Source organism: Shewanella sp. SR1 (genome assembly GCF_020447145.1).
Taxonomy (GTDB): domain Bacteria; phylum Pseudomonadota; class Gammaproteobacteria; order Enterobacterales; family Shewanellaceae; genus Shewanella; species Shewanella baltica.
Map to the genome: position 1 here is coordinate 1 of NZ_JAJAEF010000005.1, position 230,686 is coordinate 230,686.

Annotated in this window: 191 protein-coding genes, 1 tRNA gene, 1 other RNA gene, 1 pseudogene and 2 other annotated features (1 of these 196 cut by a window edge); of the genes and pseudogenes, 71 read left to right on the forward strand and 123 right to left on the reverse strand. The window is 45.3% G+C overall.

Features of this window, described 5'->3' with window-relative positions:
* Window positions 1–190 precede the first annotated feature (190 nt).
* The 4 genes from KV201_RS05845 to aceB all read right to left on the reverse strand — a co-directional run bounded on the left by KV201_RS05845 (window position 191) and on the right by aceB (window position 4,218).
* Complete coding sequence (locus KV201_RS05845) at window positions 191–559, reverse strand: acyl-CoA thioesterase (protein WP_006080843.1); 369 nt, start codon at window positions 557–559, stop codon at window positions 191–193.
* A 43-nt stretch (window positions 560–602) separates the two neighbouring features.
* Complete coding sequence (locus tag KV201_RS05850; RefSeq protein ID WP_226058792.1) at window positions 603–791, reverse strand: hypothetical protein; 189 nt, start codon at window positions 789–791, stop codon at window positions 603–605.
* Window positions 792–1,102: 311 nt separating this feature from the next.
* The gene (gene aceA, locus KV201_RS05855) at window positions 1,103–2,428 is read right to left on the reverse strand and encodes an isocitrate lyase (protein WP_107404095.1); all 1,326 of its coding nucleotides are present in this window, start codon (window positions 2,426–2,428) and stop codon (window positions 1,103–1,105) included.
* Window positions 2,429–2,568: 140 nt separating this feature from the next.
* Window positions 2,569–4,218 (reverse strand): malate synthase A, encoded by a 1,650-nt coding sequence (gene aceB / locus KV201_RS05860; protein WP_226058793.1) that lies wholly within the window; start codon window positions 4,216–4,218, stop codon window positions 2,569–2,571.
* Between the two features lie 859 nt (window positions 4,219–5,077).
* On the opposite strand from aceB, the gene KV201_RS05865 reads away from it, so the two are divergent.
* Window positions 5,078–7,540 carry a TonB-dependent siderophore receptor gene (locus KV201_RS05865; RefSeq protein ID WP_226058794.1) on the forward strand — a complete coding sequence of 821 codons (2,463 nt, stop codon included), beginning with the start codon at window positions 5,078–5,080 and terminating at the stop codon, window positions 7,538–7,540.
* A gap of 128 nt (window positions 7,541–7,668) precedes the next feature.
* Here the strand turns inward: KV201_RS05865 and KV201_RS05870 are convergent, their stop codons facing one another.
* The 4 genes from KV201_RS05870 to KV201_RS05885 all read right to left on the reverse strand — a co-directional run bounded on the left by KV201_RS05870 (window position 7,669) and on the right by KV201_RS05885 (window position 12,634).
* Window positions 7,669–9,438, reverse strand: a complete 1,770-nt coding sequence (locus tag KV201_RS05870) for a monovalent cation:proton antiporter-2 (CPA2) family protein (protein WP_006080839.1) — start codon at window positions 9,436–9,438, stop codon at window positions 7,669–7,671.
* A gap of 335 nt (window positions 9,439–9,773) precedes the next feature.
* Window positions 9,774–11,519: a GGDEF domain-containing protein gene (locus tag KV201_RS05875; RefSeq protein ID WP_226058795.1), complete on the reverse strand. Its 1,746-nt coding sequence runs from the start codon at window positions 11,517–11,519 to the stop codon at window positions 9,774–9,776.
* Between the two features lie 48 nt (window positions 11,520–11,567).
* Window positions 11,568–11,783 (reverse strand): hypothetical protein, encoded by a 216-nt coding sequence (locus KV201_RS05880; protein ID WP_226058796.1) that lies wholly within the window; start codon window positions 11,781–11,783, stop codon window positions 11,568–11,570.
* 59 nt (window positions 11,784–11,842) lie between these two features.
* Window positions 11,843–12,634 (reverse strand): SAM-dependent methyltransferase, encoded by a 792-nt coding sequence (locus KV201_RS05885; RefSeq protein WP_226058797.1) that lies wholly within the window; start codon window positions 12,632–12,634, stop codon window positions 11,843–11,845.
* Window positions 12,635–13,063: 429 nt separating this feature from the next.
* Here KV201_RS05885 and KV201_RS05890 point away from each other — a divergent pair, with 429 nt between their 5' ends.
* Window positions 13,064–13,555, forward strand: coding sequence for an outer membrane protein assembly factor BamE (locus KV201_RS05890; RefSeq protein ID WP_226058798.1), 492 nt, complete (start codon window positions 13,064–13,066; stop codon window positions 13,553–13,555).
* A 114-nt stretch (window positions 13,556–13,669) separates the two neighbouring features.
* On the opposite strand, the gene KV201_RS05895 is transcribed toward KV201_RS05890, so the two are convergent.
* Window positions 13,670–14,002, reverse strand: coding sequence for an RnfH family protein (locus KV201_RS05895; protein WP_006080834.1), 333 nt, complete (start codon window positions 14,000–14,002; stop codon window positions 13,670–13,672).
* Window positions 13,992–14,429, reverse strand: coding sequence for an SRPBCC family protein (locus tag KV201_RS05900; protein ID WP_006080833.1), 438 nt, complete (start codon window positions 14,427–14,429; stop codon window positions 13,992–13,994). The genes KV201_RS05895 and KV201_RS05900 overlap by 11 nt, the downstream gene beginning before the upstream one ends.
* A 278-nt stretch (window positions 14,430–14,707) precedes the next feature.
* Here KV201_RS05900 and smpB point away from each other — a divergent pair, with 278 nt between their 5' ends.
* Both smpB and ssrA read left to right on the forward strand, forming a co-directional pair.
* Window positions 14,708–15,199 (forward strand): SsrA-binding protein SmpB, encoded by a 492-nt coding sequence (smpB, locus tag KV201_RS05905; RefSeq protein WP_006080832.1) that lies wholly within the window; start codon window positions 14,708–14,710, stop codon window positions 15,197–15,199.
* A 71-nt stretch (window positions 15,200–15,270) separates the two neighbouring features.
* Window positions 15,271–15,626: a transfer-messenger RNA gene (gene ssrA, locus KV201_RS05910) on the forward strand.
* 194 nt (window positions 15,627–15,820) lie between these two features.
* Here the strand turns inward: ssrA and KV201_RS05915 are convergent.
* Complete coding sequence (locus KV201_RS05915; protein WP_226058799.1) at window positions 15,821–16,213, reverse strand: group I intron-associated PD-(D/E)XK endonuclease; 393 nt, start codon at window positions 16,211–16,213, stop codon at window positions 15,821–15,823.
* A 522-nt stretch (window positions 16,214–16,735) separates the two neighbouring features.
* On the opposite strand from KV201_RS05915, the gene hsdR reads away from it, so the two are divergent.
* From hsdR to KV201_RS05945, 6 genes are all read left to right on the forward strand, one after another.
* Entirely contained in the window at window positions 16,736–19,216 is a 2,481-nt protein-coding gene (gene hsdR, locus KV201_RS05920) for an EcoAI/FtnUII family type I restriction enzme subunit R (RefSeq protein WP_226058800.1), read from the forward strand.
* A 93-nt stretch (window positions 19,217–19,309) separates the two neighbouring features.
* A complete protein-coding gene (locus KV201_RS05925) occupies window positions 19,310–20,812 on the forward strand; it encodes a type I restriction-modification system subunit M (RefSeq protein WP_226058801.1) in 1,503 nt (500 codons plus the stop codon).
* Window positions 20,812–22,656: a restriction endonuclease subunit S gene (locus KV201_RS05930; protein WP_226058802.1), complete on the forward strand. Its 1,845-nt coding sequence runs from the start codon at window positions 20,812–20,814 to the stop codon at window positions 22,654–22,656. Before KV201_RS05925 ends, KV201_RS05930 begins: the two co-directional genes overlap by 1 nt.
* 3 nt (window positions 22,657–22,659) lie before the next feature.
* Window positions 22,660–24,903, forward strand: a complete 2,244-nt coding sequence (locus tag KV201_RS05935) for an McrB family protein (protein WP_226058803.1) — start codon at window positions 22,660–22,662, stop codon at window positions 24,901–24,903.
* Between the two features lie 3 nt (window positions 24,904–24,906).
* On the forward strand, window positions 24,907–27,534 hold the full coding sequence (locus tag KV201_RS05940) for a nuclease domain-containing protein (protein ID WP_226058804.1): 2,628 nt from the start codon (window positions 24,907–24,909) through the stop codon (window positions 27,532–27,534).
* A 46-nt stretch (window positions 27,535–27,580) separates the two neighbouring features.
* Window positions 27,581–27,811 (forward strand): hypothetical protein, encoded by a 231-nt coding sequence (locus KV201_RS05945; RefSeq protein WP_226058805.1) that lies wholly within the window; start codon window positions 27,581–27,583, stop codon window positions 27,809–27,811.
* Between the two features lie 490 nt (window positions 27,812–28,301).
* Here the strand turns inward: KV201_RS05945 and KV201_RS05950 are convergent, their stop codons facing one another.
* The 5 genes from KV201_RS05950 to KV201_RS05970 form a co-directional block, all read right to left on the reverse strand.
* On the reverse strand, window positions 28,302–28,787 hold the full coding sequence (locus KV201_RS05950) for an inovirus-type Gp2 protein (protein ID WP_226058806.1): 486 nt from the start codon (window positions 28,785–28,787) through the stop codon (window positions 28,302–28,304).
* Between the two features lie 706 nt (window positions 28,788–29,493).
* A complete protein-coding gene (locus tag KV201_RS05955; protein ID WP_226058807.1) occupies window positions 29,494–30,249 on the reverse strand; it encodes a hypothetical protein in 756 nt (251 codons plus the stop codon).
* Entirely contained in the window at window positions 30,243–31,478 is a 1,236-nt protein-coding gene (locus tag KV201_RS05960; RefSeq protein WP_226058808.1) for an integrase domain-containing protein, read from the reverse strand. The genes KV201_RS05955 and KV201_RS05960 overlap by 7 nt, the downstream gene beginning before the upstream one ends.
* 278 nt (window positions 31,479–31,756) lie before the next feature.
* Window positions 31,757–32,995, reverse strand: a complete 1,239-nt coding sequence (locus tag KV201_RS05965; protein WP_226058809.1) for a DEAD/DEAH box helicase — start codon at window positions 32,993–32,995, stop codon at window positions 31,757–31,759.
* A 155-nt stretch (window positions 32,996–33,150) separates the two neighbouring features.
* Window positions 33,151–35,889 carry a bifunctional diguanylate cyclase/phosphodiesterase gene (locus KV201_RS05970; RefSeq protein ID WP_226058810.1) on the reverse strand — a complete coding sequence of 913 codons (2,739 nt, stop codon included), beginning with the start codon at window positions 35,887–35,889 and terminating at the stop codon, window positions 33,151–33,153.
* A gap of 534 nt (window positions 35,890–36,423) precedes the next feature.
* Between KV201_RS05970 and KV201_RS05975 the strand changes: the two genes are divergently transcribed.
* Complete coding sequence (locus KV201_RS05975) at window positions 36,424–38,841, forward strand: Lon protease family protein (protein ID WP_226058811.1); 2,418 nt, start codon at window positions 36,424–36,426, stop codon at window positions 38,839–38,841.
* A gap of 74 nt (window positions 38,842–38,915) precedes the next feature.
* On the opposite strand, the gene KV201_RS05980 is transcribed toward KV201_RS05975, so the two are convergent.
* Window positions 38,916–39,983, reverse strand: a complete 1,068-nt coding sequence (locus KV201_RS05980; protein ID WP_226058812.1) for an alkene reductase — start codon at window positions 39,981–39,983, stop codon at window positions 38,916–38,918.
* A gap of 133 nt (window positions 39,984–40,116) precedes the next feature.
* Here KV201_RS05980 and KV201_RS05985 point away from each other — a divergent pair, with 133 nt between their 5' ends.
* Complete coding sequence (locus KV201_RS05985) at window positions 40,117–40,698, forward strand: TetR/AcrR family transcriptional regulator (protein WP_107948574.1); 582 nt, start codon at window positions 40,117–40,119, stop codon at window positions 40,696–40,698.
* Window positions 40,699–41,105: 407 nt separating this feature from the next.
* On the opposite strand, the gene KV201_RS05990 is transcribed toward KV201_RS05985, so the two are convergent.
* Entirely contained in the window at window positions 41,106–41,330 is a 225-nt protein-coding gene (locus KV201_RS05990) for a TIGR02922 family protein (RefSeq protein ID WP_006080825.1), read from the reverse strand.
* A 334-nt stretch (window positions 41,331–41,664) separates the two neighbouring features.
* The gene (locus KV201_RS05995; RefSeq protein WP_226058813.1) at window positions 41,665–43,233 is read right to left on the reverse strand and encodes a methyl-accepting chemotaxis protein; all 1,569 of its coding nucleotides are present in this window, start codon (window positions 43,231–43,233) and stop codon (window positions 41,665–41,667) included.
* Window positions 43,234–43,635: 402 nt separating this feature from the next.
* On the opposite strand from KV201_RS05995, the gene KV201_RS06000 reads away from it, so the two are divergent.
* Window positions 43,636–44,358 carry a YebC/PmpR family DNA-binding transcriptional regulator gene (locus KV201_RS06000; protein ID WP_006085103.1) on the forward strand — a complete coding sequence of 241 codons (723 nt, stop codon included), beginning with the start codon at window positions 43,636–43,638 and terminating at the stop codon, window positions 44,356–44,358.
* A gap of 64 nt (window positions 44,359–44,422) precedes the next feature.
* Here KV201_RS06000 and KV201_RS06005 read toward each other — a convergent pair whose 3' ends face one another.
* Together KV201_RS06005 and KV201_RS06010 are read right to left on the reverse strand one after the other, a co-directional pair.
* Entirely contained in the window at window positions 44,423–46,081 is a 1,659-nt protein-coding gene (locus KV201_RS06005; RefSeq protein ID WP_226058814.1) for a carotenoid oxygenase family protein, read from the reverse strand.
* 14 nt (window positions 46,082–46,095) lie between these two features.
* Window positions 46,096–46,605, reverse strand: a complete 510-nt coding sequence (locus tag KV201_RS06010) for a DUF2141 domain-containing protein (protein ID WP_006080821.1) — start codon at window positions 46,603–46,605, stop codon at window positions 46,096–46,098.
* Between the two features lie 183 nt (window positions 46,606–46,788).
* Here KV201_RS06010 and KV201_RS06015 point away from each other — a divergent pair, with 183 nt between their 5' ends.
* The 3 genes from KV201_RS06015 to KV201_RS06025 all read left to right on the forward strand — a co-directional run bounded on the left by KV201_RS06015 (window position 46,789) and on the right by KV201_RS06025 (window position 49,251).
* Window positions 46,789–47,952: a sensor histidine kinase gene (locus KV201_RS06015; RefSeq protein WP_226058815.1), complete on the forward strand. Its 1,164-nt coding sequence runs from the start codon at window positions 46,789–46,791 to the stop codon at window positions 47,950–47,952.
* A gap of 28 nt (window positions 47,953–47,980) precedes the next feature.
* A complete protein-coding gene (locus KV201_RS06020; protein ID WP_012088628.1) occupies window positions 47,981–48,631 on the forward strand; it encodes a response regulator transcription factor in 651 nt (216 codons plus the stop codon).
* A 95-nt stretch (window positions 48,632–48,726) separates the two neighbouring features.
* A complete protein-coding gene (locus KV201_RS06025; protein WP_226058816.1) occupies window positions 48,727–49,251 on the forward strand; it encodes a DUF6622 family protein in 525 nt (174 codons plus the stop codon).
* A gap of 92 nt (window positions 49,252–49,343) precedes the next feature.
* Here KV201_RS06025 and raiA (KV201_RS06030) read toward each other — a convergent pair whose 3' ends face one another.
* Window positions 49,344–49,700, reverse strand: coding sequence for a ribosome-associated translation inhibitor RaiA (gene raiA / locus KV201_RS06030; RefSeq protein WP_006085098.1), 357 nt, complete (start codon window positions 49,698–49,700; stop codon window positions 49,344–49,346).
* A 248-nt stretch (window positions 49,701–49,948) separates the two neighbouring features.
* On the reverse strand, window positions 49,949–51,517 hold the full coding sequence (locus KV201_RS06035; protein WP_226058817.1) for a methyl-accepting chemotaxis protein: 1,569 nt from the start codon (window positions 51,515–51,517) through the stop codon (window positions 49,949–49,951).
* A 429-nt stretch (window positions 51,518–51,946) separates the two neighbouring features.
* Between KV201_RS06035 and KV201_RS06040 the strand changes: the two genes are divergently transcribed.
* From KV201_RS06040 to KV201_RS06060, 5 genes and pseudogenes are all read left to right on the forward strand, one after another.
* Complete coding sequence (locus KV201_RS06040) at window positions 51,947–52,330, forward strand: DUF3649 domain-containing protein (RefSeq protein ID WP_071939179.1); 384 nt, start codon at window positions 51,947–51,949, stop codon at window positions 52,328–52,330.
* A gap of 1 nt (window position 52,331) precedes the next feature.
* Complete coding sequence (locus KV201_RS06045; RefSeq protein ID WP_226058818.1) at window positions 52,332–54,029, forward strand: PepSY domain-containing protein; 1,698 nt, start codon at window positions 52,332–52,334, stop codon at window positions 54,027–54,029.
* A complete protein-coding gene (locus tag KV201_RS06050) occupies window positions 54,026–54,376 on the forward strand; it encodes a DUF3325 domain-containing protein (RefSeq protein ID WP_006080813.1) in 351 nt (116 codons plus the stop codon). The genes KV201_RS06045 and KV201_RS06050 overlap by 4 nt, the downstream gene beginning before the upstream one ends.
* A gap of 108 nt (window positions 54,377–54,484) precedes the next feature.
* Window positions 54,485–54,922, forward strand: coding sequence for an OsmC family protein (locus KV201_RS06055; protein WP_071939181.1), 438 nt, complete (start codon window positions 54,485–54,487; stop codon window positions 54,920–54,922).
* Window positions 54,923–55,157: 235 nt separating this feature from the next.
* Window positions 55,158–55,576: pseudogene (locus KV201_RS06060) on the forward strand (hypothetical protein).
* Window positions 55,577–55,682: 106 nt separating this feature from the next.
* On the opposite strand, the gene KV201_RS06065 reads toward KV201_RS06060, so the two are convergent.
* The 6 genes from KV201_RS06065 to thrA form a co-directional block, all read right to left on the reverse strand.
* Window positions 55,683–58,967, reverse strand: a complete 3,285-nt coding sequence (locus KV201_RS06065) for a S41 family peptidase (RefSeq protein WP_226058820.1) — start codon at window positions 58,965–58,967, stop codon at window positions 55,683–55,685.
* Window positions 58,968–59,376: 409 nt separating this feature from the next.
* Window positions 59,377–60,234: an ABC transporter substrate-binding protein gene (locus tag KV201_RS06070; protein ID WP_226058821.1), complete on the reverse strand. Its 858-nt coding sequence runs from the start codon at window positions 60,232–60,234 to the stop codon at window positions 59,377–59,379.
* 289 nt (window positions 60,235–60,523) lie between these two features.
* The gene (locus KV201_RS06075) at window positions 60,524–60,826 is read right to left on the reverse strand and encodes a hypothetical protein (RefSeq protein WP_014620644.1); all 303 of its coding nucleotides are present in this window, start codon (window positions 60,824–60,826) and stop codon (window positions 60,524–60,526) included.
* Window positions 60,827–61,190: 364 nt separating this feature from the next.
* Complete coding sequence (gene thrC, locus KV201_RS06080; protein ID WP_071939186.1) at window positions 61,191–62,474, reverse strand: threonine synthase; 1,284 nt, start codon at window positions 62,472–62,474, stop codon at window positions 61,191–61,193.
* Window positions 62,475–62,586: 112 nt separating this feature from the next.
* Window positions 62,587–63,549 (reverse strand): homoserine kinase, encoded by a 963-nt coding sequence (thrB, locus tag KV201_RS06085; protein ID WP_226058822.1) that lies wholly within the window; start codon window positions 63,547–63,549, stop codon window positions 62,587–62,589.
* A complete protein-coding gene (thrA, locus tag KV201_RS06090) occupies window positions 63,546–66,014 on the reverse strand; it encodes a bifunctional aspartate kinase/homoserine dehydrogenase I (protein ID WP_226058823.1) in 2,469 nt (822 codons plus the stop codon). Before thrA ends, thrB begins: the two co-directional genes overlap by 4 nt.
* Before the next feature lie 43 nt (window positions 66,015–66,057).
* Window positions 66,058–66,178 (reverse strand) — a sequence feature (Thr leader region).
* Window positions 66,179–66,656: 478 nt separating this feature from the next.
* Between thrA and slyD the strand changes: the two genes are divergently transcribed.
* Window positions 66,657–67,313, forward strand: coding sequence for a peptidylprolyl isomerase (slyD, locus tag KV201_RS06095; protein WP_226058824.1), 657 nt, complete (start codon window positions 66,657–66,659; stop codon window positions 67,311–67,313).
* 237 nt (window positions 67,314–67,550) lie between these two features.
* Window positions 67,551–67,922: a hypothetical protein gene (locus tag KV201_RS06100; protein WP_011846179.1), complete on the forward strand. Its 372-nt coding sequence runs from the start codon at window positions 67,551–67,553 to the stop codon at window positions 67,920–67,922.
* A gap of 64 nt (window positions 67,923–67,986) precedes the next feature.
* Here the strand turns inward: KV201_RS06100 and trpR are convergent, their stop codons facing one another.
* Window positions 67,987–68,262, reverse strand: coding sequence for a trp operon repressor (gene trpR / locus KV201_RS06105; protein ID WP_011846178.1), 276 nt, complete (start codon window positions 68,260–68,262; stop codon window positions 67,987–67,989).
* 190 nt (window positions 68,263–68,452) lie between these two features.
* Between trpR and KV201_RS06110 the strand changes: the two genes are divergently transcribed.
* Window positions 68,453–68,902, forward strand: a complete 450-nt coding sequence (locus KV201_RS06110; protein ID WP_006080801.1) for a cytochrome c — start codon at window positions 68,453–68,455, stop codon at window positions 68,900–68,902.
* 75 nt (window positions 68,903–68,977) lie between these two features.
* Here the strand turns inward: KV201_RS06110 and KV201_RS06115 are convergent, their stop codons facing one another.
* On the reverse strand, window positions 68,978–69,670 hold the full coding sequence (locus KV201_RS06115; RefSeq protein WP_063884545.1) for a cytochrome b/b6 domain-containing protein: 693 nt from the start codon (window positions 69,668–69,670) through the stop codon (window positions 68,978–68,980).
* 299 nt (window positions 69,671–69,969) lie between these two features.
* Between KV201_RS06115 and raiA (KV201_RS06120) the strand changes: the two genes are divergently transcribed.
* The gene (gene raiA / locus KV201_RS06120; RefSeq protein ID WP_006080799.1) at window positions 69,970–70,326 is read left to right on the forward strand and encodes a ribosome-associated translation inhibitor RaiA; all 357 of its coding nucleotides are present in this window, start codon (window positions 69,970–69,972) and stop codon (window positions 70,324–70,326) included.
* A gap of 1,637 nt (window positions 70,327–71,963) precedes the next feature.
* Window positions 71,964–72,080, forward strand: a sequence feature (Phe leader region).
* 41 nt (window positions 72,081–72,121) lie between these two features.
* Window positions 72,122–74,116: a chorismate mutase gene (locus KV201_RS06125; protein ID WP_226058825.1), complete on the forward strand. Its 1,995-nt coding sequence runs from the start codon at window positions 72,122–72,124 to the stop codon at window positions 74,114–74,116.
* Window positions 74,117–74,280: 164 nt separating this feature from the next.
* Here the strand turns inward: KV201_RS06125 and KV201_RS06130 are convergent, their stop codons facing one another.
* From KV201_RS06130 to ffh, 11 genes are all read right to left on the reverse strand, one after another.
* Window positions 74,281–75,585: a sodium:proton antiporter gene (locus KV201_RS06130; protein WP_226058826.1), complete on the reverse strand. Its 1,305-nt coding sequence runs from the start codon at window positions 75,583–75,585 to the stop codon at window positions 74,281–74,283.
* A gap of 43 nt (window positions 75,586–75,628) precedes the next feature.
* Window positions 75,629–75,964: a hypothetical protein gene (locus KV201_RS06135; RefSeq protein WP_006080796.1), complete on the reverse strand. Its 336-nt coding sequence runs from the start codon at window positions 75,962–75,964 to the stop codon at window positions 75,629–75,631.
* Window positions 75,965–76,130: 166 nt separating this feature from the next.
* Window positions 76,131–77,300 carry a hybrid-cluster NAD(P)-dependent oxidoreductase gene (locus KV201_RS06140; RefSeq protein WP_226058827.1) on the reverse strand — a complete coding sequence of 390 codons (1,170 nt, stop codon included), beginning with the start codon at window positions 77,298–77,300 and terminating at the stop codon, window positions 76,131–76,133.
* Window positions 77,301–77,430: 130 nt separating this feature from the next.
* Window positions 77,431–79,095 carry a hydroxylamine reductase gene (hcp, locus tag KV201_RS06145; RefSeq protein ID WP_226058828.1) on the reverse strand — a complete coding sequence of 555 codons (1,665 nt, stop codon included), beginning with the start codon at window positions 79,093–79,095 and terminating at the stop codon, window positions 77,431–77,433.
* Between the two features lie 216 nt (window positions 79,096–79,311).
* A complete protein-coding gene (gene tyrA / locus KV201_RS06150; RefSeq protein WP_012588257.1) occupies window positions 79,312–80,451 on the reverse strand; it encodes a bifunctional chorismate mutase/prephenate dehydrogenase in 1,140 nt (379 codons plus the stop codon).
* Between the two features lie 27 nt (window positions 80,452–80,478).
* Entirely contained in the window at window positions 80,479–81,570 is a 1,092-nt protein-coding gene (locus tag KV201_RS06155; protein ID WP_115335237.1) for a 3-deoxy-7-phosphoheptulonate synthase, read from the reverse strand.
* A gap of 260 nt (window positions 81,571–81,830) precedes the next feature.
* Window positions 81,831–82,184, reverse strand: a complete 354-nt coding sequence (gene rplS / locus KV201_RS06160; protein WP_006080791.1) for a 50S ribosomal protein L19 — start codon at window positions 82,182–82,184, stop codon at window positions 81,831–81,833.
* A 34-nt stretch (window positions 82,185–82,218) separates the two neighbouring features.
* A complete protein-coding gene (gene trmD, locus KV201_RS06165; protein WP_006080790.1) occupies window positions 82,219–82,965 on the reverse strand; it encodes a tRNA (guanosine(37)-N1)-methyltransferase TrmD in 747 nt (248 codons plus the stop codon).
* Window positions 82,966–82,980: 15 nt separating this feature from the next.
* Window positions 82,981–83,511 carry a ribosome maturation factor RimM gene (rimM, locus tag KV201_RS06170; protein ID WP_006080789.1) on the reverse strand — a complete coding sequence of 177 codons (531 nt, stop codon included), beginning with the start codon at window positions 83,509–83,511 and terminating at the stop codon, window positions 82,981–82,983.
* A gap of 20 nt (window positions 83,512–83,531) precedes the next feature.
* On the reverse strand, window positions 83,532–83,783 hold the full coding sequence (gene rpsP / locus KV201_RS06175; protein WP_226058829.1) for a 30S ribosomal protein S16: 252 nt from the start codon (window positions 83,781–83,783) through the stop codon (window positions 83,532–83,534).
* A 218-nt stretch (window positions 83,784–84,001) separates the two neighbouring features.
* A complete protein-coding gene (gene ffh, locus KV201_RS06180) occupies window positions 84,002–85,375 on the reverse strand; it encodes a signal recognition particle protein (protein ID WP_006080787.1) in 1,374 nt (457 codons plus the stop codon).
* Window positions 85,376–85,664: 289 nt separating this feature from the next.
* Between ffh and KV201_RS06185 the strand changes: the two genes are divergently transcribed.
* Window positions 85,665–86,453 (forward strand): inner membrane protein YpjD, encoded by a 789-nt coding sequence (locus KV201_RS06185; protein ID WP_006080786.1) that lies wholly within the window; start codon window positions 85,665–85,667, stop codon window positions 86,451–86,453.
* Between the two features lie 99 nt (window positions 86,454–86,552).
* Window positions 86,553–87,827, forward strand: coding sequence for an HlyC/CorC family transporter (locus KV201_RS06190; RefSeq protein ID WP_006080785.1), 1,275 nt, complete (start codon window positions 86,553–86,555; stop codon window positions 87,825–87,827).
* Window positions 87,828–87,927: 100 nt separating this feature from the next.
* Here KV201_RS06190 and KV201_RS06195 read toward each other — a convergent pair whose 3' ends face one another.
* The 12 genes from KV201_RS06195 to rpoE form a co-directional block, all read right to left on the reverse strand.
* Window positions 87,928–88,449 carry a DUF962 domain-containing protein gene (locus KV201_RS06195; RefSeq protein ID WP_226058830.1) on the reverse strand — a complete coding sequence of 174 codons (522 nt, stop codon included), beginning with the start codon at window positions 88,447–88,449 and terminating at the stop codon, window positions 87,928–87,930.
* A 209-nt stretch (window positions 88,450–88,658) separates the two neighbouring features.
* Complete coding sequence (gene acpS, locus KV201_RS06200; protein ID WP_071939194.1) at window positions 88,659–89,042, reverse strand: holo-ACP synthase; 384 nt, start codon at window positions 89,040–89,042, stop codon at window positions 88,659–88,661.
* Window positions 89,042–89,779: a pyridoxine 5'-phosphate synthase gene (gene pdxJ / locus KV201_RS06205; RefSeq protein ID WP_006080782.1), complete on the reverse strand. Its 738-nt coding sequence runs from the start codon at window positions 89,777–89,779 to the stop codon at window positions 89,042–89,044. The genes acpS and pdxJ overlap by 1 nt, the downstream gene beginning before the upstream one ends.
* Window positions 89,780–89,849: 70 nt before the next feature.
* The gene (gene recO / locus KV201_RS06210) at window positions 89,850–90,560 is read right to left on the reverse strand and encodes a DNA repair protein RecO (protein ID WP_006080781.1); all 711 of its coding nucleotides are present in this window, start codon (window positions 90,558–90,560) and stop codon (window positions 89,850–89,852) included.
* Between the two features lie 28 nt (window positions 90,561–90,588).
* Window positions 90,589–91,605 (reverse strand): GTPase Era, encoded by a 1,017-nt coding sequence (gene era / locus KV201_RS06215; RefSeq protein ID WP_006080780.1) that lies wholly within the window; start codon window positions 91,603–91,605, stop codon window positions 90,589–90,591.
* Window positions 91,602–92,282, reverse strand: a complete 681-nt coding sequence (gene rnc / locus KV201_RS06220) for a ribonuclease III (protein WP_006080779.1) — start codon at window positions 92,280–92,282, stop codon at window positions 91,602–91,604. Before rnc ends, era begins: the two co-directional genes overlap by 4 nt.
* Before the next feature lies 1 nt (window position 92,283).
* A complete protein-coding gene (lepB, locus tag KV201_RS06225) occupies window positions 92,284–93,201 on the reverse strand; it encodes a signal peptidase I (protein ID WP_006085066.1) in 918 nt (305 codons plus the stop codon).
* A gap of 183 nt (window positions 93,202–93,384) precedes the next feature.
* The gene (lepA, locus tag KV201_RS06230; protein WP_071939196.1) at window positions 93,385–95,175 is read right to left on the reverse strand and encodes a translation elongation factor 4; all 1,791 of its coding nucleotides are present in this window, start codon (window positions 95,173–95,175) and stop codon (window positions 93,385–93,387) included.
* Between the two features lie 166 nt (window positions 95,176–95,341).
* Complete coding sequence (locus tag KV201_RS06235) at window positions 95,342–95,815, reverse strand: SoxR reducing system RseC family protein (RefSeq protein ID WP_226058831.1); 474 nt, start codon at window positions 95,813–95,815, stop codon at window positions 95,342–95,344.
* A 10-nt stretch (window positions 95,816–95,825) separates the two neighbouring features.
* Window positions 95,826–96,758, reverse strand: a complete 933-nt coding sequence (locus KV201_RS06240; RefSeq protein WP_006080775.1) for a MucB/RseB C-terminal domain-containing protein — start codon at window positions 96,756–96,758, stop codon at window positions 95,826–95,828.
* Window positions 96,759–96,770: 12 nt separating this feature from the next.
* Entirely contained in the window at window positions 96,771–97,397 is a 627-nt protein-coding gene (locus tag KV201_RS06245) for a sigma-E factor negative regulatory protein (RefSeq protein ID WP_226058832.1), read from the reverse strand.
* A 41-nt stretch (window positions 97,398–97,438) separates the two neighbouring features.
* Window positions 97,439–98,017, reverse strand: a complete 579-nt coding sequence (rpoE, locus tag KV201_RS06250; protein WP_006080773.1) for an RNA polymerase sigma factor RpoE — start codon at window positions 98,015–98,017, stop codon at window positions 97,439–97,441.
* A 190-nt stretch (window positions 98,018–98,207) separates the two neighbouring features.
* Here rpoE and nadB point away from each other — a divergent pair, with 190 nt between their 5' ends.
* Entirely contained in the window at window positions 98,208–99,821 is a 1,614-nt protein-coding gene (gene nadB / locus KV201_RS06255) for an L-aspartate oxidase (protein WP_006080772.1), read from the forward strand.
* Window positions 99,822–99,889: 68 nt separating this feature from the next.
* On the opposite strand, the gene KV201_RS06260 is transcribed toward nadB, so the two are convergent.
* The 10 genes from KV201_RS06260 to rppH form a co-directional block, all read right to left on the reverse strand.
* On the reverse strand, window positions 99,890–100,330 hold the full coding sequence (locus tag KV201_RS06260; RefSeq protein WP_006080771.1) for a protein YgfX: 441 nt from the start codon (window positions 100,328–100,330) through the stop codon (window positions 99,890–99,892).
* On the reverse strand, window positions 100,311–100,559 hold the full coding sequence (locus tag KV201_RS06265; protein ID WP_006080770.1) for a succinate dehydrogenase assembly factor 2: 249 nt from the start codon (window positions 100,557–100,559) through the stop codon (window positions 100,311–100,313). Before KV201_RS06265 ends, KV201_RS06260 begins: the two co-directional genes overlap by 20 nt.
* Before the next feature lie 85 nt (window positions 100,560–100,644).
* Entirely contained in the window at window positions 100,645–101,553 is a 909-nt protein-coding gene (gene nhaR / locus KV201_RS06270) for a transcriptional activator NhaR (protein ID WP_063884532.1), read from the reverse strand.
* Window positions 101,554–101,626: 73 nt separating this feature from the next.
* Window positions 101,627–102,013, reverse strand: coding sequence for a hypothetical protein (locus tag KV201_RS06275; RefSeq protein ID WP_006080768.1), 387 nt, complete (start codon window positions 102,011–102,013; stop codon window positions 101,627–101,629).
* 2 nt (window positions 102,014–102,015) lie between these two features.
* On the reverse strand, window positions 102,016–103,185 hold the full coding sequence (gene nhaA, locus KV201_RS06280) for a Na+/H+ antiporter NhaA (protein WP_226058833.1): 1,170 nt from the start codon (window positions 103,183–103,185) through the stop codon (window positions 102,016–102,018).
* 117 nt (window positions 103,186–103,302) lie between these two features.
* Complete coding sequence (gene thyA / locus KV201_RS06285) at window positions 103,303–104,097, reverse strand: thymidylate synthase (protein ID WP_006085062.1); 795 nt, start codon at window positions 104,095–104,097, stop codon at window positions 103,303–103,305.
* The gene (gene lgt / locus KV201_RS06290) at window positions 104,094–104,903 is read right to left on the reverse strand and encodes a prolipoprotein diacylglyceryl transferase (protein WP_226058834.1); all 810 of its coding nucleotides are present in this window, start codon (window positions 104,901–104,903) and stop codon (window positions 104,094–104,096) included. The genes thyA and lgt overlap by 4 nt, the downstream gene beginning before the upstream one ends.
* 42 nt (window positions 104,904–104,945) lie before the next feature.
* Window positions 104,946–105,746 carry a sulfite exporter TauE/SafE family protein gene (locus KV201_RS06295; RefSeq protein ID WP_106649843.1) on the reverse strand — a complete coding sequence of 267 codons (801 nt, stop codon included), beginning with the start codon at window positions 105,744–105,746 and terminating at the stop codon, window positions 104,946–104,948.
* Window positions 105,747–105,805: 59 nt separating this feature from the next.
* Complete coding sequence (ptsP, locus tag KV201_RS06300; protein ID WP_226058835.1) at window positions 105,806–108,040, reverse strand: phosphoenolpyruvate--protein phosphotransferase; 2,235 nt, start codon at window positions 108,038–108,040, stop codon at window positions 105,806–105,808.
* A gap of 23 nt (window positions 108,041–108,063) precedes the next feature.
* Window positions 108,064–108,588, reverse strand: a complete 525-nt coding sequence (gene rppH, locus KV201_RS06305; protein ID WP_006080762.1) for an RNA pyrophosphohydrolase — start codon at window positions 108,586–108,588, stop codon at window positions 108,064–108,066.
* Between the two features lie 690 nt (window positions 108,589–109,278).
* Here rppH and mutH point away from each other — a divergent pair.
* Window positions 109,279–109,950 carry a DNA mismatch repair endonuclease MutH gene (gene mutH / locus KV201_RS06310; RefSeq protein WP_107402370.1) on the forward strand — a complete coding sequence of 224 codons (672 nt, stop codon included), beginning with the start codon at window positions 109,279–109,281 and terminating at the stop codon, window positions 109,948–109,950.
* A 122-nt stretch (window positions 109,951–110,072) separates the two neighbouring features.
* On the forward strand, window positions 110,073–111,140 hold the full coding sequence (locus tag KV201_RS06315; protein ID WP_006080760.1) for an adenylate/guanylate cyclase domain-containing protein: 1,068 nt from the start codon (window positions 110,073–110,075) through the stop codon (window positions 111,138–111,140).
* A 72-nt stretch (window positions 111,141–111,212) separates the two neighbouring features.
* Here KV201_RS06315 and oxyR read toward each other — a convergent pair whose 3' ends face one another.
* From oxyR to KV201_RS06330, 3 genes are all read right to left on the reverse strand, one after another.
* Window positions 111,213–112,124: a hydrogen peroxide-inducible genes transcriptional activator OxyR gene (oxyR, locus tag KV201_RS06320; RefSeq protein ID WP_226058836.1), complete on the reverse strand. Its 912-nt coding sequence runs from the start codon at window positions 112,122–112,124 to the stop codon at window positions 111,213–111,215.
* Between the two features lie 299 nt (window positions 112,125–112,423).
* Window positions 112,424–112,789, reverse strand: coding sequence for an Hpt domain-containing protein (locus tag KV201_RS06325; protein ID WP_006080758.1), 366 nt, complete (start codon window positions 112,787–112,789; stop codon window positions 112,424–112,426).
* 204 nt (window positions 112,790–112,993) lie between these two features.
* Window positions 112,994–113,923, reverse strand: coding sequence for a TIGR01212 family radical SAM protein (locus tag KV201_RS06330; RefSeq protein WP_226058837.1), 930 nt, complete (start codon window positions 113,921–113,923; stop codon window positions 112,994–112,996).
* 587 nt (window positions 113,924–114,510) lie between these two features.
* Here KV201_RS06330 and gltB point away from each other — a divergent pair.
* From gltB to KV201_RS06370, 8 genes are all read left to right on the forward strand, one after another.
* Window positions 114,511–118,959: a glutamate synthase large subunit gene (gltB, locus tag KV201_RS06335; protein WP_226058838.1), complete on the forward strand. Its 4,449-nt coding sequence runs from the start codon at window positions 114,511–114,513 to the stop codon at window positions 118,957–118,959.
* A gap of 6 nt (window positions 118,960–118,965) precedes the next feature.
* Window positions 118,966–120,372, forward strand: coding sequence for an FAD-dependent oxidoreductase (locus KV201_RS06340; protein WP_226058839.1), 1,407 nt, complete (start codon window positions 118,966–118,968; stop codon window positions 120,370–120,372).
* Window positions 120,373–120,719: 347 nt separating this feature from the next.
* Window positions 120,720–121,430 (forward strand): 5'-methylthioadenosine/adenosylhomocysteine nucleosidase, encoded by a 711-nt coding sequence (locus KV201_RS06345; protein ID WP_011846156.1) that lies wholly within the window; start codon window positions 120,720–120,722, stop codon window positions 121,428–121,430.
* A 23-nt stretch (window positions 121,431–121,453) separates the two neighbouring features.
* Window positions 121,454–122,443, forward strand: coding sequence for a cobalamin biosynthesis protein (locus KV201_RS06350; RefSeq protein ID WP_226058840.1), 990 nt, complete (start codon window positions 121,454–121,456; stop codon window positions 122,441–122,443).
* A gap of 56 nt (window positions 122,444–122,499) precedes the next feature.
* Window positions 122,500–122,877: a DUF2721 domain-containing protein gene (locus tag KV201_RS06355; protein WP_006085052.1), complete on the forward strand. Its 378-nt coding sequence runs from the start codon at window positions 122,500–122,502 to the stop codon at window positions 122,875–122,877.
* On the forward strand, window positions 122,874–123,500 hold the full coding sequence (locus KV201_RS06360; RefSeq protein WP_226058841.1) for a trimeric intracellular cation channel family protein: 627 nt from the start codon (window positions 122,874–122,876) through the stop codon (window positions 123,498–123,500). Before KV201_RS06355 ends, KV201_RS06360 begins: the two co-directional genes overlap by 4 nt.
* A 1-nt stretch (window position 123,501) precedes the next feature.
* Complete coding sequence (locus KV201_RS06365; protein WP_006080750.1) at window positions 123,502–123,993, forward strand: nuclear transport factor 2 family protein; 492 nt, start codon at window positions 123,502–123,504, stop codon at window positions 123,991–123,993.
* Window positions 123,994–124,119: 126 nt separating this feature from the next.
* A complete protein-coding gene (locus KV201_RS06370; protein WP_006085051.1) occupies window positions 124,120–124,548 on the forward strand; it encodes a hypothetical protein in 429 nt (142 codons plus the stop codon).
* A gap of 195 nt (window positions 124,549–124,743) precedes the next feature.
* Here the strand turns inward: KV201_RS06370 and tyrS are convergent, their stop codons facing one another.
* On the reverse strand, window positions 124,744–125,937 hold the full coding sequence (tyrS, locus tag KV201_RS06375; RefSeq protein ID WP_226058842.1) for a tyrosine--tRNA ligase: 1,194 nt from the start codon (window positions 125,935–125,937) through the stop codon (window positions 124,744–124,746).
* A 126-nt stretch (window positions 125,938–126,063) separates the two neighbouring features.
* Between tyrS and KV201_RS06380 the strand changes: the two genes are divergently transcribed.
* The 5 genes from KV201_RS06380 (at window position 126,064) to KV201_RS06400 (ending at window position 130,746) form a co-directional block, all read left to right on the forward strand.
* A complete protein-coding gene (locus KV201_RS06380; RefSeq protein WP_006085049.1) occupies window positions 126,064–127,470 on the forward strand; it encodes a peptidoglycan DD-metalloendopeptidase family protein in 1,407 nt (468 codons plus the stop codon).
* Between the two features lie 20 nt (window positions 127,471–127,490).
* Window positions 127,491–128,600 carry an anhydro-N-acetylmuramic acid kinase gene (locus KV201_RS06385; protein WP_226058843.1) on the forward strand — a complete coding sequence of 370 codons (1,110 nt, stop codon included), beginning with the start codon at window positions 127,491–127,493 and terminating at the stop codon, window positions 128,598–128,600.
* A 430-nt stretch (window positions 128,601–129,030) separates the two neighbouring features.
* Window positions 129,031–129,726 carry an aquaporin Z gene (gene aqpZ, locus KV201_RS06390; protein ID WP_226058844.1) on the forward strand — a complete coding sequence of 232 codons (696 nt, stop codon included), beginning with the start codon at window positions 129,031–129,033 and terminating at the stop codon, window positions 129,724–129,726.
* A 164-nt stretch (window positions 129,727–129,890) separates the two neighbouring features.
* Complete coding sequence (locus tag KV201_RS06395; protein WP_006080744.1) at window positions 129,891–130,271, forward strand: DUF2750 domain-containing protein; 381 nt, start codon at window positions 129,891–129,893, stop codon at window positions 130,269–130,271.
* A 25-nt stretch (window positions 130,272–130,296) separates the two neighbouring features.
* Window positions 130,297–130,746 (forward strand): hypothetical protein, encoded by a 450-nt coding sequence (locus tag KV201_RS06400; protein WP_006080743.1) that lies wholly within the window; start codon window positions 130,297–130,299, stop codon window positions 130,744–130,746.
* A gap of 96 nt (window positions 130,747–130,842) precedes the next feature.
* Here KV201_RS06400 and erpA read toward each other — a convergent pair whose 3' ends face one another.
* Entirely contained in the window at window positions 130,843–131,193 is a 351-nt protein-coding gene (gene erpA, locus KV201_RS06405; RefSeq protein WP_006080742.1) for an iron-sulfur cluster insertion protein ErpA, read from the reverse strand.
* Window positions 131,186–131,989 carry a DUF6776 family protein gene (locus KV201_RS06410; RefSeq protein ID WP_226058845.1) on the reverse strand — a complete coding sequence of 268 codons (804 nt, stop codon included), beginning with the start codon at window positions 131,987–131,989 and terminating at the stop codon, window positions 131,186–131,188. The genes erpA and KV201_RS06410 overlap by 8 nt, the downstream gene beginning before the upstream one ends.
* Before the next feature lie 74 nt (window positions 131,990–132,063).
* Here KV201_RS06410 and KV201_RS06415 point away from each other — a divergent pair, with 74 nt between their 5' ends.
* The 3 genes from KV201_RS06415 to hemL all read left to right on the forward strand — a co-directional run bounded on the left by KV201_RS06415 (window position 132,064) and on the right by hemL (window position 136,390).
* Entirely contained in the window at window positions 132,064–133,788 is a 1,725-nt protein-coding gene (locus tag KV201_RS06415) for a chloride channel protein (protein ID WP_006080740.1), read from the forward strand.
* A 263-nt stretch (window positions 133,789–134,051) separates the two neighbouring features.
* The gene (locus tag KV201_RS06420) at window positions 134,052–135,071 is read left to right on the forward strand and encodes an aspartate carbamoyltransferase (protein ID WP_006080739.1); all 1,020 of its coding nucleotides are present in this window, start codon (window positions 134,052–134,054) and stop codon (window positions 135,069–135,071) included.
* 26 nt (window positions 135,072–135,097) lie between these two features.
* Window positions 135,098–136,390, forward strand: coding sequence for a glutamate-1-semialdehyde 2,1-aminomutase (hemL, locus tag KV201_RS06425; protein ID WP_226058846.1), 1,293 nt, complete (start codon window positions 135,098–135,100; stop codon window positions 136,388–136,390).
* A gap of 113 nt (window positions 136,391–136,503) precedes the next feature.
* Here the strand turns inward: hemL and KV201_RS06430 are convergent, their stop codons facing one another.
* A complete protein-coding gene (locus KV201_RS06430) occupies window positions 136,504–136,701 on the reverse strand; it encodes a hypothetical protein (RefSeq protein WP_006085044.1) in 198 nt (65 codons plus the stop codon).
* A gap of 551 nt (window positions 136,702–137,252) precedes the next feature.
* Between KV201_RS06430 and nhaD the strand changes: the two genes are divergently transcribed.
* Window positions 137,253–138,500, forward strand: a complete 1,248-nt coding sequence (nhaD, locus tag KV201_RS06435) for a sodium:proton antiporter NhaD (RefSeq protein WP_006085043.1) — start codon at window positions 137,253–137,255, stop codon at window positions 138,498–138,500.
* A gap of 108 nt (window positions 138,501–138,608) precedes the next feature.
* On the opposite strand, the gene KV201_RS06440 is transcribed toward nhaD, so the two are convergent.
* Both KV201_RS06440 and KV201_RS06445 read right to left on the reverse strand, forming a co-directional pair.
* The gene (locus KV201_RS06440) at window positions 138,609–139,727 is read right to left on the reverse strand and encodes a general secretion pathway protein GspB (RefSeq protein WP_226058847.1); all 1,119 of its coding nucleotides are present in this window, start codon (window positions 139,725–139,727) and stop codon (window positions 138,609–138,611) included.
* On the reverse strand, window positions 139,727–141,400 hold the full coding sequence (locus KV201_RS06445) for an ExeA family protein (RefSeq protein ID WP_226058848.1): 1,674 nt from the start codon (window positions 141,398–141,400) through the stop codon (window positions 139,727–139,729). The genes KV201_RS06440 and KV201_RS06445 overlap by 1 nt, the downstream gene beginning before the upstream one ends.
* 178 nt (window positions 141,401–141,578) lie before the next feature.
* Between KV201_RS06445 and KV201_RS06450 the strand changes: the two genes are divergently transcribed.
* Together KV201_RS06450 and KV201_RS06455 are read left to right on the forward strand one after the other, a co-directional pair.
* Window positions 141,579–142,829 (forward strand): multifunctional CCA addition/repair protein, encoded by a 1,251-nt coding sequence (locus KV201_RS06450; protein WP_226058849.1) that lies wholly within the window; start codon window positions 141,579–141,581, stop codon window positions 142,827–142,829.
* A gap of 233 nt (window positions 142,830–143,062) precedes the next feature.
* The gene (locus tag KV201_RS06455) at window positions 143,063–143,329 is read left to right on the forward strand and encodes an Lpp/OprI family alanine-zipper lipoprotein (protein WP_006080732.1); all 267 of its coding nucleotides are present in this window, start codon (window positions 143,063–143,065) and stop codon (window positions 143,327–143,329) included.
* Window positions 143,330–143,950: 621 nt separating this feature from the next.
* Here KV201_RS06455 and KV201_RS06460 read toward each other — a convergent pair.
* The 4 genes from KV201_RS06460 to folB form a co-directional block, all read right to left on the reverse strand.
* Entirely contained in the window at window positions 143,951–144,793 is an 843-nt protein-coding gene (locus KV201_RS06460; protein ID WP_226058850.1) for a putative RNA methyltransferase, read from the reverse strand.
* Between the two features lie 117 nt (window positions 144,794–144,910).
* Entirely contained in the window at window positions 144,911–145,711 is an 801-nt protein-coding gene (locus KV201_RS06465; protein WP_226058851.1) for an undecaprenyl-diphosphate phosphatase, read from the reverse strand.
* Window positions 145,712–145,729: 18 nt separating this feature from the next.
* Window positions 145,730–146,233 (reverse strand): 2-amino-4-hydroxy-6-hydroxymethyldihydropteridine diphosphokinase, encoded by a 504-nt coding sequence (gene folK / locus KV201_RS06470; protein WP_006080729.1) that lies wholly within the window; start codon window positions 146,231–146,233, stop codon window positions 145,730–145,732.
* 69 nt (window positions 146,234–146,302) lie between these two features.
* Window positions 146,303–146,653, reverse strand: a complete 351-nt coding sequence (gene folB / locus KV201_RS06475; RefSeq protein WP_006080728.1) for a dihydroneopterin aldolase — start codon at window positions 146,651–146,653, stop codon at window positions 146,303–146,305.
* A gap of 268 nt (window positions 146,654–146,921) precedes the next feature.
* Between folB and plsY the strand changes: the two genes are divergently transcribed.
* A complete protein-coding gene (gene plsY / locus KV201_RS06480; RefSeq protein ID WP_006080727.1) occupies window positions 146,922–147,533 on the forward strand; it encodes a glycerol-3-phosphate 1-O-acyltransferase PlsY in 612 nt (203 codons plus the stop codon).
* Between the two features lie 95 nt (window positions 147,534–147,628).
* Here plsY and tsaD read toward each other — a convergent pair whose 3' ends face one another.
* On the reverse strand, window positions 147,629–148,645 hold the full coding sequence (gene tsaD, locus KV201_RS06485) for a tRNA (adenosine(37)-N6)-threonylcarbamoyltransferase complex transferase subunit TsaD (protein ID WP_006080726.1): 1,017 nt from the start codon (window positions 148,643–148,645) through the stop codon (window positions 147,629–147,631).
* 215 nt (window positions 148,646–148,860) lie between these two features.
* On the opposite strand from tsaD, the gene rpsU reads away from it, so the two are divergent.
* The 6 genes from rpsU (at window position 148,861) to KV201_RS06515 (ending at window position 154,172) form a co-directional block, all read left to right on the forward strand.
* The gene (gene rpsU, locus KV201_RS06490) at window positions 148,861–149,076 is read left to right on the forward strand and encodes a 30S ribosomal protein S21 (RefSeq protein WP_006080725.1); all 216 of its coding nucleotides are present in this window, start codon (window positions 148,861–148,863) and stop codon (window positions 149,074–149,076) included.
* Window positions 149,077–149,082: 6 nt separating this feature from the next.
* Window positions 149,083–149,526 (forward strand): GatB/YqeY domain-containing protein, encoded by a 444-nt coding sequence (locus tag KV201_RS06495; protein WP_006080724.1) that lies wholly within the window; start codon window positions 149,083–149,085, stop codon window positions 149,524–149,526.
* 83 nt (window positions 149,527–149,609) lie between these two features.
* A complete protein-coding gene (gene dnaG / locus KV201_RS06500; protein ID WP_226058852.1) occupies window positions 149,610–151,334 on the forward strand; it encodes a DNA primase in 1,725 nt (574 codons plus the stop codon).
* A gap of 135 nt (window positions 151,335–151,469) precedes the next feature.
* Window positions 151,470–153,305 (forward strand): RNA polymerase sigma factor RpoD, encoded by a 1,836-nt coding sequence (gene rpoD / locus KV201_RS06505; RefSeq protein WP_006080722.1) that lies wholly within the window; start codon window positions 151,470–151,472, stop codon window positions 153,303–153,305.
* A 255-nt stretch (window positions 153,306–153,560) separates the two neighbouring features.
* Window positions 153,561–153,637: transfer RNA gene (locus KV201_RS06510), tRNA-Ile, on the forward strand.
* Between the two features lie 169 nt (window positions 153,638–153,806).
* A complete protein-coding gene (locus tag KV201_RS06515) occupies window positions 153,807–154,172 on the forward strand; it encodes a hypothetical protein (RefSeq protein ID WP_226058853.1) in 366 nt (121 codons plus the stop codon).
* 148 nt (window positions 154,173–154,320) lie between these two features.
* On the opposite strand, the gene KV201_RS06520 is transcribed toward KV201_RS06515, so the two are convergent.
* Window positions 154,321–156,441, reverse strand: a complete 2,121-nt coding sequence (locus KV201_RS06520) for a methyl-accepting chemotaxis protein (RefSeq protein WP_006085035.1) — start codon at window positions 156,439–156,441, stop codon at window positions 154,321–154,323.
* Window positions 156,442–156,672: 231 nt separating this feature from the next.
* The gene (mak, locus tag KV201_RS06525; protein ID WP_226058854.1) at window positions 156,673–157,569 is read right to left on the reverse strand and encodes a fructokinase; all 897 of its coding nucleotides are present in this window, start codon (window positions 157,567–157,569) and stop codon (window positions 156,673–156,675) included.
* A 756-nt stretch (window positions 157,570–158,325) separates the two neighbouring features.
* Here mak and KV201_RS06530 point away from each other — a divergent pair.
* The gene (locus KV201_RS06530; RefSeq protein WP_006085023.1) at window positions 158,326–159,879 is read left to right on the forward strand and encodes a peptide MFS transporter; all 1,554 of its coding nucleotides are present in this window, start codon (window positions 158,326–158,328) and stop codon (window positions 159,877–159,879) included.
* A 532-nt stretch (window positions 159,880–160,411) separates the two neighbouring features.
* Window positions 160,412–161,419, forward strand: coding sequence for an LLM class flavin-dependent oxidoreductase (locus KV201_RS06535; protein WP_226058855.1), 1,008 nt, complete (start codon window positions 160,412–160,414; stop codon window positions 161,417–161,419).
* 148 nt (window positions 161,420–161,567) lie between these two features.
* On the opposite strand, the gene gabT is transcribed toward KV201_RS06535, so the two are convergent.
* The 10 genes from gabT to KV201_RS06585 all read right to left on the reverse strand — a co-directional run bounded on the left by gabT (window position 161,568) and on the right by KV201_RS06585 (window position 173,782).
* On the reverse strand, window positions 161,568–162,845 hold the full coding sequence (gabT, locus tag KV201_RS06540; protein ID WP_226058856.1) for a 4-aminobutyrate--2-oxoglutarate transaminase: 1,278 nt from the start codon (window positions 162,843–162,845) through the stop codon (window positions 161,568–161,570).
* 32 nt (window positions 162,846–162,877) lie between these two features.
* A complete protein-coding gene (gabD, locus tag KV201_RS06545; protein ID WP_011846117.1) occupies window positions 162,878–164,326 on the reverse strand; it encodes an NADP-dependent succinate-semialdehyde dehydrogenase in 1,449 nt (482 codons plus the stop codon).
* A gap of 50 nt (window positions 164,327–164,376) precedes the next feature.
* Window positions 164,377–165,663 (reverse strand): FAD-binding oxidoreductase, encoded by a 1,287-nt coding sequence (locus tag KV201_RS06550; RefSeq protein ID WP_226058857.1) that lies wholly within the window; start codon window positions 165,661–165,663, stop codon window positions 164,377–164,379.
* A 286-nt stretch (window positions 165,664–165,949) separates the two neighbouring features.
* On the reverse strand, window positions 165,950–166,765 hold the full coding sequence (locus tag KV201_RS06555) for an ABC transporter permease subunit (protein WP_006080702.1): 816 nt from the start codon (window positions 166,763–166,765) through the stop codon (window positions 165,950–165,952).
* Window positions 166,762–167,667: an ABC transporter permease subunit gene (locus KV201_RS06560; RefSeq protein ID WP_006080701.1), complete on the reverse strand. Its 906-nt coding sequence runs from the start codon at window positions 167,665–167,667 to the stop codon at window positions 166,762–166,764. The genes KV201_RS06555 and KV201_RS06560 overlap by 4 nt, the downstream gene beginning before the upstream one ends.
* Complete coding sequence (gene potA / locus KV201_RS06565) at window positions 167,664–168,800, reverse strand: polyamine ABC transporter ATP-binding protein (RefSeq protein ID WP_006080699.1); 1,137 nt, start codon at window positions 168,798–168,800, stop codon at window positions 167,664–167,666. Before potA ends, KV201_RS06560 begins: the two co-directional genes overlap by 4 nt.
* A gap of 178 nt (window positions 168,801–168,978) precedes the next feature.
* Window positions 168,979–170,079 carry a polyamine ABC transporter substrate-binding protein gene (locus tag KV201_RS06570; protein ID WP_006080697.1) on the reverse strand — a complete coding sequence of 367 codons (1,101 nt, stop codon included), beginning with the start codon at window positions 170,077–170,079 and terminating at the stop codon, window positions 168,979–168,981.
* Between the two features lie 601 nt (window positions 170,080–170,680).
* The gene (locus KV201_RS06575; protein ID WP_006080696.1) at window positions 170,681–172,036 is read right to left on the reverse strand and encodes a glutamine synthetase family protein; all 1,356 of its coding nucleotides are present in this window, start codon (window positions 172,034–172,036) and stop codon (window positions 170,681–170,683) included.
* A 2-nt stretch (window positions 172,037–172,038) separates the two neighbouring features.
* Complete coding sequence (locus tag KV201_RS06580; protein WP_006085017.1) at window positions 172,039–172,800, reverse strand: gamma-glutamyl-gamma-aminobutyrate hydrolase family protein; 762 nt, start codon at window positions 172,798–172,800, stop codon at window positions 172,039–172,041.
* A 433-nt stretch (window positions 172,801–173,233) separates the two neighbouring features.
* Window positions 173,234–173,782 (reverse strand): cupin domain-containing protein, encoded by a 549-nt coding sequence (locus KV201_RS06585; protein WP_006080693.1) that lies wholly within the window; start codon window positions 173,780–173,782, stop codon window positions 173,234–173,236.
* A 236-nt stretch (window positions 173,783–174,018) separates the two neighbouring features.
* On the opposite strand from KV201_RS06585, the gene KV201_RS06590 reads away from it, so the two are divergent.
* Complete coding sequence (locus tag KV201_RS06590; protein WP_006080692.1) at window positions 174,019–175,326, forward strand: FAD-binding oxidoreductase; 1,308 nt, start codon at window positions 174,019–174,021, stop codon at window positions 175,324–175,326.
* A 244-nt stretch (window positions 175,327–175,570) separates the two neighbouring features.
* On the opposite strand, the gene KV201_RS06595 is transcribed toward KV201_RS06590, so the two are convergent.
* The 7 genes from KV201_RS06595 to KV201_RS06625 form a co-directional block, all read right to left on the reverse strand.
* The gene (locus tag KV201_RS06595) at window positions 175,571–176,083 is read right to left on the reverse strand and encodes a DUF2937 family protein (protein ID WP_226058858.1); all 513 of its coding nucleotides are present in this window, start codon (window positions 176,081–176,083) and stop codon (window positions 175,571–175,573) included.
* A gap of 98 nt (window positions 176,084–176,181) precedes the next feature.
* On the reverse strand, window positions 176,182–177,039 hold the full coding sequence (locus KV201_RS06600) for a sulfurtransferase (RefSeq protein WP_226058859.1): 858 nt from the start codon (window positions 177,037–177,039) through the stop codon (window positions 176,182–176,184).
* Between the two features lie 289 nt (window positions 177,040–177,328).
* Window positions 177,329–177,742 (reverse strand): septal ring lytic transglycosylase RlpA family protein, encoded by a 414-nt coding sequence (locus KV201_RS06605; RefSeq protein ID WP_226058860.1) that lies wholly within the window; start codon window positions 177,740–177,742, stop codon window positions 177,329–177,331.
* Window positions 177,743–178,181: 439 nt separating this feature from the next.
* Window positions 178,182–178,526, reverse strand: coding sequence for a cytochrome c3 family protein (locus KV201_RS06610; RefSeq protein ID WP_226058861.1), 345 nt, complete (start codon window positions 178,524–178,526; stop codon window positions 178,182–178,184).
* Window positions 178,527–178,594: 68 nt separating this feature from the next.
* Window positions 178,595–180,265, reverse strand: coding sequence for an FAD-binding protein (locus tag KV201_RS06615; RefSeq protein WP_226058862.1), 1,671 nt, complete (start codon window positions 180,263–180,265; stop codon window positions 178,595–178,597).
* A 929-nt stretch (window positions 180,266–181,194) separates the two neighbouring features.
* Window positions 181,195–182,931 carry a tannase/feruloyl esterase family alpha/beta hydrolase gene (locus KV201_RS06620; protein ID WP_226058863.1) on the reverse strand — a complete coding sequence of 579 codons (1,737 nt, stop codon included), beginning with the start codon at window positions 182,929–182,931 and terminating at the stop codon, window positions 181,195–181,197.
* Window positions 182,932–183,081: 150 nt separating this feature from the next.
* Complete coding sequence (locus KV201_RS06625) at window positions 183,082–184,320, reverse strand: OprD family outer membrane porin (RefSeq protein WP_107404027.1); 1,239 nt, start codon at window positions 184,318–184,320, stop codon at window positions 183,082–183,084.
* Window positions 184,321–184,596: 276 nt separating this feature from the next.
* Here KV201_RS06625 and KV201_RS06630 point away from each other — a divergent pair, with 276 nt between their 5' ends.
* Window positions 184,597–185,322 (forward strand): FadR/GntR family transcriptional regulator, encoded by a 726-nt coding sequence (locus KV201_RS06630; protein ID WP_226058864.1) that lies wholly within the window; start codon window positions 184,597–184,599, stop codon window positions 185,320–185,322.
* A gap of 371 nt (window positions 185,323–185,693) precedes the next feature.
* On the opposite strand, the gene KV201_RS06635 is transcribed toward KV201_RS06630, so the two are convergent.
* Window positions 185,694–187,190 (reverse strand): aldehyde dehydrogenase, encoded by a 1,497-nt coding sequence (locus KV201_RS06635; protein WP_071939240.1) that lies wholly within the window; start codon window positions 187,188–187,190, stop codon window positions 185,694–185,696.
* 279 nt (window positions 187,191–187,469) lie between these two features.
* On the opposite strand from KV201_RS06635, the gene KV201_RS06640 reads away from it, so the two are divergent.
* The 4 genes from KV201_RS06640 (at window position 187,470) to KV201_RS06655 (ending at window position 191,696) form a co-directional block, all read left to right on the forward strand.
* Complete coding sequence (locus KV201_RS06640; protein WP_012196777.1) at window positions 187,470–188,834, forward strand: aspartate aminotransferase family protein; 1,365 nt, start codon at window positions 187,470–187,472, stop codon at window positions 188,832–188,834.
* 69 nt (window positions 188,835–188,903) lie between these two features.
* The gene (locus tag KV201_RS06645) at window positions 188,904–190,394 is read left to right on the forward strand and encodes a CoA-acylating methylmalonate-semialdehyde dehydrogenase (RefSeq protein ID WP_226058865.1); all 1,491 of its coding nucleotides are present in this window, start codon (window positions 188,904–188,906) and stop codon (window positions 190,392–190,394) included.
* Window positions 190,395–190,424: 30 nt separating this feature from the next.
* Entirely contained in the window at window positions 190,425–190,790 is a 366-nt protein-coding gene (locus KV201_RS06650) for a cupin domain-containing protein (RefSeq protein WP_006080672.1), read from the forward strand.
* Window positions 190,791–190,973: 183 nt separating this feature from the next.
* Window positions 190,974–191,696 carry a TorF family putative porin gene (locus KV201_RS06655; RefSeq protein ID WP_226058866.1) on the forward strand — a complete coding sequence of 241 codons (723 nt, stop codon included), beginning with the start codon at window positions 190,974–190,976 and terminating at the stop codon, window positions 191,694–191,696.
* Window positions 191,697–191,798: 102 nt separating this feature from the next.
* Here KV201_RS06655 and nagP read toward each other — a convergent pair whose 3' ends face one another.
* From nagP to KV201_RS06695, 8 genes are all read right to left on the reverse strand, one after another.
* Window positions 191,799–193,097: an N-acetylglucosamine MFS transporter NagP gene (nagP, locus tag KV201_RS06660; RefSeq protein ID WP_012196774.1), complete on the reverse strand. Its 1,299-nt coding sequence runs from the start codon at window positions 193,095–193,097 to the stop codon at window positions 191,799–191,801.
* Between the two features lie 317 nt (window positions 193,098–193,414).
* A complete protein-coding gene (nagX, locus tag KV201_RS06665) occupies window positions 193,415–194,569 on the reverse strand; it encodes a transmembrane glucosamine N-acetyltransferase NagX (RefSeq protein ID WP_226058867.1) in 1,155 nt (384 codons plus the stop codon).
* Window positions 194,570–194,732: 163 nt separating this feature from the next.
* Window positions 194,733–195,869: an N-acetylglucosamine-6-phosphate deacetylase gene (gene nagA / locus KV201_RS06670; protein WP_226058868.1), complete on the reverse strand. Its 1,137-nt coding sequence runs from the start codon at window positions 195,867–195,869 to the stop codon at window positions 194,733–194,735.
* Window positions 195,870–196,059: 190 nt separating this feature from the next.
* Window positions 196,060–197,058 (reverse strand): glucosamine-6-phosphate deaminase NagB-II, encoded by a 999-nt coding sequence (gene nagB-II / locus KV201_RS06675; RefSeq protein ID WP_006084998.1) that lies wholly within the window; start codon window positions 197,056–197,058, stop codon window positions 196,060–196,062.
* A 17-nt stretch (window positions 197,059–197,075) separates the two neighbouring features.
* Complete coding sequence (nagK, locus tag KV201_RS06680) at window positions 197,076–198,011, reverse strand: N-acetylglucosamine kinase (protein ID WP_226058869.1); 936 nt, start codon at window positions 198,009–198,011, stop codon at window positions 197,076–197,078.
* 223 nt (window positions 198,012–198,234) lie between these two features.
* Entirely contained in the window at window positions 198,235–201,033 is a 2,799-nt protein-coding gene (locus tag KV201_RS06685; protein WP_226058870.1) for a family 20 glycosylhydrolase, read from the reverse strand.
* Window positions 201,034–201,061: 28 nt separating this feature from the next.
* Complete coding sequence (locus KV201_RS06690) at window positions 201,062–202,549, reverse strand: methyl-accepting chemotaxis protein (RefSeq protein WP_226058871.1); 1,488 nt, start codon at window positions 202,547–202,549, stop codon at window positions 201,062–201,064.
* Window positions 202,549–203,616 carry an ABC transporter substrate-binding protein gene (locus KV201_RS06695; protein ID WP_226058872.1) on the reverse strand — a complete coding sequence of 356 codons (1,068 nt, stop codon included), beginning with the start codon at window positions 203,614–203,616 and terminating at the stop codon, window positions 202,549–202,551. The genes KV201_RS06690 and KV201_RS06695 overlap by 1 nt, the downstream gene beginning before the upstream one ends.
* A 496-nt stretch (window positions 203,617–204,112) precedes the next feature.
* Here KV201_RS06695 and KV201_RS06700 point away from each other — a divergent pair, with 496 nt between their 5' ends.
* Window positions 204,113–205,039, forward strand: coding sequence for a sulfite exporter TauE/SafE family protein (locus tag KV201_RS06700; RefSeq protein ID WP_226058873.1), 927 nt, complete (start codon window positions 204,113–204,115; stop codon window positions 205,037–205,039).
* Between the two features lie 14 nt (window positions 205,040–205,053).
* Window positions 205,054–206,571 carry a tryptophan halogenase family protein gene (locus KV201_RS06705; RefSeq protein WP_006080656.1) on the forward strand — a complete coding sequence of 506 codons (1,518 nt, stop codon included), beginning with the start codon at window positions 205,054–205,056 and terminating at the stop codon, window positions 206,569–206,571.
* A 54-nt stretch (window positions 206,572–206,625) separates the two neighbouring features.
* On the opposite strand, the gene KV201_RS06710 is transcribed toward KV201_RS06705, so the two are convergent.
* The 3 genes from KV201_RS06710 to KV201_RS06720 all read right to left on the reverse strand — a co-directional run bounded on the left by KV201_RS06710 (window position 206,626) and on the right by KV201_RS06720 (window position 211,667).
* Complete coding sequence (locus KV201_RS06710) at window positions 206,626–208,167, reverse strand: tryptophan halogenase family protein (protein ID WP_226058874.1); 1,542 nt, start codon at window positions 208,165–208,167, stop codon at window positions 206,626–206,628.
* Between the two features lie 20 nt (window positions 208,168–208,187).
* A complete protein-coding gene (locus KV201_RS06715; protein WP_226058875.1) occupies window positions 208,188–208,892 on the reverse strand; it encodes a SapC family protein in 705 nt (234 codons plus the stop codon).
* A 96-nt stretch (window positions 208,893–208,988) separates the two neighbouring features.
* Entirely contained in the window at window positions 208,989–211,667 is a 2,679-nt protein-coding gene (locus KV201_RS06720) for a TonB-dependent receptor (RefSeq protein WP_226058876.1), read from the reverse strand.
* A gap of 386 nt (window positions 211,668–212,053) precedes the next feature.
* Between KV201_RS06720 and KV201_RS06725 the strand changes: the two genes are divergently transcribed.
* The gene (locus KV201_RS06725; RefSeq protein ID WP_012588319.1) at window positions 212,054–213,070 is read left to right on the forward strand and encodes a LacI family DNA-binding transcriptional regulator; all 1,017 of its coding nucleotides are present in this window, start codon (window positions 212,054–212,056) and stop codon (window positions 213,068–213,070) included.
* A gap of 47 nt (window positions 213,071–213,117) precedes the next feature.
* Here KV201_RS06725 and KV201_RS06730 read toward each other — a convergent pair whose 3' ends face one another.
* Complete coding sequence (locus KV201_RS06730) at window positions 213,118–214,407, reverse strand: NAD(P)/FAD-dependent oxidoreductase (RefSeq protein ID WP_012588320.1); 1,290 nt, start codon at window positions 214,405–214,407, stop codon at window positions 213,118–213,120.
* A 186-nt stretch (window positions 214,408–214,593) separates the two neighbouring features.
* Window positions 214,594–214,932, reverse strand: a complete 339-nt coding sequence (gene glnB, locus KV201_RS06735; RefSeq protein ID WP_012088533.1) for a nitrogen regulatory protein P-II — start codon at window positions 214,930–214,932, stop codon at window positions 214,594–214,596.
* Between the two features lie 237 nt (window positions 214,933–215,169).
* Between glnB and KV201_RS06740 the strand changes: the two genes are divergently transcribed.
* Complete coding sequence (locus tag KV201_RS06740) at window positions 215,170–215,682, forward strand: GspH/FimT family pseudopilin (protein ID WP_107402413.1); 513 nt, start codon at window positions 215,170–215,172, stop codon at window positions 215,680–215,682.
* A gap of 178 nt (window positions 215,683–215,860) precedes the next feature.
* Complete coding sequence (locus tag KV201_RS06745; protein ID WP_226058877.1) at window positions 215,861–216,340, forward strand: GspH/FimT family pseudopilin; 480 nt, start codon at window positions 215,861–215,863, stop codon at window positions 216,338–216,340.
* 159 nt (window positions 216,341–216,499) lie between these two features.
* Here KV201_RS06745 and KV201_RS06750 read toward each other — a convergent pair whose 3' ends face one another.
* From KV201_RS06750 to murJ, 12 genes are all read right to left on the reverse strand, one after another.
* Complete coding sequence (locus tag KV201_RS06750) at window positions 216,500–216,799, reverse strand: TapY2 family type IVa secretion system protein (RefSeq protein WP_226058878.1); 300 nt, start codon at window positions 216,797–216,799, stop codon at window positions 216,500–216,502.
* Window positions 216,796–217,194: a type IV pilin protein gene (locus tag KV201_RS06755; protein ID WP_226058879.1), complete on the reverse strand. Its 399-nt coding sequence runs from the start codon at window positions 217,192–217,194 to the stop codon at window positions 216,796–216,798. Before KV201_RS06755 ends, KV201_RS06750 begins: the two co-directional genes overlap by 4 nt.
* A gap of 8 nt (window positions 217,195–217,202) precedes the next feature.
* The gene (locus tag KV201_RS06760; protein WP_226058880.1) at window positions 217,203–220,778 is read right to left on the reverse strand and encodes a pilus assembly protein; all 3,576 of its coding nucleotides are present in this window, start codon (window positions 220,776–220,778) and stop codon (window positions 217,203–217,205) included.
* 4 nt (window positions 220,779–220,782) lie between these two features.
* Complete coding sequence (locus KV201_RS06765; protein ID WP_220777593.1) at window positions 220,783–221,217, reverse strand: PilX N-terminal domain-containing pilus assembly protein; 435 nt, start codon at window positions 221,215–221,217, stop codon at window positions 220,783–220,785.
* 12 nt (window positions 221,218–221,229) lie between these two features.
* Entirely contained in the window at window positions 221,230–222,225 is a 996-nt protein-coding gene (locus tag KV201_RS06770; RefSeq protein ID WP_226058881.1) for a PilW family protein, read from the reverse strand.
* The gene (gene pilV, locus KV201_RS06775; protein WP_226058882.1) at window positions 222,226–222,819 is read right to left on the reverse strand and encodes a type IV pilus modification protein PilV; all 594 of its coding nucleotides are present in this window, start codon (window positions 222,817–222,819) and stop codon (window positions 222,226–222,228) included.
* A gap of 185 nt (window positions 222,820–223,004) precedes the next feature.
* Window positions 223,005–223,934, reverse strand: a complete 930-nt coding sequence (ispH, locus tag KV201_RS06780) for a 4-hydroxy-3-methylbut-2-enyl diphosphate reductase (protein ID WP_170927454.1) — start codon at window positions 223,932–223,934, stop codon at window positions 223,005–223,007.
* Between the two features lie 28 nt (window positions 223,935–223,962).
* On the reverse strand, window positions 223,963–224,385 hold the full coding sequence (gene fkpB / locus KV201_RS06785) for an FKBP-type peptidyl-prolyl cis-trans isomerase (RefSeq protein WP_006080638.1): 423 nt from the start codon (window positions 224,383–224,385) through the stop codon (window positions 223,963–223,965).
* A complete protein-coding gene (lspA, locus tag KV201_RS06790; RefSeq protein WP_226058883.1) occupies window positions 224,382–224,897 on the reverse strand; it encodes a signal peptidase II in 516 nt (171 codons plus the stop codon). Before lspA ends, fkpB begins: the two co-directional genes overlap by 4 nt.
* Before the next feature lie 9 nt (window positions 224,898–224,906).
* Complete coding sequence (ileS, locus tag KV201_RS06795) at window positions 224,907–227,729, reverse strand: isoleucine--tRNA ligase (RefSeq protein ID WP_226058884.1); 2,823 nt, start codon at window positions 227,727–227,729, stop codon at window positions 224,907–224,909.
* 32 nt (window positions 227,730–227,761) lie between these two features.
* On the reverse strand, window positions 227,762–228,697 hold the full coding sequence (ribF, locus tag KV201_RS06800) for a bifunctional riboflavin kinase/FAD synthetase (RefSeq protein WP_226058885.1): 936 nt from the start codon (window positions 228,695–228,697) through the stop codon (window positions 227,762–227,764).
* Between the two features lie 65 nt (window positions 228,698–228,762).
* Window positions 228,763–230,322: a murein biosynthesis integral membrane protein MurJ gene (gene murJ / locus KV201_RS06805; protein ID WP_006080634.1), complete on the reverse strand. Its 1,560-nt coding sequence runs from the start codon at window positions 230,320–230,322 to the stop codon at window positions 228,763–228,765.
* Between the two features lie 252 nt (window positions 230,323–230,574).
* Here murJ and rpsT point away from each other — a divergent pair, with 252 nt between their 5' ends.
* Window positions 230,575–230,686 carry the beginning of a 30S ribosomal protein S20 gene (gene rpsT, locus KV201_RS06810; RefSeq protein ID WP_006080633.1) on the forward strand. Its footprint extends 155 nt past the window's final position, so 112 of the gene's 267 nt are visible here — the first part of the coding sequence; its start codon is at window positions 230,575–230,577; the stop codon falls past the right edge of the window.

Genomic DNA, 230,686 nt, shown 5'->3' on the forward strand with positions numbered 1-230,686 from the left:
TTAGCATAAGTCTTGGCATGGCTTGAGGTTATGGTTACTTTTGGCGAAGCAAATTATAACGTCTTGCCATGCTGTCTAAAAATCACTCTCGAAAGATCAACAGACCCTAATCACAGTGACGCCTAGGCGTCACTGTCTGTTTTAAGTATCTTATCTATTCAAACGTCACGCATTTTAAGCGCCACACCCACTAAGCCGCATTCGCCCGAATACCGTGGGGCACAGGCAATCCTTGGGCATTCACATGCACAAACACCATCTTATCTATGCTCACCACCGGTGCCTGCGTCATCTTATTACGCACTTGGCAGCTTACGGTAATCGAACTATGGCCGAGGCTCACCAGCTCCAGACCAAACTCGATCACATCACCTTGATGCGCTGGCGTCATAAAGTTGATTTCAGAAATCAGCTTAGTCACATGGCTGGTGCTCTTCATCTGGCAGGCAGCAAAAATAGCGGCCTCCTCGTCTATCCAACTGAGCAACTGACCGCCAAACAGCGTATTTGCTGGATTTAAATGTTCAGGTTTAACTAAACGGCGACTGTAATATTTCATGGCGGTGACCTCAATGTGAATGCCAACAATCAGCTTTAATACGCTATAACTTCCCACTGTATTCAGAGCATTTTTCAGGCCACAATTGATAGCCATTAAATAACAATGAGATAGCAATAAGCTGCTGTAAAATAATCCGATTACTGCACCAAGTCGCATCAGAACTGTATAAGAGTTGCACCATATTAATCAGCGCGTTCATCAACCAATAAGCAAAAAAATAGCGACTCATAGAGTCGCCAAGCTAAGGCAAGCAAAACTTACTGGGTAGGAAGTTAAGTCACAAAATTTGACTTAAAAACCCGCACAGACATGTAGGCGAACTGCACGGGGGACAACAGCTGCAAAGCAGCTAAACACAGGCTTACGGGTAACACTCTTTCATACTCGACTCGATATTTAGGCTGCAAGGTAGGTCACTCATCACAGTCCGACCTTGCCCTCTATTTCGAGTTTTTAACCACGCCTCACCACACATCGGCATAAGGCGTGCTGAGGAGTGATCCACAATCACAATGGACCATCCTAAGCCCTGCTTACTGCTTAAAACTGCTCTTCTTCGGTAGAACCTGTCAGTGCGGTCACTGATGAATGGCCACCTTGAATAACCGTAGTCACTTGGTCGAAATAACCTGTGCCCACTTCCTGTTGATGCGCGACGAAGGTGTAACCTTTCTTCGCTGCAGCAAACTCAACTTCTTGAACTTTTTCAACATAATGCTTCATGCCTTCGCCACGAGCATAGTCGTAAGCGAGGTCGAACATGTTGTACCACATGTTGTGAATGCCGGCTAAAGTGATGAACTGGTACTTGTAGCCCATGTCTGACAATGCTTGTTGGAAGCGCGCGATAGTGGCGTCGTCCAGATTTTTCTTCCAGTTGAACGAAGGCGAACAGTTATACGCCAACAATTGATCTGGGTACTGAGCATGAATCGCTTCAGCAAAAATACGCGCTTCTTCAAGATCCGGTTTAGCAGTTTCACACCAAATCAAATCCGCATACGGAGCGTAGGCAAGACCGCGAGAAATCGCTTGGTCAAGACCCGCTTTAACACGGTAGAAACCTTCATTGGTGCGCTCGCCAGTCACGAAATCACGGTCGTATGGGTCGCAATCTGAAGTTAACAAATCGGCTGCGTTAGCATCGGTACGGGCGATAACCAGTGTATCCACACCGCTCACGTCCGCCGCTAAACGTGCAGCAACCAGCTTTTGTACCGCTTCTTGGGTTGGCACTAATACCTTGCCGCCCATATGACCACACTTTTTCACTGAAGCTAACTGATCTTCAAAGTGAACACCGGCAGCGCCCGCGTCGATCATCGACTTCATCAGTTCGAAGGCATTTAATACGCCGCCAAAACCCGCTTCTGCATCAGCAATGATTGGCAGAAAGTAATCAACAAATTTTTCATCTTCTGGATTAACGCCATTGCCCCATTGAATTTGGTCAGCACGACGGAAAGAGTTATTGATACGGGATACCACAGCTGGCACTGAGTTCGCTGGGTATAAAGATTGATCTGGGTACATAGTGCCGGCTAAGTTAGCATCGGCAGCCACTTGCCAACCAGAAAGGTAAATCGCTTCGATACCCGCTTTCGCCTGTTGTACCGCTTGACCGCCCGTTAATGCACCGAGCGAATTCACGTAGCCTTTTTTAGCGCCGCCATTCACCAGTTCCCATAACTTAGCCGCACCACGCTTGGCGATAGTATTCTCAGGCACGATTGAACCGCGAAGTGCAACCACTTCTTCCGCGGTGTAAGGACGACGCACGTTTTTCCAACGTGGGTTTTCTGCCCAATCTCTCTTGATTGCATCAATCTGCTCTTGACGTGAATTCTGAGTCGTTGCCTTAGTCATAGTGTCGCTCCTTTCTCTTTGATGTTGTAGCTATCATGAAACTGCCCCCCAGTTACACTCTGCTAAATTGTTTGGTTGGCGGTAGCCCCGCCACAGCTAAATCTGATTGATATAAAACGGTTCAAGCAAATGGGTTCATCCTAGGCAGTCAGCATTTCGTAACCGGGTAAGGTTAAGAAATCGACCAGCTCGTCGGAGGTGGTAATGTCTTCGAGCAACACCGCCGCTTGAGTGAATTTGCCATGGGTGAATCTGTCGCTACCCACTTCTTTTTTCACGTTCGACAGCTCTTCAACCAACATGTCTTTAAAGAGTTGCTTGGTCACGAGTTTGCCGTTTGACAGCGACTTACCGTGTTGGATCCATTGCCAAATTGAGGCTCTAGAAATCTCAGCCGTAGCCGCATCTTCCATTAAGCCGTAAATAGGTACGCAACCGTTGCCGCTGATCCACGCCTCTAAATACTGCAGTGCGATACGAATGTTCAGACGCATCCCCTGTTCGGTGCGCTCACCGTCGCAGGTTTTAAGCAGTTCGCTAGCCAGGATTGGCGCATCGACATCACGGGTAATATGCAATTGATTACAGTGATCTTGGCCTATGTATTCGTTGAAAATACCCATAGCGGTATCGGCAAGACCAGGGTGTGCCACCCAAGTGCCATCGTGGCCGTTACGCGCCTCCAGTTCTTTATCTCGACGAACTCGCTGCAATACCGCTTCGTTCTGAACCGGATCTTTGGCTGGAATAAAGGCCGCCATGCCGCCCATCGCTAACGCACCGCGTTTGTGGCAGGTCTTAATCAAGAGTCTTGAATAAGCGCTTAAGAAAGGCGTATCCATAGTGACGGCTTGGCGATCCGGTAAGACTCGGTCGCTATGACGCTTTAATGTTTTGATATAGCTGAAGATGTAATCCCAGCGACCACAGTTCAGTGCGACGATATTGGAACGCAGCTCGTAGAGGATTTCGTCCATTTCGAACACGGCCGGTAACGTCTCGATCAGGCAAGTACATTTAATCGTGCCCGCTTGCAGGCAAAACCTTTCCTCAACAAAAGCAAATACTTTTGCCCACCAGCGCGCTTCAATATGACTTTCTAACTTAGGAATATAAAAGTATGGACCACTGCCCTTGGCCAAAAGTTGGCGATAGTTGTGGTAGAAATACAGTGCGAAATCAAACAGTGAGCCTGGAATCGCTTTGCCGTTAAACTGCACGTGTTTTTCTTTAAGGTGCAGACCACGAACGCGGCAAATAAGCACTGCCGGATTTGGTCCTAATTTATAGTGCTTACCCGTATCAGGTGATGTGTACTCAATATCACCACGCACGGCATCACGAAGATTGATTTGACCTTCGACGACTTTTTCCCAGCTTGGTGCTAAAGAATCTTCGAAATCGGCCATAAACACTTTGGCATTGGCGTTGAGTGCGTTAATCACCATCTTACGTTCAACGGGACCTGTGATTTCTACGCGGCGGTCAAGCAAGTCATCGGGAATACCGCGAATTTGCCATGCACCATCACGAATAGCGCGGGTTACAGGCAGAAAGTCGGGTAATGATCCTTTATCGATACGCGCTTGCTTATCTTTACGTTTAGCGAGTAAGGCAGGTACTTCGTCGGCAAACTCACGACAAAGGGATTCGAGTAAGGCGACAGCCCCTTCGGTAAAGATGACTTCTTGGCCTGGAATGTCACGACCCACAATATTAAGCGTGGCGTTTGCTGTAGCTTTACCCAGTGTCGAATTCAATTGCTGTTCACTCAAAGTGTGTTCCGTCATCTTGATGCCCTCCCAAGAGGCTCCACTATCACAGGCTTAACGCTGACATATAAAGCAGTAGCATCCCCAATCACCGCTGCTTATAAACTCACCAAAAAACCATCAAATGTTTGTTTCGAACTAAAACTTACCGACAAACGTTTGTATTTGCAACAGTCCAAGATTGACAAAAACGGGCATTAACCTAAGTAAACACCATGCTAAAATTGGTCTGACCAAGTAATAAAAAACAATTTAAGATAATGATATAAATCACATTAAACATTTTAATTACATTGGAAAATTTGAATTAAATGAAACTTGTCAGACAACTTTACCAACCCCCACTCAAAGTAATTATTTACGTAATTAAATTACTAATTGTAAATTTATAAATACAGCATTTTTACCCTATTAGACCTAAGTAGAAAATACCCAATGTTTTGAACTAACCTAGAGGGAAGCAAGCTAAATCTATATAAATCATAATGATAATGACTGCCACCATTACCACGAATTAAAACGAGCGTTTTATTTTGACGTTTACGTAAACGAAAAAATGACAGAGTCTAGTACATACTAATTACAGGGTTGCGTTTCCCGATCAACAAGGTGGGATGTGATGGTTAACTCAAAAAATAAATCACTTTTTTATAAAAAAAATGAAACAAATTCGAAATTACAACGGGATGGAGCGTAAACCCGCCCTTTTATGACGTTTCTCTCTTGCTAGAACCCATTACTGGTTTGCTCACAAAGATGCTTTGTGCAGCATTTATTGGCAGCACTGCACATTTCGACAATAAATGCTGAAACATTTGTTGCCAACTTAAATGCAAATCATTACTATTCGCGACCTATTTATTTGGGGGAACCATTAATGAAACCATTTCGTTTGTCGCTAACTGCACTCGCCTGCCTTTCTGTTTTATCACAAACCGCACACGCCGAAGTCAACTCGACATCAGCAAATGCTGAAGCCAACGTTGAGCGCATCACGGTTTATGGCAGACAGAACTCAGTAGTGAAGAATTCAGGGCTGGCGACTAAATCCGACATGTCTCTTATGGAAACCCCAGCAGCTGTAGTGATTGTTGACCAAGAGCTGATCGAAACCCAAGGTACAGATAATCTGCAGGACTTGATCCGTAACATCAGTGGCGTAACTCAAGCGGGAAATAACTATGGCATTGGTGACAACATAGTCATCCGTGGTTTAGGCGCAAATTACACCTATGACGGTATGTATGGCGGTGCAGGCCTAGGTAATACCTTCAACCCCACGCGCTCTTTAACCAACGTTGAATCCGTTGAAGTATTAAAAGGCCCAGCGACTGGACTCTATGGCATGGGAAGTGCTGGCGGCGTGATCAATCTGATTGAAAAGAAACCGCAGTTTGAGTCAAAGCATAAGTTCAGCGCCGAAATGGGCCAATGGGACACCTACTCCCTTGCTCTGGATAGCACGGGCGGCCTGAGTGATGATGTCGCCTACCGTTTAGTGGCCAAATCTGGCCGCAGTGATGGGTATCGCGATATAGGTACAGACAGAGACGAAATCTATGGCGCCTTAAAATGGGTATTAAGTGATAGCCAAGATTTAATGCTTTCAGGTGCTTACATAAAAGATGCTATTGCCGTTGATTCTATTGGTCACCCGATTCGGATTTACAATGCAGAATCTGTCGGCGGTAAGAGCGCGGGCGAGGTCACGTGGCAAGATCTGGTTAATGATCCCAACGGTAATGGTCTACAACTCACCGATGCACAGCGTCAGCAGTTAGCGGCCTCGTTGTCGGGCGCTGACGGCTTAACACCCTATTCGTTTGGTGATGCTGGGCTGATTTCACCCATGGCGAAGGACAATGAGGGTGAAGAGTTAAGATTTAAACTGACCCATAATATCTATTTCACTGACAATTTGTTCCTCAATCAACAATTGCAGTATCGCGACTACACGTCAGGTTTCGCCCGCCAAACTGGCGCCTATAACTACGTCTATTGGAAGCGTAACATCAAGATTAAAAACGTACCTACCGACGTGATTAACGAAGAGCCTAGATCGCCTTTAGTTGAAAATGGCGTACTTTATCCTTTTGCCGCAAGACGTCAGGAATACCGTAAAGTCGATGCCGACGAGACTTCGTGGCAGTACTTTGCCGATCTACGTTATGACTTCCAAATTGGCAATATAGACAATGAATTATTGGTCAATGCCAACTATGAAGACCGTAATATTCGTTTCCAGCAATATTCTATCTTCGATGCCGATCAAATCTTTAAAAACAAGAAAGGTGAAATTACTTATCAAGGCTCCCTGCCTTATATTTATGACATCCGTAATCCTAATTGGGGCACAGGTAAGTTTGAAGACTATGACCCACTCAAGACCGCTAACTATGACAAAAAGGTCAGCGCTTGGGGTCTAGGTGTACAACACGTGGGATATTTAGGACATGGCTTCACCACGCGTGTAGGCGTTGCCTTTAACGAGATAAAACAAAGTTATGAACACTTAGGCCTTGATCCTCGCTACAGCATTAGCCAATCCCAAGCGACTCCAGAGGCCGATACCACAGATAACGGTATGACCTATAACTTAGGCTTGACCTACATGCCGATAGAGGATTTATCATTCTTTATCAATCACTCAAAGGGACGCACCGCCTACAGTGTGCTCGATGCAGTAAAAGATAATGCTACCAACCGAGATGATTCAGAATCGATTAGCAATGATTTAGGTATGCGCTTTAAGGCATTTGAGGATCAATTACTGGGCTCACTGGTATTGTTTAAAAGCTCGCGCACTAATGTCGCCTATAACAATCCTGATTATACCAATGGCATATTAACACCTAACATCCCAGTGTATTTGTACAATGGCAGCGAAGACACTCAAGGTATTGAACTCGATCTCAATGCCCACTTAAACGACAGCTGGCGTATCAACCTTAACGGCATGTACCAAGATGCAAGGGATAAACAAAATCCAAGTAGTTTAACCTACAATAGCCGTCAAAAAGGCGTGCCTTATGTCACTGCCAGCGCTTGGGTGACCTATGGCGCCGATTGGTTTAGATTATCAAGCCCAATCGAATTAAGCCTTGGAGCTAAATTTGTAGATGATCGCAGCACGCACTCTAGCTCATTTGGTATTCCAGACGGTTACGTGCCTAGCTATACTGTCGTCGACTCGGCGGTGAGTTACAGCACTGATTCTTGGAAAATCCAGCTTAATATCAATAATCTATTCAATAAAGACTATTACAGTAAAGCGATGTTCTTAGGCGGTATGCCGGGTGAAGAACGCAACGTCAAACTGCAATACAGCTATAGTTTTTGAGCGCTAAATAGATTTAAGCGCTAAACTGCAGCGCGAAAGTGGATATGTTTCCAACAAAAAAGAGAGCATTTATGCTCTCTTTTGACATCTAAATCCTTAATCGATAATGGCAAATGATACCCAGCGTATTAACTGACATTCTCCCTATCCCCGCGCATAAGGGATTCCAACTCTGCCTTACCCTTATTCGATAGATTGATTAACGTCGCTAAATCATTTTGATGTGCTGCGCTAGCAATCACCAGTTTCTTATCATGCTCAGCAAAGATTTTTACCCGCTCGTTGGCTTGTACCTGAGATAGACCTAAACCTTGGAGGATCTTCTCACTGGCCGACAGCGCCGAACCAAAGGTCTCACGAAAGACATCCGTCACCCCAAGGCTCATTAAACGATAAGCATGGTTACGATCCCTTGCCCGCGCGACTATGTGGATATGAGGGAAATGGGTTTTCACTTGCTGGGCGATTTCGATGGAATCCTCAACACTGTCAACAGCCAGCAATAACAAACGCGAGCGCGCGATCCCCGCCGACATCAACATGTCTAAGCGTCTGGCATCACCAAAATAGACCTCACCGCCATATTTGCGAATCACATCCACATGGCTCGCATCCTTATCCAATGCGACAAAAGGGATCCCAGAGGAGGCCAAAATACGCCCGGTTATCTGGCCTACTCGGCCAAAGCCGGCAATCACCACTTCCGATTCAGTGACATTAATTGTATCTGGCAGGCGAGTGTCCACCACCTTGGCCTTAGTTGCGCGAAACAGGGTAAACAATATCGGCGTCACCGCCATAGACAAACCAATCGCCAGCACTAGCACTTGCGCAATTTTATCGCCGACAATGCCAGATAACTGCGCCTGGGATAACAGCACAAAGGCAAATTCACCGCCTTCGGCAAGGATCAACCCCAATGCAATACTCGGTCGCCATTTGTGGTGCCGAATGCGGCCCAGCACCATCAGCACAAACGTTTTAATCAGCAGCATCGCCATTAAAATACCTAAGATAAGTAACGGATCTGATATCAATAATTTCAAATCCATACTCATACCGACCGCCATGAAAAACAGCCCAAGCAACAAGCCTTTAAAGGGTTCGATGTCGGTTTCAAGTTGATGTCGATAACTTGAGTTTGCGAGCATAATACCCGCCAAAAATGCCCCCATACCCGCAGAGAGTCCAAGCCACTCCATTAACTCAGCGCTGCCCATCACTAGCAATAACGCAAAGGCGGTGAGCACTTCACGCACCCCGCTACTTGCGACTAACTTAAGGAGTTTTGGCAGTAAGTATTTGCCCACTAACACAAACCCTACTAGGGCTAGACACGTCCAGTACCAAGGCACGGCATGATGTTCAATCTGCGCCGAATTGGGCGCCAAATATGCCGTCAGCAGCAACATGGGGATAACGGCAAGATCTTGCATCAACAAGACACCAAAGGCATCACGCCCGAGTGGGGTTGTGAGCAACCTATGTTCACTCATTAACTGCACGGCAAAGGCTGTCGATGATAAAGATAGCGCGGCGCCAACCACTAAAGCTGCGTCAACAGACAAGCCAAAGCCCCAAGCCAAACCACCAATCGCAGCCCATGATAACAACAACTGACCACTGCCTAAACCAAAGATAGCACTGCGAAGTTCCCATAATTTACTTGGATTTAATTCGAGTCCCAGCACAAACAACATCAGCACTACACCTAACTCGGCAAAATGCAACACAGCAGCAGGATCAGAAACTAAGGCCATGCCGCCTGGGCCTAAAATGATGCCAGCACCTAGGTAGGAAAGAATCGGGCCGGCGCCAAAACGTTTACCCAAAGGAACAAAAATAACCGCCGCCAATAAAAATAGCAGCACCGACGTGAGTAAACTCGACTGTTCCATGAAGGCTCCAACGGAAAAAGGAATGTGCAGTGTTCCATATAATGGCCCAGCCGCAGCTAGGCAAATTAGCAACTATGATATCCCATTTATTTATTAACAAGGTCAAGGCAATTCATTAAAAATGAGAAATTTTTGGTACGAAAAACACTTAAGCGTGGGGGAAATCAACTGGAGCAACAAAGCAAAGTAAAAGAGCGTTCAGAGACGCCTTAGACTGTTATCGCATTTTAGTGAGTGGCGGCAAAACCCAAAACGAGAAATAAATGAAGGAAGAATAAAAACCAGTAAGGACTTTTGCCAACTCAGGATGAGACTAAATGCTCACTCGGCTTACATTACACCGAGGGCGATGCGATATGACGCCGTAAATCAGTTGCCTGCTTGTCACATTTTAAGATGTCAGAATAGCGTACTACGGCATTGCGGCCATTGGCCTTAGCGGCATAAAGCGCCATGTCGGCTCGGTGAAATAATGGGTCCAAACTCAGATCATCAGCCATTAAACCGCTCACGCCAAAACTCGCCGTAATGACGAACTTATGTCCTGAATGTTGGGTATCAATGGCCTCGATACGGGCTCGGCACTGCTCCGCCACTTCCATGCCTTTCTCTTCATCGGCATAGGGTAATAAAATCGCAAACTCCTCACCGCCGATACGAGCAAAAACATCACCATTTCGGATATGGGATTTAAGGGAATCGACCACCTTTTTAAGCGCCCAATCACCAGTTCCATGGCCAAAAGAATCGTTGATCCGTTTGAAGAAATCCAAATCAAATAAAATGACACAGAAATCCCCACCGCGGGCCGTGGCTTGCACAAAAAGGTTTTCCCCTAACTCTTGCCCTGCTCCGCGATTCAAGATGCCTGTTAATGCATCCATTCTCGCCATACGCATAAACTTGCGTTTCTGCATCTGCCCTACAGCTAACAAAATCCCGAGGAAGAACAGTCCGCCTACTAGAATAGTGACAAACATCAGCATATTGGTGTATTCGCGCTCTTTTACCGTTTGCTGAGCGACATACAGTTCACGTTCCTTATTCAATAAATTAATTTCACGTGACTGTTCATCAGCATTAAACTTTGCCGCCTGATACGCTAACGTTTTCATTTTCGCTTCATCAAACATCAGCTGATTGTAATACTGCTCTTTTTTCGAGAACTCATAGGCTTGTTCAAATTGTTTATTCTCAGCATTTAAGCCCGCTAACACTTTAAAGACGATATGTTTTAACTCGGTATAACTAGGATCATTAGGTAATGACGTAACGAACTTGGCATGCTCGACCACCTCAGCAGATTGCTTTAGTGCAAAATACGCTTCGGTTAACAAAGAATGGACACTATTAATCTCTAGTTGAAAGTTAAAAGACTCGTATCCCTTTAAAGCACTCAAGAGCAAAGGGACTGAAGCAGAGTACTCCTGTAATCTTAACTTAGACTCTCCCATCCCTTTCAATGCAATAAACGAAATCAATGGAAAACCATTCGACTCACAAAAATCGTGCGTGTACTGGAATTCATCAAACGCCTTAGTAAAGGCCTCTAGCTCTAATTGATAAACTGATAAATACAACTTTGCAGTACAAATATCTTTTACATTATCTGCTGAAGCAAGCGATTCTGCCTTAGCCGCGTAGGTTCCCACCTCTTCTTTTATGCCCATTGCAGAGTACAAACTGGCTAAACGTAGATATGCAGCACGTTTGATATCTATATTATCTATTCGATCTATTAGCCCTAGGCTTTTGCTCATTACAACAAAAGCGTCTTTAAAGTTCCTAAGGGCGATGTACGCCGTTGCCTCATAGCTATAGGCAGAAAATAAATAATCGCTATTTTGAACTAAATTTTCAGATTGAATTAAATTATCTAAGGCTTCTTGATATTGACCTGCATAAATAAATGAAGTCCCTTTAAATACCAATAAGCGCCCTTGTTGAAAACGCGTCATATGCTCGAAATCAGCTTCAAGCTCATGGAGCTTAGTGATTGCACTTTGCATATCGGTATGTTGTAGCTGCTCCAGATCAGCTAACGCCTCATCAAAATTGATAGTTGCAGCCATTAAGGGCATACAAAATATGCCCGAACATAACCACAAAAAAGCGCGCAGGAGTTTCAATTACTCACCATTACCATGGGAAATAACTAAGTAGGCTTTACAATCATCATCCCCACTCAAGCTTTTCAGTTTTTCCATGTCTCCCGACATGACGGCTGCAATTTCTTCATCAGTTAACCCATGGGCACGCATTACGGCCTCAGGGTCCTGTTGATACGCTTGCATCAACTGTGCATTTTGGCCTAACTGAGTAAAAAAATCGGATAATGCAGACATACTTTTTCCTTATTTTAATGATGACTTCCGAATTCAACTCAGAAGTACGACTCTCGCAATTAGCCTAAATCTTCAGGCCTAATACCTAATTTGGTTAAAATAGCATAGTTGTATTCGAGTTTTTTTGCTGGCGGGATCAGTAACGTACTGATGGGAGACAAGTTTGCCTCGGGCAGCTTACTCAACGGCAAATACTCAATTCTAGGGGCTTGAATGGGTAAATTAGCAGCCTCGTAGATCACCACTTGATGATCCAGTGGATACCATTGATGCAGTTGTTCAACCAAAATCTGCAGCCTATCACTCGTAGTATGAAACTGAGTTAAGGTATGTTCGCCAGCAATAGCAATTTGCCATAACAACAAATGAGTTGTCGGATCGGGCACATGATTAAAGAACATAAACTGGCTGGCTTCAAAGCTTTGATGCCCAGAGTTACCGGGGTCGATACCTAAATCTGCCCATAAACACGCCTCGGCCGATATCCCAGGCTCCATCTTTGCAGCAAACCCCTCTGCCCTCGCCTGCTTAATCGCTAAGTGGGACACGCAAGCAAACACACCGGAGTGACCATAAAGCGCACAAACTGTTTTTTTACCGGCTCTCACAGCGTCCAAAATTGCACTCACCATTTGCTCATAGGTCTCACGGCGATTTTTTACTTCGCCATCTTGAGCATAAAACGGCTGCAAATTGATGACATTAGGATTAATAGTCTGGATCCAACGCTGCGAAAAACCATCTGGCAGGAGTGAAAACACCACATCGGCGTGCTCAATATAACTGCGACTCATCACACTGATTTGTCCGGCCAGCTGTAAACCCGTGCCTACGCAAACTAAAGACCCCAAAGCATCTATCCCAATATTTTATTTCAAACACTGCAAACCCATAACTAAAGCTACAGCGCAAGAACATAATAAAAACATATCGGTAACTTTAATCTGATTTACGCAAGATTACTATGGTTATCGCCACATAAACTGTTTATCGACTTACTGACTAATTGCTTGGCTTTAAAGAAGAAATCGAACTCCCATTTCCATTTTTTCAATCCTGCAAGCAGTAAAGCAGTACGGTTCAGAGGCTGAAAAGCACACCCACAGCAGCCAAGTGACTTACAGTAATAAATATCCTTACAGATTGAGAACTAAAGCCAACATCACGGGTCGAAAAGTCACACAATTCGATCTATGACGGCAGCAAAGCCCGATTGCCCTTGTCATGAGGGGGAATGCTTGGGTATTATGGCCGCCAGATTTTCAGAAGTAGCGCATACAATGATCAATAAAAAGCAAAGTCTTACCCTGCTGAGCGCTGTGGCGCTCTCTGTTTCGCTCAGTGCTTGTAGTGTGTTCGATTGGTTGATTTATAAGCCCGACATCCCACAGGGTAACTACATGGAACCGCAACAAGTTGAAAAGTTGCGCATTGACATGACCAAAGAACAAGCCGAATACATTCTCGGCCGTCCGGTTTTACGTGATAGTTTCGCCGACGATACTTGGTACTACGTCTATCACTACAAGAGTGGACGCGATGCCAGCATTACGCATAAAGAACTCATTTTGCACTTTACGGGTGATAAACTCACCGCAGTGAATGGCGATTATGAGCTAAGCAAAGAATTTGATACGCCGCTCGAGCAGAGCAGTTTACCTACGGGTAATAAAACTGAGCTAGTGCCACAAATTCCTGCACAGCGTCCAGATGCCAAACCTTTAGTAAAAGAAAACCAAACAGAAGCGCAAGTTCAAAAAACAATTAAGTAATATCCTAAACTTTGCTTATGCTCTTCTCAGTCAATGAAATACAAAAAAGCGCCCAAGGGCGCTTTTTTATTGAGTCATGATGTCAAACTGACGACAGTCGTTATACCAACCGTATTAAGCCCGTCCGCCAGTGACTTTATTCGCGCGGCCTTCATCTTTGGCTTTATCTGCGCGGCGGCGGCGAACATCCTTAGGATCGGCAATCAAAGGACGGTAAATCTCGACCCTTTGGCCCGGTAAAATCACTTGGTCATGTTTAACCACATTACTAAACACACCGAGCTTAACCGTGTCTAAATCGATCTCAGGGAAAAAGCTCACTATGTTACTTAAACGCACTACCTCAATCGCCGACGTGCCGGGATTCACATTCACCGAAATTACTTTTTGCTGAGTAGGCAAGGCGTAAACCACATCAACTACAAACTTATCTGTCTCATTTGTCACTGTAAATCACCTTAGCGCGACTCGTAAATGCCGTCACCATTGATACCATAAGATCATTAAACACTTTACCAAAGGCCATATCGGCTAACGAGTTTGAAAACTCAAAACTCAGTTCGAATTCTACCTTGCAAGCTTCTTCAGTCAGCTCAGTAAAACGCCACTGCCCCAATAAATGCTTAAAGGGCCCATTTTCCAATGTTAAATCAATACTCTTCCCGGGAACCACTTGGTTGCGAGTCGTAAATGTCTTACGGATCCCCGCTTTACTCACATCCACAGATGCCAGCATAGTCTTACCATCAAATTCTAAGACTTTACCACCCACACAACCGGGTAAAAATTCCTTATACGACTCGACATCATTTACTAAGTCATACATTTGCATCGCACTAAAACGGACTAACACACTTCGAGAAATTTGCGGCATAGGACTTAGCACTCTTAACTAACGACTTCACAGCGACCTTAGCAAACTCAAACGCACGAAAAGAACGCACATGCGATGAACAACTTAGGCAAGCAATCAAAATTTGCACGGATTTTATCACGATACGTAAAAAACGCACCCCTTGTGCACTTAAGCTGATACTCAACCCCTTAATGGCGTTCAAAAAACCAGCAACAACACGATAGAGGCTTGAAATTAACTAAATAAAACCTTATATCAATACCAAATTGAATCACCGTGCGTATAATGGCGCCACTATGGTAAAGAAAAATTCAAGCAAAGCCGCGCCTGCGACTATCGCACGTAATAAGCGCGCAACCTTCGAATACCGTTTCGAAGAGAAAATGGAAGCCGGCCTATCCCTAATGGGATGGGAAGTTAAATCTATCCGTATGGGTAAGGTCAACTTGTCCGACTGTTACGTATTCCTGAAAAATGGCGAAGCCTTTATGCATGGCTGCACCATTATTCCTTTGAATACGGCATCGACACACGTTGTCTGCGATCCCCTGCGCTTGAAAAAGCTGCTACTCAGCCGTAAAGAGCTCGATAAACTGGCTGGCTTAGTCGAGCGTCAAGGCTACTCCATCATTCCTATTTCTATGTACTGGCGTAAAGGTGCATGGGTGAAAGTGGAGATTGGCCTAGGTAAAGGTAAGAAAGATCACGATAAGCGCGAAGATACTAAAGCGCGTGAATGGGAAGTTGAAAAAGCCCGCGTGATGAAAAAAGAAAAAACGCACGGATAATGAACAAACGATTGAACTTGAAGCAAATGATGCTAGGTGATCATTGTGCTACGGGTTACAATCAAATTCTTGGGGGCGATTCTGGATTCGACAGGATTCACGAAACCCTGGGAGCATGCCGAGGGGCGGTTGGCCTCGTAAAAAGCCGCACCGTTATAGTTGCAAACGACTCTAACTACTCTCTAGCAGCTTAGGCTAGCTAGCCATCTGACACAGGTCTCTCAAATGGGCAGTGTATACAGATGGTCATCCTACATTTGATAGCGAGGGAACTCCGTCCGGGGGTGAACCGCGAAATAGTACCGGACTCGCCCGATGAAATCCTGTCTTTCGGAGTTTATTCGGGTTAATTAAAAGAGAGACTAAGCATGTAGTGCCTTGGATGTAGGTGTTCTGGACGCGGGTTCAAGTCCCGCCGCCTCCACCAATTTTACCAGAAGGGCTTAACCGCAAGGTTAAGCCCTTTTTGTTGGAGTTTTCAAATGATTGCTATCGATTCAAATGTGGCGGCGTCATCTGAATTTATTTTTTAATTTATTAATTTAAATGATTAATTTTTATTTTTGATAAAATAGATGCACCTATTAATGTACCTAAAAAAATTTTTGCATAAAAATTGCCCTAAATTTGGGCGAACATTGAATTGAAGTTTTTAGGGTGTTGGTGAAACCGAATATGCCCTTTACGATTCAGTTTTACACGTCCTTGGAAAGGTGGGGTAATGTAGCCCCAGTTCCCTACGCGCGAAAAGTACAGCACATAGTTAATCTTATCCTTCGACCATTGGGCATCCACTTCAGTATTTTCATCATTGGTTTGCAGTGACTTTACCTGGATACGATAAAACTGTCTGCCATCTGAGATAAGTAAATCCGTTTTACTGCCATGATCGGTAAGGGGCATAAAGACTTCCCAGCCATCAGCCTGTAGCCAAGATGCGGCTAAAGTTTCATAGGATACACTTTTAAAAAATTGAGCGGTTTTTGGGGCGGTTTCGATCTGTTTGATAGGCATAGTTATGATCCTGAGTTAATGCCCCCGTTGGCTCATGGCTGCTCAAACGGTGGCGAAAGCCCCCTTATGGGAGTCTTTCAATCAGGATTCACAACTACTCCTTATGGAATGTAGTCCATGGCAAAGCTGCCAAGCTTGGATTTCGGGCTCAACCCATACTCTCCATTAATGCCAATTCAGTATCACACTGGTGAATCGCGTTCAGGTATAACCTAGCTATTGCTCAACTCTTTGTCAATTGCCTCCGCTGATGCTTTAACGCAAAATCTATTCAAATCTACTTAGCGTTTACTTTCGCGTAAGTTCGGGCATGTTCTATGAGTGCTATTGTTGTCTTAATTTGTATTAGTCAAACAACTCGACAATTTAGATGTGCTGCTGTTTTTGCTTTGATGCCCATAACTGTTTGTTCTACATATATGATCCAACTCCTGTGTTTTCTGACATTGTTATGGCAGAATCCTTAAGGGACGAATTAGTCCGTAAGTGTTTGTTATCTTCTAAGAAGGACCTGGATTGGCAATGAGCATTAATAAAACAAAGCTAACTGAAACCGATATCATCACCAAGTTCATCATGCCAGCCATTACCAAGGCTGGTTGGGATGATATGTCGCAAATTCGCCAAGAGGTGAAACTTCGAGACGGTAAAGTGATTGTACGTGGCCAATTAGGCGTGCGTAAAACGGTTAAGTCAGCTGATATTGTGCTGTATCACAAACCCAGTATGCCGCTGGCTGTTATTGAAGCTAAAGCCAATAAGCATGAAGTGGGTAAAGGTATGCAACAGGGGCTAGATTATGCCCATTTGCTCGATGTACCTTTTATTTTTGCCTCTAATGGCGATGGCTTTATCTTCCATGACAAAACCAAGCTCGGGACTAGCGAAGCGCACCAACTCGAAACAGAAATCCGCTTAGAAGACTTTCCATCACCACAAGAATTATGGGCTAAGTACTGCGTGTGGAAAGGTTATACCCAAACTCAATTACCGATTATCAATCAAGAATACTATGACGATGGTAGCGGTAAACACCCTCGTTATTATCAACTGCAAGCCATTAATAAAACCGTAGAAGCCATCTCATCGGGTAAAGACCGCGTGCTACTGGTTATGGCAACGGGTACAGGCAAAACCTATACCGCCTTTCAAATCATTTGGCGTTTATGGAAGTCCCGCGCGAAAAAGCGCATCTTGTTTCTAGCTGACCGCAATATCTTAGTCGACCAAACTCGCATTAATGACTTTCAGCCCTTTGGCACTTCAATGACCAAGGTCACAGGGCGCACAGTTGATCCTGCATTTGAAATCCATTTAGCGCTCTACCAAGCATTAACCGGTCCAGAAGAAAGCCAAAAAGCCTTCAAACAAGTTGACCCAGACTTCTTTGACTTAATCATTATCGATGAGTGTCACCGTGGTAGCGCTGCTGATGATAGCGCATGGCGTGAAATTTTAGAGTACTTCAAAAGCGCAGCTCAAGTGGGCTTAACCGCTACCCCTAAAGAAACTGATGAGGTTTCAAACTCAGACTACTTTGGTGATCCTGCTTATACCTACTCGCTTAAAGAAGGTATTGAAGATGGCTTTTTAGCACCCTATAAAGTCGTGCGAGTCGATATCGATGTCGACTTACAAGGCTGGCGACCCACCAAAGGGCAAATCGATAACCAAGGCGAAGTCATTGAAGACCGTATCTACAACCAAAAAGACTTCGACCGCACCATGGTCATTGATGAACGTACTCAGTTAGTGGCTGAGACCATAACCAATTATCTAAAACGTACTGACCCAATGGCAAAAACCATTGTGTTCTGTAACGACATCGACCATGCCGAACGTATGCGCCGCGCACTTGCCAACCTCAACCCAGAGCAAATGGCCAAAAATGACAAATACGTCATGAAGATCACCGGCGATGATGAATTAGGTAAAGCGCAGCTTGATAACTTCATTAACCCTAAAAAAGCCTATCCCGTTATTGCCACCACTTCAGAGCTTATGACCACAGGTGTCGATGCTAAAACTTGTAAGTTAGTGGTGCTGGATCAAAACATTCAATCCATGACCAAGTTTAAACAGATCATTGGTCGTGGAACCCGTATTGACGATAGATACGGCAAGTTATGGTTCACCATTTTGGATTTTAAAAAAGCCACCGAATTATTTGCCGACGAACGCTTTGACGGTACACCAGAAAAAATAGTTAAAGTGACGCCTGAAGATATCGAAGATGAAGACGTTGATATCGATTCCGCTGGTGATGATCTAACGGGTAATAACGGTGCGGCAGACAATCAAGGCGAATACCAAGATGATGAGCCCGATGGTAGTAAAAGTGACACCATAAACGAACCCCAAGGCGATGGCCTAGATAATACTAAATGGGACGAAGGTGAATGGACTGACGGCGAAACCCGTAAAATAAACAAATACCGCGTATCTGGTGTTACTGTTAGCAAAGTGGCCGAACGTGTGCAGTACTACGACAGCGACGGCAAATTAGTCACCGAATCTTTTAAAGATTACACCCGTAAAACCATGGCGAAACAATTCAGCTCACTTGATGAATTTGTAAAACGCTGGAATGACTCAGACCGCAAGCAAGCCGTGATTGATGAGTTGGCACTAGAAGGCATCATTTGGTCTGCGTTAGAAGATGAAGTGGGTAAAGAAATGGACCCCTTCGATATGATTTGCCACGTAGTGTATGACCAACCGCCATTAACCCGTGCCGAACGGGCAAACAATGTGCAAAAGCGTAATTACTTCACTAAATACTCTGATACAGCGCAAGCAGTACTGCAAAATTTACTGATAAAATACGCCGATGTTGGCGTGCAAGAAATCGAAAGCATGCAAGTGCTTAAAGTCGCCCCGTTTACCGAGTACGGCAATTTAAGCGAAATCGTTAAAAAAGGCTTCGGCGGCAAACCGCAATACGACCAAGCGATTAAAGAGTTAGAAGCGCAGATTTATCAAATTCACCAACAATCAGCTTAGCCATTACAGCACATTACGCGCGCAATCATTACCCTATTTCACAGGTTGGGTTAACCACTTAATCCAGCCTGTTATTAATTAAACGAGAATACTATGTCTATCAGTTCAGCCATTAAATCCATCCAAGATATTATGCGTAAAGATGCCGGTGTCGATGGCGACGCCCAGCGATTAGGGCAAATGTCTTGGTTACTGTTTTTAAAAGTGTTTGATGCCCAAGAACAAGAGTTAGAGCTTGAACTAGACGATTACCGTGAGCCAATCCCTGAAGCGTTTTTATGGCGTAATTGGGCGGCAGATAATCAAGGTATTACTGGCGATGAGCTACTGGAATTTGTTAACGACGAGCTATTCCCACAGCTTAAAAACCTCACCGCACCTATTGATAAAAACCCCCGCGGCTATGTGGTAAAAGAAGCCTTTTCAGATGCCTTTAACTACATGAAAAACGGCACGCTATTGCGTCAGGTGATTAACAAGCTTAACGAAATTGATTTTACCGACTCAAACGAGCGTCATTTGTTTGGTGACTTATACGAGCAAATATTAAAAGACTTACAAAGCGCGGGTAATGCTGGTGAGTTCTATACTCCGCGTGCCATTACCAAGTTTATTGTTGCAGTCACCGACCCAAAACTGGGTGAGTCGATAATGGATCCAGCTTGCGGTACCGGCGGCTTTTTAGCTTGCGCCTTCGATCACGTTAAAGCCAATTACGTTAAAACTGCCGACGACCATCAAACCCTGCAACAACAAATTCATGGGGTTGAAAAAAAGCAGTTACCGCATTTGTTGTGTACCACCAATATGATGCTTCACGGCATTGAGGTGCCAGTGCAAATTAAGCACGGCAACACCTTAAACAAGCCGCTTTCAAGTTGGGACGAGCAAGTTGACGTTATCATCACCAATCCACCCTTTGGTGGCACCGAAGAAGACGGCATTGAAAAAAACTTTCCAGCTGAGTTTCAAACCCGCGAAACCGCTGACTTATTTTTACAGCTGATTATAGAGGTGTTAGCAGAGCCTTCAGCCGGAAAAGAGGGCGGTCGAGCCGCCGTGGTATTGCCAGATGGCACCTTGTTTGGTGAAGGTGTTAAAACCAAAATCAAAAAGATGTTAATGGACGAATGTAACCTCCACACCATAGTGCGTTTACCTAATGGCGTGTTTAACCCCTACACTGGCATTAAAACCAATATTTTATTCTTCACCAAAGGCACGCCAACCAAAGACGTGTGGTTTTACGAGCATCCATACCCAGCAGGGGTAAAAAACTACAATAAAACCAAGCCAATGAAGTTTGAAGAGTTCGAGACAGAACTTGCATGGTGGGGCAATGAGTCCGATGGTTTTGCATCACGGGTAGAAAACGAGCAAGCCTGGAAAGTCTCCATCGATGACATCATCTCGCGTAACTACAACCTCGACATTAAAAACCCCCATGTTGGCGAAGTCATCAGCCATGACCCACAAGAGCTACTAAGCGATTACGCCAAGCAACAAGCAGATATTCAAGCACTGCGCGATCAACTAAAGGGTATCTTGTCAGCCGCGTTAGCGTCACCTTCAGTAGCAAGTGGTGAGGACAAGTAATGGCCTATTTATCAACACCTAGCCATGATGGTCAATCTGAGCAAACCGCACAGAGCTTAATCACCCAGAACATTGATATTTGGACGACCGCCATTGAGCAAAAGTCCTCAGCAGGGCGTGGCACCTCAAATAAATTTACCTTGTATGGCATTAAAAAACTGCGTGAACTGATTTTAGAACTCGCCGTGCGCGGTAAACTTGTTCCACAAGATGAGAATGACAAGCCTGCGTCAGTATTGCTTAAACGCATTGCTGCTGAAAAAGCACAATTGGTCAAAGACAAGAAGATTAAAAAGCCGAAAGCTTTGCCTGAGATTAGTGAAGAAGAAAAGCCGTTTGAATTGCCTGATGGATGGGAGTGGAGGCGACTAGGTGCTCTATCCTATAAATTGACTGATGGTTCACATAACCCTGCTAGAGATAATGGCGAAGGCTACCCAATGTTAAGCGGGCAAAATGTGAACTATGGAAGAATAGATTTCGAAAATCCGTCCCGTTATGTTGATGAACCGAATTTTATAAAGGAAGACTCAAGGACTCAAATAGAGCCTAAAGATATACTACTTACTATCGTTGGTTCAATTGGTCGGTCGGCAGTTGTGCCCCAAAATGCACCAAAGTTTGTGCTTCAACGTAGTGTTGCAGTTATTCAAACAAGCTTAAATCCAGAGTTTCTTTGTAACCAGTTTATTTCACCACTTTGCTTAAACTACTATGATGAGTATGGTAAAGGCACTGCACAGAAGGGCATTTATTTAGGTCAGTTGTCATTGATGCCTATTGCTATCCCCCCAATCGAAGAACAACTCCGCATCGTGGCTAAAGTCGATGAGTTGATGAGCTTGTGTGATGCCCTTGAAGCGCAAACCGAAGCGAGCATTTCGGCACACCAAACTTTAGTCGAAACTCTGCTGAATGCATTGTTACTGCCTAACACTACCCAGCCAGCAGATAGCGAATCAGCCTGCGCTGAGCCTGCGCTGATACCGAGTGTGGCAGAAAGTTTTGCACAAAGCTGGCAACGTGTCGCTGAATACTTCGACACGCTATTCACTACAGAAGCCAGCATCGATACCCTAAAACAAACCATCCTGCAACTCGCCGTGATGGGTAAGTTGGTAGAACAAGATGAAAACGACGAACCCGCCGCCAAGCTACTAGAACGCATAGCAGCCGAAAAAGCTCAACTAATCAAAGACGGTAAAATCAAAAAGCAGAAACCACTACCCGCCATCACCGATGAAGAAAAACCGTTTGAATTGCCTGAAGGTTGGGAGTGGGTAAGATTTGGAAATATTGCTATAACTCGGCTTGGTAAGATGCTTGATAAAGCCAAAAACTCAGGAAAACCACTGCCATATTTAAGAAATACAAATGTTCAATGGCACAAGTTTGCACTAGATGATGTCAAATTAATGAAATTTGAAGATTCTGAGTTAGATGAGTTTCGTGTTCAAGTCGGCGATTTATTAATTTGTGAGGGGGGAGAACCTGGTCGATGTGCAATTTGGTCAGATCCTGACATGGAAATTTATTTTCAGAAGGCTATTCATAGAGCTAGGCCATTCGGCTGCGTTATGAGTAAGTATTTGCAACTTTGTTTAACCGTAGATGCCGGAAGTGGAGTATTAGATGAGTACTTTACTGGTGCAACCATAAAGCATTTCGTTGGGGCAAAGTTAAATAACTATATTCATTCACTTCCACCACTCGAAGAACAACAACGCATCGTCACTAAAGTCGATGAACTCATGGCACTTTGCGACCAGCTCAAAGCCCATTTAACCGACGCTCAAACCACCCAACTTCACCTCACCGACGCCATCGTCGAACAGGCTATATAATCAATGAGCAACGCAGACATTATCTATAGTTTTGATGTCGTCAAGGACCTTTCAGACGATGAACTGTATAAGAAGTTGTATGAAAGCTGGGGAATTACTAATGGAAAAATTGAGGTTTGGGGGGAGCTAGTTGACCCTCAAACTAGTAAGTTTATTAATTTATATAAGGTGAGATTGATAACAAACAATCAAACCATAAAGTATCCGATAAACCTTAGACACGGAATTGAATCAGGAGTCTACGCTCCATATGACTATGCCAAGTCACTTTTAAGTACAAAGCCAAGCGTTTGGGTTAAGTGTGAGTTAGAGCTTTCCCCTTTGAAAGAGCGGCAGAAACATAACAACCCCTTTGAACTATCGATAAAGATTGGCTCAGCAGAAGTGCTACAAGCCCTACCTATTGCCTTTGATAAATCACAACTAATTGAAGGTGAAGAAACTAGCTATATCGTTAAGTCTATCCATGACTTTCATATAGCAAGCTTACAACAACAATTTGAAGATACTGAACGGAAACTTCAAAAGGAATTAAGCAACATAACGAGTAAAAATGCGGAGTCAATTGCGACCTTAGAAGCTGAGAAATTACAGGCTATCAATAAGCTTATTGATGAACACAATAGCAATAAGCAACGTATGGAACTCGAGTTAGCGAAGGTTAACATATCGTTAACTGAATTAGAGAAGAAAGAAAACTCACTTAAGCTTAATACCCAAAAGTTAAACTCAGAGCTTAGTCAACGTCAAACTGAACTCAAATTCCTTAAAGTTCAATACAAAGAGATACAGTTGGAAATGGCCAAAAAAATTGAAAAACTAAAATCTTATATTGCTGAAAAAGCTCTTTTTCTTAAGGACTTTGAGTTCATCGATGAAGACGATTTCGATAGCTTTATCTTTGATGCAGTAAAAGAGCGTGACACTACGCAAATGGTTAGCTTTGATGAAGTTCTTAAAGGAGACTACAAGCTGGCAGTTTCTTATATTCAGGCCTTTCTTAAAGAACAAGGGATACTGTATCCGAGGCATGTCATTGAGAACTACCTTACGCTTATTCGCTCAAACGATCTTATCATTCTTGCTGGTGACTCAGGCTCAGGTAAGACTAATTTGGTGCAGTCGTTTGCCAAAGCCGTTGGCGGTGTATCTAAAATTATTCCAGTAAAGCCGAACTGGACCAGTTCCGAAGATCTGCTTGGTTACTATAACCCACTTGAGAAAAAATACCTTGCAACACCATTTCTCGAAGCACTTATTGAAGCCCAACAAAACCCAGAGATCCCCTACTTTATTTGTTTAGATGAGATGAATTTAGCAAGGGTTGAGTACTATTTTGCAGACTTTTTATCGAAGCTAGAAGATCGAGAAAAAACACCTGAGATACAGCTTTATTCTGATGATGAATCTGCGCATGTGTTATCAGAACTTAAAGCGGTGGTGTCCATCATTTCAGAAGCAAAAGAAAAGTACTCTCAAGACGGGCTGGTCGACTTCGTAAAGCTGATGCAAGATGAAGCCGTGAACGCTGAAATGAAGCGTGCTTTTGGCTTTAGCGATAAGGATTCACTGATAAAATACCATGGTGATATACGCCGTATGCTGGCAGGAATCATTAATACACCTTCGACAATAAAAGTGCCTGCAAACGTACGTATCGTTGGTGCCATCAACATCGATGAAACAACACACTATTTGTCTCCTAAGATTCTAGACCGTGCCCATATAATGCGATTTGAATCACCACTTTTATCTGACTGGGACTCCATTTTGGATGAGGTAGAGGGCTATGATTTTGATGATGTCAGCAAGCCTGTATCACTTGATATAGAAGCGTTAGGCATTCGTGAAATTTATCCAAAATTTGATCGAAGTAATGAGTTCTGCGAACTCTTTGTTGACCTTAATAAAGAATTCTTCCACAAGATTGGCGTTGAGTTTGGTATGCGCACTATTCGTCAGGGATTAAATTATTTAGCACTCTTTAAAGATGTTAATTCAGATAGCGAGCTAGCCATCAACAACTTTTTACTGCATAAGGTACTACCTAAATTTACCTTTGATGGTAATAAAAGTATTGGTGATCAAACTAAGCTGGAATTGATAGAGAGGGTGCTAACTGAGCGCCTTAAGTTACAACTTCCAAATCATGAAAACTACAGTGATGTATTTTGTGCAGTTAAGGCATTAGAAACCGTTGTTAGAGACGCCAAAGCAAACGATGGTGTAGTGAATTTCTGGTCGTAATTTATGAAGCCACATTTTGAAGTAAAGTATCTTGATCTAATCTGGTATGACAAAAATACGCTTACAAAAGTTACTGAGTCTATAAGTGGTTTACAGATTCAATATGATGACGCTAAGAGTCAATTTGAATGTGAAACCACTATTTACCCCAACGCAAAAGGTGTAGATCGCGGTCAACTTGCTATACGTTTTTTAAATAACAAAATAGCCAAGCCCTACATAGATATGCCTAACGGCAATGTTAAATATTTAACGCCAATTAAAGATGTTGATACAGGGCGAACTTGGTGGATAGTTGCAGATGAATGGGATCAAAAAAGCAAGGTATGGCGGAGTATTGCTCCAAATATCGTCGGGAGCATAAAATTTTCATTGCAAGGGAAACCCTGCATACTTGCTATAGCTGGTGCCGATTTTACCCTAGAACAACTTGAATCTTATCTGAGTTCTTTTAAAAATGATTTATGGGAGCTCATATTAGATGAAAGCAGCGCTGTTCAAGCTAACGCCAAAACATCTAATGCGATAGGAGTAAACGATAAAATTATTGAGTGCATCAATAATTTGGTATCCCATGCTGAAAAAGTTTTAATCACACCGAAAGCTGAACTTCGAGAGGTACAGGCGTTAAAGCCGAGGAAGGCGGTTAAACCCGTTAATCGTACCTTTATGGAGCTAGCGAGCAAAACCAATCAACGGTTTCTTACCAGCCGAGCAACTGATTCAACATTTAATGTCGCTGAAAACCGCTATGTACTTTTTGCCCTTGAAAGGTGCTATCGAATAGTAAAACAAGTCACTATATTAGCTAATAATAAAGCCGAGCGTTATAAAGACACAGTAACTAAACTAGAAAATCAGCATAATAATTTTAGTGATAGTGTTCTAGTGGAAAGAGAGCTTGTCGTTAATGATCTTAAAAAGCTTGCAGAGCAGTGCCATATAGACTATTGGCAAAAGCTTTTTACAAATAAACTCGACAATAGCGGTATTCAATTTAGCGAACATGGACAATTTGAAGAATTTTTTATTCGAATAGAAAGCTTAACAAAAGATGGGGATGGCTTTTTTATCAAAGTGTGGGACGGAAGTGTCTGGGGGGATGTGGATGGGAAATACTCAATTATCTCATTTAGGCATAATGAAAGTTATGCACCTCTACTATCTGTGTTACAGCACGGTATGATTTTGCAAATTATCTGCCAAAATCATCTTTACAGCACCGAAAGATTAAATATATTCAATTTAAATTCGATTAAATCTATCAAGTTAATTGGCTCTGAGTCGATGCTGAACGCTCGCCTAGCTTTTAATAAGGAAAAGCTATTAGGCAAAAAACTAAGTGAGCAAAGCTGGCAGAAAAAACTGACAGGCTCAGAAATTGAAGAGCAAGAAAAAGAAAAGGCATCTTTACGTAATCGAATTGGTTTTTATGAACAAAATCAAACTATGTCTGAGTATGTTTACGAAAAAGTAGCACCTAAGCTACGCCAGCTGGACAAACTGATTAAAGCTTTTAAAAAACTACAGGTAAAGCCTTCATCACACTTTCCAAACTCGATGACTTTTGTCCAAAACCCACATTATCAAGGTGTTCATAACGGCTATAAGACTCTTTGTGACGTTACTAATTTAGCAGATGAAGAGTTGTTACTTAGTCTCGAAGAGATTGATGCAATTGGGCTAGTAAATATGCCGATACTTTATGAACGCTGGTGCCTACTTCAAATTATAAAAATACTAAAAGAATCATTTAGATTTACCCTGCAAGACAATTGGAAGTACCTGTTAATTGAAGCTGTTAAAACAAACAAGACCGACATCGAACTCTTGCTTACCAATCAAGATGCTAAACGTTTTATTAAGCTTACTTATGAAAAAACATTAGATCACGGGAAGAGACCTGATTTTGTATTGGATCTCATCTGGTTTACTGAAAAAGATATAAACAATACCAAAGCAAACCATAAGCGTTTTGTTATGGATGCAAAATTTTATAACAGAGGTACATTTGAGCGCTTTGGTGGCTTAATCAATGTAATTAAGCATTTATACTATGATAAAAATTATAGTGAAAATGACCAAAATCCAGTTTTTCTAATCCACCCCTGTTTTAACGCTTTACCAGCTAGGGTTACCTCCCAGTCTTGGGGGAAGTACAGTTATTTAGGTGAAGTTAATATAAATATTGAAGAAAGTGAGGAGCTTTATCCTAATCATTGTTATGGCGGCATCCTTTTAAACCCTATTGATAGAGAGCTTTATAATGATGAACTACAAAGGCTAATAGGACTCTTTTTACAATACAAACTCGAAGATTCAAATACGAGATTAAACACAAATGACAAAACAGTAGCGGTGCCTATCTGTATTAGATGCGGTTCGGCTCACGTAGAAATAATAGATAAAACAAATGCATATAAAAACAGTCAAGGCGAATGGGTTGAAAGAACTCCACGTTCAGTATGGACTAAGTGTATGGAATGCGAGCAGTACCAAATATTTAATCATTGCAGAACTACTGATACCCGCTTAATCAAGAATGGACTTTATTGGAGTTATCATTCGGCTCGTGCAATAGAGCCTTTTAATATGAAATCCCCAAAATGCGGTGAGTGGGGGGCTTGGTAATGACCATCGCAAGAAAGTCGACATATAACAATGAGAAGTGGTAACTATGCAAACGAACATTCAATATTTTAATACTTTTAAAGAAGCCGGTGTTTATGCCAGAAATAACCCAGGTTCAAAGGTTGTTAGAGAAGGGGATCGGTTTAAAGTTGAAAGTCAGTTTAGACATGAGACCATTAAGGTTAAAGAGCAATTTACTGAGCTTAATCAACCTGTGATAACAAAAGTTGCCCCACCAGCTTTCGATGATAATTTTGATGATGACATTCCTTTCTGAAGATACAAAGGCTTGGTCTGCTGCGTACCCGTTTTTTGACGGCACTTAGCCCAGTTTTGCATTTTTTCACAATTGAGTGGATTGGTTGTAGTCTAGTTAAGTCTATGCGCGCAAGCATCCGCGCAGGTTTGCGTTTGTTTTTCAGCGTGTTGAGATGTGCGGGAGGCTATTCAATCATTGATTGCAATTAGAGATTGCCTTTCTTCAACCTGAAGGGGCTTTGAAGGGGCTTTGAAGGGGCTTTGAAGGGGCTTTGAAGGGGCACAATAGTGAAAACAAGTGGATCAGAATTCAATTGTTGAAGTGGATCAGTTTTGCATTGTTGGTAACACCTGTTACTCTGCCGTGCTTGACGTGTGCTTGACGTGTGCTTGACGTGTGCTTGACGTGTGCTTGACGTGTGCTTGACGTGTGCTTGACGTGTGCTTGACGTGTGCTTGACGTGTGCTTGACGTGTGCTTGACGTACTTGGCAGACCGCATTCTATTACTTAATTTTTTAGCTCGCACCGAGAGCAACCAAAGCTTTTGGTTTGTTCTGGTCGATTTTCTTTATCTTTCCCTTTGGCGAAATAGCTTACCCGATAGATTAACTGGGCTAGTCTGCGTTGATCGCTTCGTGATACCAAGTAGTACAGATTTTCTGGAAAGAAAATACTACCGCTCATTTCTTGCCATATCCTCTGACAAATTAACGAGACTTTATGAGGGTGTCGCACGACTTGTCCATTGAGTAACAATAAAATGTGATAGTGCGGAGCATTTGCTGTGGCTTGTTCTCTGACCCAGGCATAGCGCATATCGATGCCTTGGTACTTTGCATTGAGTTGTTTGTTCAAACGTCTAAAAAATACCGTCATGCGTTTGTTGCTATCAACGCTGCTGGCTTGATGTAAATCGTATCGAATGGCGAGTAGCCGATAGTGTTGCTGCTGATAGCTAATAATTAGTTTGAACAGTGAATTGAGAATGTTCAAATAACATCCTGAGCCTTTGTTATTGATTTTCCAATCTTGTCCTGCATAGTGAAAAAAATCCGCATGGGTTATATGCATTGGTTGTTGTCCAATATTATTTCGGCAAGTGGGGTATGGGGGGAGAGAGATATTATTAATATCCCCGATAGTTCAATCATGTGTATTAACTTCCCGAGTGGCGTTTTCTGTGGTGTTTAGGTGTTTACTGTGTTTGTATTTTGGGGGTTAAAAACCCATCGAAAATATCGACACCAACCGAACTCGTCCGATAATGAGCGCTAGACGTCCTTGTCTGAAGCGTCATTGGACTAAATTGTTAGCGCCTTAATGCAGCCCAGGCTTCTTTACGTTGTTTCAGCAGGCTATTTACTACCAATGCGAGTTCAGCATCCGATTCTTCAGCGGCAAGGGCCGCGAGAATATATTGGATTTCATACTCGTACCAACCTACTGCACGACCCGATAAACGAAAGGGGGGGCGGTATTAACCCGGCATTGATACGTTCATGTAAGGTGCTGTGGCTAATCCCAAGCATTGTTTTGGCTTCGGGCTTACGAACGATTCTTTTAACTTCTGACATAATTAACCCCGTAATGGATGTTGTTGAATGACTTCGGAGTCATGATGCCGAGAAGTTAATTAGAGGTCTGGTACAAAACTGCATTGAAAAATTGCAGTTTTGTACTTGCATTGAGTTTGGCTAGTTTAGTCGTGGGGTTTTGGTGTAGATGCTAAATAGGTCTTATTTTCTTGCTCATCGATGAGGCTGATGATGGGAAAGCGCAATCGCTTCGCATTTTTTAATTCAAGGCTTCGAACATGATTCCACCATCTCTTACAAGTGTCAGTGTTAGTGACTTCTGCATTACGGCTATCGGAACTCATAAATAAAATTGCGATAAAGTTAATAAAATTAGCGCTTGCATCAGCTAAATCTTCGGGATGCTTTTGCGCCCAAACTCCACGCAATCCCAGTAATAGTCGCTCTTTCCCCGTCGTTTCCTTTATTTCCATTAGGGTCTGATTATATTGGATCAGCATTGGGGCTTGGCATGTTTGCAAATGGTGATTGATGGTCGATTCAAGGCTACTAAGCCCGTTTATTAATTGTTGCTCGGCTTGTTTGGGGTCTGGTGTTTGACTAGCGTCCATAAACGAAAAACTTTCGATAAGACTAGGGGAAGAATTAAGGTTAAGTTGTTTATTTAAATGGTTTAGTTCTAGTGTTAAGGCGGGAGTTGTTGCCGTTAATAATGATAAATTCTTCTTAATTGCATCGATACTTTCCTTAATCTCAGTCAGTTTTTCATATGCTGCGTTAACTTCATTGATTTCCCATGGGCTGGACATGACCCACTGACGAAGTCTGTCTATCTCGGGATCACTAAAACCATATTGGTGCAGGTTTTTTCGATCATGTTGAACAATATTGGTCGTTCTAAGTATGCTCCTGTCTACCATGGCTCCTCCTGAGATATAGCTAAACTGGCATTCGATATAGCAGCTTTAACAATATGTTTGCTCCACCAGTCCATCATTTCTTTACGCCGTTCAAGGTACTTGGCGCGATTATAGGCACTGCGAACCTGATTACGGTCAGTATGGGCAAGCGCCGCTTCCACCACATCCCAATCAAATCCTTGTTCGTTTAATGTCGTGCTGGCTAATGAACGTAGGCCATGGGCGGTCGTTCTGTCCTGTAACCCCATACGCTTTAATGCCGCATTGGCTGTTTGCACATTGCAGTGGGTTTTAGGATCTCTATCAGCAGGGAAAAGATATTCACGATTGCCACTGATGAGTTTAAGGGCAGTTAATATAGCGAGGCATTCATCCGAGAGCGGGATAATATGCTCACGGCTCATTTTCATTCGCTCAGCAGGGATAACCCAGAGGCGCTCGTTAATATCAATTTCATCCCACCGCGCTGCAGCAGCTTCGTTTGGTCGAGTCATGGTGTGTAATTGCCACTCGATTAAAAATCGTGTTGTTCGTCGAATACTTGCATTGGCAATTGTTCGCATAAGCTCAGGGAGCTCTGCTGGTGGCATTGCCGCCATGTTTTGCTTTTTTGGTTTCTTGAACGCAGCCTTTATTCCAGATAAGGGATTAGCATGGATTAAGCCTGTGTTGACTGCAAAAATCATGATTTCGTTTATGCGTTGTGATAGGCGTTTAACCGTTTCTAGCGTGCCTTTGGCCTCAATAGGCCGGAAGATTTTAATGACCATTGGAGCAGTAACGTGCCCGATGGGTGTTTTTCCTAAATAGGGGAGGATATGGAGTTCAAGTGAACTCCAGCTTTTGGCCGCATGTTCAGCAGTAATGCTATCCCGTTTAATTTCAAACCAGTCAGTTGCAACCTTTTCGAAGGTGTTAATTGTCAATGCGGCCTCAGCTGCAGCGGTTTGATCCCGGTGAAGTTTAGGGTCGATATTCTCGGCAAGTAAGGATCTAGCTTCTAAAACCAAAGCTCGAGCTTTGGCAAGTGATATTTCGGGGTAGCTACCGAGGCTCAGGTTTGACCGCTTCTTATCTTTTGGACGGGTGTAGTTGAGTAACCACAGTTTAGATCCATTGGGTTTTATTCTTAAGCGGAGTCCTAAGCCATCAAACAGGTTGTACTCTTTTTCTCTGGGTTTGGCGGCGCGGATTTCGGTATCGCTAATCTGCTTCGTTCTTTTTGCCATTTGGGTACACCGATTAGAGCAAGTTTTAATCAGTGTAGCTCTAGGTGTATCTATTGCAAGCGGATGTTAATGGATGAAAAAAGACGAATTACTACAAGTAAATCTTGTAACTTATTGATTTTCTATTATTTAAGGCAGAAAAAAAGACGTCCTAAGACGTCTTCGTTTCTTTATTTGGTGGAGGCGGCGGGAACTGAACTGGCGTCGATAAATGAATCACGTAACCACTTGATCTAAAATTTATTATATTCAGCCGTTCAGACGCCGCACCTAAAAAACTACCTTTTCCCCTTCCCGCCCAGAGCGCGCTTTTTGGCACGTTGTTTTTGGGCCGCTTTGCCGTTACGTCTTGGTTCGGTGTCCATTTTATTAAAGTCGGGTTCAAAGCCGGGTAACCATTGCTGTGGTAAACGCTTGTCTAATACAACTTCGACTTCTTCCAGTAATAGGGCGTCCTCTTGGCTAAAGAGGGTGATGGCAAGCCCTGCACTGCCCGCTCGACCTGTGCGGCCAATACGATGAATATAATCTTCGGCGATAAAAGGCAGCTCAAAGTTAATCACATACTTGAGCTCGACGATATCTAGGCCTCGGGCAGCAACATCCGTGGCTACCAGCACTTGAATTTTGCCTTGTTTAAATTCCTGCAAGACCTTCTCGCGCGCACCTTGGGATAAGTCACCGTGAAACGCCTGAGTAATAATATCGGCTTTATTGAGTTGCTGAACCAGTTTGTCGACGCCTTGCTTAGTGCGGCTAAAAATCAGCACTTGATGCCAGTTTTTACTGCGCACCAGATGGCTAACGAGTTCGGTTTTACGGTCGGCATCGACGGCATAAACCACTTGTTCAATTTCGGCAGCGGTCGTGTTGCGCTTGGCTACTTCAATCAACTTGGGATCACGCAGTAAGGTTTTACTTAAGCTAAAGATGGCGGCATCTAAGGTGGCAGAAAATAACAGCGTTTGTCTGTCACTCGGCACTTGCTTGAGCACGGCTTGAATTTCATCCATAAAGCCCATGTCGAGCATACGGTCGGCTTCATCAAACACAAGCACGCTCAATTGTTTAAGACTCAATGCGCCTTGTCTGAGGTGGTCGAGTAAGCGACCCGGTGTTGCGATTAACACATCTATCCCTGTATTAAACACGGCAACCTGCGCATCGATACTCACGCCGCCGTAGGCGATACCGACACGGATATCTGTCCCTTTAGCGTACTTAACAAAACTCTGTTGTACCTGCACTGCCAGTTCACGTGTCGGCACTAAGACTAATGCGCGTACGGGTCTCACTGTTGTTAACTCTTGCAAAGGGCTGGATGCCAACAAATGATGCAAGATTGGCAAGGCGAACGCCGCGGTTTTGCCTGTACCCGTTTGGGCGCCAGCCATCACATCCCGTTTCGCCAAGATGGCAGGGATCGCTTCTAGCTGGATAGGCGTTGGCGACTCATAGCCAAGACTCGCTAAGGTATTCACTAACGTGGAGTTTAAGGATAAGACACTAAAAGACATTGCGGTTAACCACTGAAAATAATGGCCAGAATTTTAGCAGACACAACCCCAAGCGACTAGCGCCATAGCGCTAGCCCTGTGGTTCTATCGGGTGAAACTAAATTAATTTCAGGATAGTTAGCCTTACCATAAGTCAGTCTCGCAATACGCCAGCATCACGATAGAAATGCGTCGAGATCTTCTGGTAGTTGCGGACGACTAAAGAGATAACCTTGGGCTTGATCGCACTGATTTTGTTGCAGAAAATCGGCTTGTTCTTTGGTTTCCACTCCTTCGGCGATAATGTCGAGCTTCAACGCATGTCCAAGCGCAATCACAGCTTTAGCAATCGCAGTATTGTTAGTGTCGAAGGGAATATCCCGCACGAAGGATTGGTCAATCTTCAGCTTATGGATGGGTAGTTTTTTCAAATAATTCAGCGATGAATAACCGGTTCCAAAGTCATCGACAGATAATTCGATGCCCAGATCGCCAAGTAACTTTAAGTCACGGATAGCAAGATCGGGATTTTGCATCATCACACTTTCGGTCACTTCAAGCTCTAAGTGTTTGGCGGGCAAGCCAGTTTCAGCTAAGACACGTTTTACATCATCCACAAAGGAGCTGCGCTGTAACTGTTGTCCGGCCACGTTCACCGCAATGCGGCCAAAGTGTTTGCCTTCACTAAGCCAACGCATGCCCTGACGACAGGCGGTTTCTAGCACCCATAAACCTATCTCATGGATAAGACCAATTTTTTCAGCCACGGGTATAAATATCGCGGGCGAAATTAAACCCAGTTGAGGATCGTGCCAACGCAGCAGCGCTTCAAATCCCACGGTTTTTCGAGACACTAAGTCGAGTTTTGGCTGGTACATCAAGTACAAGGCATTTTGCTCAATCGCGCCATAGAGGGCACTTTGCAGCTTAAGATGTTCAAAAGACTGTTGCGTTAAGGACTCAGTATAAAAAGCATAATTATTGCGGCCATCATTTTTGGCGCGATACATGGCCGCATCGGCGTTACGCAGTAAAGTGTCCGCATCGGCTCCATCACTTGGATACAAAGACACGCCCATGCTCGCGGTCAAACGCAAGTGGTCGCCCGTGCTCACAATAAAAGGTTGTTCAAACACTTGGCGTAATTGATTAATGGCAACCGTGGCATCTTCGCTATTATCAATCCCCGAAATTAACGCCACAAACTCATCGCCACCAATCCGCGATAACACATCCTGATCGCCTACTTGGCTGCGTAAACGCTTGGCAAGTTCAACCAGCATTTCATCACCTATGCTATGGCCAAAACTGTCGTTGATATGCTTAAACAAATCGACATCTATCATCACAGCCGCTAACTGCAAATTCAGCCGCTTAGCTTGCCGTACTTCTTGTTTGAGCTGCATCATAAACTTCATGCGATTAGGCAAATGCGTTAGCGGGTCGAAATACGCTAAGTGCGTGAGTTGCGCTTCATTCTCTTTTTGGGCAGAAATATCGGCAAACACAGCGACAAAATAACGCACATCACCGACTTCGTCATAAATCGTACTTATGGTGATATTTTGCGGGAAAATAGTGCCGTTTTTACGCCGATTCCAAATCTCACCGTTCCACTTACCGTTAGCTAACAGGGCATTCCACAGTTTGTCGAAGAATGCTTTATCATGGCGACCAGAGCTAAAAATCCGTGGATTCTGACCTAGCAGCTCTTCCCTCACATAACCTGTGATCTCAAAAAATGCGCCGTTAACGTCGGTGATATTGCCGTGTCTGTCGGTCACAACCACGCCTTCGACCGAGTTTTTAAACACATTGGTCGCCAGTGTCAGTTGTTCTTCAACCGCTTTATGCTTGGAAATATTGCGAGTCATACCGATAACGCCCACAAACTCACCTTGGGTATTTAAGGTTGGGAGTTTGAGCGTTTCTAACCAAAGATGATTTTTAGCTTCATTGCCGTCTAAACACTCAGCGACAATAATTGGCATACCAGACTCGATAGCGAGCCTATCCCCCTCTAGGAAAATATCCGCAATATCTTCACCAAAGAGTTCGACATCGGATTTACCGACAATCTCACTGCGGGACATTTCCCATGCTTTCTCGACGCTGCGATTACAGAGTGTGTAAATGCCTGCGGCATTTTTCATCCAAATATGTTCTTCAAAACTATCAATAAATGTTTGTAAATCGACCGTATCGACACACCTTGGCGTACCTCGGCTTAATGCTTCAGCCGCACTGTGTTGGCTCAATATCTCGCCTAACTGGCGTTGAATGCTATCGCTGATAAGCTTTGCCAGCTGCAGCGTTTTCGAATCTACGCCGAGCGCCTCGTTGTGATAAAAACATAAAAAGCCAAAATTTGCCCCAGATGGCCAAGCGAGGGATAAACAAATCACACTGCCGATTGCGCTACAAGTGCGCCAATCTGAGTGCTGCCGAGTATCTATGATCAATTGCGACTGACTGACCAGCTCAGTTAACTCTGACACAGATAATAAGGAGGTGATTTGATGGTGGCCTAATCGCGGTAATACCGAAATCGACTCGTTTGGGCTAATCAACTGTTCTTGAGCTAACTGAGCATCAACGGAAGTTTCAAACGTATTGGAGGAGAGTGTCGATGTCGTATTTGAAGGAACAACTTTTGACTGTGTGGCTATTGATGATGTCGCCGCTGATAATGTTGCACTAGGTAGGGTTTTCGCCGAATGATTGCCACTTAACTGACAGAGTATTGCCTGTATTTCGCTTTCAGCCGCAGAATCTGAACTTAACATACTGCTAAGTTCACCCGCAGCATCCCATGCTATTAATATTGCTTTACTGTTTGATATCTCGGCGACTAAGTTTACGTCCCTCAACCAGTTATCCAGCTCTTGCTGCGAAATAGGTACATCTATCATCATCTTGCCAACTAATACTTAGTTACTACTCAATCGACCCACGGCGAGAATACCGTAAGACCCCAAACGCATGCTCACATTAGCCCCAGAGGGAAAGCGTTAACCAAGGGGTAAAACTTCATAAAATTTTACTTTTAACATCAATCCACTACATCTCAATTGGCGCGAGTCTTAGATCGCAAACCGTCCTCATCATAACCACCTTTTAAGGCTGGAGAGGTCAAACCATCAAGGTTAGAGGGATGTTTCTAGCCGACTCTTTCTAGAAGACTCAACGTGTCCTTACACAGTTAAGCACTGCTGACATAGACTTTGCTACTTTAGCACAAAATTTTCGAGTCAGTATTGGGATAAGTTTATTGCGTAACAATTAGTTAGACTTAACCGATTAAGCCTTACCGCAGTGCTACAGCACTTTATTAGCAGCAGATAACTATCCCTAAAGGCATAAATCAGCAATAACAGAGTTTTGATTGACAAAAATGCTATCTTATTGTCTACAATGGAAATAATAAGGCTGAAAAACCAAGGATATTTATGCCCACTGACGTCGTATCAAGCCAAGCCCCCCTACTCGACAGTAAACAACTGTATCGCATTTGCGAACTCGACCAATTAAGCACAGATTGCCAGTCCACAGCCGAGCTCACTCCACTTGATGATATTGTCGGCCAAGAACGTGCCCAGCAAGCGGTAGAGTTTGCGATGGGGATTAAAGAAAAGGGTTATAACATCTACGCCATCGGCCAGAACGGCCTTGGCAAACGCACTATGATGCTGCGTTATTTAAGCCGCCATGAGCCAAGCGATCATACGCTGTACGACTGGTGTTACGTGGTTAATTTCGATGATACCCGTTGCCCTAAAGTGCTCAAACTGAGCGCGGGGACTGGGCTTGAATTTAAAAAAGCCGTCGAAAAGTTAATGCTAAAACTTGTCAAAGCTTTACCTTTAGCCTTTGATAATGAAATGTATTATGCCCGCACAGAAAAGCTCAAAAGCCAGCTATCGCAGAAACAAGAAGTCGCACTCACAGAATTAACCGAAGAAGCAAAACAAAAAGGCATCAGCCTCAGCTTGACTATGCAGGGCGACTATCAAATGTTAGCCCTCAATGGTGAAGAGCCTCACGACGAAGCCTCATTCGAAGCCTTGACAGATGCTGAACGCAGCCAATTTGAAAGCAATATCAATGGCCTAGAAGTCAAACTGCGCGGGATTATTCGCCAAATCACAGAATGGGAAGAAGAATTTAGCGACAAGCAGCAAGAGCATGACGAGCAAGTCGCCAAAGAAGTATTAATCCATTTTATTAAGCCACTTAAAGATAAGTTCAAGCATCAGCCAGAAGCGCGCACTTTCTTAACCGGTATGCAGGCGGATATCTTAGATAATCTGGATATTTTCTTAGAAGAAAGCGAAGAACAATTGGGCCTAGCCTACGCTTCCCTAGAAAAGAAAATGCCCCGTCGCTACCAAGTTAACGTTTTGGTCGGCCAAGGCACTCAAAAATTCCCCATAGTCGTTGAAGAAAGCCCGAGTTATCACAGCCTATTTGGCTATGTGGAGAACGCCACATTTAGAGGCACAGTGTTCACCGACTTCTCGCTTATCCGTCCCGGCAGCCTGCACAAGGCGAATGGCGGCGTGTTATTGATGGATGCCGTTAAAGTATTAGAGCGCCCTTATGTGTGGGACGGACTAAAGCGCGCCCTGCGTTCACGCAAACTGGATTTAAGCTCACTCGAACGGGAAGTGTCTCTATCGGGTACGATTTCCTTGGCGCCCGAGCCTATCCCATTAGATGTGAAAATTATTCTTTTTGGCGATCATGAAACCTATCAGCTGCTTCAGCACTATGATCCTGACTTTAGCGAGCTATTTCGCGTTACCGCCGATTTTGAAGATGTGATGGACAGAACCGCCGCCTCTGAGGCGCACTATGCCCGCTTTATTTCGAGCATAGTCCACGACAACAACATGCTGCACTGCGATCGCGCCGCCATAGCGCGCATCATCGAATACAGCTCGCGGGAAGCCGAAGATCAGCAAAAACTGTCGCTACACTCGGCCAATATTGCCAACCTGCTGCGGGAATCAAACTACTGCGCTAAATCGGCAGGCAGTCAGCAAATTTTAGTGCCGCACGTTGAGCAAGCACTGCGAAATCAAGAACAAAGGGTCTCGCGTCTGCATGACAACATAATGCAGAGCTTTACCAACGGCACCACCTTGATTAGCACTCAGGGCAAAGTGGTTGGGCAAATCAATGCCTTATCCGTCATCTCGACCTCTGATCATCAGTTTGGTATGCCCAATCGCATCACAGCAACCACTGCCTTTGGTAAGGGTGAAGTGATGGATATCGAACACAGAGTCAAACTAGGGGGGCGAATTCACTCTAAGGGCGTGTTGATCTTAACCGCTTATTTAGCCTCAGTGTTAGGTAAAACAGCGCAAATCCCGCTCACCACTTACCTCACCTTCGAGCAATCTTACAGCGGCGTGGACGGCGATAGCGCCTCAATGGCCGAATGTTGCGCCATTATCTCGGCCATTAGCGAGCAAGCACTAAGGCAAGATATTGCCATTACAGGTTCGATGAACCAGTTTGGTGAGGCTCAGCCCATTGGCGGTGTGAATGAGAAAATTGAAGGCTTCTTTGATGTCTGCAAAATTAAAGGCCGTACGTCAGATCAAGGGGTGATTATTCCTGCTTCGAACATGGCTAACCTTATGCTACGTAAAGACATTGTCGATGCAGTAGCGCAAGGTGAGTTCCACATTTGGGCCATTACCCATGTGACTCAAGCCATGGAGTTGCTGCTTGGTAAAACCGCAGGCAGTTTGTCGCAAACGGCCACGCCTAGCCAAGGGCAATATTCTCCCGAGAGCATTTTCGGCATCGCCCAGCAAAAGCTCACCGCACTTAGATCCTTAGTTAAAGCAGATTAAATAAAAACGCGAGAAAGACAAACAAAAAGGGTTAGCCAATGCTAACCCTTTCTTTATTCAGCTATTAAGTGAAATTACACTAAGCTTGCTAGCATTTCGTCGCTGTAAGGTACAAGTTCAACGCCATCACGCACGCGAGCAATATAGTCAGGGTTAGCAATGAATGGACGACCGATAGCAATCAAATCGAACTTATTCGCTGCAATCGCTTCACTGGCCGTTTCAGCGCTGTAGCTTCCCACTCCCACTAAGGTTTTGCCATAGTGTGCGCGCACATAGCTTGAAGCTCTGCCGCCAAGATAGTCGAATTCCATACTGTCATCGAAAATCCCAATATGCACAAAGGCGATATCGCGCGACTCTAACTCAGGTAAGAAATAATCGAACACTTCGCGGTCACGGCTATCTGCCGCCATATTGAAATAAGCCCCTGGAGAAATCCGTAGACCAGTTCTGTCTTTGCCGATACGAGCCACAACAGCGTCGACAACTTCAAGCGCAAAGCGGGACATATTAGCTGGAGTGCCACCGTATTCATCGGTGCGGCGATTGCTGTCATGGTGTAAGAAAGTATCAATTAAATAACCATTTGCACCGTGGATTTCAACACCATCAAAGCCAGCTTCAATGGCATTTTCCGCCGCTTTGGCGTAATCACGCACTAGGCCTTGAATATCCTCGAGTGTGGCTGGTTTTGGCGTGACATAAGTTAGCTCACGCATTCTTGGCACGCTGCCTTCAATCTTCTGTGCTGATGCAGCAAGCACATCGCCACCACCGAAAAAGTGTGGATGAGCAACACGGCCCGTATGCCATAACTGCACAAAAATCTTACCGCCATTGGCATGTACTGCATCGGTCACTTTGCGCCAGCCAGCAATTTGCGCTTGAGTAAAAATACCAGGGGTATTTGGATAACCTTGGGCATCGGGACGAATAATGGTCGCCTCTGTGATGATCAAACCCGCTTCGGCGCGGCGTGCATAATAGGCAACCATGTCATCGGTCGGCACTAAGTCGGCATCGGCCATACAACGGGTCAAAGGTGCCATTAAGAAACGATTGTTTAAGGTAATAGTGTCATTAAGCGAGTAGGTTTCGAACAGATTTGCCAAGGAATTTGGCGTGGTTTGTGTGGTCATTTTCTCAGTCCCATTCTTGAATATGCATTCAAGATATTATTATTTGAACGATCATTCAAGTTAATTTTTGAATGTTCGTTCAAAATTAGGTAGAATTCGGCCTAAGCGTTTCTATACAAGTGAATTAAATTCGATGCGTAATGCAGAGTTCGACCGAGAACAGGTACTTCGCGGCGCGATGGCCGCCTTCATGCACAAGGGTTACACCAAAACAAGCATGCAAGATCTAACTCAAGCCACGGGATTACATCCGGGGTCGATTTACTGTGCCTTCACCAATAAACGCGGATTACTAATCGCGGCCATTGAGCAATATCAACTCGACAGAAATGCGCAGTTCAACAGCCTGTTCGTTAATAGCGAAAATGTACTAACGAACTTAAAAACTTATTTAGATCATATTGTTGCCGAATGCCTAAGTTGTGATAGCGCCCAAGCTTGTTTATTAACGAAGGCATTAAATGAAGTGGCTGAGCAAGATGTTGAGATTAGAGATATCATCAATCAGTATCTGCAATCTTGGCAACAAGCGCTAACGCAGCAGTTTACCAGCGCAGCCGAGCAAGGACTGCTAGAAGGTCATCGCAGCGACGAGCAAAGAGCCCAATATTTTATGATGGGAATTTATGGTTTAAGAACCTTCGCTCACACCCATCCAAATGCCGAAACCCTTCAACATCTTGCTGATCGATTGCTGACTGAAGTCTGCCATTAAAAGCGTTTTAATCTGTTCAATGACGAATACCTAGGCGACTAAAATCGACAGAGTGTAGATAGTATCTAGACAAATAGTGTTTGGCGAGATGCCGCAGTATTGGTGTCCATTGCTCAGATATTGTTGAATGTCGAGTTATTGAGAGTCGAATTATTGGGTGTGATGCTATGGAAGGTGGTGTTATTCAAGTCGATATAAGCGTCACTATCTCCTTAAATTCAGGCCGATAAAGCGCAGTAAATACGTTCTGTACATTATAAAAAAGATTAAAAGAAGTATTGCAAAGAAAGTCGGGCCGCTAATTCAACAAGGCGATTATGCGTCCCAAGGATGACTATTTTTTGACATGTTAATCTATTGAAATGCTAACCTTTTGAAATTCTAACCTTTGAAATTATAAGCTAATTTTAACCTATATTAGCCTGAGCAAATACCCGCTCGCCCAATGAGTTCAGTATCTTACATTCACCTTCAAGTACGGCAATGATCGATTTTCCCTTACGAAAACTTGCCGGTATCATCACACGCCCCGCTTCACTCACAGGCAAATTAGCTAGCACAGAATTGTGCATAATTAACCCTACGGGCGCGTCATAATATAAAACAGTAACAGTCGCTTGATTTGCTTGCATCACATTTAACTCACATTAAGCAGCGTCTGCTGCGTTATATTTACGTCGCAAGAGAGCTCCTTGTCCTCTACATCTTAAAATATCCCCGAAGATATTTTAACCATTTTTAAATCAACTAATTAAGGTCTAATTCAATCTTTAATATTCTTATTATGGCGTGCAGAACTGTATCAAACTGTACACCTTGAGCTATTTAAGCACTTCAGCAAAAAGATGCCAATCTATTTCTATTATGTTAATCAATTACCCACCACGGATCACAAGTACAACACATGACAAGGTGCGTTTTTATGCATGTTTTAGAGTAAATAACCTAAATTTGATTATCTATTATTTACTTAGCCTTAAATCCCACTCTAAATCCGCCCCAATGTTTACCATTCACAAAAATGGGCACAGACAAGTCATGCATCACTTCGCCCGTATCCCGTTTGTAGGTTTGCAGTAATACAGGTTCTGTATGGGCGCCGCAGCGGATCCCCGTCGGATCATTAAACAAGCGTTTGGTTCGATTATGCACCATATCGACTTCGACCTTGCCCGTCAGCGCTTGGCTAAAGCGTTTATTATGGGTCGGAAAATAACCTTTTTTATCAACAGCTCCCGCATAAATAATTTCGCTATGTTTTGCCAGAATGGGTTCTTGAATCGTTGGAAAATGCTGATCGGTATAACGATCGAAAGCTGTGCTGTATTTTTGCGGCTGAGTATTGGCAATCGGTTGATATTTAGGATTAAACAAATCCGCCTCGCTAAAACTGCCGCTAGCTAAACCTTGTGCCAACTTGTCACCGCACGCTTTAGCGGCCACATTGGCCAATTGCAAAACCTGCTGATCGAAGGTTTGTGTATCCCATTTAGACAGCGCTTTAAAAATGCCCTCGGTCGTCAAGGATAGAGTAAAGGCCTGCTCTGATACGCTATGACTCTGTTTACCCGTCGAATTTAACGAATCACGTATTTGAGTCACAGAGCGGCTAATGTCGTTAGTGGTGTTGTTATATTGTTTGAGGGAATCTTCCATATCACCTAACGCATGGGCCGATTGAGTCACAGAGGCCGAAATCTCAGTGAAGTGCGCGTCTAACTCGCCCATAGCCGCGACCACATCGGCGGTTTGCGTTACGACCCTTTCCATCAGCCCAGAGGTTTTATCGGTTTCGCTGCGGATTTCTAATAGCATCTTGCCGATATCTTGGGTCGCACCTGCGGTTTTACCCGCAAGACTGCGAACTTCGTCTGCGACAACCGCAAAACCTCGGCCCTGCTCTCCCGCACGAGCCGCTTCGATGGCCGCATTTAACGCCAACAGATTCGTTTGTTCGGCAACGGAGTTAATCACTTCAGTGATTTTTTGGATTTCTTCGGCTCGCGACTTAAGCGCCTGTACTTGCTCGGCGGCTGTATCAATATCCGTACTCAGTGAGCGAATAGCCGCCACACCTTTTTGGGCTTGGCTGCGCCCCTGCACGCTAACGCGCTCGGCCTCTTGTGCCTGACCTAAAATATCGGCGGCATTATCGCCAAGTTGGGCCGTAGTGTGACTCAATTGCCCCGCGGCAACCGCAATGGCACTGGCATGCTCGCCATTTGATTCAATGGATTTATTCAGTAAATCAATAAAATGCGACACTTCAGCCGAACCGATAGCAATTTTACTGGTTTGCACACTGATATCATGGGCTGGAAGGCTTTGATCTTTTAATGCCTTAGCATTTGCCTCATCGGTGTCGAGCTTGGCCTTAGTTGAGCGCAAACACACCCACACCACTAAGCCAGAGGTGATTGCGCCCAAGATCAACGCCTGCACAATGCTCGGAAGATGCAGTCCCGCAAGCAATAAACTCCCCAGAGTGACTAGCGTGAAACTGATAAAAATTAAAACTTTGTGCTGTATTTCCATATACTTCCCGTAAGTGCGCAAGGTAAAAATGAAACGGAAATGCTAAGAGTCGAATCATTCGCCCTCGTTCAGCTGCAATCAATTACAGCTGACTCAGAAGGGCTAACTATGATAGCGCTCAAGATTTATAGTTTTAGTCTATTTCTCTGAATAAGCTAGATAAACAAAGTAGCAGTTAACTATCATCAACAGTCTCACGTGTGTATGGCATTAGACATTAGTATTAATTTCGCGTGATTTAGTCTTAGTCCATCCTCAAGATTACCCTACCTGAAAAACCCAACTTTGCCCTGAAATGCGTGCCCCGTCGCCTTCTCGGTAATAAATCCCACATGGACGACTGCACTTATGCCAAGAAAACTGCTAATATCGGCGCAATTTTTTTGAGCTAACGAGATCAAGATGGGCAGAGCATATCAAAACAAGAAAGAATCCATGGCGAAAACAGCCGGTCAAAAAACCCGCATTTATTCACGCTACGGTAAAGAGATTTACGTTGTCGCTAAACAAGGCGGCGTTGAGCCCGATGGAAACTTATCACTGCGTCGCTTGATTGAACGCGCTAAGAAAGACCAAGTGCCTGCGCATGTTATTGAACGCGCAATTGAAAAAGCCAAAGGCGGCGGTGGTGAAGATTACGATACCGCCCGTTACGAAGGTTTTGGTCCTGGCAACTGCATGGTCATTGTTGACTGCTTAACCGATAACGTAAAACGTACCTTCACCGAAGTGCGTCAAGCCTTCGTGAAAAACGATGCCAAACTCGGCGGCCCAGGTACAGTTGGCCACATGTTTGATCATCAAGCCGTGTTCGTGTTTGCCGGTGATGACGAAGATGCGATTTTAGAACTGCTGATGATGGCTGACGTTGATGTGAGCGATGTTGAGCTGGAAGATGGCTTAATCACAGTTTATGCGCCGCACACTGAATACTTTAAAGTTAAAACTGCACTGACCGAAGCAATGCCAGAGGTTAACTTCGAATTCGACAACATCACCTTCGTACCGCAGGACATGACTAAGGTTGAAGGTGAAGATGTGGCTATGTTTGAAAAGTTTATCGCCGCTTTAGAAGATTGTGACGACGTACAAAACGTCTATCACAATGCGGAAATTGAAGACTAAACACTGCTTTCGCCTGAAATAAAACGCAGCCCTAGGCTGCGTTTTTTGTTTATAGGTCAACATATTAAGCGTTAATGAAACAACCGTGAAACCCTAATGGCAATACCCTGTTCATCTGAGCCGAAGCGATGGGACCCGCACTGATATCACTGGCACGAAACAAAGACAAGCCAGACTGTGCATTGTGGTAATCGAGCCAAGTCATCAACAAATAGGCTTCATGCTGCTCAGTGGCGGGGATATAGAGCGGCTCTTCGGCAATCTTGCCTTTGCCAAGATAAAACGCGCTATAGCTGGCGTCGCCAAGTGCATCCGTACCGTGCTGGCTGCTATCTTTTGCATTATGAATACAATACAGAGTATTACTCAGTCCTGATTCAGATTCGGCTTCATATTTAAAGTTAGAATTAGCAGCAGAGTCTGATCTTGCTCCAACGCCAAATAACGGGACAAACTCTGAAGCTCCGCCCATTTTCTCTGCAAGCTTTTCGGCATTGCTCGTTTGCAGTGCAGACTCTTTGTTACTCATAGTGTGCTGCGCAAACTGGGGAAACTCCATCATCACGCCGCTGCGGTTAATTCGTGCAGAGGAAGACAAGGTCTCCGCAAACTGCGTTTTGCTAGCTGCTGTAAGTGGTGCTGTGAGCGGTACTGTGATCGTCACTAACTCGGCATGGGGTGTTTTTGTTTTACGCTCCCCCGTCAGTAACCCCTTCATCCCTTGAGTTAAAATTGCCGAATTAGGATAGAGGCAAAGCTGCACTGACAGTTCGTCATTCTTCTCAATGGCTTGGCCAAAGTGAAACACAAATCCTGCAGGCAGTTGGTGTAACTGGCGCGCTTTAAAGTCGGCTTTGTCGATAACCAGTAATTGCGATGGCAATTCGGGGCGCCATTTAAAGGCATCGATATAGGTTTCGCCCTCTTCATACACGCAGGATGAAATATAAAACACTAGCTTATTTTCACTCTGCGCGAAGGCATGTAAATAACTCGCCTGCGGTAATTCAATCACTTCCATTCTGGCAATGCTGTCATCGGCTGCCACTTGATACACAAGTAATTGCTTCTCGCCGCCGACATACCAGACGCCAAAATTCCACAGTCCACCTTGTCCATCATCGAGTGGATGGGCGGAAAAGGGTAAGCCCTTAAACTTGTCGCCAAAGCTTTTAACACCGAGCGTAGTTAAGGTCTGCGCATCGAGTCGATAGGGTGAACCCGCTTCCCATAACGCGAGCAACTCGCCGTGGCGCGGTAATAAACTGGTGTTAGCCACATTCAAGTCATCGTTATTGCGAATGGGTAAAGCATTGGGGATCACTGTGCCTGCGGTGGTGTACTTAAATGCGCCAGCGGCTTCTTCCACTTTAAACTTCTTTGTTTGGATAAACTTAGCCTGATGCTGAATTTGCCCATTGGCCACACTAAACTGCTGCACCATGCCATCGCCATCGAACCAATGTTGATATGCCTTACCTGCCCGAGACATTTTCGCTGGCCCATTACGATATAAATTGCCGCTCAATTGCGCTGGCCACTCACCCGAAACCTGCATAGTGAGTGGCGGATAGTCGCCTTCTGCCCCGTTAAAACCCATGGCCCATGGCTCACGGGCGACTGCTTGTGCATTATCCAGTGCCAGTAATTTATCCACCGAACTTGCCCAAACTGCGGTCGTCATTAGGGCGGCAGAGCCTGCTAGAAATTGACGTCTATCCATGGTGCAGCCCCCTCTTAGCGAATATGTATCGTGATTTGCGCATCGGCCTGCAAACTAAAGCTGGCGTCTTTAAAGCTCGCAGGTCCAAAACTGCCGGCGTTATTGCTAAAACCATAGCCTTCACTCGGCACTCCTAACATATTGGTATCTAAGCTGTGGTTGCCGTTTTCATCATGAAAGACCTTGACCGCATATTGACCATCGGCTAGATCGCTAAATACCAGCCTATGCTCTGTCTTAGTGACGGGCTTTATCATAGAAGCGCTAGGATTGTGGCCTGCGGCGTAATCCTCGGCATTGGCATAAAGCTCAACCATTAAGGCGCCGGTTTGTACTTGAATATTATCGATATCCACAGTCAGGGTATGTGTCTGGCTGCCTGTGGACATGGTGCCTGCCGATACACTTCCTGCCGACAAGAGCAAGCAAGCTAAGCCTGCGCCCCAAATCGCTGATAACGTCCTTTTGGTCATATTGGCTCGGCGAATCTGGGTTGTTGTCATCGTTAAGTTCACGTGTTTCATGTCTTACTCCTGTTATTTGCGCTGATAAGTAACTGCGATGGAGTTAGCTTAAAAAATCACAGGACTAAAAACAGGTGCCAAAAGTCATGAAACAAGAATTTAACAAGATGACTTTTGGCATAGTGACATCTAGCGCTGATACCTTAGAATGGTCGGCAGAATTGGATTAAGGAATCGTCATTCGTGCTAGAAAATCGATTAGCAAAAGAAGAGAGCATGTTAATTGCCGCAGGAGTGCTCACTTGGGCATTAGTGGCTTGGGTTGGGATAAACCAAGCCGCATTGCATACATGGCAAGGCATGCTCAATGCCACGCTTTATGGGCTGTATTTAGTGCAATTTATACTGATAGCTACCGATAAAGTTGCGCATAACAATATTCTGTTTCGCCGCCTTGCCACACTAGCAATGCCGTTGATCGTGTTGAGCTTATTGCTCACGGCAAACCATGCATTGCTGCCGATCCTCTTCGTTATTTGGGCGTCACTATTGCCTGAGTTTTTTAATCGCCGCCAAGCCATTTCGCAGTTACTGTTAGCCAACCTTGTTTATTACGCGCTGCTGCAATGGCATGTGCATGAACAAAGCAATGTGTTCAATATTTTGATCTATCTTGGCTTTCAATTCTTTGCCTACAGCAGCAGCCAAGCAAGGCTTTCCGAGCGTAAATCACGCTTGATACAAGAACAGCTAAACCAACAGCTTATCGCCACCCGCGCCCTACTTAGTCAAGCCAGCGAACAGCAGGAAAGATTGCGGATCTCCCGCGATTTACACGATATTCTCGGCCACCAGCTCACAGCACTCTCTCTGCAATTAGAAGTACTGAGCCATAAAGCGCCCGAAGAACTAAAGCCTCCAGTTAACCAAAGTAAATCCTTAGCAAAAGAGCTACTTGAAAGTATTCGCGCCGTCGTTAGGGCTCAAAGAGTGCACGTGGGATTGGATTTAGTCCCACCTTTAGAGGCGCTGATGACCCGCTTACCCAGCGTCACTCTCACCTGCAAGACTATGAAACCACTGCAATCAGCCGAACTGACTCAAGCCCTGCTGTTAGTCCTGCAAGAAGGCATCAGCAACGCCGTGCGCCACGGCAAGGCGAATCAACTGCAACTGAGCATGGAAGACTCCCAAAACGCACTGGTATTGCAACTGAGCGACAACGGCTTGGGGCTAACACGGGTAGCCGCGCGAAACGCATCAGCTAAAAGCGGTACAGGACAGTTCGGTACAGGGCTCGGCGGCATGCAGGAAAGACTGCAGCCCTTTAATGGCAAGGTGCAGCTAAGGGCGAATGACTCAGCGCCCGGCTGCCAACTCACCCTCACCCTCCCAGCACTCGCTTAACTTTTATTAAACACTTTTTGGAATCGCTATGGATATGCAAAACAACATCATCAGTGTCGGCTTAGTAGAAGATCAACAATTGGTTCGCCAAGGTATCGCTAGCCTGCTCGCCATTTCCGACAACATTCGCGTGGTGTGGCAGGCTGAAGACGGCCAAGATGCACTCAGCCAACTCGCCAATAATCCTGTCGATGTGCTGCTCAGTGATATTCGCATGCCAAATCTTGATGGCATCGCCATGCTCAAACAGATACGTCAGAGTGCCAATCGCTTACCTGTCATCATGTTAACCACCTTCGACGACAGTGAGTTATTCCTCAATAGTTTGCAGGCGGGAGCCAATGGCTTTTTACTCAAGGACGTGTCACTCGATAAGTTACTGCACGCCATCGAAACCGTCGCCAAAGGCGGCTACTTGATTGAGCCTTCGGTACTCAAACAGATGAGTGAGCCTAAACCTGCACCTAGCGTTGGGGTAACTAGAAATGAATTATTGTCGGAACGGGAGCGGGAAATTCTCAGTTTTATGGCGGGCGGCTTCTCCAACAAGGAAATCGCCAATGCAGTATTTTTAGCCGAGGGCACAGTGAAGAATCATGTCTCTAACATACTCACTAAACTCGATTGCCGAGACCGCACCCAAGCTGTACTCAAGGGCTTGCAACTGGCATTGATCTAACCCAATAGTATTCAGAGTGACAACAGCAAAGGCCGTGCTCAACGGCCGCAATCAATCTTACCCAAACTGCATGAATTCATAGGAAAGGAACACTGATGCAAAATCTAATTAATGCCATCGGCACGATAATCAGCCACACGCCAACTTGGGTCTTTGTTTTACTCGCAGGACTAATTTATTTAGGGCTGAGCCAGACAAAGGATCGTCAACTCAGCTTAGGCCGCGTATTACTGATGCCAGCGGTGATGACGATATGGTCTGTGATGTCACTCAATTCGAGTCTACACAGCCCATTAGCGCTTGTGCTATGGGGAGTCAGTTTGCTACTGACGGTGGGGTTAGCTTGGTCTCTGCTGCCTAAAACGCCTGTCAGTTACCAAGCAGGCCTGTACCATATCAAAGGCAGTTGGCTGCCGCTAATGCTGATTTTAGGGATTTTTATCATTAAATATGCCGTGGCTTACACACTCGCGACACAGGCAAATATCTTAGAAAACTACCTTTTTATCGCCATCACTAGCGCTACCTATGGCCTGCTCAGTGGCATCTTTATCCTAAGAGCAGTTCGCATACTCACTGGCGCGCATCATGCTCAGATTAACGGCTATTCGGCGCACTAGTGCGCTAATACTTACTCAAATTGCAGCCAACAAAAAGGGCCAGTTAAGGCCCTTTTTGTGCTCATCTAAGGCGATGAGTAATGGCTAAAAACCTAACGAAGCTCCATCTCTTGGATAATTTCATGGGCAATGGCTGGCGTTGTGCAGCTCGGGGTTTCATGTAAATCTGCTTTTAGCTGACCTTTACGGTGCTTAAGTGCAGCATCTAATTTTTTCGATGCGGCCTTGATAGCTGGGTACATAACCTCATCGGTACCCGAAGCGGAAATGCGGCTGCCTTCATAATTGGTACGAAGTTCAACCTGATACTCGCCATGCTCTTTCGCAATAATGATGTCCAGCGCGATCAGAGAGGGGAAATGGGTGGCGATTTTTGCAAACTTTTCGTTAACATGTTCTCTAATAGAATCAGTAACATCGACGTGGTGACCAGAAATATTTATTTTCATAGGTTGTCCCTTTTAATGTCATTACTTTTATTTTCGCTTCACTAATAGAGCTTGGGGCATGCAGGATAAAACACAAGGGGAATTGGCAAATATTTCGATCAACTCAGGTATTAGCATCTCCTAAATGTGACCGCCATCAAGAAGTTGAAAATAAAACCGCCAGAAAAATACGATTAAGTGATTGATTTATAAACAGGCATTAATAATAAATCAATCACAAAATCCAATACGACATAAGGTAAATACGTTTAATATTTACGTTGCACGCTCTGCTGCCAAAACTGCTGGGACAGATGATGCGTCTTGGTCGATAAACGCGACACTTGATCGCCACGCGCCGCCGCATCGAGCGTCTGCTCTAAACTCTGTTGAGCCAAATCGCTGATCACATGGATGGCACGGCTAATTTCAGCGGCCACTGAAGTCTGCTGGGTCATCGCCGCGGCATTATCATCACTTAAGGAGTTAATCCTTGTTATGGATGAAAGCAGCTCGCCAAAAGCGACACTGGCTTCCTGCGCTAAGCCTACCGAACGTTTAACCTGCTCTTGTCCCGCCACCATAGTCGAAGTCGCCCTTTGGGTACTTTCCCTAAAGCGGCTAACGATTAACTCGATTTGCGAGGTGGATTGGCTAGTACGACTCGATAATTGTCTGACCTCATCAGCCACCACTGCAAAACCGCGACCACTATCCCCTGCCCGCGCCGCTTCGATTGCCGCATTTAAAGCTAACAAGTTGGTTTGGTCAGCGATGGCACGTATCACTTCAAGCACTTGATGAATCGCACGGCTATCTTCTTCAATCGTTTGAACTACATCGGAAAAGTGGCTCACTTGCACACTCAACTGATGTATCGCCTCTATCACTGTTTCTAAGCGTGAATGCCCGCGTTGCGCCGCCTCATGGCTCGACACCATTTCAGAGGCCGTGCGATGAATGTTGCCCGTCACTTCGGCAAAACTGGCGCTCATCTGCTCCATCGCCGTTGCAGCCTGCGTTGTTTGTTCGCTCTGACTATCGGCATGTTCCCAAGTGTTGGTAATGGCTTGTTTAAGGCTGACACTCTGAGATTGGATTTCACTGGCCGAATCCGCCATACGGCCAACAACGCCACCGATTTCGGTGCTCAAAAAGCGCAAGGCAAGATCCAATTTTCCAATCTCATCTTGGCGGCCGGTATACACGCCCGTCGCCACAGGATCGTCAATAATGTTGGTTGCCATAGACACGAGCTTTTGCAGCGGCTGCATCAGGAAATACCATGCTAGGCACGCTACCGTCATCCCCGCAATCGCGGCAACAATGGGAGAGTAACTGGCAATTATTGCCGTAGTCATAATCGAAATCAGCATGGCCAGCAGTATCTTGCCACTGAAACCAAACCTATCTTTGCGCAATACCTTAGTTTGCTTACCCTGATTAATATCGCTGTAAATACTCTCGGCGGCTTTGATCTGCTCTGGAGTGGCTTGGCGGCGAACAGATTGATATTCGTGAATTTTACCGTCTTCATACACAGGGGCGACATAGGCATTTACCCAGTAATAACCGCCATTTTTAGTGCGATTTTTAACGATCCCCATCCAAGGTTTACCCTGCTTAATTCGCTCCCAAAGGATCTTAAACGCAGCCGCTGGCATATCTTGATGACGCACTATGTTATGGGGATTCCCTTGCAACTCAGCAGCGCTAAACTCGCTGATCTGCGAAAAAGTCTGATTCACATATTTGATGTTTCCCTTCAAATCCGTCGTGGATAGTAAAATCGCATTATCTGACAGGTGTGTTTCACCATTCTTAGAATTTTTATGCATAGGGTTATCAGGCTAGGTCTCGGTAAAAAAGATAACGAGCATTCTGCCAAAACCTCAGTACATCAAAATTGATAAAGCTCACATTGACAGCACAAAAATTAACCTAACGCTAAACAAGCAGTAACCACTAGACACACAATAATAAATTAAAACAAACAACTGTGACGAAGCACTCGTTACTTCTACATCGATTTAAGCGGATCAGCCCAAGATCACATATTTACATTCGAATCTAAATGATATCGTTTATCATTTGAATTAACTAAGTTATACTTCTCGCGGTTAGCTATTCCCTGTTAATAGAAATGCATTCGCCATTAAGCCGAGTCTTCTGCCGTTAAACCAGAAAGCTCAAGCACACGTTGCAGAATTAACCGTAACGGATAGCCATAACGGACCCATATTGGCTCGAAATGAGAAGTGGCACTTATGTCTAATACACCCGCGTTTGAAACGTCAACGCAATCATCTGCAGTGCAAACGCGCTCTTTCTCACTGATTTCACGGGGGATTGTGCAAATTGCGCGATGGTTTAAGCAAGAGCAATCGCAGTTTGCCTTCAAAGTCTTTGCCCGCGCGAGCGCCGCCCTACTGGCGGGTTATATTGCGGCAGCTACCTTGGCTTGCCTGCTGACAGTCGTGCTACCTATGCCCCGCTTCGAAAGCACAATAACGGCCAATATGTTGGCTTTTCTGTTTTATGCCGTTGCCATTATTTACGCCTTTTGTGTACGTAAAACCTGGCATGCATGGCGAGATTTAGGCCTAGTGAGTTTGTTATGTTTTGGTTTGCTTCAGGTGTGTGGGCAGTAAGATGAAAGAGACATTTTTTAGAACCTTATCTTGGCTACATACTTGGGCAGGTTTGCTCGTGTGTTGGGTGTTATTGTTGATCTTTTTTGCGGGTAGCTTGAGCTATTTCCGCCATGAAATCAGCCTTTGGAACGAACCCGAATTACACCAAGGGGTTTATCAAGACTATCAAGCCGATACGCTCGCAAATCAGCTGGATAAAGGCCAAGATTATATCGCTGCGCATTCGCCCGAATCGGCGCAGCGTTGGATGATAGGTTTTCCGACCGAACGTAAGCCCTTTCAAAGTGTTAGTTGGCAATTGCCACCAGAAAAAGGTCAACGTCGCGGCAAAACAGAAGAACATGTCGCCCTCGCCGATGGCAGCGGCATGATCTCAGAAGTGCGCGCAAGTCGTGGCGGCGATTTCTTCTATCGTCTGCACTTTGACTTGCATTATATGTCCGCAATTACGGCCCGATATATCGTCGGTATTTGCACTATGTTTATGCTAATTGCCCTTATCAGCGGCATAGTGATCCACAAGCGGATCTTCAAGGATATGTTCAGCTTTAGACGCGACAAGGGCGCCCGCTCTTGGTTAGATGCACACAATGTGAGCTCTGTCATCGCCCTGCCCTACCATCTGATGATCACTTATACCGGGCTTATCACCCTGATGTTGATCTATATTCCGTGGACGGTGGATACCGCCTATTCGGGTGACAACCAAGCCTTTTTAAAAGAGCTAAACCCCGCCAGACAAACCGAGAAAGCCACGGGGATTAGCGCGCCACAGGTGCAGCTGAGTCAATTACTGCCGCAGGTGCAAGCCGCTTGGGGCGATGCGCCAATTAAGCAAGTGATAGTGTCATACCCTAACGATCAAAATAGCCAAGTGACCTTTTACCAAAACACAGGTAAAGATGTGACCGATGAGGCCAACATTTTGATATTTAACGGGGTCAATGGTGAGCTTAAGTATGCCAGCCCGCATGAAGCCTCGGGAGCATCCGCTACTTACGACACTATGATGTCGCTACACACGGCGCGTTTTGCCGCCCCACTATTACGCATATTGTTCTTTTTCTGCGGCTTATTGGGTTGCGCTATGGTCGCAACAGGCACTTTGATGTGGGCCATTCGCCTACGTCAAAAACAACAGAAAGCCATAGATAAAGGCGAGAAACCAAGCTTAGGATTACGTCTCGTCGAAGGGTTAAACTTCATGTTTATCTTAGGATTACCCTTAGGCGCTGTGAGCTTCTTTTACGCAAATCGTCTGCTATCGACAAGTTTTGCAGGCCGCTCCGAATGGGAAGTTCACAGCTTCTTTATCGCGTTAGCGGCAATGGGAGTGTGGGCTTTCTTTGGCCGTTCACGTCGCCAGTGGCAAGCAGCATTGATAATCACAGGCAGTTTGTGCTGTGCACTGCCCGTGCTCAATGCCTTCACATCGCCGAGTAATCTCATCGATAATATCCAATCCCATCAATGGCCTTTAGTCGGATTTGACGTGCTCGCCATTCTACTTGGCGGCGCTATGCTATTTGCCAGCAAAAGATTAACTTTAATTGCTAAAGCCCCAGCCAAGCGCCCAGCAAGACCCGCATTCAATGCGCCGAATACCAAGGCGAATAAGGCGCGCCGCAGCGAGCCACAAACATCCCTAGCCAACGAACTTACCTCGCCGTCTTCATTGGAGGAAGCCAAATCATGATGCCAGAATTTATCCCTGTACTTGGGATCTTAGGCTTAAGTTATCTCTCACTTGCGCTGTTCGCCTTAGCTAAGTTTGGGCATTTTAAGGATGTGTTTAACCGTCCACCAGCACAATGGCAAAGCCATTTGCTAACCTTGTTTGCTTGGTTATTACTGGCATTTAGCTTAAGTGCCTGCGCGAGCGATCAAGGCTGGGCCTACGGTAGCATTTTGTTTATGGGGATCATTTCCCTCGCGGCCATGCTGGTCATACTGACGTTAAGCTACAGTCCACGCCATTTACCGATTGGTATCGTCGCTGGCAGCGTACTCACAAGCAGCCTATTACTGAGCGCCGGGCTATAACTTCTGTTGCACTAAGCTATAACTTCCTGCCGCACTGAGCCACAGGTCATGGCTAAGTGCGCACCGCTAGGCTATAGTGCCCTGATGTCCTTCAGATAGGAGAAAATAATGGGCTTTAACTTAACGGTTAACTGGCAAACCTCGCCCGCCGAAGAAGGCGAATTTTGTCGAGACCACAGTATTACATTTGGCAGCGGCCAGACGATTCAAGCCTCGTCGGCACCGGAATACAAAGGCAATGGGCAGAATGTAAACCCTGAGGAAAGCCTGCTAGCGGCGTTATCCTCATGCCATATGTTGACCTTTCTCGCGATTGCACATCTTAAGCGCTTACCTGTCACGTCCTATGTGGACAATGCCACTGCAGAGCTGGGTAAAAACGAAGCGGGCAAGTTGGCCGTCACTAAGATGGTGCTGAATCCTAAGGTCATTTTTGCCGAAGGGGTTGAAGTCAGCCAAGAAACCCTTGAGAAAATTCACGAAAAAGCACATGTAAATTGCTTTATCGCCAATAGTTTAGCGACAGATATTCACATCAAGTTTTAAGATTTGTGCTGATGTCTACGGCCCGCTAATGGTTTCCTAAGCGGGCTTTTTTATTGCCGCACCGCAGATCATTACCAGTCTGACTCATTACCATCACCGAATCACCGTCGCCGCCCCCACACAGAGTCTTACCATCAGCATCCCAAAACCTTTTCTATGGTTTAGTTCATATCCAGATTTTAAACAGTACTATCGAAGCCAATCTTAGCTTGGTATCAACTGTTGGAGTTAAAAGATGCACATTCAACCACTGCGACATTCCCCGTCTGTCAGCCCACAAAAAAATGTCTCCAGCGCTGAATTTGCACAGGTTAACAATGCCACGCAAACCAGCGCACCAACATCAACGGATACAGTAACGCTTTCTCGCGATGCAAAACAATTGGCGGCAAATGCGCAAAAACCAGTAGAAATGCCAGCACTGAGGGATAACATAGAAACCTTAGTCGAATTGAAACACGCGAAGATGAAATACCAACTAATCGCCGACATGACCAATATAGCGACAGGAACAAGCCAAGGGATTTCGGCGCCAACGGCCTATTACCTAAGCCATAACGAAGACGCGAGAGCGATAACAGTTAATCACATTGCCCAACAACAGCAAGTGAACACTATGCAGAAACGAGTAAGAATATTAATGAATGGGCATAAAAATGGGTGTTGTCTCGGGAACTAAGAGACAACACCCTAACTTTGTACGCGACTATGCTAACTGAGATACCTTAAATTTTAGTTAAATACTGAATTTAAATATCAATTACTTAGCTTTTATATCCTGTGCCATTCCTTTTGCAGGCAGAGGTTGCGCTTTTAAGGCTGGAACGGGCTGCTTAACCAACTCATCTTTCAAATAGCTTATCGCAGTCTCAAGCTGTGCATCTTTACCGTTAAAGGTGGCGAAAGGTAAGTTATCGACTTCAATATCCGGCGTTACGCCATGTCCTTCCAGCACCCAGCGACCATCCATTGCATACTGTGGATACTCGGCCACTCGCGCCATACCTTTATCGGTCAGCGAATTTCGCCCAGATAACCACACGCCCGCGCCTGCCGTTTGTTTACCAATTAGCGGCGCAATACCCAGCGCTTTAATTCCCGCTGAGAAGGTTTCACCGTCGGAATAGGTTAGTTCATCGGTTAACACCACTAAATGGCCACGGAAGGTTTGCTGCATATTGGTGTTTGGCGTGCCGTGGGTCGGTTGCCAGAAAGCCCAAGCGCGGCGCAATAACTTCTCTATAATCCAACTGTCGATATTGCCGCCGCGATTACGGCGAACGTCGATAATCAAACCGTCTTTATCGTAATTGGTATAAAACTCACGGGCGAAACTTTCAATATCGCCGCCGCCCATGGCATATAAGTGCAAATAACCAATCTTGCCCTTACTCGCATCCTCGACCACAGTCGCGTTATGGCTCACCCAATCTAAATAACGTAATTGGCCGTCCACCATAGCGCTGACGGGCATAACGATGGTTTTATGGGTTTGGCTGCCACGCTTAAGTTGCAGTAATACTTGCTTGTCCTGTTGATTGCGCAACAGCCGCGTGACATCAGCCACGTTCGCCACTGGCGTGCCATTGATGGCCAGCAGCACATCTCCTTCTTTGGCATCGACTTCGATACGATTTAACGGTGAAGCGTTAGCTGGCAACTCAGGATCGTTACTGTAAATATGCGCAATTTTAACGCCATCTGCAGTTTGCTGTAGGCGCGCACCTAGGCTAGCTGCTTTAGCCGCATCTGGATCTTTGGGTAAATCACCGCCGCGTACCTGTGAGTGCAATGAATCTAATTCGCCCATCATTTGCATGAAGATATCGTTCAGTTCGTTACGGTCAGTCAGGCGGTCAAGCAAAGGTTGATACTTAGCTTTGGTCGCTTGCCAATCGAGGCCGCGCATCTTCTTATCGAAGAAAGATTCTCTGTGCATCAACCAAGCATCTTCAAACATTTGTTGCCATTCAAGCTGGGGAGAAATCGCTAATTGCCATTGATCCGTTTGCACTTCGGCATTATCTGTATCGCCTAGCTTATCACCACCATCAACAATCATCAGCGCCTTGTCATTGCTGAACTTACGCAGCATCAGCTTTTCGCCATCGGCAGAAACCTCATATTGGCCAATATCCTCGGCAAAAACCTCGGCTTTAGGGCTTAATGGATCAAACTTGATGGTCATCAGACTCGGTTCAGCGTCATCACCCATCGCTTGGTCGAGCACATATAGCCTGCCATCAACGGCGCGCAGTTCACTGTAATTGCCTGAATCGATAGGCACTTGCCATAAACGCTGCGAAATACCAGACCAATCGATTTTCACCGGATTCGGTTTATCCTTAGCATCCGTTTTGTCAGCTTGGTTAACGCTGAGTTCATTGGGTTTACTAAAGGGGAATTTGGCATTGTTAACTAAGGCGATGGCAAAAATTTGGCTGCGTTTATCAAACACTGGGCCCATGTTTCTATCGCCCCAAGGTGAACTTGGCGTGGCGCTGAATTGGCGATTTGACAGGAAATATAACCACTGGCCGTCACTGCTAAAGGTCGGCGAATAGGATTCGTACTTATCGCTGGTGAGCGTCTCGGCCTTATTTTCATCCACAGAGTAAAGGACGATTTGCGGTCTTTGTTTACCGATTTCCGACTTAGTTAATGCAATAAAACGACTGTCTCCGGACCAGCGAATATCAGCGTAAGGTCCAAGTCCTTCACCGTTAGTGATGATTTTTTGATTGGTATTTTTCTTTAAGTCGGGCAGCCAAACATTGCCATCGTTATCGTCGTGGGCGATAAATCGACCGTCATTGGACAGATTCAGGCTCATTCTTAAGGTATGACCGTCTTTTGTCAGCTGCTTGGCGCCACTGCTGCCATCGGCAGGGAATTGCCAAATTTCCTGCTGACCCGTCATGTCGCTAATCGCATAAACCGACTTGCCATCTTGGCTCAATATCGCTTCTCTCACGCGATAAGTCCCTGGCAGCGCAACTTGGATTAAGCGTGAGCCATCAACACCCGCAATTGCTACATGGCTGCGGGCGGTGATCACCACTTTATCGCCAGCAAGGGCTAAATCGGTGGAGGAGGCATAATCCATAGGATCTTTCACCCAGTGCTCACGGCGCTGGGCAAAATCGGACGTGAGTTCAATATTGAGTAATGCGTCTTTCGCGGCGGCGATATCAAATACATGGATATCTGCGCCCTGCTGGAAGACCACTTTGCCTTGATCCATCTGCGCGCCGCGGACTTGCCAATCTTTAAATTGGGTCAACTGTTTTGCGTCTGAACCATCGAGCGCCATCGACCAGAGGTTGTCGTTACCATCGCTGTCGCTGATAAAATAGAGTCTGTCTTGCCATAGCATAGGTTGACGCACTGAGCCGTCGTGCTGGCCGCTGAGCAACTGGGCTTCGGTTTTGCTACCAAGTTTAAAGCGCCATAATTCGCCCTTTGCGCCGCCACGGTACACTTTGGCGTTATCGCCAGTGACTTGCAGGCCAAAGCGGGTGAAGTACACGTATTCGTTGCGATCATCAATCACACCTTCGACCGCATCGGCTAAGGGTAAATCTGTGGTCGTGAGGGTTTTAGGATCGACGCTGCGTAGCATCCAATTATTCGCGGGGCCAAAACCACTGTCTGTGGAATATAAAATCTCGCCTTTGGCGGTCCAACCTTGAACCCGCACACGGCTATTCTCAAAACTCACCCGCTTGGCCACACCGCCGGCAACCGGGATCACATACACTTCGCTCGCGCCTTCATAATTGGCCACATAAGCAACCCACTTGCCATCGGCTGAAATGGTCGCACCTAGCTCCTCTGCGGGTAAACTCGTTAAGCGGGTCGCCGCCTTTTGACCTAAGGTCTGAGTCCATAAATCCCCTTCAGCGGTAAAGACTAAGGTTTGATCGTGTAGGGCTGGCGCGCGGTAATATCCTTGATTGCTCACCGCATCGGCAGCGATGGCTTGGGCCGCAGTAAACGTGCCTAGGGCAAGCATGCAGCAGGCGACAGAATGGCGAAGTTTCATGTATGACCTCTATCCTATTGTTATTTTTAGCAATGGACTCTTTGACTACGAGATTTTGCTAGCAGATTTAGCGAAGAAATTCTTGCCATAGACTTTTGCGAAAAAACGCAATCAAGCCCAAAGCATGACAATTTAGCCCACCAAGCTAGCAGAATTTAATAGAGAGTTCAGTAACTTCGAGCCAGAGAAGTTTTAGCAAATGTGTCACATCTTAAATCGCGGGAAAACAACTGAGTAAAAAACAATCTTCTTTAGCGGAAAACACCAAAGATCATAGCGTTACCCTGTTGCATCACGATAAAAATCATCAGGAGTAAGACAGAATTAGCTAACGTGAGGGCTAATGTTTAGGGCTAGTGTTTAGGACTAATATTAAGAACTAATGTTAAGGGCTAACGTTAAGGCCTGATTACGGGCTGACGTACAGCGTCTTTAGTGGACTGTTTAGGCGGCTCATATTGGATTGTTTCGCCAGTGACATTTGTTGCCATTTATTGATCACGCGTGCAATTTCACCGTTATCCATCAAGGCCTTAATCGCATGATTAAACTGCTCTAACTGGCTTGGCGTCATACTCGCTTTGCTGAGCATTAAATGGATATGGTTTTGATCTAACACTAACTTGAGCGGCACTAGCTTAATATGTTGATGCTGACTAGCAATATAAGGCATGGCCATAGTATCGCCGACGATCATATCCCCGCGACCATAGGTGAGCATTTGTACCGACTTATCTGAGTCAGGGCTTAACACCAATAAATGCTCCTGCTCTAATCGATATTGAGACTCTTGATAATCGGCGCCATACCAACCGCTTGAAGGCACAAGCAGGCGTAACTTTTTGGTAAAAATGTCCTCCCACTTATCGACATTGATCTGATCTTTTTGCTCATCGAGCACGAATAAGCGCAGCTCTTCGTCTCGATAATAACTGGAAAAATGCGCATAAGCCTGACGTTCATCCGTCATTGTCGCTCCCATCAACACATCTAACTGTCCAGCTTTCAGCATCTGATGCGATCGCTTCGCAGGCACATTGATAAAATTGATTTCGCAGCCGAGATACACGGCAAATGCCCGCATCAGATCCACATCTAAACCTTGAGCTTCTCCTTGGGGATCTTGCCAAGCATAGGGAGGCCAGTCGTTATAACCGACTTTAATGGTTTTACTACAGGGTAAAGGACTATTAACCTGCAACGCACTTTTGGCGGGCAAAGCTAAAAAAAGCAGCAATAAGACAGGAACATATTTAAACAATGACATAGGCTAAGTTACTTGCCCCTTAAGTTGGCGATCCTCTCCTGATGAAGATGAAGCAAAACGGTTCAACGTCAGGCTTCCGCGGTGTTTTAGTACCTAAATAAGCGTAGTTGGCACTTAGACAGTGCGCCATAAACACCAGTCAGATCATAGTAATTAACCGAAATAGGGCGCGGAGAACAACAACAAAAAAGGACAGTAGCTAGTTTAACGCGTTTAGTGTAGCCGACTTAATGCACTTGCCATAAAGACTCCGCCTGAGTAACTGAAATCAAGTTGAAGGTTAAGCTAACTAAATCTGACACTTATAAATAACAGCAACAACCTTAGTGGGATCGCCCATATCAGTCTGTAACCAAACGATGTGCGTGCCGCCCAATTGCTCTCCCTGAGCAATGGCAGACTCTTTAGCTTCATCTAGATTATTCTCGCGGCGACTCACCCCAGTGACGATGGCAAAACTGTCGCAATGGGTCACTTCAAAATCGTAGGCTACATTTATGCGCCGATATAACTCACGTTGATCGGTTGCACACCCTGAGGCTAAGACGCAAAAACAGACACTTAATAGAAAAAATCTAGACAAATCAATCAACCCACTGAGTAAACACGCGGGTGAACATAAACAATTAAAACCAATAAAATTGTGAACTTAATCACATTTTTATTACCAAAGATAATACAATAAGTTACAAATATTAATTAAATATCATGTAGTTAAATAAAAGTTCTTTTATGCTTACCTGCAACACAGTTTCATCAATTTATCGTTATTTTGCTTACATCTGTAAAAAGTGCGCTTATAAAAAAATGCATTTGTAAAAAGTGTACTTGTTGGCAATGTATTTATAAAAACGTATTTATCAAAATTGTGCTGATAAAAAAGGGAGCTAAGCTCCCTTCTCTTCTGTAACGCTATGTTATCTCACCGCTAGGCCAATACCTTAAGTACAAGCAGCTTAGGTTAAGATCTTGAATAAGTGCGCTTTCAGTGCCGCAAAATCGGCGGGTAAGTCAGCCGACAAGATAGGTTTGTGGGCAACGGCCTCAAGTTCAACCGGCAGTGGTAAGTTAAGATTTAGCTCTCTATCGACCACATCCTTAAATTTAGCGGGATGCGCTGTACCTAAGAATATACCCACTTCATCGGGCACTAAGGTTAAAGACAAGGCTTTAGCTGCAATCGCTGCATGGGGCTCAGACACGTAACCTTGTGCATGCAACTCAGCTAATGCCAGTGAAGTTTGCTCTTCAGATAAACGCATGCCCACTAAGTTACTCAGCGGCCAAGCTAATTTCTCACAAATGGCTTCCACTCGCGGCCAGTTACTTGGCTCACTCACATCCATCGCATTAGACATAGTCGCTTGGGTTTGATTGGGCTGCCATTGGCCGTTTTCTAAATAGCGCGGCACAGTATCATTCGCATTGGTTGCGGCGATAAAGCGTTTAACCGGTAACCCCATGGCTTTGGCGAATAAACCCGCCGTCAGGTTACCAAAGTTACCACTTGGCACTGAAATCACAGGATCGGCATCGTGGCGCTGTTTAGACTGGGCAACGGCTTCAAAGTAATAACAAATTTGCGCAAGCAAGCGGCTAATGTTGATAGAGTTCGCCGAGTTTAAGCTCAGCCCCTCGCGGACTTCTGGATCATCAAAGGCGCGTTTAACTAAGTCTTGGCAGGCATCAAAATCGGACGATACGGCAACTGTGTGGATGTTTTTGCCCAACGTCGTGAACATCTTTTCCTGTAGCTCACTGATCTTACCCTTAGGATAGAGCACCACCACATTGACTTTCTCAAGTCCATAGAAAGCATCGGCAACCGCGGCGCCTGTGTCACCCGAAGTCGCAGTCAGAATGGTTAAGCGTGTGTCGCCGACAAAGGCATTGACGCATTGCGCCATAAAACGCGCACCAAAATCTTTAAATGCCAGAGTAGGACCGTGGAACAATTCGAGGCAAGCGCGCTGCTCATCGACGGCAACTAAAGGTAAATCGAAGTTAAAGGCACGCTCAACCAGTTCATCTACCGCATCTTGCCCTAATTCAGAGGCAAGCCATGCACCGAGCACTTTCTTACTGCGCTCAACAAATGGCAGCGCCAGCAGCCCTTCAATATCGTCCAAGACCGGAATTTGGGTGGGAAAGAACAAACCTCTGTCCAGACCTAAACCTAATTGCACTGCTTCTTTAAAGCTCACTTTCTGCGAAGGGTGTTTTAAATTATATAGTTCCATGCTCACTCGACCTTTTGATGCTAAGCCTTAAATGCTAATTCTTGATGCATGCTCTTCATGCATAAGATGGATATTTAGCCTTAATGCTTAGGCTTGATACTAAAAATAAGAATTAATCGACTCTACGCGTGCCTTGATCATCGAGGCGACACACGTGGGCAAAGCCACCCACCTCGGTTAAATAATGCTGTTCTAACCAAGCTTTAGCGGCATTTGCCGTGGCTAAATCATCGGTAATCGAAAACAGCGTTGGGCCACTGCCGGAAATCCCCGTAGTCAACATGCCTAAAGCGGCTAAAGCGACTCTGGCATTGTCGTAACCCGGAATCGCAGCGGCGCGATAAGGCTCGGCTAACACATCCTTTAATACGCTGATCGCAAGCTTGGCATTCTGCTGATAAGAGGCATGTACAAAGGCACTTAAATAACGACCAAAATCGATAGTGACACTTTTATCGTATTGATCAGGCATGAGTTTACGCATCATCGCCGTCGAAAGTGAAATCCCAGGATAGGCCACAACCCAATACCATTCTTTAAAACTCGGTATCGCTTCACATACAGTGCCCGGCACATTGAGCATCAATTGCATGCCGCCCAAATAACAGGGGGCGACGTTGTCATAGTGCACACTGCCGCTGATCTTACCTTCAAACTCGCCCATCAGTTCCAGCAGGGCTTGCTCGTTATAAGGTCTGTCAAAATGTTCATTCAGTGCATATAACGCCGCCACGACTGAACTTGCACTCGAACCTAAACCACTGCCGACGGGCAGGTTCTTTTCCAGTGTCAGCGCTACGCCTTCATCTGCTTTACCAAGCGCGTCTAAATACTCCTTACTCAGGACGGTTAAGAAGAATTCGGCACATTGGTACACTATATTGTCTTGCGGATTTTCAGGCAGTTTATGGGCCCAAGCACCAGTCTGCGCCAGACTCACACCCGACGCTGCCGCCGCGATAGTCACTCTGTCGCCGAGTAAACTGCCATCGATAGGCGCCAAAGCGGCGCCCAGTAAATCAAATCCGACTCCCACGTTACCCATAGAGGCTGGAGCGTAAACGGTCAAACTCATACACTCACCTCACGAGTCCAATTCAAGGTTCTTAATACATCGGCAAAGGCGCCAGCGGCGGTCACTTCCGTTCCCGCGCCATAACCGCGCAGCACAAAGGGAATGGGCTGATAATAACGACTGTAGAATGCCAAGGCATTTTCGCCGCCTTTAACGCTATAAAGGGGATCCTGTGCATCGACTTCGGCGATACGCACTCGGCACACACCATCCTCAATTTGCCCCACATAACGCAGCACTTTACCTTGGGCTTTGGCCTGCGCCACTTTAGCGGCAATCGCCGCATCAACCTGCGGCAAACGCGCCATAAAGCTCTCAACATCACCTGAATCATCAAATTCGGCTGGCAATACAGATTCAACCTGTACATCACTGAGCTCTAACTTTAGCCCTACTTCACGGGCAAGAATGAGCACCTTACGCGCCACATCCATACCACTCAAATCATCACGGGGATCGGGCTCAGTAAAGCATTTTTCCCGCGCCAGACCAGTCGCTTCAGAAAGAGTCATGCCTTCATCGAGCATGCCGAAGATAAAGGATAAAGAGCCCGATAAAATACCATTAAACTTATGCAGCTTATCACCCGCAAATAACAGTTTTTTCAGGTTATCAATAACTGGTAAACCCGCGCCGACTGTGGTTTCGTATAAAAATTGGCGGCGCTGTTTTAAGGCCGTTTGGCGAAGCGCTTGGTAATAAGCATAATCGCGAGTGTTCGACTTTTTATTCGGCGTGACCACATGCAAACCTGAGTTCATCACATCCAAATACAGATCCGATACTTGCTCGCTTGAAGTGCAATCCACCAGCACAGGGTTCAGTAATTGTTGCTCTTTCGCCCATGCCAGTAACGCTGGGATATCACAAGTTTGCTGACTATCGGCAAGCAAGCTAGACCAGTTGCTTAAATCGATGCCTGCGCTGTCGAGTAACATCTTGTTCGAATTCACTATGCCGCAAACACGGATACTGATGTGCTGCTCTTTGAGCATGGCGGACTGTTGTTTTATCTGCTCAAGCAGACCAGCGCCTACATTGCCACAACCCACTAAAAACACATCTAAATATTGCTGCACATCGAAAAAGCCTTGATGACAAGCTGCTACTGCATGCTTAGTCTTACGCTGCTCGATCACAGTCGAAATTGAGCGCTCGGACGATCCTTGGGCGATGGCGATAATGTTCACGCTTGCCTGCGCTAACGCTTGGAAGAAACGAGCCGCCACCCCTTTATGGGTGCGCATGCCATCACCAATCAAAGAAACGATAGCGAGCTCATGACGCATAGCGATAGGTTCAAGCAAATCACTTTTTATTTCTAATTCAAACTCTTGCTCTAAAGCCCACTTCACTTTGGCCGAATCAGATGTGGCCACACAGAAACTAATGCTGTATTCAGAGGAGCTTTGGGTGATTAAAGACACAGACACGCCGCTGCGGGAAATCGCCGCTAAAGTACGGCTCGCCATGCCAACCATACCTTTCATGCCTGGGCCTGAAATATCGAACATGGTCTGGTTATCTAAATTGGAGATAGCTTTAACCTGCAAGCCAGTTTCATCGGCTTGGTTTGATACCAGAGTACCGGGCGCATCAGGGTTAAAACTGTTTTTGATATAACAGGGAATATGGAACTGGGCGATAGGTGCAATAGTCTTAGGATGCAACACCTTAGCACCAAAATAGGAAAGCTCCATTGCCTCTTGATAGCTCAGTTGTGACAACAACTTGGCGTCGGCAACCACCCGTGGATCGGTATTATAAACACCGTCAACATCGGTCCAGATTTCACAACTTGAAGCATCCAAACAGGCGGCCAGTACGGCAGCAGAATAGTCAGAACCATTACGGCCTAACGTCACCACTTTGCTCTGTTCATCGGCGGCGGTGAATCCCGGCATTACCCATACACGTTTTTCACCCAGCGCCAACGCGCGAAACCTTGGCTTACTCACAGCGATATCAACGACAGATTCTAACGGACGACCACGACCTAAAAATAAGGCGCGTGGGTCGAGCTGAGCCGAAGTGATCCCCTTAGATATCATCACTTGTTCCATCAAGGCTGCAGATAAACGCTCACCTGCGACCACGATTTCGGCGCGGATACCATCGGGACACTCTTGCAGTAATCCGATACCACGTAATCTATCCTGCCAGATCACCAGCTGGGCATTGAGTCCAGAAAAAAGCTGTTCGCTTTGCTCACTCGACAGCACTGAGTTAACGGCGTCTTGGTACAGCGAAGTAAATACCCGCTCAACGTGCTGCAACACAGGTAAATAATCTTCCCCTTTAACGGCTACGTCGACCATTTCTAATAAAGCATTCGTCACGGTCGCAGGGGCCGATAGCACAGTGGCTATGGGTTCAAGCTTAGATGACTGGGCAACGATATCCGCAGCCATCGAGAATCGCTGCCAATTTGCAAGCGAGGTACCACCAAATTTCATTACTTTCATCTTGTTCTCCTGTACCGCGCCCGACTTAGAAATAAGAGCTAGAAACAAAAAAGCCCGCTTCTTTGTGGGAAGCGGGCTTTTTTGTTAAAATTCTTTAGGGTGTATCAGCCCGCCCCCACTATTGTTGTAGTGGTGGTTGTAATAATGGTAGTTACTACGAAACCTAGGCTATGCATGTGTTTGGGCTAATCCATGTTAATTTCTTGATAAACAGAATTGCTTTTTTTACCCGCGCTTGTCAACCCCTAAAATGGATTATTTATCAGCAAATCTTCACACACGATAAAATACTGTATCAAGATTAGTTAATATAAAGTTTTCTAGGGGTAAAAATGCGATTTATGCAATAGATAACTGTTGACGTTAACGTAATCAAATAGGAAATCCATTATAAAATCACTTGTTTTTCAGTTAATTATTTATAGTTCACTTTTAACTAATGCGTTATTTGTTCTACCTCATCACTCAGGCCAAATTGGCAGGCTAATGCGCAAAAATCACATTACACATGCTGCACCGCGTAAAACTGGCTTTAATCTGCCGAAAAAAAAGCTGTGCGATATCTAACATAAGCCACTTCAAATTATCGCCAGCACTAAAAAAGCACGTTATTATGCGCGCACATTCCGAACCGGAGGCGATATGAAGATCACTCAACACAGCGCGGTAACCATTCATTACCGTTTATCAGATCAAGAAGGCAGACTATTAGAAGACTCTTTCGACTCTGAACCTATGCTATATCTACACGGCACTGAAAACCTGATCCCAGGTTTAGAAGCCGCATTAGATGGTAAAACCAAAGGCGAAAAACTCGATGTCACTATTAGTGCCGAAGAAGCCTATGGCCCTTACCACGATGGCCTACGTCAAGCCGTGCCATTAGAAGCCTTTGGTGATATCGAAGATATCGTCCCAGGCATGCGCTTCATCGCCGAAACTGAAATGGGTCAACGCCCAGTCCAAGTTATGGAAGTAAAAGACGATGTTGTTATCGTCGATGGCAACCATCCTTTAGCGGGTCAATCGCTCAACTTCAGCGTCGAAATCGTTGACGTTCGCGAAGCCTCAGCTGAAGAAATTGCCCATGGCCACGTTCATGCCCAAGGCGGTTGTGGAAGTCATGGACATGATCACGACCATGGCGGTGGATGCTGTGGCGGTTCAGGTAAAGAAGAAGCTGGCGGCTGTTGTGGTGGTTCAGAGCACGATCATGGACATCACCATGAAGAGCATGAAGCCTGTGACACACCTAAAACAGGTTGTGACGGCAATGGCGGCTGTGGTTGCCGCGGCTAGATACTGATTGATGCCCAAGATGAGCTAGAAATAGTTTATCCCTAAGCGGTTGAACTGCCATAGTTTAACCTTTTAAGATGCACGCCCTTAATTTAAGGTCGTGCATTTTTTATGCACAAGCGTTTATACTATTCGTAATAGATAAATAACTGACTGGTAAATTGAAAACATTCAAATTTTATATGAATATTTTCAATTAGATATTGATATCAACCTGAGTTAAGCGACGGAGTGCTTATGTTAACCAAACCCCTTTACGAAATTTTGCCTTTTGGCTACATGGCGCTCGGTAGTTCGAGTTTTATTGCACTCGACATCAACTATGCCCTAGTTGCGGCTACAGTAGTGTTCGTCTTAGGTGCGAGGATCTACGTTATGCGTTCTCAAAACCGTCGAACTGACTCGGCAAGGCGACGTAAGTCGGGCTATCTTCCCGAAATGATTTATAACTTCTTACCTTTTATCTATCTCATAGCGGCATTGGCTATCTTTAAATTCCTTCCCAAGGACCTTTACCCTATTGTGGCTATCTGCTTACTCAGCTACGGCTTATATATTCTGGTGCGTCGTTCACTCTATCGTCGCCATAAGCTGCCCATCACGCCTTAAGGCAGAGTTCTATTCACCAAAACAAGCGCAAAAAATGTCCACAGGGCTTGTTTCCATGTGGGCATTAACCAATCAACTTTTGAACTCTCGCTCTATGCTCAGGAGACATATTTTTCAAGTAATTAGAACAACGCGTGATCGTCGCAATACTCACTTCATATTCTGCAGCTATGTGCCTTTGGCTCATATCCCCATCCAATAACAACTGAAATACCTTTAAGCGTCCGGCAACCGCACTACGCTCTTCTTCGGTTAACAGTAAATGAAACAACACAGAAAGATCTTCATAATTGCTGTGGCTCAAAATTTTTTCTAATACTAGATCCCAGTTTGCTCGCATAATAACCCTCATAAGTACTGTTCAAGCATTACATAGGCAGTCTAACAGATTTACTCTACATACAAATAACTTGTTACGTTTAGTCATCTTATCCAGACAAAAACTGACAAAAATGCTTCTAGTACATCAAGTTAATTTGTGTACAATAGAAGCGCAATGTCACACTTCGACGCTAATTTGTGAGAATACGATGAAAAAATTACTACTTACTCTCGTTGCCAGTACTCTATTGGCTTCAGCTGCACAGGCACACAATTTCGAAGATTCTAAAGATGCGATTGAATACCGCCAATCTGCATTTGGTCTTATTGCTTATAACTTTGGCGATATGGCTGCCATGATGAAAGGCAAAAAACCTTTCGAAGCGGAAACCTTCGCAATGCGCGCAACGAATGTTGCTGCATTATCAAAAATTCCTTTCGAAGGTTTTATTGATGGCTCAGACAAAGGCGATACTGAAGCCTTAGCCAAAGTTTGGCAAGACAGAGCTGATTTCGATGCAAAAATGAAAACTTTCCAAGAGAATGCAGCCATTCTTGCTACTGTTGCTCAAAAAGGTGATCAAGCTGAAATCAAGCAAGCCTTTATGAATACAGGAAAAAGCTGTAAAGGTTGTCACGACGTTTATAAGAAAGACTAGTTCTATTTAGTTTTTCGTCCATCAAAAAGCCTGCTAATTAGCAGGCTTTTTGTTACTCAAACACTCAGCGTAAAACTATAGCACTTGCACTATCGGCCACATTAAATACACAAAGACTACAGCCGCTAATACAGCCAGCAGCACTAAGGCAAACCACTCTGACTTGAATGTAAGATCACGATTCACGCTTGATGACAGTGCCACCTTAGAGACCTTCTTGTAGCCACTGAGCATAGCACCAACTAACTTATCGCCCTTGATAGCATGGATAACCACTGCCAGTACATGAATGGCACTCAGCGCTAGGATAAGGTTAAAGTTCATCTTATGTAGCCAAGTCAAAAATCCACTGGTATCTGAACTGACATAGCTATAGAGCGGACCTTCGGTAAAAATATCATCGGTCGCAAAAAGGCCTGTGACTAATTGCAGGCTAATGATCCCAATCAGTGCGACAACCATGTAGCCACCAATAGGATTGTGCCCCAGCACAACGGAGACTCCCTTCGTTTTGATTGCTTTCAAGTAGTCGAGCACAACCTTAGGGTGATGAACAAAGTGGCTAAACCTTGCCGTATCGCTACCAATGATCCCCCAAAGGATCCTAAATCCAATGAGGATAAGCAAACTATAAGCAAAAATTTGATGCCACTGCATTTCGCCAGCGTCAGCACTCCACCATAAAAGTGCCAACAGACACACCATGCCCCAATGGAAAATTCGCGTGGGTAAATCCCAGACCTTAATCTTAACGTGTTCAATATTCATAAAATGGGCAAACTCAAAGTGAACGAATGAAATAAGTTGAGGTATTTTATCGGGATTTGGGATGAAACTTAAAGTAAATATAAGTAAATTAGGGCAAAGACTGCGGAGTTATCCCATCGAATATGACCCGATTTAGCAGGCAATACAAGGCTTTTTGGCCAGGAATTATTGATATTTGTCTAAGTGATCAAATATCCAACGAACAGTAACTAACTGGCACAAAAATGTGATCTAGATCTCGTTTTATAGTGCAGACCTTGGTAATCTGAAATCCAAGGAAACAACAGAAGGTTCGAAATATGCTAAAGATTACTAGCAAGCAACTTGAAGTCACATCTCCTATTCGCGAACGTATTGAAAGCCGTTTCGAAAAACTTTCAAGGCATGATGTGCAAATGATAAATCCCCATGTAATCATTACGGAGGAGAAACCTGGTTTCAAAATTGAAGCATCGGTTGGCATCCCAAATGGAGAACTCTTCGCTCAAGCAAAACATGAAAATTTATATACTGCGATTAACGCTATGGGCCAAAAATTAGAGAAGCAGCTCAATCGCATAACGCACAAACCGGAAGCACAACGTTCCACATCATTAACACCGACTAATAATATTGTTGAAGTTGACGACGAGTACGAGGAGGAAGATGCGGCATAATTTAAGTTTAGTGAGTGCGAGAAACGCATCACTTTGAGAGCAATAAAGTAGAAATATTTAATCAGATCACAGTTTTTACAAAAGCTTAGTGCAATCATTTTAATGATGAAAAAAAACAGTTCGTTTGACTAAATACCTACTACACTTTACAAAGTGACAGCAAGAATCGAAGTGGTGCGAATTTAAATCGTTTCAAATGTTGATTTACTTTAAATTTTGATTTACATATATTGGTTAACAGATATTAATTTATAAATAACGTTACTGGATATAACTAAGGAGCACGACCAATCTAAGCCATATAGTTTTAAGCACTAAGGGTTTTAAGCTCTAAGATTTACTGTTAATGATTAATTTTACTTATAATTTCCACGTTCAAAAGCTCAACGTTATACTTTCAACTAGGTTCCACTTTCAATAGTAAGTTAGGAAAGGAGGCAACGCAAAGCGAACAATTTGATAATATTGATATTGTTGATATTAGTTACAATCAAGTATGTTGGCATTCACTAAAGTAGTGCTCAATTTTGACCGAATAACAGGATGACCACCAGAAACAGGCGGCATTGCTCAATACCAGAGTAAACATAAGGAGCCGAGTACAGCGCAACGAGTACATTAGCGAAACCTTTAACTATCCAATTTTTTATATCCACAATGGAGGCCTAGGTAAAAATAAACAAAAGTCACATGATCAAAAGCTAAATTACCAAAAGTGCTTATTGTAAGACGGGTCGGCACCAATGCGTGCTAAACACTGAGATAAATGAGGTAACAACTGTCACATTTAGTTAGAAGTAGATTAGTGATTTGAAGTGAGTCATATTTACACTGATATACAAGTTAGCGTTTTTAGCGTGAGATTTAATGTAAGTGTTTAATGTAAGTGCAATACGTTGGTTTTATTGAAAGTTATTAGTTTACTTAGTGTTATTTGTATAGTAAAAACTGTAAATCGTATAAATATTTATTTATGTAATGCGTTAACTTTTACCGTTAGTTGAGTTTTGATACTTTATAGACACCTTAAATAATTTTTAATTATCAACTAAAAAGGAGGGCATCTAGACTTGACGAAAAATGTAATAACAGTAAATGAGAGTTTGTTATACGCTCCATGTATTAACACGTTAGGTTTTAAAGTAAAAAGTAACAATGTAAGTAGCAAGACCTAAACGCATGACAAGGCTAAGCTGTTTTTACAGCAATATGTACCTAGTACAACTAATGAGCCGTAAATCGTTTATTTTAAATGTTTTTTTGTTAGTGTTAGTTTTTAATGTTATAGATCCATGTAATTGTTAAAATATAAGTGCAAGACATGTCAATGTAAGTTCGCTGGTACTCAAAAAGCATAGTTTCAATGTTATACGCTATGCCGCATAAAGTACTTGTTAATGTTCATTGTAAATGCAAGTCGTTATCTAGTGAGTTGTTAACGTTTTACTGTTACACGTAAATGTAAGATAAACGAGTGTTTTACCTTGTCCCACACTGACTATAAGGAGGATAAACTCGCTTGACCATATATTCATACTCAAACCAGCGCACCCCCGGGTGCGCTTTCTTTTTAGTCTGTCTGTGAGAAAGTTTTGATTGACAGCTAAGCCCTAGCCCTTTAGTTTTAAGACCATGAAAATGATAACAGCAGCTTTTTTTACTTTCTTTTTTACACCCCCACTCTAGGAGGCGGATTTACTGTGTAAAAACGAAAGTAAAAATCCAAAGCCTCCCAACTGGGAGGCTTTTTTGTCTTAAACGATTGATAAAATACATGGCGGCAATTGAGGTCAGAATGCATACACCACAGCCTTTAAATCAAACCCGAGAGCAGATCACCAATCTGGATAATGAACTGCTGGCATTACTCGCAGAGCGCCGTCGCTTAAGTCTAGAAGTGGCCCGTAGTAAAGAAGTGGATGTCAGACCCATCAGAGATACTCAAAGGGAAAAAGAACTACTCGCTAGGCTAGTGAAAGAAGGCAGAGAAAAGGGATTAGATGCCCACTATGTTATCTCCCTTTATCAGAGCATCATTGAAGATTCAGTATTGAATCAACAAGCTTACCTTCACGGCCGTGCCAACCCCGAAACACAAAAACAGCAGTATTGTATCGCCTACCTCGGTGCACGAGGCTCTTACTCTTATCTCGCAGCAACCCGCTATTGCCAACGCCGCCACGTTGAAATGCTGGACTTAGGTTGCCAAAGTTTCGATGAAATAGTGCAAGCCGTTGAGTCTGGGCATGCTGATTATGGTTTTCTGCCGATTGAGAACACTTCCTCGGGTTCAATCAACGAAGTCTACGATGTACTGCAGCACACCAGCCTATCGATCGTTGGTGAAACGACGATTGAAGTCAGCCATTGCCTACTAGGAAAAGCTGGCAGTCAATTAGCTGACATCAAAACTGTCTATGCCCACCCTCAGCCTATTAGCCAATGCAGCAGATATTTAAGTCAGCACAAAGACTTGAGACTGGAGTACTGCTCAAGCAGCGCAGAAGCAATGGACAAGGTAAACCAAAGTCCAGATAACAGTGCAGCAGCCATTGGTAGCGCCGAAGGTGGTGCACTCTATCAACTAGAGTCGATAGAAGCGGGCTTAGCGAATCAGAAGATCAACCAAAGCCGCTTTATCGTCGTTGCCCGCAAAGCCGTTGCCGTGCCAGAGCAGTTACCCGCTAAAACCACGTTGATCATGGCAACAGGTCAAAAAGCCGGTGCGTTAGTTGAAGCCCTGCTGGTGCTGAAAGCGCATCAGCTAAACATGAGCAAACTAGAGTCACGCCCGATTCCAGGAACACCTTGGGAAGAGATGTTTTATTTGGATATCGACGCGAATATCTCCAGTGAATCAATGCAGGCGGGTTTAAAGCAACTCGAGCGGATCACCCGTTTTATCAAAGTATTAGGCTGCTATCCTTGCGAAACAGTCAAACCCACGCAGCTGAGCAACAGCCAGTTACTGATTGAACCTAGCACCTCTAAGGACCAAGTCATCAGCGAGAATGGGGCAAACACCAGTCCAATTCGATATAGCAAAGCCTATAAAGAACAAGCCAGTGAGATCAACTGCGGTGCAATGACAATCGGTTCAGGGCATGTCGGTGCCATAGCGCAAATCACGCTGAATAATGATATTTCACACTTAGCGTTATCGGCTTTCGAGCAGCAAGTGAAACAGCTTAAAGAAGCGGGATTCCAAGCGGTTCTACTTAATGCTGTTAATCAAGTGGCTATGGCGGAAGTGACCCTCGCTAAACTGCGCCAAATCCTGCATCAATATGGTCTAGTGTGCATTATTGCCATAGAGCAAGAAGCCGATATGCCATTAGCCGTTCAACACGCCGATATGCTGTTCTTGGCGGGTAAGCAGATGTTTAATCAAACCTTACTCACTCAAGCGGGCACCTTACCAGTACCTTTAATACTTGAACGTAACGATATGGCAAGTTTTGAAGAATTACTCACGGCAACAGAAGTGATCTTAAGCCAAGGCAATCAGCAACTGATCCTGTGTGACTCTGGCATTAGAACCTTAAATAACGCCAATCTACCCTCACTCGATTTAGCAAGCCTGATCCAGATTAAAGCCACGAGTCATTTGCCCATTTTGATCAACCCTAGCTATGCCGTATCAGATGATGCCCTACTGGTTCAAACCCAAGGTATTAAGCAGCTTAAAGTGGATGGATTGATACTCAATTGCCCACTCGATAGCAATAATGACTCTGAGTCGCTTAACTTAATAGGCGCTGTAGTGCGGGAATTATATAGGGCTAACTAGCGCTTCATCTTGAGTGATTTAATCTTAACTGAAATGTAATTAGTTCGAAGTGTATTCAGGGATAAATGAGACTTCTTTTATCCCTGATTGACTGAAATAAGCCTGCAAGTCAGCGTGATGACTAGCAGGCTTAATATTGTTTACTATCGCTGCCCAATCATCCTTTATGCATTTTCAGAAGAGCCAACAGCCCTCGATGGTTCGGTAACCGCATTACTCCTGCGGATAAGCCCTGTCATAGTAGAGCCCTGCACTAGAATCGAAAATACGACGACGGCATAGGTCATCACTAACAATAATTCCCGCAGCTCCACACCACCAATGGCATCTATGACAATCCCCTCAGGTAAACTCATTGCCATCGCGAGTGCTAATCCTCCCCTTACCCCCCCCCAAATCAGAATCGTCTCTGCATAGGGGTTGTAAGACTTAAACAACCTAAAGCCCATATAAGGTAATAACACACTCACGGCACGCGCCAATAACACCAATGGAATCGCCACAAACATAAACCACCACAATGGTGCTTTAAAAGTGACTAACAAAAGCAGTAAGCCGAGTAGTAGGAAAAGTAATGCATTGAAGAAAGATTCAATCAGCGACCAAAATGTCAGTAGTTTCACTCGCTCGTGGCGGGCAAAAAACTTAGGCACACTGAAATTACCTATGATGATACCTGCACTCACCATAGCTAAAGGCCCAGAAACCCCAAACACTTCCGCCATCACGTATCCCGCGGTTGGGATCAGCAAAGTGACCAACATCAATTGCGTTTCTTCCTCGCAATAGCGGAAAAAATGATGCAGCAGAAAACCAAGAACGCCACCATAAATAACCCCGCCTACCGCCTCACGAATAAATAACTCAGAGATATGGATAAACGTCAGCGGTTCAGTAGAGAAGGCTAATTGCGATATTGCCACAAAAATCACTAACCCTATGCCATCGTTAAATAAAGATTCACCTTCCACTTGGATAGCAATATCTTCCGGTGCGCCCATTTTCTTTAAAATAGCCAAAACGGCAATGGGGTCGGTTGGCGAAATTAAGGCGCCAAACAACAAGCAGTGGCTAAGCTGTAACGGGAGACCCAACATAGGCGCGACCCCAAATAACAGTCCTCCTATGATAAATGTCGATAATAAAGTGCTGACAAAAGCAAGGATTAAAATCTCCCACTTCTGATGCCTCAGTATTTTTAAACGGATCTGCAATGCGCCGGCAAAGAGTAAAAAACCTAACATGCCATTGAGCAGCAAGGCTTGAAAATCGAGCTTCTCTAAGCCTGAGACAAAATACAGATAGACATGCCCGCCTAAGGCCTTTCCCCCTAGGAGTAATAACAAACTCATGCCTAGGGCGATAGCCGTAATGGCCACAGTTTCCTGCAGTTTATGGACGCGTGAAGAGACAACTGAAGTGACTAGCGCCAAGGCGCAGAGGATACACAGAATTTGGTAACTGGACATAAGAGCCTCTAAAAATCATCAATTTAGAGACTCTAGCACAAGTTTAGATTTCTAAACCATCCAATAGACTTAACCACCCTTTAATGATCCTGTGGCAAAACCAAATGATCCCAAAGAGATAAATCGAAAGACTGAGCCAAGTTAACGGCACGCAATAGCCGAGCACTAACAAGCCAAGAAAGGCGACATTAGAATGCCGTTGCCAACGCAAATGCGACGCCAATAATGGATTACCATGGGATTGACGTTGGGAAACATTAATGAACAAACTTAGCAGCACGGGAAGTAATAATAAGGGAAAGCCCGACATCAAGGCGTACAACAAATGCCCAAGAGAACGGTCTTCAATTTTTGCGGCATAAGTGGTTGTCATTGTCATTGAGAGACTCCAGCCAGACTAATGGACTGGGCGCAAACATCATACGCCCTTGTCATTAACCTTACGTTCTCACTGAGATAAGCGCAACTAAGGATTAGAAATATTTCCATCCATTTAAGAATAAGCCTGATAAGCCCTGTGTAACTGTCACTAATTAATCAGCGCGCTAGAGTTTAAGTGTCACATCGGATGTTAACGTTGTAGAGCACGCCAGTACAAAACCCGCTTCAATTTCCGCGGCGCTGAGCGTCATCACACTCGTCGATACCGTTTCTCCCGCCAATACTTGGCATTTACAGGCGCCGCACACGCCTGAACGACAGGCAGCAATAATCGGTAATCCTTCAGACTCTATTCCCTCAAGTAGACTCTGCCCTTGCATTAGCCTTGTGCTGCGATCGCCAATAGCTAAGTTAAAAGTAGGCAAGATAAAGGCCCCTTCTTGCGGATTTTCATCTGCTTCTGTAGGCGACTTTGCTTGCATGAGCTGATTACGTGCGGCTTTCTCGGCCGAGGCAAAACTCTCATGGTGCAACCGACTCATATCAAAGTTGAGTTCGGCCAATAACGCTTTTACCGCCTGCATATAAGGCTCGGGCCCGCAGAGATACACCGTTCGCTCAGCAACATCAGGCACTAAAGTTTGCAGCATCTGTGCAGTTAATCGCCCTATATCAAAACTTATCTTTGGGGAGAATAAAAGTGATGCTGCCGCCGACTCCAGCGCATAACTGAGCTTAAACGTATTAAAGCGGCTCGCCATCGTCTCCAATGACGATTTAAAAATAATATCAGCGTCTGAGCGCGCGCTGTGCACAAAGGCAATATCGGCATCAATTTGAGTATCAGTTAAATAACGCGACATCGAATACATGGGCGTAATGCCGCAACCGGCACTCAAAAACAAGTATTTCGTCGCGGGGATATCAACTAAGTTAAATTGACCCATAGGTGGCAGCACTCGCACACGCTGGCCTGGCTGCAAGTGGTCAATAAGATAATTAGACACCAGTCCACCCGCCACACGCTTAATCGTCACCATCAAGGAATAGGGTCTCGATGGCGATGAAGACAAGGTATAACTGCGGCACACTTGCTCGCCGCTAATCTCGAGCACAAAGGTCATAAACTGGCCGGGTTTATAGTCAAACTTCATCGGCTCGCCCGCTTGAAAACGAAAACTCATCACATCGACGGTTTCATTCCAGCGCTCAATGCACACCAGTTCGCTAAGCACTGGTCCGTTTCGCGCTGGCTCGGCGTCTACTGGGCTAACACTTTTGGGTTTATGGAGCGCTTTCGCCCGTGCCATCACACTCAAATTTATCGCATTCATAGCATTCTTACCTGCAACACACTGCGGTTTAACCCTCGGCAAAACCGAAAGAAAACCGCAGTTAAACAACGAATCATTACTGATTTAAATCGCTATTTTCAGCTGATTTCAGCAATGAGCACCGACTGATTTACGCCACGTTCAACATGGTCTTTAAATCGGCCTCAACTGTGGTGGTATTGCGTAAGCCAAACTTTTCTTCCAAAATTTTGGCGAGATTAGCGGTTAAAAATGCAGGTGGTGTAGGGCCTGTGCGAATGTTTTTTACGCCGAGCGACAACAGTGTCAGTAACACCACAATGGCTTTTTGTTCGAACCAAGAGAGCACTAAACTCAATGGTAATTCATTGATATCACATTCGAATACTTCAGCTAATGCAATCGCTAACTGAATTGCAGAATAGGCATCGTTACACTGGCCCACATCGAGTAAACGTGGAATACCGTTAATGTCACCAAATTCGAGTTTATTGAATTTGTACTTGCCGCAGCCTAAGGTCAGGATTAATGAATCCTTAGGCGTCGATTTCGCAAGTTCAGTAAAGTAGCTTCTGTCGGCCTTGTCACCATCGCAGCCGCCGACGAGGAAGAAGTGTTTAATCGCGCCACTTTTTACATTTTCAACCACTGCTGGCGCAGCCGCCATCAAGGCATTACGCGCAAAACCAATCGTGATAGTGTGGGGGATTTCATCATAGATAAAGCCTTCTAGTGCCAACGCCTTATCAATCACAGCCGAGAAATCATCGCCTTCGATATGCACCACACCAGGCCAACCAACTATGCTACGGGTAAAGATACGATCGCTATAACTGCCCACATTGGGGTCGATAATGCAGTTGGACGTCATCACCACAGCGCCGGGGAAATTGGCAAACTCTTGCTGCTGATTCTGCCAAGCACTGCCGTAATTACCGACAAGGTGTGGATATTTTTTAAAGGCTGGATACGCCAATGCTGGCAGCATTTCGCCGTGGGTAAACACATTAATGCCCTTACCGACGGTCTGCTCAAGGATAAGCTCTAAATCCTTCATATCATGACCAGATACCAGGATTGCCTTGCCCTTAACTGACTTAGTATTGACCACTGTAGGTTCAGGGTGACCAAAGGCCTGAGTTTCACCCGCATCAAGCATGGCCATAATGCGGTAGTTCAACTGACCAATATCCATCGCCGTGGTAAATAGCTTGTCGGCATCGACACTCGGCTCACCTAAGAAAGACATGATTTCGTGAAAACGCCCTGCTACATCGGCATCAGTCTGACCCAACACGCGGGCATGCTCCATATACGCAGCGGCACCTTTAAGGCCATATAAACACAATAACCTCAACCCCATGATGTCTTCATGAACGTCATGCTTATCTTTATTTAGCAGCGCAATCGGTGCCTGCGCGAGCATTTCAATCTTACTGATCCCCAGCACTAACTGAGCGACTTGCGGCACTTGCTCAGCAGCAATACCGGCTTGTTCACAAGCCGCTTCGTAAGAAGCTTTTAACTGAGCACGATACTTAGCCGCCTGCTGGGTATAGGCCATAATGCGCTCATCATCGAAGTTGACGTTGGTGAGGGTCGCGAAAAAGGCTTTAGGCACAAAACTATCAATTTCAGCATCGATAATGCCCAGCTCGCGGGCTTTAACGGCATAAACAGACACGCCTTGCAGCATGTAAATCAGCAAGTCTTGCAGATCTGACGTTGCCGCCAACTTGCCACACATACCTTGGGAATAACTACAACCATTGCCAGCGGGTGTACGAATGGTTTGCTCACATTGAATACAGAACATGGATAGACTCCTAATTTAAATTCATGCTTTATTTTTACATGTTTAAAACTAGTCTACCTAAACACGCCATAAGCGACAGTCATTTCTAGAATGGGATGCTAAATGTTAGAGAACGATCACCTTAAGCAATCACTAATAAAGGCTATAAAACCTGCCAAATATCCATAAAAAAACGCCCGTCAATGACGGGCATTTTTAAGAATAACTTACTCTTTATTAATTAGTTTTCATATCATTTACCGATTGCAGCATAATGCGGCTTTCGCGTTGGAATTGAGGGGCAAAATCCCCAAACCATTTAGCGACGCTTTGGAACTGCTTAATAAACTCGTTCCTGTCGCCGCGTTTTAGCAGCTCTAACGCTTCACGGTAGTTGTCTAAGTAATCACCAATAGCATGCTGGCTATCTTGCTGGGCAAAAATAATATCGGCGTAAAGCTCTGGGCTTTGGGCGAATAGGCGCCCTACCATAGCCAATTCTAAGCGGTAAATCGGCGAGCTAAATTGCAGTAAAGTATCAATATCTGCCTCTTCCTTGCAGAGATTCAAACCATACACAAAGGTCGAGAAGTGTCGCATCGCCTGCACTAACTGCATTGCACTGTCGTGACGTTCGGGCTCTGCTTCGACAATCCGCGCGCCCCAAATGGCAATCTGCTCAAGCAACCATTGGTATTTCTCCGGCGAGCGGCCGTGGCACACCACCACGACTTGTTTCGCCAGACTGCCCACATCGGGACCAAACATAGGATGGAAACCGACGACAGGACCAGAATGCGCCTCAAGCATGGCTTTAACCGGCTCTGTCTTGATGGAGGTCAAATCCGCCAGAATACAGTCGGCTGGTAATTGGGTCAGCTTTTCGCGAATAAGCTCGCAAGTAATCGCAATCGGCACAGTCACTAACACCATGCCCGCATCGGCAAATAGGCTATCTGCTTGCTGCCAATCGTCTTTATCGAGCAGATTCACTTGGTAGCCAGATAAGGTCAGCATTTGTGAAAACAATCCACCGAGTTGCCCCTTACCGCCGACAATCACCACTGAGCCAAGATCTTTTTTAACTTGCTTAAAGCCAACATCTTTTTCATTGAGATAAGACTCGCGCATCAAGCGGCGTAAAATATCCTCAATTAATTGCGGCGCAATCCCCATGTTTTTCGCTTCTTCGCGGCGTTTAGCGAGCATGGCGGCTTCACGCTGCGGTGCATAGATCGGTAAACCGGCGCCGTGTTTCACTGTGCCCACTTGCGCCACGAGATCCAAGCGCTTACGCAGTAAATGCAGTAATTGCTGATCGACACCATCAATCAGGCCACGAAGATGTTCTAATTCGGCCGTTGTTTTTTCATTCATACCTGAGTCCATTAAGCTGTCGCCAATTTAAGCGTTAGCAACTTTAAGCATATCGAAGCGTGCCGGGAGTATTGAAGATAACTTCACCGCGCCGTCACGTAAAATGGTTTCTGTTTTTTCCCAGTTAATACAGGAATCTGTCACAGATACACCGTAAGCTAGCTCGCTTAATGGCTTATCGCAGCTTTGATTGCCTTCATTTAAGTGGCTTTCAAGCATAACGCCGATGATCGATTTATTGCCGTTATAAATCTGCTCGAACACATCTTCACACACAGGCTTTTGGCGGCTGTAGTCTTTGGATGAATTGCCATGGCTGCAATCGATGATCAAACGTGCATTGAGTTTGGCTTTGTGAAGCTGTGCCTCACATTCTGCCACGCTTGCGGCATCGTAGTTTGGTGATGCACCGCCACGTAAAATCACATGACCATCGGGATTGCCCGCAGTTTGTAATAAGGCGACTTGGCCCTGTTGGTTAATGCCCATAAATCTGTGACTGCTGGCCGCTGACTTTAGCGCATTAATCGCCACATCGAGCTTACCATCGGTGCCATTTTTAAAGCCAACTGGCATAGAAAGACCCGATGCCATTTCCCTATGGGTTTGCGATTCAGTGGTGCGGGCACCGATGGCCGACCAAGTCACTAGCTCAGAAATGTACTGAGGGCTGATAGGATCAAGCGCTTCAGTGGCGACTGGCAGCCCTAATTCGGCCAACCAAATCATCAGCTCACGGGCCATTTTAAGACCCTTTTCGACATCGAAGGATTCATCCATATCGGGATCGTTGATCATGCCTTTCCAACCTACCGTGGTACGCGGCTTTTCAAAGTAAACTCGCATTAATATGTAAAACTCATCACTGAGTTCATCGTGCAGGGTTTTAAGCCTTAAAGCGTATTCCTTAGCGGCGGCGATATCATGGATAGAGCAAGGCCCGGTGACGATCAATACTCGATTGTCGCGCTTATGGACGATATCAGCCACGGTTTTGCGGGCATTGAGGATATAACGATAAGCATGCTCAGAAAGTGGCAAGGCATTTTTAAGCTCTTGCGGCGTGATTAAAACTTTCTCTGAACTGATGTGTACGTTGTTAATCGTATCTTGTTGCATGCTTACCACCTAAGACTTAGTGTTTAACCCAGTTATCGAAGCAGGACTTCAAGTCAGCTTGGGCATTCATTTCGGAAGAAAAATAGCGTAAATCCATCGCAATGTACTTTTGTAATGCTACACCATTACAATCAGGCGACCACTATGCCTGTTCATTCTATTTAGATCAAGTATAAATACTCAAAAAACAGCAACAAAAAACCGCCACTAGGGCGGTTTTCTGTGCGAACACTACGTCTTGTTTTCTGTAGCGGTAACTATTACTTAGTTGCCAGCTTCTCACGGATACGTGCAGATTTACCTGAACGATCACGCAGATAGTACAGTTTGGCGCGACGAACGCGACCACGACGCTTAACTTCAATGCTAGCGATCAGTGGGCTGTGCGTTTGGAAAGCACGCTCAACACCTTCGCCATTAGAGATTTTACGTACTGTGAATGCAGAGTGCAGACCACGGTTACGCTTAGCAATTACAACGCCTTCAAAAGCCTGTAAACGCTCTTTATCGCCTTCTTTAACACGAACCTGAACTACTACTGTATCACCAGCACCAAACGCAGGTACGTCTTGTTTCATTTGCTCATCGTTGAGCATTTTAATGATGTTGTTCATAACTTACTCCGTTCTAGAATTAACTGAGCTACGACTAAGCATGCTTGTTCATTGCTTCAACGAACTGCGCTAATAGAGTCGTTTGTTCGTCAGTCAGAGCTAGATTTTGCAATAATTCTGGCCGTCTCAGTAAAGTCCTACCAAGGCTTTGCTGTAAACGCCAGAGTCTAATTTGTTCGTGGTTGCCACTTAGCAGCACTGCCGGTACGTCAACACCATCAAGGCTTTCAGGGCGAGTGTAATGTGGACAATCCAGTAAACCGTCGGAGAAAGAATCTTGCTCCGCCGAAGCTTGTTTTCCTAGCACGCCAGGAACCAATCTCGATACTGAATCTATTAGAGTCATCGCCGGTAATTCGCCGCCCGAAAGCACGTAATCCCCTATCGACCACTCTTCATCAACTTCCGTTTGAATGATGCGTTCATCAATACCTTCGTATCGACCACAGACCAAAATCAAACGTGATGATTGAGCCAACTCAGTGACGCCTTGCTGATCCAGCTTGCGTCCTTGAGGTGACAAGTAAATCACCTTCGCACCTTCACCCGCTGCGGCTTTCGCTGCATGAATGGCATCACGCAAGGGTTGCACCATCATCAACATTCCGGGACCACCGCCGTAAGGCCTGTCATCTACCGTATTATGTCTATCATGGGTGAAATCACGGGGATTCCACGTGTGCAACTCGAGCAGGCCGTTTTTCACGGCTCGACCCGTAACTCCAAAGTCTGTCACGGCACGGAACATCTCTGGGAACAGGGTTATTACCCCTAACCACATCTGTTGTACCTCGACTTAGAAGTCAGGATCCCAATCCACTAAAATCTGTTTACCTTGCAGGTCCACCGTTTTGATGAACTGCTCAGGGACAAAGGGGATCATACGTTCCACTTTGCCGAAACTATCTTTAGCGTTGGCTTTAACGAGTAATACGTCGTTCGATCCTGTTTCCACGATCTGATCGACAATTCCCATGTTATAGCCAGTTGTATTGACCACTTCGCAACCGATGAGATCACGCCAGTAGAATTCATCTGCTGGCAAATCGTTCATCTGTTCCGGCAAAATCGCAATCTCACAATTTGTGAGCATTTGCGCTTGCTCCCGTGTTTCTACGCCATCAAGTAAGGCAACAACGGCCTTGCCTTGATAACGCCACTGGGTGACCTTTATTTCGCGCCACTCACCATTTTCTTTAATAAGCCAAGGCGAGTAGTCAAAGATACCTTCAACAGAATCGGTATAGGCGGTGATTTTCAGCCAACCTTTAATGCCATGACAGGAGCCTAATTTCCCCAGTACGACTGGCTGTTGGTTACTGCTCATCAATCTATACCTTAACGCTATTAAGCAGTTGCTTTACGAGCGTCTTTGATCAATTTTGCTACGCGTTCTGTAGCAGCTGCACCGTTAGAAACCCAGTGCTCAACGCGAGCTAGGTCTAAACGTAATGTTTCTTCTTGGCCACGGGCCAATGGGTTGAAGAAACCTACACGCTCAATGAAACGACCGTCACGAGCGTTACAGCTATCAGCAACAACGATGTTGTAAAATGGACGCTTTTTTGCGCCGCCACGAGCTAAACGAATGGTAACCATGCGTTTTCAATCCTCTAATGATTTGCTTTGAAGCAAAAATAAAAACTGGAACCCCGTGTTCGCGAAGAGTCCCAGATAGAAAGCCGGAAGATTTTACCTGAGTTTCCAACTAATGCAACCAAAGATGGCGATTATTACGCCTGCGTCCTTCGTTAGCGGTTCATTGTTACCAGAGTCAACCGACTGATAAAGTGCTAGGTTTAACTAAAAATGTCCGATTAACGGCCTGGAAATTTCATTCCAGGCGGCATCATGCCACGCATTCCGCGCATCATTTTTTGCATGCCGCCCTTAGCAGACATTTTTTTCATCATCTTTTGCATTTGCGTAAACTGTTTCAATAAACGGTTTACGTCTTGGATTTGCGTGCCAGAACCCGCAGCAATACGGCGCTTGCGTGAACCCTTGATTAAATCAGGGTTCTTACGCTCTTTGGACGTCATCGAATTAATGATGGCCTCCATTTGGCCTGTCATCTTGCCGTCTTGGATTTGCGCTAAGGCTTCTGGGGGCAATTGACCCACACCGGGCAGTTTTTCCAGCATGTTCATCATGCCGCCCATGTTTTTCATTTGCTGTAACTGCTCACGGAAATCTTCTAAATCGAAACTGCCACCCTGCTTCACTTTCGAAGCCAGTTTCATGGCCTTTTCTTTATCGACGCCGCGCTCAACTTCTTCGATAAGCGATAACACATCGCCCATGCCCAAAATACGCGAGGCAATACGATCGGGATGGAACGGTTCTAACGCGTCGGTCTTTTCACCGACACCGAGGAATTTAATCGGCTTGCCAGTAATATGGCGAATCGATAACGCTGCACCACCGCGGGCATCACCATCGACTTTGGTTAAGATAACCCCTGTCAGTGGTAAAGCTTCGTTAAACGCCTTAGCCGTGTTCGCCGCATCTTGACCTGTCATAGCATCCACAACGAACAAGGTCTCAATAGGCTTGACCGCAGCGTGTAAGCCTTTGATCTCGTCCATCATGGCTTCGTCGACGTGCAGACGACCTGCGGTATCGAGGATCACCACATCAATGAACTTTAATTTAGCGTGGGCAATCGCCGCTTTCGCAATGTCGATTGGCTTTTGGCTGACGTCCGATGGGAAAAACTCCACCGCGACTTCTTGCGCTAACGTCTCAAGCTGTTTAATCGCCGCTGGGCGGTAAACGTCGGCACTGACCACCAATACCGATTTTTTATGGCGTTCGCGTAAAAATTTACCCAGTTTGGCCACACTGGTAGTTTTACCCGCACCTTGCAGACCCGCCATCATGATCACGGCTGGCGGCTGAGTGGCTAAATCTAAGGCTTCATTCGCCTCGCCCATGGATTTTTCAAGTTCACTTTGAACTATCTTAATGAAGGCTTGACCAGGGCTTAAGCTTTTAGAGACTTCTTGGCCAACGGCACGTTCTTTTACATTATTAACGAATTCGCGCACCACAGGCAGGGCAACATCGGCCTCCAGCAGTGCCATACGCACTTCGCGCAGGGTTTCCTTAACATTTTCTTCAGTTAAGCGACCACGGCCACTGATATTTTTCAGTGTGCGTGACAGTCTGTCGGTTAGGTTCTCAAACATCGTCCTGTTCTATACCTTTAAGAATCTCGATTGATGGGCTGTATTATAACGATGCATGCGCATTATGCTACTGCTGCACCCATCTTGATTGTGGTTAAGTGTTTTACTTGCGCTGAGTCATGTTTTATTGTCGTTAACACACTATTTAACCCTAACAATAAGAATCTGCTAAATTTTGCAACTCATGTCACTGCCCATTTGCCGACAGCTCATGTTATTCTAGGGAAAATATTGATCTGTATGCCCCGTTTATAAGGCACCTTTAACTACACAAATAGGTTAATTACCCATGGTCATCTTTTCTGCCTCAGCCATGTTTTTTTATTGCATTGCATTGGTACTAGTGACGAGTCGATTGTTCCACCCCGACGGTCCGAATCGCCGCGCCGTCGCAGGCATAGCAGCCATTGCGGTCATTCTGCATGCTGCTGCATTATCCCAAGTGATTTTCACCACTGATGGGCAAAACTTTAGCCTGACGAACGTGATTTCCTTAGTGAACTGGATTATCGCCTTTACTTTTACTGTGTTGATGTTCAGGCTGAAGGTGATTGTTGTAGTGCCTGTGGTTTACGCCTGCTCTGTGCTCTCGGTGGCCCTACTCTGGTTATTGCCGCCTAAGTTCATCACGCATTTTGAGCTTTATCCTGAAGTATTAGCCCACGTAGTATTGTCACTCATGGCCTACAGTGCCCTGATGATTGCCGCCCTGTATGCGATACAACTGGCGATGATCCAAAATAAGCTGAAGAAAAAACAATTTATGCTGAGCCCAGGCATTCCGCCACTGATGACAGTTGAGAAACAACTTTATCATTTAGTGATTATCGGCGTTATCTTGCTCAGTTTGTCACTCGCAACCGGCTTTATCTTCCTTGAAGACATGTTCGCCGATGGCAAAGGTCATAAGGCAATCCTGTCGATAATGGCTTGGTTTGTATACATTACTATGTTGTGGCAACAGTATTGGGTCGGCTGTAAAATTCGTACCGCAGTCATTTACACTTTGACTGGCGCCACCTTACTTTCGCTCGCTTATTTTGGCGCGCGCATTGTCAAAGAGTTAATCCTCAACTAAACATTTAAGTCGGCAAAGGCAGTTAATGCCGCTGCCGACTTGACACTTTTTTTAAATGTCGGTATTTACTTAAGTTTACTGGCCATATTGGAGCCTTTTTTGGACGCTATATCGACAAGCGCACTCCTGATCGTTTTACTAGTGCTTATCCTATTCTCTGCCTATTTCTCAGGCTCAGAAACCGCCATGATGACACTCAACCGTTACCGTCTACGCCACTTAGCCAGCAATGGCCATAAAGGGGCGATTAGAGCTTTGAAGTTGCTTGAGCGTCCAGACCGTTTGATTGGCTTAATCTTAATCGGCAATAACTTAGTCAATATTTTAGCATCGGCTATCGCCACCATTATTGGTATGCGCCTCTGGGGGGACTTAGGTGTCGCCATCGCTACCGGTGTGCTGACACTCGTTGTATTGGTATTTGCTGAAGTCACCCCCAAAACCATCGCCGCACTAAATCCCGAACGTATCGCCTTCCCCTCCAGCATACTACTGCGCTGGTTGTTGATCCTATTAGCGCCTTTCGTGAAAGGCGTTAACCTCATCACGTCAGGCTTTTTACGTTTAATGGGAATTAAAACCGTCAATAGTAGCGATGCGTTGAGCCAAGAAGAGTTGCGCACTGTCGTACATGAAGCTGGGGCACTTATCCCCCAACGTCACCAAGAAATGCTGTTATCTATCCTAGATTTAGAGAAAGTCACCGTTGAAGACATTATGGTGCCGCGCTCAGATATCTACGGGATTAACGTTAATGACGAATTTAAAGTCATCAATCGTCAGGTGATCCAAAGTCCACATACCCGAGTGCTAGTGTATCGCGACACAGTTGACGATGCTGTGGGCTTTATTCATTTGCGCGATGCCCTGCGATTACAATCTAAAGAGCAATTCAGCAAGTCATCTCTGCTGCGCGCAGTGAAAGAACTCTACTTTGTGCCAGAAGGTACGCCACTCAATGTGCAGTTGGCTAACTTCCAACAGAACAAAGAGCGTATCGGCTTAGTAGTTGATGAATATGGTGACATTCAAGGTCTAGTGACGCTCGAAGATATTCTCGAAGAGATTGTCGGCGACTTTACCACTTCAATGTTAACCACGCCGAGTGAAGATATCAAAGTGCAGCAAGATGGCAGTTATTTAGTCGATGCCAGCATTACCATTCGCGATTTGAATAAAGAAATGAAGTGGAACTTCCCGACCGACGGCCCTAAAACCCTCAACGGTCTGATCCTAGAATACCTAGAGGAAATCCCCTCAGCTAACACCAGTTTACGTTTAGCCGGTTATCCCTTAGAGATTATCGATGTAGCAGAAAATATGATTAAAACTGTGCGAATCATACCGCTGCATTATCACCCGCCCAGAGCTTAGCTTTCGATTTGCCCCATAAAAAATCGGCCGAACCACATACTAATATGTAGTCCGGCCGACTGCTCCCCCAAGCAATACTTTTCCCAAGTGATGTAACGAGTTAAATCTTTTTGGCCTCAAGTGCGCGGCGCTTTTCAATCGCCATCGGCGTTATCTGGGCATTGAGCGCCTTTTCTAAGCCCAACATAAAATACACTTCCGCCATCAAGAAGAATGGCCCAATTAATAACTGATTCAAATCATCTACAAAGGCAGGCTTGGCTTTTTCATATTTATGGCCAATTAACTGGAACACCCAGCCCACCACAAATACCCCTAGGGCAAGCCAAGTGGCACCGGCAATATGCGCCGCCCATTCAGTTGTGAGCAGTACAGGAACCATAAATAAGATCAGCCCCATTGAGAGCCTTAAGTGTAAACGGACATAGTAGGCCGACACTAACACGCCGACAATCACGGCTAAACTGGTCTCACCCAGACTGCCCAGCGGAATACGTACAGTGGCCAGCAACAAGAAAGCAGACCAAATAATCAGTGGGATACCAATAAAATGGGTCTGAATATTACGGTGATTTAAATGCACACTTTTGTAGGTCGATAACTGCTCTGCGGCGGATTTCATTTTGGGTTCCTCTTCATTTGCCCCTGCTTTTAACTGCGCCAAATTGAGCGACGCGCAAGCCATAAACTAGCGCAAAACAATTAAGCTGAACAGTAAAAGTAAACGAATTGTTGCACTTTATTGTTTGGTACTTATTTTGATACCCATCCAGAAATGAAAAAAGGAACCCTAAGGTTCCTTTTTGATAGACGACAAACACCAACTCGGGTTTATTGAGACTCTATGATTACCGTCGCAATCGCATAGGATTTTTCATCGGCAATAGAGATATGCCCAACCGTCGCTTTAAGCTGCTGTAAGCGCGCTAAAGCACCCTCGGTAAAGTGAATCGTCGGCGCACCATCCGCATTGTTGCCAATGTGAATATGCTGAAACGACACGCCGCGGCCAATGCCCGTACCGAGCGCTTTGGCTGCAGCTTCTTTGGCGGCAAAACGCTTGGCAAGATAACGGCTTGGCTGACTATGGGAAGTATATATGGCCAACTCAGCCTCGGTCAGCACACGTTTCGCCAGCTTGTCGCCTGCGCGCGCCACATGCGCCTGAATACGCTCAATCTCGACGATATCTGTGCCTAGGCCGACAATCGCCATTATTCGCCTCGACGACCTTCAAGCATTAACACTTTCATGTCTTTCACTGCTGTCGCTAAACCGTCAATGGCGGCACGGGCGACAATCGCATGGCCGATATTGAGTTCATATAACTCAGGAATCGCCGCAATCGGTTTAACGTTGTGGTAATGCAAACCATGACCCGCGTTAACCACTAAACCTTTGCCATGGGCGTATTTGGCCATTTCGCTAATACGCGCTAACTCAGTGGCTTCTTCTGCTTCCGTTTTCGCATCGGCATAACAGCCAGTATGGATTTCGATAAGCGGTGCGCCAGAGGCAACAGCGGCATCGATTTGGGTTTTATCGGCATCAATAAATAAGGAAACTTGAATGCCCTCAGCGGCTAAACGAGTAACCGCAGCAGTGATTTTATCTAACTGCCCCGCCACATCTAAACCGCCTTCAGTGGTGACTTCTTGACGCTTTTCTGGCACTAAACAGACATAGGTCGGCTTAATTTCACAGGCGATGTTAAGCATTTCTTCAGTCACCGCGCATTCGAAATTCATGCGGGTTTTTAAGGTTTTCGCCAGCAGATACACATCGCGGTCTATGATGTGGCGTCTGTCTTCACGCAAATGGATAGTGATACCATCGGCGCCCGCATGTTCAGCAACGGCGGCGGCATGCACAGGATCAGGATAACTGGTGCCACGCGCCTGACGCAGGGTAGCAATATGGTCGATATTCACGCCCAATAAGATACGGCTCATCGGGAACTCCTTAATGTTGAACGCTGATATTGCGGCTTATTGTACTTAGGCTTACACAAAAAAACAGGAGCTAGGGCGAATTATTCCCATCAATCTTGGTTGGCGTAGCAGCGCTGACGAACAATTGTCGACTCAGCAAAGGTTTAGTCCCGAGTAATGGCTTTAACAGGGAGCGCATCAATAACTTAGCGCTCAAAAAATGCACATCGGTGAGTTGGTTATCGTTAAGCGCCGTCAACATGGCACCTTGATAGGCATTGCGAGCACGGGAGTTGAGCACAAATTGAAAGCCTAACTCAGGCACGAGCTGGTAATAATCTTCAGCAACGAGTGGTTCGCCCTGAGTATCGCGGCTAAGCGAAGGCATAAAACCTAATTCCCGCAGCAAGGCGAGCTCAATATAACGCAGTTGGGATTGGCAAAACTTCGCGGCAAGGCCGACTAAGGCTTGATGATAAATGAGGAACAACTCTTCGGCGTTGTGCTGCACAGACAAAGTGCGAACCAATAACTCATTGATATACATGCCCGCAAACAAACTTTGGCCAGATAGAGGCACAGCAGGCGCAGCGGCTTCGACTTGAGTTAAGGTTTTTAATTCAGACTTACCGCTAAATTCGAAGATCAGCGGTTGAAAGGGCTGGAGAATACTCTTGATAGAGCGCTTACCGCTGCCTGTTCGGGCAACCACATCGACCCGTCCAATGCCGTCAACTAAGAGGTTAACTAAGACACTGGACTCTCGATACGGACGATGATGCAGAACATAGCCACGTTTCATCGGTAAGCGCGCTCGCTGGAATTAATGCTTAATCGTCGCCGTAACCTAAGCTACGCAGGGCGCGTTCATCATCGGCCCAACCAGATTTCACTTTCACCCACACTTCAAGGAAGACTTTATTATCAAACAAGGTTTCCATGTCTAAGCGGGCTTGAGTCGCAATAGTGCGAATACGTTCGCCCTTGCTACCGATCACCATACGTTTTTGACCTTCACGCTCAACGAGGATCAGGGCATTGATTTGATAAACGCCATTTTCCATCATCTTAAACTGTTCGATCTCAACCGTCGCATCATAGGGTAATTCATCACCTAGGAAGCGCATCAGTTTTTCACGCACAATTTCCGACGCCATAAAACGTTGCGAACGGTCAGTAACATAATCTTCAGGGAAGAAGAAAGGTCCCTCAGGAATCGATGCCGCTGCCAGCTCTAAAATTCGCTGGACGTTAGTACCCTTGCTGGCTGAAATTGGCAAAATTTCATCGAAAGGATATTTTTTGGCGACTTCTTCCAAATACGGGAACAGTGATTCTTTGTCTTTGATATTATCGACTTTGTTGATCGCCAGAATCGTCTGACGCTCTTCGCCGCCACGGCGTAATTTGCTCAGCACCATCTCATCATCGGCGGTCCATGTCATGCCATCGACCACGAAAATGACCATAGCCACATCGGCAAGCGAACTGGCCGCTGCGCGGTTCATCAGGCGGTTAATCGCCCGCTGCTCTTCAATGTGCAAACCCGGTGTATCGATAAACACAATTTGCTTAGGACCATCGGTATGAATACCCATAATACGGTGGCGCGTCGTTTGCGGCTTTTTAGAAGTAATACTCACCTTCTGGCCAAGCAAACGGTTGATTAACGTCGATTTACCGACGTTAGGGCGACCAATGATCGCCACCATGCCGCAATAAGTCACATCGTATTGGGCCGACGGCGTTGGCGCGGCCGCATTCATCCTTGCCAGTAATTCATCTAAACTCGGCTCAGTTGCCGCTTTTGCAGCATCGATACCTGACAAGTCTGTTTTTTTGGTCATTTCTTTAGTAACTCCAATACTTGAGCGGCCGCGATTTGCTCGGCTTTACGGCGTGAACTCGCCACACCAATGACGCTTTGGCTCAAGTCTTCAATACGACATTCAACGGTAAATGTCTGATCGTGGGCATCGCCTTCTATGTTGATTACTTGGTAATCAGGCAGTGGCTTTTTAAACCCTTGTAAATGTTCTTGCAGTAAGGTTTTCGCGTCTTTCTGGCTGATCCCAGGTTGAATTTCGGCCAAACGCTCGGCATACCATTTCAGCAATAATGCACGGCAAACTTCGAGATCGGAATCAAGGTAAACGGCGCCAATAATGGCTTCAACCGCATCGGCAAGAATCGACTCGCGTCTAAATCCGCCACTTTTTAATTCACCAGGACCAAGATATAAATAATCGCCGAGCTTAAATTCTTGGGCGATGATCGTTAAGGTATCACCGCGCACTAAGGTAGCGCGCATCCGGCTTAAATCGCCTTCGGTCGCCTTCGGAAACTGATGATATAAGGCATCAGAAATCACAATAGATAAAATTGAATCACCTAAAAACTCTAAGCGTTCATTGTGTTTATTTGCCGCACTTCTGTGGGTCAGCGCTTGAGTCAACAGCTCAATATTCTTGAACTCATAACTTAAAGTACGACACAAACGTGGCAAATTTTTAATCGGTTCCATGCTATTTAATTCCACCTACACGCTCAAAACGCACGCCGCTAGGTACCCAAGTTGGGAGGAAGTCGGCTTTTGAGCGGTCAAATTCAAAACTAATCCAAATCGCTACCGCTTTACCTACTAGGTTTTCTTCTGGCACAAAGCCCCAAAAACGACTGTCGGTGCTGTTATCGCGGTTATCACCCATGGCAAAGTAATGGCCTTCAGGCACTAAAAACTCACCCGCAGGTAAATTACCTTCGCGTTTAAAATATCCCAGCATGTCGGGACGACTTGGGTTGATCAAAATATCGTGGGCGACTTCGCCCAGTTGCTCCGTGTAACGCAGTAATGGCACGCCATCTTGGCTGTAATCACCACGACTGATTTCAGTGCGGGCGATAACTTGTGGTTCTGGGCAATCTGTTTGCTCAACGCCACAGGCCTTCTGGATCATCAACTGCTTATTACGGTAAATAATTCTATCACCCGGTAAACCGACAACACGTTTGATGTAGTCAATTGTCGGGTTTTCAGGGTATTTAAACACGATCACATCACCGCGTTTTGGCTCGCCGGTTTCAACCAGTTTAGTGCGCCATACAGGATCTTTAAGCCCATAACTGAATTTTTCCACCAGAATGAAGTCACCCACTAAGAGGGTTGGCATCATAGAACCCGATGGGATTTGAAATGGTTCATAAATGAATGAACGCAGGATCAACACAAAGGCAATCACAGGGAAAATAGAGTGCGCGGTTTCGACTATGGTCGATTCACGAATGATTTGGTACTCGGCTTCTTCGGTTAACGTCGCTTGCGAGGCCTTGGCTAACGCTAAACTCTCACGACGCTTAGGGGCGAATGCGAGCACATCGACTAACCAAATAAGTCCCGAGATCAGGGTGATTAGCACTAGAATAATGGAAAAATACGCTGCCATTGCTTATTGAACTCCTGCTTTAAAATCATTTAAAGGTGCCTAACTCAGCGAATATCATACTTTAGTTAACTTACCGTATTCGACCTTGGTAAACCAAAGTGATAAACCAATGCGATAACCTAACTAAAGCGCCGCAAACAGCGGCGCAATAGTCAACTAAATGGTCATTTCTTATGCTAACGATTACTCGTTTAGCTTAAGTACCGCTAAGAATGCCTCCTGTGGCACCTCAACGTTACCCACTTGCTTCATCCGTTTCTTACCCTCTTTTTGTTTATTTAAGAGTTTTTTCTTACGAGAAACGTCGCCGCCATAACATTTAGCCGTTACGTCTTTACGCAGGGCTTTCACGGTTGAACGAGCAATAATTTGACTGCCCACAGCCGCTTGAATCGCGATATCAAACATCTGACGCGGGATCAGCTCTTTCATCTTATCGACTAAGGCTAAACCACGGTGACGAATGTTGGATCTATGGATAACCATAGCCAAGGCATCGACTCTGTCGCCGTTGATGAGAATATCTAAACGCACCATGTCAGCGGGATCGAAACGAATAAAGTTATATTCGAGTGATGCATAGCCACGGCTAGTGGATTTCAAACGGTCGAAGAAGTCCATGACCACTTCCGCCATTGGCAGATGATATGTCACAGCCACTTGGTTACCGTGGTAAACCATGTTCACTTGCGTGCCACGTTTTTCAATACACAAGGTAATCACGTTACCTAAGTATTCTTTTGGCACTAAAATGTTGGCCTCAACAATCGGCTCACGCATTTCTTCGATGTTGTTAATCGCTGGTAGATCAGACGGGTTATCAACGTAAATCGTTTCACCGCTGGTCATCACCACTTCGTACACTACGGTTGGCGCTGTAGTGATCAACTCTAGGTTGTATTCACGCTCTAAACGCTCTTGGACGATTTCCATGTGCAGCAGGCCTAAATAGCCAATGCGGAAACCAAAACCGAGTGCCGATGAACTTTCTGGTTCGAAGAATAATGACGCATCGTTCAGGCTGAGCTTATTCAGCGCATCACGGAAGTTTTCATATTCGTCAGTAGAAATCGGGAATACACCAGCGTATACCTGAGGCTTCACTTTCTTAAAACCAGGTAACGGCTTTTCAGCACCGTTTTTGGCTAAAGTTAATGTATCGCCCACGGGCGCGCCGTGAATTTCTTTAAGACCCGCAATCACAAAGCCTACTTCACCGGTTTTAAGTTCGGTTTTATCAGTTTGTTTTGGGGTGAAAATACCGACGCGATCCGCAGTGTGGTTTTGTCCTGTAGACATCACCTTAAACTTGTCACCTTTTTTCAGGCTACCGTGTTTAATTCGCACTAAAGACACTACGCCTAGGTAGTTATCAAACCAAGAATCGATGATCAAGGCTTGCAATGGTGCGTTAGGATCGCCTTCTGGCGGTGGAATTTTGGCAACAATGACTTCTAAAACCTCGTCGACACCGACACCGGTTTTAGCCGAACAACGCACAGCATCCATAGCATCGATACCGACGATATCTTCAATCTCGGCAGCAACACGTTCTGGATCGGCTTGTGGTAAGTCAATCTTGTTTAAAATGGGTACCACATCTAGATTCATATCCAGCGCGGTGTAACAGTTTGCCAGTGTCTGAGCTTCAACGCCCTGACCCGCATCAACCACCAGCAAAGCGCCTTCACAGGCTGCTAATGAGCGCGAGACCTCGTAGGAGAAGTCAACGTGACCTGGGGTATCAATAAAGTTGAGTTGATAGACAAGGCCATCTTTGGCTTTGTAATCCAAAGTGACACTTTGTGCCTTAATCGTAATACCACGCTCACGTTCTAGATCCATAGAATCTAAAACTTGAGAATCCATTTCACGGTCGGTTAAACCGCCACAAACCTGAATAAGACGATCTGATAGCGTCGATTTACCATGGTCGATATGGGCAATAATTGAGAAGTTTCTAATTTGTTTCATTATGCTGCAATGACTAATACTGAAAATGGATACGGTTCAAAGGAGCGAAATTGTACCTGATTGCGGTTTCAATACCAATCACATTCACTCCTACTTAGGACAGACCGATAAAACAACGCCCAAAACCGCAGTTAGCTGTTATTTGATAAAAAATAACACATTGAAATTATTGAGCTAATTCTTGTAAATTGATGCTCATGCCCAAATAGGCCAAAATCACAGGTTGAGCATCGACTTCTAAGCGTTTGGCCTGTTGCTTACCAAAAGACCACGCAAGCAAGGCACCAATGGCCGCAAAGCCCATGGCACCGAGGTTAGGATTAAACTCAAGCAACTGGCCTAAAAATTGGCCTAACGCCGCGCCAACAAACAAACCAAACAGCGGCATTAAATAGATTAATGCCGCAGCTTTGAGGATCACGCTCTCGGGAAGTCCTAATTTGAGTAACTCACCCGCCTCGCAGCGGCGCTCACTCTGAATCGAAAATTGCTGGGTTTTCGAGGAAAAAGCCTGAGCCACAGCAGAAGTCCCGCAAGACTCACTGTTACTGCAGCTCTTACAGGTACTCTTAAGTTCGACTTCAACCGTCAACCAGCCTTGGCTATCACTGGCGACGACTCGAGCAATTTCTTCCATCATAATCGGCGTCCTATTCTAGCGTCAGACTTTTAGCAATGCGTGTTAGAGTTTCTGTCGGCACTTTACCCACAGCAACCACTTCGGCATTACCCACTTTTTCTGAGACTAACGACAAACCATTACGGGTGATTAACTCCTCAGGCAATGGACTTGTACTTGCTCTCGCAACATAAACGGAGATACTCGCTAGCCCATCAGTTAGTGCTATGTATTCCACCGCCTCATGGCTACCAATCAATCTATGGTGATCACGCACGACCACAGTAAAACCTGCGGGTAACCAAGCAAATTGCCAGTTTTGACCGTCTTGGCGCTCGGCTTGATCGATAACTGCAGGCCATTCTTGCTTATAGGCTTCTTGCAAAATGGCTGGCGGCTCGCTGAATTCGATGAGTTCAATCACCATGATCTGCTCAAGCAATTGCTTATCTTGAGTCAGCATGTCGTATCGCAGCGGCAGATAGGTTTCCATATCGAGCCAAATTTGAAAGCCATAACGGAATTCATCATTGGGCAATAGGCGGATCATTTGCCCCGGACGACCAGCAATACGGGTGCGACCACCAAGCACAAACTGATAACCCACTTCTAAATCCGCCATATTGGCAGAAAAAGCGGCTGGCCAAACACCTTGGATATGATTAGAAACAATACTGTATGCAGGCTCGTCGTGCTCAATAAAGGTGACACGATTGCCGACACGCACAGCATTTTTAGGTGGACCGTTAAGGTATTCTAGAAAGGCAACTTCTTGATTATTCACCTTACCGTGCAGGTAAACCAAAGGCCGAATATGATCGGCCTGAAGTTGAATAATCGATGCTTTAAACTCTTTCTCTCGTAAAGCCTGACTCATTTTCTCGAGCCAGACTTTGGCAGGCATATCTTCCTGCGCCATCGCAGGAAAGACCAAGGCTAATAAAGCCAACAGGATTAGACGCAAGCTAACTCCTCGTTATTGATTGACCGGAACGGGTACGACCTCGGTATTGTCTTCTACAACCGCACCGGTATTCAATCGTTGTTGCAACATATGATCTTGAATATAAGTATTAATTCGGCGACGCTGCTCGTTCACCTGATCATTGGTATAACCTTGATTCTGTTGAACTGGACCCGTTTGTAGACTCACAGGTGATGCGCTACCAATTAGCGGTCTGGTAATCAATACGGGCGATGGTGACGCGGCATCATCGGCGCTCTGATTGTAATTCTGCACACCGACAATCGCAAACATGGCAACCGTCGCAGCAATGGCATATTGGCCAAATTGCTTAAACAAAGGTACGACGCGGTTTTGCTGCGCATTGGCGGCAACTTGCGGGGTTACAGGTGCAGCAACCTTAGACGCATGGTGCTTAGGCGCAACTATCGCTGGCTCAAGCTCAATGGCGGCGGCAATGCTAGCAGAGAGATCTAACACAATATTCTGCGGCAACTCGCCACGCATGGCATCGCCTATCATATGATAGTTATGCCATTTATCATGTGAATGTGTATCAGCAGATAACTCTGCCATGGTCTGCGCATCAGTCTCTCCATCGACTGCGGCAGATACCCATTCTTGACCTAATTTATCCATTTTTCACCTGTCTAAATATAAGGGTTTCTTAAAATAAGAATTTAGGCTTCCAGCAACGGCTGGAGCTTTTTATCTATTGCCTCTCGAGCTCGGAAGATACGCGATCTTACGGTCCCTACGGGGCAATCCATGACTATGGCAATGTCTTCATAACTCATACCATCAAGTTCACGCAACGAGATGGCCATTCGTAATTCTTCTGGCAGCGTTTCTAAGGTATCGAAAATCACTTTTTTGATTTCTTCCGATAACAATAGCCGTTCTGGGGAGGCGAACTCCTTCAGCGCGTCACTGCCTTCATAATATTCGGCATCTTCTGCATCAACATCATTAGCGGGCGTTCTGCGCCCCTGTGATACGAGATAATTCTTCGCAGTGTTTACTGCGATGCGGTACAACCAAGTATAAAATGCACTTTCACCGCGAAAGTTTGGCAAAGCTCGATAAGCTTTGATAAACGCTTCCTGTGCGACATCTGCAACGTCCGCTTGGTTCCGTACATAACGGGATATCAAGCTAATGACTTTACTTTGATATTTAAGCACTAACAGGTTAAAAGCGTTTTTATCACCTTGTTGTACGCGCTCAACTAATTGTTGATCACTTAATTGTCCACTCATCCGAGCCGACTTCTCCTAAATCTAAAATGCTGATTTCTCAGTCGCTCGAATCATATTCACTTATGTAGACTCGCGTACTTTGAAAAAGTTCTAAAAAATATACAAAAAAAGTAAGGTTAAAAGGAAAGTACCCATAATCCGTGAGTTGGTTTACCATAGTTGGCACTCTTCAGTCACATCATGATACCCGATGAAACAAGTAGTTGAACACCAATCTGACATATTAGTCATAGGTAGCGGTGCCGCAGGTCTGACACTAGCTTTGCATCTTGCTGAAAAAGCAAAAGTAATTCTGCTTTCAAAAGGCCCACTCTCGGAAGGGTCGACTTACTACGCCCAGGGCGGTATCGCCTCCGTCTTCGACGAAAGTGACACTATCGAATCCCATGTTGCAGACACATTAATCGCAGGTGCGGGTTTATGCGACAAAGACGTCGTCACTTTTACCGCTGAAAATGCTAAGAGTGCGATGCAATGGCTTATCGAATGTGGCGTCGCCTTCGATAAAGAAGAAACCACTGACGGTAATGCAAAAGACGCACCTTACCATTTAACCCGTGAAGGCGGCCATAGCCACAGACGTATTCTGCACGCTGCCGATGCCACAGGCAAAGAAGTGCAAACAACGCTGCAAGAACGCGCACTCGCCCACCCCAATATTCAAGTTTTAGAACGCTATAACGCCATCGACCTCATCACCACCCGTAAGTTAAATCGCCCAGGTAATCGTGTGTTAGGCGCTTATGTGTGGAATCGCAACGAAGAACACGTCGAAACGGTTAAGGCCAAGTTTGTTGCGTTAGCAACAGGCGGTAGCTCTAAGGTTTATCAATATACCTCAAACCCCGATGTTGCTAGCGGCGATGGTATTGCCATGGCATGGCGTGCAGGTTGCCGCGTGGCGAATATGGAGTTCAACCAATTCCATCCGACATGTTTGTACCATGCAGACGCGCGCAACTTCTTACTCACTGAAGCCCTGCGTGGTGAAGGTGCGTACCTGCGTCGTCCAGACGGCAGTCGTTTTATGCCGGACTTTGATGAACGCGCTGAACTCGCCCCCCGTGACATCGTTGCCCGTGCCATCGACTATGAGATGAAACGACTCGGTGCCGATTGCGTGTATCTGGATATCAGCCATAAAGATGCTGACTTTGTGATGAAGCATTTCCCAACCATCTATAGCCGTTGCTTAGAGCTGGGAATTGATATCACGAAAGATGCAATCCCTGTGGTCCCTGCCGCGCACTATACCTGTGGTGGTGTGATGACAGATATGCACGGTCAAACCGATCTTAATGGCCTCTATGCCATTGGTGAAGTGGCCTATACCGGCCTGCATGGCGCGAATCGTCTGGCGAGTAACTCGCTACTCGAATGTTTAGTGTTTGCCCGTGCGGCGTCACATGACATAGAGAGCCAGCTGTATAAAATTCAAATGCCGGGACAAATTCCCGCATGGGATGAAAGCAAAGTCTCTAACTCGGACGAAGAAGTGGTCATCGCCCATAACTGGCACGAACTGCGGTTATTCATGTGGGACTACGTTGGGATCGTGCGCTCGGATAAACGTCTGGAACGCGCTCTACGTCGCTGTCTGATGTTACAGCAAGAAATTCAGGAGTATTACAGTAACTTCAGAGTCAGCAATAACTTGCTCGAATTACGTAACTTAGTGCAAGTGGCTGAGTTGATTATTCGCTGTGCCATGGAGCGTAAAGAAAGCCGTGGTCTGCATTTTAATATTGACCATCCAGAGAAATTAGACGCGCCGCGCCCAACAATTTTACTACCCGAAAAGTAACAGCTTAGGTTCTTATGTGCTTAGGCTCTTATATACTTAAGTTCTTATGTGACTTAATGATAAACAGACTAAATCTCAGTATGAGGTTTAGTCTGTTGTATTTTAGCCCGCAGCAACAGCCGACATAAATGCCGATAGTCAGTATCGTCTAGCATATCCGCCCAAACCATCAAGAGCCGCAACTGAGTATCCACTTCGATATACATCAAGCAAACAAAGGGGGTCACCCAAGTTCGCTTTAATACCTGAAAGTGCTCACCCGTTGACAAACGTCCCTCGCCTTTATCACTAAGCACAAAATCTAAACGCCAATGCTGCAGTCGCCACAACTGTGATAGCAAGAAAACACAAACTAGCAGGATAAACAGATATTTAAGCAGGGATAAGGCGAGATTATCGCTCTGGGGCCAGAGTAAAAATGAGCTAGAACAGACACAAATAAAAACGACCAACGAGAGTCGTTGGTCGAAGGAGGCTTTTAAGATGAAACTATGGTGCCGGTCTTCCACGGACTTTCACTACCATACGCGCGAGTTCAGCATCAGGGCAAACTTCATGGCCCATAAACCATGCAAACAATTCGGGATCTTCACATTCCAACAAACGGATAAACACGGTTTTATCTTCATCGGACATTTCTTGATAGAAGTTTTCAACAAAAGGTTGAAACAAAACGTCTAATTCCAGCATCCCGCGGCGACATGCCCAGCGAACCCTTGCGATGTTCATTAATTCCAAGGTATTTCTCCCAACACAGATTTGGCATTAGTCTATCAGTTCAGTGACTAAAGTGTCGATTAACCCTTCACATTGGCTCACAAAATTAGCATTGTTTTACTTGCATATCGCGTCCCGCAAAGAGATCGCTGAAATCTGTGTCCAATAAGCGCTTTACCGCAGGATGTTGGATCATACGTTCGGCAAACATCACATGGTATTCCTCTTTCACATCCGTGGTTTCACCGAGCAAATTCATCCCATGGGAAATCACTTCTTGGCGATAAATCGACGGCGTGACAAATATCCCCCGTTTAAGGTAACCAAAGGCCTTCATCATGGCCGCATCGTCGAACTCACCCAAGATACTGACTTTAAGATTTTGTTCGTCAAACCAGCGATATAACTGCTGTCCAAGTGAGGTTCTGCGGCCGGGAATTAATAGCTGGCCTTGCTCTAAACAGGCGGGGAAATCAGCACTATAAGTATCAGCGGAGAAAAAACTCACACCACACTCGCCCAACTTTTTAGATAAGATTTCGGGATACTTCAGTGATTCACCGGCGCAATCGGAGAGGATCATATCCAATTTATGCTCACGTAAACGCGCCATCAGGCTTTCGTGGGTCGCCTCATAGCAAGCTAAATGCATAGAACTGTCATTGGGGACGACGGATAACAAGACACGGCTGACTAAGGCTTTAGACAAAGCATCGGCGATACCCACTTCGAAAAGCATGGCATCATCTTTTTGATAGTTAAGTAAATCGAGCATTTCATAGCTAAGACTAAACATCTTATCTGCGTAGCGAAATACCAACTCACCTAACTCAGTGGCTTCCAGTGTCCGCCCTACTCGCTTGAATAAACTGCCATTCAACCTGTCTTCTAGGGCACGAATTTGCCCCGTTATCGTTTGCGGCGTTAAACAGAGGGCTTCAGCCGCCTTAGCAACCGAGCCCTTTTTCTTAATCATCCAAAAATAATACAGGTGGTTGTAATTCAAGTGCAGCATGCTCATCCGTTGTGAATCGTCCCTCATACGCCCAAGGCGCAGAGGGATTATAAATCTATTGTTTTAAATCAGTTTATTGCAAACGCTGGCAATCAAGCAAGTTTGTGACTATGCCTTGTAATTGCTCCAAATCAGTCGCATTACCCAGACTTACCGCTTCAGTGACACCTGACACTAAAACATGACGTTCAGGGATACGTTCAGCGCAATAGGTCCGATTCGCCTCTTGGAAACGTTTACCGCCGCGATATTTAAGCGCCCTTGATTCATAACCATTGGTTTCTAATCTCGCCCCTAAGGAATCAGATTTAAACATCAGAGCGCCATCCACTATCCCTTCAAGATAGCTTTGGCAGGTCTTCGAGTTCGCATCCTGATTACAGGCCGATATTTGCGATGCCGTCGCGGTTGTCGATAGACATAAGAGTGTTGCCATTCCCATTAATTTCAACTTTATCATAGTTATACTCCTTTACTAGGTAACACTTTTGATAACCAGAAATACCCGACTAACGCCGCCATAATCGAACCGATTAAGGTTCCTAGGCGTGCTAAGTCACCGTACATAGGATCTGCATGTTCAAAGGCTAACGACGCAATAAACATAGACATAGTAAAACCAATACCGCACATGGCCGCGACTGGGGCAATTTGCTTCCAACCTACGCCATCGGGTAACTGAGCCAATTTAAGTTTCACCGCAATATAGCTAAACACCATCACACCAATGGGCTTACCTAACATCAGGCCCAGTGCAATACCGACAGGTACCGGAGAAATTAACGTCTCCAAATTCATATTGCCGACATAAACACCCGCATTGGCGAAAGCGAACACTGGCAGAATGAAGAAGGTGCTCCAAGGGTGCAAACTGTGCTCTAAGCCTTCTGAAGGTGAGCTGCCATCCTTTGCCCGTAATGGAATGCAGAAAGCGATGATGACGCCAGCCAGAGTCGCATGCACTCCAGACTTAAGTACGGCGACCCAAAGGATTAATCCTAAAATGCCATAGGGCAAAAGTGAGGTGACCCCTTTGCGGTTTAACCCAACCAAGCCCGCAATCGCTAAACTGGCAATCACTAAACTGATGGTTGATAGGTCGGTGCTGTAGAACAGCGCGATAATCACTATGACACCTAAGTCATCGATAATCGCTAAAGCAAGTAAGAAGACTTTCAGTGAAACGGGAACGCGGCTCCCAAGCAGCGCCATAATACCTAAAGCAAACGCAATATCCGTCGCGGCAGGAATCGCCCAGCCCGCTTGTGTGACCGGATCGCCATAGTTAAACAGTAAGTACACCCCAGCAGGGACTAACATGCCGCCAATGGCCGCAAAGGTAGGCAGAGAGGCTTGAGCGACACTCGATAAGGCACCTTCGAGTAACTCACGTTTAACTTCTAAACCAATAAGCAAAAAGAATACGGCCATCAGGCCATCGTTGATCCACAGAATTAACGGCTTATGAATATCGAGCTCGCCAATTTTAACTTGTACGTCAGTGCCTAAAAAGCCTTGATAAAGTCCAGATAAAGGGGAATTGGCCATCAGCATAGCTAAGGCAACAGCAACCAATAATAGGATACCGCCAGCCGATTCTTGGCTCAGAAAATTTCTAATTGCTTTTTCCATCGTGCACTCCTAAAAATCATAATGAATTGAGTGTAGACGAATTGTAACAACAAATATAATCGTAAGTTTCGACCTAACACCTCGGTTATTCCGAGGTATTGGTCGAAAAAATGCACGTTACACGGCGACAGGTGCTTTGATATGGGGATGTGGAGCGTAGTTTGTTAGCTCGAAATCGTCGAATTGATAATCAAAAATTGATTCAGGTCTACGTAAAATCGTCATGGTTGGCAATGGCATTGGCTCACGACTTAACTGCAATGCCGTTTGTTCCATATGGTTTGAATATAAATGGGTATCACCACCCGTCCACACGAAATCACCTAAGGCCAAGTCACATTGCTGGGCCACCATCATAGTTAACAAAGCATAACTGGCGATGTTAAATGGCAAACCTAGAAACACATCACAGCTGCGCTGATACAGCTGACAAGATAATTTGCCATCAGCCACATAGAACTGGAAAAACGCGTGGCATGGCGCCAAGGCCATTTTATCCAGCTCGCCCACGTTCCACGCAGAAACGATAAGGCGGCGAGAATCAGGCTGAGATTTTATCTGGGCAATAACTTGTGAAATCTGATCGATAGCATCGCCACTCTGGGTTGGCCAGCTGCGCCACTGGGCACCATAAACCGGCCCTAAATCGCCATTGTCATCGGCCCATTCATCCCAAATACTGACCTTGTTTTCGCGTAAATAGGCAACGTTAGTTTCACCCTTCAGGAACCACAGCAATTCGTGGATGATAGAGCGCATGTGGCATTTCTTGGTGCTTACCAAAGGAAAACCTTTGCTCAAATCGAAGCGCATTTGATAGCCAAATACTGAGCGAGTCCCCGTACCAGTGCGATCCGATTTATCCACACCTTCGGCTAAGATGTGCTTCATTAAGTCTAAATACTGTTTCATTGCTGCTTACCTTGCTTACGAAAAATCAAGTACAAACCGATTAACACCATAGGGATAGAAAGTATCTGCCCCATGGTCATCAATCCCCAGTAGAGTCCCAACTGTGCATCGGGTTGCCTCACCGTTTCTACCATAATACGGAAAATACCGTAACCGACTAAGAACATACCAGAGACGGCACCAACTTTATCGGTACGTTTACTAAACCAGTAAAGTAAAAGAAATAACGCCACACCTTCAAGTGCAAATTGGTACAACTGAGAAGGATGGCGCGGTTCGGGGCCTCCAGTTGGAAACACCATGCCCCATGGCACGTCTGTGGTTCGGCCCCAGAGTTCACCATTAATAAAGTTACCAATACGCCCTGCGCCTAAACCGATAGGCACCACAGGTGCCACCATATCGGCGACCGCAAAGAAGGTGCGCTTTTGTTTCCAGGCGATATAAATCATCGCCACTATCACGCCCATCAAACCGCCGTGGAAGGACATGCCGCCTTCGGAGATTTTAAATAAATACATAGGGCTGGCGAGGAAATAATCGAAATGATAAAAAAGCACATAACCGACACGCCCGCCAAATATCACCCCAAGAAAACCATAAAAGAGTAAATCTGACACTTGCTCCCGCGACCACACTCCTTTGGAGCGGTCAGCTTGTCGGTTCAACAACCACATAGCCGCAACAAATCCGACTAAATAGGTAAAACCATACCAACGCAGTGCTGGTTCAAAGGTGTGTCCAAACAGATTAAAGGGTCCAAATGATACGATCACGGGATCGATATTGGGGAAACTCAACGCCATAACACATCCATTAGCAGCCTCAAATAGAGGTAAACATAAAAACTAGGTCAGAATTAATTTAAGGCCGACACACAGCAATAACAGTGCAAATATCTTTTTAAGTACCGATGTTGGCCAAGTGCTTGCCGCTTTCACGCCAACGGGCGCCATCAGGACAGAAGTGATCACTAAACCGAACAAAGCAGGTAAAAAGATAAAACCTAAGGTGCCATAAGGTAACTCGGGCGCATTAAGACCTGCGATGATATAGCCGAAACTGCCCGACAGGGAGATCAACAAACCCGTCGCCGCCGAAAACCCAACCGCGTAACGCATCTGCAGACCAAAAAAGGTTAAAAACGGCACTAACAATACCCCGCCACCAATTCCCATTAATCCTGCAATTACAGCGACGATTACAGCAACCACAAACAGAATAATTGAACTAGGTAATTCTCGATTCGATTCAGTTTTAAGGGGATACGCCATCTGAATCGCCATTAAAATCACAAAAGCTGCAAAGCCTTGTTTAAGAGTTGCAGCAGGGATCTGTTCGGCAATGAAACCTGACATCAACGCACCGAGCACAATCCCAGGGAACATAGTACGAAACAATCCCCACGGCACGTTCCCCCGCTTGTGATGCGCTCGCATCGATGAGATAGAAGTGAGAATAATGGCCGCCAGCGAAGTGGCAATCGCAATATGGGGTAATTGCGCAGAAGTAATCCCAACGGAAGGCAGAATATAAAGCAGCGCAGGCACTACAATCAAGCCGCCACCGATACCTAATAATCCCGCCATAAAGCCGACAAATGCACCTAAAGCTAAGCAAATAAAAAACACCGACAACAAACTATCCACACGAGTACCTACAGCGTGATAAATTGAGGGCCTTAGCTTAAAGCAAAAGACAAGATTAGTTAATTAAGAATTGTCGAGAGACCATGCTGGTTTAAATATTCTTTAACCAGTTCCCGCACTTGAAAACCGTTTGATAGGCTCAAGGCTTGAGCGAGCAATTGATCTAAATCGGCCCTTGCAACACGGCGCAATAGATAATTAATTCGCGCTAAACTGCCCTGATTCATACTCAATTGATCGTATCCCATGGCCACCAACAAAATGGCGCCCATAGGCTCGCCCGCGAGCTCTCCACAAATACTGATATCAAGTTTATGATATCGACAATCTAAGTGAGCCTGATGCAAAGCCCGCAGTATCCCCGGATGATAACTGTCAAATAACGAGCTCACCCGCGGATTGTTACGGTCAACCGCAAGCAAATACTGGGTTAAGTCATTACTGCCAACGGAAACAAAATCTACCCGTTTTGCCACATCATCCAATTGATACAACATCGCCGGCACTTCGAGCATAATGCCGATGCGTGGCATCACTATGTTGCTATTTACATCGTTTTTAAGTTCGACATAGGCTTGCTGCAGATATTCTAAGGATTGATCGATTTCATCTAAGTTACTGACCATGGGCAGTAAAATACTTAATTGCTTACCATCGCCACCTGCCTGCAACATGGCCCGTAACTGCACCAAAAATAGCTCAGGATGATCCAGCGACAAACGGATCCCACGCCAACCAAGGAAAGGATTATCTTCTTTAATCGGGAAATACGGCAAAGGTTTATCACCGCCAACATCCAAAGTGCGCATCACCACAGGTCGACCAGACGCCGCCGACAAGACCTGTTGATACACTTTCACTTGCTCAGATTCACTCGGGAAACGTTGTTGCAGCATAAAAGGAATTTCGGTGCGATACAGTCCAATACCGTCGGCACCTTCGGCAATTTCAGAAGCCACGCCGCTGAGTAAGCCCGCATTTAAATACAAACGAATACGTGAGCCATCTAAGGTCACAGAAGGCAGTGCTAATTCTTGAGCATACTGGCGTTGCAGCGCTTTTTGCGCCGAAATTAAGCTGCGATACTCACCAACAATCGCCGGTGATGGCGACACCAATAGCTGGCCACGGCTGGCGTTCACCACTAAGAGTTTTTGATCAATATTGGCGGATAACAGTTGTTCTACACCGGTAATGGCCGGCACACCTAAGGCGCGGGCTAAAATAGCGGCATGGGAGTTTACGCCGCCAAGCTCAGTGACAATCCCCGCAAGTTTCTGCCTTGGGAACTCAGCCAGCATAGTCGCATCGGCTTCGCGGGTAATTAAAATGACAGGTTTATCGGGTTCAAGCTCTAAACGCTCTGGCTCAATCAGCTGGCGCAATACTTTTTGGCCTAAGTCGCGGATATCACTCGCCCGCTCCTTAAGATAAGGATCTTCCATCGCCAAAAATTGCTGAATATAACGCAAGGACACTCGGCTCACCGCCGATTCAGCAGCCCAACCTAATTGCACCTCGCGGGCATACTCTCCGCCTAAACTGGCATCATCAAGTAATAGCTGTAATGCATTGAAAATAGAGACGACTTCGTCATCTTGCTCGCGATCAAACCGCTGAGATAAAGCACCAATCGCTTCTTTACAACGCACCATAGCCGTCGTTAAGCGGCTGGACTCATAGGTAATGTCGTCAGAGCGCACGTCGGGCTGCTCAAGGGGGATTTCTCCACCGAGCACAAAGGCATACGCAATGGCGATACCGTTTGACGCCGACGTACCTTGAAATAGAATTTGTTGATGATGGGAACTGACTTGGGCTTTTTGTTTTAAGCCGCGCACCGCCATCGCTAACTGGGCGGCGAGTGTCATCAGGAAAGCTTCTTCACCTTCACTGAATTGGCGCGCACTCGCCTGCTGAACCACTATCACCCCGACCACGGCTTTCTGGTAGATGATAGGTACGGCTAGAAAGGCGCGGTATTCTTCTTCGGCGACTTCAGGGAAAAGTTTGAATCTGGGATGAAGCCGTGCATCCGCTAAGTTAACAGCCTCTTCTCGCTGGGCAGCGAGTCCCACTAAACCTTCAGTCAGCGGCATACGTACCCGACCAACGGCGCTTTTTTCAAGACCGTCGGTTGCAGATAACACCAGTTCTTGCTCTTCTAGGATATAGATGGAGCAACATTGGGTTTCCATCGCCGCTTTAGTCGATGAGACTAAGACTTCTAATGCGGTTTCCAAACTGTGGGCAGATGCCACAGCCTGAGTAATATCCCTAAGCGTATTTAACACTGTTTTCAATCCTCTTTTGAAAATCAGCCCGTTGTTTTTTGCCTTCCCCGTTTCCTAGGTATTTCTAGGGTCTGGAATGACAATGCCGTTACCGCAAACTCTTTCATCACCTTACGATAAACATCACGCTTAAATGACACGACTTGCCGCACAGGATACCAATAACTTACCCAGCGCCAATCGTCAAATTCAGGATGCCCAGAGGAACTCAAATTAATCGCACTATCTTGGCTTTTCAGTTGTAACAGAAACCACTTTTGTTTTTGCCCAATACACACAGGTTTACTGTCTTGTCTGACTAAACGCTTTGGCAAACGATAGCGTAACCAAGAACGGGTCGAGGTTAGGATATGCACGTGTTCGGGTCTTAGGCCCACTTCTTCATATAGCTCACGGTACATTGCCTCTTCTGCTGTCTCGCCATCATCGACACCACCTTGAGGAAATTGCCATGAGTGTTGACCGAAGCGTCTGGCCCACATGACTTGGCCATATCTGTTACAAATTATAATGCCCACATTTGCGCGAAAGCCGTCGCTATCAATCACATGGACTCCAAATCACATTAAATTTTAATAAACTGATTGTTTCATAAAGCTAGTCTCTCAGCAAACCTCTATTTCACCCTAGGCATTGGATAAAATCACACTTAAAAGACATTTATCAACAAAGCTAGGGGATGAAATGCGGGGATATCCACATTTTCTGTGGATATCTCTGTTTGAAACTCAGGTAAACTTGTTATAACGCTCAAAAAACATCTATTTAGCGCCATTTGATTAATTTAGAGTTAAAACTTTATCTAAAATAAATTCAATAACTTGAATGAAAATTATAATTTATTAATGGCAAAAAAAGCAATAAAGCTCATTATTTAACCAGCTAGAGCTATTTCTATGGTTCTCACGATATTACTCAACTTTATACACAAATAGTGTCCACAACTGTCCACAAAAGCCGGAATAAATGCCCTTTATTCGCATTGACTTGGGGTTTTTATTAGGTTATGGGACGCATTTTACTGAGTTATCCATAATATCTGTGGATAAGTATGTGGGGAACGCAAGGGAAAGCAGAGAGTAACTTTGAACACTTTTTTGCAAAACGGGGGGTAACTCGGATATGAAATTTAAAATCAGATACTTAGAATAAAAACATTCGGTACAAGTTTCCTCAAATTGCGGAGTTCATTTTTTAACCGCCATTGCTAAGCGGTTATTTTTAAGTAAAATCCAGCCATGAATCGAATTATCCCCCCCGAAAATCTCCCTGAGCTACTCGAACGCGCCCATATGATGGCTGGCGTGAGTTTGGCGCAAATTGCCGCCCAAAGAGGCCTAAGTGTCCCCAAGGATCTTAAGCGGGATAAAGGCTGGGTCGGCCAATTAATCGAAATGGAACTGGGCGCGACGGCAGGCTCTAAACCTGAGCAAGATTTTCTGCACTTAGGTGTTGAGCTTAAAACTATCCCCATCGATTCACAGGGACGTCCATTGGAGACCACTTATGTCTGCGTGGCGCCGCTGTCGAATATCCAAGGGTTAACCTGGCAAAACAGCTTAGTCTGCCATAAGTTACAGCGCGTCCTTTGGGTACCCGTTGAAGGTGAGAGGCATATTCCTGTGGGAGAGCGCCGTATTGGCACCCCGATATTGTGGGAGCCTGATCCACAGGAGTTGCAATTGCTGCAACAGGATTGGGAAGAGATCATGGAGCTTATCGCCCTCGGCAAAGTCGAAAAACTCACCGCACGCCACGGCGAAGTACTGCAATTACGTCCCAAAGCCGCCAACAGTAAAGCATTAACGCAAAGCATTGCCGAAGATGGAAGCCTCAAAATGACCAACCCTAGGGGTTTTTATTTAAAGACCAGTTTCACCGCCATGATACTTAATAAGGTTTTTGGTTAATATTTAGTGACGATATAGACTTAGATTGATCCAGATCACAAATTTCACTGGCACTAAGGTGACTCTTTTCTATAAACTACGGCATTCTGAAATCACAGCCGTATTCGGATACCCATCACGCAGTGAGAGCACGTAGACAAGCGAAAAAACTCCTTTTTGCGATTTTAGCTTGGGCGATTGCCATGGCTGCATTCGTGTTTTTTCGATATGCCCAATCACCAGAACTGCCCCAATGGGCGGTAGGTTCGGCTGATCTCGCGACACTTGCTATCTATATGGGGATAATTTTTGGCAGCCTGCATTGGATGTCGAACGTTATTGCTGATTTCAGTGCTATCAATCGCCTGCCCTATGTGTTTTCTGTCATCTTTAAAGGCTTGTTTTTATTACTGGGAGCGACAACATTAGCTTACATGACCCAATTTTTGAATATGTGGGCCATCGAAAATCACATGTCGACCCTAAGACAAATGCTGACGGCGCACATTCTCTACAGTCCTTCATTCCAAGCATTGATCGTCTATCTGGTGGTCGTGCGAGTCAGTTTAGCCTTCGTTGAGCAAATGGCGCTGTTAGTTGGCCCACGTATACTGCTCAACATTGGCCTCGGTAAATACCATAAGCCAAGGTACGAACAACGATTATTCCTTTATCTAGACATGGTCGCCTCGACCACACACGCCGAATCACTTGGGGATTACCGTTTTAGTCGCTTGATCCAAGATAGCTTTAGTTTGCTGTCGGATACTGTGACCAACAACGAAGCCGAGATTTATCGCTATATGGGCGATGCCGTGTTGATCCACTGGCCTTTAGAAGAAGGGATAGTCCACGACCGCTGCATGAATATCTATTTTGAATTTAGTCAGCAACTTAATTGGCAAAGACGTTACTTTGAAGAACACTATGGCTTTGTGCCTAAGTTTAAAGCGGCGGCCCATTGTGGCCAAGTCGTAGCAGCGGTTGTTGGCGTGCAAAAACAAGAGATTAGTTTCTTTAGTGATGTGCTCAATACCCTAGCGAGACTGCAAGATCAGTGTAATCCCTTGGGGCAACGCATGTTGATCTCGGGCGCACTCGCGGGACGTTTAGATAATCCCAACACGCAATATCACCTATCGAATCTAGGCCCAGTCAAACTCAAAGGGAAACAACACTCCATCGAAGTGTTTGGCGTTTCCCCACTCTAATTTCTCATCATATTTAAGCGTTGAGTTGCAGTAACACTTTTTGCTGTGACACTTTGTGCTGTTGCAGCGAGCTTATTGTTCTTCTTTGGTTAATAACTTTTGGATCATTAAACCTAAGGTACGGAAGGTTAAGATCCGGCTGGTCGTTTGACGCCAGACAAGGCCGATATCACGGTAAGGCGCTTCACCCGGCGGCGTCATCACCACCAAATCAGTGTCATTCAAAATACCCGCATCGATTGCCATTTGCGGCAGGAATGTGGTGCCCAGCTTACTGTTCACCATCTGCACTAAGGTATGCAAACTGGTGGCGGCAAACGGATTCACTTTCGCGCTATCCCCAAGCTGACAGGCAGTGATGGCATGCCCCGTAATGCAATGCTCGCTTTGCAGCAGGAAAATACTCTCGTCTGGCAAGGCTTGGTAATCGATCGGCTGATGGATTTCTCCGGCTAAATCCTTATGGATCACCATTTTGAATGGATCTTTACCCACTTTCATACTGTGATAACCGCAGGTATCCACAGGCAAAGCAAGGATCAATAAATCCAGCTCACCCTTACCTAAGGCATCCAGCAAACGCTCAGTGGTATCTTCTTTCAGTAATAAACTCATCGCTGGATAAGACTGCTGGCATTGGCGAATAACACGGCTCAATAGGAAAGGCGCAATCGTTGGGATACACCCTAAACGTATATCGCCTGTCATCGGCTCGCCTTGGTTTTTCACCAATTCAACCAAATCATCCACATCGGTGAGAATTTTACGGGCGCGCTGCACCACTTCTTCACCAATAGCGGTAAACATAAACGACTTATGGTCTCGCTCAATTAACTGATGTCCTAACTGCTCTTCTAAGTTTTGGATCCCACTCGAAAGCGTCGATTGGCTGACAAAACACACCTTAGCCGCGCGGTTAAAATTCTGCTCTTGATGGAGATTCACCAAATAGAATAAGTTTTTTAAGCTAGGTAAACTTTTCATTTTCTCGATTGCCATTAAGGTTATGAATTAAGAAATTAAATCTACTCTAGCATAACTGAAAGCCAATAACGCGGCATTAGATTTCAAGAATGTGAGCCGAATCGACACTCAACCGATTAGCTGTAAACCTTAAGTGGGAGTAACAAACAAAGAGGAGAAAAGCACTCGCGGGGAAACGTAAAAAGCAACAAACTCAGCCGTCAAACTAACGCAATAACGAACGCAACAATCTAACGCAATCATTCACTCAATTGGGCGCAACAACAGATGTTATTGCTGCGCCTTAGCGTATCGATATCTTATGCTTTAGCTTGGAGGAATAACTTTAACTGTTGTAGATCCGCACTCGCATGTTCGACGATCTCAGCAACCCAAGCGCCGTGTTCAGCATCCCATCTTGGCTCTTCACCGTGCTGCAATAACTGGGCGATTTGCTGAATGCGTTTTAAACCTACCGAACCTGCGGCACCTTTAAATTTATGCGCTTCTGAACATAAGGTATCTCTGTCTGCAGCGTCGTTAGCCTTCACTAGATTTCCTACATATTCAGGCATTAACTGCTCAAATAACACCACACTCTTAAGTAAAGTACCGGCACCAATGGCGCTACAGTACTGTTCGAGAGTATTGAGATCTAGGATTACTTCTAATTCAACTGTGGCCATGAGGCCTCCCTTAAGTGGTCCAATGCTTAAAACGAATTTATCACATGATACCCACTAAAATTGTCTGTGCAACTTATAGCGATATCCATGGCCAAATTCAGATTAAAATTAACAAAAAACAAACTAATAGTCGTAAGTAAACACTTACAAAATAATAGCGACGACATAGCATTTAAGGAGGAAATGTATCCCACTAACTTGCCTCTATCGTTGCGCTAATACGTGCCCTTGTCCACCATAAAGCTGTAAATTATCCACAATTGCCACCAATCCATCCCATCGATAGGCACACCAATCTGGTGCTAATAACATAGGTTTTTTCGCATAAGCAGTGACGCGGTGGAAAATCACTTCCGCGGGTGTATGGCGGATCATCTCACCGACACTGCGAGCATAATCTTCAAGACTCAGTAAAGGTAAGCGCCCACTTCGCCACGCCTTGGCCATAGTGCTACCTTCGACGATATGCAAAGGGTGCAACTTCAAGCCATCAACGCCCTGCTGCAATACCGCCGCTAAGGTCGCCATATAATCGCTATGGGTTTCATCGGGCAAGCCAAGAATAAGATGAGTGCACACCTTAAGACCGCGAGCTCTCGCCCTCGACACTGTGTCACAATAACAGGCGAAATCATGGCCGCGATTGATCTTGCGCAGCGTTTCATCTTTAGCGGTTTGCAACCCAAGTTCTAACCACACATCAACACCGTTTGCCTGATAACTTGCCAGTAAATCCAGTACATTATCTGGCACACAATCGGGGCGAGTTCCTACACACAAACCCACTATCTCGCCATCTTTAACGGCTTCATCGTACTTAGCCATTAACACCTGATACTCATCATAAGTGCTAGTGTAAGCCTGAAAATACGCTATAAATTTATCGGCTTGCGCCTGAGGTTTCGCCTCACGATAACGACTCTTACCCTGTTCGAGCTGCTCGGTAATACTCAGCACATCAGCAGTTTGGTGGCTAAATGACGCCACATTGCAGAAAGTACAACCTCCACGCCCCAAGGTGCCATCACGGTTGGGGCAAGTAAACTTGGCATCTATGGTGAGTTTTCGCAGTCGCGTACCATATCGCGCCTTGCAAACGGCACCAAAGGTGTTCACATATGCATCAAGCCCCATCAGAGCACCCACCAAATTTCATATCGCTTCATTGAGAATAACCAAGATAAAATCACAAATAGAAAAGAAAATACGTGAACAAATAGAAGAAAAAGCTTAGTGTAAACAAGGTAGCGAGAGGTTTCTTGGCGCTACATCAAATTCCCGCCTGACCCATACCCTTATTGTCAGAAATGTGCGCATCCTCAAATTAACGCGCTTACCATTGAGATATTGCTCACATCAAAATGAATAATAATTCAACAATTTTAATTTTTTATTTATTTACTGTGTTTGCAATAAAAATCACTATTTCTAAATCAAAAACAATCCCACTAGCATGTTACATTTTAGTAAACCCATAGTTTCCTCATTTTTAAAATTCTTTTTATTCATAATGTTATACAGCACTTTTTACTGTTGACGTTAACGTAAAGCAATTATGACTTGTGTATGAAACATGAATTAATACCCATGTTTTATGCAAATTTTTGGTTTGACCTTTATTGAATCTCAGGCTAATTTGGGTGGTTCGGGTGCATATCTATAGAAAGTCTTTACATTTTCTCCCCGAGTAGTAATCAGTTGAGGTCTAGGGAGGTTTTTGTATGAGCTTATATCATCCCAGTTTTGAGCGGGACAATTGTGGTTTTGGGTTGATAGCACAGATGGATGGCGAAGCCAGCCACCGTATAGTGCGCACGGCAATCCATGGTCTAGATCGCATGAAGCACCGCGGTGGCATTGCCTCCGACGGTCGCACTGGCGACGGCTGTGGTTTATTAATGCAATTGCCAGTGCAATTTTTTGAAGCGATTGCCGCGGAAAATGATTGGCATTTGAGCCGTAAATTTGCCGTAGGTATGCTGTTTTTAAGTCAAGATGATGAACTGGCCGAACAAGCCAAGTTTATTCTTGAGCGCGAACTCGAGCGTGAAACCTTAAGTATTGCAGGCTGGCGCAAAGTACCGGTCAATCCCGATGTGTTAGGTGAAATCGGCAAGGCTAGCCTGCCACAAATCTACCAAGTGCTGATCAACGCCCCCATTGGCTGGCGTGAAAAAGACTTGGAACGCCGCCTTTATATGGCGCGTCGCCGCTTAGAGCAGCAGATCACCGACGACAAAGACTTCTATGTCGCGAGTTTGTCTGGCCAAGTTATCATCTATAAAGGCTTGATGATGCCTGTAGACTTGCCCGCGTTTTATCCCGATCTCGCGGACATTCGCTTAAAAAGCTCTATCTGCCTATTCCATCAACGTTTCTCAACAAATACTTCACCTAAATGGCCATTAGCTCAGCCGTTTAGATATTTAGCCCATAACGGCGAAATCAACACGATTACGGGTAACCGTCAATGGGCCCGCGCCCGTGCCTATAAATTTAATTCACCGCTACTGCCAGATTTGCAGCAGGCCGCTCCCTTTGTGAATGAAACAGGCTCAGACTCTTCATCTTTAGATAACATGCTGGAAATGCTGTTATCCGGTGGCATGGACTTATACCGTGCTATGCGTCTATTGATCCCGCCTGCTTGGCAAAGTAATCCAGAAATGGATGACGAGTTAAAAGCCTTCTACGACTTCAACTCCATGCACATGGAGCCTTGGGATGGTCCGGCAGGTATTGTGATGACCAACGGTCGCCATGCCGCCTGCGCCGTTGACCGTAATGGTCTGCGTCCATCGCGTTATGTGATCACAAAAGATCGTATTTTGACCTTGGCCTCCGAAGTCGGTATTTGGGATTACGCCGCCGATGAAGTGATTGAAAAAGGCCGTGTTGGGCCCGGTGAGCTGCTGGTACTCGATACCTTGAACGGCCGCCTGTACCAATCCTTTGAGATTGATAACGACTTGAAACGTCGCCACCCTTATAAAGAGTGGATGGCGAAGAACAGCCGTACTTTAACGCCAGCGGAAGATTTAGCCTCTGAACAACATGGTGCCAGCGAGTTAAGCCCTGAGCTTTTGCTGCAATACCAAAAACAATTTGGCTATACCCGTGAAGAATTAGAGCAAGTCATTTGGGTACTGGCAAAACAAGGCGAAGAAGCCACAGGTTCTATGGGCGACGATACGCCTATGGCGGTGTTGTCGAAAAAGTCACGTTCACTGTATGACTATTTTAGGCAAAAATTCGCTCAAGTGACTAACCCACCCATAGACCCATTACGTGAAAAACACGTTATGTCCTTGACCACTTGTATTGGCCGTGAGCAGAACCTCTTTAATGAAACAACTGGGCATGCTTACCGCGTCATGTTCAATTCACCTATTTTATTATTCAGTGATTTTAACCAGTTACTGGGATTAGATAGCACTTACTATCGCGCCAACATTGTGGATTTAAATTACGAACCACAGGAAGGCTTAGAAAACGCCATTCGCCGTATCACAGCCGAAGCCGAGCGCTTAGCCCGCAGCGGCACGACTTTGCTTATTCTGTCAGACAGAGCCATAGGTAAAACGGCGCAAGTGATCCCTGCGGCCATGGCGGTCGGTTCTGTGCAACAAATGCTGGTGAATAAGAGTCTGCGCTGCGACACCAACATTATTGTTGAAACCGCATCGGCGCGAGATCCACATCACTTTGCCGTATTGCTTGGCTTTGGTGCCACCGCGATTTATCCGTACTTAGTGTATGAATCAATCTCTGAACTGGCGAAACGTCACCAGTTAACCGACACCACAGCATTGATGCTGAACTTCCGTTACGGCATCGAAAAAGGTTTGCGTAAGATCATGTCCAAAATGGGCATCAGCACTGTCGGCTCCTATCGTTGTAGCCAACAGTTTGAAGCTATCGGTATTGCCAGTGATGTAATTGAACTGTGCTTTAAAGGCGTGATCAGCCGTATCGAAGGCGTCAGTTTTGCAGAAATCGCCCAAGACCAAGCGATTCTGCACAAAGCGGCCTACCGCGCCCATGTGCCATTGCCACAAGGTGGCCTGCTGAAATACGTTGAAGGGGGTGAGTATCACTGCTTCAACCCTGATGTTGTCAACACTTTGCAGGCGTCATTGATCGACAAAAACTTCACAACCTATAAAAAGTTTGCCGACCTCGTCGACAATCGTCCAATAGCCACGCTACGTGACTTAATCGGTATCAAGGGTGCACAAGCATCGATTGATGTCGCTAACGTCGAAGGCGCAGCGGGCTTGTATCAACGCTTTGACAGCGCAGCCATGAGTATCGGCGCCTTGAGCCCCGAAGCCCATGAAGCGCTGGCTATTGCAATGAACCGCTTAGGCGGCCGCTCGAACTCAGGTGAAGGTGGTGAGGATGCTCGCCGCTTTAATACTGAACGCAACTCTGCGATTAAACAGATTGCCTCGGCACGCTTTGGCGTTACGGCGCACTACTTAGTCAACGCCGATGTATTGCAGATTAAAGTCGCCCAAGGGGCAAAACCCGGAGAAGGTGGCCAGTTACCCGGCCATAAAGTCAGTGTTGAAATCGCCGGACTGCGTCATGCTCGCCCTGGTGTAACCTTGATTTCACCGCCGCCGCACCACGATATTTACTCTATCGAAGATTTAGCCCAGCTGATTTTCGACTTGAAGCAAATCAACACGAAAGCGCTGATTTCAGTCAAACTTGTGTCTGAACCCGGCGTGGGCACGATCGCCACCGGCGTAGCTAAAGCCTATGCGGATATGATCACCATTTCAGGGTATGACGGCGGCACAGGTGCCAGCCCAATCACCTCAGTGAAGTATGCGGGGAGTCCGTGGGAGCTAGGTTTAGCCGAAGTGCATCAATCGCTAGTGGAAAACGGTCTACGCCATAAAATTCGCCTACAAGTCGATGGCGGCTTAAAAACCGGTACCGATGTAATTAAAGCCGCGTTGTTAGGCGCCGAAAGCTTTGGTTTTGGTACTGTGCCTATGATCGCCCTAGGTTGTAAATACCTGCGTATTTGCCACTTGAACAACTGCGCGACTGGCGTGGCGACGCAAGATAAAAACCTGCGTGACAACCATTACCATGGTCTGCCAGAGCGAGTGATGACGTACTTTGAGTTTGTCGCCGAGGAAGTACGTGAATGGATGGCGACCTTAGGGGTGAGCAAGTTTGAAGACTTAGTCGGTCGCAGCGAATGGTTATATGCCCTCGAAGGCCAAACCGCTAAGCAACAAGGTTTAGATCTGTCACCGATTTTGTATCAACCTAAGGTGCCGGCAACCTCGTCACGCACTTGGCAAGAAACCAATCCACCAGCGGATTTAGGACTGCTGAACCAACATTTATTAAACGAGTGCCAAAGCGCCGTCGATAAGGGCGAGTGTTTCGATGCCGCTTACAGCATCAACAACACAGACCGCTCCGTTGGCGCGACCTTGTCAGGCTATATCGCGAGCACGCTCGGCGTGAAAGGCACCAAAGCGCCGGTTAAACTGAGCTTTAACGGCAGTGCTGGCCAAAGCTTTGGCGTGTGGAACAGCCCTGGCCTTGAGTTAAAACTCTGCGGCGATGCTAACGACTATGTCGGTAAAGGCATGTCTGGCGGTCAAATTGTGATTTATCCGCCGATTGGCAGCCCGTTCCAGAGTGAACGCAGCGCCATTGTCGGTAACACTTGCCTTTACGGCGCGACAGGCGGCAAGTTCTTCGCCGCGGGTCAAGCGGGCGAGCGTTTTGCGGTCCGTAACTCAGGGGCGATTGCTGTGGTCGAAGGACTCGGTGATAACGGCTGTGAATACATGACCAGCGGCATAGTGGTTGTCCTTGGTAAAACAGGGGTGAACTTCGGCGCAGGTATGACAGGCGGTTTTGCCTATGTATTCGATCAATTCGGCCGCTTCAATCGCCGTGTGAACACTGAGCTTGTCGATACTCAAAAACTCGAATCACCTATTCATCAACAACATTTGAAAGGTCTGATTGAAGCCCACGTGGCCGAAACGGGCAGTGAACATGCCAAGATGATCTTAAGTGATTTTGGTAACTGGTTAGATTGCTTCGTATTAGTGAAACCTAAAAATATTGCCGTGGCCGATCTGCTCAAGTTAGAGAAATCGAGCCCAGAATTAGTTGTAAAAGCGGGGTAATGGCGCATGAGTAACGATTTTCAATTTATTGAAGTGGGTCGCAAAGACCCCACCAAACACCCTGCGGCTAAACGTGCGACTCAGTTTATTGAGATTTATCAGCCTTTTGCTCAGCCTGAAGTGGCACAGCAAGCGGATCGCTGTTTAGATTGCGGCAATCCTTATTGTGAGTGGAAATGTCCGCTACACAATTATATTCCTAACTGGCTCAAGCTAGCGGAGCAAGGTCGCATCATGGAAGCGGCGGATTTAGTGCACGAGACCAACACTCTGCCCGAAATCTGCGGCCGTGTTTGTCCACAGGACAGACTCTGCGAAGGCGCTTGTACCCTTAACGACGACTTTGGTGCTGTCACTATCGGTAATGTCGAAAAATACATTACCGATACAGCCATAGCCCAAGGCTGGCGCCCCGATATGAGCAAAGTCACGCCGCGCGCTGAACGAGTAGCGATTGTCGGTGCAGGTCCTGCTGGGTTGGGCTGCGCGGATATTCTGTCTCGCAACGGTGTTAAAGCCGTGGTCTTTGATAAATATCCACAAATTGGTGGCCTACTCACCTACGGTATTCCGTCTTTTAAACTCGACAAGGCCGTCATGGCGACCCGTCGCAGTGTATTAGAAGGCATGGGCATTGAGTTCAAACTCGGGGTTACTGTCGGTAAAGACATCCCATTTACTAAACTGCTCGAAGAGTACGATGCCGTATTCCTTGGGATGGGCACCTATACCGCGATGAAAGCGGGCCTTGAGGGCGAAGATGCCCAAGGCGTATACCAAGCCCTGCCCTATTTGATTGGTAACACCCATCATTTAATGGGCACCCAGAATACTGAAACGCCCTACCTGAACCTTGAAGGTAAACGTGTGGTGGTATTAGGCGGTGGTGATACTGCGATGGATTGCGTGCGCACAGCCGTCAGACAAGGTGCCAGCAGCGTAGTCTGTGCTTACCGCCGTGATGAGGCCAACATGCCGGGTTCACGCCGCGAAGTGCAAAATGCGCGGGAGGAAGGGGTTGATTTCCTGTTTAACCGTCAACCTGTGGCGATTAAAACCCAAGATGGCAAAGTAGTCGGCATTGAATGCGTCGAAACCGCCATGGGTAAAGCCGATGCCAGCGGTCGTCAACGGGCCGAAGCGATTGCGGGTAGCGAACAGTTGCTCGAAGCCGATGCGATTATTATTGCTTTCGGTTTCCAACCTAGCCCAGCACCTTGGTTTGCCGACCATGGCATCGAGCTCGATCAATGGGGCCGAGTTAAAGCGAGTAAGTTAGACGAAAATCCATTCCAAACCACCAACCCGAAAGTGTTTGCCGGTGGTGATATGGTGCGCGGTTCTGACTTAGTCGTGACAGCCATTGCCGAAGGTCGCGATGCTGCTCAAGGTATTCTTAACTACTTAGACTAAGCGCTAAGCTTAAACGCCAATGTGTTTGTTCTATCGCTAAAAAACTGTTTTACCGCTGTCATTTAACAAGCACTGTAATGGCTGGACTTAGGCAAACGAGTCCAGCCATTATTTTGTGATTTGTCGCCATCGGTTGATGGAAAAATAGATAAGTAAAATAGACAGATGAAATAGATAGATAAAAGTGCACCTCTTAGGGGTGCACTTTTTTCGTTAACCCTTCCCGCTTTTTACCCTGCCATTATCAAGCAATCCCAATCTCACCATAACGACAGCACAAAACTGTGTGGTATATTAGCCAGCATTCTCGTGTCCCACTCTTAAGTGTTGAATCAAAAAGGTCTCCCATGAAAATTGGAATTATTGGCGCAATGGAGCCAGAAGTCGCTCACCTGATCGCCGCTATGACAAATGCGACATCGCAAACTATTGCTGGTATTGAATTTATTGCTGGCACACTCGCGGGTAAAGACGTTGTCGTAACTCGCTCTGGCATAGGTAAAGTCGCCGCAAGCATTGCGACCACACTGCTCATCGAAAAATATGCGCCGGATGCCATGATCAACACAGGTTCTGCCGGTGGTTTTGTCGATACGCTGGCCATTGGCGATATCGTAATTTCTTCTGAAGTGCGTCACCACGATGTGGATGTCACCGCCTTTGGTTATGAAATTGGCCAAATGGCACAGCAACCTGCTGCGTTTATCCCAGCCGCTCATTTAGTTGAAGCCGCCAACAAGGCCATTGCGCAACTGGGTGAAGTCAAAGCGATTGAAGGGCTGATCTGTACTGGCGATAGCTTTATTTGCGATCCTGTTCGTACCCAAGCCATGTTGAAAAACTTCCCAACGATGGCCGCCTGTGAAATGGAAGGCGCGGCAATCGCTCAGGTTTGTCATCAGTTTGGTGTGCCATTTGTGGTGATCCGCTCTTTATCAGATAACGCCAACAATGACTCGCCAGTGGATTTTGATTCTTATATTGTCAAAGCGGGTTACCACTCGGCGCTGATGGTGATGCTGCTACTAGAGCAACTGAATCCTAGCGCAGTAAAATAATCACTTAAGCGGAAAAGTACCGAATGCACACCTCTTTTTATCAACAACTTGTCGAGATAGATGGCGCTTTGTTTGAAGGCTTTTTGGTACTTTTTTTTGCTTTGTTATTGGCGCGGTTAGCGCCATTGCCACGTGAAATGCAGCCGCTTATTTGGTTTGGCCATTTAGCTAAGCAACTCGCCGCCAAGGTAAATCGTCCAGAACGCTCCCCAAGCCAACAAGCCACTGCAGGCTTTTTAGCTATGATGCTATTACTGTTTCCGTTTTGGGCCATTATCACCTTTTTGCTCGAACTGGCCGCCTTTCCATGGTTTTTCGAATTTTTGGTGCTTTATCTATGTTTAACCGATGCAGGGTTTAGCCAAGTCGCCGATGAAATCGCTAAAGCCTTAAAACGTGGAGACAATGCCAGCGCAAAAAAGCTTTTACAGCCTTGGGTAGTGCGCGATACCGATAGCTTGTCGGAAATCGGCCTAGCCAAAGCTACCATAGAAAAACTCGCCACAGCGCCTATTTACGGCACAGCATTGACCATTTTCTTTTTCGCTATCGCCGGAGCACCGCTAGTGCTGGCGGTGCGAATGCTCAAACAACTCGAATTAAGCTGGCCGCCCATTCAGCCTAAGTATCAACATTTTTGCAGTACTGTGAATGGCGTATCGACCATATTACTAGCGATCCCCGCTTGGCTGTGGAGTCTATCAATTGCCATTCAAGGCGGCCCTAAGGCATTCGCTAAGCTATTTCGTACGCCAAAAAATCATCCCGCGATTCGAGGCTATATCCTCAGTGTGAATCTGGTGGCGAGTATTTTACGCATCGAACTCGGTGGACCTCAAAAGTTTAATGGCGTGCGTATCAATGTGGACAAACTAGGTTATGGCCCGCAGCCGACCAGTGATGCCATCGCCCCAGCAATCAAGCTGACCTCCCGCGCCTGCGCCATCTGGTTTAGCTTTATCATTATCCTGCCCTTGTTATGGGCAGGTTTACGTTGGTTACATAGCCTGTGATATGATGCCGCATTATCTCAACGTGAAGTTAAAGGCTGACTATCTTGCTCGAAAACATGCATGTTTCATTAACAACCCCTGCGTTGTTATTTCCTGCTATCTCATTGTTACTACTTGCTTATACCAATCGCTTTTTTGCCCTCGCGGCATTAATCCGAAACTTAAGCAGTGGTGAAAAACCCGTACATAAAGATCAAATCAAAAACCTGAGCCAGCGCATTACCATTATTCGTCGTATGCAAGAAGCGGGCGTATCGAGCTTTGCCCTGTGCGTACTGTGCATGATTTTCATCTATGTCGGCTTTAATAAAACCGGCTCAGTGATCTTTGGCGCTAGCCTGCTACTGCTGCTCTATTCACTGATTTTATCTGTAATTGAAATTCGCATCTCTGTTGACGCATTAAATATCCATATCAAAGAGATGAGTAAATGAGCCAGTGGATCTACTTTTTTGATTTATGGGGTACCGCTGTATTTGCGCTATCTGGCGCACTCGCCGCAGGGCGTCATAGAATGGACCCCTTTGGCGTCATAGTGCTCGCCTCGGTCACCGCTGTGGGCGGCGGCAGTATTCGGGATGCCTTAATTGGCGCAACACCTGTGTTTTGGATCCGCGATCCCAATTACATCATAGTGATTCTCGCAACTGTGCTCGCCTGTTTGCTGTTAGTGCGTCGGCCTCGCAAGGTGCCTGAATATATTTTGCCGGTCGCCGATGCCTTTGGATTAGCCTTGTTTACTGTGATTGGTGCCGAAAAAGCCCTCAATATGGGCTTGAGTGGCATGATTGCCGTGGTAATGGGCTTGATCACAGGCGTGGGAGGAGGCATTATTCGAGACTTACTGTGCAGACAAGTTCCTATGGTGTTACGTACAGAAGTCTATGCCACAGCTTCAATCATAGGTGGTATCGGCTATACCGTGAGTTTAGCCTACGGTATGGGCGAGAGAACGGCGCTGTTTCTGGCGATGACCAGCGCCCTATTTATCCGCTTAAGCGCCATCAAGTGGCATCTGTCGTTACCGGCCTTTGATCTCAAAACCAAGAGGGAATAGTTTGCGAATATTGTGTCTTATTTTGTGCCTCATTTTTGTTCCAGCCCTCAATCCTGCAGCGGCGCAAGCCAACTCAGGTGAAATGCCACAAGAACAGCAGTTAGCCGTAAAGTATATGAATGCGCTAACCGAACACGACTACAAGACACTCAGAAAATTCTATAACCGTGAAAGCGTCTTCTTCGATAAAACCGCCAACCGTAAATACACTGGCGGCCGCTTTATCATCGACTTTCTCGAGCGCGCCCACGAGGGCGTGCTCGAGTACGACTTCAACATAGAACATATGTATAACGCCGGCTCTTTAGTGGTGATGATAGGTAACTATCACTTCAAAGGACCCGGTGAACAATTCGGCAAACCTGGCAAAATCATCGACATTGCGATTCCTGGCGTCACGAGTCTTAAACTCGATATGCTCAACCATAGGGTGACTGAGCATGTGGATCTTATCGATTACCAGACCATGTCTGACCAATTAGCGATGCAGTAGTCACAAAATTTAGCTGTCTTTGAAACTTGATCCCTAAAAACGGGTCGAAACTAACAATGAGTCAATAACACTGAGTGTTTCGCCTTCGATAGGTTGACTGAGTCGTTTCGTTTCAATGAGGTTTGTATGAAGTTTTTTGGATTGATAGCCCTACTCGCCCTTAATGGCTTAATGCTGGCTCCCAAAGCACAGGCCTTACAGCCCATAATTGTGTCCTACGCCGTTCAGCCAGTCAGTCATTTTAATCAGCAACTGCGTGTCGCTCAGGCACAACATCAACCCTGGTCGGAAGACCCAAGTCAGATCAGCAGCCAATACGCAGGCAACAAATTTACCTTAGTGCGAACCCAAACCAATAAAGACAGCATTTTGACCTATCAGGTGAGCGAGCTCTCCAAGCAACATCCACAAATGCTGTTGATTATTTCCTTGAAGCAGAATGCTAAACAATGGCAGGTGAGTTCGGCGCAACTGGCGTGGAAATGCAGTGGTGGGCAACACTTTGGCACAGACAGATGTAATATCGCCGAGCATGAGGCCAACACAGCGCCTTAATCTTATGGGGTGAAACAGACTTAAAAACAAAGAGCGCCCTAAGGCGCTCTTTTTGTTCGTTTAACGACTTTTTCATTTAACAGACAATGGCTTAAACCATTGTAAGTCAAACTAGAGTCAGGTAAACCACTGTTATCTGAACTAAAGTGACTTAAACAAAGTCACTAAAACTAAAGCGACTTAAACTAAAGCTACTTACACTAAAGTCACTTTGGCAAACTTGCGTTTACCGACTTGGAATACCGCGACAGTACCAGCAGACAAAGTCATACGGCTATCGTCCAGCTTTTCGCCGTCCATCTTCACCGCGCCTTGCTTTATCATCCGCATGGCTTCTGAAGTCGACGCCACTAAATCAGCATCTTTCAACAGATTAGCAATCGCCAGACCGTCACCCGCCACTAACTCGACAGCGTCGATATCGTCAGGGATCATGCCCTTAGCGCGATCAACAAAGGCTTGGTGCGCGCTTTGTGCAGACGCTTCATCGTGGAAACGTGTGATGATTTCTTTAGCCAAGGCAATTTTAATGTCGCGTGGGTTAGACCCATTTGACACATCTTGCTTAAACTGCTCAATTTCAGCCAGTGGGCGGAATGACAAAAGCTCAAAGTAGCGCCACATTAAGTCGTCCGAAATCGACATCAGCTTGCCAAACATTTCGTTGGCAGGTTCGCTCACGCCAATATAGTTGTGCGCCGACTTAGACATTTTCTTCACGCCGTCTAAACCTTCGAGCAGCGGCATCATGATCACAGCTTGTGGCTTTTGGCCTTCCGCTTTTTGCAGTTCACGGCCCATTAACAGGTTGAACTTTTGATCTGTACCACCCAACTCAACATCGGCCTGCAGCGCAACTGAGTCATAACCTTGCAGTAAAGGATACATAAACTCATGGATAGCAATAGATTGGCCCGAGGCATAACGCTTCTTAAAGTCATCGCGCTCCATCATACGAGCCACAGTTTGCTTAGAAGCAAGGCGGATCATCCCCGCTGCGCCCAATGGCTCTAACCAGCTTGAGTTAAATTCGATACGGGTTTTAACCGGATCAAGTATCTTATAAACCTGTTCTTTATAGGTTTCTGCGTTCGCTAATACTTGTTCACGGGTTAACGGTGGACGCGTACTGTTTTTACCGCTTGGATCACCCACCATACCGGTAAAGTCACCGATCAAGAAAATGACTTCATGACCTAACTCTTGGAATAACCTTAATTTATTTAAGATTACAGTGTGTCCAAGATGGATGTCCGGAGCGGTAGGATCGGCGCCTAACTTAATACGGAGTGGACGTCCTTCTTTGAGTTTTTCCAGCAGATCCGCTTCGAGTAAAATCTCATCGGTACCACGTCTAATTTCTGCTAATACTTGGTCTAAATCAGCCATCTCGGCAGGGACTCCTAAGGCCATGATCATAAAATGAAGAGACTTATGTTACTTGTTAGCCACCACAATTGAAAGTGTGTACACTAACGGGATTATTTAAGTCTCTGGTTATCGGTATCGGCGTCAATGGGAAAGGTTATAACGTTATTTAAATTGTTGCCTAAAAAGCATCAAATTCTCCTCAGCATTCTTTCAGTTATCACTATGATAACCATGCTACTACCTTCTGAAGAAGCGCAAGCTTCAAGACAAACCACCAGCATAGATGACCAAGCTCAAATCAACACCCGTTATGATGTGCCTTTAGCCTTTCGCTCGCCTGAACGTCCTGAGTTATTAGAGGGCCAAACAGACAATACGCCCACAAATGCTGCGCCATTATCGTCAACTGACGCGCTTGCCGCGGGTGATGCTAATAATCCAGCCACTGAATCCTTAGAGAGTGCCCATCACAGGGACGTCGAACATTTTAACGTCAAGAACGGTGATACCTTAGCCGCGGTATTTGATCGCGCAGGGTTAACCAGTAAAGACGTGTATGAAATCACCCAACTCCCCTTAGCCAAGCAAAATTTACTTAAGATTATGCCGGGCGAAGAAATCGTGATTTCGAAAGATATAAATGGTGATTTGACCGAAGTGCGTTATCGCGTGAATGCAGTTTCAACGCTCATCATCACCAAGAATCAAAATCAATACCAAGAAAAAATATCCGAGAAGGATGTGGAAATTCGCAGCCATTTCACCAGCGCTAAGATTAAGAGCAACTTCTGGAACGCCGCCGTCGATGCAGGCATGAATGCAAACCAGATCATGCAGTTATCGACCGTATTCGGCTGGGATATCGACTTTGCCTTAGATTTACGCGAGGGCGACAGCTTTGCCATTATTTATGAGCAAGAATATGCCGATGGCGAATTTTTGCGTAACGGCAATATCTTAGCCGCAGAATTTGTAAACCAAGATGAGCGCTATACAGCCATTCGCTATACCGACGGTAACTATTATTCCGAGAATGGCACTAGCATGCGTAAAGCCTTCTTGCGCTCGCCAGTCGATTTTAAATATGTCAGCTCAAACTTCAATCCAAGACGTTTGCACCCAGTAACGGGCCAAGTCAAAGCCCATCGCGGTGTGGACTACGTCGCCGCCATTGGCACGCCCATTAAAGCGGCGGGTAGCGGACGCGTCATCGAGGCGGGCTACAATCAATTCAACGGTAACTATGTGTTTATCAAACACAACGATACCTATACCACCAAATATCTCCACCTCACTAAGCGCAACGTCAGCAAAGGAGCCAGCGTTAAGCAAGGGCAAATCATAGGTACTTTAGGTAAAACGGGGCGCGTCACGGGTGCACATTTGCATTACGAATTTATCGTCAATGGCGTCCATCGCAACCCAAGAACCATAACGCTACCTAAAGCCGAATCGATTGCGAGAAAAGAAAAAAATCAATTCGATGCACTTAGCCAGCAATTGATGACTACACTTTCGCAAAACAAGCAAACGCAATTGGCAATGCAATAACGACGGACGGATTCCTCCCAATGAAAAACGCTTATTATATTGGACTTATGTCAGGCACCAGCATGGACGGTGTCGATGCCGTATTGGTCGACTTTTCTGGCGCGCAGCCGCAGCTTATCGCCAGCCATACCGAAGCCATACCGAGCCATTTGCTCAAAGGCCTACAGCGCCTTTGTTCACCCAGCACAGATGAAATTAACCGCCTTGGCCGTTTAGATCGTAATGTGGGTGAACTGTTTGCTTTAGCAGTGAATAATCTGCTGACCAAATGCGCCATTGCCAAAGAAGAGGTTATCGCCATAGGTAGCCACGGCCAAACCGTGCGCCACATGCCAAACCTCGAAGTGGGATTTACCCTGCAAATTGGCGACCCGAATACTATTGCGACCGAAACCGGTATTGATGTGATTGCCGATTTTCGCCGTAAAGATATTGCCCTAGGTGGGCAAGGCGCGCCCTTAGCGCCAGCATTCCACCAGCAAACCTTTGCTGAAGTCGGCAAAAAACGCATCATTTTAAATATTGGCGGCATAGCCAACATTACTTATTTACCGGGCAACAGTGACCAAGTACTGGGTTTCGACACGGGACCTGGCAATACCTTGATCGATGCTTGGATCCAGCAGGTGAAAAGTGAGCCCTTCGATAGAGATGGTGCATGGGCTGCGTCCGGCAAAACCGACCAAGACCTGTTAACTCAACTGCTTTCGCACCCGTATTTCTCCCTTGCTTACCCTAAAAGCACCGGCCGTGAGCTGTTTAACCAAGCTTGGTTAGAGCAGCAATTATCGCCCTTTAATCATTTAGATGAAGAAGATATCCAATCGACGTTATTGGATTTAACCTGCCACAGCATAGCCCGCGATATGATTAAATTATCGAATGAAGGGGAGTTGTACGTCTGTGGTGGTGGCGCGTTCAACGGCCAACTGATGCAGCGTCTTGCCGCACTATTGCCAGGTTATACCTTAAATACCACCTCAGCCCTTGGCGTCGACCCTAAATGGGCTGAAGGCATCGCCTTCGCGTGGCTCGCCATGCGTAACCACTTAGGCTTACCCGCCAACCTCCCAGCAGTCACAGGCGCCTCCCGCGAAGCCGTACTCGGCGGAAGATTTAGCGCTAAGTAATTTACCTTCTCAAAATATCAAGCGATGACCTCACCAAGAGCTTCTACATGGAGCTCTTGCTGTATTTACCCCTCAACGTATCGATTTCCCCTCTTCCCGCCTAAATTAATCAAGAAAATCAGCAACCCATTTAAAGCCATCTATTATTAATGACTGATAGTGGTAGCAACAGAGTGTGAGTAAACAACTCCGTCACTGAAGCTTAATCAAATCTCACTATATTGAAGCTGATGCTGAATATTGCTTTAAACCAACTCAAACACTTGGTCATTGCCTCACAAGCGTTTGACAAAAAATTGCTGTTAAGGGAGCTCGTGTCTCGAGCGCGATTTTGCTCACTCAGACAAAATCCGCCAATAGACAGGTAAATAAGGAATAAAGACGCACTCGTTAACAAACAAGTGTCTTTAACATAATAGGAAACCAATCAATGAATATGTCACAAAAAATGGCGGCGGAATTTCTTGGCACCTTGTGGTTAGTCCTTGGAGGCTGTGGCAGTGCGGTACTTGCCGCTGCATTTCCCGAGGTGGGCATAGGCTTACTCGGTGTAGCGTTCGCATTTGGCTTAACTGTTCTCACTATGGCCTTTGCGATTGGCCATATTTCAGGTTGTCACCTTAACCCAGCGGTGTCATTCGGCCTTTGGGCTGGCGGACGTTTTCCAGCGGCAGAATTATTGCCCTATATCATAGCCCAAGTCGCGGGCGGGATTGCAGGGGCGGGTATCTTGTATCTTATTGCTTCTGGGCAGGAAGGATTTTCACTCGCCGGCGGATTTGCCTCTAACGGTTTTGGTGAGCATTCACCAGGTGGCTACAGCATACTGTCGGTCATGATTTGCGAAGTTGTTATGACACTGTTTTTCTTAATCATTATTTTAGGTGCCACCGATGAACGCGCGCCCAAAGGGTTTGCCCCGATTGCGATAGGTCTAGGCTTAACCTTGATCCACCTTATCAGTATTCCAGTGTCCAATACTTCGGTGAATCCTGCGCGCAGTACAGGTCCTGCGTTGTTTGTCGGTGACTGGGCGGTATCGCAGCTCTGGTTATTCTGGGTAGCACCGATTGTCGGCGCCATTTTGGCAGGCTTTATCTATCGCTACTTCCGCGCGGCAGAATAAACATCGAAGATCTAACACAACAGCGCCCTCTTGGCGCTGTTGTTCTTTTTCTAATCCCGCTCTAATGTTACCATTTAGCCAACTGGTGAATTTTGCTGTGCCCTAGGTTTTTACATTAGAGACACAACAGGCTTCGCCCTATTCAAGCAAAAGAGATATTTTTCATGAGCAAGACTGTTAAAACCCTCGCTGAGACAGCAGCAATGACGCCAGAAGCCCGTTACGATTACCTCGTTGAGCAAGTCAAAGAACATAAAGTTCTTTGGACATTACAAGACCAAGACGGTTGCGTAATGCTGACCACTGAAGAAGAAGATTGCATTCCAATGTGGCCAACCGAAGAAGCGGCTGAATCTTGGGCTGTGGATGAGTGGAGCGATTGCCAAACATTAGCGATCCCATTCGATGAATTTCACGAAAGATGGGTGCCAGGCATGGAAGATGACGACCTGTTCGTTGCCGTGTTCCCAGTATTAGATGATTTAGGTGTGGTTATCCCACCATATGAGTTAGATCAACGATTAGCGCCTAAGCAAAGCCATTAATCTCAATCGCTAAGCGAGAATGTCTATGAGCGAGCAAGAATCGGCTATACCGACACCTAAGGCTGACGCGGCCGTGAGTTCACGCTTACCCAAACGACTGATTGCCCTGCTGCTAGTGTATGTTGTTGCGTCCGTGAGTGGCTTAGTCGCTAAACAAGGCGTGTTATTTTGTCTACTGACACTTTTAATGGTGATTGCCATTATTGGTCGACAAAAGGCGGCGCTTATCATGCTGCGTGGCTACACAGTCGTGCAGCTTGGCTTGATTAGCATGCTGCCAGTGATCATGTACGATCCCGGCAATTTAGTGGTAGGCCCGACGACGGTGCATTTAGGTGAATGGCAGGGCAAACTGCCTGACTATGTGATTTTTATCGCGTTAATCATCTTGTCATTACTGCAAGTCTGGGTCGCTTTTGATAAAAAGGTAAAGGCGTGGTTTAAACCTAAGCTTAACCTGAACATCATGAGTTAAGTTCGTAGCATACTGAATTTTGCCCAACAAAAAGCCGTCATTGCGACGGCTTTTTTGCTCTCACTTCACACCTTAAAAGCGCTAAGTGAGCAGTCTTTATACAGAGAAACTGGCACCACAGCCACAGGTCGTGGTTGCGTTAGGATTTTTCACGAAGAAGCGAGAACCTTCGAGTCCTGAAGTGTAATCCACTTCACCACCGACTAAATATTGTAGGCTCATAGGATCGACAACCAAGAGAACGCCTTGTTTTTCTATCGTAAAATCGCCGTCATTGACCTTTTCATCAAAGGTAAAGCCATACTGAAATCCAGAACAACCACCACCAGTCACATAGACTCGTAGCTTAAGTGCAGGATTCTGCTCTTCTTCCAGCAAACCTTTCACCTTAGCGGCTGCCGCATCGGTAAATTGGATTGGCATTGCTGTATCAGCTTGATCAGTCATTACTACCTCTTACATCAGTTTTCTGGGGCAAATTATCCTTTACCTGACTGTTTTGTTCAAGTATTACCCGTGGTTCTTTTTCACCCTGTAATAACTCAGGGGCACTATAGACATGTTCTGTCTGCGAATTCTTGGTCCAGCGGCTCGAAGGCACCAGCACTTTGACTTTCACTTGCTGTAAACTAAAGCCAGCAGCAACAGTGACCTTGGTATCTATGACCTGAAAATAGCGAAAATCAAATTCCAACTTAGAACCCGTGAGTTTGTTCACACTCAAGCTAACGGATTTCCCCTCCTGCACACCAATTAATGTCAATTCGACTCGACCTTGAATCGCTTGCTTGCGCTTTTGCAGCTGAGTTAATACCAGTTTGAGATTGTACTCATCGGCTAAAACGCCCGGCGTCATTTCAAGTCCGTGGATGGCGACACCTTCGGCATTATCATCCGGTGTCATAATGCTACGGTAAAACGCCAGCTCATGTTCCAATTCTTTTTGCTTTTTCATCTGCTGGCCAAACATATCTTGCATTTGGGCGTTAGCCTCACGCTCGACGGACAGCTCTAGATTTCGGGTCGCTAGTAATTGGGTCTGTGTTTCTAATTCAGCACTCAAGCGTTGGGCTTTACTGCTGATGTGTTTAACCACGGGCTCATCACTGCTTAATAGCAGAAAACTTATCCAAGCACCAAAAAGAATAGAAACTAACACTAAAAGCGATAAATACACTGAAGATGGACGATACTTGAGATCCATCACTTGCAGCCGATCTAGCCAACGATGATAATTTGGCATTAGGTAACAGCCCCTTATATAAAATACAATCAACTCAAGAACGAGTTCGATACAATACAACTCAGGCCAATGCAGTGCAATTAACGATAAATAAAGTCGCTATTCAACATGCCATAGTCACAGCCAAAAAGTATTTAACTAATGAGCTACGTGACCATTTATCCCAAGCGAGGATCAGTGCACAACTGTGCATACTGGCACTGCTGTTTGCCATTTTCGCATCCTGCGTGATCTTACTATTTCGACTCTTGCTCGTTTGGGCCAATCATTACACCCAAATACAGGCGCTGGATTTTACGGGGAACGTCGCCGACTGGCGAGCCCTGTTACCACTTTTAGGCGCAATATTAATTTGGATTGTGGCTAAGCTAGGCTCCAAACGTTATAAGCGCATGGGAATAGCCTATGTGTTACATAGAGTTAAACTGCACTATGGTAAAATTCCGTTGCAATCTGCCGTAGGGCAATTTTTTCAAGCATTATTCGCCCTCGGCACCAATTTCTCCGTCGGCCGTGAAGGTCCAGCCATTCATCTGGGTGCTGTCAGTGCCAGCTTTCTCGCCGAAAAATTCAATCTTCCCGATAACAGTGTGCGCATTATGTGCGCCAGTGGCATTGCCGCAGGGATTGCCGCGACCTTTAACGCACCCTTGGCGGCAGTGATTTTTGTCCTCGAAGTAATTGTCCGTGAATATAAAGTCCATTACTTCTTCCCGATTATGCTCTCCGCGATTTGTGGCGCGGTTTCAAGCCAATTAGTGTTTGGTAATGTGCACGAATTTGACCGTATTCAAGTGATCCACATTCCCTTAGATCACTACCCTATTCTCGCCATCGGCGGCGTGGTACTAGGCTGCGCTGCGGCGTTGTTTAATTACTCACTCTTAAAAGTTACTGCGACGGGGCAAAACTGGCCACTGATTTACCGACTATTATTGGCGGGCAGCGTCACCACGCTAATCGGTCTCGTGTTGCCGCAAGCCCTTGGCACGGGCGATCTCGCCATTAGCGAAGCCATTAGTCAACATCCAAGCCTGTTGCTGTTAATCGCCCTATTATTTGCCAAAATCATTGCCACTATTGCAGCGATTGGCTTAGGTATTCCAGGTGGTTTGATTGGTCCACTCTATGGCATCGGCGCGCTGCTTGGCGCGATTTTGGCGCTGATCAGTGCCATCTTATTCCCGTCGATCGCTCCATATGTAGGGCTTTACACTGTGATCGGCATGACAGCCATGATGGGCGTGTGCTTAAGCGCGCCGCTGGCGGCGTTAGTCGCCCTGCTAGAAATGACCAATGATGCCAGTATTATCCTGCCGGCGATGTTTGTGACTATTCCCGCATTTTTGATTGCCTATCAAGGTTTTAAGACTAACTCTATTTTCTTTAAACAATTAGAAATCATGGGGCTAGGCTATAAAGTTGCGCCAGTAAATTTAGCGCTGCAGAAAAAAGGCGTGCGAGCCTTGATGGATAAACGCTTTGTTATCGTCAATAACAACGATGAATTGTTACTCGAAGTGCTTAAACGGGCCGAAGGTCGACCTGTGCTGGTTCGCAATGCCGATGGCGTTATCGAAATGCTCAGCCTTGAAATGCAATCCTACGATGACAGTACCACGCTATCGCGCCATCCCATGCAAGGCTTAAGCGACAGCACCACGCTCAATGAGGCCTATTTACTCTTGTCACCCAAGCGCAGCGGTGAGGTGTTTATCTATCAAGATACGCCAGATAACGTGGTCGGAGTGATCAGTTGGTCGAACCTGCAACAGGAAATTCGCTTAGGCCAAGCCTAACGTCAATTTAAAACCTGATATCAATTTAAAATCTGATAGTGATGCAAAACCTAGTATTGATGCCAAACCTTGATACCAAACCTAAGGCGGCAGATTAAAAGCTTTGGGCTTCATCGCAAAAATCTAACACAGTGGCAATGTGGCTATTTCGTTGCCCCTGTGCTTCTGCTACAATCGCGCCTCAGCCACCCTACATAACATCAGGGCAGATAAGCGCGATACCGCAGCTTAAAATGCCCCCTAGCAAATTGGAAAACAGGCTGATGAATCAGTTCGAAGGATCCCATATCCTCTCCGTAAACCAGTTAGATCTTGACTCAATCCAAACTATTTTTAATGTCGCTAGCCGCATGATGCCCTATGCACTTCGAGAGAAGCGCAATAATGTGCTCGATGGCGCCATTTTAGGTAACCTGTTTTTCGAACCCAGTACCCGTACCCGCGTAAGTTTTGGCTGTGCCTTTAACTTACTTGGCGGCCATGTGCGTGAAACCACAGGTATGGCTTCATCGTCTTTATCTAAGGGTGAATCCCTGTACGATACCGCGCGGGTGTTATCCACCTATTCTGATGTCATTGCCATGCGCCATCCTGACTCTTACTCGGTAAAAGAGTTTGCCGAAGGCAGCCGCGTCCCAGTGATCAACGGTGGCGATGGTTCGAACGAACATCCGACCCAAGCTCTACTCGATTTATACACTATCCAAAAAGAACTCAAATGTGCCGGTCGCGGTATCGATGGCATGCACATAGCAATGGTCGGCGACTTAAAATTTGGCCGAACCGTGCATTCACTATCACGCTTACTCTGCATGTATAAGAACATCAGTTTCACACTGATTTCACCTGCTGAATTAGCGATGCCTGATTATGTGATCTCCGACATTGAAAATGCTGGCCATAGCATCAAAATAACCGACCAGCTTGAAGGCCATTTAGATAAAGCAGATATTCTGTATCTCACTCGCATTCAGGAAGAACGCTTCCCTTCACAGGAAGAAGCGAATAAGTATCGCGGCAAGTTCCGCTTAAATCGCAGTATTTACACTCAGCATTGCAAATCTAACACTGTCATTATGCATCCGCTTCCAAGGGATTCACGCGCGCAAGCCAATGAGTTAGATAATGATTTGAACAGCCACCCTAATCTCGCCATCTTCAGACAGGCGGATAATGGGCTGTTAATTCGCATGGCTTTGTTTGCATTGACACTCGGCGTTGATCATCAACTCGAAAAATATGAGTGTCCGGTTAATTGGTATTCACGTAAAGCCGATCGCTAGTTGGCTACAGACTTTAAGGACTAAACATGACCCGTTCCGAAGCGCTATTTGAACAGGCTAAAAAAACCATCCCCGGCGGCGTTAACTCTCCGGTTCGTGCATTTAATGGTGTAGGCGGTTCGCCCCTGTTTATTGAAAAAGCAAACGGCGCTTATATTTACGATGCCGATGGCAAAGCTTATATCGACTATGTCGGTTCTTGGGGCCCGATGATCCTCGGCCACAATCACCCTAAAATCCGTGCAGCGGTATTAGCGGCAGTGGAAAATGGCTTGTCTTTTGGCGCACCAACAGAACTTGAAGTGCAAATGGCCGAGAAAGTCATCTCTATGGTGCCTTCTATCGAGCAAGTTCGTATGGTGAGTTCAGGTACAGAAGCCACTATGAGCGCCATTCGTTTAGCACGCGGTTTTACTAATCGTGACAAGATCTTAAAATTCGAAGGTTGTTACCACGGCCATGCGGATTGCCTGTTAGTTAAAGCAGGTTCTGGTGCTCTAACCTTAGGCCAACCTAGCTCACCCGGTATTCCAGAAGATTTCGCCAAGCACACCTTAACGGCTGTGTATAACGACTTAGATACTGTAAGAACCCTGTTCGAGCAGTATCCAACTGACATTTCTTGCATCATCATCGAGCCCGTTGCTGGCAACATGAACTGTATTCCACCTATCCCAGGTTTCCTTCAAGGTCTGCGTGATATTTGTGATGAGTTCGGCGCCTTAATGATCATCGACGAAGTGATGACAGGTTTTCGTGTATCACAAAGCGGCGCTCAAGGTTACTACGGCGTCACACCTGACTTGACCACGCTTGGTAAAGTGATTGGTGGCGGTATGCCAGTGGGTGCCTTCGGTGGCCGTAAAGATGTGATGCAGTTTATCGCGCCTACGGGTCCGGTTTACCAAGCGGGAACGTTATCTGGTAACCCAATTGCGATGTCAGCAGGTTTGGCGCAAATGGAAGCCCTGTGTGAAGAAGGTCTATACGAAGAGCTAAGCGCAAAAACCAAACGTATTGCAGAAGGTTTTAAAGCGGCAGCTGACAAGCACGGTATTCCAATGGCGATCAACTATGTTGGCGGCATGTTCGGTTTCTTCTTCACAGAACAAGCGGAAATCACCCGTTTTGACCAAGTGACCCAATGTAGTATTGAGCAGTTCCGCATTTTCTACCACGGTATGTTAGATGAAGGCGTGTACTTGGCACCGAGCGCCTATGAAGCCGGTTTCCTGTCTATGGCCCATGGCGAAGAAGAAATGCGCTTGACCTTAGAAGCGGCTGACCGCGTATTAGCGAGCATGAAAGCGGCAAGCTAAACCTAGATTTTAGGGTTGCTACACCTTAAAAATAACAAAGGGACGCAATAGCGTCCCTTTGTTTTTATTAAATTTAATTAGCTTTACTTAGATTCAGTTAGCTTTATTTAGCGTTAGTAGCTATCGGACTTTTTAGAACCTAAAGCCGATTTAAATATTATCGCCGCCACGACCAGCTGTATGGTCAAATTGATATGCTCAATGGCGAGCTCAGGCTGACTCATCACACCCAGCGCAAAAAGCTGCTTGCCCGAATACGTTAACCAAACCAGTGAGCCTAAAAGCAAAAGGCTCCGAATAACAAATGTCATTTACATCTACTCCAAAAACACAACATCCCGTGTTAACACAATATCCTGTGCCCAGATAAGAAAACAGCCACAAGATAGCGCTCACTTTGTATCCAGTCAAGATTTTGGCAAAGACATTTTTGTGACACGCGAATCAATTAAGCCATTAAGGTCAATAACAGGGGAAAGTGTGGAAAAACGACTCCACTTTGGCCTCAGCATTCATGGATCTCTTGCTGAACAAAAATTAATTGAAGGATCGACAAACTGACTGCTTAGACTTTAATCGTAGATCTCACTTTTAACGCGGTAATCAAATCAAACAATATAGTCAATCACACTAACAAAAATCAAAGTGCCGATATATAAAACCAGTTTATCGCTAAAATGCATGGGATCAACATCACAAAGCAGCAGTAAATTGAGTCACAGCTAACAGTTGCGTTCTTTAGCCCATTATGTTCTGATCCGCACGCGCTAACACGGCTAGCTTAATTCAGCCTTGATATGCTCAATCTTTAGGTTGACTCAAGTCGCCCTACGACATTAAAACAGCAGTTGGAATTGCAGTTATGTTAAATACCTTTCTCATCATACTGGCCGTGCTCGCATTGCTCAGTATTATTTTCGAAGAAGTGACCCACCTTAATAAAGCAAAAACCACCTTATTCTTTGGCTGTATCTCTTGGGTAGCGCTGTTTATGGCTGCTGGAGAACCGGCCAATGAGAAACTCGTTGCCCATCAACTCAATGAAAATTTGCTCGAAATTGCCACACTCTGGCTCTTTCTGATGTCGACCATGACCTTCGTCGCGTACTTGAACGCTAAAGGCATGATCCAAATCATGGTGCAAAAGCTGTTCCCGCAGAAAGTATCGGTGCGCATGTTGATGATCCAAGTTGCCCTGTTCGCACTCGTGCTCTCGGCATTTTGTGATAACGTCACCGCGACGTTAGTGTCATTAGGCTTATTAACCACCTTTAAACTCGACAAGCAAATGCGCCGCAGAATGGCAGTGTTGATTATCTTCGCAGTGAACTCAGGCGGTGTCGCTTTGATCACCGGCGATGTGACAACATTGATGATCTTCTTAGGCGGCCATGTGCATATGTCCGAACTGCTGATGTTGTTTATCCCATCGGCCGTGAGCGTGATTTTGTTGGCAACCCTGTTCTCACTCAAAGCCGAAGGCGTGGTGAGCACGACACCCATCAAACACACCTATCAAACCGTTGATGTCATGATTGCCCTCGTGTTCTTCTGCACGATTTTAATGACCATGTTACTGAACATATTGTTTGGTATCCCGCCAGTGCTGACCTTCCTAACGGGTCTGTCAATCATGTTCCTGATTGGCCATACCACACGTAGCGATAAAGAAGAAATCAAAATCCTTGAGTATATTCGCCAAGTTGAATACGACACCCTGTTGTTCTTCTTAGGTATTTTGCTGCTCGTGGGTATGCTTAAAGAAATCGGCACCTTAGACATGCTGACCGAAGCTTATACTATGTTTAATCCAAACATCTCTAACTTCGTCACAGGTATCGGCTCAGCCTTGATTGATAACGTGCCATTAACAGCGGCATTGTTAAAAGCAAGCCCTGTCCTGAATACTCCAGAATGGCTTGGCTTAACCTATAGCGTTGGCGTAGGTGGCTCACTGCTGATTATCGGTTCTGCATCGGGTATTGTGGCCATGAGTAAAGTGAAAGAACTGACGTTTGTGAGTTATTTAAAATACGTTCCAGCACTTTTCCTTTGCTACAGCGTCGGTTACGCACTGACCCTATTCTTAGCCTACAGACTGTTTGATTAAGTTGAGATTCATTAAGATCAAAAAAGGCGCCTAGGCGCCTTTTTCATTTCTACTCTTTAGCTGTGGCTTGCACAGATAACCGCTAGCATTACTCATCGTAAAGCCAGATTAAATTGCAGGCACTTTAAACTGGGTACCTTGAATATCTAACACTATGTCCCGTGGACGAATGGAGATAATCTTCAGCTTACCCGCAATCATATCCCCTTCCTGCAACTCTGCACCGTCCACATTCAGCCACCTTTGGGTCGGATCGCTGGAATAAACATGGGCGACAATATTAAATTCTGGCACTTGTAATTGCAGCCCAGCAGGTAGTTGACCGTATTTAGGGATATCATCTGCAGCCGTTTTAGGAATAGGATCTAATTTTGCTTCAGTGACATTCGTCTCCGCCGCATTGGTGTATTCCACATCCTTTAACGCACTTTGAAAGGAAGCAACTAACTTATCTTCATCGCGACTTTTGTTGGTTTCTAAACCGACATCTTCCGCCGCCGCACTCACTTGCTGACGCAGCGCCTCAAGACTCGCAAGACCCGACTCATTAGCATTAGCACCTAACATCATAGGTTGCTGTGTTTGCGTGTCTGTAGACATAGACGCAACTTCGCGACTTGCTGCGTCTACTTGGGCTGACGTCGACATATAGTCTCCGTAGCTGGAATCACTATTAATCGGATCGCTGTTGTTAGGAACACTATTTTTAGGAACACTGTAACTTTGAGCAGCATTGCTGTTCATATTCGCGCTAGAAGCCTGAGCCGAGTTTGCTACAGCCCCGCCCTGATATTGCGATGATGCAGTCAACTCGGGCAAAGTCTGTGCCCGAGGCAGCGCCACTTTTCCTGCGAGTCGAACACCTGTATTAGCACTGCCCTCAGATTGCGGCTGAGCAACCGATTCTGCCGAGGCAGTCTGAAGCTCACTTTTAGCCACTGTCGAAGCTGGTAATGAAGATGCAGTTAGTGGCAATACCTTTGCCACCGCCACATTGTTAGTTAAAGCATGTTCGGTTGAAATGTGTCGAGTTTGATCCCACACACTTAATCCCCAAGCGACGCCAATTCCGGCGGCGACTGCGACGACAAGTAAAGACAGCTTGCCTATCGGTACGCCTGATTTACGTGGCTGCGGGTAATTCGCCCTTGGCGTCATCACTGCATCGGGTAAAGGCGATTGTTGCTGTTGTTTATTGCGGGTCACGGCATCGAGTAAAATGGACATCAGCTGCGCGCCCCATTATCGGTTAAACGTGGACCTTGCTGACTCAAATACAAATTTAATCTCACTAATGTCTGATTTCCGGCAATACCATCGGCTTTTAAGCCATGCTGACTTTGGAAGCTTTTAAGATCATTTTCCAGTTGCACATCGAATTGATTGACCCTGCGAGTATTGCGATTATTCACATGGGCTAAGGCATTCTCTAACCATTGCAGTTGACCTGGACTCGATTTTTGACTGATATCCATCATAGGCAAATTAGGTGCTTGCCATAGGATTTCGAAGGTGCCACTAAAATGTTGATTAAACCATGCTCTATCAACCCAAAGTTGTTGTTCACCTAACTGCATCAGCAACTGCTCGCCATCTACCGCAATCACAGCGCCATAAAAATCCTGCAGGTTATCATCAACCAAATACACCACGGCTGGATAATTAAGCCGAGTCAGTGACATCCAGTTACCCTGCTGCTGATAACAAGCCAATCCTTGCTCAACCGCAGATTGGCAGGCGGTTAAACCTTTATACGGTACTTTGCCCCACACGCTAAACAAACCCGCAAAGGCAGTATCGATATCGCGACTCTGATTAATCGCATCATTAAGTAAGCGCTGATTGGGATCTGGAATTGACCCCTGACTGCTTTGCTGATCAACGGGTTGTACTAACTTGCTGATCTCTTCGGTCGCACTCAAAGCTTGAATGTTTGATGCAGCAACATTTGCTGACGCAGACTCTAGGCCCATACTAGACGCTAACGCAGTATTGACAGGCTTGTCGGTAAATAGCCAATAGGAAACACCAAAAGCGACAAATAACGCCGCAGCGGTCGCTGTCGGCCAAAGATACCTATTCTGAGTTGGCTCCTCTTCACCTAATACTTCAGCCGCAGCTTGCCGCACCATATGATGATCGATGGGCACCCGAGATTGCGCATAGCCCGCCATCAGCGAACGTTCACATAAGAGGTTAATTAATCGAGGGATGCCGCCACTGTACTTTTGTAACACCTTAACGGCTTTGCGAGTAAACAAAGGTTCAAATCGTCCCGCCACTTGCAAGCGATGCAATACATAAAGGGCGATTTCATCTTCATTTAGCGGTAATAAATGGTAGCGAGCAGTGATCCGCTGGGCTAACTGGCGCAACTCTTGGCGCTTCAATAACAGCTGTAATTCTGGCTGACCGATTAAAATGACCTGCAGTAACTTCTTGGTGTCCGTCTCAAGATTGGTCAGAAGGCGCAGTTGCTCCAATACCTCAGGGCGTAAATGCTGCGCTTCATCGATAATGAGCACGGTATTACGACCTTTGCTGTGATTGTCCAATAAAAAACGACTCAAGTGGTCGGTCAACTGCTTGAGTGTGGGATTGTCTCCGTAGGAAATCTTAAGTTCATCGCAAAGCGTGGCGAGCAACTCGAGCTCTGTTAGCGATGGATTAAGGATAAATGCGGTGTCGGTATTATCGGGCAATTGCCCAAGTAAACAGCGAGATACCGTCGTTTTACCCGTGCCAACTTCCCCTGTTAGCAACACAAAGCCGCCCGTTTCCCCTAACCCGTAGGTTAAATGGGCCAACGCCTCTCTGTGCCTATCACTCAAAAACAAATAATGGGGATTGGGTGCAATCGAAAAAGGGTTATCGCTGAGTCCGTAAAAGGCCTTGTACATACCACCAATCATCCTAATTTAAAAATAACGCCCCACGTTAAAGCGTCCCAATGTTATTGTCAAAATATCCGCAACATCAATGTGACACATAAGTGCGCAAATATCTCGCGACGACTTTATCCATCACCTTAATGGGCATGATAAGCTATGTTTATGACACATTAGCCGAATCTTGCCTGTGAAAATATATCTCGTCGGCGGTGCTGTGCGTGACAGCCTGCTCAATCTCCCTATCAAGGACAAAGATTACCTCGTCGTTGGTGCGACTCCAGAACAAATGTTGCAACTGGGATACCGCCAAGTCGGTAAAGATTTCCCAGTATTTCTGCATCCTAAAAACCAACAAGAATATGCGTTAGCCCGAACAGAACGAAAAATTGGACTGGGTTATGGTGGTTTTAGCTGCCATGCAAGTCCCGATGTGACTTTAGAGCAAGACTTGTTGCGCCGAGATCTGACCATCAATGCTATCGCCCAAGATGAAAAGGGCAACTTATACGATCCTTTTAATGGCATTGAGGATATTAACGCGCGCCTATTGCGCCATGTGTCGGATGCTTTCGTTGAAGATCCGCTTCGCGTATTGCGTGTCGCCCGCTTTGCCGCAAGGTTTCATGCCTTAGGATTTCACATTGCCGCAGAAACTCTGGCACTGATGCGCCAAATTAGCGCAAGCGATGAGCTTAACGCGTTAACAGCGGAGCGAGTTTGGCAAGAAGTCGATAAAAGCTTAGGCGGACCTCACCCCGAGGTCTTTTTTGAAGTACTGCACCAATGCGGCGCCCTTGAAGTACTCTTTCCTGAGATCTTTGCCTTATTTGGCGTTCCTCAACCAGAAAAATGGCATCCTGAAATTGATACCGGCGTGCATACTTTAATGGTGCTAGCCCAAGCCGCCCTTCTCACTGAGGATAAAAGCGTTCGTTTTGCCGCTCTCGCACATGATTTAGGCAAAGCCCTCAGTCCAAAAGAGCATTTACCTAAACATCACAGTCACGGCCAAAAGGGCTTGCCGCTGATAAAAGCGCTCTGCACCCGCTTACGAGTGCCGAACGAAACCCGCGATCTTGCGTTACTCGTCAGTGACCAACATCAGAACGTTCATCAGGCCTTCGAGCTTAGAGCCGAAACGATCGTAAAAATATTCGATAAAGCTGACTTTTGGCGTAAGCCAGAGCGCTTGACGCAGCTTATATTAGCCTGCATCGCCGATATGCGTGGTCGCACAGGATTTGAAAACAACCCCTACCCTCAGGGTGAATATTTAACTCAATGCTTCCTTGCCGCCAATAATGTCGATATTGCCGCCATTATTGCCGCAGGTTTTCAAGGCGCAGAGATAAAGCAGGCGTTAAATTTACGTCGGATTGAAGCGGTCAGTCAGTTTAAACAAAAAATGCAAACTAAACTGCCGACGGATGAACAGTAATTTGTAAAGGATTTGTAAGTGGCGCATCACTTTATAGTGAAAAATACCCTCCTTTACGATTAGAAATGTCGATATAACTTATAAAAAAAGCTTTTAAAAAAAATTTATATGCCTATAGTGGTTAAACACATTAATATTCGTAGCAAATTAAAATAGCTATGTCATAATTAGGCAGTTTCGCTTACAAAGTAACGAAACATTCAAATCCAACCTATTTTAAGGGATTTTTTACAATGAACAAAAAAGTACTGATGATTGCTGGTTTAGCAATGACTGCCCTACTAGGTGGTTGCGCGAACACTACTGCTCTGGAAGAAAGCGTTGCAACTCTGGGCAACAAAGTTGATCAATTGTCAGCTGATGTTGGTTCTCTGAAATCAGAGCAAAGCAAACTGTCTGCAGACGTTAAAGATGCAAAAGCAGCATCTATGGACGCACAAGCAGAAGCTAAACGCGCAAACGACCGTTTAGACAACGTTGCTTCTCGTTACAAGAAGTAATGAAAGGTAATTTAGCTTACTATTTAGTAAGTTAAGACAAAAGGCTTAAGAAAGATGAAAGCGTTAAGCACATCAATCTAAGCCTTTTTTTATGCCTGTCATTCAAGGTCTTGATACTCAAGATTGCCAATCCCGTAATACAAAAACGCAAAATTGACTTTAAATTTCCAAACGCATCTTTAAAGGCTATTCCCCAATCCCCTTAAAAAGTTAACTTTTGTATGCGCCTGTATAAACGGATCCCATTCGTCTTTTAATTAAAACCTTTGTTATTAATCTAAGCTTCTCATTTAAACTTTTAAGTATTCTTAAAAGTCAGTCTCGTTTATCTTAAAAATGGTTTTTTATAAAAAAATAATATTTCTCTTTTAAAGAAAAGCTATTGACAAAAATCGAGGCTACATGGGAAACAAAGGCAATAAGAAGGTTGTATTTGTCACAGAACAAATAGGCCTAAAGTTAAAAATAATAACAGCTTCGGCCCATCCAACATAAAAACAACATAAAAACGTCAAACAGAATCATAGACTTGAGTAATATAGCCTTTTAAAGCATCTAAAAACCATCGAACTAAGTCTATGAATTGGCTTAAAATTAACCGCATCAACTGCAGGTTTTAACCTATAGCGATTCAACCACGCGTTTATGTGCTGAGACTAATACATAGTCAATTTCCAACGACTCAAAATGATTAGCTTGAATATCGTGTTTCATCTTGTCAGTTGCACGCCACGCATAAGGCGCCATATCCAATAGCGTTAATGCCTGCTCACCGGTAACAGATAAGGTGAAGCTCAGTGCCTGAGTGTCTTTTACCGATAATGCAGAGGGCAAATTCACTTTGAAAGGTTTTTCAGCCAAGTCAGGATAAATATATTCCCTGAGTTGCCATAGGTGTCGTGGCCCAGGCATAACCAGTAACATGGTCCCATCGTCTTTCAACATCCTAACAGACTCTTTTCCCTTTAACGGCCGATCAATAACAGTAATAAAATCCACACAATTATCGATAAAGGGTAATTTTTTAGAAGAGCTTAAACACAAGATCCCAGGAGTCTGCGCCTTCGCTGCAGCAAAAATAGCATTTTCTGCGTCCGCTACGCCCACGTACTGGACGTTTAGCGGATTTTCGACCTCAGCCAGCTTGGAAGCTAAAGCACGCAAGAAGAAGCCCTCAGCGCATTCATAATCCAATAAACAAGCATCAGGCGTAATAGATCCAGTGATTATCTCAGCCAGTTTATCGATCAAAGGTGAAAAGATGCCTGATTCGAGCAGAAAACGCTTAGCTCTAACTTGCTCGCGCGAATCACCAGTTGGCTTTTGGCGTTGTGGTTTAGTAAAAACCCAATAGCCTTGCTCATTCCGATCGAAGTGATGCTTATTGACACAATAAAAACCTTGGGAGGCTTTGTGTTGTTTTAACGCAAGTCCGCAGGTTGGACACTGATATTCGAGACCCATATAAAGCTCCAAAAATAAGTTAAGCTTCAGAAAATGAGGAAGCTCCAAAAACAAAAATCGGGTACATGACCCGATTCTATGATTTATTATCTCACTATGATGACCAAACTCGCGTGGCTAGAAGAAGATAAATCCACACAAGACTGCACCTAGTGCTAAACGATAGATCACAAACGGTGTCATTCCCATGCGGCTGATGATTTTTAAGAAGTAATGAATACAGGCATAAGCTGCAACAAACGAAATCATAGTTCCTAGGATTAACGCTTGATAATCAATCGGAAGCTCACTTTTCGCCAGGTCTTTACCCACTAAAATCGCCGCGCCTAAACTCACAGGAACTGACATTAAGAATGAAAAGCGGGCCGCTGCATCACGACTTAAGCCTAACATTAGCGCCGCTGTCATAGTGGCACCAGAGCGCGAAGTCCCTGGGATCAAGGCCAATGCCTGCGCGAAACCAATTAACAAGGCTTTACGCCAGCCCGTCTGATAAACCGTTAAATCGCGGCGCGACATCTTATCGGCCCACCACAACAATAAACCAAATACGACGGTAGTAACCGCGATGACCTCAGCATTACGTAGGTGAGTCGCGATAAAATCCTTTGCCAGAAAACCAAAAAACACCGCTGGCAAGGTCGCCAGAATAATCCACCACGCCAGCTTGCTGTCTTCGGATTGTTGACCTCTGAAAATGCTCGCAATCCAAGCATTAAACATAGTCCATAACTCGTGTCTGAAATAAATTACCACAGCAAATAACGAACCGGTATTCACCGCCACATCGAAGGATAAACCTTGATCTTCCCAGCCTAAAAGCTGTGCGGGTAAAATTAAGTGGGCAGAACTAGAAATAGGTAAAAACTCGGTTAGCCCTTGAATAAGCGCTAAAATAATGACCTGAAACGTATCCATGACAATCCTATCAATAAATTAAAACGTCAGCCCTGGGGGCCATTCAAACGTCACAGGCCAAAGTCGCTGTGAATCTTTGTCATACTCTTGCCACAAACTTGCATAGCTTTTATCTACCACGGGATGAATCAATTCCGGCGCTAACTCGGCTAATGGCCATAACACAAAGGCATTATTGACTATCTCAGCACGGGGCAGCACAACAGGTGTTTGGCATACCACATGGTCATAAAGCAGCAGGTCCAAATCTAAGGTTCTTGGGCTAAATTTCTTTGCCCCGGCAAGCCGGCCGTGATTCTGCTCGATTTGCTTAAACTGTGCAACTACCGCCGCTATATTAAGATCCGTTTCAGCGCTAGCAACCATATTCAAAAAATTAGTGCCACTGAAACCTACCGCTTCACTTTCATACATAGAAGAGAGGCGCAGCGGCCCGAAACACGCTCGCAGCGATGTTAATCCTGCTTGCAGATGCTGTTCAGGCTCGATATTGCTACCCAGACTGATATAAATACGTGCCATGCTAATGTCCGATTTATCTGAAGATAAACACTATTTCTCAATCAACAGCGCAGTTGATCAAGTACTCATCTAACGTGAACGTTCAATCTCGACGCCAACCGAAGCTGCAGTCGCTACCGCGCCTGGCTTCATCACGACAACTTTCACCCAAGTCACGTTAAATTCTTGAAGTAGGCAATCGGCCACTCGCTCGGCAACCGTTTCGATTAACTCGATTGGATGCTCAGTAACAAGTTGGGTTAATCGATTGGAAACTGTCTCATAGCACAGCGCATATTGATAATCATCCGTCGCTGCGGCAGGTTTGTTATCCCACGCCATGTCTAAGTCTAATAACAGGCTCTGATGGATTTTCTTTTCCCACTCATAGACACCAATCACAGTATCAATGCGCAATTGCCGTATAAGTACCTTATCCATGCTTTCTCCAACTAACTGACTACTATGAGGTCTGATAAGCTAAAAGCGATCCTAGCTGTATAATCCGCAATCTTCTGACAGATAACTAATTTACTTTCTACTCGAGCCAATCCACAGTAGGATAACGCCCTAAAAGGATTTGCTCATTCAGAAAATATCTCAGCCCTAACTAGGCGAGTTATCGCACAAACCTAAAGCGGGATTGGCAACTGAGTCAGCTTTTTAAATTGTTGCGCGATAATACCTTAAGACGCGTAAGGAAACCAATGTGAGTCCATTAACACAGACACTTTTGATGATTTTGGCCGCCTATTTGGCGGGTTCAATCTCAAGTGCCGTGCTGGTTTGTAGGATGAGAGGTCTACCCGATCCAAGATTGCAAGGTTCAGGCAATCCAGGAGCCACCAATGTACTAAGAATTGGCGGCGCGAGTTCGGCTGCCATGGTGCTCTTTTTTGACATGCTGAAAGGTGCAGTGCCTTCTTATTTAGCTTATCTCATGGGCATAGATGCAGTGTCACTCGGGCTCATCGCCATCGCCGCCTGTCTTGGACATATTTATCCGGTATTTTTTGGATTCAAAGGTGGCAAAGGCGTTGCTACTGCCTTTGGTGCTATGGCCCCCATTGGTGATGATTTAGCGATTTGCCTAATGGCATCTTGGGTCGTCCTATTGTTAATTAGCCGCTACTCGTCCCTTGCCGCCATTCTTACCGCTTTACTGGCGCCCCTTTATACTTGGTGGCTAGACGACAGATTCACCATTCCCGTTGCCATGTTGTCGACACTTATCATCATTCGCCATAAAGACAATATTCAGCGCTTACTCAAGGGTGAAGAATCTAAAGTGTCACGCAAGAAGCGTCCAAAAAAATCTTGAGATCACATTACGCCCAATAAAATTACCCCAATAAAAAACTGCGCTAAAAGCGCAGTTTTTTATTTCAGCATTAATACATCGGCATCAAAGGCGTGTTATGCCACAGGTGGCAAGGTATCTAACGGCCAGCGAGGTTGACCTTTTACCGCTAAATCTTCGTATTGTCCCGCCTTTAAACGCTGTAATCCCGCAAAGGCAATCATGGCGCCGTTATCGGTACAAAACTCACCGCGGGGATAAAACACTTGTCCACCTAGCGAGTTCATCATTTCAGCTAAGGTTTCCCTCAAACGCGTATTCGCACTCACGCCACCGGCGATCACTAAGCGGTTATAGCCAGTTTGCTTCAGCGCACGGCGACATTTAATCGCTAGCGTATCAACCACGGCTTCTTCAAAGGCGCGGGCAATATTGGCACGAGTTTGTTCATCGTCAGGTTCAGCGGCAATGGTATTGGCGGTAAAGGTTTTTAAGCCCGAAAAGCTAAAATCGAGTCCGGGTCTGTCGGTCATAGGACGCGGGAACTTATAGCCTGCGGGTAAGCCTTTAGCGGCCAGTTTCGCTAAGCGCGGACCGCCGGGATAATCCAGCCCCATCAACTTGGCAGTTTTATCGAATGCTTCACCCGCGGCATCGTCAACCGACTCACCTAACACTTCATAGCGGCCAATCCCATCGACTTTAACCAACATAGAATGGCCACCAGAAACTAATAAGGCCACAAAGGGGAACTCAGGTGCGTCATCTTCGAGCATAGGCGCCAGCAGGTGCCCTTCCATATGGTGCACACCGATTGCAGGCTTGTCCCAAGCAAAAGCCAGTGAACGCCCCACACAGGCGCCGACAAGCAAAGCACCAATTAAACCTGGGCCCTTGGTATAGGCAATCCCGTCGAGATCAGCCATTTCAGTATTCGCATCTTTCAGCGCTTGACGAATAAGCGGCACAATTTTGCGTACATGGTCACGCGACGCCAACTCAGGCACCACACCACCATAGTCAGCATGCAACTTAACCTGACTGTATAAAGTGTGCGATAATAAGCCCAGTTCATCGTCATAGACGGCGATACCTGTCTCGTCACAAGATGTTTCAATACCTAGAACCCGCATGGTGTCTCATCAATTGCTAACAAAAGGGCGCTAATTCTACCTGCAAGCGCTCGATTACTCCAGTCGCACAGGCCATATTGAGTCCACTATAGGACTGAGCTCAGTTTTAGGGCTTTACAAGCCTAGGTGTCTCGGTATAAAATTCCGCACCATTTTAAATAGACTTGGTTCGAGTAATTGAACCAGAACAACCTACACCTAAGGGGTGATGGCGTATGCCAATTATTAAAGTACGTGAAAACGAACCATTCGACGTAGCTCTGCGTCGTTTCAAGCGCTCTTGTGAAAAAGCTGGTATTTTAGCCGACGTGCGTGCTCGTGAATTCTACGAGAAGCCAACTACTGCACGTAAGCGCGCAAAAGCAGCTGCAGTTAAACGTTTAGCTAAGAAGCTTTCTCGCGAAAACGCACGTCGCGTACGTTTATATTAATCTCATATGAGCCTAATTGATCAGCTAAAAGACCACATGAAGCAGGCCATGATCGCCAAAGAGAAGGCGCGCTTGAGCACTATTCGTATGGCATTAGCCGCCATCAAGCAGATTGAAGTGGATACCCGCGAATCTCTGACTGATGAACAGGTTATAGCGGTCTTAACCAAAATGGTGAAACAACGTCGTGACTCGATTGCTCAATTTGAAGCAGCGGGTCGTAACGAGTTGGCCGACGTGGAAGCAGCAGAGATTCAAGTTATTGAAGCTTTCCTGCCTACCCCTCTTACAGAGGCGGAAGTCGCGGCGCTCATCGATGCAACTATTGTAGAAGTAGGTGCATCCGCCATGGCGGATATGGGCAAAGTAATGGGAGCATTGAAATCTAAAGTGCAAGGACGTGCAGACATGGGCGCTATCGGCGCTATGATCCGTGCTAAATTGCAATAATTAGCGTTTCACTGTATGAACAAGCCGCGCCTATGCGCGGCTTGTTTGTTTAAATTCGCGCAAGGCGGGATTTTAAGCACTCAATGGCAATACCTCGTGATTTTATCAATGAGCTAATCGCTCGCACTGACATAGTCGAACTTATCGATCGTAAGGTGCCCTTGAAAAAGGCGGGTAAGAACTACTCGGCCTGTTGTCCTTTTCATAGCGAAAAATCACCTTCGTTTACCGTCAGCCGTGATAAACAGTTCTATCATTGCTTTGGCTGCGGTGCTCACGGCAACGCCATCGATTTTGTGATGGAGTATGACCGACTCGATTTTATTGATGCCATTGAAGATTTGGCGGGCCAGCTTGGATTAGAGGTTCCCAGAGAACAAGGCACAGGCAAGCGACATGATGACGGTTTAAGTCGTGACTTATACCAACTCATGGAAGAAGCGAGCCTTTACTTTCAAAACCAACTTAGACAACACCAAGATAAACAAAAAGTTATCGATTATCTTGCCTATCGCGGTTTATCCGATGATGTAGTCGAACATTTTGGTATTGGCTTTGCGCCAGACGGTTGGGACGGCTTATTGGGCCGCTATCGTCAGAATCAAGATGCGCAGGATAAGTTACTGACTGCGGGTATGTTAATTAGCAACGACAGTGGGAAACGTTACGACAGATTTCGTGACCGCCTCATGTTTCCTATCCGCGACAGACGCGGACGAGTCATTGGTTTTGGTGGCAGAGTTTTAGGTGATGGCACACCCAAATACTTGAATTCTCCAGAAACGCCCATATTTCATAAGGGCAATGAGCTTTATGGTCTCTATGAACTAAAGCAACGCTATCGCGATCCTGACAAAGTACTGATCGTTGAAGGCTATATGGATGTGGTGGCGTTGGCGCAATTTGGTGTCGATTATGCTGTCGCATCATTAGGCACCTCGACCACGGCGGAGCAATTTCAGCTTTTGCTGCGCAGCGCTAATGAAGTGATTTGCTGTTACGACGGCGACAGAGCGGGTACTGAAGCGGCTTGGCGTGCCTTAGAAACGGCATTGCCATTATTAAAACCAGGCGATCAAGTGCGATTTATGTTCCTGCCTCAGGCCGAAGATCCTGATTCTATGGTACGTAAGATTGGTAAAGATACATTTGAAACCTTAATGGTTTCAGCCATTGCACTACCCGAGTTTCTGTTTGATACGTTAGCGACAAAATACGGTACAGATAAAGGCAACTTAGCGAAACAAGCTTTTATCTTAATTGAAAAAATTCAAGACACTGTGCTGCAAAATTTACTACTTGAGAACTTAGCTCACAAGTTAGGAATGAACAGCTCAGAAGATATGAAAAAGAAGCTAGGCTTTAGCGTGAAACAAGCTAAACCAATGGCAAATAAAGGATTAAAAGGACGCGGTACACCATTGCGACTCGCCATCGCACTGCTAGTACAACATCCTAAACTGGGTATGGGCTTACCCCCACAACCCGCACTCGCCCACTTGCAGATGCCAGGCATAGAATTGCTGCCACTGTTATTGGAGATGACTCGAGAGCAAACGTTAAACAGCGCACAACTACTTGAACAATTCAGAGAGCACCCTTACAGCGGCACTCTCCATAAATTGGCCCAATGGGACCATCAAGTGGCGGATGAAAACTTGCTCGAAAAGTTTAAACAAACCCTGGTTTGGTTGAACAATCAATATATTGAACAACGATATCAGGAATTGAGTCTAAAACAGACTCATACTAAAGAAGAGAAGATGCAGCTCTCGAAGCTGATCTCAGTCATGAAAGGGTTAAACTGAGGCAAAAATGTCCTCATTCACTGTCCCAGTGACTAGCACAGACATGTGCACACGGCTATAATTGACGATTTGCGCGGCACTTAGCTCATGCTAAGTGTCCGTCGTTGTAACAGTTTCCCAACTTGGATGATATCTATGGATCATACTCCGCAGTCGCAACTTAAGCTGTTGCTTGCCAAAGGTAAAGAGCAAGGTTACTTAACCTATGCAGAAGTGAACGATCACTTACCTGCAGACATGGTCGATTCTGACCAGATCGAAGATATTATCCAGATGATAAATGACATGGGTATCCGGGTGTTCGAAGAAGCCCCTGATGCCGATGACATGATGATGTCGGAAGACAACACAGACGAAGATGCCGCTGAAGAAGCCGCTGCCGCACTGGCAACAGTAGAAAGCGAACTTGGCCGCACAACCGATCCCGTGCGCATGTACATGCGTGAAATGGGTACCGTTGAGCTTCTGACCCGCGAAGGCGAAATTGTTATCGCCAAACGCATAGAAGAAGGCATCAACACAGTTCAAAGTTCAGTCGCCGAATACCCACAAGCGATCGCTATGATCCTTGAGCAATTCGACCAATTTGAAGCCGACGAACTGCGCTTATCTGATATTATCTCTGGATTTGTTAACCCGGACGAAGACGTTGCACCGACCGCCACTCACATCGGCTCAGAATTATCTGAAGAAGAGCTGGAAGATGAAGATGACGAAGAAGATGACGACGACACTGAAGATGAAGAAGAAGGCAACAAAGGGCCTGATCCTGAAGAAGCACGCGAAAGATTCGGTCAACTGAGAACAGCCTACGAAAGTGCACTGAAAATTATCGAAGCTAAGGGCCGTGAACACCCTGAATCGGTAAAAGCGCTATTCGAAATCGGTGAAATCTTCAAAGAATTCCGCTTAGTACCTAAACAGTTTGACCGTTTAGTGAAAAGCATGCGCACTATGATGGATCGCGTGCGTGTTCAAGAGCGTTTAGTGTTAAAACTGTGCGTTGAACAAGCCAAAATGCCGAAGAAAAACTTCGTCAAACTCTTCACTGGCAACGAAACTAACCTCGATTGGTTCAACACTGAGAAAGCCTCAACTAAACCTTATGCCGAAGGCCTAAGAATGGTTGAAGACGACGTGATCCGTTGTCGCACCAAGCTTGCTGCAGTTGAAGAAGAAACCGGCTTAGCAATTTCTGCCATAAAAGACATCAACCGTCGTATGTCAATCGGTGAAGCTAAAGCGCGCCGTGCGAAGAAAGAAATGGTTGAAGCCAACTTACGTCTGGTAATTTCTATCGCGAAGAAATACACCAACCGTGGTCTGCAATTCTTGGACTTAATCCAAGAAGGTAACATTGGCTTGATGAAAGCCGTGGATAAATTCGAATACCGTCGTGGCTACAAGTTCTCGACCTATGCTACTTGGTGGATCCGTCAGGCGATTACTCGTTCTATTGCTGACCAAGCGCGTACGATCCGTATTCCAGTACACATGATCGAAACGATCAATAAGCTGAACCGTATCTCTCGCCAAATGCTACAGGAAATGGGCCGTGAGCCTTCACCTGAAGAACTGGCTGAGCGTATGATGATGCCGGAAGATAAGATCCGTAAGGTACTGAAAATCGCTAAAGAACCTATCTCCATGGAAACCCCAATCGGTGACGATGAAGATTCGCATTTAGGTGATTTTATTGAGGATACGACCCTCGAACTACCACTGGATTCAGCGACCAGCGAAAGCTTGAAAAACGCCACTCACGAAGTGTTAGCAGGTCTAACCGCCCGTGAAGCGAAAGTACTGCGTATGCGTTTTGGTATCGATATGAACACTGACCACACACTTGAAGAAGTGGGTAAGCAGTTCGACGTGACCCGTGAACGTATTCGTCAGATTGAAGCTAAGGCACTGCGCAAACTGCGCCACCCTTCACGCTCAGAAATCTTAAAATCATTCCTAGATGAATAGGCCGTTATAAGCCTAAAGTCAGCTAAGTAAGATTTGAAGCCCTGCCTATGCAGGGCTTTTTATTGCCTCTCCGGCGGCAATGTCCGCATAAGCACGCCATGAAAGCATTAAATTTAGCCGACGATGGCATTTAAGTTGATTAACAGATAACCAATTGAATCAGTTGCGTGAATTTCCAGCCAAAACACGGGTGACAAGCGTTAGTAAGCTTAGTATACTTCCTCCCGCTTCAGGTAATGACGATTACCTTAAGTCGGCCCCTTAGCTCAGTTGGTTAGAGCACACGACTCATAATCGTTAGGTCCACGGTTCAAGTCCGTGAGGGGCCACCAATTTTGATAAGGCGTAGCAGGTTAGTAACCGCTACGCCTTTTTCATATCTAAGCATTACATGTAAAGTAATGTTCTAAGCCACAACAGTGCTTCTCTTGTATATCTAGAGAAACTTTTTAGCCCTAAGTTTATAAGAGCTTTCAGAAAAAGCATCACAAAGGAAATATGATGAAAAAACTTGGTTTACTTCTAACATCAGTGGCAATGCTAACTATTTCAGGCTGTACTGTACGAGTTGCAGATCTGACTGTTGGAAGTACTAAAAACTTCGATTTAAATTCAGGTAATCTCGTTAAGGGCGCACGTGTAACGGGTGAAGACTCATACCCTGTTTTTATTTTCCCTTTTGGAATACCGAATGTTAAAACAGCTATGGATAAAGCTATCGAGACTGAAACATGTGCTGTTGGCCTTACAGATCTTGTCGTTACTCAACTTAACCACTCATTCCTTATTGGTTCTATTGGTATGAGAGTTGAGGGTGACCTTATCATTGATAAGAACAAAGCTGGTTGCGAGAATAAAGGCGTCTAACAACGACTTTAAGTATTTGTAACTATCTTAAATTATAGTTTTTTATAGTACTTATAATAAAAATAGGCCCTTTGATCAGTGCTTAACCAACAACACAATCAAAGAGCCTATTTAAAATCAATGCGCTAATTCAGTAAACCTCTGCGTGCTAGGTTTTTAACTTACCTAACTGCTCATGCTGCTGCTTCACTAAGTTTGCTAAAACTACACTGCTTTGCTGTGCTTCACCCGCAAGACGTGCAAGCTCAGAAGCAGAGTCAGAAATCCCTGTGATATTGCGATTAACCTCTTCAGTCACCGCACTCTGCTCTTCTGCGGCGGCGGCAATATGGGTCACTTGGCCCGAAATTTCCCCAATCTGACTCACCATTGAATTCAATGAGTTTAACGCTTGCTCAGTTTGAGATACGGCCATTTGTGCCCGCTCAGCGCCTTTATCTATGATGCCAGAAGCGCTTTGGACCTCTTTTTGCAGTGCGTCGATCAGGGTACTAATGTCGTTCGTCGAGCTCTGAGTCTTAGATGCTAGCGCGCGGACTTCGTCAGCAACCACAGCAAAGCCTCGTCCCTGCTCACCCGCCCTTGCAGCTTCAATCGCCGCATTGAGTGCCAACAGGTTAGTCTGTGCGGCAATGGAGCTTATCACCTCAAGGATACGACTGATGTTCATACTGCTTTCAGCCACTTTACTCACCGCCAGCTTAGCCTCCATAGACTCCTGAGACATAGTCGCGACAAAACCCATTGCCTTAGTCAGGCTCTCTTCGCTATGACGAATATTGCGCGACATAGCTTCAGTTTCAGCCGCAGTTTGCTCAGACGCCTTAGCAACTTCAAGTGCAGTAGCACTCATTTGGTTCACAGCCGTTACCACACTCTCAATTTCACCGTACTGACGATTCACACTGTCACGGGTGAGCTGCGCAATTTTCGCCGAGGCTTGGCTTTCCTCCTGAGAGCGGCTCGCAAGCGTTTTCAGTTCGGCAATCAAATTTTTAAGTTTATAAATAAAGGAATTGAAACCTTTCGCTAGCGCAATCAATTCAGCATGGGAATCAACCTCAATCGATTGCGTTAAATCGCCATCGGCACTCGCAAGGTGCTCTACCCGGCCTTGGATCATTCTCAATGGTGAGATAATGCTACGGATCACTAAGCTAATGGTAATCACAGCGGCAATCGATACCACAATACCCACGATCAGCAGCAAACTTCCTAAGGAAGTCGCCATCTCATCCATATCATTATTTAGCTCAATCGAGCTCTTATACGCCTGTGCAGTCGGCACTTGGATAACCAAGGACCACTCGGCATTCGCTAGCGGGATCTTAATGGGATAGGCAACAATAATTTCATCATCGTTAACCATGTAGCCGGAATTCTTGTGCAGAGAGATGATTTGCGAAGCGAGAGTAGGATTTATCGACTCAGCTAATGGACGCGCCTTTTTACTGTAATGACTGGCCGCGACCACTAAACCGCGGGTGCTCAGCAAAGTGACTTTCGCTTGTCCATCGTAGAGGCTTTTGGATAACTTATCGATAAGGGTTTGAAACACTGGCAAGTTTACATCTACACCGACTATACCGATAAATTGCTTATGTTTAAGCACGGGCACAGTCAACGAGGTCATTAATGCCTTGTTACCTGGGGTGATCTCGTATAAATACGGCTCCATCAAACAAGGTTTTAAGGTTTCTTTACCACATAAATACCATTCAGCATCACGGATCCCAAACTCATTTAAGCTAGTGAGGTACTTTTCTGCCGAATCTTCAACTTGGTTATGCTCCACAGTGCCATCGTCGTTACGGGTGTAATAGACCTCTAGAGCGCCAGATGTCGCCACACTGTGACTGACATTCACATTCAAAAACTCACTGTCGAGCCCATCATAACCATTAGGTTCGAACTGGGCATACATGGAAGAGACTTGCGCATTCTTCTTCAGCACTGCCGCCACTGCGAGTTCTAAGCGGTCACGTTTTAAGGGTAATTCCTCGGCAGTACTTTCAAGCATACCCGCAAAAGAGAAAGGAATTCGGTAGGCTTCATTGATAAATCCGGCGACCATTTCACCATATTCACCGGCGCGGGCTTCGAGTTTATCCCGCGTTTCCGTTTGTAGGGTATTTTGAACTTGATCCGACAATTGTGCGTTTTGAGCCGACAGCGTCCACCATAAACTGATAGATAAAATAGCCACTATCGATAAAAATAATGCTGATGTAATCCACAACAACTTAGTACTGATGGACAAATGCTTCATCTAGTAAACTCCCAAGAGAACGACAATAGCGTAATTATTATGATCTAATTCATTTTTATACTTTCTACCCAGCATTAAAAATAGCACTTAGCGTAAGAATTACCAGCACTTAAGATAAAGATTTGATAATGAAATGTAAAACTTTAGAATGACAAAATCAAAAAAAAGGCCAAATTCAAATAAATGAATTCGGCCTTAAATATCAAACACTATTTCAAATTAAGGTTAAAGTTAGCGTCCCCACAACCAAGCGGCACCACGTACGCCCGATGAAGCGCCATAACAGTTTTTAACAACCGGAGTGTGACACTCACGGCCAACCACATATCGCGGTAAAACTTTTGGCAATTCAGTGTAAATGGCATCGATGTTGGACACTCCGCCGCCAAGGACGATAACATCTGGATCCATCATATTGATCACATGGGCCAATGAGCGGGCTAAACGATCAATAAAGCGATCAAAAGCTTGAGTCGCCAGCGGATCGCCTGCTTGCATCATTTGGGCGATTTCAATACCGCTGTCAGCAACGCCACCTGCGGCGCGAAAATCGCGTACAAAACCCGTCCCTGAGATAAACGTCTCGATACAGTCTCTGTTACCACAAAAACACGTCGTGGTATTAAATTCATCGGCTTTCATCCAAGGTAAAGGATTATGACCCCACTCACCGCCGATGCCATTACCACCATCATGCACTTGGCCTTTGATGGCGATACCTGCACCACATCCAGTACCAATAATGGCGCCAAAGACCACTGACTTGCCAGCAGCTGCGCCATCGACCGCTTCTGATACGGCAAAACAGTTAGCATCATTAGCGATTTTCACCTTACGGTTTAATCGAGCGCCTAGATCCACATCGAGGGGATGGCCATTGATCCACGTTGAATTGGCATTTTTAACTAGGCCAGTAAAAGGGGAAATCACCCCAGGAATACCTATGCCTATTGTGGCGGTTTGTTGCAGACTCTCTTCGACTTCTGTCACGAGTGCGACTAATGCATCGACTGTCGCAACATATTCTCTTGGCGTTGGGATGCGTTTACGAAACACTTCTTTACCATCGTCATCCAATGCGACTAACTCGATTTTTGTGCCGCCAAGATCGATACCAATTCGTAACATCAACTTACTCCATCTCAATATATTTAACGCAAAGCGGCTCATTAACAGCTTGATACATTCCTGTAAATGTAGGGACTCTACGGAAGTAAAAAATCTTAATTTTAAAGTTATCTAAATTAGGATAGCCAAACGCACTATTCCCTCTGCTCTAACATCAATCAACCTCAATATAATCAAAAATAGGTTAGTTGATAAATACTTACCATTATCAGTTTATCTATTCACACAGCAACTGATGGAAAGGTTAAAACTCAAAATGATCATGCTAACGTGACGAGCTGCCGCTAAAAACGAGCCATATATCATTATCTTCTCACAAAATTACGGTTTAAATTGTTGCCAATTCTGCATTCTCTGTTTCACATTAGCGGACTGTCGCATGAGTTAAATTCAGGTCTTTCAACTGGCAATGTTAAGTCGCTTTCTTAAAATGCCTTGTTAAGTTTATCACTCGAACGTATTGAGTTGATAAGATAATAACTATGTCTGAAAAAATTAAACCCTCAGTCCGCTAACTCAGCGATACATAAAGTGTTATCTCACTGTTACTGACGCTGACGACTTTAGGTTTAGCTGGATTTATTGACGTCCCCAAAATCGTTGTTAACACCGCCCAAAGCCTTAAACACACATTAAAATTCATCAATTCATTTGTAACAAAGTCTGTTTTGCCAGTCTCTGCCATTGGTTTGCTTGGGTTATCGCCTTATACTTTTGAGCTCAAATATTAAAACAACAATGTTGGAAGCAAGCGATATGACTATTGGGACTGCTCCGGTAAGTAAAACACATTCATTTATGACAGTGTCTCTTATCGAATTATGGGAACGCTTTGGTTATTACGGCATGCAAGCGCTGATTGTGTACTTTATGGTGCAGCGCCTTGGCTTTGATGACTCACGTGCAAACTTAGTATGGAGTGCCTGTGCGGCGCTCATTTATGTATCACCGGCGATTGGTGGTTGGGTTGGGGATAAGATCCTCGGCACTAAACGCACTATGCTGCTCGGCGCGGGGATTTTGTCTCTGGGTTATGCGCTGATGGCCGTACCCACTGAAAATACGTGGTTTATGTTTTCAGCGCTCGGCGTGATTGTGGTCGGTAACGGCCTGTTCAAACCCAATGCCGGTAACTTAGTTCGTAAAATTTACGAAGGTGACGATTCTAAAATCGACAGTGCGTTTACCATCTATTATATGGCGGTCAACGTTGGCTCGACCTTCTCTATGTTGCTGACGCCTTGGATTAAAGATTATGTCAACGCCCAGTATGGCAACGAGTTTGGCTGGCATGCCGCCTTTGCCGTGTGTTGTGTCGGCATATTGGTGGGGTTAGGCAACTATGCACTTATGCGTAAGAGTTTAGTCCATTACGGTTCTGAGCCAGATACTCGCCCAGTGAACAAGAAAAGCCTCGCGATAGTATTAGCTCTAGCCGCGTTGTCAGTAGTCGCTTCGGCCATTATTCTTGAATACGAAGCGGTTGCCCGTGTCTTTGTTTACGCCGCAGGCGTAGCCGTATTGGCCATTTTCTTCCACTTGATCCGCACCAGCGAAACCAGTGAACGAGCGGGACTGATTGCGGCGCTGATCCTCACAGTACAAACCGTGTTCTTCTTTATCTTCTATCAGCAAATGTCGACGTCATTAGCGCTGTTTGCCCTGCGTAACGTGGACTGGGATTTCCAAATCTTTGGTACCCATTTGTGGACTTGGTCTCCGGCCCAGTTCCAAGCATTAAATCCATTATGGATTATGGTGTTAAGTCCAATCTTGGCTTGGAGTTATTCGTGGGCGGGTCGTAATGATAAAGACTTCTCTATTGCGGCAAAATTTGCCCTCGGTTTTGCCGTCGTCGCTATCGGCTTCTTTATCTATGGCTTTGCCGGACAATTCGCCGTCAACGGTAAAACCTCTTCATGGATCATGATCTGGGGCTATGCCTCTTACTCTTTAGGCGAATTGCTGGTGAGTGGTCTTGGTCTTGCCATGATTGCCCGCTACGTACCTGCGCGTATGGGCGGCTTTATGATGGGCGCCTATTTCGTCGCCTCAGGTATTTCACAGTATCTGGGCGGTGTGGTCGCTAACTTCGCCAGTGTACCAAAAGATTTAGTCGATCCACTGCAAACCTTACCCGTATACACCAGCCTATTTAATAAATTGGGTATCGCGGCTGTGGTCTGTACCTTTATCGCCCTTGCGGTATTGCCGCTAATGCGTCGCCTGACTGAGACTCACCATTCACATAATAATACTGAGAATGAAAGTGCTGCGGCATCGCTAAGGGATGTGAAAGCCGAACAGTAATGCTCGACTGACAATAGCGATTTATCTATTGCATAACATCAACTGCCGATAGCCCTGCTATCGGCAGTTTTCTATCACTTCACTTAGTTATACCCTTGTGTTGCAACTCATAACCAAATGAACTGTAGCAAACCTCACCCAATCCCGCAGTGACAGGCCTAGCGCTGAGTTGCTGAGAATAAGATCTTCAGTTCCACATTATCGTCCCTCACGCTGGGATGACTTCACCGTCTCGATTTGTTACAAAGCAAGTATGGACTCGGACGCATCTGGTTTAATAGCGCTGCTCAAGTGCAAACTCAAATTGACATGACTAATGAAATAACGAAGGGGGAAAAGAGTTAGCCGTTCAAGCTTGAGAAGCGCGGTACTTAGCCCCATATCAATATCACTGAATACCTTTTATTCATCAAGACTGAGCCGTTAACGCTTGTTCTTCGCTATCCGCCTAACAATGCCACTAGCAATGCGACTTACACAGTTAGCGCAGAATGTTTTCGCTAGCAAAAGACGGCAGTCACTTGGAGACACTATGTCACAACCGACATCAATATTGGCCGATATTCCCTTCTCGCTACTGGAACTCGCGCCCATGCGCCAAGGTTCGACTGTGGGTGAAACGCTGCACAACAGTTTGCAGTATGCCAAGGAAGCCGATCGCCTCGGCTTTAATCGTTTTTGGTTTGCCGAACACCACAATATGCCCGGTATCGCCAGCGCGGCGACCTCAGTATTAATTGGTTATATTGCTGGCAATACGCAGCGTATTCGCGTCGGCGCGGGTGGCATTATGCTGCCAAACCATGCGCCATTAGTGGTCGCCGAACAGTTCGGCACCCTTGAAAGTCTCTATCCTGGTCGTATCGATTTAGGACTGGGACGCGCACCCGGCAGCGATCAAGTTACCAGCCGAGCACTGAACCGCGATACCAGTCGCGCCGAACAATTCCCTGAAGAAGTCAGTGAATTACAAACCTTACTCGGCCCTTACAATGGTCGCCATGCGGTGCGAGCGATTCCTGGAGAAGGCACTAATGTGCCGATTTGGTTATTGGGCTCAAGTCTCTTTAGCGCGCAGTTAGCGGCGCAGCGCGGTTTGCCCTATGTGTTTGCGGGCCACTTTGCCCCACGTTTTCTTTACGATGCGATTGAAATCTATCGTCGCGACTTTAAACCTTCTCAAGTGCTTGATAAGCCCTATGTGATGTTAGGTTTGCCGCTCGTTGCCGCCGACACTGATGAAGAGGCGCAATTTCTGGGCACGACCTCGAAACAGCGCGTGCTGGCACTTATCCGTGGTCACGAGTTATGGTTAAAACCTCCGGTTGAAACAATGGATGGCTTATGGAGTGCGCAGGAAGAAACCTATGTCGATAATTTCTTAGGTTTATCTGTCATTGGCGGCCCAGCGACGATTAAACATCGTTTGGAAATGATCGTCAAAGAACTTGGCGTGAATGAGTTTATCTTCACCAACGACTTGTACGATCTTGATAAACGCAAAAAAGCGCTGCAGATCCTAATGGAGATTAAACAGTAGCGATTCAGTAAACTGACTCGTGCTGAAAGCCATTGGCAGTAAAAATGGCAAACGCCAAAACAATCGCAACTTCCATAAAAAATCCCGCCGAAGCGGGATTTGTATTATGTAAAACTATCATCTAAAACAGCTTTATATCAAAGCAAAATTAGCTTTTCAGTACGGCATCGAAGCTGGCTTTGAGGATACCAAGGCCTGCATCAATTTGTGCATCCGGCGCGGTTAATGGCACCAAAATACGCAGCACATTACCGTAAGTGCCGCAGGATAATAAAATCAATCCACGGTCACGGGCATCAGCCAACACTTGCGCGCAATAGTGCGGTGCAGGCTTGCCATCTTCCATTAATTCAATGGCGATCATCGCGCCTAAACCACGCACATCGGCGATTTGTGCATGCTCGACTTGCATCACATTCAATGCAGACTTAATGCGCCTACCTATGGTATTGGCACGATCTAACAGTTTTTCTTCTTCAAACACTTCAATGACAGCAAGCGCTGCGGCGCACGCTAACGGGCTGCCACCATACGTACCGCCAAGACCACCCGGACCAATCGCACCCATCACTTGCGCGCGGCCAGTAATGCCAGAAAGTGGGAAACCACCCGCAATAGATTTAGCAAAAGTGGTGATATCCGCACTCACACCCATTTGCTCCATGGCAAAGAAAGTGCCAGTACGGCCAGCCCCCGTTTGCACTTCATCGGCGATCAGCATAATGCCTTCACGATCACACAATGCCCGCAACCGCTGCATAAAAGCAGGTGATGCGGCATAAAAACCACCCTCGCCCTGTACTGGCTCTAAAATAATGGCGGCAATATCACTTGGCTCGGCATCATTTTTAAAGATACGTTCAATCGAAGCCATAGCATCATCATCGGACACGCCGTGCATCTCGCAGGGGAATTCGGCGCGGAACACATTCGCCGACATCAGCCCCATACCTTTACTGTAAGGCGCGACTTTTCCGGTCAGTGCCAAGGCTGCTATAGTGCGACCATGGTAGCCAGAGGTAAACGCAATCACGCCAGCACGTTTGGTATAGGCACGCGCCACTTTAACTGCGTTTTCAACCGCTTCTGAACCACTAGTGAATAATGCTGTCTTCTTGGCAAAATCCCCAGGCACCAGTTGATTGAGCTTTTCACACACTTGGATATAGCTCTCGTAACCGAGCACCATAAAACAAGTATGAGAGAAATTATCCAGCTGAGCCGCAACCGCCGCCTTCACTTTAGGGTGAAGATGACCGGTATTAAGCACAGCAATGCCGCCCGCAAAATCGATAAACTCGCGCCCTTCAACATCCCACACGGTCGCGTTTTCGGCGCGCGCGGTAAAGATTGGGTGAATTTGCCCGACACCACCCGCAACTGCGGCTTGGCGACGTGCCATCAATGAATCATTGGTTGTTGTCATTTAGTGTTCCTCACACGCCAAATCGGACCGTATTAAACGGACATGCAGATGTACTTCATTTCTAAATATTCTTCGATGCCGTACTTAGAACCTTCGCGGCCCAGTCCAGAGGATTTCATCCCGCCAAAGGGTGCGACTTCCGTCGAAATCAAACCAGTGTTGACCCCAACCATGCCGTATTCCAAGGCTTCGGCGACTTTCCACACCAGTGAAATATCGCGGCCATAGAAATAAGCGGCAAGGCCAAATTCAGTATCGTTAGCCTGTTTAATCACATCGTCGACATCGCTGAATTTAAACAGCGGCGCGAGTGGACCAAAGGTTTCTTCGCGGGCAACGAGCATGCTTTTATCAACGTTAGTAAGCACGGTTGGCTCGAAGAAATTACCGCCAAGGTCGTGGACTTTACCGCCAGCGAGCACAGATGCACCTTTGGCGATGGCATCGATAAGGTGACTTTGCACTTTTTCGACCGCGGCAGCATTGATCAACGGACCCGTAGTGACGCCCTCGTTGATGCCCTCTCCAACCTTAAGCTTGCCCACTGCAGTGCTGAGTTTTAAGGCGAACTCGTCGTATACGCCATCTTGCACATAAATGCGGTTAGCGCAGACACAGGTTTGGCCGGCATTACGATATTTAGCAATCATGGCGCCTTCGACAGCGGCATCGATATTGGCATCGTTAAACACGATAAATGGTGCATTGCCGCCAAGCTCTAGCGACAGTTTTTTTAAGGTAGGCGCACATTGCGCCATTAATTTAATACCGATATTGGTTGAGCCAGTGAAAGACAGCTTACGCACTATCGGGTTGCTGCACATTTCATTACCAATCTGCACCGCATCACCCGTTAACACACTAAATACGCCCGCAGGAATACCGGCACGCTTAGCGAGTTCAGCCATCGCTAATGCGGTAAATGGTGTTTGGTGCGCCGGTTTTACCACCATAGTGCAACCCGCAGCTAACGCTGGAGCGGCTTTGCGGGTGATCATAGCCGCAGGAAAGTTCCACGGCGTTATCGCGGCAGTTACACCGACAGGCTGCTTGATCACCATCAAGCGCTTATCCCCTTGATGTCCGGGAATGGTATCGCCATAAATACGTTTCGCTTCTTCGGCAAACCACTCGATAAACGAAGCGGCATAGGTTACTTCACCTTTGGCTTCTGCTAGCGGTTTACCCTGCTCAGTCGTCATGAGCAATGCTAAGTCATCACTATTTTCATTGAGTAATTCAAACCAACGCCTTAACTTAGCGCCGCGCTCTTTGGCTGTGAGCGCTCGCCATGCAGGTAAAGCCGCTTCTGCCGCCTTAATCGCCATCTCAGTTTCAACTTGTCCCATATTAGGAACATGACCAATCAGGGCATTGGTTGCGGGATTAACCACCTTTAGCGTGTCACCAGAAACGGCATCACACCATTGACCATTAATAAAAGACTGTTGATGTAGCAAACTCGGATCATTTAATTGCACAAGGATTTCCTCGTATTGTGAAGCTACCTAGCTTCTTAAAAGTGATGATATTAGAGACCCAGTTTGTCTCTTAACGTGTAATACCAAGCTCCGATAGCACTAAAAGGGACGCGAAGTGCGTGACCACCGGGGAATGGATAATGTGGCAATGCAGCAAAGGCGTCGAAGCGCGTGGCTTGGCCGTTGAGCATTTCGGCCAGTAACTTGCCTGCCAGATGGGTATAAGTGACACCGTGGCCACTGCAACCCTGTGAATAATAGATGTTCTTACCGATACGACCGACCTGTGGCAGGCGCGATAGCGTCAGTAGGAAGTTACCCGTCCACGCATAATCGATCTTCACATCTTTTAATTGCGGGAAGGTTTTAAGCATGTTCGGAATAATGATCGACTTAATGTCCGCCGGATCGCGGGCGCCATACACTACGCCGCCGCCGTAAATCATCCGCTTGTCGCCAGACAGGCGGAAATAATCGAGCAGATAGTTACAGTCTTCGACGCAGTAATCCTGCGGTAATAAGCTCGCCGCCAGATCGTCGCTCAAAGGCTCAGTGGTAATCACTTGCGTGCCGCAGGGCATAGATTTCGCCTGCAGCTCTGGCATTAACTTACCTAAATAAGCATTACCCGCCACGACCACAAACTTGGCTTTGACACTGCCCTGCGCCGTATGCACAACTGGGCTATCGCCTTCATCGACACTCAGCACTGCTGAGTCTTCAAAAATCTTGCCGCCGAGGGATTCGACCGCGCGCGCTTCGCCAAGAGCTAAGTTAAGCGGGTGAATATGGCCGCCGCTTTTATCGAGCAGACCACCGACATAGCGCTCAGTATTTACCACACCGCGAATGCCTTTGGCATCGAGAAGTTCGAGCTGATTAACATGACCGTGGCTTTCCCACAGTTGCTTTTGATGGCGCAGATGACCCATTTGTTTTTCGTTCATCGCGGCAAACACGCCACCATCTTTTAGATCGCATTGAATGTTGTACTTAGCAATCCGATCGCGGATGATTTTCCCGCCCTCAAAAGCCATTTGGCCAAAGAGTTTACCTTGTTCTTTGCCGACTGTTTTTTCAATAGTATCAATGTCACGGCTAAAACTATTGACGATTTGTCCGCCATTACGGCCCGAGGCGCCCCAGCCAATGCGAGCGGCTTCTAACACCACCACACTAAAGCCAGATTCTAATAAATGCAGCGCGGCAGAAAGGCCCGTATAACCCGCGCCAATCACACAAACATCGGCTTCAATCGATTCCTGTAGACACGGACGTTCAACCTTATCGTTGGCCGATGCCGCATAATATGATCCAGCGTGAGCTATGGCAGACATGTTGTTCCCTTGAATTCTAATGTTCATTATTTTAAACAGCCATCACATCCTACACCTTCAGAAAACGAAACACTAGCCAGAAAAGTGCAATAATTTACATTTTGTTTGATATTTCAAACACGCAATAATCTTAAGCTCAATGATGTCATGCTACTTAAGCTTAGCGATGTCATATTAATGGTGTCGAGTCGCAGAACAAGCCTGCAAAGCGAAGCGGATGATGGGAGCGGTGACAATTAACAAGGGTGGCTTTGGCGATACCAAAGCCACCCCAAGATTAAGCAAACTAGTTCATCGGTGTGCGGTCGCGTTTCTCTGCCCGCCTTGCCATATACCAAGACAAGAAGGCGATTAACGAAACACACAGAATGATCAGTGTCGCTAAAGCGTTGATCTTAGGCGAAACCCCTAAACGTACCGAGGAGAACACCACCATAGGTAGCGTCGTTGCACCTGGGCCCGAGGCAAAGCTTGCGATCACTAAATCGTCCAAGGACAAACTGAATGACAACAACCAACCCGCCACCAGCGCCGGCGAAATCATAGGCACTGTGATGAGGAAGAAGGTCTTCAGCGGTGTTGCCCCTAAGTCCATTGCCGCTTCTTCGATAGACATGTCCAGCTCGCGCAATCTTGACGACACAACCACAGCCACATAGGCAGCGCAGAAGGTCGAATGCGCAATCCACACAGTTAACATCCCGCGCTCTTTCGGCCAACCAAACAAGTCGGCCATGTGCACAAATAGCAGTAGCAAAGACAGACCTGTGATCACCTCTGGCATAACCAGTGGTGCTGTGATCATGTTCGATAATGTCAGCTTCGCCCATGAACGCTTAAAGCGCGTCATCACAAAAGCCGCCATAGTGCCAATAATCACCGCCATGGTTGAGCTATAAAAGGCAATCCGCAAACTGGTCCATACTGCGTCTAAAATCTGTTGGTCTTGAAATAACTCGCCATACCATTTAGGTGAAAATCCGCCCCATACCGTCACTAATTTAGAGTCGTTAAAGGAGTAAATCACCAGCACTAACATAGGTGCATAAAGGAAGAACAAGCCAAACCACAACATCGCTGAAGAAAAACTTAACTTTTTCATAGGTCTTTCTCCAAACTACGCGCCTGATAGCGATGGAATAAGGTAATAGGAATAATCAATAAGCCCAGCATTACAATCGCCAGTGACGAAGCCACAGGCCAGTCGCGGTTATTGAAGAATTCTTGCCATAAGACTCGACCTATCATTAAGGAATCTGGACCACCGAGTAACTCAGGGATCACAAACTCACCCACGGCAGGAATAAACACCAACATAGAACCGGCAATCACACCGCTTTTTGACAGCGGAAAAGTGATTTTCCAAAAGGTATTTAAACGGCTTGAGCCTAAGTCAGACGCTGCTTCAATCAAACTCATATCGAGTTTCACTAAGGTGGCGTACAAGGGCAAAATCATAAAAGGTAAATACGCATAGATAATGCCGATATACACGGCAATATTGGTATTGAGGATTTGTAATGGCTCAGAGATGATTCCCAGCCACATCAGCGAATGGTTGATGATCCCTGTGTTACTTAAGATCCCCATCCAAGCGTAAACCCGGATTAAAAATGAGGTCCAAGAAGGCAACATGACTAACAGCAGCAATACGGTTTGCAAACGCGCTGGCGCACGGGCAATCGCATAGGCCATTGGATAGCCAATAATCAAACAGCCGATGGTCGAAATTAACGCCATTTTCAATGAGCTGAGATACGCCATGTAATACAGCGAATCATCAAGCAACATCAAATAGTTACCAAAATGCAGGAAGATATTTAATACATCATCGGCATATTGGAACGTGGCTTCATAGGGTGGGATCGCAATCGCCGCCGTCGAAAAACTCAGTTTAAGGACAATCGCAAATGGCAAGGCGAAGAACAATAACAGCCAAGCATAGGGTATCCCTATGGTCCAAATGCGGCCTTTGAGCCACTTTAATTTAGTCGGTATCTTCATGATCTCAACACCACGCCACTGGTGTCCTCCCAACTGATGAACACTTCGTCATCCCATGTGGCATGATCGGCGCGGCGTTCACGGTTAGTCATACTGCACTGTACTATTTGACCATTCTCTAAACGAATGTAATACACTGAAATACCGCCTAAATACGCGATATCGTGTACGATTCCTTTCGCCCAGTTGTACTGACCTTCAGGCTGTTCACGGCTAATGATAGTCTTTTCCGGACGCACAGCGAGCCACACATTCTTGTCTTCTACGTTGGTCGACACACCGTAACCGACATAAAAAGATTGAGCCAACTCATTAGGTTTAATGATCAAATGGTCGACTTCATCCACTTCAATCGCGCCACCAAACAAGTTCACAGTGCCGATAAACTCGGCAATCATGCGGCTGTTCGGGCTTTCGTAAATATCCATGGGCGAGCCAGTTTGGGCAATCCAACCGTCGCTCATAATGGAAATGCGTCCCGCCATTGTCATGGCTTCTTCCTGATCGTGGGTCACCATCACGCAGGTCACACCGACACGCTCAAGAATTTCCACCACTTCGAGTTGCATCTGGGTACGCAGTTTTTTGTCCAATGCGCCCATAGGCTCATCGAGCAGTAATAATTTCGGCCGTTTTGCCAGTGAACGGGCCAAGGCTACACGCTGACGTTGACCACCGGATAACTGATGCGGCTTACGTTTACCGTATTGCTCCATGTGTACTAGCTTGAGCATGTCTTGTACGCGCTGCTCAATCTCGGCCTTAGGTAACTTGTCTTGCTTCAAACCAAAGGCAATGTTTTGTGCCACTGTCATGTGGGGAAACAAAGCATAGGATTGGAACATCATATTGATCGGACGTTCATAGGGAGGTAAATCTGTGATGTCTTCGCCATCGAGGAAAATACGGCCAGAGGTGGGCTTTTCAAATCCCGCTAACATACGCAATAACGTCGACTTACCCGAGCCTGAGCCGCCGAGTAAAGCAAAGATTTCGCCTTTATTGATGGTTAATGACACGTCGTCGACAGCCCGCACGTCATCGAATAACTTGCTTACCCGCTCAATTCTGAGCAGTACTTTTTCTTGCGTCTTTGTTGTCGGTTTATTGGTGACGCCCGAGGTGATTGCCATAGTACTTCTCCACCCGAAAATGATGCGTCAATACGCTCAAACTCTGGGTTCAACACGATTAATGAATGAAAAGAGGTTAACCAAACTGTGTCAAATCCTATACGTGGATGAACTATGCATAGGATTGGACATAGCAAGTCTGCCAAGCTAGGGGCAAGCTAGGCTTGCCCCTTATCGACTATTGTCCTGACTTCACTTTGGTCCAAACACGGGTTAATACGCGTTGGATTTTCAAAGGACGGATTTCACCAATATAAAGTTTATCTAACACTTCTTGCGGTGGATAAATCGCGGGATCGGTGCGGATAGCCTCATCAACCAGAGGTTGGGCAGGATCGTTCGGGTTAGCATAGGCCACATAGTTAGAGATAGGCGCTATGACTTCTGGACGGAGGAAATAGTTAATCAGCGTCAGTGCATTATCTGCGTTAGTCGAATCCGCTGGGATAGCTAACATATCAAACCACAGGTTGGCGCCTTCTTTTGGAATCGAGTAACCAATCTTATTGCCATTACCCGCCTCTTCAGCACGTGCTTTAGCTTGGAATACGTCGCCAGAGAAACCAAAGGCCACACAAATGTCACCGTTTGCTAAGTCAGAAATATAGCGAGATGAGTGGAAATAGGTCACGTAAGGACGGATTTTTTCCAGTAACTCACCGGCTTTTTCATAATCGCTTGGGTTGGAGCTGTTAGGATCTAAACCTAAATAAATCAGTGCTTGAGGCACCATATCGTCGGCAGAGTCCAGCATAGCAAAGCCACACTTAGAGATTTTTTCAGCATATTTAGGATTGAAGATCAGTTCCATTGAGTTGAATGGCGCATCTTCACCCACAGCCGCTTTCACTTTATCTATGTTGTAACCAATACCATTGGTTCCCCATAAATAAGGCACGGCATACTGGTTACCCGGATCGGCTTTCTCAAGTAGCTTCATCAGGGCTGGATTTAAATTTTTGAAATTAGGTAGCTTAGCGCGATCTAAAGGTTTGAAAGCACCCGCTTTGATTTGCTTAGCGAGAAAGTGGTTAGAAGGAACAACGATATCGTAGCCACTACGACCAGACAGTAATTTAGCCTCAAGCACTTCGTTACTATCGAACACATCGTAAATCACCCGAATGCCCGTTTCTTTCTTGAAGTTGTCTAAGGTATCTTCCGCGATATAATCTGACCAGTTATACACGCGAACCACTTCTTCCGCTTGGGCCGCTGCGCTCGCTAATACGCTCGCAGTGACCAGAGCTAGAGTGGTCATCTTATTAAATAGCTTCATGCTTTCTCCTTTCTCGGGTAGCAGAATTGCTTAAGCAAATTCTGAAATTGTGTCACCGGGCTATCCGGATATTGTTGTTATTTTCGACCAATGCTACACCTTACAAACCGCATCGGCAGTCTCTACGGCATGAGTTCCATGCCACCTTTATATCTTGCTGCAATTTGTTAAGTATCAGGTTTCGTGCCAAATTTTTGAGGCATCGGTATTGCATTAACACTCAAAAAATTAGACTAGATATGACACTGCTTGTACATATTGCAACATTAAGGCAAATGCCTCAAGTCCCTAAGTAATCGCAAAAACCACTAAGATAAAACACATTTTAAATATGACTAACAATTAGTTAGCGACTCTATCAAACGAGCGACTTAAAACAGTTAGGCATATTTCACTTCTCTAGCGGACACGCATCTGAATTGAATAATCACTTTAATCAACAAGCCATTAAAAACCATCAGATTATTTAACAAGTGAGTTGCACCGGTTGGGTGCAATCTCACTAAAACAGTGCAAAGCTCAGTCTTGTGATTACCGATGTTAACCTCTGTTTTCCTTGGGTTAACGCGGCGACACTGTCAGTACACTCAATACAAAAACATTACACTGTGAGCAATAGGAATTCACGTTCCCATGAGCTGACCACACGGCGGAAGTTTTCAAGTTCGGCCTGTTTCACCGCCACAAAACCTGTGGTGAAGGCTTCACCTAAATACTGCTTACAGGCATCACTTTCTTCCATCGCCGCTAACGCTTCTTCTAAGGTCAGCGGTAAACAATGGGTATTGTTGCTGCGACTTTCGTTGGCTTTACCTTGCACTGGCGTCGAAGGTTTTAGCTGCTCAACCATGCCGATATAACCACACAATAAGCTCGCGGCAATTGCCAAATAACAGTTAGCATCGGCGCCGGGAATACGGTTTTCGATACGACGGTTTTGTGGCGAAGACTCTGGAATACGTAATCCACAGGTGCGGTTTTCATCGCCCCACTCTAAGTTCACTGGCGCTGAAGTGCCGGGTAGGAAACGACGGAAAGAGTTAGCATTGGGCGCCATCAGCGGCAGCAACTCAGGGATGAATTTTTGCAGACCGGCAATATACCCCAAGAATAACTGGCTCTTAGTGCCATCTTCATTGGTGAAAATATTTTTGCCCGTCTCTTTGTTGATCACACTTTGGTGAATGTGCATTGCACTGCCAGGTTCGTCAGTCACAGGTTTGGCCATAAAGGTAGCGCAAACATCGTGCTTCAGTGCCGCTTCGCGCAAGGTGCGTTTAAAGATAAAAACTTGATCAGCAAGGGACAATGGATTGCCGTGGCTGAAGTTAATCTCCATCTGCGCTGGGCCATCTTCATGGATTAAGGTATCGATATCTAAACCTTGAAGCTCACACCAATCGTACATGTCTTCAAACATAGGATCGTATTCGTTGGCAGCATCGATAGAGAAAGACTGGCGGCCCGCTTCGGGTCGACCTGAACGGCCAATTGGTGGCTTTAGGGGTAAATCGTGGTCGTCACTACGACGGGTCAAATAGAACTCCATTTCAGGAGCGATAACCGGTTCCCAGCCCTGTTCGTCATAGAGAGACAAGACTTTTTTCAATACGTTACGTGGTGACAGCTCAATCGGATTACCCATTCTGTCGTAGCAATCGTGGATCACCTGTGCCGTGGCTTCTATGGTCCAAGGCAACATAAAAACAGCGTTTTCATCAGGTACACAGACAAAATCGATGTCGGCAGCATCGAGCAAGCTGTAGTAAACATCTTCATTCACAAAATCGCCGGTGACGGTTTGTAACAGCACGCTTTCGGGCAAACGCATGCCTTTTTCATCGAGAAACTTATCGACTGGTGCAATCTTGCCGCGGGCGATGCCAGTCATGTCACTGATAACACATTCGACTTCTGTGATTTTTCGTTCTTTTAAAAAAGCGATTAGCTTATTCATTATTATTTCACTCGAGTTGTAGCCCTGCGCCGGCATGCATCACCGAAGGCATTGAAAAGGGAGAGGTAAAACGGATTTTCGCTCACCTTCCACTCTGGATGCCATTGCACACCGAGGGCAAATTCTTTAGTACCTATTACGGAGAAAGCCTCCACTAACCCATCTGGAGCATAAGCTTCTGGCCGCAACCCAACACCCAGACGCTCCACGCCTTGAGTATGCACAGAGTTGACCTCTGCAGAGTTACGGCCCCAGGCCTCGTAAATAAGCCCCCCGGGCTCAACAGTAATACTGTGAGAAGCCCCATATTGCACATCTAAGGATGCGGTTTTATCTTCTCTATGTTCAATAAAGCCACCCACCTCATATAACTTCTGGTGCAAACTGCCACCAAAGGCCACATTCATTTCTTGAAAACCGCGACAAATACCTAATACAGGTACCCCAGCAGCAATAGCAGCGTGGATCAGCGGCAAAGTCGTCGCATCACGTTTAGGATCATGGTGTGTACCAAGCTCGCTCGGTTGGCCTGCATAAAGATGGGGTTCTACATTAGAAGGAGAGCCAGTAAACAAAATACCGTCAAGACGTTCTAAAATCGCGTCTATCGGTAAATCGCCGCCTAACGATGGGATCACTAACGGCCAGCCTTTCGCGCCATTAACTACACCTAAAAGGTATTTTTCACCAACAATATTAAAGGGATGTGAACCCAGTTGTTGATTACAAGCAATAACACCTATGAGGGGCAAATCGGCTGACATATCTCACCTTTAGAATTCGTTTTACTAGCATAACGAACACTTTGTCTTTAAATGTTCATTTTTTCACACAGTACACCGAAATTTCACACTAGGCAAGAGGTTAAGCACTTGTTAAAGATTATTTCATCCACTTGTGTTTAATAAGCATAAATAACATGTAGTTAAACCTATATTTTGGTTATTTAATGTTATTTCATGTGAATAAAATAGTGCTTCAGCTGGCAAAATTCTCGCTTTTAGCAGCGTAAATTAAACCGTATTCGCGCTAAATTTGAACCAATATTATTTACACAAAGAAGAGGATATATAACAAATATGACAGGATTAGAAAGGAGGTAAATACGCAGTTGTGTTGAATAACAGTATTACGCCACTCACTTCTAGTGAATAAGTGGCCTAATATGTTGAATAATAGGGTAAGTTGATGACTTAACTAGAAGTTCGCAGGCGTAGTCGCACTCACCAGACGGCAAGGTTCATCAAAGGGATTGCGGAATCTATGGGGCACTTCACTATTAAAGTAGTAACTGTCACCCGCTTCCAAAATATACACTTCATCACCCACAGTGAGTTCGAATTTACCTTCGATCACCATCGCAGCCTCTTCACCTTCGTGCTTCAGCATTTCTTCACCCGTATCTGAACCGGGCGGATAAATTTCACTCATCACTGACATAGCGCGATTCGGATAATCACGGCCGATCAGTTTAAATTCAAGTGGTCCAGTGCCGATATCCAGTAATTCATTGGATCGATAGACGACCTTTTGCTCACTATCCGCAGAGGCTTCAATGGAGAAAAAATCCACTAAAGACATCGGGATACCCGACAGCACTTTTTTTAGAGAGCTGACTGACGGGCTAACACTGTTTTTCTCGATCATTGAAATCGTACTGTTAGTCACACCAGCACGTTTGGCCAATTCTCGTTGAGATAAGCCTTTCATTTTTCGAACAGTTTTGAGGCTGGCTCCAATATCCAAATTTCACATCCCCCTGAAGGCTCGGGTCAACCCCGATAGATGACGAACAGGTTGTTCAGGATAAACACCATCCAGAACGCATTTTCGCCCAAAAAGCGCGTGTTTTACTGCTTTCATTGTATTCTACATAAAAAGCGTGTTAAATAAAACGAACACTTTTTTGCGTCATGTTAAAAGTGTGATGAGTATACTGAGACAAGTCCAATTTACAATAAAAACAATTTTTTGGAGCCATAATGGCAAGCAAACCTCCAGTGCACAGCGAACAGTACCCACACTCTTATTATGTTGATACTGCTAAAGAAATTTACGCGCACCCACAACTCGAAGGCAATATCAGTGCTGATGTCTGCATAGTGGGCGGCGGCTTTAGCGGTATCAATACCGCCATAGAACTCGCACAGCGCGGCATGAGTGTCGTCCTATTAGAAGCCAAACGAATTGGCTGGGGCGCATCGGGCCGAAACGGCGGCGAACTCATTCGTGGCATAGGCCATGACCCCTCGCAATTTCACAGTGAAATCGGCACTGAAGGTGTTCAAGCAATTCAACAGATGGGCTTTGAAGCCGTCGAAATTGTGCGAAATCGCATACAAGAACACAGTATCGACTGCGATCTGCAAATGGGTTATTGCGACTTAGCAGTTAAACCTCGTCACATGGATGAGCTTGAAGAAGAATTTAGCGCACTCAAGGCCATGGGTTATCAGCAAGAAATCAAGCTGTTAACTAAGCCACAATTAGGAGAAGTCATAGGCTCAGATTTTTATCAAGGTGCGCTGGTTGATATGGGCAGCGGCCATTTACACCCGCTGAACCTTGCTCTGGGTGAGGCACGCGTCGCCCGTAATCTGGGCGCGCAGTTGTTTGAATACAGCGCCGCCGAAAAAATCATTCAAGGCGCTAAACCTAAGGTTATGACCGCCAAGGGCGAAGTCACTTGCCAATACTTAGTACTGGCTGGCAATGCCTATATTGGCCACAAACTTAACAGTTTTGTTGGGGGTAAAGTATTACCCGCCGGCAGTTATTTATTGGCGACCGAGCCCTTAACTGAGGCCCAATGCGCTAGCATTATCCCGCAGAATATGGCCTTCGCCGATATGCGAATTGCCTTAGATTACTTTCACTTATCCGCAGATCGTCGACTGCTGTTTGGTGGCCTTTGTACTTACTCAGGTAAAGACCCCAGAGATATTGAAGCAGCACTGAGACCGAATCTGGAGAAGGTATTTCCGCAGTTAAAAGGCGTGCGTATCGATTATGAATGGGGCGGCATGATAGGTATTGGCGCGAACCGTATGCCACAAATTGGTCGCCTGCCCGATGCCAATAATATTTTCTACGCCCAAGCCTATGCAGGACATGGGGTGAATGCCACTCATATGGCGGCAAAACTACTGGCCGAGGCTATTTGCCAACAGGCGGGACATTTCGATGTGTTCGCAAAAATCAAACACATGACCTTCCCCGGCGGCCCGACGTTTCGCTCGCCTATGCTCGCGGCTGGCATGCTGTATCACAGATTTAAAGACTTGTTTTAAAAGCTTATTTAAAGCACTTTTTAAAGAACAGATTTTAAGGGCTGGTTTTAAGCCATAACGTATGATGCCCATCGGATAAACAATCCGATGGGCATCATTGTTATAAGCACAAGCCATTTAACCACTCGTCATTTAGATACGAGTCATTCAACTGCAAGTCATTCTTTACTATTAAGGCTGCAACAACGCTAAGCCTCGCCTAAGAGATAACCTCGGTCTGAAAACCATAACGGCTTTTTAAAAGCTAATTTGCTCTCGCTAATCTCTGCCGCTTTCTACGCCTTGCCCACAGGATAAAAGGGATAGAACCGAGATAATGCACGACTAACGCCACCACAACCCCAAAGCCAATCCCACTGGTGGTTAAAGGTATTCCAGGCTTAAAGTTACTGACGGTCTTCTCCAGATAATCAAAGCGAACGGGGTTAAACATATAGGCAGTTTTCTCAAACAAATTGCCCGTGTTAAACATCGCCAAGCCTTGTGTTAACTCTTTATAAAGCGCGATTGTCTGCACCTTTTGCTCGGCGTCGGCACGCACGCTTGGCTCCTCATTTTGCTGGTGACGGGCAATCATTGCCTCAGCATCGGCATAATGATATTCCCTAGCCGTTGCCTCGTAGCCTTCTACCTGCCATTGGGTCGATGCATAGAGTCCAGCGAGAAATTGCTGATAATGATCAGCAAGTTGCGGCAACTGCAAGGCAATCACAAGAATCAATCCAAAAACCAACTTATCAATCAATCTGCCAATCAAGGGATCCTCCTTGGTGATCTAGCCAAATGACGCAGGGGTTACGACACCGCAATGACATAATGCTCAAAACTGTACTGACTCAATCAATAACTACCCAATTAGCACTCAATTGGCAAATCGGTACGACTGCCCCAATCCGCCCACGAACCATCATAGAGGATGGGATGTGTATGACCTGCTGCAACCGAAGCCAATATCAAAATACACGCCGTAACCCCAGAACCACAGCTGAATATCCGTGCGGACTTGTCCGCTGCTAGCCCTTGATAAATAGCCTGTAACTCACTGGTCGTTTTGATTTTATTGCCATCGAGCACTTGAGAGAAGGGTAAGTTAACCGAGCGAGGAATATGTCCTGAGCGCACACTGGGGCGCGGCTCACTCACTTGGCCTAAAAAGCGTGGCGCACCACGGGCATCGACAATCGCCGTATCGGCATCTTCAATACGTGATAACACGGCCTCGGCATCCATCACCCGCTCGGGGTGGTATTGCAGCGCACCCGCCAAAGTATCGATATCCGTCGGGCCGTAATCGACGCCTTCAGCTTGATAACGCGATGAGGTGATGCGGTCTTCTTCAATCCACTGAGGCAAGCCACCATCGAGTACATAGACTCGATTAAAACCCATGACTTTAAAGGTCCACCACGCCCGTGGGGCTGAATAAATGCCTTGGTTATCATAGATAACGATAACACTGTCGGCTTCAATCCCAAGTTGCGCTATCCCTTGGCTGAATTGCTCAAACGTCGGCAAGGCATGGATTTGAGTTGAAGTTTTATCGCAAAACACATTTTCCAAGTCGAATCGACGTGAGCGCGGAATGCAAATAGGCTCATCGTAAACTAGGGGTTCTTTACCAATAACGGTTTCCATACTGGCATCGAGCAAGACTAAATGGGGATCGGTGAGGTGTGCTTCGAGCCACTGCGTACTAACAAGTGGGTATTCCATAGCGGGTCCTTTTACTGTTATCCAAGTCTGCCGCTAGTCTCTCACCAAATGCCGTAAAGCCCAAATATCGGCTTAACAAATTGTCTGCTTTGGGATTTTATTTAAAAGCGTCGACTCGATTTTATGCACTCAATCATTAAATTGCGGCGAAGCCATATTTTGAAGAGAGTGCTTTAAACTGCTCATTTTTAATGATGCTGCTTTCAAAACGATCTTTTCGATATGGCCGTGTTCGAGATAGCCCTTTTCGCAACAGTTCTTTTCTAGACAGCTGCTTTCGAAATAGCCGCTACTTAATCACTTCAATTTTCACGTCAATCAAACCAGAGGAAGTGTTGCCTATGCTGCTGAACGCCGATTTAGACAAATCTATAATGCGGCCACGCACGAAAGGCCCTCTATCATTGATTTTTACAATCACACTTTTGCCATTATCAACATTGGTGACCTTAACGCTCGAACCAAAGGGTAACTTTTTATGCGCTGCCGTCTTTAATTTATGTTTGTAAAGTTCACCACTAGCCGTCTGCTTATTTTGATGTTTATCCCCATAAAAGGAAGCCTGACCAGCTTCAGTGAATCCCACCCAGTTACCATTTTCACCAGTCTGCATTGAAGAACAGCCGGCCAAAAAACTTAACAATGCCAGCACAGCTAGTTTGACGAAATTGAACGGCCTAATTAGGTTTTGAAGTGCATTCACATGGCACCCTCTCTAATGAGTGAACGCTTTGCTGACGAGCGATAGGCTCAGCAAAAGTCACGGGGAAAATAACCAACAACCTTAGATGGCAAAGCTCTAAGCTTGCATCCTAAAAGTTCAGAACAAGAAACAATAAATTTCCACGAGGCTACAGCAGTTGCACGCTAAAATCACGTACTAGCAGGTGAACAAAGCCGATTTAAAGCTGAAATGTGGAAGCCATGTGGGCTTAGACCTGTTAGAGGATTAACTCTTACGCAAGTCGTTCTAACGAGAATATATATGGTATTGAGCAAAGTACGTTTCACCGCCGACATATGACTAAACTCAATTACACCTGCTGAAATAATTTAAGTATGAGAAAAATTATTCTATCCAATAAAAAAACCACCTTTGAAAGTGGTTTTTTCTTTATATATTGATGGGATACGTAACTAGCTTACGGAACCACAAAATCAAATTTTTGATGACAACTACCACAATAATTCACTGACTCTTTATGTACATTATGACACTTGCTGCAAGTAGTCTCTGTATCAAAGTGACGATTTTTATGGGGATTAGTTGGTTTTACATTTTCAGTTTTTGCCGCTAGTTTTTTAGTGTTATGGCACTGGACACATTTGTCCATTGGCACTGCTTGGCGCTCTTCCACACCATGACAGCTCTTACATTTAAGTCCTGCTGCAGCGTGAGTTTGATCTAATAAGGTATTGTCTTTTGCTAGCGCACTGCCTGCGAAGACACTCAATACAAGTAAAAGTATGATTGTTAAGTTCTTCATTGTTTTATTCCGTTATTCATTTGGAATGATGCCTAAACCTCAGACATCTAGATTAATAAGTCTGTGGTTTATAATTTGGCAACATGCTTGCCAGTTAAGTAACCAAAGGTATAACAACGACCTAAAGACAAACCAAATACAGTCAATGGATAATCGACGCCACCATAAAAGCCGCCGCCAAGATTACCGATGACGTATAAGCCTTCAATTGGCTTACCATCAGCATCAAGCGCTTGGTGATCCTTATTAACTAGCATCCCAGAACAAATAGCCGATACTCGCATACGACGATGGATACCGTAGAACGGTGCTTTAAGAACGGGAACCATTCTGTCAGAACGTTTACCAAAATCGTCATCTTGACCAGTTTTACATAACTCGTTGTAACGCTTAACATTGGCTACAAATGTTTTTGGATCGCATTCCAGTTTCACTGCAAGCTCTTCCAGCGTATCTGCTACATGCGTATTCGTTAGAGATGGAAACACGCCTTTCTTTGGCGTTGGGTCATCAGGCATATAGACTTTTAATTCTTCTGGAGAATATAAATGTCCTGGCCAATTCGCAGCCTGAGTCATGTAATCAGAATCGAATACTTGTGAGTAATGACCCGCATTTTGCTCATCACGCAAATAGTTATTCATGAGAGACATTTCAACTGTCTCATTAACAAAGCGCTCGCCCTGGCGATTAACTGCTAGGAATGGCATGTCGCACATTGAAGCGGGACCCGCATCAAAATCGTGCAGCATCTTAGTGTGGCCTATTGGCTCTATAACACCGCCTGCCCAGAAAGCCATCGCAAAGCCATCACCAGTACGGTCCATTTGCTTACGCTCAAAGTTCTTTATGTCTGGGATGAAATAGTCACTCATCGCTTTATTGTTCTGGTAATCACCAGTCGATAAGATCACACCTTTCTTTGCCATGTACTTGTGGTATTTGCCATCACGAGATTGCGCTATAACACCGATAACTTTACCTGATTCATCTTGGATCAATTGTTGCGCTGGCATATTGAAAAAGAACTTAACGCCTGCTTTCTCTGCCGTTTTGGCGAGATCGCGCATACCATCACCCGCCGTGTATGGCTTAGGTCCAAAAAATGATGTAACAAAGTTGAGTGGAAATTCGCTAACCCCATGAATGCCATGTTGTGGCTTAGTACCTTGGTCTACGACTTGGGCACCACCTTGCTTAGCGCGGTCGATCACCCAAGATATGGCTTCACCAGAATTATAGGCCCAGCTTCTTAGAAGCTCAGGGTGACAACGGTGAGCACTATCACTCATCAAACGAGATACCATGGCTTCAACAGAGGCTTTAGGCGTTGTTTTTAAGTCAATACCAGAACCTGTATTGCCCTGAGCAACTACAATGGCTTGTTTCTGAAGAACAGCCACTTTAGCGCCATTTTCTGCAGCTGAGAGCGCAGCTGGCACACCAGAAGCCCCCGCACCAACGACAATCACATCAAAAGTTTGCGTTGAGGCAATATCTTTCTCGGCAATAACCTTTGGTTTTGGCATAAAGCCAAGCGTAGCATCAGCAATGTTGGCATATTCTTGGTTTGCTTCCGATGCCACAGCGCTAGCAGTACCTGCCAGTCCCACAAAGGCTAAACCACCAGTACCTACTGCTGCTCGTGTAAGGAAGCTTCTTCGTGATATCCCATTTTGAAGGACATTAGCCGTATATTGGTCAACTTCTTTCGGTTTCTGTGAATTGTCTTTATTCATTTTTATACTCCTTTGGTCCTCATTGTTAAGGTCGATATGACACCGTTAACAACGACACTGGATCTGGCCATAACCGCTTATGATTTACTTGCTTTAGAAACTAGAAACGTAATTTTTAGAAAGTGATTAAACGCACCTCATAGATAACATGTTTAAATGTATGACATATGACCATAAACCAAAAGCGTTATTACTAGCATCTTTGCAGTGCTTCACAAAATTATTTAATTTTGAGCTGTACTACGTGACTTACTCTTTTTGAAAACAAGCTAATTAAAGTGTGTAGCGACAAGTAAATGTTGCTATTTAATAATAAAGGTTGTGAATTCACTCATAACTAATTTAGCTAACAAGATGAATGAACTATCAGTAAATAAGTAACCCGTTATCCCTAATTCACTTGAACGAAAAGTTGATACAGTTGAACCTAACTTAATATGGAGTAGTGATATAACTTACACTTTGGTGGATAATACTGGTCTGTTTCGCGGCTAAGTTAGGCTTATTCTCGAGAAAAAGTTAGCTTTGCTATTTCCACTGAATATTGAGCTAATATAAAAAGCTTTAAATATAAATTCTGAATCACTTGATAAACCAACTCCATTCAAACCAAACTGTTATCAAATCAGTCTAAAACACTCAAATCAGGTGAAAATCACCTGCAATAAAAGTAGATAGGTCGCGACAGCATTCAATAGAATAATGCGCCTATGGAGTAATTTTTCAATAATTAATAACGAAATAGTAGAAGGATATTACGAATAATAACTTTACCAACATTAAAAATAATGTGACAAATTACATCATTACAGGATTCCATAAAAACAAACCCGAGGTAGAGGTTGGTAAGCTTTTAAGGTCGTGGCAAAATGTTGTTGGCCACGACCATTTATTAATTAGTAACAATTTTATGAATAGTGCCTAAATATCTATTCTGGCGAAACACATGAAAAACTCGCCGCGTCTTCGATACTGCCAGTACCATTATATTTTGCGAACTTAGGATATGGACATAAGGTCCTAGTTCGCTCTTTTGACCAATTACTGGGTAACTCAGTATTGTCAGCACGAACAGCCGCAGTAATATTTTTAGGTTCAACGCCTTTTTCAACCCAGTCGACGAGCGCATCAATCATGTTAAATTTATCAGTAGTTGGACCTTTACCGCAATGATTCATTCCTGGTATTAAGAATAAGCGCGCAAAAGTTTCAGCATTTCCTGCATTCGCATTTGTTAATCCATTATACCAGTTAACAGTGTCATTTACCGAAAACACTGGATCAGATGTTCCGTGGAATACCATCATTTTAGCACCACGACTTTTAAGAACAGAAAGATCCGTTGGATGGGGAGGTGTCATAAAATCAATAGCGGATTCAGAGTAAATTGAATCAGTGCCATAAATTCTTTGCACGTCATTATCCATGCTAAATGATTGCACATACTCCAAACTCGACAGTTCACTTTCACCATTAAATGGCGTTGGTGGCGTACTAAAAATGAAACCTACTGCGCCAGGATCTCGATTCAACGCCATGAAATATTCCCATTCAGACCAACCTGAAGATCCTATACCTGCATCATATGGAAAGTCAGCATAAATGGCCTCACCCGTTTGGCTGTTATGGGGACCCGACATGATATTGCCTAATACCTGTTTTTGCTTCGCGGTTAAGCAGGTATTATCCCGACCGTTTGAACATGTTGGAACGTCACGCTCGAGATCAAATGCCTTTTGACAAGCATATGTATTTGCAATCATGCCGTCACTGGTGCCATCTAATACATCACACTGCTCAAGCACTTTCTTAGAGACTAGTGAGAATTCTTCAGGTGTAATTGCAGTTTGCAATGTAGTTAAAATATCTGCACCATCAAACTCAACTAGCTTTGAATATTCCTGAATACCGTACATTTGAGCTACAGCTGCTTTAGGTAGGTTGAAACCAGGATTACCCACCAAAAAACCGTCGTACATATCAGCATAACGGGCAGCAGCAACCATGGTATGTCGCCCTCCGTTCGAACAACCTGCGAAATATGATCTATCAGGTTGTTTTCCATATGCCTTTTCTATGATGTTTTTTGCCATCGGCGTTAAATCAGCAACAGCATTATAGCCATAATCTAGCCGAGCTTGAGGATCAAGACCAAATAGCGGGGTTGGACTTGGGTGCCCCATATCGGAACTTATTACCGCAAATCCTTCATTAAGTGCAGCTGAATCTGAACCACCGGAAAATAGTAATCGACCAACCGCTTTGGCTACAGAACCATCAAGACCTCCATTGGCTTGGTAATAGAATCGTCCGTTCCAATTCGTCGGTAATCGCATTTCAAAACCGATAGCATACCGAGTATCACCAGCAATGCCTGCGCCTATCCTTTCATTCATATAGCCTGTAACTAAACAGTGTTCTGGAGCATGATAAGTTTCTGTCGAGCTATACTCAACATCACCAGCTGCGATGATTTTCGAGCCAGTTATGGTTGTATTTTTAAAGCTGTATTGCGAGGTTATTTCATCACAAGTTTTTAGAGTACCGGGTGTAGCAGGCGTCAGCTGTGGATTTGATGTATTGTTTGAATCATTATCTCCACACGAACAGAGTAGAACACACGAAACAAATGCCGTAGAAATAAGTAAAAAATTTAAGTTTTTCATTCTTTATCTCAATATTTAGGCTGAAGTATCTACCGCAAATTTTATTTTTTACCTTTTAATTTACGGTATAAAAAATCGGGTGTAGACAAACAAGCCTTGATACACCCGTATTAAATTTAGTGCAGGGAGGCACTGATGAAATGAGAAGAACTATTTGCCTAAGACAAACTTATAGGTGACATATAAACGGAGATCATCAAAGTCTTCACCTTGGTCAATATCAACGAGCGCATAACGGGCTCTAAGTCCCAAACCTGACAAGGCCCCATCAAACTTATATGTGATTGAAAAGTTGGTTTCAGCGAAATCCTTTGCATTGCCCTCTGGCACATCATACTGACCATAAAAGGCGTAAGCTTCTAATCCATTGACACCTATTTTTCCAAAGTCATAGGCTACTTTTAAAGCGTTAACTTCTTCATTGGCTCGTGCAGATTGATTGACTTGCTGAATAACCACTTTTTCATCCCCCCAAGGAGTGAGTACGGTATCATCGCCAGTTTTAGCATAGATGTAAGTTAAGTCTGCACCCGCAAATTTTGCCCCCAAATGAAACCCATATTGATAGGTATCGAGTGAACCACCGCTTTCTTCGCCCATTGATTGTTGAGTCAGATATGAGGGCGTTAAGTACACATTTGTTGCACCTAACTGAGTCGATAAATTCACTTTGGCGTAAGTCTGATTAAAAACATCTTCCATGCTGTAATGCCAAAGATTGACGACTGTTTTAACCGTTTCAAAGGGTAACTGATACTTGGCACCTAAAGCATAAACAGGGTTATCCGCCACATCCGCAATTACACCTGCTCTTGCTAATTCACTTTGCACCGCTTCTTTTACGGATACAAAACTGTTATCCGACCACCCCATGGAGTCGGTAATATAGAGAGCAGAAAGAGTGAGATTATCAATACTCTTGTTCTCCGCAGAAAAACCGCGGAAAGTTCGAGGAATAGCACGAATATCATGGGGATTCATCATAGGCGTACGCAGTTCTTGAGCACCAAGTTTGAACTTAGTGTCCCACCAATCACCTTGTACAAAATATTCTTGTAAACGGTTAACGCTATCATGATTACCGTTAGCATCACGGGCAACCAGACCATATACATCATCAGAGTCATTGGTCCAAATTGGATTGGCAGTAGCGAAACTAGTACCAAAGCTAATACCGTTCACTTTTGCAGTATTGTAATAAAACAGTCCACCAAACGAAGTGTCGTGTTTGGTATTAGTGGTGTCGTCAAAATCACGGGTAAAGTCGAATAAACGCAACTCACCTTTCAGAGTGCCTTGGCTAAACATTTGGTCAATGCTGGTATCGGCTACGGCTGGAATTGCTAGCGCGGATAACACGAGCAAAGATAAGTAAGATCTTTTCAACATCATCTTCTTCCTTTTATTAGTTAACCCTGATCTGAATTGTCTGGGTTAGTTAGAATTTATTAACATTCTTAGGTGAAATGTATGACGTATAACAATTATGCACAACGAAGTTAGGATGAATATGAGAAACGAGTTACGGAATTAGCACAGATGTTACTTAGATCAACAAACATGAATGTTTTTTAATCGCTAATATAGGAAAAGCGAGACTACTTTTTCTGCGTTAATACGGTTTTATGGTAGGATGGCATCACTAAGTTTATTCGGGATAATAAATTGCATATCTTCAAGCCAATTAAGCAGATAAAAGCATCGAGTGAGGTTGGGCAGCAACTGAAAAATGCTATTTTAGGTGGCGAATATAGAGCGGGTGATAAACTGCCTTCCGAGCGTGAATTGATTGAGCTATTCCAAGTGAGTCGCACTGTCGTCAGAGAAGCAATCAAGAGCATTGAAGCGGGTGGATTAGTCGAAATTCGCCAAGGAGCAACGGGTGGCGCATTTGTTAAACACTTAACCTTTGAGCGATTAAGTGATGCCTGCAATGACTTGTTTATGATGGGTAAACTTTCACTACCAGAGTTATGTCAGGCACGTATGCTGATTGAGCCACAAGTAGCGAGAATGGCCGCCCGAAATTGCACACCGGAGCAAGCTTTAGCGCTAATTGAGGCCAATAGTCATGAAAATGATTCATACGCTTATCCAGATACCGTCGCCTTACGTTCAGAGGTGCATTATTTATTAGCTGAAATGGCAGGCAACCGTTTTCTCGAGGCAATCGTTAAATCATTATTGATTTTATTACGTAATCAGACGATTAAATTTGAACCACCAACAGATGAAATCCATCCACTAGGGTTACATGGTGTGATTATTGACGCTGTGATCGCCAATGATGAAGATAAAGCTGAAGCAGAGATGTTTGCGCACTTAGAAGATTTTAATATACGCCTTCGAGAAATTGAGTGTAAATACTTAGATAAACAGCGTAATTTATAGAAAATCTTTAAATCTTCATCGCTCTAATTAGACTCATAAATATTTCAAACACAACAGTACTTTAATGCCAATTAAAGTACTGTTGTTGTGCGTCCACAATATTGATTAAATAAACTCAATCAACAACTTAAATCTCTACCAACAATCCTTTTAGTACAAAACTGAACATTCTCCTATGCATTTTGCCCTCATTTCGACATACGTATTTTAAGGCTAAGTACGCACGTTCTGGCACTTAACTCGCATTTAGGCAAAACCGCCCTAAAAATAAAAACCTCTTTCCATGTAATATGAAAAGAGGTTTTAGTATTGAGCGAAAGTGGCTCCTTCTTTTATATAGACAAAAAAGAGCGGTTATAAAAACAGAACGCTTATAGCACGATCCAAGTCGCTTTCAGTTCTGTGTATTTGTCGAAGGAGTGCAGAGATTTATCTCGGCCATTACCTGACTGTTTATAGCCACCGAACGGCGCTGTCATATCGCCGCCATCGTAATGGTTGATCCACACCATGCCAGCGCGCAGGGCTTTGGCGGTTTTATGGGCCTTGCTAATATTCGATGTCCACACGCCAGCGGCTAAACCGTAAATAGTATCGTTGGCGATTGATATCGCTTCTTCCATGCCATTAAATTCAATAACAGATAACACTGGGCCAAAGATCTCTTCACTGGCAATTTTCATCTGATTGTTTACGTTAGAAAATACCGTTGGCTGCACATACACACCGCCCGTATCGGCCATAACTTGGCTGCCACCGTGGACTAAGGTCGCGCCTTCATCTTTACCTGATTTGATGTAACTGAGTACTGTGTCTAACTGTTGTTTATCAACAACGGCGCCGCTCACAGTCGCAGGGTCGAGTGGATGACCCGGATGCCACGAGGCTAGCTCCTCTGCAATAAGCGCGATAAGCTCATCTTTCACCCCTGATTCCACCAGCAAACGTGAACCTGCAGTGCAGACTTCACCTTGGTTAAAAGCAATGGCTTCGGCTGCAGCAACGGCAGCGGCTTTCAGATCTGGCGCATCATTAAAGACGATATTAGGGCTCTTGCCTCCGGCCTCTAACCACACGCGTTTCATGTTCGACTCGCCAGCGTAAATCATTAATTGTTTTGCGATTTTGGTGGACCCCGTAAACACCAACGTATCCACATCCATATGCAGGGCTAAGGCTTTACCTACGGTATGGCCAAATCCTGGCAACACGTTTAATACGCCTTGTGGGATCCCGGCTTCAATGGCGAGTTGCGCCATACGGATAGCCGTTAAGGGTGACTTTTCAGAGGGTTTTAATACCACACTGTTACCCGTTGCAAGTGCAGGCCCGAGCTTCCAACACGCCATCAGCATAGGGAAGTTCCACGGCACAATCGCAGCGACAACACCGACTGGTTCACGGGTGATCATGCCTATTTCATTGTGAGCGGTTGGTGCGAGTTCATCGTAAATTTTATCAATCGCTTCGCCAGACCAGCGAATCGCACGGGCGGCGCCCGCCACATCCACCGCTTTAGAGAAACGAATGGGTTTACCCATGTCGAGGGTTTCTAACAATGCGAGTTCATTGGCATTTTCTTCGAGTAATTCGGCGAAACGTATCATCACTTGTTTGCGCTTTACTGGAGACTGCTGCGACCAAACACCGGAATCGAATACGCTGCGGCCATTGGCAACCGCAAGATTGGCATCCGCAAGATCGCAACTCGCCACTTTTACCAGCAAGCGGCCATCGATAGGGCTAATACAATCAAAGGTGTTACCCGAAACGGCATCTTGGTATTCGCCATTGATAAACGCCTTCCCATTAATAGACAGGCTGGCAGCAAGACTTTCCCATTCGCTGCGTTTCTTCGGTGTGCTCATGATGACCTCTTAATAGTTCGCATAGGTGTGGTTTATCGTTCATCGACAAGAAATAGTGACCAGTGACGACATTAGCGCAAATGCTACACATCATCACAGTCGTAATCCGAGCTTCAGATTACGCTGTTTGAGCAATAAAATTCAATATTTTTTACAAAAATAGCTTTTTTGCCACAAATAACTGCACACAGCTCTTCCATGTTCATTATTTCTAACATAGCATAGCAAATATTAGCCACCCTAAAACAAGACCTGAAAATACAGGACAAGGTAGACACTATGGCCGATTTGCCGCTCAATTCCTCAAGTGATGCTTCACATCAATCTTCAACTGAGCATCCCTCACTTGAACATTTCTGGATGCCTTTTACCGCCAACCGCCAATTCAAAGCCAACCCGCGGTTACTCACCAAAGCGGAAGGCATGTATTACACGGATATTGATGGCAATAAGGTATTAGATGCTACCGCCGGTTTATGGTGTTGTAACGCAGGCCATGGTCGCAAAGAAATCAGCGAAGCGGTCAGCAAACAAATTAAAGAGATGGATTACGCGCCCTCCTTCCAAATGGGTCACCCTATCGCCTTTGAACTTGCCGAGCGCTTAGTCGAGCTAAGTCCTGAAGGATTAAACAAAGTCTTCTTTACTAACTCAGGTTCTGAGTCAGTCGATACAGCACTTAAGATGGCACTTTGCTATCACAGAGCCAACGGTCAAGCCTCACGCACTCGCTTTATCGGGCGCGAAATGGGTTACCACGGTGTCGGCTTTGGTGGCATCTCTGTGGGAGGGTTAAGCAATAATCGCAAGGCATTTAGCGGCCAATTACTGCAAGGCGTCGATCACTTACCGCACACCTTAGATATCCAAAATGCGGCATTTACCCGTGGACTCTCGCACTTTGGCGCAGAAAAAGCCGAGGTATTAGAACAACTAGTGACCCTGCATGGCGCCGAGAATATTGCCGCCGTGATCGTTGAACCAATGTCGGGTTCTGCAGGGGTGATATTGCCGCCACAAGGTTACTTAAAACGTCTGCGTGAAATCACTAAAAAGCATGGCATCCTACTGATTTTTGACGAAGTCATCACCGCTTTTGGCCGCGTTGGCGCCGCCTTCGCGAGTCAGCGTTGGGGTGTTATTCCAGACATTATCACCACGGCTAAAGCCATCAATAACGGTGCTATCCCAATGGGTGCAGTGTTTGTGCAAGATTTTATCCACGACACTTGCATGCAAGGCCCTAATGAACTGATTGAGTTCTTCCACGGCTACACCTATTCCGGTCATCCAGTCGCTGCAGCGGCGGCGCTTGCCACCCTTTCGATTTATGAGAATGAGCAATTATTCGAGCGCAGCTTTGAGCTTGAGCGCTACTTTGAAGACGCCGTGCACAGCCTCAAAGGATTGCCGAATGTGATTGATATTCGTAACACTGGGCTAGTCGCTGGGATTCAATTCTCCCCTAACGCTCAAGGCGCCGGTAAACGGGGTTACGGCGTGTTTGAACACTGCTTCCGCCACGGCACTTTAGTGCGAGCCACGGGCGACATTATTGCTATGTCACCACCACTGATTGTCGATAAACGCGAGATAGACCAAATGGTTAATAGCCTAAGCGATGCCATTAACGCCGTTGGATAATAGCGCCAGTTGTTTGCTCCACTCTCACATTTAACACCCCGCTGCGGCGGGGAACATCAAAGGTTAACTATGCTCAAGATCACTCACTTTGTTAATGGTCAGCACACTCCTGCCAGTACCAGAACCCAAGATATTTTTGAACCCGCCACGGGTGAACTACGTGGCCAGGTCTCACTGGCAAGCGAAACTGAAGTCGGTGAAGCCATCGCAATCGCTAAAACCGCCTTTGAAACATGGTCGCAGGTGACACCACTCAACCGCGCTCGAGTGCTATTTAAATTCAAAGCTTTAGTTGAGCGGAACCTAGATGAAATGGCGCAGCTTATCACCCGCGAGCACGGCAAAGTGATCGACGATGCTAAGGGCGAGTTGATCCGTGGTCTCGAAGTGGTCGAGTTTGCCTGTGGTATTCCGCACTTGCTTAAAGGTGAACACACCCAGCAAGTCGGTGGCGGGGTCGATTCTTGGTCAGTTAATCAAGCTTTAGGTGTTGTCGCAGGCATAGCGCCCTTTAACTTCCCCGTGATGGTTCCCATGTGGATGTTCCCAATCGCGATTGCCTGCGGTAACACCTTTATTATGAAACCCTCAGAAAAAGACCCAAGCTCGGTGATGCGTATTGCTGAGCTGCTTAAAGAAGCAGGTCTTCCCGATGGCGTGTTTAACGTTATTAACGGCGACAAAGAAGCCGTCGATACCTTACTCACCCATAAAGATGTGCAAGCGGTGAGCTTTGTAGGCTCAACGCCAATTGCCGAATACATCTACAGCACAGCCTCTAAACATGGCAAACGCGTGCAAGCCTTAGGCGGCGCGAAAAACCATATGTTACTCATGCCAGATGCGGATTTAGATCAAGCCGTTAGCGCCTTAATGGGCGCCGCTTACGGCAGTGCTGGCGAGCGTTGTATGGCGATTTCAGTCGTGCTCGCGGTAGGTGATGTGGGCGATGCGTTAGTGGAAAAACTGCTACCGCAAATCCAAAGCTTAAAAGTCGGCAACGGCTTGACGCCAGAGATGGAAATGGGTCCGCTGATCTCAAAACAGCACCTTGCCAAGGTCACCCAATATGTTGAAGCCGGTGTGCAAGAAGGCGCAGCGCTGCTGGTCGATGGTCGTAAACTGAGTGTTGAAGAAAATCCACAGGGCTATTTCCTCGGCGCCTGTTTGTTCGACCACGTCACGCCTGAAATGAGCATCTACCGCGAAGAAATCTTTGGCCCAGTGCTGGCGATTGTGCGCGTGAAAGATTACCCAACGGCGCTTGAGCTGATTAACCAACATGAATTTGGCAATGGCACGGCGATTTTCACCCAAAGTGGTGAAGCGGCAAGACATTTCTGCCACCACGTGCAAGTCGGTATGGTTGGGGTGAACGTGCCGATCCCGGTACCAATGGCGTTCCACAGTTTTGGCGGTTGGAAGCGATCACTCTTTGGGCCGCTGCATATGCATGGTCCAGATGGCGTGCGTTTTTATACCAAACGTAAGGCAATTACTGCCCGCTGGCCCGTAGGTAAACAGACTCAAGCCGAGTTTGTAATGCCTACGATGAAATAGCCGAATGTCAGCTCTACAAGGAAATCGCAAATGACTGTGAGCATCAACGCCATTATTCGCTTTGCTACGGCGCAAACACCCGTCGAGACCTATCAGTTACCGGCGGAAAAGTTGTTAGCAGGCAATCCAACTCAAGGGCTAGAGAATCATTATTCTAGTCCTTGTGATCAATTTCACAGTGGAATTTGGCAAAGTGAATCAGGCGCTTGGAAAATAAACTACACTGAATACGAGTACTGCGAAATCCTCGAAGGGATAAGTGTTATCACTGATCTTCAAGGTCAATCGCAGACGTTCACTGTGGGTGACAGGTTTATTATACCCGCGGGTTTTCAAGGCACTTGGGAAGTTGTGGAACCCTGCCGCAAGGTTTACGTCATTTTCGAACAAAAGTGAGATCAACGAGGCTGATGCTAGCCTCAAAAAAGCTAAGTTATCTTAGCAATAACTCGCCATGAGGTCACAGCAACGGGTTTTCCTAGGCTGTTGTTTGGCAAACCAACGGATGCACTGGCGCGATTGCACAATCATGGCCGCCAGTAACACGTCCGAGTCAACAAAGAAAATGGGAGAAATACCGTGTATAACAATCTGAATAAAAAACGGCTGGTACAGCTTGTCGGACTCGCGCTAACCACGACCCTATTCTCCGGCATGGCCGCCGCCGAAGTAACAGGGGAAATTAGTCTCACTAACGACTATCGTTTCCGCGGCGTTTCACAAACCGCTGGCGATCCTGCCCTGCAAGGCGGTATCGATTGGAGCTTCGACTCGGGTTTCTCTGTCGGTGCTTGGGCAAGTAACGTGGATTTTGATGAGCCAGGTTATAACGGCCCTGCAATCGAATACGATTTCTATGTCGCCTATGGCGGTGAGATCAACGAAGATCTGACCTACGACATTACCCTTAACCGTTATAACTACTCAGGCGAAAGTGACATTGGCTATTTTGAAGTCACAGCTGGCATGGATTATAAAGGCTTTCGTGCCGCTTACTGGTTCACCAATGACTACGGCGGTAGTGATTTAGACTATCACTATGCTGAGCTTAACTATTCCTATGAATTTGTTGAGAACTGGAGTCTCGATCTGCACTATGGTTACAACGTTGGTGATGCATTGGATGACGGTGAAGGCTTTGATAGCTACTCAGATTACTCTGTTGGCGTATCGACTGAACTGTCAGGCTTTGGGCTTTCTCTCGCTTGGTTAGGCACAGATCTTAGCGGCGACCAAAAGGTCTCTGATGGCGCATTTAAAACCTCAGATACCGTGCTTGCTAGCGTAAGTTACGCGTTCTAATTTGGCCTTAGTATAAAGTTCGGAAGAACCGCTTAGATAAACTAAGACACACAAAAGCCCTCATCATCGAGGGCTTCTTTTTAGCTATTCAAGCTGACTTGTCTACCAACTACGCATCTTATGGCCTTTCACCGCGTAGAACAGGATGAACAGATAACAGGGCAACATCACAATATAACCGCCCTGCATGCCCATATCTGTCGCCGAGCTCATTAAGCCCCAAGACACAGGACCAAAGGCGCCACCAGCAATCCCCATGATGAGGAGCGCTGAACCTGTACTGGTCAATTTGCCCATACCAGACAAGGCTAGCGGCCATACTGCAGGCCAAACGATCGCATTGGCTAAACCAAGGAAGGCAATCATCAACAGGGTGTCAGGTAGCGCGACACCACCAAAAGGCACTAACACAACATTCGCGATAGCGTAGGAGTTATTGTCGCCGAACAAAATACCGCATGTCAGTAATAAACCTAAAATGGCCGACACCATCAAAGCCTTATGCTGTGAAATAAAGCGAGGAATTAACAGGATACCAAGCGTGTAACCTAGCACCATACACACCATGGTATAGGAGGTCATCACCCCGTAATGTTCAACCCCGAGTGATAACGCAAAAGTGCCGATAGTGTCACCGGCGATCACTTCCACCGCCACATAAAAAAACAGCGCCAACACGCCAAAAGCTAAGTTAGGGTGAGACAGCGCCGCTTTAAGTTGCCCTTTGTCGGTATTTTCAACGGCTTCATCTTCATTGGATAATTCTGGTAATGGCGACTTCTTCACCGCTAACGCCAAAATGCCGATAAAAATCGCCATGCCTAAGTACGGCAATACTAAACCGTCAGCCATTTCATCAATTTGAATTTGAGTCAGCTCAGTACCGATACGGTCTTTAAAGCTGTCTAAAATCAGTGCAGAGAACACCACAGGCGCAATCACACCCGCACCTTTGTTCAAAATGCCCATCACGCTCACTCGGGCAGCGGCGGATTCTTCAGGGCCTAAACGCACCACATAAGGGTTAACCGCAGTTTGTAATAAGGTTTGGCCTGTACCCATCACTAATTGGGCCAATAGGAACAAGGCAAATATTTGGGTTTCCGCGGCGGGGATAAACAGTAAACCCGCCAGCATCATCACGCCCATGCCGATCGCCATACCATTCTTATAACCGACTTTGCGAATAAGCCAGGCGGATGGCAAGGCTGTAAAGGTCACTGCGATATAGAAAGAAAACAGGATCAACGACGCTTGAAAGGGATTGAGTTGCAATATTTGTTTCAAATACGGCATCAAAGAACCATTCAACCAAGTGGCGAATCCGAGGATGAAAAAGAGAGCGGCCACTATGGCCATGGGGAGAAAGCTGCTTTTTTGCTGGCTTTTATCGAGTGTCATTTCCATAAACCTGCTTCTTATAGTAATTAATTATTGAGGTGATAACGGGGTTTAAATTAATGCCTAAGTTCCCGAATATCCGTATCGCGACTCGTCCGCAATGGCTAATGTTATCATCCAAACGCACCATTGTTTCAGTGATGTTAAAACAAATAACACAAAAAGACAACGCTGTCATTTAATAAATTCTCGCGAATATTCCCTCGTAATCATCAATTGGCCGATAGCTAAGTTGTAACTCACATCCATAAAATAATGTAAAAAAAGCCGCAGACACTGAGTGCGTGCGGCTGATCTCAAGCTATTAAGCCAACTGACTAAATTCTGACAAAAATATTGCGGCGATACATCCAATATAAAACCAGCCACTGCACCGCAAGCAAGCTGATAACCGCAGCTAACGCTTGAGCGCTTTCAGGCAAGGCCAGCACTAAGCCGCCAAACACGCTTTGAGCGATATATTTCCAATCCACTAAGCTCGACGCTAAGTAAATAATGATGGCGTTCGTGCCTATCACCACGAAGAAAAATGCGGATTTTTGCCACTTAAGCACATCGACTAAGGCATAGAATACCGCCAGCAGTATCATGTTCCAGCCCGACGTCACCAGCACAAATGAACTGGTCCACAGCTCTTTATTGACCGGAATAACAAGATCTAACAGCCAACCTAAGGCTAAGCAAACGCCACCCGTAGCGGCGAGCAACCCCACTTTGGCCCACTCTCCTTTAGGATGGGATTTAACAATAAAGTGGCCGACAAACACACCCGCTAACGCATTGACGATGGCGGGAATAGTCGACAGTAACCCCTCTGGATCGGGCGTGCGTCCCTGATAGCTCACGCCGGGTAATAAAATCGAATCGACATAGGCATTGATGGATTCCGTTGGCGAGAGCACGCCTGCCTGTCCACCGGGGAAAGGCAACCAAAGTTGGATTGCGCCATAACCGAGCAAAATACCCAAGGCGACGATAATTTGAGTTCGTAGACTCGTGTGCCACACCAATAATGCGGCAAAGAACCATGCAAAGGCGATTCGACCTAACACACTGGCATAGCGAATTTTTTCAGGATCGGCAGGTGCGCCCGCTCCCCAACCGTGGTTGTATAAAATGCCCAGTAACAGCAATAAAAAGAGTCGTTTAATCCCGTGACGATACACAGGTAATCGCTCACTCATGGGTAATTTATCTAAACGTTTGGGAGATAAACCTAAGGCCACACCAGAGAGGAAAATAAACAGAGGAAAAATCAAATCGTAGAAGTGAAAACCATGCCATTGGCTATGGTGCATCTGTTCATCGCCCCATTGCCAACCTGCCCAGCCCGTTAGAATAAGCAAGCCACCAAACAGAGCCTCACCGCCCAAAATCCAAAACATATCGAAGCCGCGCAGTGCATCCAGCGACATCAACCTAGGTTTATTCACCTTTACTGGCGCAATTGCATTTGTCTGTGTCGTCCCCATGCCATCATCCTTTATTATTGTTATTAAAAGCTTTTATAAAAGTTGAGCAAAACTAATACTGTTTAAAATTAGTGCTGTACAATAAAAAAACTTAGCCCCTGTCATCAAAATACGACAAGGGCCAGATGTTAAAAATCACCTAAACTGCAAATGTAAATGCAATTTAAGGGTGTGTATAAACTGCTTGTCCCGCAATGTAGTTTGCCTGCACTTTGTTCTGCACATCGAGCAAGACAAAGTCAGCCCTGTGTCCCAGTGCTAAACGGCCAGCCTTATGGTCAATCCCGAGGAACTGTGCGGGATATAACGCCGCCATTCTCAAGGCTTCCGCCAAAGGTAAACCCAACAAGTTCACGGTATTATTGACCGCAGTCGCCATATCGAGCACACAGCCCGCCAGCTCGCCTGTCACAGCATTTAATCTGTCGCCGACTCTTAACACTCGAGTACCAAAGAGCTCGAAGCTAGTCTCATCCTCCATACCAACTGGCGGCATAGCATCGGTGACTAACATCATCTTGCCCCTCGGTTTTGCCCGTAGTGCAACCTTTGCCGCCGCAGGGTGCACATGGTGACCATCGACAATCAAACCACACCAAGCGGTTTCACTCTCAATCGCCGCGCCAACCATACCCGGCTCACGGGAACCGAGTGGTGACATCGCATTATAAAGGTGGGTAAAGCCCGTCGCGCCTGCCGCTAATGCTGCAATCACTGTATCGTAATCGGCATTAGAATGGCCCAAACACACCTTAACGCCCGAAGCAACGAGCGTACGGATCACCTCTGGCGACACATTCTCAGGCGCAAGCGTGACGACTTTAATCCCCAGATTTTGACGACAAAATACTGCGAGTTCAGCATCGGTTATTTCACGAATAAAACCCTGCGGATGTACACCTTTTTTAGGCACAGATAAATGTGGTCCTTCAAAATGCACCCCTAAAACGCCAGCGCTACCCTTAACTAAAGCCTCGGCCACTGCATCGGCCGCATTGGCCATCACACTGACATCGTCGGTAATAAGCGTAGGTAAAAATCCGGTCGTGCCAAAACGCGCATGGGCACGGCCGATAGTTTCAATGCAATTAACACTCGGATCGGCATTGAATAACGCCCCGCCGCCACCGTTCACTTGCACATCAATAAAACCTGGCACCAGCGTTCCGGCTTGGCGGATTTCCTTCGCGCCAACAACCGTATCAAACGCCAGAATGTGCCCGTCTTCGACAGTAACAGGCACATCTTGATGGAAATATTCACCATCAAAAATACGCTCGGCGATCAAGGTGATTTTCATCGCAAACCTCTTTCAATAAATAACACGAGTGACTTAAGTCTTAAATTAAGTTAACTGCGAGGGCTTAGCTGCACGGGCTTAGCTGAACAGGTTTAATCGTGCAGCGACTTAATCGTGCAGCTAAAAGTCCACTAAGTCTAATCCGCAGTACCTAAACCTCCAAAACGTTGGCCGCTTAAAGCTCGGCGGCTTAGAGCGTTTGGGTCACTTTTTTAAGGCCAGCAGGTTGATCGGGATCGATACCGCGGGCAATCGCAACCGCAGCCACGTCGATATAGAAACGTTGTAATAACGCTAACGGCGCCACACGTGGGTGAATGTCAGTCGAGGTTTGATTCAGATGCACTAAATCGGCGCCGCGTTGGCTCACGTTTTCAATCTGTTCGATATGGCTAGCGTAGGATTCATCGCCAATGCACACATCAACGATAGTGAGTTTTTTCTCAACTAAGGTCACAGGACCGTGGAGGAACTCAGCGCTACTGAACGCTTCGGCATGGATTGAACACACTTCTTTTAACTTAAGCGCAATTTCCTTAGATACCGCATAACCTAAACCACGGCCAAGTACGACTAAGTTCTTTACGTCGGCAACGGATTCAGGCGTGAGTTGTGGCTCAGCGTCCACCGCCGTTTGCAGCGCTTGGGGTAAAGAAGCGACGGCGCTAGCAAGCGATTCGCTTTGAGTCCAAGCGGCGGCAAGTTGTAAAATCGCTGACAACGTTGCGAGGTAACTCTTAGTTGCGGCAACCGCTTTTTCTTCACCAGCACGTAAAGGCACAACAACATCGACGATATCTTTAATCGGTGCGGTTTCATCATTGACTAAGGCAACACAGAAAGCGCCGGCATTTTTTGCCATACGCGCCTGCGCCAAAATATCAGGGCTACGGCCAGATTGTGAAATCACAATCACTAATGCGCCTTCGAGTTTCAAGGTCTTACCATACACACTCGCCACTGAAGGGGCGGCGGCAAACGTCGGTACGCCCGCTTCGATTTCAAATAAGTACTTAGCAAAAACACCCGCATGATCCGATGAACCACGACCAACGATCATTACAAAACGGGGATCGAAGGCGCGCAGCTTTTCACCTAACTGCTGCATGATTTCAGCGTTAGCTTCTAACTGACCAGCGATTTTTTGCGGTGCGGTGCGAGCTTCTTGCTCCATAATAGTGTTTGTCATGTCTTTTACCTTCACGTTCAAATACAGGATTTGGCTTCAGTGCCTATTTGCACTGACAACGACTTATTAAATTCTTGCTGGGCGAAATACATAGCACCAAGTTCGGGTGGTGCTAAGGTTTCTGAAATTTTGGCGACCACATCGGCACCGAGCCAGGCTTGTAAAGGCTCTGCAAGGCCACCGATCATCGAAAAACGCACCGGATTTAGGCTAAATAGCTTACGCGCCATGTCGCTAATATAATCTGCGCCTTCTTGCACTATGGCCGTCGCGACTGCGTCACCTTCATTGGCGCAATCGAGCACACTTCTGGCTAATGCGGCATAGCAACTTGATGATTTACCGGCTAGATTTTCGACAATACCGAGCGCATCGGTGACGTTAAAGTAGCTCAGCAGCATATCGGTTAATCGGGTTGGTACGACAAAGCCATCGAGTGCTAACAACACGTGTTCGGCGGCTTTTAATCCCAGCCAAGCACCGCTGCCCTTATCACCTAATGCAAAACCATAACCGCCAATACTCAAGCTGGTATCACCAACATGGGCATAACCGCAAGAACCTGTGCCCGTGATGATCACAGCGCCATCGGCACCGCGGTGGGCACCAATACAAGCCGTATGCAGATCTGTGGTGACATACATGGCCGCAAAAGGATGCTGCCAGTTGATCACGTCTTGATATAACCGAGGGACATTTACGCCAGCAAGACCAAGACCCGCCACCAGCAAGTGACTACCGCTCTCGTTCATGCCCGCATCCAGCAACGCCAGGCGAGTCGATGCTTCAATGGATTCAAATGTTTGTATGAGACCATGCAGTGGATTTGCACGTCCTGCAACACCTGTCCCTAAAACGGTACCGTCTGCGCAGTAGATGGTGGCTCGACATTTACTGCCGCCGCCATCTACACCTATAAACAGTTGTTGATCTTTTGTCTGGACTAACCCCATGACACCCCTCTTCAGCTATCAATGCAGCGCTACCGTTGCTTATTATTTGCCGTTAATACAGCGCTTAACTTTAGTTAACTCAATGTTACAGCAAAAATGACAGCGTTGTCATTTACTTTTTTAAGTGATTTATGATCTAAAATCAAATTTAGGCAATCATTGACACAGAAAAACAAAATAGCTGTATTTTATCTTTAAAATACAGCCAGATATAAAAATCGATTTAGTTAACGATTAAACTTCTTCCTTTACGAACACCATCGGCAGCTATGGCACGGACCTCTATCGGTGCAGTGACAGCCTGCCCCGCTTGATAAGCTTGCCATTGGCCATTTAGACTTCGGTATTCAAGTTTGAGCCCGGGATAGGCGATATTAGCAAACAGTTTACCCTCACGGATCTCGGCGCCGACCGTCGGTACGCGATAATCAATCCCCGCTTTATCTAACTTAATAAACTCTTTGTGGCCTAAGGTATTCGCGAGTTGTTGCCAATCCTTTGCCTGTGCATCACGCATGGTTAAGGTAAAAGCACCCGAGCTTTGGTTATACACAGCGCCTTGATATTGATAAGGTACTTCCCATGCAGCTTGATGCCAAGCACGCTCAGCCAACATCAATAAACGCGGGAACACCATGTATTCGATCGTATCGTCACTGCGAATCGACTCACTCCAGACCTGCCCTTGCAAGCCAGAAAAAGGTTTGCCTTTCTCCCTTGGGCCCGAGACTTTGTTACCTGCCTCATCGAGTTTTATCCTGTCGTCCGCTTCGAACGGCTGATTTTGAATATCGGTCCATTGCTCGGCATTGGCGGCCAAGTTATCTGGCATAAAGCTAAAGACTTTATGGCTGTTGGTTGCGCGGCTCGCCCAGTAATAGCCATGCTCCTTGGGATCGGCCTCATAGGGGAAATCAAAGTACAATACCTCAGGATTAGAGAGCACGGTTTCCCAACCAAGATTCGCCTGCTGATTGGCGCGCTCATAGCCTTTATGGGCAATCACATCCCAAATATTAGACTGCACTTTAGCGGGCATATTCTCAGGGCGAACATGGCTCATGCCATCGCTCCATCCTGCGGCTTCAATGCCTTTTGCCGCTAACATTGTCGAAATTCGTTCAATAAAATAAGCGCCTAAGTCATCTATCGACTTAACGCCTTTATCGTTATTGGTGACAAATGCTAAACACTGCGGAGATTGTTTCCAAGCTCCCGCCGTTTCATCGGCACCAATGTGGTAACGCGTCAATGGTTGACCCGCGGCTTGGTGTAACTTGGCAATTTCATCAATTACCTTATCGACAAACTGATAGGTCGACTCCATACACACGTTAAGCGTATTGTCGTCGTAATATTGCACTGAAGAATAAACCGTTTTGTCGTTTGCATCGGATAACAAATATTGCTCAGCTGCAGTGGTTTTCCCTTCAGCTTGCAATTGACGAGCGCCCGCATCTAACGCTTTTACCGCTGTGCTAGCTTGATTTGCCGTTTCCTGCACAGGGACAACCTGCACTTTGCCCGTGTTTTTAAGCTCTACGTCTTCAGCCTGTAATCGACGAAAACGCGCATCCATCGCTTTAATCGCGGCGCGGCTATGACCCGGCATGTCCATCGATGGGATCACTTGAATTTGACGCGCCTCGGCATATTTCACTATGTCGATATAGTCTTGTTTAGTGTAATAGCCATTGACGCTAGTATAGCCAAACGGCCCACTGCCTAACTGCGGTAATAAGCAGGAATTTTCATCTAAATCATGGCAACGTTTACTGCCAATGTCGGTTAATTCAGGCAGACCATCGATTTCTAAACGCCAACCTTCATCGTCAGCCATGTGTAAATGCAGTTTATTGAGCTTATAAGCCGCCATTTGGTCGAGCAAATCCAGCAACAATTGTTTGCTGTGGAAATTACGTGCCACATCAATGTGCATACCACGGAACGGATAACGTGGGCGGTCTTCAATGGTCATGGCATTCACTTTCAGCGAATTCACATCCACAAGGCTTGCTAATGATGACAAACCGTAAGAGAAGCCCGCCGCATCATTGGCAGCGATCACAATTTCCGTTGGCTGAATATCTAAGCGATAGCTGCCCTCACCCCCTTTATGGCTGGCAAATTTCACCGTAATGCCACTCGCAGATTCAGCCACACCCAGGCGAGCTAAACGTGCCACCGCCGCCGCAACTTGACTCTTTTGCTCTGGGTTATCTTGCTGATATTCTAGCTTAATACCACCAGCAAGAGATACTGGTGTATCAGTTGAATGGATCTTCACCTTTTGTGGCGTTGGGATAATGGTATCCACAGCCAAGGCGGCATCTTCACTCACGCTTTGATTGGCTTTAAATAATTGCGCGGCATCGGCTGGCGCGAGTTTATCCGTTTCAGTGCGTTGATATTGGGTTTTAAAATTCGTAAACCCTTCAACATACGGACGCGTCTCTAAACCCGTTTCGGCATCTTTACCCACTTGAGTGCTGGCGATAATGACGGGTTCTAATCCTTTTGCTGCGAGGTAATAGTTTGGCATAGCGTCGGTTTCAGCCAATTGCCACGGCTCACCACGGAATGTCAGTTGCTTTTTCTCGCCCTTAACAAATCCCTTAAAAGCAGCCGTTGGCGTAATACAATGTAAATCGCCTTTAACGTGCGTTATCGTCAATTCACCGCTTTCAACCGATTGCACTGGGCGCATTTGACTTAAATAAATTTCCCAATCCTGGCTGGCTAAATCCATACCGGGCACGAAATCAATTTGAGCGACAAAACAGCGACCATCGGCTTTATCTTTTAGGCACTTATCGTCTGGCACATTGGTCACGACACGGTAAGTTACGACTAACGAATCCCCGAGTTGTTGTAACTGCGCTTGAGTTAATGCGTCCTGAGCTTGCTGTGTTTGAGCCACAGCCTTATCGGCTGACGCTGCGGAAGACGTCACAGGCGCCTCGGAACAGGCCGTTAATCCTAAAGCCAGTAAAATGGCGCTTGCTGAAAGTGTTTTTTTCATGATTATCCTTATCTAGCTCCAGAAATGGCTACAATCTGAAGGAAGTTACTAACGTCCGCAGTCTTTCCCCTTGGTGAAACAGTCGCTCGCTCGAGTGCGCTAAGTGCTCGCTATCGAGTGAGGCTGAACCTGAGACATTGGCAAGATCATTTAACGTACGAGAAATCGCTTCGGTGACGCAGGTTTGCTCCTGCGCCGCATGGGAAACTTCGATGTTCATATTACTGATATTTGAGACTAAATCAGTCACTTTAGTGAGTACTAACTTAATTTCTTCCGAGCGGTTAACGCCCTGAGTCGAGAGGGCTTGGCTCGCTTGCATCACAGTGACCGTTTCTGCCACTCGGCTCTGAACCTGCTGGATCATTTTCTGTATTTCACCTGTGGCTTGTTGAGTTCGGCTCGCCAGCGTGCGCACTTCGTCGGCCACCACAGCAAAACCGCGCCCTTGTTCACCCGCCCTTGCCGCTTCAATGGCAGCATTAAGCGCGAGTAAGTTGGTTTGCTCGGCAATACTGTTGATCACCACAACCACTTCATCAATTTTTTGGGTTTCTTGCTGTAACTGTGAGACGGACAATGCCGAGCGAGCTAATTCAGATGCCAGCTTGCGGGTAATGTCTAATCCCGAATCAAACTGACGCTGACTGTCATCGACCGCTTTATCGGCCTGACTCGCCGCATCCGCGGTGCGCTTGGCATTAATCGCAACTTCGTTAGCACTGGCACTTAGCTGAGTTACAGCCGTCACTGCGGCCTCGGTTTCTTTTAGTTGGGTTTGCACGCGATCATTGTTGGTTTGCGACAATGAGCCAAGCGCTTTGGCATCGCCCAGTAATTGCCCTGAAGTTTCGTGCACTCTGGAAATCGTGGCGTGAATTTGCTCTACAAAACCATTAAATGCCTTGGCAAGCTGACCAATCTCATCCTGACTCTCAACCGGTAATCTGTGGCATAAATCACCGTCACCGCTGGCAATTTCTTCCATGGCGCGGACAACATTCTCCAGTGGATTAATCACTAAACGTTTAAGAATGATAAAGATAACAATTAAACTGCCACCGAGAATTAACAGCGCCTGCAAGAAATAACCTAAGAGTAAATCTGACAACTGAGCGCGAATGGGCAACATAGAAAACTGGATGGCCAATTGGCCGGTCGGATTGCCTTGGTCAGCAAAGTGAATTTCACGTTTTACCAAATACTCATCGGCCACCGTTTGAGCCTGTTGACTCTCGGCTAACACTTTACCGCGATGGTCGCTCACGACGATATGATAAATCTGCGCAGATTTAAGCATCACAGACAACACGGCTTGGATTTGTTCATAATCGTAGGTGAAGATGGGCTGCGCCATAGTGACTTGCAAATTGGCGACGGTATTGTCTTCAAACTTAGTTTCACTGGCGGCCAATTTATCGCTCGCCAACCAGTAAGATGCACCGAACAAAACGCTGACTATCATAAAAATCGCTGCCGCTAACCCAATCTGTACTTTTAAGGCTAATGTTTTCATTATTTTGCACCTTGCATACTAAAGAGATCTAACCATAATTCTTTGCGTTCTATTGGCGTTAACGGACTTAAATCAGGCGTATCGAGGCGGATAATGACCCTTTGTTCAAACTTTGCCTCGCGGTACAGTTGCTCAATTTTTAGCTCGCGATTGAACATCTCATCAAAAGAGCCGTCGCTTACCATACTTTCAAGCCCTGCTAAAATGGCCGCCGCAAGTTCGGGGCGCTTAGGGGACACAAAGAAATAAGCTGGCGAGCGATATTGCAGCAGAATATGGCTATCAACCTTAAGTGCGGGATCGGGGTGACTAGCGAGTTCTTCACCAATTTCCTGGGCGCCGAGGGCAAGATAATCAAAACGCCCACCTTCTAACATGGGGTATAAATTGGTGTACTGATAACTCGTCACGACGGGTAATCCATTGGCCTCTAAAATAGTGGCATCGGGCCAATAACGATTTTGCCCCGCCTTTAACTGCCTAAAATCCGCCATGGTTTTCACCTTGGCGAATCGCGTTTCATCCGCTTTGCGGATAATCAGCAGTCGATTACCGAGTAATCCTTTAAACAATGGAATGCGCACGGGTAGCACAGTTTCTTCTAATTCTTTTGAGGTCATACTCCAAAACACATCGACTGTTCCAGCCAGTGCTTCTTCGACCTTGCGTTTTTGATTCATTTGAGTCGACATTTGCTGCACTTGATAGCCGCTATCCGAGCGGCGCAGTGCTTCCTTAAGCAAATTTAGCTGCCAAGTCTGCTGTATGGTGGTGACGATTGTTTTTGAAATCGGCGCCTGAATGTGAGAAACGTCAGACTTAATGGCGTCAGAGGAACCGGAATTAGAATTAGAGTTTGAGTTAGCGGCAAAATGACTTGAGGCAATATCGGCTGCAAACACAGCGAAGGATGAGGCTGAAAGCCCCGTCAGTGCCATGATAAACAGTGACCAGCAAGCTGCTCGTTTAGTGATGATAAGTGTGGTCGTTCGTGTAAAAACATAACGAATGACACTCGTCATGCCCGTCGCAATGACGCGCATCGCAACCGTTAAATGAATCGCCATAAATTGCAGCCTCTTTTTATTATCTGGTTTTTACCAGTGAGTTTTATTTATCTATGCCGCTAACGTTCAAATGCTGAGGTAGGCATTGAGGTCATATTGTAAAAACACCCTAAAAAAATGGCTGGGCACTGCTTACAGTACCCAGCCCACGCTAGTTTCTGGGGAGAGACTATCAAAATATCAAAGACAAACGTATCGCCGCCCGACAGCAATACTCCTGCCAAACACATGAAAAGGAGACCTCATCCTCTCATGCAGACCTTACAAACAACGTATCACACAAGCAGATGACAGCGTTGTCATCATTAAAGTACACAAGAAAGAACAGGATTTCTACATTTTTTTGACAATTATTGTTATTTTTTATGAATAGACATACTTAACCATTATTATTCAATAACTTAAAATGTTTAATTTATTTACTCAAGCTTATGTGACAACGTTGTCTTTCATTGGTAACATGGCGATAACATGACAAAGATCACGGTAGCTATTGATGAGTCCCCTTAACACATTAGTGCCCAGTAATACCCAATCTGCTCCGCGCTTAACTCGGCACTACCGAAACCTCAGTTTGATATTGCTACTTTGTGGAGCTTGGTTATTTTGGGCGAGCCATTTTCATTCGCCATTTGATCTTATCCAAGAATATGGCCGCTTTGTTTTTCTGGGTATTACAGGAGCGATATTTGCCAATTCGACGGGAGCTGGCGGTGGCGTCATCTTTATTCCCGTTTTTTCGAGCCTCAACTTTAGTGAGTCTCAAAGTGTTGCGACTTCATTTATGATCCAGTGCTTTGGTATGACAGCAGGCGCGATTTCATGGTCACTGCATTATAAAAAGCGCCACCTAGAAGATGCCGCCTGGTCTGGTTTTGTGAAAGCAGCATTACTTGCCGCCTTCTTTTCAGTATTAGGTTTCTGGAGCAGCCAACTACTACAGCTCAACTCCCCCTCTTCGCTACACACAAGTTTCAGCATCTTCTCGATTGTACTCGGTATCGCCATCGTTTTTAGTAGCAAAAGTAGCAAAAGTAGCACGCCAATAACTAGCACTATAAGGCCAGTCGATTTTCTTTGGCTCGCTCTCATTGGCTATTTCGGCGGCATTATCACAGCTTGGTTATCGGTAGGCGTCGGTGAATTAGTCGTCATTTATCTGATGTTACGGGGACTATGCGCCAAAATGGCGATCGCCACCGGCGTCATTGTCTCTGCAATTACAGTTTGGTCGGCAAGCCCTATTCATATTTTTTCAACAAATAGCCATGCCCTCTTTGAGTTAGTGTTATTCGCAGGCCCAGGTGCCGTTATCGGAGGATTACTCGCTCGTAAATTAGCGCTATATCTCCCAGTAAAAGTATTAAAACTTTTTTTCTCCATTTGGATAATTTTGACGGGTAGCGTCATGTTGGCGAGTTAATAGGAAACATTAAGATGAATAATTCTTCGCTAAAAAGTATCACTATTGTCGGTGGCGGTAGCACAGGTTGGATGACGGCTCTCTACTTGAGTAAGTTATATAACCATTCGTCTAATATTATTGATATTAGACTTATCGAAAGTAAAGAAATTGGTATTATTGGCGTTGGTGAAGCTACCGTTCATAGTCTACGATTCTTCTTTGCAGCTATGGGATTAGATGAAAATGAACTACTTAGAGAAACTAACGCAACATTAAAGACTGGCATATTATTTCGTAACTGGATGAAACCAGTCGATGGTAAAATGCATGAATATTTCCATCCATTTGAACAACAAAAACCATCTGGAAAAATTGATAATGCAAGTGCTTGGATTTTAAATAATCAGATTAATGAATCAAACAGCACTCCCTTTGCTGAAGCAACAAGTCTTTCATTTAGCTTAATGCAAAATAACTTAAGCCCTAAAACGCAATACTTGAACCAATATCAAGGTATTGTCCCCTATGGTTACCACTTAGACGCGACGCTCATGGCTGCCTTTTTAAAGCGCAAAGCCACCCAAGCAGGTGTAGAGCATGTTGAAGCAAATGTAACGGACGTTCTGGTTAATGATGGCAACATCACTGAGGTTGTAACTGACCAAGGCTCATTCAAGAGCGACATATTTATCGACTGCACAGGCTTTAAAGGGCTTTTAATTCAAAGCCTAAAGAATGATAACTGGCAATCATTCGAAACTGAATTACCTTGCAATAAAGCCGTTGCAATGCAGCGGGAATATCTGCCTCACCAGCTACCAAGAGCCTATACGACAGCAACAGCGCTTAGTCATGGTTGGGCTTGGGAAATTGACCTAACTAATCGTCAAGGAACGGGTTATGTCTACGATGGCAATAGTCTAACGAGGGAGCAAGCTGAGGCTGAATTAAAAGCTTATCTTGGCGATGAACAAGAGATCATAAGAACTGTTCACTTAGATATGAAGATAGGTTGTAGACGTGAATTTTGGGTTGGAAATTGTATTGCAATGGGGCTCGCAGGTGGATTTATTGAGCCCTTAGAATCGACAGGCTTACATCTTATAAACTTAGGGGCAAGATTGCTAGCGACGCATTTAACGTCATCAAATCCCTCCCAAGCAATAAGGACGTCATATAATACCGCAATGAACGGCTTGTATACCGATCTTAGACAGTTTATCGTACTTCATTACTGCTTAACTGATAGAAATGATAATGAATTTTGGCAAAAAGCCGCACAAAGCTCAGCATTCATCCCTGCTCTAGAACAAAAAATAACACTATGGAAAGACAAGGTTTGTGAGTATGTCGATCTTGCCAATGGCTATAGTTCAGTTTTTACAGATGAGAATTATCGCTACGTACTTTATGGTATGCAGCATATTCCTGAAATCCATATACCTTGTCCCAAAACAGAAATAACAAAAATACTCGACAACTTAAAAACACAACAATTTAGAGCCAAAGAGCAATCTTTATCACATCAAGAATTTTTAGCAAAAATTTAAAACAATAAAGAGCAAGATTAACAATCTTGCTCTACATGCCGTTTAATTAAACCATTAATTAAGTTGGATGCCATACAACTTGATGCGTTCAATTAACTCCCTATGGGGTAATAATTGCGATTTGAGTAATGTAACCTGCTTGTCTAGTTTGTCGGTCATTTCCGAGAAAAGCCGCTCCTCTTCATCATTTAATGTCATCTTTAATTTTGACTCAAAGTCTGAGCCATAGAGTACATATAAATAGTTTTCTAAATTGAAAAATTCTAGCGTAGAAGTAAAGTCATAGGCAGTCGGTATGTGATAGCGCCACAATTCTAGATGTTCTTTTAATGAGTCTGGAATACTTATTTCATTTTTATTATCAACCCAAAAAGGCGTATCCATTCGTTTGGCTGTGACATAGTGAAGTTTAATAAAGTCAATCACCCGATTCCAAGCATTCGATACCCGCTGATTATAACGATTAGCCACAAGTGGCATAACGTCAGTATTAGCAGGAAAACATTCGGCTAACATTCTGGCTGTCGCATCAAACATAAGAAGACCAGTCGCTTCTAAAGGTTCAACAAAACCACTCGACAAACCAATCGCAACACAGTTACCTTGCCACGATTTCTCTCTATACCCCACCTTCATAGGTATGTGTCGAAACGAGATTTCTTCAGCTGCTTTACCAAGATATTCCCGTAATACACTCTCAGCTTGCTCTATTGATGAATATTGACTGGAATACACATAACCAACACCACGACGTTCAGACAAACCGATATCCCATATCCAGCCAGCCTCTTGTGCTGTTGATTTAGTGAAACAAGGGATAGGCGTATATTTATCTTCATAAGGAAGCTGCACAACTAATGCTGAGTCAACAAACAAAATGTCACTCTTATCAACGAAGGGAACGTTACATGCGTTGCCAATGAGTTGAGCACTAAATCCAGTACAATCAACATACAAGTCCGCAGTCAATACACCAGCGTTATCAGTATGTAACTCTAAGATATTTCCCTGAGCGTCTATTTTTGTATCAATAACTTCTGCAAGCAGATGTTTAACGCCTAACCGTTCAACACCAAATTCGGTCAACAACTTGGTAAACTTTGCAGCATCGAGATGATACGCGTAATGCATAGCCCCTCGATATTGAGGCTGTGTCATCGCTTTAGGGCCAAACCCCGCATCAATTAAATGACCTTGAACTGACACAAGATCAGCGTAGCGGCCTCTATCTGAAAGAGATTTATTGAGCCAACTTGAAGTGAAATCTTTAAAGTAGGGATAATCAAATAAATGGTGATAGTACTCCCCTGAATTTGGTTCATTCCAATCAATGAATTTAACACTCTGTTTAAATGTTACATCACAGCGATGAATAAAATCATCTTCTCGAATACCAAAATACTTTAATGTTTCTCGTAACATAGGCACTGTCCCTTCACCAACGCCTATAGTAGGAATGTTCGGGGACTCAACTAACATAACTTGTATTTGAGGTGTTCTAGCATTCAACTTTTTAGCTAAATGACAGGCAGAAATCCAACCTGCAGTTCCGCCACCCACAATGACGACACTCTTTATATCTTTTCTTGAAGTCATGACCTATGCCTGCTGATTACTTAAGCGCTCAACTCGATTTCTTCTTTCGCTAGGCGATTAATTTGATGCAATGAGTTCAAATGGCTGTAAATTGGAGCTAAAAGGCCTCGTTGCTTGATATCTAAGAACTCATCTGAGCTGAGTTGATTTAACTTAGCTTCATCGATGAAATAGATACCATTAATGCCGCGTTTTTCGCCTTTGATGTCAACGGTAAGACTTTGGGGAGAAAATAATTCTTTTTGAGCCAAAAATGCAATAATTGCCTTACTCATTTGTTCTTGTTCAAAGTTTTTTATAATACTTTCTTTACGCAATCTTAAAAACGCTGTTTCCTCTCCTCCTTCAAATAATGCATTTCCCTCGTCAGTAGTCACATGAGCGCTTTCTTCACGTATCCCAACCCATACTTTATCCTGTTGTTCAGCACTCAGTATTAACCCAAACGGATAGTTTTTAAGTACATTTGGAATATACAGCCCTAACCATTTGCCATCTTTTTGCTTCAAATTCTGTCCAGGTTTTAATCCAAGCATAATTACGGACTGATATTCTCCTGTTTCACTATTCTTAACAAAAATAACAGGTGAATCTACAGCTGCATAAGCAAACTCATAAATTGAAATGGGTAGTAAATGTTGCTCAGCTACATGCTCATAAGTGGTAGGAGTCACTTTAAGGTGCGCATGTTTTGCTGAGTCAAGCGGGGTGATTGAATTAGTCATATGAGCTCCTTGAGGGCTTCTTCTGATTGAATATTATTGAGATATAAAAAAAGGGAGCAAGCTCCCTTTTTCATTTATACATGAGTTAAACCAAGATTAGAATCGTACGCTAGCACCTAATGTAATTCGGCGGGCCATATTGTATTCAAATACAGGGAAGCCATCCGTAAAGCCACTTAGATTAGATTGGAACTGATTGTTACCAAACTGACGTGAACCTTCTTCTAACAGGTTATTACCATCAAGCTTAATATCCATATAATCAGTAACATGCCAAATTGCGCTCAAGTCCAAGCTACCAAATGCATCGTGTAAACGATTACCGTATGAACCAGTTTCACGGATCATATACTCACTACGCCAGTTATATGCTAAACGAACTTGGAACAAATCGTTTTCAAAATAACCAGTTAAGTTATATGAATGCTTTGAACTATCGCTTAAGAACGGGTTGCGATCTGTATATGTATTTGGACTCGTTTCACTATCAGTATAAGTGTAGTTAACAATTGAGCCGAAGCCGTTACCAAAGTCTTGTTGATATTGCAGTTCTAAACCTTGGATTGTCGCAGATTCGCCATTGGCTTTCTCTTGCACAGTCCAACCACCAGCAACTTCATCAGGTTTTAACGTGCCAGTAAATGGGATATCGGCGCTATCTGCATGGTACTCACTAAAGGTTACGAAGTTTTTAACATCCTTCATAAACAAAGCCGCAGAAAGTAATGACTCTTCATTGAAATACCATTCAATACCTAAGTCTATTTGATTAGCAATAAATGGTTTTAACCCGATATTACCAACAACCCATTTTTGGTTATTAGGCACATCATCATTCGCACCTAAAACGTTAGGGTTAACATACATGTCATCATACTGTGGACGAGCCATAACTCGAGCTGCAGATGCGCGCAATATGAGATCTGGTGCTAAGTCGAATGCAACGTTCAAGCTTGGTAACCATTCCCCATAATTAGCCGAAGAATCGGTTTTCTTGCCATCAACATAGTAAGTTGAAGTTGCTTCAGTCCCCGCATAACGCACACCAAAGTTACCGCGTACGCCTTCTGATGCAAAGTTAGCCATCACATAAGCAGCGTAGTTATCTTCGTCAATTTCACGGTATGAACCAAAATCTTCAGTCTCACCTATGATGCTCGATTTGGCCCAATCTTTTAGTGCATCTGGATCAAAACGAATAATATCGTATTCACTTGTTCCTACAGCAAAAGTACCAGTATTTAAGCCTGCTGTTGATATGATGGGATTAAAGTCATCGGCTTGTACAAAGTCAAAACGGCGACTCGTTGTATTATGCTTCGCATATTTCAGACCCGTTTTAATGGCATTAACCACACCTAGATCTACATCAAACTTAATATCGGCTTGAATATAAGTTTCATCATCCGTTTTGGGTGTTTTATTAAAGTTACTGCCAGTACCCATTACAAGTGAACCAGGATCATAAGTGGCTGTATCAAAACCATTCAAATCCCAAGTTTGATGACCATTGGTAAAGTCGTAAGTCGCACCATTTAATGCTGTGCCACCCAGACCATCTTCAACAACCATTTCAAAATCGGTACCACCAGTAGAGCTTGTATCACCGATTTGAGTCGTAAACTGGTATCCATCACCGCTATATTCCATCTTCAGGTCGAAAACTTGAGACTTCATTGTCGCTTCACGAGGGCGAGCTTGCCAATATGCTAAGTTAACAGGGCCTGCAACTTGAGAACCTGACTGTGATGCATCTGGCTTATCACCACCACATAAACCGCAGCCACCTAACCATTCCGTATTATCCCAAGCACCAGAACCTGGAGCTCCTGACCATGAGGTGTCAGCTTGCGTAAACCATAATGCGTAGTTGGTATTGTCCGCGGCCATTTGCATGTCCATCGCGTTAAACACAAAGTTTAATGAATCAGATGGCGCATACTGGAATGTTGCAGCAATAGCGGAACGCTCACGCTCTTGTTCAAATGCAACAGGGCCTGCACCCCATTCCCAAAACGCTTCATCGCCTTGACGCTGTAAGCTACGATTTTGCATAACGCCAGAAACTAATACACCAAAAGTTTCATCATCATTCTTCCAGCTTCCTAAGCCTGAAAACTGTGGGTCCGTTTCACCCGAATCGCTTTGATATTGAGCTTCAGCAGATGCAAAGAAAGTCATTGAATCCATATCCAATGGCTTACGAGTATTAACTACAACAGTACCACCCACACCACCTTCAGCTAAGTCCGCCTGAGATGATTTATAGACTTCTAAGTTACCAACTAATTCAGATGGTAATAATTCATAGTTAAATGAACGTTTTGCAGGCTCAAGAACAAACCAACCTGTTGAAGCCACGTTTTGTCCATTCAGAGTAGTCAAAGTCAAATCTTGACCTGCACCACGAATAGAAACACCTGCGCCTTCACCAAATTGACGCTGGATCGTGACACCTGGAATACGTTGCAGCGATTCTGCAACGTTTTTATCAGGGAATTTACCAATGTCTTCAGCAGTAATAGCATCCACAGTACTGTCTGAGAAGCGTTTGGCATTTAAGTTAGCTTGCTGGGAAGCGCGAATACCGCGAACTTCAATTTTTTCAATATTTTCAGGTGCTGCGGTGGTTGCCGTGGCATCTGCAGCGACAGCGCTGATGGATACAGCACTGCCGAGTAGGATAGCAATATTTGTTGCTAGTACAGTTTTCTTAAAGATTGATGGTCGCATCTCGTTTCCCTTCCATAACTTTATTATCGTTTTAGTATTCATAACCATTCCCTGCGGAATGACAACGCTGTCATGTCTAGTGCAAACATTACACAATAATTAACAGCCTTGCCACAACAAAATAACGATGGAAGCAAAAAAATGTCATAAAGCAGAATTTTGAATCAGTAATTTTATTAAAAATCATTATAAAACATGAGCTTTAATATTATGACGTAAATTTACAACTCCAAGCATAATTGTAACAACGATAAATTAACGCCAATTTGTAACAATTCAGGATTGCTAAGCACATCAAAAGCTCGCACTATAAGACGCATAAGTAAGAAAATACTGATAAAAATGTAAGCTTGTAAATTGCTGGTAAAGAATTTACGTTCATAGAACAGTTAACCCTTCGCGACCTTAGACAAAGAGTTTTTACATCAATGAAAGTCACTATCAACGACGTAGCTAAATATGCTGGAGTGTCTATCAAGACAGTATCACGTGTCACCAATAACGAACCTTCAGTGAAGCAGGCCACAGTTGACAAAGTGAATGAGGCGATAAAAGCACTTAACTACCAACCGAATTTAGCGGCGAGAAACCTCGCGGGCACTAAGTCCTATGCTATTGGTTTTATTTACGATAATCCAAACGCTTACTACATTATTGATATGCAAAATGGGATCTTGGCAGCCTGTAAAGACAAGGGCTATGAACTTGTCATCCACCCTTGCAATGCCAAATCAGAGACCATTTGTGATGAGCTTACAGCACTAGTCAAATATTCTAGGCTAGCGGGATTAGTACTGACGCCTCCCTTGTCAGAAGATCCGAAAGTACTCAAAGCGCTTACTGAGATTGATGCTAACTATGTGCGCATTATTGCAGGTGAAAAGGACAACGATCAGAATGGATTGACTATTTTAGTCAACGATAAATTTGGTGCAGTTGAAATCACCCAGCATCTGATTGACTTAGGCCACAAGCATATTGCGTTTTTAAGTGGGGATTTACACCATGAATCCACCAAAGAACGGTTACTTGGTTTTAAACAAGCATTAACAATAAATGGCCTAAAACTGAATGAAAACTACATAATTGAAGGGAAGTACTCATTTGAGTCTGGTGTTGACGGTGCGAATAAGCTTATTAAACTAAAACATCGTCCGACTGCGATTGTGGCTTGTAATGATGAAATTGCCGCTGGAGCACTTTTTGCGGCTCGTTTAGCGGGTTTAGATATCCCTGCAGACTTATCGATTGTCGGTTTCGAAGATAGCCCATTCTCACGTCAAACCTGGCCTAAACTCACCACAGTACATCAGCCAAACGCAGAAATAGCGCAAGTCGCAACGGAATTATTAATCGCAAAACGTCGTGAGCAGGATGCGATATATTCTAAGACCTTTACACCTGAACCTATCATTCGTGACTCGTCGGCAATTCCTAAACAATAAAAAAGAGAGCATATTTGCTCTCTTTTTTGCCCTACATTACATAGAAATCAATGTAATTTGAGCTTTGGACGCTGCCACCTCAATAACTTTTGTGCCACTCGATACACTATTGCCGAAAACCAGCCATAAAGGCTTGCTAAATGCCTCTGATACAAAGAGATATACATCAATCTTGCAATATGCCCTTCGACAAAGAAAGTGCCAGAGCGTAGGTTCCCCATCAAATTGCCTACCGCAGAGAAGCGGCTTAAAGACACTAATGAGCCGTAATCTTTATAAATAAAGGCCTTTTCAGGCTTACCTTGTAATCGATTAACGATATTATCAAACAAGGTATCAGCCATCTGTGCCGCAGCTTGCGCCCTTGGTGGAACAGGCTGACCAGAACTTTGGATCAATAGAGCGCAATCGCCAACGGCGTAAATATCTTGATGGCCCTTGACTCGCATGCAGTCATCAACTTCAACTTGATTTCGCGGCGTAATGGGCAATTTTGTAAAGTTCTGAAACGCTTTTGGACCTTTTACACCTGCCGCCCAGACTTTTAAGCCCGCTTTAATCACATCCCCATCTTGGGTGATAAAACCATCACGAGTCACTTCTTTTACTTGAACACCGATATGTAAACGTATACCTATCTTATCAAGAACTGCCTGCGCCCTAGCGCTCACACGCTCAGGTAATTGGGGGAGAATTTTGGGTGATGCTTCAATCAAATGCACATCAAGGTGATGTTTAGCAATATTCAGATAGCCATACTCTTTGACGGATTCAATCACATGATGAAGTTCTGCCGCCAATTCAACACCGGTCGCACCAGCACCAACAATGCCAATACTGACTCTTTCTTGTGTTTCGTTTAATTGGAGTAATGCGTCGAGTAATTTATGGTGGAATAGGTTGGCATTTTCGAGGCTATCTAAGAAGATACAGTGTTCATCAGCTCCTAATGTATTGAAACTATTAGAAACACCACCTAGAGCAAGGACTAAAAAATCATAATCGATTTGTCGCTGCTCTAAGAGTAACTCGCCTTCGTCATTATAGACGGCGGCTAACTGAATCGATTTAGCGTCAGGGTCGCACTGCTCTATATCACCGCGAATATAGCGGTAACCATTTTTAAGCCCATGATCTCGGTAGAGTAAACCTTCAATAGATTGATCGATCACGCCGACAGCAACTTCGTGTAATTTAGGCTTCCAAATATGAATAGGACTTCGGTCAATTAAGCAGACATCGACGACATCGCTACCGCCCCATTTACGACCCAACTTAGATGCAAGTGCTAAACCAGCTGCACCACCACCCACGATCACTATTCTTTTTGTAGCCAAAATGACAACCTCATAAAACTCATTTGCGAGGCTCAGTTATACCATGTTACAGATAAGAGATAACTACATTAGTTCAGTAAAACTGACGATTTTGCATTAAAGATATTTCAGAAACTCAGCCGTACTTCCATCAGCTTAGCCAACAAAAAAGGGCCACTAGGCCCTTTAGAATCGTTCTAAAGCAGCTTATACCGCTTCTTCGTTTTCTTCACCAGTTCGAATACGGATAACACGTTCAACATCAGTGACAAAAATTTTGCCATCACCAATTTTGCCTGTGCGGGCAGTTTCAACGATCACATCAATAGCTTGGTCGAGCAGATCATCCTGGATCACTAATTCTATTTTCACTTTTGGCAGAAAATCCACCATGTATTCAGCGCCACGATAGAGCTCTGTATGCCCTTTCTGACGACCAAAACCCTTGACTTCAGAAACCGTCATACCTGTAATGCCAATCTCAGCAAGGGATTCTCTTACGTCGTCTAATTTAAATGGCTTAATAATGGCTTCAACTTTTTTCATTAAAAATTCCTCATCCCTTGCAATAACATAAACAAACAGAATAACACTAGCTTACACGGGGTTAGGTCAACATTGAAGTGAATGTAGTGCTTTACTCATAAAACACAGTTTCTACAAAATCGCTTTTAGCACATAAAAGTCTAAAAAAAGCACTATGAGTATAGCGCCAGACTTTATACTTACATTCTAGCCAAAACTCGCTCGCGGGATGCAAGCGCAAAATAACAGGGATTTGTTATGAACACTCATCAAAAAGGCTTTAGCCTGATAGAACTTCTCATTTCACTTGCCGTCTTAACCATCTTGCTTACTGGAGGAGTGCCATCCTTAACTGATGTTTATACCCAATATAGAGCTGATAGCAGCATACGAATTATCCAACAAACGCTGCAATTTGCACGTAACCAAGCAATTACTCTTAATAGAAAGGTAACAGTCTGTGCTGTTATCGACCAGAAATGTGAGCAAAACTGGCAAGCTGGACTAACTGTTTTTATTGACACTAACAGTAATAACCAAGTAGATGACAGCGATAAAATACTCTATATGACAAATGCTTTTGATTCAAAAGACACAGTTAAATACAATCGTACGTCGATTCGATTTCGGCCTGACGGACTAGCATCAGGTACAAATGGGACACTAAAGTATTGCCCATCTAACCCAGCGAGCCCGCATTCACGAGCAATCGTTATTAATCAAGCAGGTAGAGTTCGTTTCTCAACCGATGACAATATAAGTTGTACTTAGCCTAACGGCGCTAAAAGAATGAGTCATAAATTTATTTTTTGAAAACAAAACCGTACTAAGTATCACAATAAGGAAGCTATATCACATTAAAAAATAAGATTAAAAATGCATGACTCAAATGCTGATATCAGCCGCATTCTCGCTTATACTCTATGGTAAATAAGTGAGGATAGTCCGCATGCAACACAAAATGGCAGGTTTTACCTTAATTGAGTTAATGGTTACAATCACTGTTGCAGCAATTTTATTAACCATCGGAGTACCGTCACTGGTCTCTCTCTACGAAGGTATGCGAGTAAATAATAACATTACAAAAATCCACGACATTATGGTCTTTGCCCGCAATCAGGCTGTGAGCTATGGCACGGCCGTAAATGTATGCCCATTTGCTACAGCTACCTCCTGCGGGACATCAACAGACTGGAGTAATGGAATTCGTGTATATATTAAGACCAATAAAGAATTACGAGCTATAGACGGCTTCCATTCAAGTGACAAAATAGAGGGCACAGTTAATTCACTCACATTCACGCCTGAAGGACTTTCTTCCGGTGGAACATTAATTTATTGCCCCGCAGGAAAAGCGGCCGAGTCAAAGGGTGTTATTGTAAATGCTGGCGGTATCATTTCATACGGCGCCAATGGCAGCAGCTGTTAAATAACCGAAATTTAGAGCGTATTTCACAGCATCCGTTTTGAAAGGCGCTTAGAAAACCATATCAATTTTTTGTTGACACAGAATTACGAACCATACCCTTCAGTAAAATTTGCTTTATAAAAAACCTTCAAAATTTTAATTACAGTTTCTTGGAGGTAGCTATCTAAGCGTAACCTTATCTAACTGTTTACTATTGTCACTGGTAAACTCTTGGCTTAGAGAGACGCATTCAATAACCTCTTTTATAAAATACTTTTTACCATCAGAGGCAGTTAATTGCTTACCTGGTAAACTGGCAATGTTCAGGTTAACGTCTTTTACCTTCCAACGATAAAAAACCACTTTATCCCCTTTAGATGCCGTAATGTGACATTTATAGTCCTGTGCTGGCTCACTCGTAGCTGCAATGGACACACAAGAAAAAATACCTAACATTAAACCAATAAAAGTTCTGCTCATTTCCAACACTCCGCTGACGGGCCTTTTACACCCGCAGATGTCATCGTAATCGTTGCACAGGTGGAATCTCGGCTTGCTTGACTCCCTTGTGCTGTTGCCGTAATCGTAAACGAGCTAGTACCAGCAGAAGCAACACTATAATGCCCATGCTCGGTAACAAAGGGATCCGCAGCTAATCCAAGCTTTGTCATATCTGTCGCATAAACACGATTATCCAAGTAATACTGCTCCTGTAAATTTGCCACATTCATTACCACTGCCACCCCTTCAGAGCGCCCACTCCTAGTGATATACTCAATATATGATGGATAGGCAATTGCAGCTAATATCCCAACCACCGCAACGACAATCATTAACTCAATAAGAGTGAAACCAAGTGAACTATTATTTTTCATTAATATTTTCACTCATTAATGTGGTAATAAATTTTATTAGTTTTTAAACCACTACCTAATTCGATAGTCCCTTTACACTTTCCGTTATCACACTCACCTTTACCTACTCCGATGATATAAGCAGTTGGATCTTTACCGGATTGAGGCTCAGGAATTACAATTTGGGGGGTATCAGGAATACGTTCACCAACCTCATAATAAAGTGTACTTGATGTTCGAGTACCTTTATGTAAGTCAAATACATAGAGTCGTCCCTGTCCTGAAAAACCACATACCCCCGCATCCAAATCAACGGCTTGGTTAGTCGGCGGAACAAATGAAGTGAAATAAACTTTACCATCAAAAATAAGCGAGGAAGATAGACTTTTCTCTCCCGAAGCAGGGAAATCATAATACCAGCCTCTCTTTTGCCCAAAAGCAACATTATCACTCTGCGAAGTAGGTGCGACAGAGGTAACATCATATAGATTAGAAATCGTTAGAGGGGCCGGTATATCGGTGCCAGTGAATTGTTTAGTGACAACATTTCTATCCTGAAATACATAAAACATGTCATTAGTGGCAATATCCAATGGATGTGTTCTATTCCCCGTACCCACAGTTACCGCATCATATGGTATGCTCTGATAGGATAAAATACCATTTTCAGAATGAATATTATTGAACTGAGTTTGTGCGACAGTCGGCTCAGCAAAAAACATCCGGTTATCAGGTGAACTCGCTGTGGAAATTTTGGCAAATTGGAATACGGACCAATTGATTTTACTCGTCGAAGGTAAATCTATCCGCCATATACTTCCATCAATATCACTTGCATATATCCGATCAGATATACCGTCATTATTACTGTCTAAAACAGCAACTTTATTAGGGATACTGTTCATTCCCGTGGCGGTAAACTTAGTCACAAATTCACCAGTAAATGCTTTTACAATATAAACTGCCGCACCAGAACCCTCTGCTGATTCCATTCCGCCACCAAAAATCAATACAGGTTCTGTGATTGATGGAATAAAGGTAACGATAGGCTCTGACCAACTTTGTCCTAAGTCATCAAACTTTTCCGTACTAGAATTAATCATCCACTTATACTGAGGTGAATCTGGATTTGTAATATCTAACGCATAATAAGACGTGCCGCCACGCCTCATACCAAGGAAAACCCAAGCCTTATTGACTTTACCATCTGCATCCGTTTCAGTATAAGCTACGGGTGATAAATCCATCCCATAAACACTATGAGTTCCAGTTGAATCATCCCGCCTTAGTGTTGGAATGTTATGCACTAATTCAGATGGTATAAATGCCCAAGACTCAGTGACAGAACCAACAGCATAATCGCCACTACCAGTGTCTGAATCTTTAAACATATGTACCAATCCCTGATTGGTACCAACTAAGATTCGAACATCAAGATTTTCCGATGTAACATCGCCATCCGCATCTGTTGTAGGTTTATTACCGAAGTTAATAGCGAGAGGTTTCGAATGGAGAGGATCCCCCATAATATCATCTCGAGGGTCGGTATAATTTTCATCATTATCTTCATCATCAACATCGACACCATAAATCCAGTCTCTATTCGTGGAGACAGTATCAGAAACGGAGCTAGTTGCAGGACTTCCTAGAAGAGAATAAAAACTCGAGTCGCTTATTGTTGTAAGCAAACTCAAACCACTTCCGTCATTTATATATATTTTTCTATTTTTCAATTGGGACTTTAAGGTCGGTAAGACCCCACCCGATTTCACCTTATTGCCATCGATGTTACCTGCAGGACAGGTATTCCAATAGGTACAAGTATCACTTGAAATATTACCATTAGTATCAATTGCTCCCGTCGTTCCACCTGGACCGACAATCTCACCAGAGGAATTGACTTTCAGCTTTTTCAAATTACCACTCCAGCGAGGTCCGCCACCGGGTAAAAACATGGCAAAGTAAGCTGAGTTATAGGTCTGAGTTTTATCGAAGTTGTTACTGGCAATACTCGGAGAGGTAAATGATGAATCTATGGTCAGAATAGACTTTAATGCGTCATTCATCGCTTCGACTAAATCAAGGCCCGTTTTAGCGACGTAATAACCTTTAGATACGCCATTAACTCTTGGGCTTCCGCCCCTAAAAGCCGCCTCTTCCAAGAGTGCAGCTGCTTTATCCGCTCCGTCAGAAAAGCCTATAGTAAACAATCTAACGTTTTGTTTGTTATCAACACCATTTGAATCTTTCGGCCCAACAACAATATCATTGTTGTACATATAAGCCGCTAAAGCAGGCAAATAGCTAAACTCATCTTGATTACGATCATCTTTGAAACTCATAGCGCTGTAGTCACCAGCGACTTTAGCGGTTGAAGTTAATTGCTTAATCGAGTCATCCGAGGCATGGTCGAGTGTTGGCGCACCATCGGTAATATAAATCAAATATGCGGTGTCCGGGCATGTTTTAAACTTCGTTGCATAATTCCCACTATTCAAGATGCTTGAAGGATTATTTGGCGTATAGTTATCAACTTTGTTATTTCCAGTCGCGTTTTTATCATCATTACCAAAGGTGACTGGGCCGCCACTAAAAAATTGATAAGCCTCATATAATGTTTCACACAGAGGCGTATTTGTTTGAGCAGGCATATCTTTAATTAAAGATATTAATGAGGACTTATTTGCTTCCGTCATTTCGGTCATATCATAAATAATACGTCCGCCGTCAGCATAATTCTCGGTTGGATAGTTTAAGTTATAAACGGCAAGGGCAGCATCAATGGGAATAGCTAATGATTCCAACGCTGACTTAAGAGCATTTTTCGCGACATCTAAACGAGTACCAGTACCACCACTGTTCTGCCCTTCTGTTGTCGTTGTTGCCCACTTATACCACACCAAGTAATGAGCAGAGTAAAGTGTAACCGGAGTTTCGGTTCCAAACTTTGTACTATTTAAACTACTTTGACGGTCAGTCTCAGCGCTTCCCGATGTATACATTTTATTAGTATCAACCGGGTAACCATCTGCAAACGATGGTTTTTTATTAGTTGAACCAGGATTTTTTGGGTCAGCATTTAGAATATCTTCGTAGCAGTCAACAATATCATTCTGATTAAAACCATTATTGTTTGCTAAAGATTCCCACTTATTTTTGTTAAACTCACGTAAGTATCCAGTGTAACGCCCCTTATCCACTAAAGCTTTGGCAGCTGTATTACAATTATTATTCCCCAAATAAAAACGACGGGCATCATTAGGATCATCAGGGGTAGGCATATTACTGGTATTATCTACGCCCCCCGCATTCCAATAGGTACCTTTCTGATTGATATATCCAGAATAACTGTTCATGTATGTCTCAAATCCTGCAGGGTAGGTACAAGTATCTGCCGCATGACCAGCTTGGGAACAATAGGAACTGACAGCATTCTGGTCTTCAGTTGACATACTCCCTGAGTTATCAAATATAAATAACACCTGTGGGCGCTTGCCAGTCCTTACCGTAGAGTCAACAAGATAAAGCTCTGTATCATCTGCATGTATTTGCCCTGCAATAATGACTGTGGCAGCCATAAGAGCACAAAAGATTTTTTTCAACATAACATTAGTTTCCTGTTAGCACTTGTTGCTCTACACCTGAAACAACGGTTAATGAGCCAAGATTATCCCTACCGAATGTCACCGAACTACTAATCTCAACTCTTCTACAACTGACTAAATTTGCACCCGTTGCATTTGCAGTTCTTTGACAGCCAACATCACGTACGCCAGCATCAGGTAATGGTTTTAACTTTTGATTGCTATTAAAAACTGATGTTTCGGTTACTGCATTAAGGTTGGCAAACTGCTCGCCTGAATAATCAGAAATAATTTGTTCCAATCCCCCATCAGCAATAGCCTTTGCTTCTATTCTTTCAGATCCTGCACCTGACATCCGCAGCGATTGAGTCGAATTAATAGCCAGAGCAACACCAATGACCGTCATAATGATCAAAACAATTAATGCGAAAAATAGCACTACACCTTTTTGCTTCTTCATTCACAACTCCAGTCAACTACGAATCAGTACTGGATTTTCCAGCACTATTGTTGTAGACATAATTTTACGACGATAATGGTCATTTGCAGGGATAATTATTGTCTTATCACCAAGCTGATATTGAGTATCATTGGTATAACTTCTATCTTGATTAATAGAACGAACCAATACAAAAGCCTTAATAGCTACAAGCCTTTGAAATCCTTCATTATCCCACATCAATTCAGTCACATTTGAAGCAGGCATAAAACTATCAGGTGTACTATCACCATCATTATCAAATCCATACAAAAACCGAATATTCTCTATGCCCTCGACCAACTGCTCATCATTACTCATACCTGTGTTGGTTAAAGTTTTACGCCGCAGAATAGGTATTCCACTTGCGTCATCTGCAATGAAGTACACATGATGCTGATACTCCCAAATCCTAGAGTTTTCTATCGTTGCTGTAGGGCTCTCACCAACAAAAAATGCCACTTGTGATGAATTTGATGCGGCATAAATAGCATTGCTATCACCCTCTGATACACTTGGACCGAGGAAACGTTTTAACTGCAAAACATCAGTATCAGCTTTCACATCACCATAATCCAAACAACTGAGATACTCACTCGTGGCAGTGTTTTCATACCCCCAAAGCCGTCTAAAATGTGCAGGCTTATCATCAGGTAAAGTTGCATTATTTAAGCCAGCTCCAACACAATCAGAAGTTAGGGCTGCTATCTCAACATTGGTATTTGTTCCAACAATAAAATCAGTACCAGTTAAGTCCCCCATAAAACCTAACTGACTGAGATCCCGCTCCATAATGGCTAATGCAATACGCCCATTTTCCTGCAATTGATTAAATTGACTGGTTGTGGTGACATTTGATGAAGACATACTAAACATAGTGAATACGCCCGCAGTTAAAAATAAGCCAATAACCATAGCCACCATAAGTTCAACAAGTGACATGCCTGACTGCGGTTTCTTCTTTGCTATAACCATAATTGCTATTTTCATTTATATAATCACCGTTTTAATGGAAAATATTCGGCGATTTTCCTTATCTGCACCACATTTAGCGGAAGTATCAACAACTTTCGAACTATCAATTGCTGTTTTACGTATTCCACGCCATACAATCACCACTAAAACATCATTATTAGTGATTTGAATACATCCAGAGGGAGAATCAAGGCCACCAACATTTTGAGAACCTACAATTTCATCTTCACCAGAAAAGGCTGAGCGCCACTCATATAAATCCCAAGCAACCAATTGAGTGGGGGAACATAACGTTCCTCCATCACACGCAGGTGATGCAGGTGTAATAGCTTCTTTAGAACCGCTATAATTACCTTTGTAACTAGCGAGTTGTGTTCTATTAAGCTTCATCCGGTTGATAATATCGTTTGCATAATAAGAGGCTTGGGTTTGCTGAAATGACTCGAAGCTGCCACGCTTTGCAACGATATGCAGATTAAAAATACCGATTAAGCCAATGACTAAGATCACCAATGCAACAAGCACCTCAATTAATGAGAAGCCTCGTTGAAATTCCTTTTGTGTCAATCGTTCGAATTTAGCCATATTTTTGACAAGCTTTTCAGCCATTTACCCTTTTAAAATCTTAGTCTTACGACAAAAAATTACCAACAGTTAATAATAGATGAGTAAAATGTAAGTAGCCAGTAACAATAGCGTATAAGCATTGATATCATTATGCCTTGAATGAATTTGAGGCAATAAAAAAGAGGCTTATCGCCTCTTTTTTATAAATAACTTAACATCACATATATTTAGCGCAGTTCGGCAGGTACCGCAAAGACAGTGTCTTCCTTACGGCCTTCGACTTCAGTTACCACGCTAGGGGCGAGTTTTGCAATCGCTTGGACAACTTGTTGAACTAAGACCTCAGGTGCAGAAGCGCCTGCGGTAACAGCAACACGCGAAACATTATCGAACCAGCTTGATTCAACATCGTCAGCAGTATCCACCAGATAAGACTGGGTTCCGGTCTTCAATGCGAGCTCGCGTAACCGATTAGAGTTAGAGCTGTTTTTTGAACCAACAACAATCAACAAATCCACATCTGCAGACAGATTACGTACCGCATCTTGACGATTCTGTGTTGCATAACAGATATCGTCTTTACGAGGTCCTTCAATTGAAGGAAACCTTTTTTGCAACGCGGCAATAATGTCTAACGTATCATCGACAGATAAAGTTGTTTGGGTCACGAAGCAGAGATTGTTAGGATCGCGAACTTCGAGAGCATCCACATCGGCAGGCGATTCAATCAGATAAACGCCGCCGTTAGGATTATCATACTGACCCATAGTCCCCTCGACTTCAGGGTGCCCCTCGTGGCCAATCAAGATACATTCAATACCTTTACGGCTTGCACGCGTCACTTGAAGGTGCACTTTGGTCACTAAGGGACAAGTCGCATCGAAAACTCTCAACCCTCGCGCCTTAGCTTCTTGTCTCACCGCTTGAGAGACGCCATGAGCACTGAAGATAACAATGTTGTTATCCGGCACTTGATCTAACTCTTCGACAAAAACCGCACCGCGATCCTTCAGATTCTGCACGACATAGCGATTATGTACGACTTCATGTCGAACATAAATAGGCGGTGAAAACAATTCCAACGCCCGTTCAACAATACTGATAGCACGATCAACACCCGCACAAAAACCACGCGGGTTCGCGAGCATAATATTCAAACTTGGGCTGGTAGGATCGAGTTTCATCTTAAAGTACCTTTACAACGTCCAGTTCAAAAGTGATCTTGTGCCCTGCCAGAGGATGATTCAGATCGACTGTGATGGAATCACCCGCTACATCACGGACAATACCCGGGATTTCACTGCCACCTGGGCCGGCAAAACTGACAATCACGCCTGCTTCTAAACTCATGTCTGCCGGAAAACGGCTTCTGTCTAGATAGTGAATAGCATCAGGATTTGATTCACCAAAGGCATCAATCGCTTCAAGGGTAAAACTGTGTTTATCACCTTCAGCAAGCGTTGCCAATTGCGCCTCAAATGCTGGACTTAACGTACCGTCACCCACATTTAATCGAGCTGGTTTACCCGAAGCTTTAGTGCTGTCTGCGGTTGAACCATCAGAAAGCACAATGTTCATATGGCATAGTAAAGATCGCGTCACAGTCACTTCTTAACCCCTTCGGCGCTATCTGTTTCAGATTTACCGCTTAAAAATGCATCCCAAATGATCAACACAGCACCAATACAAATCGCCGAATCGGCGATATTGAAAGCTGGATAGTGGCTCTTAGCCCAAAAGAAATCGATAAAATCAACCACAAAACCGTGCATTAATCTGTCGACCAAATTGCCTAGGGCACCACCAATCACTAAGGTGTAAGCCAGATTCAGTTTCAACAACGAAGCAGATTGCTTACGCAACCACACTGTGAGTAGAGTGCTGAATCCAACCGCAACAATCGTAAATAACCAACGCTGCCAACCACCGGCGTCACTCAAAAAACTAAAGGCTGCCCCGTAGTTACGTACATAAGTGAAATTAAAAAAAGGCAATAAATTCAGCGATTCATGCAAATCAAAATTGGCCAAGATCCATTGTTTAGATAGCTGATCGGCAAAAAACACCAATACAGCTACCCAATACCAACGTAAGCCACTGTCTTTCCAAGTTAATGGCATACAGATCCTTTACGCAAACAGACGAACTTCGCCGTCGCCTTCAATGTTTGTTACGCAGCGAGTACAGAGTGTTGGGTGGGCCTCAATCGTGCCAACCTCTTCTCTGTGATGCCAGCAGCGCTCACACTTCTCTGCAGTGCTTGAAGCAACCACTAATTTCAGTGACGCCAACTCAGTCTCAACCGCTTCCGATGTCGCGTCCACTAAAGGCAAGACTTTAGCTTCAGAGGTCAATAACACAAATCTTAGCTCATCGCCGATATGGGTTAATTGTTCAGTCAATGCTGCATCAGCAAACAAGGTCACTTCCGCTTCTAGTGAACCACCAATACGTTTATCACGGCGCGCTTGTTCAATCACTTTATTGACTTCGTTACGCACGGTCAGCAGTTGCTGCCAATAATCGTCGCTCAAATCCGTCGCTAAGGTGACTGATTTCAGGCCTTGATACCATTCTTGGGTAAAGACATAGGCATCACGCTCGCCAGGCAATAGTTGCCACACTTCGTCAGCAGTGAAGCTTAGAATTGGTGCAATCCAACGTACCATAGCCTCAGAGATCAAATACAAAGCAGATTGACAGCTGCGACGCGCATGACCTTCTTGCTTAGCCGTGTATTGGCGATCTTTAATGATGTCCAAATAGAAACTGCCTAACTCAACCGAGCAGAACTGCATTAGTTTTTGAGTCACAATATGGAAGTTATATTGTTCATAGGCTTCAATAATTTCCTGTTGCAGCGCAGCAGCGCGGCGCACAACCCAACGGTCTAACGCCACCATATCTTCAACAGCAACTAAATCCTTAGCAGGATCGAAACCGTTTAAGTTGGCTAAAAGGAAACGGGCAGTGTTACGAATACGACGATAGGCATCGGCGCTGCGATTTAAGATTTCGTCAGAAACCGTCATCTCACCGCTGTAATCTGTTGCCGCAACCCATAAACGCAGAATGTCGGCGCCTAATTTGTTGGTTACCGTTTGCGGCGCAATCACGTTACCGATAGATTTTGACATCTTACGGCCTTTACCATCGACGGTAAAACCGTGAGTCAGTACTTGCTTATAAGGTGCTTTGCCATTCATCGCGGTTGAAATCATCAAAGATGACATAAACCAGCCGCGGTGTTGGTCGCTACCTTCAAGATACAAGTCAACGCCGTGTCCGTGGAATTCAGGACGAGCCGCTACCACTGACGAGAAGGTTGAACCTGAGTCAAACCAAACGTCTAAGGTATCGGTTACTTTGCGGTATTGATCAGCTTCGTCACCCAATAATTCAGCGGCATCGAGATCCCACCAAGCTTGGATGCCCTGTTGTTCAATACAGCTCGCTACACGTTCCATTAGCGACACACTATCTGGGTGCAGCTCTTCGGTTTCACGATTCACAAACAGCGTGATAGGCACACCCCAAGTACGTTGGCGTGAGATACACCAGTCAGGGCGGTTTTCAACCATTTTTTCAATACGACTTTGGCCCCAATCAGGGATCCATTGGGTCTGTTCAATTTCTTTCAATGCTTGCGTACGCAGGCCATGGTTATCCATAGAGATGAACCACTGCGGCGTCGCACGGAAGATGATCGGTGTTTTGTGACGCCAGCAATGTGGATAGCTATGACGGTAAGCCACATGATTCAGCAAGGCGCTCTTTTCTCTCAGTAAAGCAACAACATTATCGTTGGCTTTAAAGACATGCTGTCCAGCAAAATACTCGGTATCAGGCTTGTATACACCGTTGTCGCCAACAGGGTTTGCCACTTCTAAACCGTATTTTTGACCAACCACAAAGTCGTCTTGACCGTGACCTGGGGCAGTATGAACGATACCAGTACCCGCATCCGTCGTGACGTGATCGCCTAAAATTGCCGGAACATCAAAATCTAAGAATGGGTGATTAAAGCGGACAAGCTCAAACGCTGCGCCTTTGGCAGAGCCAAGCACTGTATGGCTTTCCACGTTATAGCGAGTCAGGCAAGATTCAACTAATACTTCAGCTAAAATAAGCGCTTGCGTAACGCCGTCTTTTTCGAATTCAACTAAGCTGTAATCCAGCTCAGGACTCAAAGACAAGGCGCGGTTCGCAGGCAGAGTCCATGGCGTGGTAGTCCAAATCACCATAGAAACAGGATGTGAGTAATCGCTTACCCCAAACTTAGCCGCAACGGCTTTACTATCGGCGGCCACAAATGCTACATCAATAGCAGGTGATGTTTTGTCTTCGTATTCCACTTCAGCTTCAGCTAAGGCAGAACCGCAATCAGTACACCAATGCACTGGCTTAACGCCTTTATGTAAGTGACCACTCTCAATCACTTTCGATAAAGAACGCACGATATTAGCTTCGGTTGAAAAATCCATCGTCAGGTACGGATTTTGCCAGTCGCCCAATACGCCTAAACGGATAAAGTCTTCACGTTGACCGTTAACTTGCTCGGCGGCATATTTACGGCATTCTTCGCGGAATTCTGCCGCAGAGATTTTTTGACCAGGCTTACCCACTTTTTGCTCTACTTTCAGCTCGATAGGTAAACCGTGGCAATCCCAACCTGGCACATACGGTGCGTCAAAACCAGACATGGTTTTTGACTTAATAATAATGTCCTTGAGGATTTTATTAACTGAGTGACCAATATGAATACTGCCATTTGCATACGGTGGGCCGTCATGCAAAATGAAGGGAGTACGGCCAATTCGGCTATCACGGATCTGCTGATACAAACCGTCTTTTGTCCAGCGCTCTAACATCTCTGGCTCGCGATTTGCCAAATTACCACGCATCGGAAACTCTGTTTCCGGCAAATTCAAAGTAAATTTATAGTCGCTCATTGATCCTATACCGTTAATTAAACTGATAAATTTCAGCCTGCATCATTACCAAATAAAGCTTTGGCTTCATTTGCATCATTTAAAATCTGTTGCTTAAGCGCATCCAATGAGTCAAAAGGTTGCTCATCACGGAGTTTAGCCACCAACTCGACCTCAACATGTTTGCCGTAAATGTCACCTTCAAAATCAAAAAGATGCACCTCAAGCTGACACACTTGACCGTTCACTGTCGGACGGAACCCAATATTGGCTACGCCCTCATAAATATCGCTGTTATCCCAATAACACTTGACCGCAAACACACCGCGTACCGGCACAACATTGCGCTTTAAGGCGATATTGGCTGTAGGGAAACCAATGGTGCGGCCAATTTTTTGCCCATGTGCGACACGACCACTCAAGGTAAAAGGATGACCGAGCAAGCGTCTTGCTTGCTCAAGATTACCCTTAGCCAATTGTTCACGCACGGCAGTTGAGCTCACTCTTTGCGAGCCCAGCATAAAACTTTGGGTGCTGACCACGGTAAAGCCATTTTGGATACCCGCCCGCACAAGCATCTCAAAATTGCCTTTACGACCCTGACCAAAACAAAAATCATCGCCGACCACTAGGTATTTAACACCGAGTTTGCGGACCAACAATTCTTCAATAAAATGCTCAGCAGGTTGATTGGCAAAAGTGCGATTAAAGTTAACACACACTAACCGTTCAACCCCAAGTTCATCGAGCAACATGACTTTATCACGTAATAAACTTAAACGAGCTGGCGCATTGTCGCCGCTAAATAATTCCTGCGGCTGAGGTTCAAACGTCATCAACGTAGATGGCAGCGATAACTGCTTTGCCTTCTGCACTAAGTTCGCAATCACTTGTGCATGACCACGATGGACGCCGTCAAAATTACCTATAGTCAATACACACCCGTGGTGGGATGACAAAATGTTATGTATACCGCGGATTAATTCCATAACTTTAGACAACTGCCAAGCGCAAATCGGCTGATTATATAACAGCTAGCGATGAGAATCAGCAATCAAACTCCCCGTTTAATTGACCAAGGACGAATTCCGAGCAAAAGCAGTCCCAACAAGTAACTGACTGCCCCCGCTAAAATCAAGCCTATCAAGGCTTTTGCACGTTCGAACAAATGCCAATCTAACCAAATTTGTTGCGAAGGTAAAAAGTAATACAAGACTACCACCATCAAGGCGGTAGAGACCACGGCTTTAGCAAAAAACACCATAGTCGGCCTAGAAACGCGATAAACGCCGGCTAAATGCAATCCTCGATAAAGTAAAGTGGCGTTGAGCAATGCTGACATTGAAGTCGCAATCGCCAATCCAACATACCCAAAAGGAATAGCAAACAATAAGTTAAAGCCCATGTTGGTGATCATGGCGATAATGCCATAACGCACAGGGGTTTTGGTATCTTGGCGGGAGTAATAACCTGGTGCGAGTACTTTAATCAGCATAAAACTGAGTAAACCGCTACCGTAAGCCATTAAACTATATGAAGCCATTTCAACATCATGCATCGAAAAAGCGCCGCGCATGAATAACACCATCAGCATAGGTTTTGCGAGGATGATCAACCCCATCATGGCAGGAAGACCTAGCAGCAAAATAGCTTTAACTCCCCAATCCATCGTCAATCCAAAGCCCGCACCTTCAGCATTGACATGGTTTCGTGACAGCGCAGGCAAAATAACAGTACCAATCGCGATCCCAAACAATCCTAGGGGAAACTCCAATAAACGGTCGGCATAGTAGAGCCAGCTTATCGAGCCCGTCATCAAAAAACTGGCGATAAAGGTATCAAATAATAGGTTAATCTGTGAAACCGATACGCCAAATAGCGCCGGGATCATCAAGGTTCTGATTTTCACCACTCCAGGGTGATGCCAACCCCACGAGGGTCTAACCAGTGCTTTTTCACGCAACAAAAAAGGAATTTGAAATAAGAACTGGATTAATCCGCCACAAAAAACGCCCCAAGCAAGGGTGATTTCGGGTTGAGTCGATGTTGGCGCATAAAATATGGCCGCGGTAATAATCGCCACATTGAGGAATACAGGGGTAAACGCCGAAACCGCAAATCGGCCTCGGGTGTTTAAAATCGATCCAGCCAGTGCGGTAAAGGTAATAAACCACAAATAAGGAAAAGTAATTTTAAGCACTACGGTGGCGAGTTCAAATTTAGCGCCGTCGGGCTCATTGTTAAGCCAAGCAATAAACCAACCACCGCCGAATAAGGCAGATAACACGGGCGAAGCTACCACGCCCACAAGCGTCACAATCGTCACCAACAAACCTAATGTGCCTGCGACTTTACTCAGCAGGTCACGGGTTTCTTCTGCGGTGTGTTTTTCTTGGTACTCAGTTAAAACAGGCACAAAGGCTTGTGCAAATGCTCCTTCTGCAAACAAACGACGTAAGAAGTTAGGAATTTTATTGGCGAAGAAAAACACATCGGCACTTGTCCCGGCCCCCATCAAGTTAGCAACGACGACGTCCCGAACAAGACCTAACACACGGGATATCAATGTCATAGCACTAACAATCAGACCAGATTTTAATAATTTTCTACTCAAACGTCCCCCAGACCCATGTCGAATTGATTAGGTGATACATCTCAAAAAATCGATTCAGGCTCTGTCACACTGCGGTAATAGCTGCTAGAATTGCGCCACATATTACACGAGTTGGGTCGAAGATAGCCAAGGCAGGTTGGATTAATTTATCTTTATGATGAATATTCAATCATAGTCATTGACAAAGTGACTAAATGCAGGCATATTCCTCGGCCTTTAAAAGTATCAAATCCAGTTTTTAGGAGTTGCACCTTGGCTAATAGCAAGTCTGCAAAGAAGCGCGCGCTTCAATCTGAAAAGCGTCGTCAGCATAACGCCAGCCGTCGCTCAATGTTACGTACATACGTTAAAAAAGTAATCGCTG

What these genes read in the sequence shown, in the direction of transcription:
- KV201_RS05845 (WP_006080843.1), bottom strand. Translation starts at nt 559, where the DNA reads ATGAAATATTACAGTCGCCGTTTAGTTAAACCTGAACATTTAAATCCA.
- KV201_RS05850 (WP_226058792.1), bottom strand. Translation starts at nt 791, where the DNA reads ATGAGTCGCTATTTTTTTGCTTATTGGTTGATGAACGCGCTGATTAAT.
- aceA (WP_107404095.1), bottom strand. Translation starts at nt 2,428, where the DNA reads ATGACTAAGGCAACGACTCAGAATTCACGTCAAGAGCAGATTGATGCA.
- aceB (WP_226058793.1), bottom strand. Translation starts at nt 4,218, where the DNA reads ATGACGGAACACACTTTGAGTGAACAGCAATTGAATTCGACACTGGGT.
- KV201_RS05865 (WP_226058794.1), top strand. Translation starts at nt 5,078, where the DNA reads ATGAAACCATTTCGTTTGTCGCTAACTGCACTCGCCTGCCTTTCTGTT.
- KV201_RS05870 (WP_006080839.1), bottom strand. Translation starts at nt 9,438, where the DNA reads ATGGAACAGTCGAGTTTACTCACGTCGGTGCTGCTATTTTTATTGGCG.
- KV201_RS05875 (WP_226058795.1), bottom strand. Translation starts at nt 11,519, where the DNA reads ATGCCCTTAATGGCTGCAACTATCAATTTTGATGAGGCGTTAGCTGAT.
- KV201_RS05880 (WP_226058796.1), bottom strand. Translation starts at nt 11,783, where the DNA reads ATGTCTGCATTATCCGATTTTTTTACTCAGTTAGGCCAAAATGCACAG.
- KV201_RS05890 (WP_226058798.1), top strand. Translation starts at nt 13,064, where the DNA reads ATGATCAATAAAAAGCAAAGTCTTACCCTGCTGAGCGCTGTGGCGCTC.
- KV201_RS05900 (WP_006080833.1), bottom strand. Translation starts at nt 14,429, where the DNA reads ATGCCGCAAATTTCTCGAAGTGTGTTAGTCCGTTTTAGTGCGATGCAA.
- smpB (WP_006080832.1), top strand. Translation starts at nt 14,708, where the DNA reads ATGGTAAAGAAAAATTCAAGCAAAGCCGCGCCTGCGACTATCGCACGT.
- KV201_RS05915 (WP_226058799.1), bottom strand. Translation starts at nt 16,213, where the DNA reads ATGCCTATCAAACAGATCGAAACCGCCCCAAAAACCGCTCAATTTTTT.
- hsdR (WP_226058800.1), top strand. Translation starts at nt 16,736, where the DNA reads ATGAGCATTAATAAAACAAAGCTAACTGAAACCGATATCATCACCAAG.
- KV201_RS05925 (WP_226058801.1), top strand. Translation starts at nt 19,310, where the DNA reads ATGTCTATCAGTTCAGCCATTAAATCCATCCAAGATATTATGCGTAAA.
- KV201_RS05930 (WP_226058802.1), top strand. Translation starts at nt 20,812, where the DNA reads ATGGCCTATTTATCAACACCTAGCCATGATGGTCAATCTGAGCAAACC.
- KV201_RS05935 (WP_226058803.1), top strand. Translation starts at nt 22,660, where the DNA reads ATGAGCAACGCAGACATTATCTATAGTTTTGATGTCGTCAAGGACCTT.
- KV201_RS05940 (WP_226058804.1), top strand. Translation starts at nt 24,907, where the DNA reads ATGAAGCCACATTTTGAAGTAAAGTATCTTGATCTAATCTGGTATGAC.
- KV201_RS05945 (WP_226058805.1), top strand. Translation starts at nt 27,581, where the DNA reads ATGCAAACGAACATTCAATATTTTAATACTTTTAAAGAAGCCGGTGTT.
- KV201_RS05955 (WP_226058807.1), bottom strand. Translation starts at nt 30,249, where the DNA reads ATGGTAGACAGGAGCATACTTAGAACGACCAATATTGTTCAACATGAT.
- KV201_RS05960 (WP_226058808.1), bottom strand. Translation starts at nt 31,478, where the DNA reads ATGGCAAAAAGAACGAAGCAGATTAGCGATACCGAAATCCGCGCCGCC.
- KV201_RS05965 (WP_226058809.1), bottom strand. Translation starts at nt 32,995, where the DNA reads ATGTCTTTTAGTGTCTTATCCTTAAACTCCACGTTAGTGAATACCTTA.
- KV201_RS05970 (WP_226058810.1), bottom strand. Translation starts at nt 35,889, where the DNA reads ATGATGATAGATGTACCTATTTCGCAGCAAGAGCTGGATAACTGGTTG.
- KV201_RS05975 (WP_226058811.1), top strand. Translation starts at nt 36,424, where the DNA reads ATGCCCACTGACGTCGTATCAAGCCAAGCCCCCCTACTCGACAGTAAA.
- KV201_RS05980 (WP_226058812.1), bottom strand. Translation starts at nt 39,983, where the DNA reads ATGACCACACAAACCACGCCAAATTCCTTGGCAAATCTGTTCGAAACC.
- KV201_RS05985 (WP_107948574.1), top strand. Translation starts at nt 40,117, where the DNA reads ATGCGTAATGCAGAGTTCGACCGAGAACAGGTACTTCGCGGCGCGATG.
- KV201_RS05990 (WP_006080825.1), bottom strand. Translation starts at nt 41,330, where the DNA reads ATGCAAGCAAATCAAGCGACTGTTACTGTTTTATATTATGACGCGCCC.
- KV201_RS05995 (WP_226058813.1), bottom strand. Translation starts at nt 43,233, where the DNA reads ATGGAAATACAGCACAAAGTTTTAATTTTTATCAGTTTCACGCTAGTC.
- KV201_RS06000 (WP_006085103.1), top strand. Translation starts at nt 43,636, where the DNA reads ATGGGCAGAGCATATCAAAACAAGAAAGAATCCATGGCGAAAACAGCC.
- KV201_RS06005 (WP_226058814.1), bottom strand. Translation starts at nt 46,081, where the DNA reads ATGGATAGACGTCAATTTCTAGCAGGCTCTGCCGCCCTAATGACGACC.
- KV201_RS06010 (WP_006080821.1), bottom strand. Translation starts at nt 46,605, where the DNA reads ATGAAACACGTGAACTTAACGATGACAACAACCCAGATTCGCCGAGCC.
- KV201_RS06020 (WP_012088628.1), top strand. Translation starts at nt 47,981, where the DNA reads ATGGATATGCAAAACAACATCATCAGTGTCGGCTTAGTAGAAGATCAA.
- KV201_RS06025 (WP_226058816.1), top strand. Translation starts at nt 48,727, where the DNA reads ATGCAAAATCTAATTAATGCCATCGGCACGATAATCAGCCACACGCCA.
- raiA (WP_006085098.1), bottom strand. Translation starts at nt 49,700, where the DNA reads ATGAAAATAAATATTTCTGGTCACCACGTCGATGTTACTGATTCTATT.
- KV201_RS06035 (WP_226058817.1), bottom strand. Translation starts at nt 51,517, where the DNA reads ATGCATAAAAATTCTAAGAATGGTGAAACACACCTGTCAGATAATGCG.
- KV201_RS06040 (WP_071939179.1), top strand. Translation starts at nt 51,947, where the DNA reads ATGTCTAATACACCCGCGTTTGAAACGTCAACGCAATCATCTGCAGTG.
- KV201_RS06045 (WP_226058818.1), top strand. Translation starts at nt 52,332, where the DNA reads ATGAAAGAGACATTTTTTAGAACCTTATCTTGGCTACATACTTGGGCA.
- KV201_RS06050 (WP_006080813.1), top strand. Translation starts at nt 54,026, where the DNA reads ATGATGCCAGAATTTATCCCTGTACTTGGGATCTTAGGCTTAAGTTAT.
- KV201_RS06055 (WP_071939181.1), top strand. Translation starts at nt 54,485, where the DNA reads ATGGGCTTTAACTTAACGGTTAACTGGCAAACCTCGCCCGCCGAAGAA.
- KV201_RS06065 (WP_226058820.1), bottom strand. Translation starts at nt 58,967, where the DNA reads ATGAAACTTCGCCATTCTGTCGCCTGCTGCATGCTTGCCCTAGGCACG.
- KV201_RS06070 (WP_226058821.1), bottom strand. Translation starts at nt 60,234, where the DNA reads ATGTCATTGTTTAAATATGTTCCTGTCTTATTGCTGCTTTTTTTAGCT.
- thrC (WP_071939186.1), bottom strand. Translation starts at nt 62,474, where the DNA reads ATGGAACTATATAATTTAAAACACCCTTCGCAGAAAGTGAGCTTTAAA.
- thrB (WP_226058822.1), bottom strand. Translation starts at nt 63,549, where the DNA reads ATGAGTTTGACCGTTTACGCTCCAGCCTCTATGGGTAACGTGGGAGTC.
- thrA (WP_226058823.1), bottom strand. Translation starts at nt 66,014, where the DNA reads ATGAAAGTAATGAAATTTGGTGGTACCTCGCTTGCAAATTGGCAGCGA.
- slyD (WP_226058824.1), top strand. Translation starts at nt 66,657, where the DNA reads ATGAAGATCACTCAACACAGCGCGGTAACCATTCATTACCGTTTATCA.
- KV201_RS06100 (WP_011846179.1), top strand. Translation starts at nt 67,551, where the DNA reads ATGTTAACCAAACCCCTTTACGAAATTTTGCCTTTTGGCTACATGGCG.
- trpR (WP_011846178.1), bottom strand. Translation starts at nt 68,262, where the DNA reads ATGCGAGCAAACTGGGATCTAGTATTAGAAAAAATTTTGAGCCACAGC.
- KV201_RS06110 (WP_006080801.1), top strand. Translation starts at nt 68,453, where the DNA reads ATGAAAAAATTACTACTTACTCTCGTTGCCAGTACTCTATTGGCTTCA.
- KV201_RS06115 (WP_063884545.1), bottom strand. Translation starts at nt 69,670, where the DNA reads ATGAATATTGAACACGTTAAGATTAAGGTCTGGGATTTACCCACGCGA.
- raiA (WP_006080799.1), top strand. Translation starts at nt 69,970, where the DNA reads ATGCTAAAGATTACTAGCAAGCAACTTGAAGTCACATCTCCTATTCGC.
- KV201_RS06125 (WP_226058825.1), top strand. Translation starts at nt 72,122, where the DNA reads ATGCATACACCACAGCCTTTAAATCAAACCCGAGAGCAGATCACCAAT.
- KV201_RS06130 (WP_226058826.1), bottom strand. Translation starts at nt 75,585, where the DNA reads ATGTCCAGTTACCAAATTCTGTGTATCCTCTGCGCCTTGGCGCTAGTC.
- KV201_RS06135 (WP_006080796.1), bottom strand. Translation starts at nt 75,964, where the DNA reads ATGACAATGACAACCACTTATGCCGCAAAAATTGAAGACCGTTCTCTT.
- KV201_RS06140 (WP_226058827.1), bottom strand. Translation starts at nt 77,300, where the DNA reads ATGAATGCGATAAATTTGAGTGTGATGGCACGGGCGAAAGCGCTCCAT.
- hcp (WP_226058828.1), bottom strand. Translation starts at nt 79,095, where the DNA reads ATGTTCTGTATTCAATGTGAGCAAACCATTCGTACACCCGCTGGCAAT.
- tyrA (WP_012588257.1), bottom strand. Translation starts at nt 80,451, where the DNA reads ATGAATGAAAAAACAACGGCCGAATTAGAACATCTTCGTGGCCTGATT.
- KV201_RS06155 (WP_115335237.1), bottom strand. Translation starts at nt 81,570, where the DNA reads ATGCAACAAGATACGATTAACAACGTACACATCAGTTCAGAGAAAGTT.
- rplS (WP_006080791.1), bottom strand. Translation starts at nt 82,184, where the DNA reads ATGAACAACATCATTAAAATGCTCAACGATGAGCAAATGAAACAAGAC.
- trmD (WP_006080790.1), bottom strand. Translation starts at nt 82,965, where the DNA reads ATGTGGTTAGGGGTAATAACCCTGTTCCCAGAGATGTTCCGTGCCGTG.
- rimM (WP_006080789.1), bottom strand. Translation starts at nt 83,511, where the DNA reads ATGAGCAGTAACCAACAGCCAGTCGTACTGGGGAAATTAGGCTCCTGT.
- rpsP (WP_226058829.1), bottom strand. Translation starts at nt 83,783, where the DNA reads ATGGTTACCATTCGTTTAGCTCGTGGCGGCGCAAAAAAGCGTCCATTT.
- ffh (WP_006080787.1), bottom strand. Translation starts at nt 85,375, where the DNA reads ATGTTTGAGAACCTAACCGACAGACTGTCACGCACACTGAAAAATATC.
- KV201_RS06185 (WP_006080786.1), top strand. Translation starts at nt 85,665, where the DNA reads ATGGTCATCTTTTCTGCCTCAGCCATGTTTTTTTATTGCATTGCATTG.
- KV201_RS06195 (WP_226058830.1), bottom strand. Translation starts at nt 88,449, where the DNA reads ATGAAATCCGCCGCAGAGCAGTTATCGACCTACAAAAGTGTGCATTTA.
- acpS (WP_071939194.1), bottom strand. Translation starts at nt 89,042, where the DNA reads ATGGCGATTGTCGGCCTAGGCACAGATATCGTCGAGATTGAGCGTATT.
- pdxJ (WP_006080782.1), bottom strand. Translation starts at nt 89,779, where the DNA reads ATGAGCCGTATCTTATTGGGCGTGAATATCGACCATATTGCTACCCTG.
- recO (WP_006080781.1), bottom strand. Translation starts at nt 90,560, where the DNA reads ATGAAACGTGGCTATGTTCTGCATCATCGTCCGTATCGAGAGTCCAGT.
- era (WP_006080780.1), bottom strand. Translation starts at nt 91,605, where the DNA reads ATGACCAAAAAAACAGACTTGTCAGGTATCGATGCTGCAAAAGCGGCA.
- rnc (WP_006080779.1), bottom strand. Translation starts at nt 92,282, where the DNA reads ATGGAACCGATTAAAAATTTGCCACGTTTGTGTCGTACTTTAAGTTAT.
- lepB (WP_006085066.1), bottom strand. Translation starts at nt 93,201, where the DNA reads ATGGCAGCGTATTTTTCCATTATTCTAGTGCTAATCACCCTGATCTCG.
- lepA (WP_071939196.1), bottom strand. Translation starts at nt 95,175, where the DNA reads ATGAAACAAATTAGAAACTTCTCAATTATTGCCCATATCGACCATGGT.
- KV201_RS06235 (WP_226058831.1), bottom strand. Translation starts at nt 95,815, where the DNA reads ATGATGGAAGAAATTGCTCGAGTCGTCGCCAGTGATAGCCAAGGCTGG.
- KV201_RS06245 (WP_226058832.1), bottom strand. Translation starts at nt 97,397, where the DNA reads ATGGATAAATTAGGTCAAGAATGGGTATCTGCCGCAGTCGATGGAGAG.
- rpoE (WP_006080773.1), bottom strand. Translation starts at nt 98,017, where the DNA reads ATGAGTGGACAATTAAGTGATCAACAATTAGTTGAGCGCGTACAACAA.
- nadB (WP_006080772.1), top strand. Translation starts at nt 98,208, where the DNA reads ATGAAACAAGTAGTTGAACACCAATCTGACATATTAGTCATAGGTAGC.
- nhaR (WP_063884532.1), bottom strand. Translation starts at nt 101,553, where the DNA reads ATGCTGCACTTGAATTACAACCACCTGTATTATTTTTGGATGATTAAG.
- KV201_RS06275 (WP_006080768.1), bottom strand. Translation starts at nt 102,013, where the DNA reads ATGATAAAGTTGAAATTAATGGGAATGGCAACACTCTTATGTCTATCG.
- nhaA (WP_226058833.1), bottom strand. Translation starts at nt 103,185, where the DNA reads ATGGAAAAAGCAATTAGAAATTTTCTGAGCCAAGAATCGGCTGGCGGT.
- thyA (WP_006085062.1), bottom strand. Translation starts at nt 104,097, where the DNA reads ATGAAACAGTATTTAGACTTAATGAAGCACATCTTAGCCGAAGGTGTG.
- lgt (WP_226058834.1), bottom strand. Translation starts at nt 104,903, where the DNA reads ATGGCGTTGAGTTTCCCCAATATCGATCCCGTGATCGTATCATTTGGA.
- mutH (WP_107402370.1), top strand. Translation starts at nt 109,279, where the DNA reads ATGAATCGAATTATCCCCCCCGAAAATCTCCCTGAGCTACTCGAACGC.
- oxyR (WP_226058836.1), bottom strand. Translation starts at nt 112,124, where the DNA reads ATGAAAAGTTTACCTAGCTTAAAAAACTTATTCTATTTGGTGAATCTC.
- KV201_RS06325 (WP_006080758.1), bottom strand. Translation starts at nt 112,789, where the DNA reads ATGGCCACAGTTGAATTAGAAGTAATCCTAGATCTCAATACTCTCGAA.
- KV201_RS06330 (WP_226058837.1), bottom strand. Translation starts at nt 113,923, where the DNA reads ATGGGGCTTGATGCATATGTGAACACCTTTGGTGCCGTTTGCAAGGCG.
- gltB (WP_226058838.1), top strand. Translation starts at nt 114,511, where the DNA reads ATGAGCTTATATCATCCCAGTTTTGAGCGGGACAATTGTGGTTTTGGG.
- KV201_RS06340 (WP_226058839.1), top strand. Translation starts at nt 118,966, where the DNA reads ATGAGTAACGATTTTCAATTTATTGAAGTGGGTCGCAAAGACCCCACC.
- KV201_RS06345 (WP_011846156.1), top strand. Translation starts at nt 120,720, where the DNA reads ATGAAAATTGGAATTATTGGCGCAATGGAGCCAGAAGTCGCTCACCTG.
- KV201_RS06350 (WP_226058840.1), top strand. Translation starts at nt 121,454, where the DNA reads ATGCACACCTCTTTTTATCAACAACTTGTCGAGATAGATGGCGCTTTG.
- KV201_RS06355 (WP_006085052.1), top strand. Translation starts at nt 122,500, where the DNA reads ATGCATGTTTCATTAACAACCCCTGCGTTGTTATTTCCTGCTATCTCA.
- KV201_RS06360 (WP_226058841.1), top strand. Translation starts at nt 122,874, where the DNA reads ATGAGCCAGTGGATCTACTTTTTTGATTTATGGGGTACCGCTGTATTT.
- KV201_RS06370 (WP_006085051.1), top strand. Translation starts at nt 124,120, where the DNA reads ATGAAGTTTTTTGGATTGATAGCCCTACTCGCCCTTAATGGCTTAATG.
- tyrS (WP_226058842.1), bottom strand. Translation starts at nt 125,937, where the DNA reads ATGGCTGATTTAGACCAAGTATTAGCAGAAATTAGACGTGGTACCGAT.
- KV201_RS06380 (WP_006085049.1), top strand. Translation starts at nt 126,064, where the DNA reads ATGGGAAAGGTTATAACGTTATTTAAATTGTTGCCTAAAAAGCATCAA.
- KV201_RS06385 (WP_226058843.1), top strand. Translation starts at nt 127,491, where the DNA reads ATGAAAAACGCTTATTATATTGGACTTATGTCAGGCACCAGCATGGAC.
- aqpZ (WP_226058844.1), top strand. Translation starts at nt 129,031, where the DNA reads ATGAATATGTCACAAAAAATGGCGGCGGAATTTCTTGGCACCTTGTGG.
- KV201_RS06395 (WP_006080744.1), top strand. Translation starts at nt 129,891, where the DNA reads ATGAGCAAGACTGTTAAAACCCTCGCTGAGACAGCAGCAATGACGCCA.
- KV201_RS06400 (WP_006080743.1), top strand. Translation starts at nt 130,297, where the DNA reads ATGAGCGAGCAAGAATCGGCTATACCGACACCTAAGGCTGACGCGGCC.
- erpA (WP_006080742.1), bottom strand. Translation starts at nt 131,193, where the DNA reads ATGACTGATCAAGCTGATACAGCAATGCCAATCCAATTTACCGATGCG.
- KV201_RS06410 (WP_226058845.1), bottom strand. Translation starts at nt 131,989, where the DNA reads ATGCCAAATTATCATCGTTGGCTAGATCGGCTGCAAGTGATGGATCTC.
- KV201_RS06420 (WP_006080739.1), top strand. Translation starts at nt 134,052, where the DNA reads ATGAATCAGTTCGAAGGATCCCATATCCTCTCCGTAAACCAGTTAGAT.
- hemL (WP_226058846.1), top strand. Translation starts at nt 135,098, where the DNA reads ATGACCCGTTCCGAAGCGCTATTTGAACAGGCTAAAAAAACCATCCCC.
- KV201_RS06430 (WP_006085044.1), bottom strand. Translation starts at nt 136,701, where the DNA reads ATGACATTTGTTATTCGGAGCCTTTTGCTTTTAGGCTCACTGGTTTGG.
- nhaD (WP_006085043.1), top strand. Translation starts at nt 137,253, where the DNA reads ATGTTAAATACCTTTCTCATCATACTGGCCGTGCTCGCATTGCTCAGT.
- KV201_RS06440 (WP_226058847.1), bottom strand. Translation starts at nt 139,727, where the DNA reads ATGTCCATTTTACTCGATGCCGTGACCCGCAATAAACAACAGCAACAA.
- KV201_RS06445 (WP_226058848.1), bottom strand. Translation starts at nt 141,400, where the DNA reads ATGTACAAGGCCTTTTACGGACTCAGCGATAACCCTTTTTCGATTGCA.
- KV201_RS06455 (WP_006080732.1), top strand. Translation starts at nt 143,063, where the DNA reads ATGAACAAAAAAGTACTGATGATTGCTGGTTTAGCAATGACTGCCCTA.
- KV201_RS06460 (WP_226058850.1), bottom strand. Translation starts at nt 144,793, where the DNA reads ATGGGTCTCGAATATCAGTGTCCAACCTGCGGACTTGCGTTAAAACAA.
- KV201_RS06465 (WP_226058851.1), bottom strand. Translation starts at nt 145,711, where the DNA reads ATGGATACGTTTCAGGTCATTATTTTAGCGCTTATTCAAGGGCTAACC.
- folK (WP_006080729.1), bottom strand. Translation starts at nt 146,233, where the DNA reads ATGGCACGTATTTATATCAGTCTGGGTAGCAATATCGAGCCTGAACAG.
- folB (WP_006080728.1), bottom strand. Translation starts at nt 146,653, where the DNA reads ATGGATAAGGTACTTATACGGCAATTGCGCATTGATACTGTGATTGGT.
- tsaD (WP_006080726.1), bottom strand. Translation starts at nt 148,645, where the DNA reads ATGCGGGTTCTAGGTATTGAAACATCTTGTGACGAGACAGGTATCGCC.
- rpsU (WP_006080725.1), top strand. Translation starts at nt 148,861, where the DNA reads ATGCCAATTATTAAAGTACGTGAAAACGAACCATTCGACGTAGCTCTG.
- KV201_RS06495 (WP_006080724.1), top strand. Translation starts at nt 149,083, where the DNA reads ATGAGCCTAATTGATCAGCTAAAAGACCACATGAAGCAGGCCATGATC.
- dnaG (WP_226058852.1), top strand. Translation starts at nt 149,610, where the DNA reads ATGGCAATACCTCGTGATTTTATCAATGAGCTAATCGCTCGCACTGAC.
- rpoD (WP_006080722.1), top strand. Translation starts at nt 151,470, where the DNA reads ATGGATCATACTCCGCAGTCGCAACTTAAGCTGTTGCTTGCCAAAGGT.
- KV201_RS06515 (WP_226058853.1), top strand. Translation starts at nt 153,807, where the DNA reads ATGAAAAAACTTGGTTTACTTCTAACATCAGTGGCAATGCTAACTATT.
- KV201_RS06520 (WP_006085035.1), bottom strand. Translation starts at nt 156,441, where the DNA reads ATGAAGCATTTGTCCATCAGTACTAAGTTGTTGTGGATTACATCAGCA.
- mak (WP_226058854.1), bottom strand. Translation starts at nt 157,569, where the DNA reads ATGTTACGAATTGGTATCGATCTTGGCGGCACAAAAATCGAGTTAGTC.
- KV201_RS06530 (WP_006085023.1), top strand. Translation starts at nt 158,326, where the DNA reads ATGACTATTGGGACTGCTCCGGTAAGTAAAACACATTCATTTATGACA.
- KV201_RS06535 (WP_226058855.1), top strand. Translation starts at nt 160,412, where the DNA reads ATGTCACAACCGACATCAATATTGGCCGATATTCCCTTCTCGCTACTG.
- gabT (WP_226058856.1), bottom strand. Translation starts at nt 162,845, where the DNA reads ATGACAACAACCAATGATTCATTGATGGCACGTCGCCAAGCCGCAGTT.
- KV201_RS06550 (WP_226058857.1), bottom strand. Translation starts at nt 165,663, where the DNA reads ATGTCTGCCATAGCTCACGCTGGATCATATTATGCGGCATCGGCCAAC.
- KV201_RS06555 (WP_006080702.1), bottom strand. Translation starts at nt 166,765, where the DNA reads ATGAAAAAGTTAAGTTTTTCTTCAGCGATGTTGTGGTTTGGCTTGTTC.
- KV201_RS06560 (WP_006080701.1), bottom strand. Translation starts at nt 167,667, where the DNA reads ATGAAGATACCGACTAAATTAAAGTGGCTCAAAGGCCGCATTTGGACC.
- potA (WP_006080699.1), bottom strand. Translation starts at nt 168,800, where the DNA reads ATGGCAATCACCTCGGGCGTCACCAATAAACCGACAACAAAGACGCAA.
- KV201_RS06570 (WP_006080697.1), bottom strand. Translation starts at nt 170,079, where the DNA reads ATGAAGCTATTTAATAAGATGACCACTCTAGCTCTGGTCACTGCGAGC.
- KV201_RS06575 (WP_006080696.1), bottom strand. Translation starts at nt 172,036, where the DNA reads ATGAATAAGCTAATCGCTTTTTTAAAAGAACGAAAAATCACAGAAGTC.
- KV201_RS06580 (WP_006085017.1), bottom strand. Translation starts at nt 172,800, where the DNA reads ATGTCAGCCGATTTGCCCCTCATAGGTGTTATTGCTTGTAATCAACAA.
- KV201_RS06590 (WP_006080692.1), top strand. Translation starts at nt 174,019, where the DNA reads ATGGCAAGCAAACCTCCAGTGCACAGCGAACAGTACCCACACTCTTAT.
- KV201_RS06600 (WP_226058859.1), bottom strand. Translation starts at nt 177,039, where the DNA reads ATGGAATACCCACTTGTTAGTACGCAGTGGCTCGAAGCACACCTCACC.
- KV201_RS06610 (WP_226058861.1), bottom strand. Translation starts at nt 178,526, where the DNA reads ATGAAGAACTTAACAATCATACTTTTACTTGTATTGAGTGTCTTCGCA.
- KV201_RS06615 (WP_226058862.1), bottom strand. Translation starts at nt 180,265, where the DNA reads ATGAATAAAGACAATTCACAGAAACCGAAAGAAGTTGACCAATATACG.
- KV201_RS06620 (WP_226058863.1), bottom strand. Translation starts at nt 182,931, where the DNA reads ATGAAAAACTTAAATTTTTTACTTATTTCTACGGCATTTGTTTCGTGT.
- KV201_RS06625 (WP_107404027.1), bottom strand. Translation starts at nt 184,320, where the DNA reads ATGTTGAAAAGATCTTACTTATCTTTGCTCGTGTTATCCGCGCTAGCA.
- KV201_RS06635 (WP_071939240.1), bottom strand. Translation starts at nt 187,190, where the DNA reads ATGAGCACACCGAAGAAACGCAGCGAATGGGAAAGTCTTGCTGCCAGC.
- KV201_RS06640 (WP_012196777.1), top strand. Translation starts at nt 187,470, where the DNA reads ATGGCCGATTTGCCGCTCAATTCCTCAAGTGATGCTTCACATCAATCT.
- KV201_RS06645 (WP_226058865.1), top strand. Translation starts at nt 188,904, where the DNA reads ATGCTCAAGATCACTCACTTTGTTAATGGTCAGCACACTCCTGCCAGT.
- KV201_RS06650 (WP_006080672.1), top strand. Translation starts at nt 190,425, where the DNA reads ATGACTGTGAGCATCAACGCCATTATTCGCTTTGCTACGGCGCAAACA.
- nagP (WP_012196774.1), bottom strand. Translation starts at nt 193,097, where the DNA reads ATGACACTCGATAAAAGCCAGCAAAAAAGCAGCTTTCTCCCCATGGCC.
- nagX (WP_226058867.1), bottom strand. Translation starts at nt 194,569, where the DNA reads ATGGGGACGACACAGACAAATGCAATTGCGCCAGTAAAGGTGAATAAA.
- nagA (WP_226058868.1), bottom strand. Translation starts at nt 195,869, where the DNA reads ATGAAAATCACCTTGATCGCCGAGCGTATTTTTGATGGTGAATATTTC.
- nagB-II (WP_006084998.1), bottom strand. Translation starts at nt 197,058, where the DNA reads ATGACAAACACTATTATGGAGCAAGAAGCTCGCACCGCACCGCAAAAA.
- nagK (WP_226058869.1), bottom strand. Translation starts at nt 198,011, where the DNA reads ATGGGGTTAGTCCAGACAAAAGATCAACAACTGTTTATAGGTGTAGAT.
- KV201_RS06685 (WP_226058870.1), bottom strand. Translation starts at nt 201,033, where the DNA reads ATGAAAAAAACACTTTCAGCAAGCGCCATTTTACTGGCTTTAGGATTA.
- KV201_RS06690 (WP_226058871.1), bottom strand. Translation starts at nt 202,549, where the DNA reads ATGAAAACATTAGCCTTAAAAGTACAGATTGGGTTAGCGGCAGCGATT.
- KV201_RS06695 (WP_226058872.1), bottom strand. Translation starts at nt 203,616, where the DNA reads ATGGCGATTCATTTAACGGTTGCGATGCGCGTCATTGCGACGGGCATG.
- KV201_RS06700 (WP_226058873.1), top strand. Translation starts at nt 204,113, where the DNA reads ATGAGTCCCCTTAACACATTAGTGCCCAGTAATACCCAATCTGCTCCG.
- KV201_RS06705 (WP_006080656.1), top strand. Translation starts at nt 205,054, where the DNA reads ATGAATAATTCTTCGCTAAAAAGTATCACTATTGTCGGTGGCGGTAGC.
- KV201_RS06710 (WP_226058874.1), bottom strand. Translation starts at nt 208,167, where the DNA reads ATGACTTCAAGAAAAGATATAAAGAGTGTCGTCATTGTGGGTGGCGGA.
- KV201_RS06715 (WP_226058875.1), bottom strand. Translation starts at nt 208,892, where the DNA reads ATGACTAATTCAATCACCCCGCTTGACTCAGCAAAACATGCGCACCTT.
- KV201_RS06720 (WP_226058876.1), bottom strand. Translation starts at nt 211,667, where the DNA reads ATGAATACTAAAACGATAATAAAGTTATGGAAGGGAAACGAGATGCGA.
- KV201_RS06725 (WP_012588319.1), top strand. Translation starts at nt 212,054, where the DNA reads ATGAAAGTCACTATCAACGACGTAGCTAAATATGCTGGAGTGTCTATC.
- glnB (WP_012088533.1), bottom strand. Translation starts at nt 214,932, where the DNA reads ATGAAAAAAGTTGAAGCCATTATTAAGCCATTTAAATTAGACGACGTA.
- KV201_RS06740 (WP_107402413.1), top strand. Translation starts at nt 215,170, where the DNA reads ATGAACACTCATCAAAAAGGCTTTAGCCTGATAGAACTTCTCATTTCA.
- KV201_RS06745 (WP_226058877.1), top strand. Translation starts at nt 215,861, where the DNA reads ATGCAACACAAAATGGCAGGTTTTACCTTAATTGAGTTAATGGTTACA.
- KV201_RS06750 (WP_226058878.1), bottom strand. Translation starts at nt 216,799, where the DNA reads ATGAGCAGAACTTTTATTGGTTTAATGTTAGGTATTTTTTCTTGTGTG.
- KV201_RS06755 (WP_226058879.1), bottom strand. Translation starts at nt 217,194, where the DNA reads ATGAAAAATAATAGTTCACTTGGTTTCACTCTTATTGAGTTAATGATT.
- KV201_RS06760 (WP_226058880.1), bottom strand. Translation starts at nt 220,778, where the DNA reads ATGTTGAAAAAAATCTTTTGTGCTCTTATGGCTGCCACAGTCATTATT.
- KV201_RS06765 (WP_220777593.1), bottom strand. Translation starts at nt 221,217, where the DNA reads ATGAAGAAGCAAAAAGGTGTAGTGCTATTTTTCGCATTAATTGTTTTG.
- KV201_RS06770 (WP_226058881.1), bottom strand. Translation starts at nt 222,225, where the DNA reads ATGAAAATAGCAATTATGGTTATAGCAAAGAAGAAACCGCAGTCAGGC.
- pilV (WP_226058882.1), bottom strand. Translation starts at nt 222,819, where the DNA reads ATGGCTGAAAAGCTTGTCAAAAATATGGCTAAATTCGAACGATTGACA.
- lspA (WP_226058883.1), bottom strand. Translation starts at nt 224,897, where the DNA reads ATGCCATTAACTTGGAAAGACAGTGGCTTACGTTGGTATTGGGTAGCT.
- ileS (WP_226058884.1), bottom strand. Translation starts at nt 227,729, where the DNA reads ATGAGCGACTATAAATTTACTTTGAATTTGCCGGAAACAGAGTTTCCG.
- ribF (WP_226058885.1), bottom strand. Translation starts at nt 228,697, where the DNA reads ATGGAATTAATCCGCGGTATACATAACATTTTGTCATCCCACCACGGG.